The organism is Flavobacterium terrigena (assembly GCF_900108955.1).
Lineage (GTDB): Bacteria > Bacteroidota > Bacteroidia > Flavobacteriales > Flavobacteriaceae > Flavobacterium > Flavobacterium terrigena.
In genome coordinates, this window is the sequence record NZ_FNYA01000001.1 from 1 (window position 1) to 230686 (window position 230686).

Here is a 230686-nt window from a genome sequence, read left to right on the forward strand (position 1 = left end):
AGTTGTACGCAATTGGAAGTATGGAACTTGATAAATAGTCGAAAAATTTTGTGGAAAAGCTTGAGTTAAGAAACGGAAAAATGGATTTGTTTTTCGTCAAGCCTTGCAAAAGAAATTTGCTGAAAATGTATTTTCAAAGCGAAGTCGCTAAAAGGCTTGCCAAAGTTATAAGAAAAAAATGACAAAGTCAAATGTTTTTTATTGTAACTGTTTTAACTCTAGTGTTTAGCGAAATTTTTAAGACTGAGATTTAAAAAAACTGCGCCTATCATTACGGTCTGATAGGAGTCAATATTTTAAAATCATTTATCTAACTTTCTTAACATTCCAACTGTAACTGTTATTTCTTATCTTAGCCGACAAGAAACAACAGCGCACAACAGCGGTTAACCGCAATCCTGCCCAAAAAGGCAGCACTGCGGTTAGCCGCAAAACGTTGTAGGCAATTATTTTGCGACCGACACAAATCAAACTTAAATGGAAAATAATTCTGAATTTCTTAAACCAACGCTTATCAAATTAGAAAGAGCAAGAAAACAACTACTCGAAATTTATGATTTCAACAAAAATTTATGGAAAGAAAATAAAATTCAGATTACTCCCAAACTTTGTGTTGATAAAAAAGGTTATGAATTCTATACAAATAACTATACTGAAGATAATTTACTAGAAGAAATTAGTTTAAGAATTGGTGAATACATACACAACTTAAGGAGCACATTAGATAATCTCATATTTGGTTTTGCTCGAATAAAAACTAATCCACCAACAAAGCCAATTAAATTAAGTTTTCCCATTTTTGAAAATGAAAATTATTTCGTAAAAGATACAAAAGAAATATTTAATCAAATTCCAGAAATTTTAAAAAATGAAATAATAAAATATCAGCCTTATAACGTAAGAAAAAACAATCCTAAATCGGAAAATAGTTTATACAGTTTATCTATTGTTCAAACTTTAAATAATATTGATAAGCATAGAGTTCCAATAATATTGGTTGCTAACCTTAATGAAATAAAATTTGATGGTTCATTTGAATTTGACAACGAAGATTTTACAAACATTATTGATGAAAAAAATGGATTTTGTAATTTTTATAAAGTTCTTCCTAATTCTAAAATTTTTGAATTTCGAACTCTTGAAAAAATAGAAAAAATGAATATGAATTTCGATGTTAGTGTTGATATTGCTATTGATTATCCAAACCAAAATTTAAACATTGACATTCTAAAAAATCTTTACAATGATATTGCATTACTAATAAATGATCTTATTTTAGTAGTTAAAAAGACTGAAGAAAAGTAAAATAAATATTACAACTGCTTACAAACCAGATAGCGCAGATTTGCTCACGAGTAACAGCAAACTGACAAAGTAAATCCGAGCCATCAAACCATCAAATTATACAACTTTAAAACAGAATTCTGAAACTTTTCCGAAATGTTTCCTCTTAACTTTGTAATATAACTAACTATAATCTGTTGTATGCGCAAAATCCTCTACATATTTGGTCTTTTCTTTTTCCTTTCAAGCTGTACTATTTTTAAGAAAAACAAATACAATGATTTGGTTTTCAAAAGTCGTGCGGAAAGATCACATTACATTAGCGCGTATAACAAATCGTTAGCCTTATGGAAAATACCCTACTCGGAAGAAGATGTTAAAACGAGTTTTGGTACGGCACATGTGATTCTAAGCGGTCCAAAAGACGCGCCTGCTCTAGTATTACTTCACGGTATGAATGCCAGTTCAACTATGTGGTTCCCCAATATTGAAGCCTTATCAAAAAACAGAAGAGTGTACGCAATTGACTTTTTAACCGAGCCAGGCAAATCGGTTTCAATGGGTAAAACACTTTCAAAAGAAGAGATAGTGTTGTGGTATAACGAGATTTTTAAACATTATAAACTTAATAATTTTGAAATAATTGGCGCTTCCGCAGGAGCATGGTATGGCGTATTACTAGCTATTCAGGACGATAGTAAAATTAAAAAATTGGTGTTGTTAGGACCTGCTCAGACTTTCGAAAATATTGATGAAAGAGGAAAATCTACTCCCGCAATACTAATGAAATTTTTCCCTAGCAAGAAAAAATGGGATAAAACACTGGAGAATTTTTCCACCGATCCGAAGAAGATTCCAATGGTATTCAAAAGACAATCGTATTTGGCATATAAAACTAAAATAGGTTCTAATTTTTGGAAAATGCAGCCTTTTTCTAATGACGAACTTAAGAAGATTAACATCCCTGTTTTAGTGTTAACAGGCGATAAAGATATAATCAATTCAGAATCCGGACATAAAAAGGCTAAAGAAACGCTGTCAAACTACAAGGGAGAAGTTATTCCTAATGCTGGGCATTTCCTTACCATTGACCAAAAGGAAATCGTAAATAAAAAGATTATTGCTTTTCTAGGTAAATAAGCTATCGAATATCAAAGCACAAAACATTTTAGCTTCATTATTAATTTCGTAACTTTATTATTGAAAACACACTCGATAACAAAGATTTTAATAATTAGATAAAGACATGATTATGAAAAAATTTTATGAATTATCTTCAGCCGATTTTACTCAAATCTTAACAGATAAAAAAGAAGTGGAAATACTTATAGATTATGATACGCTGCATGTTGAGCATTTAAAATTAATGCCAATTGACAATACAGAAGTTGTTATTAATCCGACTATTTTAGATGAAGATAATTACAACCTCCTTTTAATTGATGCTCTACAGTCGAACGATATGTTTATGGCGAGTTTATTAGGATGGCAGAAAGCAAATGCAACCGTTTTTTGTAAAAAATATAATGACGATTTATATAAACTGAGATTAGTTTTTTAAATCCGCACTATCAAAGCAAGACCTGACAGGTTTCAAAAACCTGTCAGGTCTAAACCACAAATAAAAAGCGAGATCACTGTCGCTTTTTTATTTATAGCTTACGATATATACATCTGGAAAGTCTAAAAACGCATCGGAAACTTCATAATACGTATCGGAAAGTTCTAAAAACACGTGGGAAACTTCTAAACATGCATGGGAAAGTTCTAAATACGCATGGGAAAGTTCTAAAAACACGTGGGAAACTTCTAAACATGCATGGGAAAGTTCTAAATACGAATGGGAAAGTTCTAAAAACACGTAGGAAACTTCTAAACATGCATGGGAAAGTTCTAAAAACGCTCCGACAAAGTCTAAAAACGTCCCGACAACTTCATAATACGCTCCGACAAACTCTATAATAAAAAAGCTACTTAGAAATTTCTAAGTAGCTTTTTTATATTATGTTATTCTATAAAATTTATTTAATAAAATTATATCCTAAATTAATTGAGAAAACACTGTTATCCATTAACTTATCCGCGGGTTCAGTGCCACCAAATGCATAATTATATTTAAATCCAACATTGAACTTATTTGTAATATTATAATCCACTCCAAAATTTAAAAGTGCTGCAAATTTGTTTTTACTGTCAGATTTACTTTCGTATGAAAAACTACTAGTATCTCCAGTAGCGTATTCATAATAAGTTTCTGTTACATTTCTGATACTTGAAAAATTATAACCTAATGAAGGTCCAATTTCTATTCCAACTTTATCTTTTATTAAATATCTAAAATTTAGTGGAAACAATAAAATATTAGATGAATATTCTTTTAATCTAGTAACTTGAACATCTGAATATCCCTTTTCTACATCAGTTTCATTAGAATTCACTTTCATATATAAAACTTCAGGTTGAAATGAAAAATTTGATTTACCTAAAGGCAAATTTACCAAACCTCCTATTTGATATCCAACTCCTAAATCACTTGAATGATTCTCATAATTAGAGCCTTTTAAAAAATTTAAACCCGCTCTAACACCAAAATAAGAACTTTTTTTTGTGACCTCTTCTTCTTGTGCAAATGAATTAAAACTCAAAAATAATACACAAATAATTAAACTAATTTTTCTCATTCTTATACTCTTACGATGTTCGCGCCTAAAGCTCTTAATCGTTCGTCAATTCTTTCGTAACCTCTATCAATTTGTTCGATATTTTGAATAGTACTTGTTCCCTTTGCAGAAAGTGCTGCAATTAATAACGAAATACCAGCTCTAATATCTGGTGAACTCATAATTGTAGCTTTTAGTTGCGATTTGAAATCGTGTCCCATAACCACAGCTCTGTGCGGATCACATAACATAATTTTCGCACCCATATCAATTAGTTTATCCACGAAGAACAAACGGCTTTCAAACATTTTTTGGTGAATTAAAACATCTCCTTTTGCTTGAGTTGCTACCACTAAAATGATACTTAATAAGTCAGGCGTAAATCCTGGCCATGGTGCATCAGAAACCGTTAAAATAGATCCATCAATGTCGGTTTTAATTTCATACCCATCCTTGTGAGCAGGAATATAAATATCATCACCTTTTTGTTCTAAAGTAATTCCAAGTTTTCTGAATACATTCGGAATTTGTCCTAAATTTTCCCAACTAACATTTTTGATTGTAATTTCACTTTTTGTCATAGCCGCTAAGCCAATCCAAGAACCAATTTCAATCATATCTGGTAAGATTCTGTGCTCACAACCACCTAAAGATTCTACACCTTCGATAGTTATTAAGTTAGACCCAATTCCAGTAATTTTCGCACCCATTGAATTCAACATCTTACATAATTGTTGTAAGTAAGGTTCACAAGCTGCATTGTATATTGTAGTAATTCCTTCCGCTAAAACAGCAGCCATTACGATATTAGCCGTTCCTGTAACTGAGGCTTCGTCTAATAACATGTAAGCCCCTTTTAAACGACCTTCGTTTTCAACACCATAAAAATGGTCTTCTCTATTGTATCTGAATTTCGCACCCAAATTGATGAAACCTTCAAAATGCGTATCTAAACGACGTCTTCCAATTTTATCACCACCTGGTTTCGGAATAAATCCTTTTCCAAAACGAGCCAATAATGGTCCAACAATCATAATAGAACCACGTAAACTTCCACCCTCTTTTTTGAAAGCTTCTGTTTCTAAATAACCAACATTTACTTCATCAGCTTGAAACGTATAATCTCCAGGTCCATTTTTCTGAATCTTAACACCTAAATTACCTAATAAAGTAATTAGTTTATTTACATCAATAATGTCAGGAATATTCGTTACTCTTACTTTTTCTGAAGTTAATAAAACAGGACATAAAACCTGTAACGCTTCGTTTTTGGCACCTTGTGGTTGCACATTTCCTTTTAAGGGCTTACCGCCTTCAATTTTGAATGTTCCCATTTATATTGTATTATTATTGTTTGGATTATTTGGATTATTTTTTGGCTTAAAGTTTTTACCACCTTTATAATTTGGATTATTTAAGTTGGCTTTTGTATTATCTGGCGAACTCGGTTTTGCATTTGTAGGTGCATTCGGATTTCTATTGGTATTTTGCGGTCTGTTTTGATTTGACGGCGGTCTACTTGGATTTCTATTCGTGTTAGACGTTTCATTTTTAGTAAAAAACTGCGTCTTATTCGACTGCTTCTTGTTTACTTTCAATAAATTCTGAGACGTAGAAAGCTCTTCTTTCATAGACGTTAAGTTCAACTCACCATTAGATAATTCTAACAAATGATTGAAAATAACTTCATCCGTAACCGTATCTTTATTCCAACTTAAAAAACACTTTTTCATGTGATTCGCAATCACAATAATCAATGCGTTTTTCAACTCACCTTCTTCCCATTTACGAGCCACATCAATCATATATTTGATGTTGTTTCCGTAAAATCTGTATTTAGGAAAATTCTGTGGATAAGGTAAACGTTCTGGTTTTAGCTGAACTACTTCTCTAGTCGGAATTGGGTATGGAGAATCGATATCTAATTTAAAATCAGACATAATAAACAATTGATCCCAAAGCTTGTGCTGAAAATCGGGTACGTCACGCAAGTGCGGATTCAAATTTCCTAAAACAGAAATTACATATCTGGCACCTTTATTACGTTTTTCTCTATCTTCAATAGCCGTAATTTGATTAATTAATTTCTGAACATATCTTCCGTATTCTGGAATAATTAAGTGTTCGCGTTGCGAATTATATTCTAGATAATTAATCGATTCTTCGTTTCTATATGACATATTTATAATGAAATAATTCCTTCAATGGTTGATAATTCTTGGTATTTTTCAATAACTTTATCTGCGTTTTGCATTGTAACGTTAATAGAAATACTCGTATATTTTCCTGTTTTAGAAGAATGTGTTTGTATAACGGCTCCCATATTATTAAACGTATTTTCAACTAAATTAATGTTAGTTTCATTAGTTGGAACAATAAATTTATATAAGTATACAGCGGGCCAAGTTGTTGATTCTTCTAATTCTGATTTAAGTCTAATGTAAAAATCTTCTGTCTTCTTATCCATGTAAATTTAAGCTAATAAAACAACAAATATACATTTATAATGTTTCATTTAAAAATATAAATAATTAAGATTTTCAAAATAAAAAAAATGATAGTACATTTGAACTTTTAAGACACAAAATGAACAAAAAAATTATACTGCTAATTGGTGGACCAAGCTCTGGAAAAACAACTTTAATTAACCATTTAGAGAATGAAGGACACATTTGTTACCCTGAAATTTCAAGACAAGTAATTTTGGATGCTCGAGCTGATGGTGCTGAATTTTTATTTTTAGAAAACCCTATGTTGTTTAGTGAAAGACTTTTAGAAGGCAGAATTAAACAATATGAAAATGCTATTGCTGAAGAAAAAATGGTTTTTATAGATAGAGGAATTCCTGATGTTGTGGCGTATATGGATTTTATTGGAGATACTTATCCTGAAAAATTTATTGAAGCTTGCGAAAAATATAAATACGATACTATTTTCTTATTACCACCTTGGGAAGAAATTTATACTAGCGATGATACACGTTATGAAAGTTACGAAGAAGCCAGTAAAATTCACCAGTTTTTAGTTGATACCTATAAAAAATACGGATACGATTTACACGAAGTTCCAAAAACAACTGTTGAAGAAAGATATCAATTCATTATCAATCGTTTAAAAGACTAATTCGCTTTAATGAACCAACCACTAGATGTATTAAAAGCGCACTGGAAACACGATGCTTTTAGACCAACTCAGGAGGAAATTATCAACTCTGTTTTGTCCGGAAAAGATACTTTTGCCTTGTTGCCAACTGGTGGTGGAAAATCTATTTGTTTTCAAATCCCAGCACTTATTAAGCCTGGAATTTGTTTAGTTATTTCTCCGCTAGTCGCTTTAATGAAAGACCAAGTCGAAAATCTAAAAATAAAAAACATAAAAGCAATTGCCTTAACGGGAGGGATTTCCTTCGAAGAAACCAATAATTTACTAGATAATTGTGCGTTTGGCGGCTATAAATTTCTATATGTTTCACCAGAACGTTTACAACAAGATTGGGTTTTAGAAAGAATTAAAAATCTAAATGTAAATTCAGTCGCTATTGACGAAGCACATTGCATTAGTCAATGGGGTCACGATTTTCGTCCAGCCTATTTAAAAATTGCGACGCTAAAAGAATATTTTCATGTTCCTTTTATTGCTTTAACCGCCACTGCTACTCCACGAGTTCAAAACGATATTTGTAGTTTATTACATCTTGAAAATCCTGCGATTTTTAAAAATTCGTTTGCACGAGAAAACTTGGGTTATCACATTATTAAAACCGAAGACAAACTCGGCAAACTGAAACAAATTTTCTTAAAAAATCCAGAACCATCAATCGTTTATGTAAAAAACAGAAAGGCATGTGTAGAATTCAGTAAAACATTTAACGATTTAGGTTTTACATCAACCTATTATCACGGCGGATTATCAACGAAAGATAAAGATAAAAATATGAAACTTTGGTTGGAAGAAAAAGCACAAGTAATAGTCGCAACCAACGCTTTCGGAATGGGAATTGACAAACCGAATGTAAAAACAGTTGTCCATTTACAAATTCCAGATAATATTGAAAACTATTACCAAGAAGCCGGAAGAGCTGGTAGAAATGGGAATAAATCGTTTGCTTTATTATTGACTCCAGAAATAAATTCAGAGAACTTAAAGAATTACTTCCTATCGAATTTACCAAATAAAGAATTTCTGCATTTGGTTTACAAAGACTTAAATAATCATTTTCAAATTGCTTATGGCGAAGGCTTTCAAGAGATTTTCTACTTGAATTTGAATCAGTTTTGTGCGAAGTTTAATTTATCTGTAACCAAAACTTTTGCATGTTTACAATTTTTAGATCGACAAGGAATTATTACACTTAACAACTTAATTAGCAACAAAGCGAGTTTGCAATTTTTAATTGAAAGCAGAGAAATAATTAGATATTGCAGTTTGAATGTTAAAGACGCAGCGGTTATTGAAACTATTTTACGAAATTATACGGGTGTTTTCGAACAAGTTACGATTATCAACATAGCATTAATAGCAACAAAATCTGGTGCTTCAGAAGATAAAGTAATTAAAGTCTTGAATAAATTACATGCTCAGGAAATCATTGAATTGAAACTACAAAGCAATGACATTTCTATTTTATATAATGAACCTCGAGAAGACAGTTATACGATAAATCGTGTCGTGAAAATTCTAGAAAATCAGAATCAGATTAAAATAGAGCAATACTCTCAAATGCTGAATTTTGTTTCAGATAATTCAACTTGTAAATCGGTTTTAATTTCGAATTATTTCGGAGAAGAGAATGCTAAACCTTGCGGAATTTGTTCGTATTGTAATTCTAAAAATAAATCGGAACCCAAATCTGTTTTAGAAAGTATTCAAAATCTATTAAAAAAAGGCGCTTTATCTTCAAATGAAATAGAAAACACACTTACATTTTCAACAGAAGAAATTATCTTTGCCCTACAAAACTTATTAGAAAACGATGTGATTTATCTTAACGTCAATAATAAGTATCAAATTAAGTAAAAAAATAAAAACTTAGCGTCTTAGTGTCTTCGTGGCAAAACAAATCGCTTAGCAACATACAATAACATGGAAAAATTAAGAATCGTATTTATGGGAACACCCGACTTTGCAGTTGGTATTCTCGACACCATATATAATAGTCAATTTGAAATTGCGGCTGTTATTACAGCACCAGACAAACCAGCTGGGCGTGGACAAAAAGTTTCTGTAAGCGCAGTAAAGACTTACGCTTTAGAAAAAAACTTACCAATTTTACAACCAACTAATTTAAAAAACGAAGAGTTTTTAGCTGAATTAGCGAGTTATAATGCGAATTTACAAATTGTTGTCGCTTTTAGAATGTTACCAGAAGTGGTTTGGAAAATGCCAAAATTAGGAACATTTAATCTTCACGCTTCTTTGTTACCTAATTATAGAGGCGCTGCTCCAATTAACTGGGCTATTATTAATGGAGAAACAGAAACAGGTGTAACTACTTTCTTTATTGATGATAAGATTGATACTGGTGCGATGATTTTAAATAAGAAAATTGCTATCGATTCAAATGAAAATGTGGGACAACTACATGACAAGTTGATGCATTTAGGTTCTGAGACAGTCATTGAGACTTTAGAACTGATTGAAAAAGGAAATGTGACTACTACGATACAAACAGAAAATTCAGAGTTAAAAACTGCTTATAAACTTAATAAAGACAACTGTAAAATTGATTGGACAAAATCTGGAATAGAAATTTACAATCAAATTAGAGGTTTATGTCCTTATCCTGCAGCTTGGACATATATTAAAGATGGCGAAAACGAATGGAATGTCAAAATTTACGATTCAAAATACATTGAAGAAGCACATACCTATTCTATAGGAACAATTATTTCTGGAAAAAAAGAAATGAAGATTGCAGTTGCGAATGGATTCATACAAATAGAGAGTTTACAGTTTCCTGGAAAAAATAAAATGCAAATTCATGAACTGTTAAATGGAACGCAAATTAGCTCTGAAGCCTTTGTTAAGTGACATTTTAACTAAAAAATAGACTTTAAAAAGGTACTTTATTAACATTTAGACTTATTTATTAACATTTTTAACGAAAATAGTAGGAAAAACTTGCACAGTTCAAGGATACGTATAAATTTGTATTAAGAAAAATATGTTTAATCAATTAAATAACTATCAATTATGAACAAATCAGAATTAATCGATGCAATGGCAGCAGCTTCAGGAATTACTAAAGCAGCAGCTAAATTAGCTTTAGAGTCATTTTTAGGAAGTGTAGAAGGTACATTACAAAAAGGTGGAAGAGTTTCTTTAGTAGGTTTCGGATCATGGTCAATCTCTAAAAGAGCGGCTAGAGATGGAAGAAATCCTCAAACTGGAAAAACTATCAAAATTGCTGCTAAAAACGTAGTAAAATTTAAAGCTGGTGCTGAATTAGACGGAGCTGTAAACAAATAATATATATTTGATTTATTTAAAAGCCTCTTCTAGTAAGAGGCTTTTTTTATACCCAATGTAATTCTTTTGTGATAAAATTAACATTTCACCGATTTTATTTGTTCAATAAAATTATTTTTTTTAAATTCAATTAAAATTAGTTGGCTTATGATATCAATGTTACCCAAAAAAGGTTGTTTACTCGTAGCTGAACCAACAATCTCAAACGACATGTCTTTTAACAGATCTGTAATCTTGTTAACTGAACATACAAAAGATGGAAGTGTAGGTTTTATTTTAAACAAACCACTATCCTATTCTATCAATGAATTAATTCCTGAAATTGATGCTAATTTTATGGTATACAATGGCGGACCCGTTGAACAAGACAATTTGTATTTTTTACACAATGTACCAGAATTAATTCCGGAAAGTGTGGAAATATCTTATGGTTTGTATTGGGGTGGCGATTTTGAAACCACTAAAAATTTAATCAATGAAGGTAAAATTTCTAAAGAGAATATTCGTTTTTTCCTTGGATATAGTGGTTGGGATACCAATCAATTAGACGAAGAATTAGAAGATAATTCTTGGATAATTGTGGAGAATGAACTGCAAAACAAAATTATTGGCAAAAACAGCCAAAACTTTTGGAAAGAAAAATTAAACGAAATTGGTGGCGAATATATTTACTTTTCAAATTCGCCAGAAAATCCTACGCTTAATTAATAGAGTTATTTAATAATTCTGTTATTTCTTTAGATAATTCTGAAGTAAATTCTTTTTTTCTATATTTTGTAATTGGTTGAATTCCAGAAATTACATTCGAAATAAACAATTCATCTGCTTTTTGTAAATCAAAAGGTGAAATGCTTTTTTCAATCATTTCAATGTTTTCCATTTTATTTGCAATAGCAATAATTTGCTTGCGCATAATTCCGTTTAAACATGCATCTGAAATTGGAGGCGTAATCAATTGATTACCCATTTTCATGAATATATTGCCATTTATAGCTTCCACTACATTTTTATCATCGTTAATTAAAAGGCAGTTTTCAAACCCGTTTTCTTTTGCAAAAACACTTGCCACCACATTAATCATCTTGTTATTGGTTTTTAATGTTGACAATAAATGTTTAGAAACATGAAAATCTTTAAACAATTCCACTTCATAATTTAAAGGTAAAACTATATATTTTTCTGAAGTTAATCCAGTACAAGTAATAACAAACTGAACATCATTTGAAGTAGGATTATACAATCCGTCAGCATTTCTAAAAACGGCAAAACGAATTCGATTACTCACTTTATTCGCTTGTAATTCAATTAGTTTCAGAATTTCTTCTTCCATAAATTCCATCGTAAAATTCATAGGAATTTCCATTCTACAAATTCTCATCGAAGCCATTAATCGTAAATAATGTTCTTCTAAAAATAAAATTTTAGCTCCATTTACTTTTATGGTTTCAAAAATGGCATCGCCAAAAAGAAATCCTCTATTGTTTTCGATAGCAATATTGCTAGTGTCTTGTATGTTTCCGTTAAAATTAATCATAAAAAAATGCCCTGAAATTTATTCAGGGCAAATATACTTATTTATTAAAATTAAACCGAACCAATCACGTGTTTTAAATCGGAAACTAAACTTTCCCACAATAATTTTGATTCAGGTAATTCATCTTCCTCCGAAAAGTCTACAACAATTAAAGAAACGTCATTTGTAATTTCATCAACTTGAATTTTTAATTCAAAGAAATACTCAGTTTCTTTATTATTTTCATCAAGCCATTTAAATTTTACTTTTTCTCCAGATTTTTTTGAAGCTAATTTCGCATTTTCTTCAGAATCGTCCCAAATAAAAGTATAAAATTCACCTCTTGAATTTACGTTATCCGCAAACCATTCAGACAAACCAGACGGCGTTAAAATATATTGATATAATAATTGAGGCGAAGAATGTATGGGGAATTCTAGTTCGTACTTGATTTTTTGTTTCATGTGTTTAATTTTGATTTTTTAGTTGTGACTTATGGTATTGCATTTTTGTTTTGGGAATTTGCTTTACAAACTTTTTAATTTTGGCAACCTAAATCTTTTTTATAAATTTTTCAGCAAAATATAAAAAATATTGATACCACAACTATATTTTACTGGTTTTTTTTGCACCAATTTTTTAATTGAATTTTTTATAAATATTTTTTTGGAAAGAAAGTATTTATTTATATATTTGCACCCGCATTGAGAGATGCAAAACTAATTAATGGCGAGATAGCTCAGTCGGTTAGAGCGCAGGATTCATAACCCTGAGGTCACGGGTTCAACTCCCGTTTTCGCTACAACAAAACCCTAACTTCTTATAATCAAGATGTTAGGGTTTTTTAATTCAATTCATTTGCTAAATTTCTTCTTCTAGGAATAATTCAGCGATGAATTTTTTTCCTTTTCGTTCTACTTCAATGGTTATTGTTTCATTTGCGCTTTTTTGAAGCATTTCCATAATTTCGGTAATTCTATAATTAATTGCCTTCTTTCCATTGATTGAAATTATTCTATCGTCTACTTTTAATCCTGCTTTATCTGCTACTGAATTTTTTCTAATGTTAGAAATTTCAATTCCTGGTTTCAGTACATATTTAAAATTTACCTTCGAATTATCATAAAGTAATTCTGTTACATTGGTTGCTCCAGTTGGTAAATCGGTCTCAATTTTTTCTTCAATAACTTCTACTCCGTTATGATGAATATTAAATCCAGCCATATTGTAATAGAATTTATTATTAAAATAACTATTTTTATCTAAATACATTATCTGCTTATTATAATTAAAAATTACATTAAATCGTTTTAAAATTTCACCACCAACAGATCCATCGCGCTGATTTAATATATTTTTTTTAAGAAATGAAATGGTATCGGGCATAGAAATTATAGGTTCTTTAAATTCATAATCTGAAAAAATAATATTTTTAAATCGTACTCTTTTTCCATAAACATTTCCGCCAATTCCAGCTCCCAAATAATCATCTATTTGCTTTTTATTTTTGACATCTAATTCTTTTTCAAAAATCCATAAACCATCAGACAATCCGGTATCCACTAAAAGCTCTAAATTCTCTATTTTCTTATCCTCAATATTAATAGTAACTGGAATGTAAGGTTTTTTATCTTTAAGAATGAACGGAAGTTGTTTGTAATTTATAATTTTACTTTCATACCTATTTGTCACTTTTCTGTACACCACAATTCGTTTGGTATCGTATTGAATTTCGACAATATTATCCATAAAAAAATCGGCTCCTAAAATTCCGTGAATTGGAATTCCTACAGAAGTTGTAAAGCTGTATTTATCTTCCAACATTAAAACAACATCTAATTTTTTTGAAGAAAGACTTTTAAATTCAATTTTATTGTTTTTTGAAATATAAGCATCAATAGGCTCATCCATTCCAGGACCAGTAATTTTAATTTTAGAGGTATTATTAAAGGCAATACTGTCTTTTTCTGGAAAAGCAAAAAGAATATTATAACCAGAACCTGTATCTAAAATGAGATTTAATTGTATATCATTTACTTTTGGCTGTACAATAATACTATTATTAAGTAATTGAAAAGGGATAACAATTTTATTTTTATTTTGAGAAAAATCCCAAATATTCTGAGAAAATGCATTTGTACTCAAAAATAAAAGAATGAAATATCTTAAAAACAGATTCATAATTTATAAAGGTTTCCATAAATGTACGATTTTTATTATTTACATGTAATTTTTCACTAAATTATTATTACAAAATCCTTATTTTTTTGCACTTTTGCAAAGCAAAAATTTAAGTTATGCCAAAAATTTCAAACAAAGGGATTCAAATGCCCGAATCGCCAATTAGAAAATTAGTTCCTTACGCGGAAGGAGCAAAAAAAAGAGGTACAAAAGTGTACCACTTAAACATTGGTCAACCAGATATTAAAACGCCAGAAGTGGCATTACAAGCCGTGAAAAATTTCGATATTAAAGTTTTAGAATACAGTCACAGTGCTGGTTTCGAAAGCTATAGAAATAAACTTTCTGCTTACTACAAAAATCAAGGCTTACCTGTTGATACTAAAGACATTATTATCACTACTGGTGGTTCTGAAGCACTTATGTTTGCTTTAGGTTCTACTTTAGATAACGGTGACGAAGTTATTATACCTGAGCCGTTTTACGCAAATTATAATGGTTTTGCTACAGCAAGTGGTGTAAAAGTCGTTCCTGTAATTTCAGGAATTGAAACTGGTTTTGCTTTGCCTCCAATGGAAGCTTTCGAAAAACTAATTACACCAAAAACAAAAGCAATTATGATTTGTAATCCAGGAAATCCAACTGGATATTTATACTCTGAAGCGGAGATTAACAAATTAGCTGAAATTGTAAAAAAACACGATTTGTTTTTAATTGCTGATGAAGTGTATAGAGAATTTGCTTACGATGGTTTAAAACATTATTCAGTATTAAACGTACCAGGTTTAGAACAACATGCTATTATGATTGATTCGGTTTCGAAAAGATTTAGTATGTGTGGCGCTAGAATTGGTTGTGTAGTTTCTAAAAACGAAGAATTTATGGCAACAGCTATGAAATTCGCACAAGCACGTTTGAGCCCACCTACATACGCTCAAGTAGCGAGTGAAGCAGCTTTAGATACGCCACAAAGTTATTTTGATGAAGTAATTACAGAATATGTAGACAGAAGAAATACTTTGGTTCAAGAAATGCAAAAAATTGAAGGTGTTACTATTGCTAACCCTAAAGGTGCTTTTTATTGTATTGCAAAATTACCAGTAAAAAATGCAGATGATTTTGCACAATGGCTTTTAGAAGAATATGATTTCAATGGTGAAACGGTTATGGTAGCTCCGGCAGCGGGCTTCTACTCTACTCCAGGTGTTGGTTTAGACGAAATCCGTATTGCTTATGTATTGAAAAAAGAAGATTTAATTAAATCTGTAGAAATATTAAAAGAAGCTTTAAAAGTTTATAAGAATTAAAAGTTATAAAAGATAAATTAATCATAATTTAAAAACCGTTTTGAAATTTCAAGACGGTTTTTTTTATATATTAGCAAATAATTTCATTAAATCACATTGGAAAACTATCAAGCAATACTAATACATCCCGACGTAAAAGGCGGAAGAATTTCTGGAAATTTATCAATAAAAAATAATTGCATTTATTTCGAAAACGAAGAACTGACTCATCAAATAAACTTTATTAATCTTACAATTAATACTGGTGGCGCTTCCAACCGATTTATCTTTTTTGCAGACAAAACAAATACCGAAATTTCAATATATACTTCAGATAAAAAAGTATTAAAAAACAATCTTTTAGCTTCAAATAAAAATTTTAAATCTGAAATTTCTAAATCAAAATCCGATTTACGAAAAACTTTAAAAGGTGTTCTTATAGCTATAGCACTTGTCGGAATTTTTATTACTGGATTGTATCTTGCAAAAGATAAAATGGTAGAAAAAATTGCCGATCAGGTTCCTGCATCATGGGAAAAAGAAGCTGGAGACAAATTATTTTCCACGCTTTCTTTGCAATATAAATTTATTAAAAACGATTCTTTAGAAAAAGAATTTTTAAAAGTCGCACAACCTTTATTAAAACAAATTGAAAAAGACGGATTTAAAGTCGATTTATATTTCGTTAAAGATCCAACTATAAACGCATTTGCTTTACCTGGCGGAAAAGTCATAATTCAAACTGGATTAATTGAAAATGCAAAATCTTGGGAAGAAGTTATGGGTGTGGTGAGTCACGAATTATCACACGTAACGCGTCGTCATCATATCAGAGGAATTATCAATAATTTAGGAATCTTTACGATTTTATCTGCTGCATTTGGCGATGTAAGTGCTTTAGCTGGAACATTTTTAAATGTTGGTGGCGAATTGGCTTCTTTATCAAATAGTAGAGATTTTGAACACGAAGCAGATGAAACTGGTTGGAAATATTTGGTTCAAGCTAAAATAAATCCGAAAGGTTTAATTACCTTTTTCGAAACTTTAAGTAAAGAAGAAAAAGCGAATGAAATCAAATCTAAAGTTGACGAAACAATTGATTTGTCATTTTTATCTACTCATCCCAATACAAAAGACAGAATTAGTGCTTTAAAAGAAAAACTAAAAGGCGATAAATCTGCTTATATTAAGTTACCAGATAACTTTGAAAAATTTAAAATCGAACTCTTAAAACAAAAAATAAATTAGTACAAATGGAAATTAAAACAGAAGGAAAACCAGCATTTGCCTACGTAATGGTTACGTTAGCACCTGGTGAAACCATGATTGCAGAATCGGATGCGATGTCTAGCATGTCTGCAAATCTAGATATGGTTGCCAAATTTAATGGCGGACTATTTGTAGGCTTATTGAAAAAATATTTGGGTGGTGAAAGTTTGTTCATCAATCATTTTACAAACAATACCAATGAAACCTTAAACTTACATTTAACACAACCAACACCTGGTGATATTGAAGTGAAAGAATTAGATGGAACATCTAGCTATTGCATTCAAAACGGTTCTTATATTGCTTCTGAAAAAGGAGTAAAATTGGGTGTAAAATGGGCTGGATTAGGTTCGTTAATTGGTGGTGAAGGTCTTTTTAAATTAGTTGTTTCTGGAAAAGGAAAAGTAATTTTTGGAGCTTACGGCGGATTAATTGAAAAAGAAATTAATGGCGAATATATTGTAGATACTGGACATTTAGTAGCTTACGAACCAAACATGAAATTGAAACCACAATTAGCTGGCGGAATTTTCAGTAGCCTTTTTGGTGGCGAAGGATTTGTAACTCGTGTAGAAGGTAAAGGAAAAATTTATATTCAAACTCGTAATATTTCCGGATTAGCATCTTGGTTAAATAGACAATTATAATTTTAGATATGGAAACATTAAATATAGAACATAAAGCTACAAGTTTAGATGTAAATTTAAGAATGCGACCAGGTTCAACTGCTGCAGAAATAACTTTACAACCTGGACAAGAATTTACAGCTGAAGCTGGTGCCATGATAGCCATGAGTCCAACAGTTTCAATGACAACTACAACTTACAAAAAGAATTCTGGTGGGATTTTTAAAGGTTTAAAAAGAGTGCTTTCTGGAGAAAGTTTTTTCTTAAATCATTATACTGCTGGAAGTCAACCTGGAACAGTTTGGTTAGGAACAACTCATGCTGGTGACATGATGACAAAAGAATTAAACGGAGAAGGAATTATTATTCAAGGAGGTTCTTATGTGGCGAGTTCACCAGATATTGAAATTGATTTAAGCTTTCAAGGTTTTAAATCATTAATTTCTAAAGAAAGTTTATTTTGGCTAACGGCTAAAGGAAAAGGAACTGTTATTTTCAATTCTTTTGGTTGTATTTACCCTATTCAGATTAATGGTGAATATATTGTAGATACAGGACATATTGTGGCTTTTGAAGAAAACTTAAACTTCACTTTATCTAAAGCTGGAAAAAGCTGGATGAGTTCGTTTTTAGGCGGAGAAGGATTAGTATGTAAGTTTAAAGGTCAAGGAACAGTTTGGGTGCAATCTCATAATACGGGTTCATTCGGAGCGATTTTAGGACCAAAATTAAAACCAAGATAAGATATGGAAGTTCAAGATAAAAAAGGATTTAATTATAAAATGGATTGTAAGCCAGATTTCGGTTTCGTAACCGTTACAATTCCATCAGGCGAAAAATTAAAAGTTGAAGCCGCTGCTATGGCAACAATGGATACAAATATTGAAATGAAAACAAGTTTAAAAGGTGGTTTTGGAAGGTTTTTAACTGGAGAATCATTATTTCTTAACGAATTTTCAGCAAAAAACGGAAGTGGAGAAATTCAAATTGCACCAGCTTGTCCGGGCGATGTGGAACATATTTACTTGCAAAATGAAGTTATTTATTTACAAAACACAGCCTTTTTAGCTTCAGGAATTAATGTCGCTACAGAAAGTAAATTTCAAGGATTAGTAAAAGGATTCTTTTCTGGAGAAAATTTATTTTTAATCAAATGTTCAGGTGAAGGCGATTTATGGTTTAACTCGTATGGTGGCATTATGGAAATTAATGTAGAAGACGGTTATGTTGTAGACACAGGACATATTGTAGGATTCACTGAAGGCTTAACGTATGACATTTCTAGAGTTGGCGGTTACAAATCGTTATTCTTTTCTGGAGAAGGTTTAGTGTGTAGATTTAGCGGAAGCGGAAAAGTTTGGATTCAAACTAGAAAAATTGTTCCATTTGCGAATTGGACATTCCCATTCAGACCAACGAAAAATAATAAATAATAAAACAAAAATCCCGTCTTTTAACAAGACGGGATTTTTTTTATTCTTCTACTCCTTTTCTAATAACATAGGTATAAAACCAGGTAATTGTAAAAGTTGGAATAATATCTGTAAAAGGAATTAACTCTTCAATCGTACCGAACAAACCAGCAATTTTACCAACTGTTCCTTTGTACATCAGTACTAAAAGGATTCCAGAAATTGGCGCCCAAACGACATCAATTGGTTCTGCGAAAACAGGAACTATATAAGATAACATCCCAATTCCATCAAAAATTAGACTTAAAATCAGTTTGTTTTTTTTATCGCTTTTCTTTACAACTGTTGGTTGTGGTTCTTCTATCATTTAATTGTAATTTATAATTGTTTGGAACACTAATGTACAAATTAAATGCCAGTATTAAATTTCAAGATTTAAAAGATTTCTAAAATCTATTTTAACTTACTCTTATAATACTTTCTCAATTTATCTAATTTCGGAGCAATCACATATTCGCAATACCCTTGTTCTTTATTCTGATTGTAATAATTTTGATGATAGTCTTCCGCTAAATAAAAAACTCCAGCTTCTTCAATTTGTGTCACAACCGGATTCGGATATAATTTTTCTTTCTCAATCAATTGAATATAATTCTCCGCTTTTGCTTTTTGTTCTGGCGAATGATAAAAAATAGCACTTCTGTATTGCGTTCCAATATCTGCACCTTGTTTGTTCAATGTTGTTGGATCATGAGTAGCGAAAAATATTTCTAATAAATCTTCATAAGCCACTTCTTTCGGATTAAAAGTAATTTGAATTCCTTCAGCATGACCAGTAGTTCCGTTACAAACTTCGCGATAAGCAGGATTTTTAATGAATCCACCAGTGAAACCTGAAACCACTTTTTCTACTCCTTTTACTTCTAAAAAAACCGCTTCTGTACACCAAAAACAACCTCCGGCAAATGTTGCCAATTGTACACTATCATTCATAATTTCCCTTTTATTTTCTATTTTATTTTCTGATTTTTTTTCAACAGTTTGCGATTTGCTTCCACAAGAAAACAAACTTAAAAACGAGCTTAATAATACAATGTAGTTCATCTTTTTTTATCAAATTTAGTTAATATTCTTTCAATCATATACGTTTTAACTTTACTTTTAGATTTGTGTATAAATAATCTTTGCCACGAATTCACGATTTTTTTTTCTTTTTTTTACTGTGTAATTTTAATTCGAATTAATTATCGACGTTGTCGATACAAATTTTGTTTGTCAAAATTTTTAATTCGATAATTCGTGGCAAAAATTAAATTATTTAACTTTCATTTGTGTTTCAAACATTTTAATATTCACTATTTCTTTGTTTCTTTGTACAAATTGATGTTATGAAATCGCAACATAAACTTGTTTGTGTGAACAAACACCTTTAAAATAATGCGATACCATACGACCTTTAAAAATCAATGAAAATTTACAGATGATTAGAGCAACGAATATAAATAAACATTATGGCGATTTACAGGTTTTAAAAAACGTAAGTCTGCATATAAATAAAGGTGAAATTGTATCCATAGTTGGCGCTTCTGGTGCTGGAAAAACTACGCTATTACAAATTTTAGGAACCTTAGATTTATTGGATAAAAAAGATAATGTTTCGAGTTCATTAACAATCAATGATACTTCGATAATTAATTTGAAAGATAAAGAATTGTCGAAATTTAGAAATTTGAATTTAGGATTCATCTTTCAGTTTCATCAATTATTACCTGAATTTACAGCTTTAGAAAATGTTTGTATTCCAGCATTTATTGCGAACAAACCTAAAAAAGAAGTCGAGATTGAAGCTAAAAAACTATTGGATTATTTAGGATTATCACACAGAATCAATCACAAACCAAGCGAACTTTCCGGTGGAGAACAACAACGTGTTGCGGTGGCAAGAGCTTTAATTAATAAGCCTGCCGTTATCTTTGCTGATGAACCTTCAGGAAATTTAGATCATACAACTGCCGAAAATTTACACCAATTGTTCTTTAAATTGCGTGACGAATTTGGACAAACTTTCGTAATTGTCACACACAATGAAGAATTGGCAAATATGGCTGATAGAAAATTAGTGATGATTGATGGAGTTTTACAAAATTAGAAGCAGACGAATCGTTTTTCAATTCACTTTTTGTCCCGCTTTCCGCACTACATGGTAGTTTGCTGCAATCGGGGCTAATAAACACAAATCTATTTTCAGATGAACTTTACCGAATTAAAAGAATTTTTAGACGAAAAAGTCGTTTTATACAACAATAAAAATTTTATTGATTCTGATCCTGTTCAAATTCCGCATTTGTATTCTCAAAAAGAAGATATCGAAATTGCTGGATTTTTAGCCGCAACAATTGCTTGGGGAAATAGAAAAATGATTATCAATAATTCACATAAATTGATGCAAATTATGGGAAATTCACCTTATGATTTTGTGATGAATCATAAAGAAATTCACTTAGAAAAACTATCAAATTTCGTTCACAGAACTTTTAATGCGACTGATGCTGTCACGTTTATAAAGGCTTTACAGCATATTTATACAACCAATCCCGATTTAGAAAGTCTATTTTCTAAACATATTGAAAATAACTCTACTCAGAAAAGCATATCTGAATTTAAGAAAACCTTTTTTGAAATTCCACATTTACAAAGAACTCAAAAACACATTTCCGATCCATTAAATGGTTCGGCAGCCAAAAGAATCAACATGTATTTACGTTGGATGGTTCGAAATGATAACAATGGTGTCGATTTAGGAATTTGGAAAACCATCCCTACTTCTGCTCTATCTTGTCCGTTAGATGTACATTCAGGAAATGTAGCTCGTAAATTAGTATTGTTAACTCGAAAACAAAATGATGCCAAAGCTTTATTTGAATTAGATTCGAACTTACGACTTTTAGATGCTAATGATCCAGTGAAATATGATTTTGCGCTGTTTGGATTAGGCGTTTTTGAAGGGTTTTAAATAAAAAAAAGAGCTCTAAAAGAGCTCTTTCCTAACTTTGTAAAAGTTGTTAGTTACTTTTTGTAAAATTAATTTTAATTGAATAATTTTTACCTACAAATAAATTGGCTTCCTCAATTTTCAATGAATTTAATGTCGATTTTATATAATTCTTAATTTCAATATCATTTGTTTTTACATTTAATATTACTAATTCATTATCTGAATTAACTGTAAAAATAACATCGACTAAAGCTTCGTTTTCAAATTCGAAATTTTCCAAATTCTTTTTTATCATTTCTGACATGACCTTCACTGCTTTTGGTAAATCTTCCTCGAAAGAATTAGCATTATTAGCAGACACACTAAAAGTTGTTAATAATAAAACAACTAAAACTAAGTTGATGATTTTTTTCATTTTTTGATTTTTAAATTTTACATGACAAATCTATGTCGTAATTCATTTAAAATAAAGCAAATAAATAAGCTTAACCATCATTTAAAATTGGAAACAGATTGAATTATTGAATTTCGATTAAATGCTGCAGAAAATTACATTTAATTAAAATATTCGGTGGAAATTATATCAAATTCAAAAATAGCATTTCATAGTAAATTTACATTGGAGAAATAAAAAGTTTTCAATTAACATTTTATCAATCAGCACAATAGAAATAATTTGATATAAAGTTCTAAAATTAATTGAATTGATAGGATTTATGAAAGTCAAATAATAAATAACAAAAAAAATCCCGATTTTCATCGGGATTCAAATATATAAAATATTTTACTTTCTTATTTTGATAATGCAGCTTTAACTTGGTCTGCAGCTTCTTGAAACTGAACAGCTGATAAAATTGGCATTCCAGAATTATCAATTAATTCTTTAGCAATTTCTGCATTTGTACCTTGTAAACGAACAATGATTGGCACTTTAATTGCATCACCCATGTTTTTGTAAGCGTCTACAACACCTTGTGCTACTCTATCGCAACGTACAATTCCACCAAAAATGTTAATTAAAATTGCTTTTACGTTAGGATCTTTTAAGATAATACGGAAAGCTGTTTCAACACGTTTAGCATCTGCAGTTCCACCAACGTCTAAGAAGTTTGCAGGTTCAAAACCAGCATATTTAATTAAATCCATAGTAGCCATTGCTAAACCAGCACCGTTTACCATACATCCAACAGTTCCATCTAAATCAACATAATTTAAACCAACTTCTTTTGCTTCAACTTCAATAGGATTTTCTTCACGAACATCACGCATTTCAGCTAATTCTTTATGACGGAATAATGCATTATCGTCTAAATCAACTTTAGCATCAACTGCAATAATTTTGTTATCTGAAGTTTTTAATACTGGATTAATTTCAAACATTGTAGCGTCTGAACCAATGTAAGCTTTATATAACGCATCAATAAATTTTACCATTTCTTTGAATGCTTCACCTGATAAACCTAAATTAAAAGCAATTTGTCTTGCTTGAAATCCTTGTAAACCAACAGAAGGGTCAATTTCTTCAGTGAAAATTAAATGTGGTGTGTGTTCAGCAACTTCTTCAATATCCATTCCACCTTCAGTAGAATACATAATCATGTTACGACCTTTACCTCTATTTAATAATACAGAAACATAAAATTCTTTAGTTTCTGATTCACCTGGATAATAAACATCTTCAGCGATTAAAACTTTATGAACTCTTTTACCAGTTGGAGGCGTTTGAGGCGTAATTAAATCCATACCAATAATTTGACCAGCAATTTCTTTTACTTGATCTAAATTTTTAGCTAATTTAACTCCACCACCTTTTCCACGACCACCAGCGTGAATTTGTGCTTTTATAACATGCCAACCTGTACCAGTTTCTGCAGTTAATTGTTTTGCTTTTTCAACAGCCTCGTCAGCATTGTTTGCAACATGACCACGTTGTATGCGCACGCCATAGCTTGCTAATATTTCTTTACCTTGATATTCGTGTACGTTCATAATTAAGTATGAGTTAATCTTGTTTAAAAGTGGCACAAAAATAATAAAGTAATTCTTAAATGACTAATTTTTACACTTCTTTTTAGATTTATAATTAAAATGTTAATTCACTTTTTGTTATAAAAACAACAGATTGTTATTTTTATATTTTATTTGTGTAATTATTTTGTTTTTTTGATATAACTTAAATATATTTGCAGAAAATTATTTAAAATGCAAAATTCAGATTTATTACAAGTAGCACAAAATTATGGTTGTCCGTTATATGTTTATGACGCTGACAAAATTGTTTCACAATACAACCGATTAGTAAAGGCCTTTAACAAAATTGAAAATTTTAAGGTTCATTATGCCGTTAAAGCACTTTCTAATGTAAACATCTTGAAGCTCTTAAAAAATGAAGGTTGTGGTTTAGATACAGTTTCAATTGAAGAAGTATTATTAGGATTACATGCTGGATTTGATCCTTCAGAAATTATGTATACACCAAACGGAGTTTCATTTGAAGAAATTGAAAGAGTAGCTCAAATGGGTGTTCAAATTAATATTGATAACCTTTCTATTTTAGAACATTTTGGCGCAAAATACCCAACAGTTCCAGTATGTATCAGAGTTAATCCGCACGTTATGGCTGGTGGAAATGCAAATATTTCTGTTGGACATATTGATAGTAAATTCGGAATTTCGATTCATCAAATGCCACATATATTAAGAATTGTAGAAAATACTAAAATGCATATTAACGGAATCCACATGCATACGGGTTCTGATATTTTAGATGTAGAAGTATTTTTATACGCAGCAGAAATTTTATTTGAATCGGCAAAACAATTCAAAACACTAGATTTTATTGACTTTGGTAGTGGATTTAAAGTGCCTTACAAAAAAGGTGATATTGAAACTGATATTGAAGAATTCGGAAGAAAACTAAGCAAAAGATTTTTAGCATTCGAAAAAGAATACGGTAGAAGTTTAACTTTAGTATTTGAACCAGGAAAATTCTTAGTGAGTGAAGCAGGTTCATTTTTAGCGAAAGTAAATGTAGTAAAACAAACAACATCAACTGTTTTTGCTGGAGTTGACACAGGTTTCAATCATTTAATCAGACCAATGCTTTATGGCGCTGAACATCACATTGAAAACATTTCAAATATAAAAGGTAAAGAGCGTTATTACTCTGTTGTGGGATACATTTGTGAAACAGATACTTTTGCCACAAACAGAAGAATTTCAGAAATTCATGAAGGTGATATTTTAAATTTTAAAAATGCTGGAGCGTATTGTTTTTCAATGGCTTCGAATTATAATTCGAGAACAAAACCTGCAGAAGTTTTATGGAGAAACGGAGCAGCTGTATTAATAAGAGAAAGGGAAACCTTTGAAGATATCTTGAGAAATCAAGTAGAGATTGATATTTAATAGTATATTCATTAAATATTTTTTGTTTAGTAGCAAAAATAAAAAGCTCATCGTTATGATGAGCTTTTTTGTTTTTATTATTTATTTAAAACTTCTTCTAAAACTTCAGATTGCGTACCGTTTGGCATTGTAATTCTTAGTTTCTGAGCTAAAGTTGGAGCAATTTGTGTGATGGTTTTTTTATTAAATGACTCTCCTTTTTTAATTTTCCAGCCATAAAACAAACAAGGAACGTGCGTATCATAAGAATAAGGTGAACCGTGTGTTGTTCCTGTAGAAGAATATTCCATAAATCCTGGCTTAAATAATAAGACTAATTCACCATTTTGCTTTGGATCATAACCATTTGCTACAATTTCTAAAATAGGATTACTTGAACTAGCATTTTGAATTTCTTCTTCCGTAAACACATTACTAATAAAGTTCTGCATCATTAAAAACTCTTTCAATTGTTGCTTAACTTTATTCAATTCTAAACCTTTTTGTTTAACTTTTTCTTTATTGATAAAAACATTAAAGTTTGAATAATCTAACAATATATTTTCTCCAAAATTTTTCTGAGAAAACTCAATAATACTTTGTTGTAAATTTTTAGAATTTAAACTCTCAACTGCGTATTTATTATCTTTTAAATATGTCGCGTTTTCAGCTCCAGCATGATCAGCCGTTAAAAAAACTAAATAATTTCCTTTGCCAACTGTTTTATCTAAATAAGTTAAGAAGTCAGCAATAGTTTCATCTAAACGCAAATAAGTATCTTGTAATTCAATAGAACGTGGTCCTAAAAGGTGTCCAACATAATCCGTTGCAGAAAAACTCATCGTAAGAAAATCTGTAATTTCATCTGCTCCCATTTTCTCATTTTCAATGGCGCTTTTAGCAAAATCTGCAACTAAATTATTTCCGTAAGGTGTTGTTCTTAAAACTCCTGCGTCGTTATTATTAAACATTTCCTTCATGTCGTAGGGAAAGAACGGCGTTTTCTTAAATAACTTTCCTTCATATGGGTTATTATCGTTTAAACTTTCGTTGTATGTTTCTTTCGATTTTAATAAATCCCAACCTTTTTCGATGTATTTCAAATAGTTTTTTTCTCCATTAAATTGAGTTGCCCAATCTGGTAATTTCTGACCATAGAAAGAACTTGAAATAAAATTTCCTGTTTTCGTATACCAAAACGCCCAATCTGCAAAATGTCCAGCTGGTAAAATCGCACCTCTATCTTTAATACTAATTCCAATTACTTTACTTTTAAAATTAGTTGCCAATTTCAATTCGTCAGTAATTGTAGTACTAAAAAGGTTTTTAGGAGACATTTTCCCTTCAGATTCTGTTCCTTCTACTAAAGTTATAACTGATTCATCATCTGTACAATACATATCTTTCCCAGTAGCCTTATTAAACCACTCATTACCTACAATTCCATTTACGTTTGGCAAGGCGCCCGTAAAAATTGCTGCATGTCCAGGAGCGGTATATGTTGGCATATAGTTATAATGCATGTTGTGAAACGTGAATCCTTTATTCATTAATTTCTTAAAACCATTGTCTGAAAAATCATTTGAAAAACGATACAAATATTCCATTTTCATTTGATCTACCACAATTCCAACCACTAATTTTGGTTTGTCTTGCGCATTTAAAAATGTACTAAAAACTAAAAATCCTAAAATCAGTTTTTTCATTTATGTAAATTTGAGTGATTAATTTTTATTTTCTAAAAGTGGCACAAATCTGAAATCACCAAATTCGGTTTTTTCAAATTGCGTTTCATTTTTTCTAACTAATAAAGTCATAATTTGAATATCATCTCCAACAGGAATCACTAATCTTCCTCCTATTTTCAATTGCGATAATAAGGCTTGGGGAATTATTGGAGCACCTGCCGTTACAATAATACTATCAAAAGGAGCTTCTTTTTCCAAACCAATATAACCATCGCCAAAAACAAATAATTTTGGTCTGTAGCCTAAAGTTGGTAATAATCTGGAAGTTTTTTTAAACAATTCGTTTTGTCTTTCAATAGTGAACACTTTCGCACCTAAAGTCACTAAAACTGCGGTTTGATAACCACTGCCCGTTCCTATTTCTAAAACTTTATGATCTTTTTCTACTTGTAATAATTCACTCTGAAAAGCCACAGTATAAGGTTGAGAAATGGTCTGTCCAGCTCCAATTGGAAATGCTTTATCTTGATAAGCAAAATCTACAAAACTAGAATTCAAAAATAAATGTCGTGGTATTTTTTTAATAGCATCTAACACGTTTTTATCTGTAATTCCTTTTTCTTGTAATTGCTTTGCAAGCTGATTTCTAAGCCCTTGATGTTTATTAGTATCTTTCAATTGTTGTGGTAAATTATTGATGTAAAATTAGATTTAAAATTTCAAAATGCAAATTGAAATTTTTATTATTTAATTACTATTTTTGATGAAATTTATTTTTATGTTAAAAGTCGGAGTTTTAGGTGCTGGTCACTTAGGAAAAATACATTTACGATTACTTAATCAGTCAGAAAAATACGAATTAGTTGGTTTTTTTGATCCTTTCGAAGAAAATGCTACTAAAGTCGCAGCCGAATTCGGTTATAAAAAATTTGATTCTATAGAAAGTTTACTTGCTGAAGTTGATGTGGTAGATATAGTTACACCAACAATTCAACATTTCGAATGTGCCAAAATGGTCATCGAAGCTGGTAAACATATTTTTATAGAAAAACCAATCGCTACAACTGTTGAAGAAGCGGAAGAAATCGTTGCTTTGGCAAATAAATATAACGTAAAAGGTCAAGTTGGACATGTGGAACGTTTCAATCCAGCTTTTACTGCTGTGAAAAATAAAATTAACAAACCAATGTTTATAGAAACGCATCGTTTGGCTGAATTTAATCCACGTGGTACTGATGTTCCTGTGGTTTTAGATTTAATGATTCACGATATTGATGCAATTTTAAGTGTAGTAAAATCGAAAGTAAAAACGGTTAATGCGAGTAGTGTTGCGGTTATTTCCGATTCTCCAGACATTACCAATGCGCGTTTAGAATTTGAAAATGGTTGTGTAGCGAATATTACAGCGAGTAGAATTTCTATGAAAAACATGCGTAAAAGTCGTTTCTTCCAAAAAGACGCTTACATTTCTGTAGATTATTTAGACAAAATTTGCGAAGTAGTTCGTATGCAAGATGCTCCAGAAATTCCTGGTGATTTTGATATGATTTTACAAAATGCAGAAGGTGTGAAAAAACAAATCTATTTCGATAATCCGAATGTAAATCCGAATAACGCCATTTTAGACGAATTAGAATCGTTTGCAGACGCTATCAATAACAATACAACACCAGTTGTAAGTTTAGAAGACGGAACAGAAGCATTACGCGTAGCATATCAGATTATTGATTGTATTGGAAAATAAAGAATTAGACAAAATAACAACAAACATATAAACACAAGATGAAACAAATTGCCGTAATAGGATCAGGAACAATGGGTAACGGAATTGCTCATACATTTGCACAAGCAGGTTTTACTGTAAAATTAATTGATATTTCTGAAAAATCATTAGAAAAAGGAATGGCAACAATTGCCGCTAACTTAGACAGAATGGTGACTAAAGGAAGCATCACGGAAGATGACAAACACAAAACAATTTCAAACATTATTACTTACACAGATATTAAAGATGGTGTAGTTGGTTGTGATTTAGTTGTGGAAGCTGCAACAGAAAACGTAACGTTGAAAATGAATATCTTTAAGCAATTAAGCGATATTTGCGATCATAACGTAATTTTAGCAAGTAATACTTCTTCTATTTCTATTACTCAAATTGGCGCACAAGTTGTTCATCCAGAAAGAGTTATTGGAATGCATTTTATGAATCCAGTGCCGATTATGAAATTAGTTGAAATTATCCGTGGTTATTCTACTTCAGATGAGGTGACTAAAATCATCATGGATTTATCTATAAAATTAGGAAAAACACCAACGGAAGTAAACGATTATCCAGGTTTCGTTGCAAATAGAATTTTAATGCCAATGATTAACGAATCTATTGAAACGTTATATAATGGTGTTGCTGGAGTTGCTGAAATTGATACAGTTATGAAATTAGGAATGGCTCATCCAATGGGACCATTACAATTAGCTGATTTTATTGGACTTGACGTTTGTTTATCAATCTTAAACGTAATGTACGACGGTTTCAAAAATCCAAAATATGCTCCTTGTCCGTTATTAGTAAACATGGTTATGGCTGGAAAATTAGGAGTAAAATCTGGTGAAGGTTTCTACGATTATTCAGAAAGCAAAAAAGCAGAGAAAATCTCTAAACAGTTTGCGAAGTAAACAGTCACAGTTTTCAGTCGCAGTAAAACTGATAACTGCGACTGAGACTGAAAACTTATAAAATATGTCAAAAATAATCCCTTTTAAAGCGGTTCGTCCCACAGCAGATAAAGTAGCTTTGGTAACTTGTAGAACGTATGACGATTATAGTTCGGCTGAGCTTGCGGCTTGGTTAAACTTTAATCCGTATTCGTTTTTACACGTGATTCATCCTGCGTATGCCAATACTCAAAAAATCACTATCGACAAGCGTTTTAAAGGGGTTTTACATAAATATCAGGATTTTAAAAACGAAAATATTTTAGTTTCTGAAGATAAACCTGTGTTTTATTTATACGAAATTCAGGCAAAACATCAGACTTTTACCGGAATTATCGCAGGAACTTCTGTAGAAGATTATCAGCAAAATATCATTAAAAAACACGAAGATACGTTACAATATCGTGTGGAATTATTTAAAGATTATTTACATCAAACGGGTTTTAATACCGAACCTGTTTTGATTACTTATCCTGATTCTGTTGAGATTAACACGTTTATTTCTTTACGAAAAAAAAGCGAACCGATTTATGCGTTTGCCACTCCAAATAAGGAAAAACATACGTTGTGGAAAATTGATACCCAATCGGAAATAGATTGGCTACAAGAACATTTTGAAAACATTCCGAATTTATACATTGCAGACGGACATCATCGTTCGGCTTCTGCGGAATTGTTATATGAACAAGACAAACATTTAGGCAACAAAAACCTGAATTATTTTATGAGTTTTTTAATTGCCGAAAGCAATGTGAAAATTTATGAATTCAACAGAATTATCCGTGATTTAAACGGATTAACCAAAGACGATTTCATCAAAAAATTAGCGGAAAATTTCATTATCAAAACCAAAGATCAAGAACTGTGGAAACCACAAAATAAGTTCGAATTTGGAATGTATTTAGATGGAAGCTTTTATGCACTTTTCTACAAGCAAAATCAAAAAGAAACTTCTGTTTTAGAAAACTTAGATGCACAAATTTTATACGATACAGTTTTGAATCCATTATTAGGAATTGAAGATTTACGTAACGATGAACGCATTGACTATATTCCAGGAAAACAAAGTGTTTCTGTCATTAAAGATTTAATTGACGAAGGCGAATATGAAGTCGGTTTCATGCTCTACCCTACCAATATTTCAGAAATTAAAACCATCGCCGATAATAATCTAATTATGCCTCCAAAATCAACATATATTGAACCAAAGTTTAGAAGTGGTTTGGTGGTTTATGAGTTATAATTTACGATTTACAATTTTTGATTTACGAAGTTTAACTACAATCTTGCTTTTATAACTTTGTCTAGAATCTCATACTATTTGACCATGAAAAAAATATTTAAGTCTATATTCATAATTTCATTTTTATTAATTAGTTGTGAAAATTCTAAAAAAGAAGAATCATCTACAAAAGAGGATTCTACCGAAATTAAAAAAGAGGAAATTGCAACTACAATTTCAGATACGATTCCTAAAAATAAAACTTCGGATTTTATTCCAAAAGGATTTAAACTTTTAGAAGAAATAAAAGGCGATTTAAATAAAGATGGAATTGATGATTGTATTTTACTTATTAAAGAAATCAACAAAGAAAATATAGTTCAACATGAATTTCGTGGAGAATTAGACAGAAATCGTAGAGGAATTATTGTACTTTTAAATGAAAATGGCAATTACAAACAATTTTTAAAAAATATAGATTGCTTTTCATCTGAAAATGAAGAAGGTGGTGTTTATTATGCTCCAGAATTATCTGTAGAAATTAAAAAAGGAAATTTATATATTCATTATGCACATGGTAGATATGGATATTGGAGCTATACGTTTAGATTAAAAAATTCAGATTTTGAACTAATTGGTTATGATTCAAGTGATAATAATGGTGCAGTTATTAATAGTGAACTTAGTATCAATTTTTTATCCAGAAAAAAAATAATAAGAACTAATACGAATGAAAATGCAGATTCTGGTGAAGAAGTCTTTGAAGAAAGAATTGTCTATATTGAAAAAACAAAATCATTAGGTAAACTTTCTGAAATCAAAGATTTTGATGATTTAGAATTGTTTCAATAATAATTGAAAAAGTAAAAAAAATGTCAATAGCTCAAAACCTTACCGAAATAAAATCCCAACTTCCAGCTCACGTTACTTTGGTTGCGGTTTCTAAAACCAAACCCGTTGCTGATTTGATGGAAGCGTATACTGCTGGTCAACGTATTTTTGGAGAAAACAAAATCCAAGAAATGACCGAAAAATGGGAACAAATGCCAAAAGATATCGAATGGCATATGATTGGTCACGTACAAACCAATAAAGTCAAATTTATGTCGGAATACGTGAGTTTGATTCATGGTGTGGATAGTTTGAAATTGTTAGAAGAAATCAACAAACAAGCCCAAAAACACAATCGAGTTATTGATTGTTTACTTCAAGTTCATATTGCGGAAGAAGAAACCAAATTCGGATTAAATGAAGAAGAATTGAATGAGATTTTATCTTCTGAAGATTTTAAAAATTTAGAAAACATAAGAATTGTAGGCTTAATGGGAATGGCAACATTTACAGAAAACCCAACTCAAATTGAAAAAGAATTCAAACATTTGAGAACAATTTTCGACAAACATAGTCAACTTGAAACTTCAAACTTGAAACTTCAAACCCTTTCTATGGGGATGTCTGGCGATTATCAACTCGCAATTTCATGCGGAAGTACAATGGTTCGAATTGGAAGTAGTATCTTTGGCAATAGAAATTATCAATAAGCAGTTTAAATGTCCCAAAAATTTCAAACTGAAAACTATAAACTGAACACTGAATACTGATTTGTACACAATAATCGACATAGAAACCACTGGCGGACAATACAATGAAGAAGGTATTACTGAAATTGCCATTTATAAATTTGATGGTCATGAAGTAATCGACCAATTCATTAGTTTGGTGAATCCGGAAAAACCAATTCAGCCTTTTGTTGTAAAATTAACAGGTATTAATAGTGCCATGCTTCGTAGTGCTCCAAAGTTTTATGAAGTTGCGAAACGTATTATTGAAATTACCGAAGGCACGATTCTTGTCGCACACAATGCAAGTTTTGATTACCGAATTTTACAAACAGAATTTAGAAGATTAGGTTACGATTTTAAAAAACCTACACTTTGTACAGTAGAATTAGCCAAAAAAATCATTCCCGATTTACCTTCCTATAGTTTAGGAAAATTAGTGCGTTCACTAGGAATTCCTATGGCTGACAGACACAGAGCAAGTGGTGATGCCATGGCAACTGTGAAGTTATTCAAAATGCTAATGGCGAAAGATTTAACTAAAGAAATTGTCAAAAGCTTCATAAAAACAGAAATAAAAGCAGGATTGTCGCCAAAATTACTTGATATTGCAGAGAAATTACCTTCAAAAACAGGAATTTACTACGTTCATAATGAAAAAGGCGATTTAATATATATTGGTAAAAGTAAAAACATTAAAAAACGTGTGAACCAACATTTTACGGGTGTTAATTCGAAAAGTAAAAAAATTCAACGTGATGTTTATGCCGTAACTTTTGAAGAAACCGGAAGCGAATTAATTGCTTTGCTGAAAGAATCAGAAGAAATTAAAATCAACAAACCCATTTATAACCGATCGCAACGTAAAAGTATTTTCAATTTTGCTATGTATTCGCATTTGGATGAAAATGGATATATAGCTTTAACCATTGAAAAAGCAGACGGTAGAAAAAAAGAAATCACTTCATTTGTAAGTTTACAAGAAGGGAAAAATATGCTTTTCAAAGTAACTTCTGATTATAATTTATGTCAGAAAATAAACGGATTATACGAAACGAAAGCAGCTTGTTTTCAATACAAAATTAAAGAATGTTTTGGTGCCTGTATTCAAGCTGAAAGTCCAGAATTATATAATGCTCGCGTACAAAATTTCATCAAAGAAATTCAGTTTGAAAACAACAATTTAATTGTGGTCGACAAAGGTAGAACTATTGAAGAACGCAGCGCTGTTGTCATTGAAAATGGTATTTATAAAGGTTATTGTTTTTTCGATTTAAATTATCAAATTACGAATATCGAAATTCTGAAAAACATTTTAATTCCAATGCAAAATAACCGTGATACTACTGCAATTATTAAGAGCTATATCAGAAAAAATAGAGTGATGAGAATAATGAAGTTTTAATAATCATGAACTATTTAATCACAATTATCGGACCAACAGCAATAGGAAAAACTTCCTTAAGCATTGCTTTGGCGCAACATTTTGGTTGTGATATTATTTCCTGCGATAGTAGACAATTTTTTAAGGAAATGACAATTGGAACTGCTGTTCCGTCTGAAGAAGAATTGGCTTCGGCTCCACATCATTTCATTCAAAATAAATCGATTTTTGAGAATTATTCTGTGGGAGATTTTGAAAAAGAAGCGTTAGAAAAATTAGAGGAACTTTTTGCTAAAAAAAACATCCAGATTATGGTTGGTGGTTCTGGATTATATGTAGATGCCGTTTTAAAAGGATTCGACGAATTTCCAGATATTGATGAAAGTGTTCGTTCTGAAATCAACTCCAAATTTGAAGAATTAGGTATCGAATTTCTACAACAAAAATTACAAGAATTAGATATCGACTATTATAAAAAACTAGAAACTGAAAATCCGCAAACCTTACAAAATCCGCAACGTATGAAACGCTTTGTAGAAGTTTGTTTAGGAACCGAACTTCCCTATTCTAGCTTTATTGGCAAACGAAAAAACAAACGTAACTTCACTCCTATTGTTATTGGTTTAGAAGCAAATAGAGAAATTATGTACAGCAGAATTAATCAGCGTGTTGATATTATGTTGGAACAAGGTTTATTGGAAGAAGTTGAAAATTTATTTCCACACAAAGAACGTAATGCTTTGCAAACCGTTGGTTACCGAGAATTATTTGATTTTTTTGAAGATAAAACTACTTTTGAATTTGCTATAGAACAAATCAAACAAAACACACGTCGATTTGCAAAACGTCAAATGACTTGGTTCAAACGTACTGAAAATGCAACTTGGTTTGATTTTGAAACGGATAGAAATGAAATTATTAAAAGTATCACTTCAAAAATCCAAAATTCGTAAATCGTAAATACAAAATCGTAAATTAATCATGCCCGTTTCTCTAGACTTTACTTCTATTTATACTCAAAATTTCGAAATTGGTTTTCAACATTGCTATCCAAATGGCTCTTTGAAACATACCGAAATTTGCAATTTATTTCAGATTGTAGCTGGTAATCACGCCGATTTAGGTGGTATTAGTTATTTAGATATGCAACAACATCATCAAGCTTGGGTATTGAGTAGAATGCGAATTGAAATTACGAAATTACCGAAATGGAAAGATGTTATTACGATTAAAACTTGGATTAAAACCTTAGAAAACTCGCGTTCTATTCGTTGTTTAGAAATGTATTTGAATGAGGAGAAAATTGTAGGTTGCGAAACATTTTGGGTGGTAATTAATACCAAAACCAGACGACCAGATATTTTGGCATTACCACATGCTCACTTTGAAAAATTTGATACAGATAGTATTTCTAATCCAATTCAGAAAATAAATATTCCAGAAGAATTTACATTTAAAAACGAAAAAACCATCCAATTATCTGATATTGATATCGTGAATCACGCTAATAATGTCAAATATTTAGAATGGTGTTTGGATGTTACAAATGCTGAAACTGTCTTGAGTAACAAAATTAAAGCGCTAAACTTAAATTATTTACAAGAGTTGAATTATAATGATACAATTGAAATTCAGCATACAACAACTTCTTTCTTAATTACTAAAGAAGGAAAAAGCTGCTTTGCTTTGGAAGTTGAAATTTAAATTAAAAACTAATTTTACTTAAAGTTTCCATTACATAATCGTGCATTACTTGCTTGTAATCCAGATGAGTAACCATTCGCAATTTACCTTGACCCATATTGCTAATATTGATGTTTTTCTCTTTCAATTTATCAATAAATTGCGTTTCATTCACATCAGATTTCAACGTAAAAATAACAATATTCGTTTCAATTGGTTCTACTTTATAAATGAAAGGTAAAGTTGTTAAAATCTCACCTAACTCTTTCGCTTTTCTATGATCTTCTTCTAAACGAGAAATATTATTTTGTAACGCATACATTCCTGCAGCCGCTAAATATCCAGCTTGACGCATTCCGCCACCAAATATTTTTCGGATTCGAAGTGCACGTTTTATATCTTCTTTTGAACCAATTAGTACTGAGCCAACTGGAGCACCTAAACCTTTAGATAAACAAACAGAAATCGTATCAAACAATTCTCCATAAATTTTTGGATGTTGTTTTTTAGCTACTAAAGCATTCCAAATACGAGCGCCATCTAAATGATATTTTAAATTATGTTTCGTACAAACGTCTTTAATTTTTCTTAAATCTTCAATCTCATAACAAGCCCCACCACCTTTGTTTGTTGTATTTTCGACACAAACTAACTTCGTCATTGGCGCATGATAAAATTCTGGATCGTTAATAGCATTTTCAACTTGTTCCGCTGTAATCATTCCTCGATTTCCATCGATCAAATTACAAGAAACACCACTATTAAACGCTACTCCACCCGCTTCATATAAAAAAACGTGACCCCATTTATCGCAAATTAATTCATCGCCAGGATTGGTATGCAATTTTATAGCCGTTTGATTGGCCATTGTACCCGATGGAAAAAACAAAGCCGCCTCTTTACCAAATAAATCGGCCAAAGTTTCTTCTAATTCATTAACTGTTGGATCTTGTTTAAAAACATCATCGCCCACTTTGGCGTTAAACATGAATTGCAACATTTCTTGAGTGGGTTTGGTAACCGTATCGCTGAATAAATTAATTTCCATAAATCGTTTTAAAAGTCTATTTTTGTTGTGTAAAACTACAAATAAAATGGTAAATACCGAACAAATTAAAGACATTATTAATCGCCTTGGTGCGTTAAGGAGGTATCTTTGACGTTGATGCCAAGCTTGTCGAAATAACGAATCAGGAAGAAAAGACCTTTGCGCCAGACTTTTGGAATAACGCAAAGCAAGCAGAAATTATTGTGCGTAATTTACGTTCGATAAAAAAATGGGTAGATGATTATACTCGCTGCGAAGATTTAGCCGAAGAATTGCAACTAACTTATGAATTTTATAAAGAAAATGCTGTTTCTGAAGAAGAATTAGATGCCATTTTTGATAAAACCATCACAAGTATTGAAGATTTAGAGTTCAGAAATATGCTTTCGGAAGAAGGTGATAATTTAAGTGCCGTACTTCAAATTACTGCTGGTGCTGGTGGAACAGAAAGTTGCGATTGGGCGAGCATGATGATGCGAATGTATTTGATGTGGGCCGAAAAGCAAGGTTATAAAGTTAAAGAACTGAATTATCAGGAAGGTGATGCTGCTGGAATTAAAACTGTAACCTTAGAAATTGAAGGCGATTTTGCTTTTGGATATTTAAAAGGAGAAAATGGTGTACATCGTTTGGTACGAATTTCGCCTTTTGATAGTAACGCCAAACGTCATACTTCATTTGCTTCAGTTTATGTGTATCCGTTGGTGGATGATACTATTGAAATTGAAATTAATCCTGCTGATATTGAAATCACAACGGCTCGGTCAAGTGGTGCTGGTGGACAAAATGTCAACAAAGTGGAAACTAAGGTTCAATTATTTCACAAACCTTCAGGAATTCAAATTCAATGTTCCGAAACGCGTTCACAACATGATAACAGAGCTCGTGCTTTACAAATGTTGAAATCACAATTGTACGAAATTGAACTAAAAAAACAATTGGCACAACGTGATGATATTGAAGCCGGAAAAATGAAAATTGAATGGGGTTCGCAAATTAGAAACTACGTTTTACATCCTTATAAATTAATTAAAGATGTACGTTCCGGATTTGAAACTTCCGATTCTGAAGCCGTTTTAAACGGAGAAATTGATGGTTTCTTGAAAGCTTATCTAATGATGATGGGACAAAAAGAAGAAGATTAAATATTATTATATTAACTAAACAAGAAAATGAAAATTAAATTAAGTTATCTATTATTTCTAACAGCATTTTTATCATTCGCACAAAACAAGTTTGAACCAGGTTATTATATTGATAATTCAGGCATAAAAACAGAATGTTTAATTAAAAATTATGATTGGAAAAACAACCCAACAAGTATTGAAACAAAAAACACAAGTGATGATAAAACAATAACAAAAACTATAGAAGAAATTCAAGAATTTGGAATAATAAACAAATCCAAATTTGTTAAAGCTACTGTTAAGGTTGATGAATCTTCTCCAAATCTTATTACTCTAACAAATAGCCCAAGTCCAAAATTTATTGAGAAAACTGTATTACTTAAAATTTTAGTTGAAGGAAAATCTAACTTGTACTATTTTGAAAGTGAAGACTATGATAGATTTTTTTATACTGTAAATAATAAAATTGAACAATTAGTATATAAGCAATATAATAATTCTGAAGGAAATATATCTACAAACGATGCTTTTAAACAACAACTTTTTGTGAATTTTAAATGTAATAACGATCAAAAATCGATTATTGCATTAAAATACAATAATAATGACTTGGTAGATTATTTTATAAAAACGAACAATTGTATTTCTGGAAATACTGAAACTAAAGCAATATCTGAAAAAAGAAAATTTGAAACTAATTTTAAAGTAAATTTTTTATTGAACAGTATTAATTCAACTATTATTATACCAAACGGAAATATTAGTGGAAATTATGAAACTGACAAAAGAAATGCTGTGAGTTTTGGATTTGAAGTTGAAGTTCTTTTACCTTATAATAACAAAAATTGGTCTTTTATATTTGACCCTTCATATATTCAAAATAAAGAGTCACTAAAAATTTACAAGCCTCAATTTATTAATCCAGATGAAACCTTATTTAATGATATTTTTACTTTAAGATTGCCATTAGGATTAAGAAGATATTTCAAAATGAATAAGATTAGTAGTTTATTTGCTAATGCTTCATTTTCTATTAATGCTAATAAAGCAAATATTCATACTTATAATCCTTTTAACAATACTACTATAGTAATTGCAGACGAAATGTATTTATCTTCAAATTTTGCGTTAGGAGCCGGATATCAATACAAAAAATATTCTGCCGAAATTAAATTTAACACTAAAACACCTTATTATTCTGTTTTAGTTAGTGATAAAGAGCATAAATATAGTTTAAACCAAATTTCTTTAAAATTAGGTTATAAATTATTTTAAAAAAAATAAAGAATAAAAAAAGCCTTCCAGAAATTCTGGAAGGCTTTTTTATTTGCAATAAATTATATTATCTATTCGGATTTAAAGCTTTGTCAATTCTTGCTACTAAATCTGCAATATGAAATTTACTTAATCTGTCTGTTGCTAAAGCATTAGCCGCTTTTAACTGACCTCTTAATTCAATTAAATGTCCACGAGCAATTGAAGGTAAATCGGTATCAGCGATAACAATTCTTCTACCGTTAAAGTTCGCAGCAGCATTTCTATCTAAACTAATTGCATCAATTAATTTCGTCACAAAAGCTTTTTGTAAATTTCTTCTGTAAACATCAATTGCAGTGTTAGTTCTTAATTCAGAGAAAATACCACGTTTTAAATCGCTTAATAATTCGTCAATAGAATAATTTGCTTTGTTCATAGAAGAAGTTTCCATTAAACGCGCCATTCTATCTAAAGATAGCAAACTAGATAACGTTCCATCTTGAATACCTTTCATTAATTCAACACCATTATCTGGGTTAATTTTAGCCAAAACATTTTGATCTAATAACCAAGTTGGCGTTTTGAATAATTGCTCGTTTAAGAAAGCAACCGCTTCATTTTGAATCGCAGAAGGAACAATTTCGTATTCGTTTCCTTCCATGTCATACGTTTTAGGATTTTCGTAAATACCACCAACGTTTTTAGTCACGTGACCCATATATCTACGGAATTGACCTACTAAAGAATTATATAAACCTTCTAATTCAGAATAATCTTCTCCATTTTCTTTACTCCATTCGATTAAATTTGGTAAAATTCTTTTTAAGTTTTTAATACCATATTCTGAAGCTTTCATCGAATTATCTCCTAAATCTTCTGTTTGAAAACGAGGATCATAAGGACTAGTTTCTGTACCAAAATGTAATCTTTTATTTTTGTAAGCTTCTTTTGTCATATTATTTAATAATGCTTTTTCTGCTTCTTCAGATTTCGCATCATTAAAATAAGAATAACCCCATTTGATTGCCCATTTGTCGTAATCTCCAATTCTTGGAAATAAATCTGTTACGCCGTCTTCAGGTTGTGCTACATAATTGAAACGTGCATAATCCATAATTGAAGAGGTATGTCCGTTTTTCTTTTGGAATGCTGGATCACGTAACATTTCAACCGGAGTTGCATTACTTGCTCCCATGTTGTGACGTAAACCTAATGTATGACCAACTTCGTGAGCCGCCACAAAACGAATTAATTCGCCCATTAATTTATCATCTAATTTTTTATTTCTCGCTTTCGGATCAACTGCAGCAGTTTGAATTAAATACCAATCACGTAATAAACTCATAATATTATGGTACCAACCGATGTGAGATTCCATAATTTCTCCAGTTCTTGGATCGTGAACGTTTGGTCCGTAAGCATTTTGAATTTCAGCAGCGAAATATCTTAAAACAGAAAAACGTGCATCTTCTAAACTCATTGATGGATCATTTTCTGGCCAATATTCACCACGAATAGCATTTTTCCAACCTGCAAATTCGAAAGCCACTTGCCAATCGTCAATACCTTGTTTGATAAAAGGTTTCCATTTATCTGGTGTTGCTGGATCTAAATAATAAACAATTGGTTTTTTAGGTTCAATTAATTCTCCTCTTTTTTGTTTTTCAGCGTCTTCTGCATTTTTAGGTTCTAAACGCCATCTCACAGCAAAAATATCTGTTTCTGATTTTTGAGAATCTTCTTCAAAAACTTCATAACCATTTGCAAAATAACCTACTCTTTTATCGAAAGTACGTTTACGCATTGGGTTTTCTGGCAATAAAATAAATGAAGTATTTAATTCCATTGATACCACACCAGCATCTAATCCAGCAGGTAAATCAACTCCGATTTTTGGTGTTGGATTTCTTGAAATTTGAGGAGCAACAGTTGTAAATGTTTTAGTTGTTCTAATTTCTGTATTGATTGGGAAACTTTTTACAAATTGGATAAACGATTTGTCCTTTTGAAAAGCCTGAATACTCAATAATTGCTTGTTGATAGAATTCAAAGAGAACGTTTGTAAATCTGAATCGAAAGCAGATGTCATATCAATTACACTTGACACATTTTCTTTACCTGATTCATCTTTTTTATAAGCCAAAATATCGTAAATCCCGATAATTGGATCCGCATTTGAATTTTTAACCGATTTTGTAATGGGTTTGTCTTCATCTGGCGTCATAATTACATAGGTAATAGAACGTAAAATCATCGTATTATTCATTCCTTTTTCGAAACGAACTACTTGACGATTAATTTCTTCACCACCAAATATTCCTCCACCAGCAGGTGTTTTAGAATATCTTGTGATAGTCATTATTTCTTTTCCTATTAATGATTCTGAAATTTCAAATAAATATTTATCTGCAACTTTGTGAACATCAATTAGTCCTTTTTGTGTAATCGCAGTAGAATCGATTACTTTTTTATAAGGTTTTGGTTCTTTTTTTGCGTCTGGTTTTTTAGTTTCAGCTGCAGTTGGAGGTTCGTTTTTCTTATTTTTTTTGTCTTTCTTTTGTGCAAAACTTTCTGCACTTGTTAATAGAAAAAAGCAAAAAAGAATCTGAAGTGATTTTTTGAGCATAAAATATAGTTTAGTTAATTATTAACTAATCTGTCTGAAAAATATTTTTATGTTACTTTAAATCAGAAACTTTAAGTTTAATTTAACAATTGAATACATAAAAAAACGCCAATCTTCTTGTGAAAATTGGCGTTTTTTTAATGTAATATGAATTGAAATTATATTCCGATTTCTACTTGAAAACGTAAATACCAATTATTTTTTGTTGTACCATCAACATAATCCAAAGTATCAAAAGAGATTTCACTTTGTAATTTAAAAGTATGTTGCCAAATATATCTTGTGACCCCGAAAGATAATTGTTTAGAATTTGGTGCGAATTCTCTAATATCTTTTCCAACTTTTTGAATAGAATATCTCGTAATGAATTCGTAATTTGATTTTGTATTATAACTCAATTGATAATCGAAACCATTACCAACAAAAGCATAATTAAAATTTGTGATATCGTCTGGATCAAAAGTAACCGCATTTTTTGTAGTTGTTCTCGACATATAACTCGACATAGCTGCCCAACCATTATATTTGAACATCGCATCTAAAAGCACCGATTTCATAGTTCTTTTTTCGAATAAATCGTTACCTAATTGACCTTGCGTTCTTCTAGCATGGTTATTTTGTTGGAAAGCTCCAGAAAACATTAATTTTGGTTTTTTCTCACGTATGATATCACCTTCAAAATAAGTTCCATCTTTAGAAAAAGCTCCTAATGGCAATATCTCAATTTTACCTGTAACTGCAACTCCATCATCTGGTTTTTCAGTTGAATTTCTTCCTTCTCCAGTAGAAACAGCTCCTTTAAAATTATATGAAAACTTATCTTTAAACTCATTCATATTATGAAGTTGAATTCCAAAATCTCTATCAATTGTAAATTTACCATTATTTATAGTTCTGTCAGTTAATTGCAAACCTCCAGAAGAATTGACACGTTGTCTGTTTCCAGGTAATTTGGTTTGACCAAAACTAATATTCCATCTATTATTTGGACGATACATAAAAACCGCATCTCTAATAATGTTTATGTTTTCACCATCTTTTATTTCTCCAACATCACCAGGAGCAAATGATAATTGAATCGCATATAAGAATTTTGGATTTATTACATAACCGTCAAATCGTAATCGAAGTCTTCTGATTTGTGCATCATATCCTCCATTTTCACCATCGTTTTCAATGTAAGTTACTCTGTTTTGCATTCTAAATCTAAGGTTCAATTGGTATAAACTATCCGGTGAAGTTATTCCAATTCCTTTACCTGTACTGAAGTATGGTAACGTTGATAATTTAATATCATTTGTTGGTTTGTCCTGAGAAAAAACTATCCCAGAAATTAAAAAAACAAATAATTGAAGATAAATTAATTTTTTCATTAGTTTTCGTGTTGCTGTGTTAAGAATTAGTTGTTGTTTCGTTTTGTTAGTGCAAATTTAATGTTAAGAATCAGAGTATTAATACATCTTGTATTAAGTTATCTTTAAGTATTTGCAACTATAATTTACAATTTCTTAACAATTGAATTTTTGACAAAAAAAAATCCGCCCCAATATCTTGAGACGGATTTAAAATTTTATATAACTAACTTATTTTACACAAACAAAGTAGTAACGTAATATAAGATTGCTGCAATAATTGCTGAAACTGGAATAGTTAAAACCCAAGCCCATAATAAACTAATGGTTACTCCCCAACGAACAGCACTTAAACGTTTCGTGGCTCCTACTCCAATAATTGATCCAGTAATTGTGTGAGTTGTAGAAACTGGTACTCCCATTTGAGAAACTGTAAATAAAGTTAAAGCTCCAGCTGTTTCAGAACAAACTCCTTCTAATGGTGTTACTTTGGTAATTTTAGTTCCCATCGTTTTTACGATTTTCCAACCGCCCATTAAAGTTCCCATTCCAATCATTAAGTAACATCCAAAAGCAATCCATGTTGGCATTGTATCTTTAGTTACTTTAGTTTCTAATTTATGACCTTTTAAAAGTTTACCATCTTTATCAAGATATTTTGAGAAAATTTTGGCATATCTATACTTTGGATTTATTGTCTTATCTGTAAAAATAACTTCGTTAGTAACAACGTCTTTTATTTCTTTTTTATCCGAATATACTTCTAACTTAGTAAGTGGATGACTCGATTTATTTTCCTTTGATTTTCTTTCTAATTTTTTTTCTGTACTAACAATCTCACTGAAATTATTAACATCAACACCTTCTCTTTTTAAATGATTAATAAAAGGGTTGTCATTAGAAACTTTTGAGTTTAATTTCTCATCCTCATAAATTTTCTCTCCTGTTGTTAAGTCAAAAATATTTTTACCATCAAGATAAACTGTATCTTTTCCGAATACACCAACAGATGGTTTGAATTTCTTAATATTACCTTCGTCATTTTTATAAACTACTTGCAGCACTTCCGTTGTGTTTAACAAGTTGTATTCTTTTACAAATTCTGGCATATTTTTATCAGGGCTTGTTCTGTATCCGTTTGCGTAAACAATACAAGCAGCACAAATAATACCCATTACTTTTTGTGAATCGGCACCACCATGTCCTAATGAAAAGGCTGCTGAAGATAACAATTGTAATTTTTTGTACATATTTCCTTCTTTAGTATGCGAAGGATTTTTTCCATGTACTAATTCATACCAACAGTATACTACAATAAATAAACCTAAAAGCACACCAATAATCCAAATCATAATTGGTTTAATATCTAAACTATCTTTTAAGGCATAAGTAACATAAACAGTTAGTACTGAAATAGCTATAGAAATACTTATTTTTTTAGCGAAATTTCTTTGAATAGTCACCAAGGCAATAAAGAACGAAATAATTCCTCCAATAAATGGTGCTAAGAAGATAAATATAACCGTAAGTCCAATAGACTCTAAATTCAATACCCCGAAACCTGCATGTGCTACGGCTGCTCCTGCAAAACCACCAATTAAAGTATGTGAAGATGATGAAGGAATACCTAATTTCCAAGTTAATAAATTCCAAATAGTTGCTGCTAATAATCCAGATAAAATTACCCAAAGATTAATTACAGAACCATCTACTGTTTTGGCAACGGTATTTCCCACACTCATATCGAAAACCCAATAGGCGATAAAGTTGAAAAATGCTGCCCAAATTACAGCTTGTGTAGGTGTTAAAACCTTTGTAGAAACTACTGTTGCAATTGAATTGGCAGCGTCATGAAATCCGTTTACCAAGTCAAACAACAATGCAATGACTATAATTACTATTAATAATGTAAACATAGTACTTAATTAAGAATGTTTAACAGCTACTGCTTCTAATACTCTTGCAACAGATTTACATTTATCTGACGCTTTATCTAATGACGCTAAAACTTCTTTATATTTAATAACATTTTTGGCATCTGTTTCATTTTCAAAAATATCAGCTACAGCTTTTTCAAAAACTGAATCCGATTTTCTATCTAATTTGTTGATTTTCTTTACAGAATCAAAAATATTTTTAAAATTCTTCATGTCTTTCAATTCCATTACAGATTTTGCAATGTGACCACAAGCTTCTAAATTAATTTCAGTAATTTTTCTGATAGATTTTGTAATTTTTTCTACTTGATACATTCTAATTCTGTTAGAAGCTTCTTGTAAATTACTAGCCACATCTTCAATTGTAGTCATTAATGCGTGAATATCTTCTCTGTCAAAAGGAGTAATAAAGTTTTTACTCAATTCAATATTCATTTTGTGAGAAATTTTCTCAATGCTTTCAAATAACTCGTCAATCTTTTTAAAATAACTTTCTCTATCTGATTTTGAAGCATTTACACCCTCATGTAACGCATCAGACATTTTTGTTAACTTGTTTGTAGCTTCCTCGAATAATGGGAAAAAAGTTTTGTCTTTTGGAGAGAAAAAATTTAAAATGTTTTTAAAGGCCATCTTTTAGTTTGTTTAAATTACGGTGCAAAAGTAGAAACCCAATGTTAAGTTAATGTTAAGTAATTAATAATAGTAGATTAATTGTTAACTAAATATTAATAAAACGTGAAGAAAAAAATGCAGACCTATAAGCCGGATTCTGTACTCCGATAAATCGGAGTCCTTATCATTTATCTAGCTCCGAAATTACTCTCGGAATCAATCTTTCTACCCTTCAGCAACGGACGAGAAACCCTTAAATGCTGATATACTTGAAATTTCACCGCATAGAGTTTACCTGGTTTCACTACAGCATTACCTGTACATACTTTCTGTTGCACTTGTCCTATCCCGATAAATCGGGATGACGGGTGTTACCCGCTATGCTTCTCTTTGGTGTCCGGACTTTCCTCCCTCCTATAAATAAGACGACGATAAGGCGGTCTGCGGGGCAAAGATAAATTAAAGTTAGAAGTTTGGAGTTAGAAGTTAGAAGTTTTTTATAGAAAAGATATTTTTTTCTTAAAATGATTTTTTTTTAAATTTTTGTGATATTTAAAATTTTTTGTGACATTTCTACAAAACCAACATTATGTGGTTGTTACTACTATACTTTTGCTATCAAAATAATTTAACTTAAGAACCGATGACCCCTATTTTTTTTAAAATAACTTCGAGACTATTCATTTGTCTCTTATTATTATCAACTAAGCTAAATGCACAAGTTGGAATTGGAACTACCAATCCAGATGCAAGTTCTATTTTGGAACTAACATCTACAACTCAAGGATTATTAACTCCTCGAATGACAACTCTACAAAGAACAGCTATCGCATCACCAGCTAATGGATTGATGGTTTATGATACAGATCTTAATGCATTTCACCATTATGATTCTTCAATTTCTGCTTGGTCAAAAGTACAAACTAATAGTAGATTAAAATTTAAACGTATAAAATCTACTGATGTTCTAGCAACGGTTTTAGCTGAAGAGAAAACAGCTGGAGGAGGAAGTAAATACCTTTTAGATTCTTCTACTTTATATGAGATTAATGGTTTAATTTCTGTAGACTTACCAATAGAATTAAACAACGCATGCATTTCTGGATTGGACACTTCTGACGATAAATTAGTAAAAACATCTGGGGATCTTTTTACTGGAACTACTGGTGGAAATATTCGTCTAGTAACTATAAATGTAACAGGAGGAGGAAAAGCTTTTAATCTTCTAGGAACAGGAATTCAGACCTTAAATTTGAGAGATGCTATCGTTAGCGGATGTAATAATGTTGGAACTATTGAAAACTTTTTTTATGTTTTTAATTCTATAGTTTTGTATACTGGCAATACAACAGGAATAGTGTATAAAAATATTAGTAAATTACTATTAAGTAATACGGCTTGGTTTTCAACTAACACAGGTACTTTTGAAAAATTAGAAGGTACTTTCGAAACTGTAATAAAACAAGGTGGTTTTTCCGAAGTAACAGGAAGTGCAATAGGGTTTGACGTATCTTCAAATCCAATCGTAACTGAAGCTGTTATGGAAACAGTAGTATTTAAAGGTACGCTTACTACTGGAAAATATGTAAATCCTTACACAGTTGGAGGCTATACCAATTATAATTTTAATAACAATTGGACAATTAGATGTACGGGAATTCCAACAGAAGGTGACGCTCAAGCAACAGGGAATTTATATTTTGATAGAACTCAAGTATCACCTACTGTAACACCTAATGCTACAAATGCTGCAACTCCTTATTCTAAAGTTCCAGGTACAACAATTGCAACAAACTTATTTCGCATGGGAACTGGTACTAGTCCAGTTTCCTCAGCTAATAATAGATTGCAATATGTTGGTAAAAAACCAAGAACTTTTGCATTAAATGCAACAATTTCATTTGTTACTAGTGGTATATTTAATTCCGATCATGTGTTCTTTTTTGTAAAATTTAACTCCAGCGGTGTTGCAACGGTACTTAGTTCTTCAGAAACGTTTGTGAGTACCGATTCAACTAATGCATTGAATCTTTCATTGGCAGGAACTGTTCAAATGAATTCTGGAGATTATGTAGAATTACATGTCGCTAGAATTGCTGGAGAATCAAGTAAAGATTTGACTATAAAATCTTTTAATATAGCCATGGACTAATAATTAAAATATCCAAATTAGTAATATGATACTAAATCAAATCGGAGTTATAAAGATATTTTTATAACTCCGATTTGTTTTTTATATTTTGAGATTTGAGATTTGCATTTTGATATTTAAACATATATATTTGCTATCGATAATTACCTATGGAACAATTTATAGTATCAGCCCGAAAATACAGACCTCAAACATTTAAAGATGTTATTGGGCAGCAGGCTATTACCAATACTTTACTACACGCCATAGAAAATAATCACTTAGCACAAGCCTTACTTTTTACAGGTCCACGTGGCGTTGGAAAAACAACTTGTGCGAGAATTTTAGCTCGAAAAATTAATCAAGAAGGTTATGATGACCCAAATGAAGATTTTTCATTCAATGTTTTCGAATTAGATGCCGCATCAAATAATGGTGTAGATGATATTAGAAGTATTATCGACCAAGTTCGAATCCCACCACAAACTGGAAAATATAAAGTATATATTATCGACGAGGTTCACATGCTTTCAACTTCTGCATTTAATGCATTTTTGAAAACTTTAGAAGAACCACCAAAACATGCAATTTTCATATTAGCAACAACTGAAAAGCATAAAATTCTTCCTACTATTCTATCTCGTTGTCAAATTTTCGATTTTAAACGAATTACGATTAACGACACTAAAGAATATTTAATGGAAATTGCACAAAATCAAAATGTGCAGTTTGAAGAAGAAGCTTTACGTATTATTTCTCAAAAAGCTGATGGTGCAATGCGTGATGCTTTGTCTATTTTTGACAGAGTGGTTTCATATTGTGGCAACAACTTAACACGTCAAGCTGTTGCAGAAAATTTAAACGTTTTAGATTACGATTACTATATTAAGGTAACCGATTTAATTTTGGAAAACAACATTCCAGAATTACTATTAACTTATAATGATATTTTAGCAAAAGGATTTGACGGACATCATTTTATTGCTGGTTTAGCTTCACACTTTAGAGATTTATTGGTTTGTAAAAACCCAATCACACTTTCTCTATTAGAAGTAAGCGAACAAACCCAACAACAATTTGCCATTCAAGCACAAAAAGCTTCTCAAGCGTTTTTATTAGCTGGAATTGAAACCGCAAACGATTGTGATTTAAAATATAAAGTCAGTCAAAATCAACGACTTTTTGTGGAATTAACTTTAATGCAATTGGCTTCATTAACACATGATGCCGAAAAAAAAAAGCTAAATACTTTATAATTCCTTCTAATTTCTTTCATAAAGCGAAAGAAATTCAATCTTCAACACCTTCCATTCAACCGGAAATAGTTTCAAAACCTGAAACGCAAATTGCTCCTGTAGAAACAATTCAAAAAGTTGAAGAAAAAGTTGAGGAGAAAATCGAACAAATTCAGAAAAAGCTTACGCCTAGTATTTCAATTGATCCAAGTAAAAGAGTTTCTTCTTTATCTATAAAAGGATTAAGGCAAAAAGCGGATATTTCCAACCAAGCAAAAACGGAAAGTGTAGCAGTTGGTGAGCATTTAGCCGATCCGTTTACACAAGAAGATGCCATAAAACATTGGAACGATTATATCGAAATCTTAGAAACCAAAGGTAAAAAGCTTTTTTGTAGCTATATGAGATTAAGCAAACCGGTTTTAATGGGAACAAATATTTTGTTAGAATTCCCAAACCAAGGTTCGAAAGAAGATTTTGAAAACACCAATTCGGATTTAATTGGTTACTTAAAAACGAATTTGCGCAATTACGATATCAAAATTAAAATTACAGTTATAGAAACCTATAAACCAAAAGTAATTTATACCAACGAAGAAAAATACAAACATTTTAAGGAGTTAAATCCTGCCATAGAATTATTTAGACAAACCTTTGAATTAGATTTATAAACAACCTACTAGAACATTAAAAAATGGACATTAATTTCAACAAAAACGAAGATCATAACAAATTGTTAGTTTCAGACATGCTACAAAAATTTGCGAAAGTAAAATTAGGTGGCGGACAAAAACGTATTGACAAATTACATGCAGAAGGCAAAATGACTGCTCGTGAGCGTATTGATTATTTATTAGATGACAAAGCTAAAAGTATTGAAATTGGAGGATTTGTTGGAGATGGGATGTACGAAGAACATGGTGGTTGTCCATCTGGCGGTGTGGTTGTAAAAATGGGATATATCAAAGGAAAACAATGTATTGTTGTTGCCAATGATGCTACTGTAAAAGCGGGTGCTTGGTTTCCAATTACGGCTAAGAAAAACCTAAGAGCACAAGAAATTGCTATGGAAAACAGATTGCCAATTATTTACTTGGTAGATTCTGCTGGTGTGTATTTACCAATGCAAGATGAAATTTTCCCAGATAAAGAACATTTCGGACGAATTTTCCGCAATAACGCTATTATGAGCAGCATGGGAATTACTCAAATTGCTGCAGTTATGGGAAGTTGTGTTGCTGGTGGTGCGTATTTACCAATTATGAGTGATGAAGCTTTAATCGTAGATAAAACAGGAAGTATTTTCTTAGCAGGAAGTTATTTAGTAAAAGCCGCAATTGGTGAAACAATTGATAATGAAACTTTAGGTGGAGCAACAACGCATTGTGAAATTTCTGGTGTGACCGATTTTAAAGCCAAAGATGATGCGGCAGCTTTAGACAGAATTAAAAGTATTGTTTCTAAAATTGGTGATTATGACAAAGCAGGTTTCAATAGAGAAACGCCTGCAAAACCAGCATTAGAGCAAAAAGATATTTACGGAATTTTACCAAAATTACGTACCGATCAATATGATATGAATGAAATTATCAAACGTTTAGTTGATAATTCGGAATTTGATGAATATAAAGCCGGTTATGGACAAACGATTATTACTGGTTATGCCAGAATTGATGGTTGGGCTGTAGGAATTGTTGCCAATCAGCGTTTGGTTTCTAAAACTAAAAAAGGAGAAATTCAATTTGGTGGTGTAATTTATTCTGAAAGTGCAGATAAAGCCACTCGATTTATTGCAAATTGTAACCAAAAGAAAATTCCATTAGTGTTTTTACAAGACGTTACTGGATTTATGGTAGGAAGCAAATCAGAACATGGCGGAATCATTAAAGATGGTGCCAAAATGGTAAATGCAGTTTCTAATTCAGTTGTACCTAAATTTACAGTTGTAGTAGGAAATTCATACGGTGCTGGAAATTACGCAATGTGTGGAAAAGCATACGATCCAAGATTAATTTTTGCTTGGCCAAGTGCCGAATTAGCCGTTATGGGTGGAACGCAAGCTGCAAAAGTATTAGCACAAATTGAAGCAGCATCTTTAAAAAATAAAGGAGAAGTGGTAGATGAAGCGGTAGAAAAAGAATTATTCGATAAGATAAAAGCCAAATATGATGCACAAGTTTCACCATATTATGCTGCTTCTCGTTTATGGACAGATGCCATCATTGATCCGTTAGATACAAGAACTTGGATTTCTATGGGAATTGAAGCAGCGAACCACTCACCTATTTTAAAACCATTTAATTTAGGTGTGATTCAGGTATAATCTTGAATTTAAATAAAATCATAAAAAATCTACTAAATACGAGTAGATTTTTTTATACCATTTTTTTGGTATAATTTATAATTATACCATTTTTTTGATATAATTATAAATTATACCATTTTTTTGATATATTTGTAATACAAAAAAAATGAATTATGATAGCAATATTAACTGGCGATATAATCCGTTCTAAAAAAATAGCAGCCGAAATTTGGTTACCTATCTTAGAAAAATCTTTGTCTAAATTTGGGGAAAAACCAAAATTTTGGGATATTTATAGAGGAGATAGTTTTCAATTAGAAACCAATATCGAAAACGCATTAATTGCAACATTATCAATAATTGCATCTATAAAGCAAGTTCCGAAAATTGATGTCCGTATTAGTATTGGAATTGGAGAAAAAGAATATCAAGGAGAAAGTATTACTACATCAAACGGTAGTGCATTTGTAAATTCTGGTGAATCTTTTGAAGATTTAGGAAAAAAGAAATTAGGCATAAAAACCCCTAAAACAAACACTACTAATCAACTGCAAACTGAATTACAATTAGTTCGTGCATTAACAGAAAAATGGACAAGTAATATGTGTGAAACTATATCTTGTTTGTTAGAAAATCCAAAACTAAACCAAACAGAAATTGCGGAAATTTTAAAAAAACCCCAAAGTCACATTAGTAGAGAATTAAAAGCGGCATCCTATTATGAAATTATGGAATATGTAAAATTAGCCAACCAAAAACTACAAAACATATGATATTGTTTATACTAAAATTACTAATTGTGCATTTTTTAGGGGATTTTACTTTCCAACCGAATAAATGGATAAAAAAACGAAATAAAAAAGGCATCGCCTCTAAGTATTTGTACTATCATATGTTAGTTCATTTTGTTTTGTCATTATTGTTTTTTATAACGGAACTCCAAAAATATTTTCCAGGAATAGTAGTCATAATACTACTGCATTATGCGATTGATGTTGTCAAAATTTATGTATGTAATAAAGAAGTTTTATCGGAATTTAAATTGTTTTTAATTGATCAATTTCTTCATGTTTTAACCATAATTTTAGTTTGTAACTATTATTTCCCTTTTGAATTTAAATTTCAAGATTTGGTATCAGAAAAAATATTATTAATAATAACTACAACAATTTTAATTGTCTCTGTAACACCAATAATAATTAAAGTTTTTTTTCAGCGTTGGGAAAACGATATGAATTTTGACAGCAAAGAATCTTTAAAAAATGCGGGATTATATATTGGAATTATAGAGAGAATATTTATAGTCTTATTTATAAATATAAATTTTTATGAAGGAATTGGCTATTTGTTAGCTGCAAAATCAATTTTCAGATTTGGCGATTTAACCAATGCGAAAGACAAAAAACTAACCGAATACATACTATTAGGAACTTTACTTAGCTTTATCCTAGCAATAGTAATTGGTCTGATTTTAAAACAAACTTTAAACTCGTAACAAAAAACAAAAATCTACTACTAATTAGTAGATTTTTTTTATGGAAACAGAAAACAAACCAAGCAAATATGAATGGCTTTCACATCCGAGAGCATTTTCTCTTTTTCTTTTAATTATAATTTTAATTTGGAAATTATTTTTACGAGATTTATACTTTAAATATTTTTAAAATGAAAAAAATACTTTTATTCTCCATTTCACTTTTGGGTTTCAATCAAATTGAAGCGCAAAATTTTTCTCGTAAAGATTCTTTACAAGGCGGTTTACGTGAAGAACGCACGTGTTATGATGTAATGCGATATAACTTAGATATCAAAATTAATCCAACTGAAAAATCAATTGTTGGATTCAATGAAATCATCTTTAAAGTAGATGATAACACGTCAAAAATTCAAGTGGATTTGTTTGAAAACATGAAAATTGAATCTATCATTTGGAAGAATAAAAAGTTAACTTACAAAAGAGAATTTAACGCTGTTTTTATAGATTTTCCAGAAGAATTAAAAAAAGGAACAACTCAAACCATAACTTTCAATTATTCTGGAAACCCAGTAATTGCTAAAAACGCACCTTGGGATGGAGGATTTGTTTTCACAAAAGACAAAAAAGAAAATCCATGGATTGGTGTAGCTGTACAAGGAACTGGAGCGAGTTTATGGTATCCATGTAAAGATTCTCAAACAGATGAACCAGATAATGGCGCAAGTATGAAAGTGGCTGTGCCAAACGGATTAATGAATGTTTCTAACGGGAGATTTTTAGGCTCTACTGATTTAAAAGATGGTTACACACGTTGGGATTGGGAAGTAAAAAATCCAATCAACAATTATGATATTACAGTGAATATTGCTGATTATGTTCACATTCACGACAATCATGAAGGTTTAGATTTAGATTATTATGTGTTGCGTTATAATGAAGAAACTGCGCGTAAACATTTTGATAATGATGTAAAACCTATGATGAATTGCTTCCAATCGAAATTTGGAAAATATCCTTTCCACGAAGATGGCTATAAATTAGTTGAAACGCCTTATTTAGGTATGGAGCATCAAAGTGCTGTGGCTTACGGCAATAAGTATAAAAAAGGATACTTAGGTAATGATTTATCTGGAACAGGTGCTGGAATGTTTTTCGATTATATTACGATTCATGAAACAGGTCACGAATGGTTCGGAAACAGTATCACAAGTAAAGATATTGCCGATATGTGGATTCACGAAGGATTTACAACTTACACTGAAACTGTTTTTATTGAATGCGTAAAAGGTTATGATGAAGCGATAAGATACATAAATGGAAGCAAGTTTAATGTTCGAAATGATCGACCAATTATTGCACAATTTGGTGTAAACAAAGAAGGTAGCGGTGATATGTATGCCAAAGGTGCTCTCCTACTTAATACCATTCGCCATATTATAAATGACGATGAAAAATGGTGGAAATTATTATACGATTATTCTGAAACGTATAAAAAACAAATTATTGATACCAAAACCGTAATTGATTTCTTCAACAAAGAGAGTAACATGGATTTAACTCCCGTTTTTGAGCAGTATTTAACAACTACAAAAATTCCAAAATTAGTTTTATCAAAATCTGGAGGTAAATTAAGTTACAATTGGGAAAATGTGAAGGATACTTTTAAAATGCCGGTAGATATAGTGGTAAATGAAAAAACAATCCGTTTACATCCCACTACTTCAAAACAAGAAATGAAAATTGATAAAAAAATTGAATTGGAAAATATTGAAGTAAAAACCAAACAGTTTTTTATTAAAATTGAAAAGAAGTAAAATATAGTAATGTCCTTTTTAACGAAGTGAGAAAAATAAAAATTTCAAAAAAATAATTCATAATTAATTAATTTTTAGTAACTTAGATTATAATTTTAAATCTATTATCTATGGCTACTAGTATTAAACAATTGAACAAATGGGCAAACGCGCACACGTCTTATCCATTAGATTTGTTAAGAATTGCATTAGGTGTGTTTTTATTTATTAAAGGCGTAACATTTATTACCAACAAACATTATTTAAGCGAAATTTTAAGTTCTGTTAGAGGTTATGGAGGCGAAATGATGATTATTCATTATGTAGCTATGGCACATATGATTGGTGGATTTATGATTGTTCTTGGCTTCTTTACCAGATGGTCAATTTGGTTTCAATTGCCAATTGTTTTATGCGCCGTGCTAATTAATTTCTTTGGAGAATTTAATCTTGCAAATTTTATACAAGCCAGCATTGCCCTATTATTATGTGTCTTTTTCTCCTTCTATGGTAGTGGAAAACATTCATTAGATTACAATTTCAAAATGGAACATTAAAAAAATTAACGAAAAGTTTGTGTAATTAATAAATAATTAATAAATTTACTTCTCTTTTCGAAACAACTTAAACTATTAATTAGTTATAAAGTATTTATTTAGTGTCATACTGGAAAAAAATCTGCAAAAGAAGAATTTAATTACAAAACAAGATTTTTTATTAGTGTGACACTTTTTTTATGCCCTTTTCTCAAGGGTTTTCTTTCTGTTGATTTTATTGGTTTCCGTTTCTATGAATTTATCAATAAATACAATTTCTTTCGGAATTTGATATTTTGATAAATCCGAAAATAAGATAGTATCAATTTCAAATGGATTGCCTTCAACAACTAAAATTACTTTTTCTCCAAATTTCTCATCAGGAAAACTTGCTATAAAAAAGGGTATTGAAATATATTTAGCTAACTTTTCTTCTATTTCCTCTGGGAAAATTTTCACACCACCAGAATTAATAACATTATCAATTCGTCCTTTTAAAATAAATTGGGTTTCATTTAAAATTTCTACAATATCATTTGTAATAATTTTATCTGGCGATAGCTCTAAGGCTTCGATAACCAAACAATTTCTTTCATCTACAGAAATATTCACATTTGGTAAAACAGTGAACTGCTTCGCTCCTATTTGCTTAATAGCAATGTGTGAAATCGTTTCCGTCATTCCATACGATTCAAAAGCTTTACAATTCGTTTTCAAAATACTTTCCGCTAATTGATAACTGACTTTTGTTCCACCAATTAGTAGCGTTTCAACCAAATGCAATTGCTCTAAAGAATTTGCCACTTGCATTGGAACCATCGCTACAAAATTGTACTTTTTATTTGCTAACGGATTGCTAATCGGTTCCGTTGTATCTAAATGTAATCCTAAAGTTATTGCACGAATTAACATCATTTTTCCAGCAATATAATCTGCTGACAAACATAATAAAGCGGTACTTTTTGGTTGTAAATTAAAGAATGAACCTGTGGCTTTCGCCGAAGCAATCATCGCGTTTTTTTGCAACACAATTTGTTTGGGTTTTCCTGTAGAACCAGAAGTCTGAACAAAAACAAACGATTCGTTATTGAGCCATTCTAAAAGAAATTTTCCAATACGTTTTTCGAATAATTGTCCGTTTTCTTTTAAATATAAAGCTTCCGATAAAAGTTCGATGTAAGAAAAACTCTTTCCGTTTAATTTAAAATCGGGATGAATAAATTGATTCATTAGTCTCTTTCAATTGATTCAAATTCTTTAACTTCAATTGGTTTTATAGTTCCGAAAAGTTTTTCTTTCCAATTGCTCCATTTGTATTTTATCGCGAAAATGTAGAGTAGAATTGGGAAAATTACCAAAATTGGAATGAATATTTGAAAATTTGCACTTGGTTCTGAAACATCTTTTAAAATCGAATGTGTTTGAAAAGCCGACCAATCTGAAGTGACTAGCAAAGCGCCAACTAAATTATTTGCCGCGTGAAAACCTAAAGCTAATTCTAAACCTTCATCCATTAAAGTCAAAATCCCTAAAAATAAACCTGTTCCAATATAATAAAACATAATTACCATTCCTAATTTGTCTACTTCCGGATTGGCAATATGCATAATTCCGAATAAAAATGAAGTAACTACAAGTGGAATCCATCTTGTTTTTGTAGCCAATCCTAAACCTTGCAACATATGAGCGCGAAACAAGTATTCTTCAAAACTAGTTTGTAAAGGAACAAATAATATTGCTAAAATTACAAAAACGGTAAATTTTTCAGGTTTAAAATTAACAACAAAATCTTCTGGAGCTGCGTAATAACTCACAACTGTAGTAACAATTGTGAACAAACTCCAAAGTCCGAAAGAGAAAAAAACGCGTTTCCAATCGATTTTTGATCGTGAAGTAGTTAAAATTCTAATCGTATTATTTTGAATGAATTTATTATAAAACAAAACGATTAATAACATTAATGCAAGCGGACTAACCAAAGCTACGAAAGTTCCATTTACGCCAATTAATTTGGTCATGTCTTTCATCATAGCTACTGTGTCAACGCCTTCAGTAGAAATATAATTATAAATCATTAAACCTAAAAAAAGACCAGGAATAACTAAATATGTCCACAAATTAATCTTGAATTTTTGTAATTGCTCTATATACATTTTATGTTTTTTTAAAGTCCACTAAAATACAATTATTACCTTTGCAAAAAAAATATTTATGATAACCATTTATCACAACAACCGTTGTTCAAAATCGAGAGAAGGACTTTGCTTTTTAGAAAATATAAATCAACCATTTGAAGTCATCAATTATTTAGACAACGTTCCTACTTTTAACGAATTAGAAACAATCATAAAAAAACTAAATATCAAACCGATTGAATTGGTTAGAGTTAAAGAAAAAGATTGGACAGAAAACTTTAAAGGTAAAACTTTATCTGATAAAGAAATTATTGAAGCGATGATTCAATTTCCGAAATTAATCGAAAGACCAATTGTAATTAATGGCAACAAAGCTGTAATTGCAAGACCAACGGAATTGATTAATGAAATTTTGTAATTATTTTACTTTATATAATTTCACATTAATATAATCAACGAATAAACCAACAATAAGTATTATTGAAGCAATTAGCAATGTTTTCATTTTGTATGTTGAGAAAAATAATCCAGCCATAATACCACCAATAAAAAATGTTGTGATAATCGTTAATCTTAACTTTATTGATGAAAAAAGTTTTGTTCTTTGTTCATCTGATTTATAAAAGAAAAGCTGAGATATTTCAATTCCTAAATCAGTAAACAAACCTGTTAAATGCGTAGTTCTGACAACTGAATTAGAAATAGTTGTCACTAGTGAATTCTGCAAACCCATCGCAAATAACATAGAACAAGCTATTAAATTTGGATTGTTAAGGATAAAATTATAATTCAATAAAGCAACGCTCATTAAGAGAAGCGCTTCAATTAATACTGGAATTATAAATATATTCTTATCCGTAACTTTTTGCGTAATTTCAATTATAAAGTTGGAAAAAAAAGCACCAAATAAAAAGAAAAAAATATAAATAAAATAAAAAAATGATTGACTAAAATTGAGCGAAAATGCTTCTTCAACCATAAATGCAAAATGTCCAGTAACATTTGTGGTAAGTTTTTGAACGGCCAAAAAACCAACAACATTAACAATACCCGCAACAAAAGACAATAAAGAAGCAATTCCGATATTATGCTTTAAATTTCTTGTTTTACCTTTATGTCTAAACATTTATTTTAAAATTTAAATATTTTATATTTTTCCTATTATTACTAAAGATAGCATTTCTTTTGCAAAATTTAATTGATTTTATTCAAAATTAAAAACACACTAACAAAGTTTAATAAAATCATTTAACATAGTTTTAATAATTATTTGATTTCCCTAGCACTACATTTGTACTGTAAAATGTTATACACTATGTTATTAAAAAAATCATTCTTATTTTTCGCAGTATTACTTGTTAGCGCAAGTGCTTTTTCTCAAGTTTCTTTCAAAAAAGTAAATGTTACTGGTAAAATAATCGACAAAGAAACTTCATTACCTGTTGAATTTTCAGTAATTACCTTTTCAAAATCAGACACTAAACAAGTTGTAACTGGTGGATCTGCAGATGCTAATGGAAATTTCAATATCGAAATTAATTCTGGAAATTATGATATCAAATTTGAATTTCCAGGCTATAAAACTCAAGAAAAACTAAATCAAAATATTTCTGCTGATACCAATTTAGGTAATATCTTATTAGAAACTGAATCGAACCAAATTGAAACAGTTGTTATTCGTAGTGAAAAAACAACAGTTGATATTAAAATGGACAAAAAAGTTTATAATGTTGGCCAAGATTTAATGGTAAAAGGCGGAACAGTAAGTGATGTTTTAGGAAATATCCCAAGTGTTACTGTAGATGCAGAAGGTGCTATTAGTTTAAGAGGAAATGAAAACGTAAAGGTTTTAATTGACGGAAAACCTTCCAATGCTATAAGCGTTAATGATGCTTTAAAAATGTTACCAGCTGATGCAGTAGATAAAGTTGAAGTTATCACTAATCCTTCAGCGCGTTACGATGCAGAAGGTGGTGCCGGAATTTTAAATATTATTTTGAAAAAAGGAAAAACGAATGGATTCAATGGAACAGTAATGGCTACAGCAGGAACTCCTGCAAATAATGGTCTTAGTGGGACATTAAATTATAAAACAAATCAATTCAATTTATTTACAACTCAAGGATACACTTACAGAAGCAATCCTGGATATTCTAAAGTAAATACAAGATATTTAAACGACGATAATACTACTAAAAGCTACATTGACGAAGACAGAGAAAACTCTAGAATCAATAAAAGTTACAATGGTGGATTTGGATTCGATTGGTATTTAGATAAATCTACAACTTGGACAAATAGTGTAAATTTCAGAAAGAATTCAGGTGATAACGAAGAAAATGTAAATTTCAACAACTTTGATAGTAACAGAAATTTTACATTTTACAGAAATCGTTTAAACCGCGAAGATCAAAAGGATGAAAACATAGAATATAATACTAATTTGGTTAAAAACTTCAGTAAAACTGGACACAAATTAACAATTGATGGCTCTTTCTCTGACAGTAAAAACTATAATAATTCTATAATTTTTGACAATTCTACATCAAGTGCTTCAAGCATAGACTTAACTAAAAACAATCAAAAGCAAAATAGAAATTTAATTCAAGCTGATTATGTTTTACCTATTGGCGATAAATATCAATTTGAAGCTGGATACCGAGGAAATTTTGTAAATATGAGTACTGATTATGCTGTATTAAATAATGGCGTAGTAAACGATGATTTTACTAATGTTTTAGAATACACAGAAAAAGTAAATGCTTTATATACTCAATTTGGTATGAAATTCAACAAATTAAGTATGCTTTATGGTTTACGTTTTGAAGATTCAGATATAGATATTGATCAGATCACAAGTGCAGTATATAAAAATAAAAAATACAATAACTTCTTCCCTAGTGCCTTCTTTACCTATGAATTAACTGATGATACTAATTTATCATTAAATTATAGTAAAAGAATTAACAGACCAAGAGGAAGACAATTAAATCCTTTTAGTACATATTCAAGTAATATCAATATATTTAGAGGAAATCCTGATTTAAATCCAACACTAACAGATGCAGTTGATTTAGGTTTTTTAACTAAATTAGGTAAAATTACATTAAGCACTTCAGCTTATTATAATTACACAAAAAATTCTACCCAAATGGTGCGTTATGTACAAGGTTTAAATCCTGATTTTGTGCCAATTACTGTTTCTAGTTTTGTTAATATTGGTGAAGAAAACAGAACAGGTTTCGAATTTACTTTAAACTACTCACCTTATAAATGGTGGAAACTTAACAGTAACTTCAATTTATTTAGAGTACAAACTGTAGGTGATTTCCATTATTCGTACTATGATGAATTTGATAATTTAATTCAAAAAACACAAAACTTTGACAATACAGCTTCTAGTTGGTTCGCTCGTATAAATTCAAAAATTTCGTTACCATTAAAAATTGATTGGCAAACAAACGCTACTTATAGCGGAGCACAAAAAAATGCTCAAGGTGGAGTTAAAGGAATGTTTGGTATGAATTTAGGATTTAGTAAAGATGTATTTAAAGATAAAGCTACAATTGCTTTAAATGTAAATGATGTTTTCAATTCAAGAGTTAGAAGATCATATACTTATAATCCAGGACAAATTGATTCAGAATCAGAATTTCAATGGAGAAAAAGACAAATTACTGTATCGTTTACGTATCGTTTTAACAAACAAAAAAATGATAAAGAAAAACAACCAAAATCTCAAGATCAAGAAAATGGTGGTGAATTCTAAAAAATAATCCTTTACCAACTCCCTCTCCTTTGGAGAGGACTGGTTGAGGCCAAAAATAAAAAAATCCCGATTCAAACGAATCGGGATTTTTTATTAACCTAAGGAAATTACTTTCCTTGTTCAGCTAATTTTTTTGCTTTCTTTTCTTTGTACATTTCTATTAAAGATCCGCCAATCCAATATTGAACAAATCCTACTAAAAAAAACATTAACCAAAAACCTATAGTTAAAATGGTTAAGAAAAGTATAAAGCCTAAATACTGTTGAAATTCAAACATGTTTTCCGGAATTTTATTTGTGAATTCTGTCCAAAGATAAATCATAAATTTATTTTTAACAAATAATATCATTTTTTTAGTCAAATTTATTTAGTCATTTAAATATTTCGTCAGTTCGAGTGTTTCAATGAAGCATGAATGGAAATGTATCGAGGACAGGAAATATTCATCACAAAAAATATAATTACCATTTCCATTTGCTATTTAATTATAAAAAACTAAATTTGAAATTAACATATTCTTAAATTTATGATGTCAAATTTCGAAACCAAATTGAATCAAAACAACCCACCTGATATTGGTAGAATAATAGATGAAAGCTTTTCAATTTTCAAAAAAACCGTATGGATTTCAGGAGTTTGTGTGTTTTTGTGGTGTCTTTTTATAGTCCCAATTACCTTCATTGTTATTTTCAAATCTTTAGACATTTCTTCGTTGGATGAATTCGTAAAAATAAGTCCAACTTTAGGTGAAAACATGGATTATATGCTAATTAACGCTGCAGTTGGAATTCCAATGGCAGGATTAACAGCCATAATTACAGCTGGTTTCTATAAAATTAACCATTTAGCAAAACAAGATAAAGAATTCGGATTAAATAATTTATTCGATTATTTCAAAAGTCCTTACTTAATGAATTTATTTATTTGTGGTTTCCTTACTGCTTTATATTCAGATATTTTAGGTTTAGGGTTAATTTACTTAAATATACCAATTGGCGCAACAATTATACAAGCATTCATTTCGTTTTTATTCATTCTATCTATCCCTCTAATCATTTTCGAAAACCAAACTGCTTTGCAAGCTATGTCAAACAGTTCTAAACTAGCAATGAAACATCCATTTACTATAATTTTATGTTTAGTATTTGGTATCATCATTGCAATGCTAGGAATTTTCGCTTTATGCATTGGTATATTTTTCACAATTGGTTATATTTATGCTATGAATTATACTTTATATAGTCATATTATTCCAATTGAAACTCCAAATGAAAACAAGCATTCAGATGATTTTGGCCAAGAATAAAAACTAAAAATTCTATTATTAAGTGTCAGTCTGAGAATAGTCGAAGACTTTTTATAAACAATAAAATTTACATAATATGAAATCGCTAAAAATAATAGTTTGTGTAAACAAACACCCAATGAAAAGCGATACCATAATGACCATTAATAAACAATAAATACTTACATTATGAAATGGAGAGATTATAGAAAAAGTGATAACGTTGACGACAGACGTGGCATGAGCGGAACTGGCAAAGCCGTTTTAGGCGGTGGTGGAATTATTGGAATTATTGCTTTTTTATTGATAACATTTGGTGGCGAACAAGGACAACAAATTGGAAACGTAATCAATCAAATGCAACCTGCCCAACAAGAAACAACTGTTGAAGGTGCAAAAGAACTAACACCCGAGCAAAAAGAAATTGGCGATTTTGCCAATGCTGTTTTCGCCATGACTGAAGATACTTGGACAAAAATATTTCAAGAAGAAAATTTAGGAGAATACCAAAAACCAGAAATGGTTTTATTCACTGGCGGAGTGGAAACAGCTTGTGGAAGTGCCACTTCGGCTTCTGGTCCATTTTATTGCCCTGGCGACAACAAAGTGTATATGGATTTGGACTTTTTTGAAGAACTAAAAACACGTTTTGGAGCGAAAGGTGGCGATTTTGCTATTGCTTATGTAATTGCACACGAAGTAGGTCATCACGTACAAACGGTTTTAGGAACTTCTGCACAAGTACGAAAAAAACAACAAAGTTTAAGCGAAGAAGACGCTAATAAGTTATCTGTTTGTCAAGAATTACAAGCCGATTTCTATGCCGGTTTATGGGCAAAATACAACCAAGACCGAATTGAAGTGGGCGATTTAGAAGAAGCTATTGATGCCGCTCACGCTGTTGGTGATGATGCCATTCAAACTAAAATGCAAGGTCACGTACAACCAGAAAAATTTACACACGGAACTTCCGCACAACGTAAAAAATGGTTTACTCGAGGTTTCCAAACTGGCGATTTCAAACAACACAATACGTTCGCAGAAGAATTATAATAATATGATTAAAGTTATACAAATAGCGCATATTCATCTCAAAACCAATGAATATGCGCTATAAATTATTATAAACATAAGGATTAACATTTAAAAAACAATATCTGTGAAAAAATTTTTTGGAACCATTTTACAATTAATAGGCTTAGTAACAATTATAGTATCAAGTATAGCTACAACTGAATTAGTTTGTGAAAGAAAAATGCTATATTCTCAAATAAAATCTGAATTAGATTATTCAAATAAAACTCAAATTGATTCACAGGAAATAGCGCTTCTATTTGCGGCTGCTTTTGGAATAATTCTTTTTGTAATAGGTTTAATTTTATTGATTACGAAAACTAAAAAACAAAGACAATTAGAGGCTGAACTGACAACATTTAAATATATTTTAGAAAACGGTGAAGAACAAGATAATGCTATTGGAGATTTGGAAAGATTATTTGAGCTCAAACAAAAAGGTATTTTAACTGAAGAAGAATTTGGAGCTATAAAAAGAAAACTAATAGAATAAAATTAATACTAATAACGCAATAGCGCGGATTTATACACGAGCAAAGCGAACTGACATAGTAATCCGTGCTCTCAAAAATTACAAAACACCACTTTTACGTCAAGCAGCGTAACGTTAGCGGTCAAATTTCGCCAGATGAGAATATATATAAACAAAACCAAAAAAACTATGAACAGATTTTTTTACTTCAAAATGACATTTTTATCAATTACTGCTGGACTTTTTGCAGGAATTTTAGTTTACGGATTATTTGATGTTGATTTTTCAAATAGCGAAGCTTTAACAAAATTATTATTGAGATCTTTTGTAACAGCAATTGGAACTGGATTAATATTGGGAATTTTGAATATGTTTTTTAAAATTGGTAATTTCCAGAAAAAAGAAAATTCCTAAAATCCGATAGCGCGGATTTGCACACAAGCGCAAGCGAATTGACGAAGTAATCTGTGTCCACAATACCCTACTAACAAAAACATAGCAACATTCACAACTAAATATTTAAAAAATGGGAAAACAAATTTTTATCAATTTAGCCGTAACTAATCTGCAAAAATCTATGGATTTTTACACAGCATTAGGTTTTACAAACAATCCACAATTTTCAGACGATTCTGGAAAATGTATGGTTTGGAGCGAAAACATATTTGTAATGCTTTTATCTCATGAAAAATTCTCATCATTCGCAACTAAACCCATAGCCGATACAAAATCAAGTGTAGCAGGCCTATTTTCTTTGTCATTAGATAGTCTTGATGAAGTCAATAATATGATGGCAAATGGCCTTAAAGCTGGCGGAATTGAACCTAGCGAAATGAAAGATTATGGTTTCATGCAACAACGAACTATTGAAGATTTTGACGGACACACTTGGGAGATTTTCTATATGGATATGTCTAAATTTCCAACGGAATAACTAAAAACAAAAAATTAAATCATCATGAAAAAAATCACTTTTATATTTTTGTTTTGTATCAGTTTATTTTGCAATTTATTTGCGCAACAAACGTCTAAAACCTATACTTTACAGCAATTAAAAGCTAGATTTAAACATATAAATTATACCGAAAAAACACTCTTAGATTTTCAAAATACAATGATAAATCTAAGAGAAAAACCACAACTTAGTGAAGATGTTCCTGGTGAAATAATTTCTTGGTACACTTTAAATGGTCAGTACTCTTTACATAAAACATATCTTTTTGAAAAAGATAAAATAAAAGAAATCCAAACCATTCCAAAAGATGAAAATTTCTTAAAAAAACTGAATAGTTATGTTCCTGAAAAATCTAAATTTTCCTATATGTCAGATTTGTGGAGTTTTGCATTCGTTAAACAGAAATTAGCAGATAATTTTTACTTAATACAAGCCACTGCAAAATCATTTAATTCCTATCCTGAAATGCCAAATGATGATATTTTAATATATGATATAGATTATAAAACTAAGGATTTTAAAGAATTTTTCCTGGTGAGATTCAAAGACAGTCACACTGAAAAATGGACAGAGGTGGCAGAATAAAGTTTTTTCACGGCAATCTCTCGAAACATTTAAAAACTATTAATCAATCAAATGAAAAATAATATTGGAAGTTATTCTATTGAAAATTTCGCAAATGGAAATGTAAAAATCGACTACAAAAGAAGTCGAAAAGATTTCTTTTATATCATTGTTTACTTTTTAATTTCATTGCCAATTCTGTACTTTGATTTTAAATTATTTAGTTTTTTATTACCTGAAAAAATAGATTCAAATGTAATCATTGGATATTTCTTTTCAATTTGCATATTACTTTTTGCATTGTATTTTCTGATTGTTTCAATTGAAACGTTTATCAAACCTACAAAAAACGTATTTTTCATAAACAAATCCGAAAAACAGTTAATCGTAAAAACAAACCAATTTAGAAAACTTAAATTTAATTTTACCGAAATCAAACAATTTCACTTAGGTGCCAAAGATATCACAGTTACAAACTATAATGAAGGAAGCACACGTAAAAGACAATTATACTTAATTCACATGCATATCGAATTATTAAATAAAAAAACAATAAAAATCCATCAATTTGAAGGTACAGATATATTAATTTCGTATTCTGAAAAGAAAAAAAACAAATTATTAAAAGAAACAAGCAAACAAATAACCAAAATAATTTCAGAAGAATGTGGAAAAGAGTTTTATTGGAAAGGAACTCAAAAAGAATAAAACAAAATGACATTTAGAGAAGCAAAAATAGAAGACATAAAACAAATACAAATAGTTAGAAATTCTGTAAAAGAAAACACCTTATCCAATCCAGATTTAATAACAGATAAAGACTGTGAAGAATTTATGTTCGAACGCGGAAAAGGCTGGGTTTGCGAAAGTAACAATCAAATTGTAGGTTTTGCAATTGCAGATTTAAAAGAGGATAACATCTGGGCATTATTTTTAGATCCCGAATTTGAAGGCAAAGGCATTGGCACCCAACTCCATAATATGATGCTAAATTGGTATTTCTCTACAGGAAAAGAACAGGTTTGGTTAGGAACTGCTCCAAATACCAGAGCAGAAAAATTTTACACCAAATCAGGCTGGACAAAAAACGGAATGCACGGAAATGAAGTGAAGTTTGAAATGTCAAAGAGTCAATGGGAAAGTATTTCGAGTAAACGTTAACATATATTTTTAAAAAATTAAAACAATTTTTGAACCATGGCTATGAAAAATTTCAGAATAACATTTTTAATATTATTTATAACTTCAATTTGTTATGCTCAAACTGAATATAAAACCACTCAAGGTTTGATATTTAAAGTTGGAGACACTATACAAATTGGGCAACCAATGGGAATTTCACTTTCAGTAGGTCATTGGAAAGCAGTTTTTACAAAGAAAGGAAGAGAAATAACTAACAATAATCTAATTAACAAAAAAGTCGTTGTCAATAAAATAGAAAACATGGATGGAATTACTCGATTTCACTTTCGTATTTTTAGTTCAGATTTTTACGCAAACATTGACGAAGCTTTAGCAAAAGGTGAAATTATAAACCCTTACAATAAACCAAATAATTCTACAAATGAATTAGATAAATATGATAAACTAAAAAAAGCTAAAGAATTATTTGATTCAGGTGTCTTGACAAAAGAAGAATTTGAAATAGAAAAGAAAAAAATTTTAGCATTAGAAAAATAAAACCAACTTTTTAACCATCAAAAAATGCGCAAATACATCTTACTTTCTCTTACCATAATTGTTACTGTTTTCTTAGTTTACGGACTCGTTTACAAAGTGGGATTACAAGGATTTCTATTTGCTTGGATGCTGAATTTTGTGCTAATGATGTGTGTTTTCTTTTTCACCGAAACCCTAAAATCGGAATTGAAATCGGAGTATTATTTAGAAAAAACCTGGGAAAAGAAAGGAAAAATCTACGAAGCTTTTGGTGTCAATTTGTTTAGAAAATTATTGGTTATTGTAGGTTGGGAAAAACTGAATAAAAAAGCCAATCCAGTTGAAAAGAATTTAGCTGCTTTAGTTCATTTAGAATACCGTACCAAACAATCAGAATTAGGTCATCTCATTATCTTTTTCATAGTTTTAGCCTTCACTATTTATGTGGCGATTACTTTCGGAATTAAAGAGTCTCTATCATTAGTAATTTTAAATATTCTACTAAATGTTTATCCCGTTTTATTACAACGCTACAACAGACCAAGATTACAAAGAGCCATCATTTTAAGTAAATACAGAGAAGAAAGAAGAATTTCTTAAGCAGAAAAAAAACACGCTACAACAGGAGAAAACTACAACTGCTCCCCTATTTTACAATGTTTTTTCTTGCGCTTGTAATCTTTTATCATAAATTTACATTACCACCATAAAGTGGAGAGGAACGTTAGTGTCGATTTAATGCCCTACAATATGATAGATTTTTTAAAACAAAACATTACCAAACATATCTCTCTTTCTGACAAAGAATTAACAGACTTTTGTAGTTTGTTTCAAAGCAAAATAATCAAGAAGAAAAGCTTTTTGTTACGTGAAGGAGAAATTTGCAAATTTGAAGGTATTGTAATCAAAGGACTTTTTCGAGTTTATCATATCGACAATAATGGATTTGAACAAGTGCTTTATTTCGCCATGGAAAATTGGTGGATTACAGATATGGACAGTTTCACCAACGAAAAACCGTCACATCTATACATAGAAGCATTAGAAGACAGTGAAGTTCTGTTGATTTCCAAACAAGACAAAGAGTTTGCCTATACAAATATCTCAAAAATAGAAAAACTATTTAGGGTAATGACCCAAAAAACGCATATCGCTTTACAACGCAGAATGATTGATAACTTGAGTAAAACTGCCGACCAACGCTACGCAGAATTTATCGAAAAATATCCACAACTTTACCAACGACTTACCAATCTCCAAATTGCAGCTTATCTTGGTATTAGCCATGAATTTTTAAGCAAAATCAGAAAAAAAATTTACACTAAAAAATAAGTTGAATTTCATTTATTGAACTTGTTCAATGTTTTTGAATACCAAATGATCGCACCTTTGTATCATTAATAAGAAAATTTTCAAATATGAAAAACAGTATTTCAAAAGTATTTTTAACAATCTTAATTTTATTCAACATGGAATCACAAGCACAAACTTTCAAAACAATTGAAACAAAAGATTTAAAACTTCAAGTTTACAACGCATCAGAAAACAGTTTTGGTGTAGCATCAGTACTTGTATCAGGAAAAACAGATGCCGTTTTGATTGACGCACAATTTACTTTGGCTGATGCCGAAAAAGTAGCACAGCAAATTAAGACCAGTGGCAAAAAACTAACCACTATTTTTATATCTCATGGCGATCCTGATTTTTACTTCGGAATAGAAGTATTTAAAAAATATTTCCCTGAAGTTACCGCTTACGCTTCTCCTGCAACAGTAGAACATATTAAAGCTACGGCTCAGAAGAAATTAGAAGTTTGGGGCGAAAGATTAGGTAAAAACATTACGTCAAATGTAATTTTACCTCAAGTTTTAAAAGGAAATAGTATTGATTTGGAAGGTCAGAAATTAGAAATCATTGGTTTAGAAGAATTCCCAAATAAAACTTTTGTATGGATACCTTCAATCAAAGCAGTTGTTGGCGGAATCAATATTTTCGGAACAACTTTTCATCTTTGGATGGCAGATGCACAAACTACAGAAGCTCGAAAAAATTGGATTTCAGTTTTAGATAAAATTACTGCTTTAAAACCTGAAATCGTTATTCCAGCTCACGCCAATTCAAATTCTCCATTTGATATTGCTGCGGTAAACCATACCAAAAGCTACATTCAATTCTATGAAGAAGCTTTGAAAATCAATAAAACATCAGAAGCTTTAATTACTGCTTTGAAAACAAAATATCCAACACTTACTTTTGAAACAGCATTACAAATTGGTGCAAAAGTAAATACTGGAGAAATGAAATGGTAAAATCAATCCTGTACAGCCTGACACTACTTTTTGTATTGTCAGGCTGTTCTTTAAATAAAAATACAATGACAAATCTTGAAATAATAAAAAGTACTTACGAAGGAAAAACTTCGGAAGAAAACGGTGAAAATTTGGCTAAATATGTAGCTGAAGATATTTCTTGGACAGAAGCCAAAGGTTTTCCGTATGCAGGAACTTATATTGGTTTAGAAAACATAACCAAAAATGTTTTTAGCAGATTAGGAAGCGAATGGATTGATTATAAATTTACTCCGGAAGATTATATTTCCAGTGATGATAAAGTGGTTGCTTATGGCACTTATACTGGAATTTACAAAAAAACAAGCAAATCATTTGAAGCCAGAGTAGCACATATATGGAAATTGAAAAATGGCAAAATTATAAGTTTTGAACAGTTTGTAGATAGTCAACCTGTAAATAATGCCATTAAATAAAAATCACCAAAACACCGCTACTGCGGAAAGAAAACTCCTTATTGCGATTAGATATCTCCCTACTCCATTTAGAATTCTTGCTATTGCGAAAAGAAAACTATCAATTACAAGTAAATTTCTTCCTATTACATTTAGAATTCTTGCTATTGCGATTAGATTTCTTCTTGTTACATTTAGAATTCTTGCTATTACGATTTGATTTCTTCTTGTTACATTTAGAATTCTTGCTATTGCAACTAGATTTCTCCGATTAGTTTGTCATGCTGAAAGCATCTCACACAAAACACTTCAAACTTCCAGCTTCCCACTTCAAAAGTATAGAAAACAAAAAAGTCCCGATAAAACTATCGAGACTCTTTGTGATCGCGCCAGGATTCGAACCTGGGACCTACTCATTAGAAGTGAGTTGCTCTATCCAGCTGAGCTACGCAACCTTAAAAAATTTTATTCAGTTGACAACCAAATGTTGTCGGGGTGGCAGGATTCGAACCTGCGGCCTCCTGCTCCCAAAGCAGGCGCGATAACCGGGCTACGCTACACCCCGAAAAAAGCGGAGAGACAGGGATTCGAACCCAGGCGTCAGTTACCCGACGACAGATTAGCAATCTGCTCCATTACCACTCTGGCACCTCTCCTATTAATTCTGCAAAGAACTATCCTTTTTTGCGGTTGCAAATATATGACAACATTATTTTAATTCCAATAAAAAAATAGCATTATTTTTAAATAAAAAACAAACTTACTAAATATCAACATTATACACTAATTAATAAATTTTACAATTCCTTAATTTTAGATTTTAATTGCATATTCCACACGTTAAAAAAGAAACAATTACTTTAAAATTTGGTAAAATTTAGTTACTTTCGCAAAAAATAAAACAAATCACAATGAGCAAAAAAGTAGTTATCGTATCAGCTGTTAGAACTCCAATTGGTAGTTTTATGGGCGCATTATCAAGTGTACCAGCAACTAAATTAGGAGCAGCAGCTATCAAAGGCGCTTTAAATAAAATAAATTTAAACCCTTCTCTAGTTGACGAAGTGTTAATGGGTAATGTAGTTCAGGCTGGAAACGGTCAAGCTCCAGCTCGTCAGGCAGCTTTGTTTGCAGGTTTATCAAATGATGTAGTTTGTACTACTATTAATAAAGTATGTGCTTCAGGAATGAAAGCAGTAATGCAAGGTGCTCAAGCTATTATGGCTGGAGATGCTGAAATTGTTGTTGCTGGTGGAATGGAAAACATGAGTTTAATCCCTCATTATGCACATTTAAGAAATGGAGTAAAATTCGGTCCAACTACTTTCGTAGACGGAATGCAAAAAGACGGACTTACAGATGCTTACGATGGTAACGCTATGGGAGTTTCTGCCGATTTATGCGCTACAGAATATAAAATTACTCGTGAAGAACAAGATAATTTCGCAATTCAATCTTACACGCGTTCAGCAAATGCTTGGGACGCAGGTAAATTTGATGCAGAAATTGTTCCTGTTGAAGTACCACAAAGAAAAGGTGATCCAATTATCGTTTCTAAGGACGAAGAGTACACAAATGTAAAATTAGACCGTATCCCTACTCTTGCAGCAGTTTTTACAAAAGAAGGTACTGTAACCGCGGCAAACGCTTCAACTATTAATGATGGTGCTGCGGCATTAGTATTAATGAGCGAAGAAAAAGCAAACGAATTAGGTTTAAAACCTTTAGCTTATATCAAATCATACGCAGATGCAGCTCAAGAACCAAAATGGTTTACTACTGCTCCTGCAAAAGCATTACCAAAAGCATTAGACAAAGCTGGTTTATCAGTTGCTGATGTTGACTTCTTCGAATTTAACGAAGCATTTTCAGTAGTTGGTTTAGCCAATGCGAAAATCTTAGGTTTAGATAACGATAAAGTAAACGTTAATGGTGGTGCCGTTTCATTAGGACATCCTCTTGGTTGCTCAGGTGCTAGAATTATCGTAACTTTAATTAATGTTTTACAACAAAACAATGCAAAACTTGGTGCTGCAGCTATCTGTAATGGTGGTGGTGGTGCTTCTGCAATTGTTATTGAAAGAGCGTAAATAATTATGAATTTAAAATTATGAGTTATTAATTTATATTTTTAACTTATAATTTATAATTCAAAATTTATAATTCAAAAAATGTTTGGAATTTGTAATTTAGGAATTGTACCGATAAGAAGTGAAGCCAGTGACAGAAGTGAAATGGTTTCTCAATTGTTATTTGGTGATTCTTTTAAAATCATAGAAACTTCTCCTAAATGGACAAAAATCAATACCACTTTTGATAATTACGAAGGTTGGATTGACAACAAACAATTTCAAGAAATTACCGAAATTCAATATAACTTATTAGAAAATTCGGAAATCGTTTTAAATGGTGAATTAATTGATTTCATTTCATACGAAACCAATCAGCTAATGCCAATTCCACTAGGAAGTTCTTTGAATTTCTTAGAAATCAACGAAGTGAATACCTCAAATTTTCAGTTCGAAGGTAAAAAAGAATGTGGCGTAAAACCAAAAGACAATCTTCTAAAAACTGCTTTTTTATATTTAAACGCACCTTATTTATGGGGTGGAAAAACACCTTTTGGGATTGACTGTTCTGGATTTACTCAAATGGTATATAAATTAAACGGTTATAAACTTTTAAGAGATGCTTCTCAACAAGCAATTCAAGGTGAAGCGTTAAGTTTCATTGAAGAAAGTGAACCAGGAGATTTAGCCTTTTTCGATAACGACGAAGGAAACATTATCCATGTGGGAATTATGATGGAAAACAATTATATCATTCACGCTTCAGGAAAAGTTAGAATTGACAGAATTGATCACTTAGGAATTTACAACGTAGATACGGGAAGACACACTCACAAACTAAGAGTGATTAAGAAAGTAATTTAAAAACATAAAAAAGCCAGAACGTAAATTCTGGCTTTTTTATTTATATTAACAATTTAATTACTTTAGTTTCCGAAATTTCAAATAGACTTTTCATGTCTAATTCTCCTCTTATCTGCATGTTTTTACAACTTACACAAACATTTTTTTAATTTTGGATTCACTCTAATTATCATCAGAATCATCCATTTTTTTGTAATCATTGTTTAGCATTTTTTCCAATTCTTTTTTATCCTTTTTATTTTGCTTCACAAAATATAGTATTAAAAAAAACACTAAAAAAACAACAGCTACAATTATTAGCACCGAATTTTCCATGATTTCAATTTTTACAAATTTAATCAATTTTTGTAACCTAATTGCTATTTTAAATTTACAAATTTGTTACTAATTATCGTTGTGTTACAATAGCTGAACAACCATCAATAAATCATAAAAAAAAGCCAGAACTTACATTCTGGCTTTTCATTTATATCACTTAATCAACTCTTGTTAATTTGATTGCTTTCGTCTCCGAAATTTTCAGTGGAAACTTCTCAATTGTAACTGAACCCGGATCTAAACCAAAAGCTTTTTCCTCAGATAAGCCCATTTTTTTCAAGATAGCATAACCATCTAAAATGAATTTTTCGTAGAATGGTAACGCATTGTCATACGACATGAATTTTTCAATTAAAACGAATCTAAAGTCACTAATTACATTATGTTTGTTTAATGAAGTGTATCGACTAGTTAAATCTACTTCTCCACGTTTCTGCATGTCTTTAACAACCTGAGCAAACATTTTATTGAATTTTGGAGCAACCCTAAATCCTAATCTAAAATCAACACGAATTACATCGTCATGAATAAATTCACAAACTCTGTATTCCATAGTATACGGCTCATCTACAACATGAACGTGAGCAAACCAATAAATATCAGCACGTTTTGGACTATTATTAATAATCGAATAAATAATTTTTGATTCTATTTCGTATCTGTTATCAGCACTTGTTAAATACACTAAGTTAGTAGCATATTTCGCAACTGATTCATCTTTACTTAAATCTTCTAAAACTGGTAAGTATTTGTCTAGTTTCACAAATTCAACAAATCTGTTTCTAATTTTTCTAGCAAAATACCAACATGTCATTACAGCAAATAGAATAAATGCAATAATTAAAGTGATGTATCCACCTTCTCCAAATTTGTGTAAACAAGCATATAAAAAGGCCAATTCAATAACAACATAAGTAACAATAATTACCCAAATGAAGGCTCTATTGTATCTTTTTAAAATCATATAAAAGTTCAGCAATGTAGTTGTCATTAACATCGTCAATACAATTGCTAAACCATAAGCCGCTTCCATTGCTGCAGCTTTCTGAAAATAAATTACAATAAAAATACAACCTGCCCATAACAACCAATTTAATGACGGAATGTATAATTGTCCTTTTAATTCTGTTGGATATTTAATTTTAACTTTTGGCCAAAAATTCAATCGAATTGCTTCATTTATCAAAGTAAACGAACCACTAATTAACGCTTGAGAAGCTACAATAGCAGCTAAGGTTGCAATAGCAATTCCGATAGGTAAAAACCAATCAGCCATTACACCATAAAATGGATTCGTAATTCCTGCTTGCGCTAAAGTTTGTCCATCATGCTGAATCAACCAAGCCCCTTGACCTAAGTAGTTTAAAATCAAAGTTGTTTTAACAAAAATCCAACTAATTCTAATATTTTGTTTTCCACAGTGACCTAAATCAGAATATAAAGCCTCTGCTCCTGTTGTACATAAAAAGACAGCACCTAAATACAAATATCCTCCATGTACTGAAAGCAATTTATATGCATAATAAGGATTTAAAGCTGTAAGAATATCTAAATTAGAAAACAATTGCACTAAACCTAAACCACCTAACATCGCAAACCAAACAAACATTACTGGTCCAAAAAACTTACCAATAAACTTAGTTCCAAACTGTTGAATAGCAAATAATAAAGTTAATATGATAATTACAATGTACATAATATACTCCTCTTCGAAACTTGGATACATTGTTTTTATACCTTCAATTGCGGAAGAAACCGAAATTGGCGGCGTAATAATACCATCTGCTAAAAGCGTACAACCTCCAATAATGGCGGGAAATAAAAGCCATTTAATTTTAGTTTTTCTAATAAGAGCGTACAAAGAAAAAATTCCACCCTCACCGTTATTATCGGCTCTAAGTGTAATAATTACATATTTAATTGTGGTTTGAAGTGTTAAGGTCCAAAAAATACAAGAAATTGCTCCTTTAATTACATCAGAATTAATAGGGTGTTTTCCAATAATTGCATTAAGAACATACAAAGGAGAAGTTCCAATATCTCCGTAAATAATACCTAGCGTAACTAGTAAACCGGCTGCAGAAAGTTTATGCAAGCCATGATGACCTTTTTCCATTATGAAATTTATAAAACGAAATACAAAATTACGAAAACAATATCTTTCAAAATGATTTTTTGTTAAAAATATTTTAATAAATTATTATGTATCAAGTACGAAAATTACTTTTAAATTCTAATCAAATACTTATCTTTGCAATCTTATTAAAATTTGAAAAAATGCGTATTTCTTACAATTGGTTAAAACAATTTATTAAAATAGACTGGAAATCAGATGAAACGGCAGCTTTACTAACCGATTTAGGTTTGGAAGTTGAAGTAGTTGAAGCGTTTGAAAGTGTTACTGGCGGACTGAAAGGTATCGTTATCGGACATGTTTTAACGTGTGAAAAACATCCTGATGCTGATAAATTAAAAATCACAACTGTAGATCTAGGCGACGGAAATGCTCCTGTACAAATTGTTTGTGGTGCAAGTAACGTAGCTGCTGGTCAAAAAGTGGCGGTTGCTACAATTGGTACAAAATTGTTTGACAAAGACGGAAATGCTTTCGAAATTAAAAAAGGAAAAATCAGAGGACAAGAAAGTTTTGGTATGATTTGCGCTGAAGACGAAATCGGTTTAGGTGAAAGTCATGACGGAATTATGGTTTTAGCTGACAATTTAGTTCCAGGAACGCCAGCGAGTAAAGTTTTCAATATTGAAGTAGATGAAGTTTTCGAAATTGGTTTAACTCCAAATCGTGCGGATGCTATGAGTCATATGGGTGTAGCTCGTGATTTAAAAGCGGGTTTACTACAATCAAATGTTCATACCGAATTCATTACGCCATCTGTAAGTAAATTTAAAGTCGATAAAAGAACTTTAAAAATTGATGTAAATATTCAAGATAATAAGTTAGCACCACGTTATGCTGGTGTTACAATTTCTGGAATTACAGTAAAACCTTCTCCAAGTTGGTTACAAAACAGATTAAAATCAATTGGATTAACTCCAAAAAATAATATTGTTGACGTTACAAATTACGTTTTACACGAATTAGGTCAACCTTTACACGCTTTTGACGCAAATAAAATTAAAGGAAATAAAATTATTGTAAAAACAGTTGCCACTGGTACAAAATTTACAACTTTAGATAATATCGAAAGAACATTACACGAAGAAGACTTAATGATTTGCGACGAAAACGGTCCAATGTGTATTGCCGGAGTTTTTGGTGGTGCCAATTCTGGTGTAACTGATTCTACTACAAATATTTTCTTAGAAAGTGCGTATTTCAATCCAGTTTCAATTAGAAAAACAGCGAAACGTCATACGTTATCAACTGATGCTTCTTTCCGTTTTGAAAGAGGAATTGATCCTGAAATCACAGCTTATGCTTTAAAACGTGCAGCTTTATTGATTCAGGAAGTGGCTGGTGGAGAAATCACTTCTGACATAGTTGACATTTATCCGAAGAAAGTGGAAGATTTCAATGTGTTCTTATCTTTCGACAAAACCAATAAATTAATTGGTGAAGAATTGAAAAAAGAAACAATTAAAAACATTTTAGCCTCTCTAGATATTAAAGTAAATAGCATTACTGATAATGGTTTAGGGTTAGTTGTTCCTTCTTACAGAGTTGACGTTCAAAGAGAAGTTGATGTTATTGAAGAAATTTTAAGAGTTTACGGTTACAACAACATCAAAATTCCTAATAAAATTAATGCTTCGGTTTCTAATTCATCAAGAACGGAAGAATTTAAAGTACAAAACGTTGTTGCGAATCAATTGTGTTCATTAGGATTTAATGAAATGATGGCAAATTCGTTAACGACTTCAAATTATATTGTTTTTTCAGAGCAAGTAAATTCAGAAGAAACGGTTACAATGTTAAATCCGTTAAGTAACGATTTATCTGTAATGCGTCAATCGATGTTGTTTTCTGCTTTAGAAGCGGTTTCGTACAACGTAAACAGAAGAAATTCGGATTTAAAATTATTCGAATTCGGAAAAACATACCATTCAATTGAAGGAAAATATACAGAAAGAAAGCATTTAACTATCACCATGACTGGAAATGCAACTTCTGAAAACTGGAATGTGGCTCAAAAACCAAGTGATTTCTTCTTATTTAAAGGATATATCAATGCGATTTTATCAAAATTAAATATTGAATCTAAAGTCAAAACAGTTCCTGTAACGCATGATGTTTTTGCTGAAGGCATTGGTTTTGCTATTGGTAACGAAATTATTGCCGAGTTTGGTACGATTAAAAAAACGCTTTTAAAACATTTTGATGTGAAACAAGATGTGTTTTTTGCTGATTTAAATTGGGATGCGATTCAGAAATATATTTCAAACAAAATTAAATTAGTTGATATTCCGAAATTCCCAGAAGTGAGAAGAGATTTAGCGCTTTTAGTGAATGACACAGTAACTTTCGAACAACTTTACTTAGTTGCGAAACAAACAGAAAAATCGCTATTAAAAGATATTAATTTGTTTGATGTATACGAAGGAAAGAATTTACCTGAAGGAAAGAAATCTTACGCGTTAAGCTTTATACTTCAAGATACTTCAAAAACACTAACAGACGTTCAAATTGACAAGATTATGAGCAAATTACAAAGTAATTTTGAAGCTCAATTAGAAGCTGTATTAAGATAATAGGTTATTATTAATTTTAAAATCCTTTTAATTTGCTAGAATTTCAGGCAGATTAAAAGGATTTTTATTTTAGATTACTTCAAAAAACCAGCGGCTTTTATTTCTTTATGAATTTGAATAATATTCTCAGGAATTTCTGCATCTAAAATCCAATTCACATCTAAACTATTATAATTTGCGGTTTTCAATAGCATTTCGTTTTTAGAAATGTTCGCTCCTAACCTTTCTAAATCTTCTTTAAAATCTAATAGAAAATCTTCGTGAAGCGCGTCAATTAAGAGCAAAATTTTAAAAGCTCGCACAATCACATAATTATAAAACTTATTCGATTTTTGAGGCTTAGAATGAGCTAATGAAAAGGCGTTTTGTTCTATTGTTTCATTTAGCATTTGTAAATTCAGACTAATTTCTCCGAATTTATCTTTCGTGATTTTTACATGGTGAGAAATTTTTCCGCTTATACTACGCATTTCAACAGCGATATAATCTAAAGAATGGTAATTTTCAGAAAAACGTTTGATGTATTTAGAAATATTCGATTCCATAATTCGGCGTTTGTCTTCAATAGAATCTGTATCGACTAATTCGAAATATAATTTTTCAGCCAAATCCATATCACGTCGCAGCAATCTTAAAATAAGTTTATCTTTTTCTTTATCAGATAATTCTTGAAGCGCTTTCTTAAAATCAATATCTTTAAACATAGTGTAGAATTATATATTTAGCTAAATTAGGTATTGAAATCTGAAACTTCATATAAATACCAAAAAAAATCCCACTTTAGTACAAAACTAAAATGGGATTTTCACAACTAAATAAAAACTATATATTACATTTTTGGGGTAACCACTGTGTCAATAACATGAATAACTCCGTTAGATTGGTTCACATCAGCAATTGTTACTTTTGCTGAAGCTCCATTTTCATCAGTAATATAAACATCACTTCCTTGCATCCAAGCTGTTAATTTACCACCACTAACAGTTGTTAAAACTACTTTACCGTTTCCTTTTTTAATGGCAGCAGAAATATCTTTTGCATTCATTTTACCCGCCACAACATGGTAAGTTAAAATAGTTTGCAATAATTTTTTGTTTTCTGGTTTTAGTAAAGTTTCAACTGTTCCTGCTGGTAATTTTTCGAATGCTGCATTTGTTGGGGCAAAAACGGTAAATGGACCTGCTGTCATTAAAGTTTCCACTAAATCAGCCGCTTTTACAGCTGCAACCAAAGTGGTATGATCTTTTGAATTTACAGCATTTTCAACAATATTTTTTGAAGGATACATTGCTGCACCACCAACCATAACTGTTTTTTCTTTTTGTGCTACTGCGTTTCCACCTGTTAATAATACAAATGTAAAGGCTACTACTGATAAAATTTTGTTCGTTTTCATGTTTATGATTTTTAAGTTATAAAGTCATTTACGTTAAAACGATTTGTTTGGTTTTAAATATGTCAAAAAAAAAAAATCCCAATCATTTCTGATTGGGATTTAGTATGATTAAGAATTTGAAAAATTAGTTTCCTCCTTTTTCCATTCTTGCTTTTAATTCCATTAATGCATCGATATCACCTAAAGTAGATTTTTCAGCATTGTTTGAAGATGAAGCTACATTGTTATTGCTTGATTCGTTAGAAGCTGATTTGAAGTTTTTCTCTTCTTCTTCTCTGAAAGTAGCAGTATGTGAAGCAACGATTCTTTTGAATTCTTTGTTAAACTCGATAACTTTGAATTCAGCAGCATCTCCTTTTTTCAATTTTTTACCATCTTCTTTTTCTAAATGACGAGTTGGAACGAATCCTTGAACGTCTTCAGAAAATTCAACTGTAGCACCTTTGTCAACAATTTCAGAAACAGTACCAGTGTGAACTGTACCTACTGCATAAGCAGCTTCATGTTTGTCCCAAGGGTTATCTAAAGTTTGTTTATGACCTAAAGATAATTTACGAGCTTCAACATCTAATTCTAAAACTACAACATCTAATTTGTCACCAACGTTAACAAATTCTGATGGATGTTTGATTTTTTTAGTCCAAGATAAATCAGAAATATAAACTAAACCGTCAATTCCTTCTTCTAATTCTACGAAAATTCCGAAGTTAGTAAAGTTTCTAACGATACCTGTGTGCTTAGAACCAACTGGGTATTTCTCAGTAATTCCATTCCAAGGATCAGTAGTTAATTGTTTAATACCTAATGACATTTTTCTATCATCTCTATCTAAAGTTAAGATAACTGCATCTACAGTATCACCAACTTTAACGAAATCTTGAGCAGAACGTAAATGCGTAGACCAAGACATTTCAGAAACGTGAATTAATCCTTCAACTCCTTCAGCTACTTCAATGAAAGCACCATAATCAGCTAAAACAACTACTTTACCTTTCACTTTATCTCCTACGTTTAATTCAGCAGATAACGCATCCCATGGGTGAGCGTTTAATTGTTTTAAACCTAATTGAATTCTTGTTTTCTCGTCATCGAAATCTAAAATTACAACATTTAATTTTTGGTCTAATTCTAAAACTTCACTTGGGTGATTGATACGAGACCAAGATAAGTCTGTAATATGGATTAATCCATCTACACCACCTAAGTCAATGAACACACCATAAGAAGTAATGTTTTTAACAACACCTTCTAATACTTGTCCTTTTTCTAATTGACCGATGATTTCTTTTTTCTGAACTTCGATATCAGCTTCGATAAGCGCTTTATGAGAAACTACTACGTTTTTAAATTCGTGATTAATTTTCACAACTTTAAATTCCATAGTTTTGTTTACGTATTGATCGTAATCACGGATTGGTTTCACATCAATTTGAGAACCTGGTAAGAAAGCTTCAATACCAAATACGTCAACAATCATTCCACCTTTAGTTCTACATTTAACAAAACCGTTAACAATTTCTCCAGTTTCGTTAGCAGAAATAACTCTATCCCATGCTTTGATTGTTCTTGCTTTTTTGTGAGATAATACTAATTGACCTGTTTTATCCTCACGGATATCAATTAATACTTCTACTTTGTCACCCACTTTTAAAGATGGATTGTAACGGAATTCATTTAAAGAAATAACTCCTTCAGATTTAGCGTTGATATCAACAATAACATCTCTGTCAGTGATTCTTACTACTACTCCTTCTACTACTTCTTCATCAGAAGTTGAGATGAAAGTTTTTGTTACTAAATCCTCAAATTCTTGAAGATTGTCTGCGTCAATAGGATCAATTCCTTCAGCATAGTTATGCCAGTTGAAATCTGCTAAAAATGACTCTTGTTCTTTGTTTAATTCAGACATGCGTTTATTATTTTGTATGTTGTGTTTGTTCGAGTTTATTTAATGCAGATTAAAACAACAACAGTGTTTTACGTAAATATTTGATTACCAATTGAAAACTCTACTCCGCCAAAAGGTGTGCAAAGATACTACTTTTTTGATAAATACAAATAATTATTAAAGAAAATAGAGGGTAAAAAAGATTTTAATATTAAAAAGCACTATTATTTTATAAACTTAACTGAATTATAAATCTTATCGATGATAACTTCGTTTTTATCAAACTCCGCTACTGAAGAAGAAGAATTTAAGTTAATTATTCTATTCTTCTGTTTTACTATAATTATTTTAGTTTTAAATTCAAATCCAGCAGCATTACATGTTGTTATTAGCTCTTTTGCTTTTAGCCCTTTAAATTTAATATCACTTTCCGATAAAACTTTCCAATTCGTCATGTAAGCACTAGTTTTAAATTTCTTTTTTAAATAAAAAATATAACTATCAATCTCATTATTCATATTATCAAATTCAACAACAAAATTACACAAAGGTGCATATTCTGTAGTTTTAGCTTTTTCTTGAACTAAAATCGGATATCCTGGCATTTCCATAATATTCCAATCATTAGGAAATTCTATCGAAACACCGTCTTTTTCAATAATTTGAGTTTCATTTAATTTCCCGAAATTCAAGAAAATAAAAATGGATAATACTATTGTTAATTTCATCTATTGTTTTTTTTTAGCTCCCCGCTCCCAACTCTTCATTAACCAACTCCATCACTAATTCATATTGTTCTTTTTTGGATAAGTGAGAATTATCAATTTCAATCGCATCTTCAGCTTTTACAAGTGGTGAATCTTCTCTATGTGTGTCAATATAGTCACGCTCTTGAACGTTTTGTAGTACTTCTTCAAAAGTCACTTGTTGACCTTTTTCAATTAATTCATCAAAACGACGTTGGGCTTTGGTTTCTGGACTTGCCGTCATAAAAAGTTTTAAATCGGCATTAGGAAAAACAACAGTTCCGATATCACGACCATCCATCACAATACCTTTGTTTTTTCCCATTTGTTGTTGCTGTTCCACTAATTTTGCACGAACTTCAGATATTTCAGCAATCTTACTCACTAAACGCGACACTTCAATCGTACGAATAGCAATCTCAACGTTTTCATTATTTAAATACATTTCCGCAAAACCAACTTCTTCATTAAAATGAAATTGCAACGTAATATTAGATAAGTTCTCAATCAATCCATCTGCATCTAAATGATTTTCAGAAACAAAATTATTTCGCATTGCAAAATACGTTACTGCACGATACATCGCACCAGTATCAACATAGATATAACCTAATTGTTTGGCAATTTGCTTTGCTAATGTACTTTTCCCTGTTGACGAAAATCCGTCTATTGCAATGGTAATTTTTTTCATGATCTATTCTTTTTGCCGCAAAGACTCGAAGGCACTAAGTTATTAAATTTATTCTGTGATTCTCTCTGAAAACTTTGTGAATCTCTTTGTAATTAATCTAATCCAAATTAATCATTAAACCAAAAATACTTGAATTAGCTGCAACAGTATAACGAGAATGTGAAAAATCGAATCGGACTTTATTAAATCGTAAACTGAAACCTGCAGAAATTCCAGAGAAATTTCTTTGATCAATAATATTTAATTCTTGGCCACGACGGAAATTATATCCTAATCGAATATTAAAAGCTTTTTCTGGAAACAATTCTGCCCCAACTATTACATGTCGCAAAGCATTATTTACAAAGCCAACTTTTTCTTCTTCAGTTGTGCCGTCTAAACTTCCTTGTGCTCTATTTGGGTTCGCGAAAGCAAGTTTCCATTGTTGTAAATTTTCGAAAGTTAAATGCCAACGAATAGGAACATTTTCTACCAATTGCGAAATACCAGCTGTAATTTCAAAAGGTAACTTTTCTCTTGTTGTTTCATATGGTTTAATCTGATAACCTAGGTTTCTGAATGACACACCGTAATTAATATCATTTCTATCATCAATATATAAAAAACCAATATCTGTCGCCACTCCAAAAGAACTATAACTTTCTAAAGCAGAAGTAATAAATTTTGCATTGGCACCAGCATAAAAATTGGTCCAAGGAATATTGTATGAATATCCGAAAGATAATGCTCCTTCAGTTCCAGTAAAACTTGCCTCTTGATTACCAAACTCGTCATAACCATCAAAATTTCCGTAGTTTACATAATTGGCACCAACGTGAAAAGTTTGCACGTGTCTATCCCACGTATAAGCGTAAGCTGCAGTTCCATAAGTCACTTCACCGAAATAATTACTATAACTGGTTGAAAGCTGATTGTGCATTTTCGCATTGATGGTTGCTGGATTAAAAAACGCCTGATTAACATCGTAATCGACAATTGTAACCGTTTTTCCACCCATCGCTGCTTGCCTTGGAGATTGTACTAAATTTAAAAACTGATATACCGATTGCCCTCCTACTTGCGCATAAATAGGCGTAACAAATACAAAAAGTAGTGGCAATAGTTTTCTTAGCATTTTTTCAGTTATTCTATAATAACGCAGTTGCGAAGATAAAATTATATATTAGAATGAGAAAATTTAGTTTTAGTTGTTTTCGATTTAAAACTAAAAAAAGCATTTTAAAGTGAATTAAAATGCTTTATAATTTTATTTTGCTGGAATAAATTTAATAGAAACCGAATTCGTACAATAACGCTGACCAGTAGTTTCTTTCGGACCATCATCAAAAACATGACCTAAATGTCCACCACATTTCGCACACATTACTTCTGTACGAATCATACCAAAAGAGGTGTCTTTATGATAAACGGTAGAACCTTTAATAGCTTCATCAAAAGAAGGCCAACCACAATGTGAATCGAATTTTGTATCTGATGTAAATAATGGATTTTCACATGCAGCACACACATACATTCCTTTTTCAAAAAGTTTGTCATATTCACCTGTAAAAGGTCTTTCTGTTCCTTTTTCTCTCAGAACTGTATATTCTTCAGGTGAAAGTTGCGCTTTCCATTCCGCATCTGTTTTTACAATTTTAAAATCCATAGTATCTTTTTTAGTTTCTGATTTTTTAGTGATTTCTTTAGTTGGTTCTTTTGCTTTTTCCACATTCTTATTTTGACTGTTGCAAGAAACAAAACTAAAAGCTAATAAAATAATAAATATATTCCTCATGATTTCTTTGTTTCTATAAAATTACGAAAAAGTTGTACGCTTGGTTTTAAAACTTAAAAATTTAAGGAATTTATAACTTTTGTTGTCTTTTTAAAATAAAAAAAACCAGAAGGTGAATTCTGGCTTTAAATATAAATTCGAAATAATTCTTACTTAATATACAATGTTTTAATTCTTTCAATTGGTCCGCCACATTTTACTTCGTGACAACTAATACAAGCATTTACCATTGTATTAAAACTTTCTTTCGTGTTTTTTGAAGTATAAATTTCAGATTGCGCCTTAGTAAAAATAGCCGCTTTTTCGTTAAAAAAAGCATCTCTTTCTTTACCTTTTGTCATGGCAGCTTTTGAGATATTTGAAAAATAGTCTGGCAATTTTCCTAACGAATCGTTTTTAATAATTTTATCACGAAGTTGCACGTTATGAACATACATTTGCTCCATTAATGTCGCCATTTCAGAAGCTTCATACATTTGAAGTTCTTCTTTTGGTTTTTCGCAATTTTCCTTTTTATCTTCTGATTTATTCGAGTTACAACTCAAAAATAAAACAGAAACAACAACTAATAAATACTTCATTATTTTGCAATTAAAACACCATTAGCTAAAAACTTATATTCTGTTTTTGGTGCTGTAATTTTAGCAATTTCTTCAGCAGATTTCCCTTCATCTTCTGCATAATGTTTCAATTCTGCAACTGGAGTTTCTTCAACAAATGCTTTACCTTCTACAACAGATTCTCTTTTTTGAGCATTCATTGGTACGAAAAAACCATAATCTTTAAATTTTACAAACGCTTTTTCTGAATTACCTAAATCTAAAGTCATCCAACATCCTTTGTTTTGGCAAATTTCATTAATTTTTGTCGCCACTTTTACATTTAAAGTATCACCAGCTTTTAATGTTTTATATTTTGCTAACATTTCATCCTTAGTAATTGAATTATCAGCAGTTATTTTATCACCAAATGAGGCATAAGTCATTTTTGATTCTGATTTTACTATCGTTTCTTCTTTCTTATTACAAGAAACTAATACAACTGACAGAGCTGCGATTACAACTATTTTTTTCATGTTTTTTTATTTTTTTATAGTGTTCAAAAAACAAATTTAATTATTTAAAGCAAACTTTGTTAATAATTATTCAAAAAATGAATCTTCAAGAATATTTTATTTAATAAATTTGTAAAAATTTTGTAAAACACAACACACATATAAAATCTATAATGAATAGTATTACAAACGATATCAAAATTATTAAAAATGAAACTTCAAAAATTAATGAAGTTGATTTTGAAAACTTAACTTTCGGAAACACATTTACTGATCACATGTTAATTTGTGATTATAGAAATGGCGCTTGGGAACAACCGGTAATTAAGGCTTACGAACCTTTTACTATTGATCCATCTGCGAAAGTTTTCCATTACGGACAAGCGATTTTTGAAGGAATGAAAGCGTACAAAGATGAAAATGATGACGTTTGGTTGTTTCGTCCAGATGAAAATCATTTACGTTTTAATAAAAGTGCAGTTCGTATGGCGATGCCAGAAATTCCTGAAAGCATCTTTATTGACGGATTAAAAACATTATTAAATATAGAGAAAGATTGGGTAAAATTCGGAAACGGAAACTCATTATATATTAGACCATTCATGATTGCAATTGGAAGTGGTGTAATTGCACAACCTTCTTCTCAATATCGTTTTATGATTATCCTTTCGCCAGCAAAATCTTATTATTCTGGTGAAGTTAAAGTAATTATTGCGGAACATTTTAGTCGTGCTGCTAATGGTGGAATTGGTGCTGCAAAAGCGGCTGGAAATTATTCTGCTCAGTTTTACCCAACAAAATTAGCGAACGAGCAAGGTTTCCAACAAATTATTTGGACAGATGATGCAACGCATACAAAATTAGAAGAAGCTGGAACTATGAATGTATTTTTTAGAATTGGAGATACTTTATTAACAGCACCAACTTCGGAAAGAATTTTAGATGGTGTAACTAGAAAATCTGTTTTAGATATTGCTAAAAGAGATAATATCGCAACTGAAGTTCGTCCAGTTTTAGTTGAAGAATTAGTTGCTGCTGCGAAAAACGGAACATTAAAAGAAATTTTTGGAGCTGGAACAGCTGCGGTAATTAATCCGATTGTTGGTTTTTCATTCAGAGATGAATATTTCGAATTACCAAAATTAGAAAATTCTTTTGCATTAGAAATTAAAGAAAAATTAAACAACATTCAGTACAAATTGGCTGAAGATACTTTCAATTGGACAGTTAAAGTTTAATCTACTTATATAAAATAAAAAAAAGCCTGAGAAAAACTCAGGCTTTTTTTTTATCTCAATATTTCTTCAAAATTGGGTTTAAAGTAATTCGGACCTTTCATTACTTTACCATCTTCACGGTAAATAGGTTTTCCATCTTCACCTAATTTACTCATATTACTTCTTTGAATTTCATCAAAAACAGATTCAATTTTATGTTGCAATCCGTGTTCTAAAATCGTACCGCATAAAATATATAACATATCGCCTAAAGCATCCGCAATTTCAACAATATCATTATTCTGAACGGCTTCTAAATATTCTTCATTTTCTTCCTTCATTAATTCAAAACGAAGGTTGTTTTTTTGTTCACCTAAATCGGCTTTCATTTCATGACTTACTCCTAATCCATAAGTTGTATGAAATAATTTCACAGCATCTAATTGTTTTTGCATAATATATGTTTTAGCATTATTTTAAATTTATTTTTGCCACGAATTTTCGAAAACTTATTTATTGAATTTATAAAAATTTTATTCGAATAAATTTTCAACAATGTCGAAACTAATTTTTAATCTTAACATTAAATTCGATAATTCGTGGCAAACTTTTTTTGAAAAATTTTAATGTCATAAAATTATATTTTAAATGTTGTAATCCTTAAATTTGTTGAAAAATTTATCAACATGTTTTCACAAGGACAAACCATTTTCGCCATTTTATTTGCAATCACTTTTATTATCATCATTGTTTTTATGTATTTGAAAGATAAAAGCACTCACAAACAGCAATATAAAGGTGTGAAATGGATATTATTAGGATTTTTATTATTTATTTTGTTCTTATTCTTAATTAAAGGCTACATAAAAGAATAATTTATTTATATTTGATTTTTAGAATCAGGCTAAATGAAAATTTTCAAATATTTAACGCTTTTATTTTTACTTTTCCTTTTGGCATTTGTAGTTTTTGTTGCCACACAACCAGCAACCTATCAAATTACGAAGCAAAAAGAAATTAATTCACCTACATTTGTTGTTTTTGAATACGTAAACGATTTTTCAAATTGGAGCGATTGGCAACAATTTAATAAAGACGAAAATTTCACGTTTACCACTTCCGAAAATACTATTGGAGAGAAATCATTTGTAAAATGGGATTCAAATAATAAAATTGCTACGACTTTTGCACAAAAGGATTCTATAGTTCAAGACTATATTGAAAGCTCAAACAAGCAAACACTACATTGGAAATTCAAAAAAACTAAAACTGGAACTTTAGCTTTAGTTACCATTAAAGGAGATTTAACCTTTAAAGAAAAAATATATTCTGTTTTAAATGGTGGTATTACAAGTTATGTTGGACCACAAATTGAAGAAAGTTTAGTAAAAATCAATAATTATTTAGTGAATGAATTAGGCAATTTTGATATTAAAGTACAAGGTTTAGTCAACCGACCAGAAACAATATTTATTGAGCAAAAAGATTCATGTTTAGTGAAAGATTTCCCTAAGAAATCTAAAGCCTTACTTACTACAATGAAAACCTTTATTAAGAACAATGCCATTGAAACTTTAGGTGTTCCGTTTGTTATTTTTTATAACAGTCCGAATGGAAATACAATGAAATATTCGATGTGTGTTCCTGTAAAAGATGAGATTTTAACCACACCAGAAAGTCAAATTAAAGGCAATCGTTTCGAATCATTTTTAGCTGTTAAAACCATTTTAAAAGGTGATTATTCACATATGAAAAATGCTTGGTCAAAAGCAAGAAATTATATTGCAGAAAACAAATTTACGGAAGACAAAGCATCTGTTTATTTAGGAATTTATAAAAAATCACTACCTGAAGTTACTGAACCTTCTAAATGGGAAACTGAAATTTACATTCCAATTGTAAAGAAAAAACCACCTAGAAGAAAAGTGGAGAAAGATAGTACTGCAGCTGCACCAACAGAAAATATTGAACTTAAATAAAATTATTTACTCATCTCAATAGTTATCATATTGTTTGTCATTTTTGGACCAAAGCTTTTCACTTTAGTCGTACACAAAACATATAAATTATTATTGAAAACCGGAACAATTGTAGTTGGATAACGATTTAAAGTATCGGTAATTTTGATTGCATAACCGTTATCTTCAGGAATAAAATTAGCTTTCAATTGTAGTAAATATTGGTCTTCACAAATATTATAAAACCATCTTACTTCCGAATTTACTAAAGTCACTTTGTAGTTTTTCGCAAATAATAAACTTTTATCTTTATTGATTAAACTGAACTCATTATTGGTATTTACCACATCATTTCCATTACTATCTACCAAAGTAATTTGTAAACCATCTATAATTTTCTTTGTAGATGCATCAATTGGATTCGCAACTAAATACGTTGTAAAATCGTATCCACAATGAGGTAAGCCATCTTGCGAAAAGCTAAAAGTAGTGAATAATAAAAATATAATTAATTTCTTCATATATAAAAAATGGCTCGCAAATTACGAGCCAAAGTTACTTGTATTATTATAAACACACAAATCTATTGAAATTATGGTGTTGTTAAATAAGCATATATTTTTTCACGGTGTTCATCAGAAATTTTAGCTTTCTTTTGCATACGCAATACAATTGGTGTCCATTCTTCAGTATTGAAAGTGTTTGGATCAAACAATTTGTGACATTTAGCACAATTCATTTCATATAAACTTTTTCCTTCAGCTAATGTTTCAGCAGTAGCAACTGGTTTTAACGGTTCTACCATAGCAACCATAGCAGCGTCTGTTGCTACAACAACTTCTTTAACTTCTGGAGTTGGCGCTACAGCTTTTTTAGCCGTACAACCATAAGCAATTGCCAAAGCAAACAATCCAATAGTAATTTTTGTTTTCATATTTTGTTTTTTAGTTATTTCAAATATATAAAAAATCCGTTCCAATTTTGAATCAGAACGGATTTTAACATTTATTTTTTATTTAGCGAATTGCTATTATTTAACGTCCATTAATTCAACATCAAACACTAAAGTTGCATCTGGTGGAATAACTCCTCCAGCACCATTACTTCCGTATCCTAAGTAAGAAGGAATAACGAAACGCGCTTTATCTCCAACTTGTAACAAAGCGATACCTTCGTCCCAACCTTCAATAACTTGTCCAACTCCTAATTGAAAATCAATTGGTTGTTTTCTTTTGTATGATGAATCAAATACTTGACCGTTTTCTAAAGCACCTTGATAGTGAACAGAAACTTTTTTACCTTTTTCAGCTTGTTTTCCATTACCTTTTTGGATAATTTGGTAACGTAAACCACTTTCTGTTTTTGAAAAACCAGCAGCTAATTTTTCCATAGCCGCTTCAGCCGCTTGTTTTTGCTCTAAAATTCTTTTTTCACGAGAACCTTCAAACGTTCTAAATGCTTCAATTGCATTCCACTTTTCAGCTTCAGCACCAACTCTAATGATTTCAATAGAATCTAAAGAATCATTTCCAGCTACAGCATCAACAACATCTTGTCCTTCTACAACATGACCAAAAACAGTATGTTTACCATCTAACCAATTTGTTGGAACGTGTGTAATGAAAAACTGAGAACCATTAGTTCCAGGTCCAGCATTAGCCATAGACAAAACTCCTGGTTTGTCATGTCTTAATTCTGGGTGAAATTCATCATCAAATTGGTAACCTGGTCCACCAGTTCCTTGTCCTTGTGGGCAACCACCTTGGATCATGAAATCTGGAATAACTCTATGGAATTTTAAACCATTATAATATGGTTGTCCCATTGGTTTCGCTTTGTTTTCTAACTGACCTTCAGCTAAACCTACAAAGTTTCCAACTGTTCCAGGTGTTTTATCGTGAGTTAACTTTACTAAAATTGAACCTTTTGCTGTATTAAATTTAGCGTAAATTCCGTCTTGCATTGCTTTTATTTTTAAATTAAAGTGCAAATTTACTACTTTTTTAACTATATTTGATTGGTTTATAAGCAAAAATTACATCTCAAAATGAATTCAGAAAATTACCTTCAAATCAATAAGCAGACTTGGAATAATAAAGTTGCTGTTCATGTTGATTCCGATTTTTACGAACAAGAAAATTTCATAAACGGAAAAATCACTTTACCACAAACCGATTTAGACGCACTGGGCAATGTTTCTGGAAAACGAATTTTACACTTACAATGTCATTTTGGTCAAGATAGTTTGTCTTTGGCTCGATTAGGGGCAAAAGTTACAGGAATTGATTTCTCTGAAGAAGCTGTTGCCAAAGCCAAAGCATTAAATGATAAATTAGGTTTAGATGCCGAATTTATCTGTTGCGACGTCTACGATACTTTACAACACATTTCCGAAAAATATGATATTGTGTACACAAGTTATGGAACAATTGGTTGGTTACCCGATTTAGATAAATGGGCTTCCGAAATTTCTGGTGCACTAAAACCTAATGGAAAATTTGTCTTTTTCGAATTTCATCCTGTGGTTTGGATGTATGATAATGATTTTAACGAAGTCTTCTACAATTACTTTAAATCGGAACCTATTCTTGAAGAAGAAACAGGAACTTATGCTGACAAATCTGCTGCAATTGAAAACAACACAATTACTTGGAATCATAGTTTAAGTGAAGTACTTCAATCTCTTATAAAACAAAACATTATAATTAAAAATTTTGAAGAATTTGACTACTCACATTATAACTGTTTTAGTCATACGGAAGAATTTGAACCTGGCAAATTTCGTATTCAAAAATTCGGAAATAAAATCCCAATGATGTATTCCATTGTTGGAGAATTAGAAAATTAAAATCTATAAAATTATATAAAATGAAATCAATTTTTAACCCAACTGACAATCAAGAAATTATTAGCAGAATTAATTCGTTAAGCTCAGAATCTCAGGCAAAATGGGGTAAAATGAGTGTGGATCAAATGTTAAGTCATTGCATTGCTCCTATTGATATTGCTTTTGGAAATTCAAGTCTTAAAGCGAGTTTTTTGATGCAAATTTTAGGAAAAATGGTAAAAGCAAAAATGTTGAAACAAGATATTTTTAAGAAAAATAGTCCAACTGCTCCATCATTTATTAGAACTGAAAAATATGATTTTGAAGCTACAAAAAATGAATTAATAGGAAAAATTCAGCAATTTGAAAAAGAAGGACACGCAGTAATTAAAAACACAAAACATCCTTTCTTTGGCACGATGACGTATCAAGAATGGGATCGTTTACAATTTATGCACCTAAATCATCATTTAGAACAATTTGGAGTTTAAAAAAAGTTATGAGTTATGACTTGTGAGTTGTAACTTTGCACTTCAAATAAATAAAAAGCTATGCGCGTAGATATAATCACTGTTTTACCTGAATTAATAAGAAGTCCGTTTGAAGGTTCTATGATGAGAAGAGCCATTGATAAAGGCTTCGTAGAAGTTCATTTTCATAATTTACGCGATTATAGCACGAACAAACAAAAAAGTGTTGACGATTATCAATTTGGCGGTGGCGCTGGAATGGTGATGAATATTCAACCAATTGACGATTGTATTACGAAATTAAAAAGCGAACGCGAATACGACGAAATCATTTACATGACGCCAGACGGAGAAACGCTAAACCAAAAAATGGCGAATTCCATGTCGATGTTAGGAAATTTAATCATTTTGTGTGGGCATTATAAAGGTGTAGACCAACGTGTGCGTGATTTACATATTACGAAAGAAATTTCAATTGGCGATTATGTTTTATCTGGTGGCGAATTAGGAGCCGTAATTTTATGCGATGCCTTATTCCGATTGATTCCTGGTGTGTTGAGTAATGAAACTTCAGCCTTAACAGATAGTTTTCAAGATAATTTGTTGTCACCACCAATTTATACACGTCCAGCTGAATATAAAGGCATGAAAATTCCGGATATTTTATTGAGCGGTAATTTCCCAGAAATAGAAAAATGGCGCGAACAAAAAGCCTACGAACATACAAAAGAAAGACGACCAGACTTATTGGAGGAGTAAAATATTTACGATTTACAATTTTAGATATACGAAAAATCCCGAGCTTATAACTCGGGATTTTTTATTTGTAATAGTAAGATTTTCTTATTTAATATCAAGTGGAATTCTAACACCAATTGCTATATTTAAACCTGGTTCAGAAATTCCAAATTGTCTGAAACGCGACATGTGATTGACATATTCTTTATCCAACACATTGTTTGCAGTTAAAGTAATTTCTGTTTTCTTATATGTTGTAAAAAGTCCGAAATTTAATAACGAATAACCTTTCGTTTTTAACTCATTTTCCTCAATCTTATTTTGAGCGAATGTATAAGGAACACTCACATTAAATGATGTTTTCGAGAATTTTCTAAAATCGTTGAAATTAAAATAAATTGTGTTAGTTAATTTAGTTGGCGACATCATTGGTAAGAAAGAATCATTATCTGTTCTTTTACCTTCTAAAATGGCATATTTAGTTTCAAATCGGAACCATTTTACTGTTTTTGGATGAATATCTAAGCGTGCTTCACCACCGGTTAATTCGGCATTTGTTTGATAATATTTATATTCTGAAACTAATTCTGAAGGATTTGTATTATTTGGCACTAAATTTCCTGTTGGAGCAATAAATATATAATTGCAAATAGAATTAAAAAAATAAGAACCCTCAATAGTAACAGATGAAGTCACATAAGTTGCATTGAAATCAAATTGATTGTTATATTCTTTTTCAAAATTTGCATTTCCAACTTCAAATCTTCTCGATTCCAATTTATATCCATTTGTAGTTAATTCATTTAAATTTGGCGAGCGATATCCTTTTGCCAAACTTGTTCTTAATGTTAAACTATTTGCAATCGTGTAAGCTAATCCTACAGAAGAACTCACATTTTCATATGATTTAGATATTGCCGGAATGGCATAATTTACACTTGATGTGTTTTCAGTATCTAATTGTCTTGAATCATATCGTGTTCCGACAGTAAAATTGAAATTTTTATAATCAAATTTACTTACTGCAAAAAAACCTAAATCGTTTACAGCTGCATCTGGAATCAATATAGTTGCGGTTCCATTATTGTTTTTGTTATTTTGAAACATCCCTTGTGAACCAATAATTGTGCTAAAATTATTCCATTTTGGCGCATACCATTTTACGTTATAAGTTACAGTCTGCAAAGTCATATCAACATACTTATAGCCTTTTTTTACACCAGCAAGTTCTTCATTTTCTGCACGATGATTGTTTTGATATCCTACAATGACATCAAATTTAGATTTACCTGTTAGAAACGTTGAAGTTGATGTTAATCTGTGATCCACTACTGCATGAAACGGTGCTTCAATTTCGAATGGATATTTTTCTTTTTCGTTTACATCTGTGTTGATTAATTCCCCGTTTGGACCAAAAGAAATGTCTTTTCCATCTAAAATTCCAAAAAAAGCTTGGTTATAATTGTACGATATATTAGTTGAACCCCATTTTCTATCTGTACCAATATATGTTTTTAAACCATATTCTAACAAACGCGTATTTGGTGTTCTGAAAGATTGATTGTTTATGAAATAATCAGAATATAATTTTCCTAATGCACTAACACCCCAATTGTATTTTTCTTTGGCGCCATCAACATTTGCCAAAGCTCTCCAACCTAAATTATTAGAAGACATTGATGAAAAATAAGATCCTTTAGTCGTTCCAACTGCTGCTGGTTTTGATTTTACGAAATTTATGACTCCGCCCATAGCTTCCGGACCAAATAATAAACTTTCTGGTCCTTTTATGACTTCAATTCTTTCTACACCATTTTCATTAACACCAATTCCGTGTTCATCATCCCATTGTTGTGTTTCAAAACGAACACCATCAATAACAGTTAATACTCTATTACTTGATAAACCTCTAATTACTGGTCGTGAAATTAATGTTCCAGTAGTAGTGGCATCAATTCCTGGAATCTTATTTATAACATCCATAATGGTGAAACCACCAACTTTTTGAATGTCTTTACTATCAGCAATATCTACTTTGAACGTATTGTTTTTTTGCTCATTTATGAATGAATTTGAAACCACAATTTTATTAATTTCAATAACTTGATTTTCCAATTGAACATCTAATTGAATTTCATTAAATTGAGAATTCACTGGAACTTGTTTTACAAATGACTCATAGCCAACATGTGAAAATTGAAGTTGAATGTTACCTTTTGCTTTTAATATTACAGCGTAATTTCCAGATTCATCAGTAGTTACACCTTTATTTAATTCACTAATAAAAACATAAACATTTGAGATTGGATTGTTTGTAATTTTATCTGAGACAAAACCTTTTATAGTAGTTTGAGAGAAGGAATTTTGCATGACGAATAAAACAAAAATCCATTTTAGTAGGTTATTCATTAGGTTAAATTTTAATTTTGGGTTTTCAAAAATACAATAATATTTAATTCGATTACAAAAAAAAATCCCGAGTCTAAACTCGGGATTTTCTGAAAATATATTATCGTAAATCTAAAATCTGTAATCGTAAATTAATTATACATTTTTGTACGTAATTCTTTTATTTTATCGTCTTCTAAGTATTCGTCAAACGTCATGTAACGGTCGATAACACCATTTGGAGTAATTTCTAAAATACGATTTCCAACTGTTTGAGCAAATTCGTGGTCATGTGTTGTTAACAAAATCGAACCTTTAAAGTTGTTTAACGAGTTGTTAAACGCTGTAATTGATTCTAAGTCTAAGTGATTGGTTGGTTCGTCTAACATTAAAACATTCGCTCTAATCATCATCATACGAGACAACATACAACGCACTTTTTCTCCTCCAGACAACACATTACATTTTTTCAATGCTTCTTCTCCAGAAAAAATCATTTTTCCTAAGAATCCACGAACATAAACTTCATCACGTTCTTCTTCTGTTTTCACCCATTGACGTAACCAATCCACTAAGTTTAAATCTACATCATCAAAAAAGCTGTGATTTTCAACTGGCAAATACGATTGTGTTGTGGTTACTCCCCAATCATATGTTCCTGAATCTTGTTTTTTCAATCCATTTAAAATATCGTAAAAAGCAGTTGTAGCACGAGAATCTTTAGAGAAAACTACAATTTTATCGCCTTTAGCCATATTTAAATGCACATCTTTAAATAGCAATTCGCCATCTTGTGATGCTGATAAGTTTTGCACATTTAAAATTTGATCACCTGCTTCACGCTCCGTTTCAAAAATAATGGCAGGATATCTTCTACTAGATGGTTTAATTTCATCTAAGTTTAATTTTTCAATCATTTTCTTACGAGAAGTTGCTTGTTTCGATTTCGCAACATTGGCACTAAAACGACGAATAAATTCTTCTAATTCTGCTTTCTTCTCTTCTGCTTTTTTGTTTTGTTGTGCTTTCTGACGAGCCGCTAATTGGCTACTTTCATACCAGAATGTATAGTTTCCAGAATAGTGTGTAATTTTCGCAAAATCAATATCTGAAATATGTGTACAAACCGCATCTAAAAAGTGACGGTCATGCGATACAACTAAAACGGTGTTTTCATAATTTGCTAAGAAATTTTCTAACCAACCAATTGTTTCAAAATCTAAGTCGTTGGTAGGCTCATCCATAATTAACACATCAGGATTACCAAATAAAGCTTGTGCTAATAACACACGAACTTTTAATTTTCCTTCTAATTCACCCATTGCAGTATAATGGTGTTCAGCTCCAATTTCTAAATTTGATAATAAAGAAGCTGCATCACTTTCTGCATTCCAACCGTTCATTTCGTCAAATTTCAATTGCAACTCACCTATTCTATCTGCATTTTTATCATCGTAATCTGCATACAAAGCGTCCATTTCCGATTTAACAGCGTGTAAGGTTTTATTTCCAATCAATACCGTATCTAAAACCGTATATTCATCAAACATATTGTGGTTTTGGTTTAAAACCGACATACGTTTTCCTGGTTCTAAAATTACTCTACCTGCAGTAGGATCCATTTCACCAGCAATTATTTTAAGAAATGTAGATTTCCCGGCACCGTTAGCACCAATAATTCCATAACAGTTTCCTTGCGTGAAAGTAGTATTTACTTCGTCGAATAAAATTCTTTTACCAAATTGTACCGATAAATTAGAAATTGTAAGCATGTATTTTTTGTTTTAATTTGCGGCAAAATTAACAAAAATGTGCGAGTTTTCACAGTTTTTATTTTTATAATTCTGTTAAGTATTTTTAACGTCATATTAACACGATTACTATTTTTATTCAAATATATTTGTTACGTTAATAAAAACGCCCCTATGCTAAAAAAATACTCTTATATTAATTTTATATTACTTTCAATTCTACTTACATCGATGACCTCATGTAAAGATGGCATGATTGGCGGCAATCAAGTAGCTTATTTTGGTGGTGAAATTGAGAATCCAAAAAGTAATTTTATTGTTTTCATGAAAAACGATAAAGTTATTGATACTTTTTATTTAGATAAAGAAAATCGCTTTTTCCATAAATTCGATTCATTAACTCCAGGATTATATAGTTTTAAAGACGAAGCAGAATATCAATATGTGTTTTTTGACAAGAACGATAGTATTATGGTTCGTTTAAACAGCAATGATTTTGACAACACTTTAATGTTTTGTGGACGTGGCGATGAAAAAAATAATTTCATGATGGAGTTATTTTTGAAAGACGAAAACTTAAAAAACAATATGTTTGGAATGTATGAAAAAGACGAAAAATTCTTTTCAAAATATATTGATTCCTCTTATCAAAATACAACAAAATTATACAACAAAAGAAAATCGTTTATTAACTGGTCTGAAGAGTTTGATGAAATTGCAAAAGCGAATATCGAATTGAATTACGCCTACAAAAAAGAGATTTATCCAATCATATATGAATTCAAAACAGGTAAAAGTATCAAAACTAATTTACCAAAATCGTACTATAGTTATAGAAAGAAAATCGATGTAAACAAACCTAGTTTATTGCATTATATTCCATTTATTAATTATATGACGAGTATGTTGAATAATATTGTTTTAACAGATTCTAAAGGTCATTTGGATGATATGAGTTTAGAAAACAATATTAAAAAACTACAAATTGCCGATACTCTAATTAGAGACAAACACGTTAAAGATTTAGTAATTAATAATGTGGCTAATATGTATTTATTATCGGATCAATGTTCCATAAATAATGGGAAGTTTTTTAGTTTATATTCTAAAATAGTTTCAGATCCCAAATTGAAAGCGGATGTAATGCAAACTGCTGAAACCATTAAGAAACTTAAATGCAATAGTATTTTACCAGATGTTACTTTGTTCGATGTGAATAATAAGCCTGTAAAAATTAAAGACTTACTAACTAAGAAAACCATTATTTATTTTTGGACAAAACAAGCAGAATCACATGCTATTTATTCTCATAAAAAAGTAGATGAACTTAAAACGAAATATCCAGATATTCAATTCATTGCTGTGAACATTCATAATTCACAAAATGATTGGGTAAAGGAAATTAAAGAGAAAAACTTTACGAATTCTATTGAATTAAGAGCTCCAAATTTTGAAGAACTGAAAGACAAATGGGTAATTAATAAAGTATATAGAACGATGCTTATAAATAAAAATGGTTCTATAAATAATGCATTTGTGAGTATGTTTGATGCAAACTTTGAAAGTTATTTGAAATAAAATTATAAGATGCTAAAACTAGTTCAGCATGACAAAATAAATAATAAAAAAGGCGTTCAAATTAACTGAACGCCTTTTTTATTTATGTGTTGAAAATTATTTATTTCCTTTTTCGTAATCTGCAACAAACTGAGCAATTCCTATATCAGTTAATGGATGTTTTAATAATCCTGTAATTGACGACAATGGTCCTGTCATCACATCGGCTCCAATTTTCGCACAGTTAACAACATGCATCGTATGACGAACTGAAGCGGCTAAGATTTGAGTTTCGAAACCATAGTTGTCATAAATTTGACGAATTTCATCAATTAAATTTAAACCATCCGTTGAAATATCATCTAAACGACCTAAAAATGGTGAACAATATGTTGCACCAGCTTTAGCAGCTAATAAGGCTTGTCCAGCAGAAAATATTAAAGTTACGTTTGTTTTAATTTCTCTATCTGAAAAATATTTACACGCTTTAATTCCATCTTTAGTCATTGGCAATTTCACCACAATTTGATCGTGCAAATCTGCCAATTCTTCTCCTTCTTTAATCATGCCTTCAAAGTCAAGCGCATTCACTTCTGCACTTACATCTCCATCCACTAAATTACAAATATCTACATAATGTTTTAAGATATTATTTTTTCCAGTAATGCCTTCTTTAGCCATTAATGACGGATTTGTAGTCACACCATCTAAAATACCTAATTCTTGAGCTTCCGCGATGTCTTTTAAGTTTGCTGTATCAATAAAAAATTTCATTTTCTGTATATTTAATTAAGTTGACTTTTATTCTTTTTACAAAATTACGATATAAAACTTCAATTTCAAGTTTCAATTATAATTTATAGTGATTCATTAGGATTTTCTCGTACATTTTATCTGGCAAAATTCTTTTCAAAACGATAGAGAATTTCTGCATAAAAGCGCCGACTTTATAATGAATTTTTGGATTTTTTGTTTCGATAATCTGATGAATCGCTACAGCCATCTCTATTGGATTACTTCCGCCTGAAACGTGTTCGTTCATCATGTCTAATTGTGTTTGATATACTTTTTCGTAAGCTGAACCTTTTATAACTGGCGCGTGAAATCTGCGTGAAGCAATATCTGTCGCAAAATCTCCTGGCGCAACGTTTGTAATGTGAACTCCAAATGATTTGGTTTCCATTCGTAACGATTCTGTGATTAATTCTAAAGCTCCTTTTGATGACGAATAAACACTTCTAAAAGGTAATCCCATATAACCCGCAATAGAAGTAATATTGATGATTAAACCGCTTTTTTGAGTACGCATTTGTGGTAAAATCGCTTTCATGGTTTCTATTGGTCCGAAAACATTTGTTTCAAAATTATTTTTAATTTCTTCTAACGGAATTTCTTCTAACGGTCCAGTTATTCCTACTCCAGCATTATTGATTAACACATCAATTCTTCCTTCTAATTCTATAATTTTAGCGATACAAGATTTGATTGAATCCGAATTTCTTACATCTAAATCGACTAATTTAATTTTTGAATTTGATATAGCCGAAGCATTTCTACTCGTTCCATAAACCACAAATCCTTTTTCCGATAAGAATTCACCGATGGCTTTTCCAATTCCTGATGAACCACCAGTGATAAGTATTACTTTTTTCATTTTTTTATAAAATATATACAGTATGAAGTAAGGCTAATAACATAATAATAAATAGCATCACAAAATTAAAGAAATAGATAAAACAGAATTTAAGAAAGGTTTTAATTCTAGATTCTTGATAAAATTTTCGATACGATTTATAGAAGATGATTTGAAGAATTAGAAAAACTGCAAATTCGTACCAGCTGTTACATTCATAAGGAGTTAAGCCAACTAAAGTTGAAATTATGGCAGAAAATGAAAGTATTAATAAAAGAGTTGAAAAATAATGAAAGGTAAAAATACCATGATCAAAAAACCACCATTTCTTTTTATCATGTGTGAGCCATAATCCAAAAGCAAAAAACGGCATAAAGAAGAAAATCCATTTAGGTAAATTAGAAATCGCTTTATTAAACATCATTTTATTAATTTCTCTGATGGTATATTTCTGATTTAACTTGGTCATCTTATCGTTGATATTTATATCTAACCACGTTTTTTCCGAGTTATTATTTGCTCTTTTTCCTCCAATAAATCTTACTTGTTCGTTAAAAACATTCTTTTTATTAAAATAACTATCATTATACTCTGTTCCTGTTGTAACTATATCTTCCACATCATGAAAAACAAATGCATTAAATACAAAAAAAGCAAAAAAGTTGATAAAGATGAAAAGCTTAACTGGCGCCATAAACTTTTTCCTTTGACCATTTAAATAAATTATAGACAAAGTTGCAGGCGTGTACAATAAGTATTTTATGGCTTTCCAAAAGCTATTATCGTAATGCACTAAATCTTCAATAAAGTGCGTAAATAAATAATGAAATGATTTTTTAGTTTCTGTATTTTCTTGTCCACAAGTAGGGCAAAAACGTACAGTAACTTCATCTCCGCAGTTTAGGCAAGTTGTATCTTCTCTTAATTTACCGTGACTCATTGTTTTCAAGTTTTAATCTTGTAAAACTAAATAAAAAAAAGTGCATACAAAAGTTTGTATGCACTTTAAAACTACTTTAAAAGCAAATTACTTTTTGTCTTTTTTCTTTGTATCGCAAGAAGCTTCTTTTTTGTCTGATTCTCCACAACACTTTTTACCGTTTACAGAACAAGATTTTTCTGTTTTCACTTTTTTCTTTTGTTTTGGTTCTTGGGCATTTGTAGTTGTTGAAAATAAAAATGCCACTGCTACTACTAAAATTAATTTTTTCATTCTGTTTGATTTAAATTGGTTACTATTATTTGTTATTAATTGATTATTATTTTTTTAGTACAATAAAATTTATTGTCTAAAACAAATGTGATGACCTGAATTTTATCTTCAGAATTTACTAAATTAAAAGTCATCGTATTGTTTCCTTGTTTTAATTCGTCAATTTCACCATCATCTAGCAATTGGCCACTTTCGTTAGTCACAAAATAATCTAAAGTGGCTACATAAGGCAAATAAAACTGAATTGAAACCGAATTTTCTTTGGTTGGATTTGGAGAAACTGTAAAAGTAAATTCATTTTTCCCGTCAATACTACTTTGTCCTAAAATGGCATTTTTTATTAATTTAACTTCATAAATGGTTGCTCCAGCACTTGTTGTATTAGTTTCATTGTTAGTAAATGGGTTTATTGAAGGACTGTCAATTCCACCATAAATATGACCAATCACAAATTCATTAGCAGTAATATCATTTAATTTTATGACCTCATTAGAATAATGCGGCAAGTTTTTATTTGGAATAAATTCTGCGCCAGCGCCTTTTAAATTTGGCATTTCAACCTCTAATTTATATTCTGATAAATCACTGTTTGCCACACGCGTTGTTCTACTTATTGTTTTTACAAAAGGTACATCATCATCCTGAACCAATGTCGTTCCATTGTAATAATACCTGCTAATTCCACCAAAAAATAAGTTGTGCATTTTATTCTCAATTCCATCATACAAACCTACTTTTGCACTGTGATAGTTGCTTAAATATTGATTAAACTGAGTTTGTGGAAAATAGCCACTTGCTTTTATATCAACTGGATACAAGAATGGCAGGTCGGCATTAATTTGAAACACACCTGATGAAATGGTATAACCTTCTTCCCCATTCGGAAAAACTTGCGGCACCAAATTATAATCACGACGGTGCAAATGCACTACATCTTCCACAAAAGAATAATTATTATAACTCAGTTGTGTTCCTGAATTATCAATCGTAAATTTCTGTACTTTGTTGATATAACTTTGTTCGAAAGTTGGATTATTCATTGGATTGTATCTCCCAGTAAACACTTGTCCACCAATCAAATAAAATTCATTTCCAATTTTCCCTAATTGTCCGCCTGTATTTTGAAATATAGGATTGGTAATTTGTTTAAAATTAGAAGAAATTGAAGTTCCATTGATAACAGCATCAATTAAGTTTGGCACTTGAATACTGGTTAATTTATCAAAAGTCACATGATCATTTAGTGATTCTGAAAAAGCATAACCTCCAATAATATATAAAACGTCACCATCTTGATAAAAATTCATATTGGTTGCTTGCAATTGTTCTTTTAAACCTGTGGCTAATGAAGTTAATGGTGTAGACCAAACCTGTTGCGTTTCCACATCAATTACAATTATATTAGAATTGTTTTGCGAGTTTGGAAATGCATTAAAAGGTTGTCTGGCATGAACACCATCTTTTCTTCCACCTAATATTAACCATTTTCCGTTATGTTGCGCAAAAGCATAAGAATGTAAACCTTGTAAACCTGGAATAGCTATAGGTGTAAGTTGTACGTTATAGTCAAACGTAATTTGTGCAATACTTACTTTATAAAAAAGTAAGATTACAATGATAAAATATTTTTTCATTTATAAATAGCATTAAGTTATTCCACTAATATCTATGAACAGATTTAGCAGTAAAATAATTTAAACTGAAATATTTATGAAATAATTTTCGGAGGTTGCCAAATGGAATTTTGGTACTTAGAAATAAGATTTTCTTGGTAATAAATCTTCTCTTTTTTTGAAGTAATAACAACTGTTTTTACAGGTGCTTTGTATAGTTTTGATTGTAGATAATTCACAGGTGTAAAACTTAAACTCATAATGATTTTACCCTTTTCGCAACAACCACTTTCAAAATCATTATTGTCACAAGAAGATGATTTGCACGTTTCACTTAACTGCATTTTGATAACTCTCACAGATGGAAGAGCCATTAATGCAGTTAAATAGAAACAAAATATTATTGCAAATAATCTCATTAATTTATTTTTACAAAACTTTACTTTGGCAAATAAAATCAGTTCTTGGTAACTCTGTTGTTTTAGCAATCGCATTAAAGCCACCATCAATTTCAGAGAAATTTCTGTAGCCACGTGCTTGTAAAATGGATGCTGCAATCATACTACGATATCCACCTGCACAATGTAAGAAAAAATGTTCGTTTGGATTGATGTCTTTTACCCAATTGTTGATGTAAGCTAATGGTTTACTGAAAGCGTCTTCAACATGTTCTGCTTCGTATTCACCTTCTTTTCTAACATCTATAATTTTGCTTTCACCTATTTTTACTTCTTTTTCGAACTGTTCTGCAGAAATTCTATTAACCGTATCCACATCAAATCCTGCAGCTTTCCATGCATCAAATCCACCTTTTAAGTGTCCTAAAATGTTATCAAAACCAACACGAGATAGCCTAGTTACTGTTTCTTCTTCTTTACCAATTTCTGTAATTAAAGCAATTGGCTGATTCACATCTGCAATTAAAGCGCCAACCCAAGGAGCAAAATCACCATTAATTCCAATGTTTATCGATTGAGGTACAAATCCTTTTGCAAAATCACCGCTGTTTCTTGTATCTAAAATTAAAGCTCCAGAATCTTCTACAATTGCTTCAAATTCATTCGCATTAATTTCTTTCATTCCATTATTTAAAACATTCTCAAAACTTGGAATCCCTTTTTTATTCATGGCAACGTTCATCCCAAAATATGCTGGTGGTGGCAATAAACCATCTGTAACTTCTGAAATAAATTCTGCTTCTGTCATGTTCGCACGCAACGCATAATTTTTTTCTTTTTGTTCACCAATAGTGGAAACCGTTTCTTTACTCATGTTTTTTCCACAAGCCGAACCTGCACCATGTGCTGGATAAACAATAACATCATCAGCTAAAACCATTACTTTATTTCTTAAAGAATGAAATAAAATCCCTGCCAATTCATCTTGTGTCATGCTTGCAGCTTTCTGAGCTAGATCTGGTCGCCCAACATCACCAATAAATAGCGTATCTCCAGAAAAAACAGCATGATCTTTACCATTTTCATCTATCAATAAGTAGCAAGTACTTTCCATTGTATGACCAGGTGTATGCAATACTTTAATTTTGATATTTCCTACTTCAAAAATTTGTTCATCTTTGGCAGAAATGATTTCAAAATCGGGATTTGCATTTGGACCATACACAATTGAAGCGCCCGTTTGTTTGCTTAAATCTAAATGTCCAGAAACGAAATCAGCATGAAAATGCGTTTCGAAAATATATTTTAGTTTAACATTATCGTTTTTTAATCTTGTGATATATGGAGATGTTTCACGAAGTGGATCAATAATAGCAGCTTCTCCATTTGAAGTAATATAATAAGCGCCTTGTGCCAAACAACCTGTATAAATTTGTTCTATATTCATTTGTTCTTTTATTAAAATCTAATACAAATTTAGCTGTAATTTTTAAATAAATTTGTGATAATTATCATAAGATTATTTTTTTTCAAAAAATTCATCGTCGCTATGAAAAAATGCGGTTAACCAAATAACTCGTGACAAACGCATAATCCAAGGTTGTAAAATAATTAAGAAGAAAATATTAATTGGTAGCCACCAAAAAATTTCTTTGTTTTGTAAAGTATAACCAGTTACAAAGACCCAAATTGCAAATGTTATTAAAGAAAAACCTACGGTTAAACCATAACTAACATAGCCTGTTCCTTGAAAAAAACCTGGTTCAATTTCTGTTCTTTGTCCACAAACATTACATTTTTCAACCATTTTATTTCCGTTTGGAAAATTGTACCATTTATTAACAAACAAATTCCCTTCGTGGCAACGTGGGCATTTAAATGAGAATAAATTTTTTAAAAATTTAAACATAACTTATTTTCTGACAAAGATACTCTTTATTAAAAAGTCATACAGTTACAATTGTTACAAAAAAAAATCGACTCAAGTGAATGAATCGATTTTAATTAATCTTCTATTTTCTTATTGTTTTTTGACAACAACATATTTTTCAATATTTACAATATCTAATTTATCATCATAAAATTCAACAACTAAATTTCCATCGGTATCGAAATAACCAATGGCAGTTCTATTACCTGATCTGAAAATATAACTATTTGTTGATGTTTTTCTCAATAAAGCTTTCATTTCACCTTGCGTGATAATATAACCTGAAGCGTCAAGATCTAATTTGTATATTTTTCCATTAGATTCGTAGTAAGAACTTCTATCTACATCAACCGTTCTGGTTGTTCCATCAGGATTAGTAATTTTTGTGATTTTAGTTACTTCTACTGGCGAATCTACTGTAGGAATATTTTTTGTACCTACTTTTTCATCACCTAGAACGATTTTTTGATCTTTTTTGATTACTTCGGTTTTAACCGTTTTGTGAGTTCCGTCTGAATCTTTTACTGTTGTAGTTTTAGTCTTCACTTCCGTCTGTGTATTTTGCGCTTCAATTTGAATTGAGAACAAAAATGCTATTGTACTTAAAATTACTAATTTCATATCTTTATGTGTTAGATTGTTACATTACAAATTTACGTGCAAGTTCTAAATTTTAATTGTCATAATTTTGCTAAAATGTTTCATAATTCACATATAAATAGCATTTCAACGTTTTTAATACTAATTTTGGTAATTAAAATCCGAATGTTTCTAAAGCACAAATCTCTATTTTTTGTTTTGATACTTTTTTGTTATCAACTTTCGCTTGCGCAAAAAACTGAGATTAAAAAAGATACATCAAAAGGATATCGTGACATTGAAAAATATTCTAAGAAAAGAAAGTTTACCAAATTTGTTCATAAACTAATTTTTAATCCAGTTGCTAAGGAGAAAGTCAAAAAGTCAAAAAAAAAGAAAAAAAACCCAACCAATATTTACAACAAATACGAAGGAAAAATAATTCGTAATATAGAAATTACAACTTTGGATCCATTTGGATATTCTGATATTGATTCCACACAAAAGCCAAAAATTTTCGCTCAAAAAGCTGGGAATGCTTTACATCTAAAAACCAAAAATATTGCGATAAGGAATTTGCTTTTAATAAAGAGAAACAAGCCATTAGATTCTTTATTAATAAAAGAATCGGAAAGATTAATTAGGAGTCAGCGTTTTACCAGAAGTGTAACTTCACACATGAAAGTAGTTTCAGGAGATTCTGTAGATGTTTATATTCGAGTTTTAGATTCCTGGAGTTTGATTCCAGATGCTTCTACTTCTACTTCGAAATCAAAATTTTATCTAAAAGAAAAAAACATATTTGGATTAGGTCACGAATTTTCAAACTCGTACATAAAAAGCCTTAAGAGTAATCAAGAAGGCTACAGTATAAGCTATTTTATACCAACGATTCTGAATTCGTTTATTAGTACGAGATTGAATTATGAAATTGATTTAGATGGAAACTTTGCCAAGTCAATAAACATTGAACGTCCTTTTTTTTCCTCTTATACTCGATGGGCAGCTGGTGTTAATTTAGGGCAAAATTTGAATAAAGTTTTAACATCCGATTTGAATCAAATTGAAGCAATTCAAAATGCAAAATTCAATTATCAAGATTATTGGGCTGGACATGCTTTTCGAATTTTCAAAGGAAATTCTGAATACAGTAGAACTACTAATTTTATTACAAGTGCCCGATTTTACAATAAAAATTTTACGGAGCAACCTTTTATTAATCCAGATAGCTTAAATATTTATTCTAGCGAAAAATTGTATTTAATAAGTTTAGGCATTTCGTCAAGAAAGTTTACACAAGACAAGTATATTTTCAATTTTAATGTGGTGGAAGATGTGGCATCAGGTTTTGTTTACAATATCACCACAGGTTATCAGAAAAAATATGGAGAATATAAATTTTATGCTGGTGCACGAGTTGAAATTGGTGATTATTTCAAATTTGGTTATTTGAGTGGAAATTTAGAAACGGGAACTTTTTTAGATTTAGGAAAAACCAATCAGACCGCAACCAGTTTACGATTTACCTATTTTACAAATTTGCTAGAAATTGGAAAATGGAAATTCCGACAATTTATTAAACCACAATTAATTATTGGTAATAACAGATTAAATACTAACCAGGACAGGCTTACTTTAAATGACGATGATAATGGAATTGATGGTTTCAGTAGCTCAACGTTATTTGGAACAAAGAAACTATTAATGACTGTTCAAACGCAGGGTTATTCGCCTTGGCGAGTTATTGGTTTCAGATTGAATCCATATTTGAGTTATACAGCCGGAATGTTGGGTCAGAAAGACATTGGATTTAGTAAAAGTAAGCTCTATTCTAAAATTAGTGTAGGCGTGATTATTAGTAATGATTATTTGATTTTTAATTCCTTTCAGTTCTCGTTGTCTTATTATCCGAATATTCCAGATGGCAATTCGATATTTAAAACTAATGCTAACTCTACATCTGATTTTAGTTTACAGAATTTCGAATTATCAAAACCAAGCTTAATTGCTTATTGATAAGTAACATTTTCTCATTGCAATTAAGACATAAAAAAACCGACACTTTCGAGTCGGTTTTCATTTTATTGAAACAAAAAGCTTCAATCTATATTACTAGATTTTCATCCTTTTTTTTCAATAAAGTTTTTCAATGCAAATTTTAATACTTTACCCAAAACTCTTTTTATAGGATTTTTGGAATCTTCATTTAATACATTTTTAGTCAAATAATTTGAACCTAAACTTAACGCACCGTTTATTAAATTCGCTTTAATGTTTGGTGATGTAATTACATCTTCTAATGTATTTTTAATTAAATTGAAAGGTTTAAAACTATCAATTGTAACATGATATTGATCTTTAAGATTTATGAAATCTTCCGCTTGCTTACTTCTTAGAAGAGTAATTTTTGCTTCCAATTCCCTTTTTTGATTTATAGTTTTCATTTCGAATCGGTATTACAAAATTTCGAATCGCTATTGCATATTTTACTGATAATAAAATTACTAACAGGATTTCTAATCCATTGATCTTTGAAAATATAAAGCAATATTGCGATAAACAAATAGAATAAACCGATTGCAACAAAACCATAATACATTTCTCCTAAATAATCGCCTAAAAAAAGCGCTAATCCAATATTAACAAAAAGCAGAAACATAACAACAACAATAGTTATGGCTAGTTTAACTGCCAAATTAGAAAATATATCTGCCGATTTATAAACCGCTTCGTATTTACATAATTCAAGCGTAGTTTTGCTATAAATTTCTGCTTTTTCAATCAGTTTTTCTATTGTTGTTGTGTTGTTTTCCATTTTGATTTAGATTTTATTTTGGAGTAACCATCGATTTGGCATCTTCTAATAAAGTATCATATTTATCAGTGACATCTTGATACAAGCCATCAAATTTGCCTTTTAATCCATCTGCAAAATCATGTCCTTTATCCATGATTTTTTTTCTTGTTTTTGAACCTTTATCTGGTGCAAATAATACACCTAATAATGCTCCTACACCAATTCCTAATACAATGCCTAAGGCTGTTTTTCCTGAATCCATAACTTCTATTTTTAAATGATTAATTATACGTTTTTTCCTTGAATAAGTCTTAATAATATTGCAATGATTGCAATAACTAATAAGATGTGAATAATTGATCCTGCGCTATAAGCAAAAAATCCGATAGCCCAAAAAATGATCAAAATCACCGCGATAGTATATAATAAATTGCTCATGATTTTATAGTTTATAGTTTATAATTTTTCAATTAGTTTTTGCAACTCTTCTTTAGATTTCCCTAAAGTAATTTGAAGCTTTCCTAACATTTCGTCTTTTTTTCCTTCAACAAATAACAAATCGTTATCTGTTAATTTGGCAAATTTTTGTTTGAGTTTCCCTTTTTGTACTTCCCAATCTCCTTTTAATTCTGTTGTGTTCATAGCTATAATATTTATATTAAGAAAGAATTTTCTTAATTTTAAAAGCGTAATCAGTTTTACTATTGTTAAGTATTAGAAAAGAAATCTAACACCTAATGCGATATCTGGTCCGAAACTATTTTCTCTAAATCTGTCCGAATTGAAATAAATTTCTGGTCTAAAATCTAATGATAATTGTAATGGAATATCAAAATTATATTCGATACCAATATCTCCAGCAACTAATGCAAAAGCACCACTATCATCAACACCATCATAATAAAAATCTCCATTTCCATTTCCATTGTTATAATAATATCTATTGTCATAGCTCCAAGTTCCTAATCCACCACCAACACCTGCATACCAGTTGAATCCGCCGTCAATGTTCCAAACCCATTGGTATAAACCTACTAATTTAATGGCATCCACATTATTACTGTTTCTCCAACCTAAATCAAATTCTAAACGGTTGTTTTTAGCTAATTTTCTTTGGTAAGAAACTTCACCACCAAATCCGTCGTTATCTCCTAAACGCAAACCAAGCGCGTTCTTCGAGTTATTTTGAGCTTGTGCACTAAATGTTAATCCTATTAACAAACTAGCAACCAATACTATTTTTTTCATGTCTAAAAGTTTAAGTTATTTTTAATATTGTAAAGGTCTCTCTAATAAGACTATTGTGGGTTACAAGATTTCAGAGAAAACTTATATTATTCATAGTTTTAAATTTGATTATCTGTATTTGCTTCATTCATTCTACTATTTAAATCTTCCTCACTTTCAATATATTCTTTAGATAATTCTCTAATTTCGTGTTCAGTTTTTTGATGCGAATCTATTATAGAATTATTTGCGGTTTCATGGGAAGCAATCAATTCGTTCACTTTTAAATGAATTAATGCAGAATATTTATTGAATGATTTCTGAATGATAAACAAACTCAAAAAAGTAGTTCCAAAAATGAAATCGCCTATATTTTGATGCAAATCATTTGACTTAAACAAAGTGGTAATCCACCAAAATAAAACTAAAATACAAGCTAAAATAAATGTGATAGAATTCCCTAAAATTTTAGTTGCTAGTGAAACTAATTTTTCGAAATTCCGTTCCACATTGAAATAAATCTCCTTCATTTTTAATGGATATAAAAGCAATCGTTTACAAATGCTATTTGTTCATTATCTGAAAGTTTATCTGTGTTTTTAATAATTATTTCTACATCAGAAAACTTAATATCTGCTTGTAAAATATTTGCGAATTCAGTTTTTGCATTAGTTGAACCAAATAGCAAAACGTGTTTATAATCTAGTAATTCATCTTTAAGTTTTAAATAAAACTCTAGTTGAAAATCTTGCTCTTTATTGTGCATGTGACTTTCTCCTTTTTGTAAAATTCTTTCTTTTTCAAAATGATTGAACTCAGATTTTATTGTTTTTACTAATGCTGCGGTATGGGTATATTCAATTATGTTTGCCATAAAATGATCCATATAAACCGCTATTTTATTGATTGTTTCCATGGTATGAATTTTAAAAATTATTGATAAAACCATTATGGTTAGGCGCATATTTTCTAAGTAAATCTTCTAAGGAATCATAATATTCTTGAAGAATTTTAATGTTGATTTCTGGGTTTCCCTTATCTGGAATTGTTTGGGGCATTTCGCCAAGAAATTTCATTAATTCAGGGAATTCATTGCGAATTGTCATAGTCATTTTCACAATGTTTTTATTTAGTTCGGCTTCCGTTTTCATAAGTATCAAAGGTTTAAAAAAGGAGAAAGTCGAAAAGTTAAATACCCAAGTTCGCAAACTCATTTGTCAAGATAATACGCTGTTGATTTTTTGATGACAACCTGTATTATTACACATTTTCGTTTCCTTTTTGGATATTGAAAAACTTCAAGACTATCTCTTTTTTATATACTCAAATTTAGCCAGATTATGAAACAAGATTGTTATAGAATATGCTCGAAATGTTTCATAATTCCTAGATTTAATTTCCTGACATTGCAGCATTTTTCTTTTCCAATGCTTTTTCTTTTTTCTTAAAATAACCTCGAAGTAAAAAATTATTTTTAGCGGCTTCTTCAATTTCAATTATATTTTTTGAAGCTTTTTCAATATTTATAAGAGAAGAATCTAAAGATGTTGCTAGACGTTCATTACCAACAAGTTTGGATAAAATCCCTTTGTCATTATTAAGTCTTTTAGAAAACACTTCAAATTCGTTAGAAGTTTTCTCTAAGTTGTCTAATGTTTTTTCAACCGAATTGGCATAATTAGGATTTGTCATTAATCTTGATAAGGTTCCGTTTTTATCGTTCATTTTTGTAGTAAACGCAACAAACTCATCAGAACTCGTTTTTAAATTTTGCATTGTTTTATCTAGTCCATCAGCAAATTCTTCATCAGTTAAAACCTTATTTAACGCACCTTTTCCTTTGTTAATTTTGGTACTAAATTCAGATAATTGTTCGGTTATAATTTGAGCATTTTCCACACTTTTATTCAAACCTTTCATTAAATCCTCCATATCTACAGTTGTCATTGAACGAATAGTTCCTTTGTCTTTAACCATTTTATTTGAAGAGCTTCCTGGAGAAATAGTCAAAACTTTATCGCCCATTAACCCATCTGAACCAATACTAGCAATAGCATCTGTTTTAATATATTGTTGAACTTCTTCTTTAACAATTATTTTGACCATAACTGCAGAATCTGAAAGAAATTCAATTTCTTTTACAGTTCCCACATTAATTCCCGAAAAACGAACATTGTTTCCTTCTTTCAAACCACTAACGTTTTTAAACTGCGATTTTAATTCGAAGGTTGAAGTAAACAAGTTTTTGTTATTTCCAATAAAATAAATGATTATCATAAACAAGGCTAGTCCTAAAATGACAAACATTCCTAGTTTCCATGTATAATTCGAATTCTTTGTCATACTATTATTTTTAAATTAAATAAAAAAAGATCGCACCCATTCGTCAGTGCTTTTTTCTAGTTCGGAATAGGTTCCTTCTGCATGTATTACGCCTTCATTAAGAATCATAATTCTGTTACCTGTAAGTTTTGCACATGCCATATCATGCGTAATAATGATGGATGAGGTTTTATATTTTTTTTGAACAGAAAGAATTAATTCACTTATTTCTCTTGAGGTTATAGAATCTAAACCTGATGTTGGTTCGTCATATAAAATAATTTCGGGTTGAATGATTAAAGTTCTTGCTAAAGCAATTCGTTTTCGCATTCCACCTGATAATTCTGCTGGCATTTTATCTATAGCATCTTCTAAACCTACGCTTTCTAAAGCTTCGATTATTTGTTTTTCGATTTCTTCATCAGAAACTTCTTTGGTATGATGTTTTAATGTGAATGCTAAATTTTGTCGTACCGACATTGAATCATACAAAGCACCATTTTGAAACATAAATCCGATTCTGGATCTAATTTCATTGAGTTCATTATCTTTTAGTTTTGTAACATCTGTATCAAAAACTAAAATTTCACCTTTATCAGCTTCAACTAATCCGACTAAACATTTTATCGTAACTGATTTTCCTGAACCGGATCGACCCAAAATCACTAAATCTTCACCTTTATTCACGGTCAAGTTTACATCTTTAAGCACTTCATTATCTCCGAATGATTTACTCAGGTTTTTAATTGATATAATTGCTTTAGTTTCCATGATTTCTAGAAGAATAAATCGGTTATTTGAACGGCCAACATATCAAGTATAAAAATGGAAAGTGATGCTGCAACAACAGCTTCATTCGCTGCGATACCAACACTTGCCGTTCCACTTGAAGCATTAAATCCTTTATAGCAGCCAATTAAACCAATAAAAAATCCAAAGAAAAATGTTTTAATTACAGCTGGGATAAAATCTATAAAATCCAAATGTTCAATTACTTCAGAAAAATACGCAAACATACTCATGCTTCCACGAACATTAAAGCCAATATAACCTCCAAAAACACCAATTAAATCAGCATATAGCACTAAAATTGGAATCATTAATGTTGTGGCTAATATTCGGGTTACGACTAAATATTTATAAGGGTTTATAGCCGAAACTTCCATCGCATCAATTTGTTCTGTAACTTTCATCGAACCTAATTCGGCTCCAATTCCAGATGCAATTTTTCCTGCACAAATTAGCGCTGTAATTACTGGCGCAATTTCTCTTACCAATGATAATGACACCATACTTGGCAACCAACTTTCTGCTCCAAATTGAATCATTGTTGGTCGCGATTGAATTGTTAAAACCAATCCCATAATAAATCCAGTAATGGAAACCAATGGCAATGATTTGTAGCCAATAGCATAGCATTGTCTAATAAACTCGTTAATTTGAAAAGGTGGCTTTATAATTTCTTTAAAAAACCTTCCAGTAAACAAAGTGACTTTTCCAGTATCTTCAAATATATTTTTAAGGTAGGTGTGCATCATTTTTTTATTTTAATTAAGGAAAATCTACAAGTTTTTTTAGAAAGTTTGCAGTCTACAAAAAATGATTCTTGTTAGTACCAAAAACTACATTTTGGTGAGTATTTAATTACTTCTTCTCTTTACAAAAAACACATTTACTTTATTCGTTTTTATTACTAATTGCGATGCGTAATTCTTCAATTTTATTGTAATCAGATTTTAATAGTTCGTAATGCATGTTTAGCATATTTTGTTCTTTTGAATTGATATCATTAACATCTTGAATTAGTACATTTTTATATGTTTCTAATACTACACGTTCACCATATTTACACGAATCTAAAATTGCTTTTCTGTTGTTAGCCGTTAATGCGACTTTAACATCCATCAAATCAATAAAAAAATCCCCAATTATTCTTGTGCTCTCATTTGATGATCCGACAAGTTTAGCAACTTTAGCAGCTAATTCAATTCTACATTGTTCGCTAGTTTGTATAAAGTTTGAAAACAGCGTTTTTAAATCTGTTTCTTTCGTTTCTTTACATGCAATTTTATAACCTTCAATTCTATCATTATTGATTATAATTAATGAATTTAAGACATCAACAGTGTTATGTTCCGTTATGTTTTCCATTTTATAAAATTTTATTGCGAATTGATTATTCATAGTGTAAAATTCTATATAATGAGCAATTAAAGTGTTATATAACTCTACTAAGAAATTGTAATATTCATAGGTTTTATTAGTCAGCAAAAATTTCTTTTGCCAATTTATCATCTAGATTGTAAATGTCATTTCTAAAATTTAGGTTTCCTTTATGATCCACCCAAGCAGTAAAATAGGCTATATAAACCGGCATGTTTGGCTTAACCGAAATTCCAGTTTCTGTATCTGTTTTTAATACTTCATCTAATTTTTCTTGAGTCCAAGTTTTGTCGTTCTCAAGTAAATACAACATCAATTTTTTCGGATTTTCCACACGAATACATCCGTGACTGAAATCTCTTTTATTTCTATCAAACAATTCCTTTGAAGGCGTATCATGCAAATAAATACTAAAGTTATTTGGGAAAAGAAACTTCATTTCTCCTAAAGCATTATCATTTCCAGGTTTTTGCCTAATAATAAATGGAACATTTTTAGTGTATTCATTCCAATTAATACTTGATTCCTTCATCGGTTCACCTTTATAAGAAACAACCTCCATATTATTTTTCGACAAGTAATTTTTATCTTTTTTTATGGCTGGCAAAATTTCTTTATTGATAATACTATTAGGAATATTCCAATACGGATTTAGCATAATTCTGGAAATTTTTCCTTTAAATATTGCGGTTTCGTTTGCTTCCTTACCAACTACAACATTCGTTTCCCAAAATATTTTTTTGTCTTTAAAAACATGTAATTTATATTCCGGAATGTTGACCAATAAATAATCGCTTTCCACTTCAACAGGAACCCAGCGTAAACGTTCTAAATTGACTAGCATTTGTTTGATACGAAAATCGACCGATTTATTCATTTCTATAATCGTTTTTGTATCTAAAATTCCAGTTTCAGGCAAACCTAATCGTTGTTGAAAATTGGAAACTGCCGCTTTTAAACTTTCTGTAAAAAGCATTGTTTTATCGTTACTTTTTAAATCTTCAGATAAAAACAAATGCTGTTTTACTTGAATTAAACAAGGATCTGATTGAGTAATTGAAAGTGCTTTTTTATCTGTTTTTATAATCGGAAATCCACCTTTTTTCTTGATTTCTCGATATAATATTAGTTTTTCTACCAATTTTGAATAATAAATATTCACAGGTTGATAAATGCTGTCGTTTTCATCTTTCAATATTAAAGATTCTAACGTAGCTTGAAAATTCTTTTTGCTACGAGGAATAAACCAATCCAATTGTCTTGGTGTTTTCTTTATTCCTGCAAATGCTTTTTCAGAATATTTGAAAAAAGTTGTAGTTAATTGTAATTCTAGATTTTCCCTTTGTTTTACATCAATTTTTGATTCCTCATAATTTGATTTTACATTCGAAATCAAAGTATCTAATTGCTCGTCCTTAAAAGTTTTATCATTGAAAGCGAAACTATAATTTTGCAATTGATTTTGAAAATTTGAAACCGCTTGTGTCATTCCGTTTTTGGTAAACCAAGCATATTCAAAATTTCTATTTTGATAGAATGATTCTACTTCTTTTTCAATCTTTTTACTTTCAGGATTTGCTTTAAAAAACGCATTTATAGTTGCTTTTCCCAGAATTAAATCCGCAGAATTTTGATCTGTTTTTTTACAACTGAATAAGAAAAATAGCAGGGTTGAAAGTAAATAAGCGTTTTTCATAAGATTTTTTTTAATTGATAAGCTTATGCATTTTCAAATTCAAAATGCACTTCTGAAGAAATTGGAATGCTTAAAGCCTTTGAAACGTAACAATTTTGTTCTGCATCTTTAGTGATTGTGGCAAATTCTTCAGCACTTATGTTAGGAACTGAACCAGAAATTTTCAAATGCATACTTACAATTCCTAAATCGTTCATTGTTAAAGTAGCTTCTGTATCTAAAGAATTTGGAGTAAATCCTTTTGCATTTAACTTCGCAGCAACCGCCATTGTGAAACAACCTGCGTGAGCAGCCGCTAGTAATTCTTCAGGATTGGTTCCCTTCACTCCTACTTCAAATCGTGTTTTGAAACTATAATTTGTGCTTTCCAAAACGCCACTTTGCGTAGATAGCGTTCCATTTCCTTCTTTTAAATTTCCTTCCCAATGGGCGTTTGCAATTCGTATCATTGTTATAAATTTTTAGTAGTTAATATCTTTTTAACTTAAATATCTTCGTAATACCCAAGCTATAGTTTCATGTTGTTGTAAAATTCCTGTCAATAAATCCGCTGTTCCGGCATCATGACAATCATTCGTACAAGTATCAATGTCTTTACGTAATTCGTAAATAATGGTTTTATGATCGTTTAATAATTCTGTTAGCATGGTATTTTGAACAGGATATTTATTTGGATGCTCCATAATTCGCGAAAGCGCTGAAAATTCGTTCATGGTGCCAATCGTTTTTCCGCCAAGTTTTCCAATACGTTCTGCAACATTATCAATAATAACTTCTAACTCTGAATATTGCACTTCAAACAGTTTATGTAATTCCATAAAACTTTGACCAGCTACATTCCAATGAGACTTTCTGGTTTTGACATAAAGTGTCATTTCATCAGACAAAACAACTGACAATAATTTGATGATTTTTTCAATACTGTCTTCGGATAAGCCAATTTTTGGTATCATATAAATAAAATTTAATTTACTTGTTCTTGTATTTAATTTACTAGTTTTCATTATAAATAGCTAACTCATTATTTACAGCTTGTACTTCTGAAAAATTCAACACTATTTGTTCAATTTTATCTTTTACTTCATAAGAACCAACAGTTCCTTTCAAAGTCACTTCATCATCTATAACATCAATAATAATATTATTGGCAAAATAACTTCTCTCTAAATTTTTCTCAATTCTTTCTTTTAAAGTGGTATTTGAATTCATTATTTCCAAATTTTAAAGAGAATATAAAGTTGGAGATTTTTCTCTTTGTAAGTGTTATATAATTATTTAAAATGTTATATAATTCAAAGAATTAATAAATTGATATGAATCCAATTGTTACTAAAATTCCAACCACAACAAACAGAAAAATTAGATAAGCAAAAAACTCACTTACACTATATTTCATTTGCAAATAGTTTGCAGGATAGGTTACAATTTCAAATAAAGTCATGCTCAATTTCTTTTTTACACCTTTTTCTTTAAGTAAATAATTATCAACATCGTTTTTATAAGAATCAATAGCTGTGAAAATTTCTTCGTTATTAGAAAGAATAATTACTTTGGTTTTTTTGTTTATAATCTTAATAAGGTCAACAATTTTATTACCTTCATCTCCGAAATAATCGTAATCTAAAACTACAACGCTAGTATTTTCGTCCACTTTTGACATAGCAGTAACCGCATCTGTAAAAGTGGAAATATTGAAAACCGTTCCAAATCGAGTATCCAAAAACTGATGTAATTTCAAGGCACTTTCAGGATTGTCTTCAACTATAAAGAGATTTAATGTTTGATTTGTCATGATATTATTTTTTAAAGTGAGTCTTCGTCTCCAAATTCATTTATCTTTTTTTTAATTGATTGTTTCGTTTTTGATGAATTTTCTTTGTTACTAGCTGCTTCATTTTTTTTCTTATCGCTTTTCTTTGGTGCGAAAGTGTGTTGTTTTTTAGTTGCCATGATATTTTGATTTAGATTTCTATACTTTGATTTTTGTTTGATTTTTTAGAATGATTTACATTCAATAACTTGATTGGTTTTTCATTTTTAACGAAATGTCTTTCAATGATCAATCTCGCCATTAAATAACTTACAGTTGATTCTGCTCCTTGATTTAAATTGATATAAGTATCTTCTAAACCATCATAACAACCACCAGTACAAGGATTATAAACTATTTGTTGTAAATGGTTTTTTCCTAAAAACCAACTGAAAGCAATTTCTATTTTTTGTAGATAGGTTTCCTCTTGAAAAACATCATAAAATTTACTTAAAGCAATTATTGAATAAGACACGTCAATTGGTTGTTCTCCACCAACTTGCTCAATAATAATTTTGTCATTATTTTGCAACCAACCTTTGTTTGAAACCACTTTTATTACATCATTAATGAAGATTTTTGATAGTAAAAAATCGAATGAAGTTTTAGCTATTATTTTGTAATTTTCATTGTCAGTTGCTAAAAAAGCACACAACATAGCTTCTGGTAAAATGCTATTTCCATAAGTTAGATAACTTTCATACCAATGCCAATTTTCATCATTTTCATGTTTATACATTTGAACTAATTTATCTGCCAAATGTTTTAAAATCAGAATATTATCTTCTGACGGATTTTTAATATTACTATAATAAATTCCTTTAATAATAAATGCCATCGCTCGAGGCGAATGAATTTTGCAAACATTTACCAAAGCTAATTGCATAGTTTCTTTGGCACTTTGTACTAGTTCTATTGGCAATTTATCGCTAATAGAAATCAAATATCCTAAAGCCCAAATGGCTCTACCATTGGAATCTGCCAAGTTTTCAGAATTCTGTTTGGTGAATTTTTTATGTTCGTCTACATAATTCAAAAAGTAATTTTCTGGTTGTAAGCAATATTTTATGAAGTTGAAATATTTAGAAATATACTCTAAATCTTCACTGTTTTTTTTAAGTTCAAAATGCTGACACATAGCTACTAGAGCTCTTGCATTATCATCCAAAGTATAACCCGAATTGATATCTGGTTGATTAATTATTGAAAACTGAATCATAGCGAAATCAGTTGTCATATTTTTGAAATGATTTAAATTTATGGGTGGAATTTTATAATGTAATTCTAATGTTGAATTACTAATTTGTTCAAACAAAATAGCATGAGAAATAGCGGAATTCTCCCAAGCTGTTGGTGCTAATTTGTGAATTCCGTTTGATGAAATGGAAGCACGCAATTGTTCGTTATCTAACAAATTGTTAACTTGTTCGGCTAATTGCTTGTAATTTTCAAAATCAACAATTATTCCAGTTCCTCCATCTAAAACTTCAACAGCGTGAGGAATTGGTGTAGAAATAATTGGGCAACCACAACTAATAGCATACGAAAAAGTACCAGAAACCGCTTGATTTCTATCTTTCGATGTGAATAAATAAACATCCGTTAGCTGTAAATATTCTAACAATTCGTCTAATGCTAAATATTTATTAATGAATCGCACATTTTTATTTAATTGCAACGCAGTAATTCTAGCTTGCAAATTTTCACGATATATTTCACCCTCATTTTTAATTACGTTTGGATGTGTTTTTCCTATCACTAAAAATAGAACTTCAGGATGTTTTTTTACAATAGTTCGTAAGGCATTTATAGATGTTTCAATGCATTTTCCAGAACTTAATAATCCGAAAGTGGATATCACTTTTCTACCCGTAGTATTGTATTTTTCTTTTAATATATCTTTATTTGAGTGTTCAACTAAATGTGTTCCGTGTGGAATTACCGATATTTTTTCAGTATCAATTTGATACTCTTCCACTAATATTTTTGCCGAATTATTTGTCATCACAACAATCGAATTTGCGCAACTATTTATACTTTGCATCATTTTTCGCAAGTCTTCATTTGGATTGGGTAAAACCGTATGAAAAACCACAATTATGGGTTTATTTATAGTTTGCAACAATTGTATAAAATCGGATTCATTAGTTCTAAAAAGTCCGAATTCATGCTGTACTAAAACCATTGAAATATTAGAATTTTCATTGATGTTTTCAGCTAATTCTATATAAGATTTTGAATTGTCGGTTTCTAAAACATAATTGACATCTTTAGTATACTCATGTTTTACAAATTCCGATTCTAAAGCACAAATTTTGATATCAAAAGACTTCGTGAATTTATTATTCAATGCAAAAATTAAATCTTGAGAATACGTAGCAATGCCACACTCACGTGGCGGGTAAGATGTGATAATAAAAATTTCAGGTAAACTATTTAAATTCTTCATAACTTGAAACTTTAATTAATAATTATTTTAAATTCAGTTGCAATTCTGCTAACAATTCAGATAATGAAACCGATGCACATCCGATACATGAATCAGCACCACCATAATAAATATATAAAGTATCGGCTTGAATAATTGCTCCAGATGGAAAACAAACATTGTTTACTTCACCTTTTATTTCCCAGGTTAATTCGGGCTGAAATAATGGATAAGGCAATCTGGCAATTTCTTTTTGTGGATTTTCTAAATCAAACAAAGCCACACAAGCTGTATAAACATAGCCTTTTACGGTATCGTGAACGCCATGATAAATAATCAACCAACCTGCATCGGTTTCTATTGGTGGACAACCTGCACCTATATAACTTATTTCGTGTTTGTATTTTGGTGCTAGTACGATGTTATCTTTAAATTGCAACAGATAATTTTGCCAAAATTCAACTGTAAGTTCACTTATATCGTTTATTGAAACTATTTGAATATCTGGTTTTATTCGATGTAAAAAATGTAATTTACCGTTTATCTTTCTTGGGAAAAAAACCACATTTTTATCCCAAACTAAAACCTTTTTACCTTTACGTTCTCGAATTCTTTCGTGTTCATTATAGCGATAATATTTTTCATTTAACTTTCCTTTAGTTTCCGCTAAACGCTTAAACTCATCGAACATCATTTGAGGAACAATAATTCCGTGTTTTTCCCAAGTAATCAAATCCGATGAAGTAGCCAAAGCACCTAATGCATTTACACCATCAAAGGCACAATACGTTAAATAAAATATGTCGTTTATTTTGACAATTCTTGCATCTTCAACTCCGTGTTCTTCATAATCAAATTGAGGAAAAAGAACAGGCACATCCATGCGTTCTGCAATTTCTAAAGGACTTATAAATTTTGCATAACCAATACTAGAATAATTATGTTTTGCAACAGCTCTATAAAAAATGTGAATAAAATCTCCATAACTGATTACACCAGGATTTAATACACCATCCCATTCAAACCCTAAGGCTCTTTTTTCAAGGACAATTCCTTCTTTTTTAACTACTACCATAATAAATAATTTACTTAAACTTCTACTTTTATCAATGCTTATAAAGGTCGATTTATTTTTACCAAAAAAGTTATATAACAATTCTATTTACTTATATAATTCAGATATTTTCATCCTTATGGAATAAAAAAAGTCAACCATTTCTGGCTGACTTTTTTATTTATATATTCTAAAATCTATTCTTTTGCATCTGAATTTTCTCTACTTTTCGCACCCATTCTGTTAAATTTAAACATTGGAGATAATTTCACTTTAATAGAAGCAATTTTCATGTTGTCTTCAGAAGATAGACCTTCTTTTTCAACTGTGTTTTTTCTTGCATCTAAAGCTTCAAATAATAATTTCGCTTCATCATAATCTTCTCTTGTGAAATTTTCTTTATTGGCTTTATATGCTTTAAAATAATTATCATATACTGCAACAATATTGTCTTTATTTACCCAAGCGAAGTTCATGTCTGAACCAATTTTACCAGCTCCAAATAATCTGTCTCTTAACAATTGAGAAGGACTTACTTTTGCAGGTTTTCCAGTACCGGCATCTGCAGCTGGTTCTTCTTCTGTTTTAGAAATGACAGTTACTTTAATCTCGTCGTATTTTGCATTAGATGCATTAACTTTCTCTTGAGAAGCAGCTTTATCACTTTCTTCTAAACTTTGTAAAGCTTCATTTGCACTAGCATTTTTAGCTTCATAATCTGCAGCAATTTGATCCCAATTTGCTTGACGTTCTTCCGCAGAAACCATTTTTAATGAATCTACATAACTCTCTAATTCACTGATTCTTTTATCGGCTAATTCCTTTTCTTTATTAACACAAGAAACCATTCCTAATAGAATCATTGAAAACAATCCGAATTTTAATACATTTTTTTTCATAATAAGTATGTTTAATTAATTATATAAAACTACCTGAATATCCTAAGCAAAGTGTTACATAATTCTTTGCAATTGTTATATATTTCTGTTTGTACTCTTATTTGCGTTAATCAAAAATGGCTGTCAAAAATTGACAGCCATTTTCCAAAAAAACAAAACTAACCTTAACTTTATATTTTAATAATTGGTTTTTAATTCTACTCTACGGTTTTTAGCTTTACCTAAAGTTGTATTGTTAGTAGCAATTGGTTTAGATTCACCATATCCAACAGAAATTAATCGGGCATCTGAAATACCTTTTCCAATTAAATATTGTCTAACTGATTCCGCACGTTTTTTAGATAATGTCATATTGAAATCATCTTTTCCAACACTATCAGTATGGCCTTCAATTGTTAAAGTTGCACCATCATATTTGTATAATATTTTTGACAACTCATCTAATTGAGATAAAGAAGCTACTTTTAATTTATCAGAATTATTTTCGAAGAAAATTTTACTTCCGATATATGTAATTCTTACGATATCTGCTTTAGCAATTTCTGGACAACCTTTGTTAGCTAAAGTTCCTTTTGAGTTCGGACATTTATCATCTAAATCGGCAATACCATCACCATCAGCATCTGGACAACCTTTTAAACTTGCAATACCTTTAACATCTGGGCAACGATCTACATCGTCCATTACACCATCATTATCACTATCCATTGGACAACCTTTAGCGTCTACTTTTGTACCTGGTTTTGTGTTAGCACATTTGTCATCCATATCGGCAACACCATCTTTATCTGCATCTGGACACCCTAATAAAGCAATTGTACCTGCTTGATCTGGACAACGGTCTTTACCGTCTTCTACTCCATCATTATCTCTATCTGGACAACCATTAAGCATTTTTGCACCAGCTGTATCTGGACAAGAATCTAAATAATCTGCAATTCCATCAGAATCTCTATCAATAGGACAACCTAATTTATCTACTTTTACATCTGCAGGTGTATCTGGACATTGATCTTTTTTATCTGAAACACCATCATTATCTGAATCTTTAGTATCACCTAAATTAAATGTAAGACCAGCCATGTGTGTTAAATACGCATCTTTTTTCTGGAAATCACCGTCAGCATTGTCAACTCCATCTCTTCTGTCTTTATTAGAGAACATAAATGATTCTTGCAAGTTTAAATTTACAGTTGGTGATAATCTGAAATTAATTCCTCCACCTGCACTTGGCAATATATAATCGTAATTTTCTGTATGAAAATTTAATTGATTACCGAAAATAAAGAAACCAGCTCCAGCAAATACATATGGTCTAACTATATATTCCGAAGGAAGAACATTAAAACGTAAGTTTAAAGTTGCGGCATTAAAATCTGTTTTAAAACCATCTGTTTCTCCATTATTATAACCTATTGTACCTTTAGTTAAAAGTAAATTGGCATCAAAATGTTTTCCTAAATATCTAGAAACTGAAAGTCCACCAAAACCATACATAGTATTGCCAGTTTCATACCAATCTCTTCCTAAGTCTCCGTAATATTGAGTAACACCACCATGTAAACCAATATTCCATTTTTTGTCTTCTGTTTGCGCTTTTGATGTAAATGCATATACCATACACATACACAGAAATAATACTTTTTTCATGATCAATAGTTGTTTAAAATTATTACTACAAATATCACTCAGTTATGTAGCAATTCTCTTATACAACTTTTGTTAAAAGTTGTGATATTCCTAGGTTTTGAAAAAATTATTGTTTTAAATAGCTTTTTAAGTTCTGTAGAATCTCTTCTCTTTTTTTAGGAAGAGTAATTTCGCCAATTAAAAATCCATAAGGTTTCAATGGTTCAATATGATCGCAAATAATTTTAAAAATGGCAGTTAAAGGAATTGCTAAAATAATCCCAGGAATTCCCCATAATAGCTGGCCTAGTACCAAAACAATTATCGTAAAAAGTGGATTGATTTTAACTTGTGGTCCGAGAATTAATGGTTCTAAAAGCCAACCTTGAATAAATTGCACAACAACATAAACCAATATAATTCCACCGAGTAACGTTAAACTAGCTCCATGAATTGCAGTAATTAGAACAGTCAAAATTGTTCCTGTGATGTTTCCTACATAAGGTACAATTTCAAGCAATCCGCAAAGTATGGCAAAAAAGATGGCGTTTTCTACACCAAGTATGCTGAAACCTGCTGCATACATAATCCATAAAAGCACAATCATTTTTGATATTCCTAATAAATATTGTTGAGAAACTTTTGTAGCATTATAAATTACTTGTTCCATTTCTTCACATTTTGAAGGCTTTACAGTTTTTAATAAGAAGTTTTTAATGTGACCTCGATAATATAATAAAAAAACAAAATAAACTAAGACCAAAATTAAACTCGCAAAGATTGAAGCAATTGAGCCAAAAATCATTTGAAAAATATCTGCATACGAAGGTTGTTCCTTTTTCAAAATGTTTAATTGTTCTTCAATAGAAATATTCAAATGATTGAAAATATATTTTTGAATTTGACTTCCCATTTCTATTGACTTTTGTTTTATCAAATTAAAATCTTCAAAAAGCTCAGAAATTTTCCATCCCAAAAGCGAAATCAGCGTTGCAATAATTAATAAAATCGAAAAAAAACAAATAAATACCGCCAAACCTTTAGGTATTCTTTTGCTTTGCATCCAATTGCAAAAAGGTAAAAAGAGTGTTGCTAAAATTCCACCAATACACAAAGGAATTAGAAAATCTTTAGCTAAATAAAGCCCTAAAATGATTAAAAAAACAAGAGCTAGTTTCTGTAAAAAAGTAGAAGATTCAGTTTTCATAATTTAATTGTATTTCGTTTCCATATTTTAACAACCTCATACCAAATTACGACAACAAAACCAACACTAATTGCTAATCCTAATTGAAATCCATTTAGATGTTCAAAACCGAAAAACTTAGTTAATGAAGGTACATATAATAGTAAAGCAGTTATGAAAACTGTGATAGAAGTAATAATTGGAATTAGATTATTTTTATATTGAATGGTAGTAAATATTGAATAATAAAAAGATCGATTTGATAAGGTTAAAAATATATTGGCTGTTACTAAACATGTAAAAACTATGGTTCTGGTAATGGCTTCGTTATAATTTAAGTAAACACAGTATTGGTAAACAAATAAAGTTCCTATTGTGATTACTAAACCTTGAATAATACTAGTTGAAAGTTCTTTCCAATTAAAAAATGTATTCGTGAATGGTCTTGGTTTTTGAGACATGGTATTTTTTTCCATTGGTTCATTTTCATACACGATGGAACAAGTTGGCCCCATTATTAATTCTAAAAAAATAATATGAATCGGTGAAAAAATAGATGGATAAATCCAACCTAAAACTAATGGAATAAAAACAGTAAGAATAATTGGAATGTGAATAGAAATGATAAATTGAATGGCTTTTTTAAGATTGCTATAAATTTTTCTTCCCATAGCAATGGCATCCACCATATTTAATAAATCATCTTTAATTAAAATTAATGAAGCCGCTTCTTTGGCTATCTCAGTTCCTTTTTTACCCATTGCAATACCTATATGAGCCGCTTTTAAGGCAGGACCATCATTTACGCCATCACCAGTCATAGCAACAATTTCGCTGTTTGACTTTAATGCATTTATGATTCTTAATTTGGCATCGGGAAACATTCTGGTAAATAAATTCGTTTCTGAAACTCTTTTTTTGAGTTTAGCATCCGATAATTTCATTAATTCATCACCGGAAATACTGTTTTCATAACCAACAAAACCGATTTGTTTGGCGATAGAAGTGGTTGTTTCCAAATTATCACCTGTAATAATTTTTACCGAAATTCCAGCTTTATAAAAATGTTGTAAAACCGAATTAATATTCGCTTTTGGTGGATCGTAAAAGGCAACTAATCCTTTAAAATTAAACTGAAATTCTTGTTGTTTTTTTGGGAAATTTTTGTCTTCAAAATTAGCATCGGCAACAGCCAAAACACGGTAACCTTCATTCGTTAATTCTTTAATAGCATTTTGAATTTGATTTTTTTCTGAATCTGAAAGTTTGGAAATATTTAGTAATGCTTCAGGAGCACCTTTTGCTGCAATAATAGTTTTGTCTTTTTTTTCAAAAATATGCGTCATCATTGGTGGTTTACCCGAAAGCGGATATTCGTGTATCATTTTATAATGAGAGCGTTCGTCTTTTTCTATGACTTTAGCATATACATTATGCAAAGCTACTTCCATTGGATCAAACGCAATAGGCTCACTCGCCCACATTGATGTAGCAATTAATACTTTTTCATCTTCATTCAATACTGTTTCTAAATCTGTTATTTTATTTGATTTTAACGAAAATAATTTCGCTAAAACCATGGTGTTTTCCGTAATAGTTCCCGTTTTATCAATGCAAATAACAGTTGCACTTCCAAGTGTTTCAACCGTTTTCATTTGCTTTACGATAATTCCATTTTGGAACATTTTATACGCTCCAAGTGCCATAAAAGTGGTAAATGCAATTGGGATTTCTTCAGGCAAAATACTCATTGCCAACGTTAAAGCTTTAAGTAAACTATCAAAAATATTATTGGAATGATAAAAATTTATACTCCAAACTATTAAAAAAATGAACGCACCAACAATAGCCATCTTTTTAACGAAATTGCCAATTTGAATTTCTAAAGGTGTTTTTTCTTCTTTAATATTTTCGAGACTTTTTCCTATTTTACCTAATTTGGTATTGCTTCCAATAGCTGTAATTGTTGCAATTGCTAATCCGCTAGTAACAGTTGTGCCTTGAAAAATAAAATTATTTTCGCTTGATTTATCCTTTGAAACTGATAACGATTCGCCAGTAAGAATAGATTCGTTGACAGAAAAATCATTTGAATGTTCAATAATTCCGTCAGCAGAAATGGAAGTTCCTTCTTCTACCATTAAACTATCTCCGATAACTAATTCTTCAGTTTTTATTTCTGCAATAGTTCCGTTTCTGATTACTTTGCAATTAGGTTTTGTAAAATCTTTTAGTTTTTGTAACGCATTACGACTTCGGGCATTTTGATACGAAGAAATTAAAGAAATTAACAAAATGGCTGATGCTAAAAAAAATCCATCTGATATTTTTCCGCTAATAAAGTAAATCACGGATGCGACTAAAAGCAAAATAACCATTGGATCTTGCAGAAAATTCATAATAGCTTTTAGAAGAATATTCTCTTTTTTATATTCAATTATATTGCTACCATATTTACTTCTTGAAGCTCTAACTTCGGCAGCTGATAATCCTTTAATGTTGAAATTTTCCACAGACATACTTGTAGTGTTTTGTCTTTTATAACTAAAAACAAATTTTACTAAAAGTACTCCAAATTTCTTACACAATTCGTATTTAAAGTTGTAAAACTCTTAGAATTTATTTAAAGTTGTTAGTTACATTCTATCCATATACCAATTTAACTCTTTTTTTATTTGTTTCAATTGAAAAATAGAAGAAATTATTTTCTGTAATCGTAGAAATGCCGTTTCACTTTTAACCACATAATCAAATGCATTGTGATGAATACATTGTACGGCTACATCAATTTTGTCTTGACTTGAAAGCATTATCACAGGAATTTCTGAGTCAATTTCTTTAATCTTATCTAAAGTTTCTAAACCATTAATAGCAGATTTATCAATTCCATCCAAATGAAAATCTAAAATAACAACGTCTGGTTTTTGTGATAAATTTGCAATGCAAAGTTCTCCTGTTGGAAAAGTTTCGATTTCAAAATCAGCATGTTCTAAAAATTGTATTTCTAATGACTTTAAGAAAACGGCATCGTCATCTACAAGAAATAATTTTATTTTGTTATCGTTTTTCATTAGTAGGTTCATTTAGGTTAATCAATTCTAATTCAAGCTCAACACAAGCTTGTGTACATACGTTTTCAAGTTGTAGTATTAACTTATCTAAATCCTTAGATAATTCTAATCTACGAGCAAATTCTTGTATTTTCATTGCTACTTCTGTAATTTCAGGATTAATTCCCATAATAGCAAAAGACGGTATCATTTTATGGACAGTTGAGCCTAACAAATCCCAATCTTTATCTGAAAAACTTTTTTTCATTGTTGACACAAGCGGTGGTGTTTGTTTTAAATATAACGTAATAATTTCTGTCATAAGTTTTGGATTCGATTTAGTTAATTTCAATAAATAACTCATATCGACATATCTTACTTTTTCTGTTTTTGTATCTCCATCCATTTTTTTCTCAATTATCATTACTGGTTTTTTTATAATACCAATAAGCTTGCTGTATAACAATCGCTCATCAACTGGTTTAGAAATGTAATCGTTCATTCCAACATCCCTACATCTAGCCACATCAACAGTCGTGACATCGGCAGTAAGCGCGATTATTGGAAGGGCTAATTTCATTCTTTTTCTAATATATTCTGTGGCTTCAAAACCATTCATTTCTGGCATTTGTAAATCCATCAATACAATATCAAATGTTTTTTCTTTTAATTTTTCAATTGCAATTTTTCCATTTGAAGCAATTTCACATTCAAAACCAAAATCGTCTAATAAGGTTTTCATCAGTAATTGATTCAATTCCATATCTTCCACCACAAGAATTTTAATATCTTTTACATCTGTATTTAAATCTAAAATTTCTGGTTCTAAAACGGCTTCTGCATTTGTTTTTTTGAAATCTAATGTAAAACTAAAAACAGAACCTTTATTCAATTCACTTTGAACTTCAATAGTTCCTTTCTGACCTTCCACTAATTGTTTTACAATAGCTAAACCTAAACCGGTTCCACCAAATATTCTTGACGTTCCGCTTGTGGCTTGTTGAAAGTTTTCAAAAACTTTTTCTATTTTGGTGTTTTTAATTCCGATTCCAGTATCGGCAACAGAAAATTTAATAGTTACATTTTCTTCATTTTCATTAACTAATTTAACACTTACAGTAATTTTTCCTTTATTAGTAAACTTGATAGCATTGCTCAATAAATTCAAAATAATTTGATGTAAACGAACCGGATCACCAACTAAAACTTCAGGAATAGTTGCATCATAATTCGTAATTAATGTTAGATTTTTTTCTTGAATTTTGGTTTCGAAAAGATGCAACATCGCTTTTATTGACAGATTCAATTTAAATGGCGTTTTCTCGAAAGTCATTTTTCCTGCATCGACTTTTGCTAAATCTAGAATATCATTAATTAAAACAATTAATGCATCACCACTCATTTTTATGGCTGTTAAATATTCTTTTTGCTTGGCTGTAAGTTCCGTTTTCAATACCACTTTTGTAAAACCAATTATGGCATTCATAGGTGTGCGAATTTCGTGACTCATATTTGATAAAAACTGTTGCTTTGATTTTACAGCTTCTTCTGCTTTTTGAGTTGCAGTTTCAGCAATTATTTTAGCTTCTTCTGCAATACTTGTGGCTAATTCTGCGAATATTTTAGCTTCTGTTAATTGTCTTTCTAATATTTTTTGTTCGGTAATATCTCTAGCTACTAAAACAGCTCCAATAACTTTTCCATCTTCCGATTTATAAATGGAACCATTAAATAAAACATCTGTTAATTTATGATCTTTAATGGTTAGCGGAAAATCGGCAATAAAACCTTTAGAAAAAACTTCTTTATAACTTTCTTTAGCTTTTGCAGAATCTGTAAAATAATCAATAAAATTAGAACCAATTAATTCTGCTTTTGAAACGTCAGTGGCTTGAACAGTTGCTTCATTCACATCAGTAATTTGACCTTTTGAACTAATCGCAAATAAGGGATCACGACTCGCTTCAATAAGACTTAACGAATATTGTGAGGCCAATTTTAGAGAATTACTATAATCTTCTAATTCTTTGTTTTCAATAACTCTTTTTTCTTTTTCGTCATTTTGAAAAGCTAATTCAATATCTGCAATCACTAATTCATCCGCACGATCTTGTTTTTCACCCGTTTGATATAATAATTCTTTATTCGCAATAACTAATTCGTCTGCTCTATCCTGCTTTTCACCTGTTTGAAATTTTAATTCTTTGTTGGCGATAACTAATTCTGCTGCGCGTTGTACTTTATGTTTATTCTGAAGTTTTAATTCTTTATTCGCAATTAATAATTCGTTGGCTCTTTTTTCCTTTTCTTCATATTGAAAAGCGAGTTTTTTGTTAGCAATTACTAATTCCGCTTCATTTTTTTTAGACTTTGAAATATTAATGAATGAGGATAAAGAACATTTTTTATCTTGATACAAAATGGTTTGAACAGAGGCTAAAAACCAAAATTGTTCTCCTCTTTTATCTTTTAAAACAATTTCAATATTATTGACAACTTCGTTAGTTTCTAATTGTAAAAGCATTTTTTCACGAAATTCTGACGTAACTAAATCTATTTCAAAGGAAGTTTTTCCAATGATTTCATCTTTAGTATATCCAAAACAATTTAGAAATGATTTATTAGCAAATTGAAATTTTTCAGTTTCAACTTCAATTACAAGCATCCCCATTGCGCTATTTTCAAACATATCAAAAAACAAGTCGTCTGATTTGTGCATTTTGCTTTCTGATTTTTTTGACTTTTCCATTTTATCTATTTAAAATTATTAACCAATATCTTCAATTGGATTTCGTCTTTTATCTTTCAATTGTTTAAAATGTGAAGGAGAAAGTCCGGTAACTTTTTTGAATTGGCTCGACAAATGTGCCACGCTACTATAATTCATTTTCCAAGCTATTTCTGTAATGTTTAGCTCACCATAAATCATCAATTCTTTTATGCGTTCAATTTTATGAGAAATGATAAATTGCTCAATGGTTGTGCCTTGCACTTCTGAAAATAAATTGGCTAAATAAGTGTAATTGTGTTCTAGTTTTTCGGATAAATAATCAGAGAAATTAATTTTAATAATTTCCTCAGAATGATGAATCATTTCAATAATTATCGTTTTTATTTTCTCGATTAGAATGGCTTTTTTGTCGTCCATTAATTCCAAACCAGAAATAAGCAAACCTTGTCTTAGAAGCATTCGCTTTTCCATAGAAATATTTTCCATGATTTCGACGACACCTAAATCGACCACAATAAAATGCAGACCCAATTTCTTCAATTCGTCTCGTACCGCTATTTTGCAGCGGTTACTCACCATGTATTTGATATATAGTTTCAAAAAAAAATAGTTTAGTATTCCTATCAAAGGTGAACTTTTAATACTAGATAATGTTGTACTTTAAAAAGAAGAAGTTATACAATTCAGACATTTTCCAAGGCAATTCGCTTTTTGTCTTTCAATTGTTTGAAAAAACTAGGCGTTAATCCTGTTACTTTTTTGAATTGTTTAGATAAATGTGCTACACTACTATAATTCATAATGTAGGATATTTGAGTCAGATTTAGTTCGTCGTAAAGCAATAATTCTTTTACGCGTTCAATCTTATGCGCAATTATAAATTGCTCAATGGTAATTCCTTTAATTTCGGAAAATATTTTAGAAATATGTGTGTAATCTAAACCTAACTTTTCGCTGATATATTCGGAATAATTGACTTTAGGAAGTTCATCTGTATAATGAACCATTTCAATAATGATGTTTTTAATTTTTTCAATCAGCATGGCTTTTTTGTCATCCATAAGTTGCAACCCAGACATCAGAAGTGTTTTATGTAATTTTTCACGTTGAGATTCTGTTAAATCATTCATTATTTCAACAGTGCCTAATTCTAAAATAACATAATGTAATCCAATTTTCTCTAGAGCTTCTTTTACCACCATTTTACAGCGGAGACTTACCATATATTTAATATAAAGTTTCATTATTGTCTGCTATTTTAGGATAGATAAGTAACGTGTTATTGAACTTTTAATCTTCGTAACCACTTTTTATAATGGTAGATAACATTTTGAATTGAACATTTGCGTTAAAGCAATGTTTAGAGTGTGCAGGAATAATAATTCCTTGACCTAAAGTAAGTTTGTGGGTTATTTCGTTGATTATGATTTCGGCAGTTCCATCGATAATTTGAATATAATTATCGAATGGTGATGTTTTTTCGGCAAGTTCTTCCCCAGCATCAAAAGAAGAAACAGTTATATTACCTGTTAATTTTTTTAAAATAGTTTTACTTAAAACCGCATTAGGAATATATTGAATGATTTCAACAATGATATGTGATTTTTCTTTTTCAACTTCTGAAATTTCCATTTTTATTTTAGATACATTCTTACAATTCAAATTTCGCAATAAGCGATGGCATTAAAAAAGAAGTATCTACAAACAAAGGTCGTCATTAAAGTTGGTTAAAGTACCAACAATTGTTAAAACTTACTTTATATGTAATTAAAACAAAAAACCCGAAACTTTCGTTTCGGGTTTACTCTCCTTAACAGAATTGACTTCATCAAACTTTATTTTTGTACTATAAAAACTATAGTTGTATTTTAAAAAGTAAGTTTATTATTTCCTTTATTTAATAAACTAAAACTAGTTTTTAACAATTTTCTTAGTTAAACTACCTTCATTGGTTTCGATATTCAAAAAGTAAACTCCAGTATTTAATTCCGAAACATTAACTGTAGTTTCAAGAACAGCATTAGTATTTACAGTTTTAACTGTACGTCCATTAATATCACAAACAACAATTTTATTAATTTCAATATTTCCAGTATTAGAGATAGTTACACTATTATTTATGGGATTTGGATAAACTGAGAATTGTGAAGATATAAAATCACTTGCCGACGCTACTACATCTAAGAATAAAGACAAATCATCTATAAATAATAAACTTTGATAAGAACAATCATGATGCCTAATAGCTATTTTAACTGTTTGACCCGCAAATGAAGAAACATCTATTTGTTGTGTTGTGACTATCATTTCATTGGCATTAGTTAGAGTTGTACTAAATACAGGGCTAAGAACCGCAATATCTTCTGGAGCTGTTACTGTTGATGGAACTAAATAAACAGAGAAATGTTCATTAGGTGGATTAATAGTTCCAAATTTAAACTCCAAAATAGTTATTCCAGGTGTTGTTGGAATTGTTATATTAGGAGTTAGAAAAAAATTATTTGGGTATAAAGGACTACCATCTCCAGGATCAATAGAAAAAGAAACCATAGCTCCACCATCTATACCCATTTGACCCGAATCTGTATCACCTGGCATAAACATCCAAGTTTGTGTATCACCATCTGCATTAAGATATGATAAATTTGTTGGTTCAGTATTAAAATTATCCGAATATAATACTGTTTGAGCATTTGCAGTCAAGATGAATACAAACGCAGAGATTAAAAGTAATTTTTTTTTCATTTTCATTGATTATTAATTAGTTAATTTTTCATAAAAGTGTTGAAAACATGTCGCTATTTTCTATACAAAGTTTAGTGTATTTCGGTCATATCCTAAATTAGAACTTTATCCAAACCAGCTACGAATAGTAGATGACACACAATAGCACCTGAACTACTAAACAAAATGTTTTAGCAAATATTAGAAAGTATTTGTATTGTGCAAAAAAAGTACATACCACAAAAATACCCAGTCATGGTTTTTCTATAAAACAATAACTATCAGGTATTTATTTTTTTTACCTTAGTGGATTATGTAAAATTTTAACAACAATTGGCTGATTTATTTATAAATGAATTAGATAAGTGTATTCATTTGAGATAATAGAGAGTTAAAGGATTTTCCTATAAAAAGAGGAATAGAAATATTAAGAGTATATAGAAAAAAAAAACTTACTCATTTGTTTTTTTGTAAGTTTTGTGTTGAAATTATAAATATTAAGCAGAAATACTTCTATAGTATTAAAGAATAAAACAAAGATTATTTTTGAATGTATTTTTTATAACTTTTCAAACCATTTATATATGTCTTCACCTTCTTCGATAAACAATCTTTTTCTTAATCTATTTTTTCTATTTTGTATTGCTTTCATAGAAACAAAAGTATAGGTAGCGATTTCCTTACTAGTAAATTTTAATTTAATATAAAAACATACTTTTTTTTCAGATAAAGTTAAATCTGGATTAATTTCTATTAAATTTTTATAAAAATCTGGGTATAGTTCTATAAATAAGGAAACAAAAAGTGGATCATCATTTTTACCTAATGATATAAGTTCATCGTAAGAACTCAAAACTTTTTGTTTTAAATCAATGATTTGATTTAATTTATCGTTTAAAGCTATTTCTTGAACATTAAAATTTTCTTTTAAAATTCTTCTTTTCTTATAAAAATATTCTATTAAGTAGATTGATAAAGCAATAAAAATAATAAAAAGGATGTTGACTAATTTATATTTCTTAATAATAGATTCCTTCTCAACATTTTTTGATTCTAATAAATAATTGAATGATTCAGAAACTCTTTTCTTTTCAAAAATATCAGCACTGTCTTTGTATTTCAATTCAAGTTCTTGCATTTTAAACGCGTTTATTTTATCATTCTTCTTTAAATAAATTTTTTTATATATGTTATAATTTAAAGCCGAAAGATAAAATACTTTATTTTTTTTTGAATAAATATTTGAACTATCTAAATATTTCATAGCAATTTCATAATTGCTAGTGTCAAAATTTAGATTAGCTAGGTTAGCATATTCAATTTCTAAACTATTTTTGTTTTTTTTGCTATAAACAAGAGCTTTTTCAAAATAATACTTAGCAGAATCTATTTGATTTAAGTTTTTAAAACAACATCCTAAGTTTGTAAATGAAGGATTGTAAGACAAATGCTTTACTTTAGAAAAATGGAAATGTGCTTTTTTATGTAAAACGATAAAATCATTATTTGATAATCCACTAGAATAAGCAGCTTTACATGTAAAAAATAACCCAAGAAATAAATTTTTACTTTGTTCGCTTTGAATAATATCTATTTTGTCAAAACAGTCATTATTAAGTTTTAAAGCCTCTTTATTTAGTCTCATTCCTCCAAATTGCAAACTTGTAACATAATCTGCATAAAGCAATAAAGAATCATTATTTATTTTATTTGCAATATCTTTCCCTTGATTAACATAACTCAATGCCGTTTTGTAATTTTTGAAATGCCCAATAGATTGTCCCATCCCAATTAAACTATAAGAAATACCTATTTTATATTTGTTTTTTAATGAGGCATGATAAAGCTTTTTAAACTCATTTAATCCTTTTTCAGGAGTCAAAGGATTCATTTTTAGTTTATTAATATTCAATAGGCTATCAATCTCTTTATTTGAAAAAGAATTTTGTGCTGAAATGAATTGAAAATTTGAAATAAAAAGACAAATAAAAACTATTCTAATATTCATAGGTAAAGTTTGATATTAGTTTACTAATTTTAAAGTTTGTATAAATGTTTTTTGTATTGAAGAATTTTGATTCCATTTTTTTATAATATTAAATACTTACCACAAAAACACCCAAATCAATTAAAAACTCTTTTTAAATTTGAAACCTTATCTTAACGTATAACTTTAATAATTCAAATTTGAATATTAAATTCATAAATACAATATTTTAACGTGCCACAAACATACCACAAGTTAATAAAATTAGTAATAATAGACTCATTTTAAAAAAATATTAATTATTAAATTAATGAAAAAGTCAATTTGATACAAGATGCAAGTTTTTTAAACAAGTAGTATTTTCAATCCTTGAATGAAAAACAAGTTGTGCCATTTTTATTAACTTCTTGGTACACCGAATTGAATTATTTTATAATAAAAATAGTTTTGTTATAAGGTTTAAAAACAAAAAACCCGAAACTTTCATTTCGGGTTTAGATTATATAATCATTTTAGATTTTAAATAGTTTATCTATCTCGGAATGTTTGGTTTTATCTGAAACGGATTTCAATTCGAAAATTAAATCTAAAGTCGTTGCGGGTTGCAAAGGGAATTTGTGTTTCATCAATAGCGCTTTTAAAGCCTGATTTATTTTTTCTTCGCCAATAAGCACATACAATTTATGCATATTTACCATTCCTTTGTTATAAATAACATTAGCATTGTTTGGATCAGATGTAAATAATGGTTCTTCACCACTAAACGCTTTTTCACTATCATACAAACTTTGATAAAGATCAACCATTTCTAACATTTTGGTATTTCCGTATTCCTTTTTATAGAGCATTAATTGCGTGTATTGTGCTAACGTTTCGGTTAGAACACCGCTTCCTTCTCTATAATCTGGTCTGAGTTGTGCATTTCCCCACCATTCATGAGATAATTCATGTCCGGCCAATTCATTAATCACATCTTGACCTTCACCTTCAGATAAGTTTAAATGAAATTGTCTTTCATTAATAAAAATCGTAGCTGGATAAGCAGTAGCCGCAAAACCTTCAGTAAAATTACTAATCTCAGCAAATCGAAACGTTTTGTATGGATACTTTCCGAAATTGGTTTCACAATAATGTAATGATTTTTTTATACTATTGATTAAATGTGTAATGTTTTGATAGTGTTTTGGATCATATAAAATTTCTATTGCAATATCATTATAATTAGACTTTTTGACAGCATATTTAGCGGAAGACACCGCAAAACGGAAAGGAATATTTTCTGCTTTATAATGAAAGTAACTTCTGTTATTTTTTGAATACCTATTTACCAATTCTCCAACTGAAATTGCTGTTTGATTTTCAGAAGTAGAAATTATTGCATCAAAATTTATAAATTCATAATTATATGGGTTTACTAAAGGCGCATCAACTTTTGTTAACGGATCTAACAATGGCATTTTGCGTTTCTTTCTTTCTAATTTATCATCAATTTCATTATCGCTATCATAACCGATTGTTGGAAAATAATTACTGATTCGCATAAAAGAACCATTTTCTACAATGGCATTAAAAGATTGATGTCCGTTTAAAGGTTCGATTTTATATTCAAAATCAAAACTCACTAAAATACTATCATTTGGTAACATTTTTTTCTTTGTTCGAAATAAATATTGTCCGAATTGATTGCTTTTTTCGACTAAAATTAAATCAGATGAAGCGATAGAATTCCATGATATTTCATTTGAAGTGTTGATTAAGATTTCAGAAATTATTGTCTTGGTTTTGTTTACTAAAACATACGTTCCTTTGATATTATAACTGTTTTCTTCTGGAAATAAATCGATACTTGTTTTAACATCTGTTATACTTGGTTGTGGTTTATTTTTAAACAATTTGTATTTTACTTCATATTGTTCTTGCCAATTGATATGTTCTTTTTTAGACGTTTTTTCGTATTTTGATACTATGAAAAATCCAGTTAAAAGAATTGCTAAAATTGGCAAAATCAAAATTTTAAATGACTTTCTTTTTGACAATAATCGATTTAAAACTAGTAGTCCAAAAATGGAAAGCAATAATGCAAAAGACAAACTGTAAATCATATTCACAAAAAAGGCTTTTGGAAAATATCCAAAACCATTTATATCGCTAAAAACATCTGGCAAAAAATTAGCAAATCGAGATAATGGATGCGAAAATCCAAATGCTTTTCCTAGTGATGTATTCGTTAAAATTAAAAATATAGTAGCAAGTGCCAATGCAATGTATTTGTTGTTAATAATGTATTGAAAGGAAATAATACACAAACCACAAAGTGAAGCTGGCAATCCTAAAAAATAAAATAAAGACAAATAAGTAGACCAATCGATTATAGGATAATGATATACAACTTGAAAAAGTACGCCTAACGCAATACTGAAAAATATCAAGATTAATGAAATGATTAATACTGTAATAAATTTCGAAATAAACAAAGCAGAATTGGAAAAAGGTGTTGAATTTTCAATCGGCAAAAAATTGACGTTTTTACTTTTCCAAACCAATTCACTTCCATAAAAAAGCATGGCTAATACTAACAAAATAGGTATTGTAGCTAAAATTGTATTGAGCATTAAGCCTGTTGTGACGAAAAACTGAGGCATACGAATTCCTCCTTCAATAGCGCCATACATTTCCATACCTAGCATAAATAATGTGATGCAGATTAGTAAAATAAATGGAATACTTTTAATAGTTGCTTTTAAATCGATTTTTAAAAAAGAGAAAACCGTGGAATAAAAATATCCAATTCCATTTGATTTAGTTTCCGTTTTGGTATAGTTATACTTTTTGTTTTCCAATTCATTTATGACTGAAATTTTCTTTTTTTGTTGTTTAGCTGTTTTAAATTGAAAACGTTTATAAGCATACAATAACAAAGCTGAAGCTACTAAAACAATTAGAAATCTATTGATTAAGACGTTTCCAGAAAATTGTAGCACTGTTGAATTTCTTTGTAACGCTGACCAATATCTAGTTTGTTCAAAAAAGGCAGCCATTCCGAAAGGATCGAGCTTTGCTGCTAAATTCATTGCTTCATCAGAAGATGGTGAAGCTCCAGCAATTAAAGGTGAATTTGAAAAAACGGAAGCAACCATATACAACACATAAATTCCTAATCCGCTTAAATAAATTAGCATTTTGTTTTTACTAAACCAGGCTGTGCAACACACTATAACGGTGCATAAAAAAATATTTGGTAGTACAATTACAAAAAAAGAGTTTACATAATAGCTTAAATGAAATGCTCCCCATTTTTCACTTGTATCCATTTCAAGTAAATGACCAAACATATAACCGATAAAAAACAAGACAAAAGTTAATATCGCCACTCCGAAAACGATTAAAAATCGACTGATGAAATAGTTTTTGATAGTAATTGGTGTGGCATAAAGTATCTGTTCAAAATGATTGTCACTTTCTCGTAATAAACTCTGCGCAGACATGATTACGATAGGAAATAAACTTGCTAAAGAAAACAATCCAATTATAAAATTGATAGCATATGGCGAATTATATTTGATGTTAGGAAATGAAATTCCTGCAGAAGTTCCAATTAATATGCCAAATCCAAAAAATGAGAATAGCATAACATAAAATGAAATTTTACGACTATAAAATTTCCATTCGAATAAAATTAAATGACGTAACATAACTATTTCAATTTTTGTAAAGTGGTGAAATAAACATCTTCTAAATCGGCTTCAGTTTGAATGAATCCGTTTAGTGGATTTTCTTTAGCAAGAATTTTTACACTCAATTTACCAGCCTGTAATTGTGTGGAAATAATCTTATACTGATTTTGATATTCGATAAGATCTTTTTTATCAATATGTTTCTTCCAAACCTTTTCATTAATTTCAGCAATAAAATGTTCTGGATTGCCGCAAAGTTGTAATTCACCTTTATTGATGATTGCCATTTTGGTGCAAAGATTACGAACATCTTCCACCAAATGAGTGGAAAGAATTACGATAATATTTTCTCCAATTTCACTTAATAAATTATTAAAACGATTGCGTTCTTCAGGATCTAAACCTGCAGTTGGTTCATCAACAATAATAATCTTCGGATTACCTAAAAGTGCTTGTGCTACTCCAAAACGCTGACGCATTCCTCCACTATAAGTGCTTACAGCTTTGTTTTTATGCTCAATTAAATTGGTTTTTTCAAGTAAAGATAAGATTTGTTCTCTTCTTGATTTCTGATCGTTTAATCCTTTTAAAATTGCTAAATGGTTGAGTAAATCATAAGCGGAAATATTTGGATAAACTCCGAAATCTTGAGGTAAATAACCCAATTGTTCTTTAATGGAAGTTGGATTTTCTATTATATCTACATCATTAAAAAAAATGCTTCCATTATCCGGTTTTTGTAAACCAACAATAGTTTTCATTAATGTCGATTTTCCAGCGCCATTTGGACCTAGTAAACCAAACATTCCATTTTCAATTTCCAAAGAAATGTTACTTAATGCCTTTGTACCATTGGCATAAGTTTTTGTGAGATTTTTAATTTTTAAACTGTTCATTTTTTGATTGATTTGATGATTATTAATTATTTATTTGATTTAAAATTAGGCAAAAGAGTTCCTTACAACTCCAATTGAGGGTTGTCATTTAAAAATAATAAGTGATGAATTTATTCTTTTATATATTCGATAATATCTCCAGGTTGACAATCTAATGCTTTGCAAATAGCTTCTAATGTATCAAATCGAAAACCTTTAGCTTTTCCAGTTTTCAGTATTGATAAATTAGCTGGAGTAATATTTAGAATTTCTGCTAACTCTTTGCTTTGCATTTTTCGTTTGGCAAGCATAACGTCAATGTTTACTACTATTGCCATAACTATATGTATAAATCTTGTTCATTTTGTAGATGTAAACCTTGCTTAAAAATTGCGGCAAGAAAATAAGCAAAAACTCCTAAAAAGAAATGAATTATCGCCACCCACTCTAAACCTTCTTCTATATCACCTGCAAAAACTGAAGCTAGAAAAATGGTAATGGTTGGTACAAAAACATTCGCTAAGTAAAAATATTTTAGCTGTGTAACACCATATTGGGTAAACAACTTAACCTGTCTGAAAACATTGAACACATTACTTACCAATAAAAAGAATATACCATAAAACCCAATTGGAATTAAAAAATTGAAAATTTTATATCCCCAATGATTTTCTCCAACTAAAAATGAAGTTTCGGTAAAAGGAAAACAAATTACAAAGTATTTCCCATTATCCTTAGTAAAATAACTCCATTCGGTAAGTATAGAAACAGCTGAATACAATGTTACCAAAAGATATAGAATTGCTACAATTCTAGTGATATAAAATAAAACTGCAGAAACATTTCTTACATTCTTCATCTTAATACAATTTAAATTATTTATGCAAATATATAATTAATTATCGTAAAACAATAATTAATTATTAAAAAACGCAAAAATGAATTAAAATTGATTTCAATCATTAAGTGAATTGATTTGAATCAGATTTTTATTCAATGCATTGCAATAGCTTTGATAAAATTCTTAATATTATGAAAAAAATAATTTTCCCAGTTGACTTTTCGAAAGCATCTTTAAATGCTTTTCCCTATGCCTTGCATTTGGCAAAAAAAATGGGTGCAGAAATTATAACAATACATGTTTATAATGATATTAATTTACCTTATCCTGATTATCATGATTATATAATGGAGAAATATCAAATAGCAGAATTGGAACAATTTGAAAACTTTAGAGATGAAGTACCTAAATTAAGAACTATTGCTGAAAAAGAACAGTTGGGCCGAGTGATAGTTAGGCATGTGTTGAAAGAAGGTGATACTCAAGATTCTATACTAAAGGTGGCATTAGATGAAAAAGCTGATTTTATTGTTATGGGAACTAAAGGTGCTTCAGGTCTTAAAGAAGTATTTTTAGGAACACTAACTCAAAAAATAATGAACAATAGTAAAATTCCAGTTATTGCTATTCCAGAAAATTGTAAGTACTTACCCTTAAAAAAAATACTTTTCATCACTGAATATAATTTATCACAGCTTCCCATACTTAAAAAAATTCATAATTTGGCATTACTATTTAATGCACATATCGATGTACTACAGGTTACCAATTTTGATAATAGACAGGATGAAATTTTTAGTGACGAATGGAAAAAAATAAGACCAATAAGCGAAGTCAACTTTTATCTTTTGAACAGTATTGATATTGAAGGTACTATTTTCGATTTTATTGAACATCATAAAATAAATTGGATTACTCTTTCAACTCATCATTATAATTTTTTCGAAAAGTTATATCACCTAAGTTTATCGAAAAACCTCGCTTATCATTCCGATATACCTATTTTATCCATTTATGAAAAATAATACTACTGATATGAAACTAAATAGAGAATGGCATAAATCTCATAAGATGCCTAAAAACCCAACCCTAGAACAGCGAATCGATTGGCATATTGAGCATTCTAAAAATTGTAATTGCCGCAAAATACCTACTAATCTTATTGAAAAAATTCAAAATAATAGTAGCTTACCTTTATTATTACCTCGTTTCGACAAATAATCGTTTTATTTCTTAATACTCGTAATTTTAAAGAAAATTCTGAAACAGTATGGAAAAAATCATGCAATATAAAGTTAACACATCTTGGAAATATGAGAGGTTAGGCATAATTAAATCTACTGTTTTAGATAGTATAATTGAAGTAGCTACACCTCCTGAATTTACTGGTGGTATTGCGAGAATTTGGACACCGGAACATTTACTTATTGGAGCAATAAGTAGCTGTTTTATGACTACATTTTTAGCCGCTGCTGAAAAGATGTGATTAAAATTTTCTAGTTTTAATTGTGATGCTGTTTTACTTATAGAAAATAGTGAAGGTAAATTATCTGTAACTCAAATTACAATTCACCCAATCGTAACCATAAACAATGATAAAATGAGCAGTAAAGGGTTAAAAGTTTTAGACATTACATCCAAAAAATTTATTATTAACACAATGTTCAAAACAAAAATTAATGTTATTCCACAAATTAATATTGATAAAAGCTAAACTTTAATCATACTCTACTACTAATTTATTTTTCAGAAACTTGCTCAAACAACATTTCTACTAAAACTTTATCACGTTTATATATATCTGGGAAGAAAAATGCATTGCCAGATGTATCAGCCCAAGCAGTGAAATAAACAATGTATACAGGTAACTGTTTTATTAACGGATACATTTTTTGAGTGTTGTGCTGCATTGCATCAATAGTTTGTTGCTCCGTCCAGCCGTAGTTTTCCTGCATCAATATAACAGCCAGTTCACAAGCTTTTTCAACTCTAATGCAACCATGACTAAAGGCTCTTTTTTCTTCATTAAAAAGTGTTTTTTGAGGAGTATCATGCAAATAGATGTTATTAGAATTAGGAAAAATGAATTTAACTCGACCTAATGCATTATTATCTCCAGGTTTCTGTCTGACCTTTCCATTAGACCATTCCATTTGGTGTTGTTTTAAGTAGTTTGGGTTCTTTTTTATTGCTGGTAAAATTTCATTTTTCAAAATACTTGAAGGAACATTCCAGTAAGGATTGAATATTATTTGTTTTAGTATTCCTGAAAAAACAACAGTTTTATTCATTTCCTTTCCTACTACTACTTTTGAGCTAAATACTAATTCATTATTTTTAAAATAAAACAGCATAAAAGAAGGAATATTTACAGCTATATAGTTTATTTCATGTTCTGGATTGATCCAGCGACATCTTTCCATATTTACTGCAATACTTTCAATTCTTTCTTTTACAGAAACATTTAAAGATGTTAGTAAAGCATTATTTATACTTGAATTCGGAATCATTCCGTGGTGTTCTTGATACATTATTATAGCCTTTTCTAACTCTTTTTCATATAATTTTGATTTTGAATCATTCGTTAAGTATCCCTCGATGAAAAGCCTGTGACGTATATCTTTAATTAAATCGCTAACGTCATTTGGTTTTACTTCTTCTTTGATTTCATGAGGTATTGAATCCCATCCGCCAGCCAAATCAATTTTACTATATTTTTGAAGTGCGGATTTTAATTGATAGTATTGATTAAAAAGTAGTTTTTTTTCAGGTATTAAATTTTCTTTACTGTCCGAAGTTAAAGTAAGCGATGTAATATAATTTTCTCTTTTACGAGGAAGTTTCCAACCTGTTTTTATGCTTTTATCAATACTTAAGCCATTAAAAACCTTATCGATATAGTAATAATAAAGGCACGTTAAAAGGATGTCATCTTGCTTTTTAGGTATCATCTTCTTTGAAACCTTAAAGAGTTTGTCAATTTCTTCCTGATAAGGAATTTCTTTAGGCAAACCTTCTTCACCAATTTTACAAGTTGCATTATACATAAGAACAGCAAACTCAGAGGTCTGATTTTCTTTGTACCAAAAAAAAGAATTATGATTCTTATATAATTCTTTTACTTCATCCTCATATAAAATATAAGCTTTGTGAGTTCTAAAAAAATTATTTATAGAAACAACATCTATTTCTTTTGAAGAAATGTCTTGAGATAACACTGAATTGGCATAAAAGGAAATAATAATTAAAAAACAGTAGATTTTCATTTTTAAAACTTTAATGTGATTAATTCAAAATCAAAAAAGCAATTAACTTGTTGCTTTTATATATACTGAATAGTATTAAAAAAAGCCTACAATTGCAGGCTTTTTTTCAATTTTGAAACCAATTATGATACTTTTATCTGTTTAACTGGTTCTTGAATACTAAGTTCGCTTTTAGGAAGTTTAAGTTTTAATACTCCATTTTCATACTTAGCATCAATTTTGTCTGTAAGTAAATTATCTGGCAAAGCAAAAGTGCGATGAAGAGAACTATATGAGAACTCTTTTGAAAGATAGTTTTCATCTTCTGTTTTGGTTTCTTCTTCTTTTTCGGCACTTATTGTTAAAATACCATTTTTCATTTCGATCTTAAAATCTTTTTTATCAAGTCCGGGTTCTGCTAACTCGATTTTAAACTCTTTTTTGTTTTCAACAATATTTGCTTCAGGCAAAATATTTTTGAAATTTAAATTAGGAAAACTACCTTCCAAATCAATTAAAAATCGATCTGTATTAAAAAAATCGTCGATGAATTTAGGGAATAATCTTCCGTTTCCGTTTCTTGTTCTTGTTGCTAATTGAGTCATAATGATTATATTTAAAAATTAAACAATAATTTATATGTCAAATTTAGCTTATTATTAGAGCGTAGTAAATGATTGGAATCAAATCCAAAGTTGATTTATATCAAGTAATTAACTTTCAAAATCTAAATAAAAAGGAGAATGCTTTTTTATTTTAATTTCTTAAACTACTTAACTTTTGTAAATTTAGAAGTATAATTTCGTTACGACTTTTGTCGATTAATCCTTCATTATCAAATTCAGTCAAAGTACGACTAACCGTTTCAGGTGCAGTTCCAGATAAATTAGCCAATTCGTTTCGAGTCAGATTAATATTATTGCCATTTATACAATGTTGTTTCTGAAAATTTAATAATGATTCCGCAATTCTTTTACGAACAGAAGAATAAGCCATTTGTAGTAATTGTTCTTCTTTCTCAACAATTTCATTAGAAAGTATTTTAATGAATTTGCTTGCCACATCTGGATATTGACTGATTAATTTTTCAATTTCATTTATAGAAAAAATACTGAGAATACAATCTTCAATCGCAATTGCATTATCTATATAATTTTCAGACAAAAAAATCATGTGAACACCAACAAATTCATCAACATTATATATTTTAGTGGTAAGTTCTCGCCCATCATCAGCAATTTTGGTGGTTTTAATTTTCCCTTTGTGAATTAGATAGATGTTTGTAGCTTTATCACCTTGATAATAAAGCACCTGTTTTTTTCGTACTGTTCTTAATTTTCGCTCTTCAATGATTTTGTTTAATTCGGGTAATCCATTAGAGGAAGTTACTAACTGCTCAATCTTATTTATTGTTTTACTGTAAAATTCTTCTTGTTGTTTTTTCTTCTTTAAACGAGTTTCAACTGCATTTAATAATTCTACATCATCAAATGGCTTTATTAAATAATCATCAGCACCCATTTCCATCCCTTTGCGTAAGTCTTGTTTTTGTGCTTTTGCAGTAATAAATATAAAAGGAATAGCATTGGTTTGTGAATATTTACTTAACATAAAGAGTACACCATAACCATCTAATTCATCCATCAAAATATCACACAAAATAATATCAGGCTCAATTTTTAAAGCCATTTCAACACCTATTTTTCCATTCAAAGCAGAATAAACCTTATAACCAGCAAGTTCCAAAATTTCAGAAATATTATCTCTCATTTCAAAATTGTCTTCGATAACTAATATTTTATCCATAATTATGAGATTTACAATAGTAAACTTTTCTTTTTAAAATCAGTTATGAGTCAAGATTTTCATTATACTATTTTGTTTGATGACTTATTACAAATTTAACAAAAAAACAATATAAGTCACTATAAAACAGTTGTTTGGTAAGTAATAAATGTTAAAACAATCATAATCCAAAATTAAACTTGCCGTATATCATTTTTTACAATGATTTGTATCATTATTTCACCTCATAAAGAGTAATACATTTACAAAGATTTTGAGTAACAACTATCCTATTTCTGGTAGTTTTTTAATAACAAATAAAAATTTTAAAAATGAAAAGTAATGAACAACTTCAAAAAGATGTGATGGATGCTCTTAAATGGGAACCACAACTTAATGCCACCGAAATTGGTGTGATAGTGCATGATGGGATTGTTTCCTTAACTGGCACTGTAGATAATTACAATAAGAAAATAGCAGCTGAGGCAGCCGTTAAAGATGTTTCAGGAGTTAAAGCAGTTGTCGAAAAAATTGAAGTGAGATATCCAACTGCACTCACTAAAACAGATGATCAAATTGCAGCTGATGTTTTAAAATCATTGGAAAATCATTGGAATGTTCCAGATGAGAGAATAAAAGTAAAAGTAGAACATGCTTGGGTGACACTTACTGGTGATGTTTCATGGAACTATCAGCGAGATGCTGCGAAGCGTGCAATTGAAAATATTCCTGGAGTTAAAGGTGTGTCCAACAATATTTTAATACGTTCTCAATATGTGAATGCACTTGAAAAAAGTATCATCGAAAAAGCCTTACGACGCCATTGGTCTATTAATGCTGATGATATTCATGTAGCTGTTAACGAGAATAGAGTTACATTAACAGGAAAGGTTAACTCTTTGTTTCAAAAAGAAGAGGCTGAAAAAATTGCATGGAAAACTCCCGGAGTTGTGTTTGTTGAAAATGACATTGTTATTGATTATAAATATGATTATGTAATTTAAAAAAATCGGGAGTAAACTCCCGATTTTTTTAAATCTTAATATAGCTTGGAACTGTTGCCAACAAATGACTGTTACAGTTTCTACTCAATAGTTTATGAAGAACTAATATAAAAATAATTGTCTATGTGTTTTTCTGCCACTGCTAGTTTTAGTGCCGGAACGGTTCTTACCGTGATAGCTTTTGCTTCCTTAAAAAGAACGACTAAACCTAAAGAGCGTTTTTTTGCTCTAATTCCTTTATTATTTGCGTTACAACAATTTGCAGAAGGGGTTTTATGGATTATTTTACCAAGTTCCGATTACACCCAATTAGAAAAAATATGCACTGGGCTCTTTATTATTATTGCTCAAATTGTATGGCCAATATGGGTTCCATTATCCATACAAAAGATTGAAAATAAAAAATTTTCAAGACAATTACTTACTTTTTTTACTGGTCTTGGGTTTATCATTTCTTTATGCTTAGCTTGGTGTTTTATCAATTACGAAGTAAAAGCAGAAATAGACGATTATCATATTTCCTATCATCAAATCTATCCTGATATTTTTAAAGGATACTTAGGCTATTTATATGTTTTAGTAACTATTATTCCTCCATTTCTATCTAGTTTCAAGAGAATGTGGCTATTAGGTTTAGCTATTTTGATTTCATATTTGGTTACTAAAATATTTTATGCCAATTATCTTATTTCGGTATGGTGCTTTTTTGCGGCAGGAATAAGTATAATTGTATATTTTGTATTGTCGGAAATAAAAGATAATGTAACTAGAATTTATTCAGAAGTGATAACTTAACAGTAGTTATGTTTTATCTCAAAAAAAAATTCAATATCAACCTAGAAACCAAGCACTTAATTGTGTATTGTTACTATTTTTATGGTTATAATAGAATAATTTACACTACTTTTAATAATAATTTATCCAAAATAAAGATGAACCCTAAAGAAAAAGCTGATTTCAAAGCCTTATCCAATGACAATTATTATTATAAAACAGCTTTGGACGCAGGCAATATTGTAGCCATCACAGATGAAAAAGGAACGATACAATATGTCAATGATAATTTCTGTAAAATTTCAAAATACACCAAAGAAGAGTTGATTGGTCAAAACCATCGAATTATAAATTCCGGTTATCATCCTCATACTTTTTTTATAAATCTTTGGCAAACTATTGGTCGTGGTATTATATGGAAAGGAGAAATAAAAAACAGAGCTAAAGACGGAACAATCTATTGGGTGGATACGACGATAGTTCCTTTTTTAAACGAAAAAAAGAAACCCTATAAATATCTTGCTATCCGGTCTGATATTACAGAAAGAAAACTAGGTATTGAGGCGCTCAAAAAAAGTGAAGAACGATACAGAGATATATTTTCTAATGCATTGGTGCCTATTCTTACAATGGATGCAACTACTTCAAAAGTTACGGAAGTCAACAACCCTGGAGTAGCGTTATTTGGGTATGAATCTAAAGACGATTTAATTAAAAACTTTGATTTAAAAACTCATTATGTTCATCCAATAGAGTTTAAAAAAAATATACTCATTATATTTGAAAATGGGGAATTAAGAAAGACACAACACATGAAAAAAAAAGATGGTAGTCTTTTTTGGTGTAGTACTTTTATTAAATTAAATGCAGAAAAAACAACAATACAAATTATCTTATTAGACGTAACTTCACAAATTGCCTTTCAAGAAGAACTTGAGACCCAAGTAACTCAAAGAACATTAGAACTTTCTGATTCTCTAACAAGGGAAAAAGAATTAAACGATATGAAATCTGAATTTGTAGGGTTTGCATCCCATGAATTCCGAACTCCTTTGGCAACTATTTTATCTAGTGCTTCGATATTAAAAAAACATACTGAAGATAGTAATCAGGAAAATATATCAAAACACCTCAATAGAATTACCTCATCAGTCAATCATCTTACCGCAATATTAAATGACTTTTTAACGTTAGAAAAACTTCGAAAAGGATTTGTAGATTTTGAAATAAATGAATTTAATTTTTCAGACTTTATGAAAGAAACTATTAATGAGTTTGAAGAATTAGCAAAAATCAATAAACAAATTATTAGTTATTCTCATAGTGGTGAATTAAATGTCAGTCAGTCGGTTAAAATATTAAAAAACATATTATTGAATCTTCTCTCTAATGCCAGTAAATATTCTGAAAATGGGAAAAAAATTATTATTTCTACAAGTATAAATGAAACAACAATAACTATCAATATTCAAGATCATGGCATAGGAATACCATTAAAAGATCAAAAGAAATTATTTACTGAATTTTACCGTGCAAGTAATGCTAGGAATATTCAAGGTACTGGTTTAGGACTAGTAATTGTAAAAAATTATGTAACCTTAATTGAAGGGTCTATTAGCTTCACTAGTGAGGTAAATAAAGGAACTGAATTTACTCTTTCAATTCCAAGATACCATTCAGAGTAGTTGTAATAAATAAGTTTTATCTGTACAACGGACTAGAAAAATAGTTAAAAAGGTATCTGTTTCTTTGGTTTAAAGTCATTTTTCCGGTTTGTTTTAAATAAATTCTGATTTTAACAAAGCGATGGTCTTCAGACAATTTATTAAATAATTCTTTTTTAGCATCAGTTGGTCCGAAGAGAAGTACTTTATCATACTTTGAAATGATAGATGTTATTTTTTTGAAATAATCTGCTTTGCATTGATCAGCAATTAAATGTAAGTGTTTTTCTCCTCTTTCCTTAGACTTAAGTTTTGATTTGAATTTTGATTCTATTGTCTCTATCTCATGTGTATTTTCTGAAAATTCCATGATACGTGCTGATGAATAATCCATCCAAACACCGAGTTTTTTTGTTGTGGCCATGGTTATTAAAATTTAATAATATCAGTATTTATTCTTTTCTTTCTTTTTTATTTTTTTTCTTAAAATAGCTTTTCAATAAAAAATTGTCCTTAGCTGCCTCTTCAAGTTCTTTAAACTCTTCGACTCTTTTTTCAATATTAATTAAAGTCGAATCGAGTGATTTTGCCAATTTTGGATTGTTTATTAGTTTAGATAAAACCGTTTCGTCATTATTTATTTTTGATGTGAATTTCACTAATTCATTGGAGCTAATTTCCAAATTGCGTATCGTTTTGTTAAAAGCAGGAACAATTGTATCGTTGTATAAAATTTGAGATATCATATTATTTTTATCATTTAATTTAGTTGTTAAACTACTAATATCATCTGAGCTTTTTTGCAAATTATAAATACTTTTTTCCAAACTATTTGCCCAATCTTTATCGGTAAAAGCTTTGTCAATAACTCCATTTTTGTCATTCAATTTAGGTGTAAATTCTGCAATTTCAGTAACACTCACTTTAAGGTTACTGATAATATTGTCTATTTTGAACGCAAAATCTTGATTCGTCAATATTTTATAAAGTAGCCCATTTTTATCATTCATCTTATTACTAAATTGAACGAATTGATCGGTAATTATTTTTGCATTATCGGCACTTACTTTAACACTAGACAAAATGTCTTCAATTTCAATTACTTTGAAAGAAGCTATAATATCATTATCATTTACCATGGTATTAGAAGTAGTTCCTGGCGTTATAATAAGCACTTTGTCGCCAACTAAACCATCAGAACCTATACTAGCAATAGCATCAGTTTTAATGTATTGCTGCACATCTTTTCTAATGAGTAATTTTACTAAAACTAATGAGTCTGAAATGAAATCAATTTTGTTAACTGTTCCAATATTAATACCCGAAAGTCTAACATTACTGCCTTGTTTTAACCCACTAACATCTTTAAATTCAGATCGCAAAACAAAGTTGGAACCAAATAAATTTCTGTTTAACCCAATAAAATATATGGTTACAGCAAAAAGCAGTACTCCTAAAGTGATAAAAACACCTAATTTCCAATTTCCTGATGATTCGTTACTCATAATTTATCTAACTTATTTTTCAAAAAAGGATTTTACCCAATTATCTGTATTATTTTCAATTTCATTAAAACTGCCTTCAGTTTTAATGATTCCATCTTTAAGAATAATAATTCTATCACCCGTATATTTTGCACAAGTTAAATCGTGAGTTATGATGATTGAAGTGGTATTATATTTTAATTTTATGCTTTGTATGAGTTCAATAATTTCCCGAGCAGTTATTGTGTCTAAACCAGCTGTTGGTTCATCATAAATTATAATTTCAGGTTTATTTATTAAAGCTCTTGCTAACCCTATTCTTTTTCTCATTCCACCAGATAATTCTGCTGGCATTTTATCAATGGCTTCTTCAAGCCCTACATTTTTTAATGCTTCTATAATAGCGAGATTTACTTCATTTTCTTCTAAGTTTTTATTGTTGTGTTGCAACGTAAAAGCCAAATTTTTCTTTACAGTCATAGAATCATATAAAGCTCCGTTTTGAAATAGAAATCCTATTTTCATTCTGATTTGATTAAGATCATGTTCATTTAGCTTTGTAATATCATTACCCATTACTATTATTTCGCCTTTGTCAACCTTAGTTAGTCCAACTAAACATTTAACAGCAACCGATTTACCTGAACCCGATCTACCCAATATTACAAGATTTTCACCTTTGTTAATAGAAAAGCTAATTCCGTTTAACACTTTATTGTCGCCATAGGATTTGTAAACATTTTTAAATGTTATTAAAGGCTCATTTATTGCAGACTTCTCGTGAGTGAGTAAAGAATTTTCTTTTAGTTTCATAATAAATCAAAAAAACAAATCGGTTACTTGTACTGCTATCATATCAATAATAAAAATAGTAAGAGAAGCCGAAACAACAGCAGAATTGGCTGCCTTTCCCACACTTTCCGTACCACTTGAAGCATTAAAACCTTCGTAACAACCAATTATTCCAATAAAAAATCCAAAAAAGAACGTTTTTATAGTGGCTGGTAAAACATCAACATATTCTAAAGATTCAAATACTTGAGAAAAAAAGCGAGATATATTAACCTCGTTATGCATATTTACACCGACATAACCACCTATAATTCCAATTAAATCGGCATAAATAACTAATATAGGAATCATTAATGTAGTAGCTAAAGTTCGGGTTACTACTAGATATCTATATGGATTTATTGCCGACACTTCCATCGCATCAATTTGTTCAGTTACTTTCATAGAACCTAACTCTGCTCCTATACCAGAAGAAATTCTTCCGGCACAAATTAATGCTGTTATTACGGGAGCAATTTCTCTAATTAATGATAAGGAAACCATTCCAGGAATCCACGATTCTGCACCAAACTTTGCCATTGCTGGCCTTGATTGTATGGTCAATACTAATCCCATTATAAATCCGGTTATGGTTACTAAGGGCAACGATTTGTATCCTATCACATAACACTGATGTATAAACTCTTTAAACTCAAATCCAGATTTAAAAATTTCTTTAAAAAAGAGATAAGAGAATTTGGCAATATTGCCTACGAGGCTAAAACTTGTTTTAAAATAAATTTCCAATTTTTAAAGTTTATAGTTCTATTACAATTCGTTTTTAGTAGCCTCCCCTTTTTCCCATTTATTAATGTTAAAAAATGTAGTTTGGGCGATTTCTGTTAATGCTTCTCTGGTTAGGAATGCCTGATGTCCAGTTATTATAACATTTTTATGATTTCGCAATGCATCAAATTCAGCATCAATAATTACATTGTTTAGGTGATTACGAAAAAAAATATCATGTTCCTTTTCATAAACATCTAAGCCTGCTCCTGCTATGGTTTGATTTTCTAATGCTATCAATAAATCACTTGTTTTTATAATGCTACCGCGAGCCGTATTGATAAGTAACATTCCTTTTTTCATCAGTCCAAAAAGCTTACTATTGAACATATAGCGAGTTGAAGGCAGTAATGGGCAATGTATTGAAATTACATCTGCTTGTTGACAAATATCTTCTATTGATGTATAGATTATTCCGGTTTTTAATTGTAGTTCTTTATTTTCAACTGGATCAAAACCTAATAATCGACAACCAAAACCTTTCATAATAGTAGCAAATACAGCACCTATGTTTCCAGTTCCTACTATTCCTATTGTTTTTTGATGTAAGTCGAAACTTACAAGCTCATCCAGTGAAAAATTATTGAGTTTCATTAGTTTTTGCCCTAAAACTAACTTTCTATTTACAGCGAGTAACAACGTTACTGCATGTTCTGCTGTTGCATAAGGAGAATAATTTGGAACATTAGCTACTTTTATACCTAATTCTTTAGCTTTTGATAGATTAATGTGGTCGTATCCAACAGAGCGCAATGCAATATATCGAACGCCATTATGAAATAATTCATTTAGTACCTCAGCAGACAAATCATCAGAAGTAAATGCAATAATTGCATTACAATCCTTTGCTAATTTAGCTGTATTTAGTTTTAAAGAATAAGCAGAGAAAATTAACTCATGCTGATTATTGGCCTCTTTCAGTAAAAAGGGTTTTTCAAAACGATGCGTACTATAAACAAATATTTTCATTTCAATAAAAATTTATATTTTATTTTTTTGCTTTTCTATATACCAAGAGAGGTGTTTTGGTTATAAAAGAAAGCTCTGCAGATTGACTATTATTAAGTAAACGATCAAACCATTTTCTATTTTGTTTTGAGGTAAATGAATAGGACAATTTTTATTTGAAACAAAATTTACTGCATTTTCTGCTTCATTTTTTTTATAATAATTGTCAACTATACCCGATAAGGTCACTATGCCATCTTCTGCAATTACACCAATTTCTACATCATTTAATTGTGGCTCCCATTTGAGTGCTTCTTGCACTTTTTTTTGTAAAATTTCATCTGTTTTCATAATGGTTTGTTTTAATATTTCATGATATAGAAATTTAGATATTACTGTTTTTCAATAAATCCTTCTTCAATCATTTTTTTTCGAATGACAAGAGCAATTTCATCTGTTAACTTTTTTACACCAATTGGATCGTATGTTTCTGTGATTCCAGACCATATTATTTTATCATCAGGAATAGAATAAATTACTGTTTCAATTATGAATTTTTTAGTTACTGTATAATATCCTGGTGTACTATAATGAACCCAACCTCTGTAATAATAACCAACAAAGCCACTATAATAAGTAGGATACATATAGTGTTGTTCTGGCGTGTATATTTTTTCTTTATCTACATCAATCAGGCGCATAGTAATTGCAGCGTCAAAACCATCCTTTTTAATTTTATTTCGTATTGCTTCTTCATTTTTTGGATTAATCTCGTCATTTAAATAACTGTAAGAAGTAATACCTTTTCCATGTAGATAAGTTACCATTTCATCTTCAGCACGACGTCTATTGGTATCGCTTTGCAATAAAGCTACTACGAGAACTTTATTCCAGTCACCTGAGCGAATTTGCTTATTAGGATCTCTCCAACTACTTGTTATCCTTGTAGAACTACAGGAGTTTATTAGCATAATCAAAAAAATAAACAGTAAATAATACCCTTTTGAACTTATATTTTTTTTGTTGTAATTATAAATTGGAGATTTCATAATAGCGATTTTTACTTTTGATTTATTTAATTCACATTATTTTCGAGTATACTAATAGCAATAATATCCTTTCAAAGTTCCTTAAATACCTTTTAATAATTTATGACGTGCATCAGTATGAAATATGACACTAATCATTTGATAGTGTGCTATATAATAAGGGCTTGCCTAATTGGAAATGAATCTTTGTTAGACATAATTATTTATTAAAAGTAAATCCATAATCGCTCTATTGCATTAATGCTAAAGGAATTTTAGCTTTAATATTTATATCACGTTGTGCAAGTAAGCTTAATTTTTCATCGATATGTTTTTCATTAATGGAAGCATCGTGAAGCTTTAAAGAAATATCGTTTAATTCAAGTAATTGTGACCATGTAGCAACTGTACCATAATTACTTATTTTTATATGATTTACAGTTTGTATGCTCGATAACAAATAAGCATCAAGAATCTCTGAACTGCAGTTTTCAAGTCTCCAATTTACTTCCGATAAATAATAGCTTAGGAAGAATTCATTCTTATTAAAATCTTCTTCGATTTCAGATGAGAGATAATTTTTAAGATTATCAGCATGATGAGTCACACGATACAAATAATCACGTAATGAGTTTTTTAACATTAAGTTATGTGTTTTATCAATCCAAACTGGAAGAAATTCCATTAGCTTTTGTTCAATGCCAAGTAAAGTAACCAATTCGTGGTTTAACAATTGGACCAATGTGGTAATTTTTGTATTAGTTTCCATAGTATTAAAATTAAGATTCTCAAAATTAATTAGTATTGATAGTCAAAAACAATGACGGTGGTCATATATAGTAATGTCTTACATCACAATCTAATTCCTTTATACCTTTTAATTTTGTAAATAAAAATGAACCAAAATGCAGAAAACAACAGATTTTATTTTAGATTTTGTAATCTCAATAAGTATTGCAATTACAGCATGTGTGGGTTTGTTACAGCCTGATTTTTATAATTTGGAAACAGAAAATTGGCAGACACAAACAACTGGACAAGATTTGGTTAACTTATTATTGATTGTTCCTTCTTTATTGATAGCTTCTTGGCTTACATTAAAAAGAAATAGTTGGGCAATTATGATTAAACCAGGGATTTTATTGTATATAACTTATACTTTTACTATTTACTGTTTCGAAATCCATTACAACTCACTTTTTCTTTTATATTGTTTAATTTTAAGTCTTTCATTTTATAGACTAGTAATTTTTATGTATAATAATTTCAATAAGATTGGAATAACAGGAACTAAAACAATCGCAACAAAAATCACCGCTTTTTATTTTCTTATTATAGCAATATTTTTTTATGCACTTTGGCTATCAGAGATAATTCAATCATCAATAGAAGGTAACTTACCCAAGAGTTTAATTAATACTGGACTTTTTACCAATGCCGTTCAAGTAATGGATTTGGCTTTTTTATTACCAGGCGTTATTATTGTGGGTATTCTTCTTTTAAAACAATCATATCTTGGTTTTCTAATTACTCCAGCACTACTTACTTTCTTCGTTCTAATGGATATTACTATCGCCACACTAACTTTTATTATGTATTTTAATAAAATTGAAACAAACTTATCTGTTGTAGTATTAATGGCGCTTCTTGATGCATTTAGTTTTGCGCTTTTAATTTGGTTTCTTAAGGAAAATGCGCCTATACATAAGATAACAGAAGTGAAAGTGGATAAAAAAGATAGTGAAATAAGCATATAAGAATGTCATAAATAACAATTTCAGACAAATAATAAAACGACAAAAGTCTCGATTTTTCAACCGAGACTTCTGCTTAATACGCATTTGAAACTGTAATTTATCTCCTTATTCTAATTTTGTATCCTAAAGGATATAATCAAAACTAGTTGGAAAACTATACTTCATTTCTGACATAAATTTTAAAACTTTCCTTTTGGAAAATTAATTGTACAAATGTCTTTAACACGCATTAACTTGTAATGGTTCAACAATCTAGTTAAGAACGTATTTCTACACCAAAGATAGTACTAGTAGTATTTATAGAATATGATGGTCGTCACGTTGTATAATGATTGTAATCAATATCAAATAAATTTATTGTTGTAAATCCGTATTATTTTTTAAAAGACTTATATCATTTGCAAAATTTAATAAAAAGAATAAGAGACAATAATAAATCAGAAAATATAGACAGAACTATCCAAAGTAGTTCCTTACCTTTACAATACAAGCCAGAAATATATTATATAGTAGCAAATATTTATTCGCTTTTCCTAAGAATATTTCCATTAGGTTAGTATTCTCTTGAAACTGAAAAAACACCTCAAATAACCTCATAAAATTGCTCTTTGCACATTATCAAAGTTATATTGGAACCATAAATGTCCAATTAATATTATTAGAAAATGACTAATTGGTTATAATATCACATTATGTGAAAATAAAATTATTTTTTTATGACTAGAATAATTACAGTTACATTCAGTCCTTGTATTGATAAAAATACTACTGTTCCAATATTGGTTCCAGAAAAAAAAATGCACTGCACTGAATTAAAATCAGAACCAGGTGGTGGAGGAATTAATGTAGCAAGAGTATTGAACATTCTTGGTGGTGATGTTACTGCTATTTTTCCGTCTGGTGGCTGCTCAGGTGTTCATTTAAATCAACTTTTATATAAAGAAAAAGTACCTTTTATACCTATTCAATGCCAAAGTGAAACAAGGGAAAATTTTGCAATTTTTGAAGAGTCAACAAAAAAACAGTTTCGTTTTGGGATGCCAGGTAATGAACTATTAAAAAATGAATGGCTGGAATGTTTGAAAGTTATCGAAAATGAAAAAAATGTAGATTTCATTGTTGCTAGTGGAAGTTTACCTTTGGGAGTTCCACTTAATATTTATGGGCAATTATCAAAAATCGCTAAAAAGAATGATGCAAAATTCATTGTAGACACTTCTGGTGATGCTTTAAAAGAAGCTGTCGATGAAGGGGTTTATCTGCTAAAACCCAATCTCGAAGAATTAGGTTTTTTAGTAGGTATTGATAATCTAAAAATTGAAGGTGTTGAAGATGCAGCCAAAGAACTAATCCATAAAAACCAATGCGAAATAATCGTGACATCATTAGGTGAAAAAGGAGCAATATTGGTTACAAAACAAAAGACACTTCATATTAAACCTCCAAAAATAATAGTAAAAAGTACCATTGGTGCTGGTGATAGTATGGTTGCTGGAATTGTATTTGGGCTGTCAAATGGAGAAAATCTGGAAAAATCGTTGCACTATGGAATAGCCTGTGGAACAGCTGCGACTATGAATTTAGGTTCCCAATTATGCAAGAAAAAAGATGTGGAAATGTTGCTTAAAATTCTAAAATGATGCTTGTAAAATAGCTCAATAAAACCTACATTTTCAAGCACTTAACAAGAGTACATCACTGTATATCAAATATGGATATTGATAAATATCATGTTCTAAGAATTTTTAAAAAAATATCTTTGTGTTATGAAAAGAATTATATATTTAATTACTGTCTTTTTTCTTTTTGCCTGTCAGGATAAAGGGCAAAGAATAAAACCTACATTAGGACCTATTTCCGAATCCATTTATGCTTCTGGAATCGTAAAAAGTGAAAACCAATATGAAGTATATTCTCCAGTAAATGGAATTATCGATTCCATCTACGTTTCTGAAGGAGATACAATTAACAAAGGAAATATAATATTATCAATATCAAGTAAAGTGCCGCGCCTTAATGAGGAAAACGCTAAGCTCACTGCTGCGTATTCAGATATAGAGGCTAACTTGGGTAAATTAAAAGAAGCTAAATTACTTATTGATTTATCTAAAAATAAGATGAAAAATGATTCCCTAATGTATTTTAGGCAGAAAAATCTTTGGCAACAGAAAATAGGATCTAAAGCAGAATTGGAACAGAAAGAGCTTTCCTATCAAAACTCTAAAACGAGTTATTATTCCTCGATAGTAAGATATAATGACCTTAAAAGACAATTGAATTTTAATGCATCCCAATCAAAAAAGAATCTTTTAATTTCTGGAAAAATTGCTGACGATTATTGGTTAAAAAGTGAAACGAATGGTATTGTCTATAGTCTCAATAAAGAGAAAGGAGAGATTGTAAATACACAAACCCCACTTGCTGTTGTTGGAGATGCAAAAAATTTCATCCTAGAACTACAAGTAGATGAATATGACATCTTTAAAATTCATAAAGGCTTATCAGTAAAGGTAACATTGGATAGTTATAAAGGAAAAGTATTTGAAGCCATTTTGACCAAGATAAATCCTCTTATGAATGAACGCACCAGAACTTTTTTAGTAGAAGCAAATTTTTTGAATCCACCCCACCAACTATATCCAAATATTTCTTTTGAAGCCAATATTATACTAGAAACAAAAAATAAAGCACTACTCCTACCAAGAAACTATGTCTTAAACGATTCGATTGTTTTTAAAAGTAACGGCGAGAAGGTCATAGTAAAAACAGGGTTGAAAGACTATCAGAAAATCGAAATAATTTCAGGAATTACTGCACAAGATGAATTAATACCTCCTACACCATGAATTACAAACTCATTGCAAGCATTTCGATTTCACTACTAATGGCCAGATGGCGGCAAACCTTAGTGGCGGCCATTGGTGTGACATTTAGTATCACAATGTTTGTTGGATTATTGAGTTTTATGTCTGGCTTAAATGATATGCTCGACGGACTAATCCTAAACCGTACGGCTCACATCCGACTGTACAAAGAAATAAAGCCATCGAAACAACAACCGATTGACATTTCTAACGAATTTAAAAATTACCACAATTTTATCCGATCGGTAAAACCAAAAAATGAACGACTGGAACTATATGATGCAGCTGGAATTATGAACGCCTTAAAAAATGATGAACGAGTGGTAGGCGTTGTTCCTAAGGTAACGACACAAGTTTTTTATAATGTGGGTGCGTTAGATATCAATGGTATTATTGATGGTATTGACGCAGCTGAAGAGAGTCGTTTGTTTCAATTTAAAGACTATGTCGTGGATGGAAACTATCTTGACCTTAAGAATACACCCAACAGTATTATACTTGGTAAGGGTGTTGCCGAAAAAATGATGGTACAATTGGGAGATGTCATAGTAGTAACCACATCTAAAGGAGAACAAATATCATTAAAAGTGGTTGGTCTTTTCCAATCAGGAATTAGGGATATTGATATTGTGCAAAGCTATTGCTCGCTTAATACGACTCAGAGGCTTCTTGGAGAATCATCAACTTATATTACCGATATTCAAGTGAAGCTTAAAGATGTTTCACTTGCACCTTTAATTGCTAAAGAGTATGAAAATGTTTTCCATTTAGATGCACTCGACATACAAACAGCAAATGCTCAATTTGAAACAGGGAGTTTTATCAGGACACTTATTTCGTATTCGGTGGGAATCACATTGTTGATAGTGGCAGGTTTTGGTATTTATAATATTCTGAACATGATGATTTATGAAAAAATGGATTCAATTGCCATCCTTAAAGCAACTGGATTTTCAGGAAAAGACGTTAATGCTATTTTCATTTTAATTGCCTCAACAATAGGAATTGTTGGTGGTATATTTGGTTTAGCATTCGGACTAGGATTGTCTGTTATCATAGATCATGTACCCTTCAATACTGCTTCGTTGCCTGCCATCAAAACATATCCCATTAATTACAATCCGAAAATCTATTTAATTGGGCTTTCGTTCTCAATAGTAACTACTTATTTCGCAGGTTATTTTCCTGCAAGAAGAGCCAGTAAAATAGATCCAGTTATCATCATTAGAGGAAAATAAAATGAGCAATGTAATTCTTAAAACGGAACAAATTTCAAAGTATTTTCACGACCCAATATCTGTAAAGGTTTTGAAAGATATTTCATTTGAAATCCTTAAAGGCGAATTCATTTCTGTAATTGGAAAATCGGGCTGCGGAAAATCGACCTTACTTTATATACTTTCTACCATGGATACTGATTATGAAGGTGCTTTGTGGATTGAGGGTGAAAACATGGGCAATAAAAATGAGGCTGAGCTTGCTAGGGTAAGGAATGAAAAAATCGGATTTGTTTTTCAGTTCCACTACTTACTAAATGAATTTTCTGTATTGAAAAACGTAATGTTGCCAGGGCTTAAGTTAGGTAATATTTCAGAAAAAGAAATTGAGCACAATGCCTTCGAAAAGCTTAAATTACTGGGTATTGAAAAGGAAGCGTTAAAAAAACCCAATCAACTTTCTGGCGGAGAGAAACAACGAGTTGCTATCGCACGTGCATTGATTAATAACCCGATGATTATTATGGCCGATGAACCAACCGGAAACCTTGATAAAAAAAATAGTGAAATAGTATTCAATATTTTTCAGGAATTGAGTTCACTTTATAATCAATCATTATTAATTGTTACCCATGATAATGAATTTGCCAATCGTACCAACAGAATTATTGAAATGGAAGATGGCAAGATTATTAAAATGTGATGGTTGTATTGCAGTCGTTATTGGTATAATCTATCTAAACCTATTTATACTTATTTAGTTTCATAATAGTTTCATACCCAACACTAAAGGTAGAAAGAGCCAAGTAAACACAGTAATAAGTATAATACAAATTATATTAAGTACTAGTCCTGTTCTCATCATATGTTGTAATTTAATGTGTCCTTTGGCAAAAACTATTGCATTAGGAGGTGTTCCCATAGGAAGCATACAGGCACAACTTGCCCCCAAAGTCATTGGGATTCCTAAAATTAAAGGATTAATATTTAATGATAATGCTAATGAAGTGACAACTGGTGAAAGAATAATTACTAAAGCCAGATTACTGATGACTTCGCTTAAAAACACAGCAATTGTGGTAACTACCAATATTATTATGAATAAATTGTTGGTTGTAACACTAGCCAAACTAGAACCAAGTTCATGTACCAATTGTGAGGCTTCAAGTGCGTTGGCCAAGGCTATTCCTCCTCCAAAGAGAAGCAATACATCCCATGCCATATGCTGAACATCAGGCCAGGACATTAATCTTTCTGAATTACCTGTTTCTTTATTACCAGAAGAGGTCAAAAACAAGAGTATACCACCCAACATGGCAATAATTGTATCATCAAGTACTAAATAGCTTTGCGCAGCATTAATCAGGTCTTTTGTAATCCATAATAAAATCGTTACACTAAAAATCAGTAATACTCTCCACTCAGGTGTACTCATAAAACCCAATTGTTTTTGGGACTTTTTTATAGCGCTAGAAGCTTCAGCACTATGTTTGATATTATTAGGAAACATTATTTTAACGAGTACCCCATAAAGTATTAATAACAAAAGGAGTGTTAATGGCATAAACAAAAGCAACCAATCAACGAAGCTGATGGTATAATTAAAACGATCTTTGATATACCCAACATAAGCTACATTAGGCGGTGTGGCAATTATGGTTCCCAAAGCAAAGTTAGAAGCGTAAGCAATGGAAAGCATCAGTGCTAAAGAAAAATTGGTTGTGCTCTTTTCATCTTTATTGTGGTCTTTAATAGTATGAATTACTGATACAGCTATTGGAAACATCATCATGGTTGTAGCAGTATTGCTGAGCCACAAACTGAGGAAACCTGTCGCCATAATAAAACCAAGTATGATTCGATTACCATTAGTCCCAGTAATTAAAATAATACCTAAAGCCATTCTTTTATGCAAGTTCCACTTTTCAATAGCAAGGGCAATAAAAAAACCTCCCATGAAAAGAAAAACTATGGGGTCGGCATAACCCATAGCAACTTCTTTTAGGGGCGCTATGTTTAACGAAGGAAATAATACTATAGGTATTAATGCCACGACTGGCATAGGCATCGCTTCAAATATCCACCAAATAATCATGAGAATGGTTATGGAAAGTACCTGATTGGCCTCATAGGATAATTCAAATAGATTAAAAGCAAAACATAACACGCTAAGCAATACACCTAAAAATAAGCCAATTTTTTTTTTATGGATTTGATAAGAGGTTTGCAAAGCGAGTAAGATTTAAATGTATTAAAAATGAAATAAAAAATGTGTTCTCAGAATTAACTTCGGTAATAAAATTCCTTTTTACAAAATTAAATTTATATGGAAATGAGTATTTTGATTTATAAAATTAGTGATAAAGATCATTAAAGGTAGTTTTATTTCTTTGTAAATTAACATTTAACATTTAAAAAAACTATAAAGTGAAGGTTGTAGGAATTACAATTTCAAAAGAGCAGAAAAAAGAATCAGTCTATTGCACTTCATTGGAAGCAATGAAGCAAATTTAAATACTGATCCTTAGATTCATAAATATATTTTCCCAAATGAATCAATTCCTTCTATGGTACAAATTGGGAAAGCCATTGAAGGAAAACTGGTCATAGAAGATTGCCATAATATTGGTATTCATTATGATTATACCCTACTGTCATGGAAAGAAAATTTTAAAAATTCCTGAGAAAAACTAAAGCATCATTATGATAAAGCATTTTATAGAATGTGGAATTATTATCTGAGCTGTTCAGCAACATCATTCATATCAAGACGCTTAAATTTGTGGTAACTTATTTTAACAAAACCTAGTTATCATCAACAATATGAATCTGTTCGATTTTAACTTTTTCCAAATTCATTAATATAATCTTAATCGTAAATCTAATAACTCTCATCTGAAGGTTATGTCACTACAAATGAACCTAAATAAACAAGTTAGCAATACAATAAGATTTATTAAAAGGCAAAAATGTATACCTGCAAATATTAATAAGTATGATAACCGTCATGTTTTATTAAAAAAGAATAGTATAATTTAGACTTGCAAATCAATTCAAAAAATAAGTAGTATGAAAAAGAATATGGGTTCATTAGATACAATGATTCGAATAGTAATCGCTATTATCATTGGCGCTTTATATTTTACAACAACTATAACAGGGACTTTAGCCATCATAGCTTTAGTAATAGCTGTTATATTTGTAATTACAGGTTTTATCGGTTTTTGTCCGTTGTACGCACTTTTAGGCATAAATACCCTCAAAAAATAATTATTATGAATGCTCGTTTTAATCAAATAATTAACAATGATACTCCAGTCTTAATTGATTTTTATGCTTCATGGTGTGGCCCTTGCCAAATGCTTAGTCCCATCTTGAAACAGGTGAAAGACAATTTGGGTGAACGTGTCTCTATTATTAAAATTGATGTAGATAAAAATCAAGATATAGTCACATCTTATCAAGTTAGAGGTGTACCCACAATGATGCTTTTTCAAAACGGCAAACAGCTTTGGCGTCAATCAGGAGTTTTATCAAAAGAAGAAATTATACTAATGATATTAGAAAAATCTAATTAAGCAGCCAATACTGCACCAAGCCATTGAACATTATGAGCAACCCTAAAAGTACATTGATGAAAATGGAATCAGAACATAACATTGATTCATTAGGGCTATTAGTTGCAGACCATATTTCTGCCATGTTAGCATATTGGGATAAAGACTTAATTTGCCGATTTGCCAATGCTGCTTACATAGATTGGTTTGGAAAAACTCGTGAAGAAATGGTTGACAAAATAACCATTAAAGAATTATTAGGTCCACTCTATGAAAAAAATATTCCCTATATTTTCGGAGCATTGAAAGGTGAAAATCAAACTTTTGAACGCGAGATACCTTTGCCTTCAGGTTGTCTACGTTATTCTATAGCAAACTATTTCCCTGACATTGTAGATGGAGATGTTAGAGGCTTTTTTGTTCATGTTGCAGACATAACTCCAATAAAAATTTTAGAAAATGAGTTGATTAAATCGAACGAGACAATTAGTGAACAAAACAAACGTTTAATGAACTTTGCTAATATTGTCACACATAATCTCAAAAACTTTGCTCATGGTTTTTCCGGAATGTTAGAGTTGCTTGTTGAGACAGATTCTACCGAGACGCAAACAGAAATTATTGAATACCTCAAAACTATTTCAAATAACTTTACTGAAACGATAAAAAATTTAAATGAAATTGTTCATGTGCAAAACATGAGCAATATTGAACCGATAGTAATAAATTTATATGACTATGTAGTTAAAGCCATCTCTACATTAAGCATGCAAATCAATGATAGTAATGCAATTATTAAAAACAATGTTGACGCAAAAACAATTATCCTTGGCAATCCGGCATACATAGAAAGTATTTTGGCAAACTTTCTTACAAATGCAATTAAATATAAACATCCCGATAGAGCCCCAATTATTGAATTAAATTGTGTAGCAGAAAATGATGATGTTGAATTGACTATCTCCGACAATGGAAAGGGAATTAATTTAGAAAAACACGGCAAGGACCTTTTTGGAATGTATAAAACATTTCATGGAAATAAAGATGCACAAGGTATTGGCTTATATATTACCAAATATCAAATAGAGGCTATGGGTGGACAAGTTCAAGTAGAAAGTGAAGTAAATAAAGGCAGTAAATTTATTATTCACTTAAAGCAGAAATAAAGAGGAACATCTCATAACACAGGTTTTGCAAGATTGCGAGTCGGGCTTAGTCTAAAGTCGCTTTTCTATCTTTAAATTTAGTGTTAAACTAAGAGTTTAGGCTTCTTTAGTATGCAACCTCAAAAGCTTGGGAACGCCATAAATCGTATTAGGACAACAATAAATCTTGACCGACAAATAAGATTAAAAAATGACTAAGACCATAGAAACAAAATTGGAACATCTGCTGACAAACTCGCATAAAGCTGGTATGATTGCTTATATGGAATCTCACCCTAGTGATTTTACTGAAGTTATAAAATTAGCCATCGCAGACAAACAACCATATTCTTGGAGAGCTGCATGGGTATTGTGGAGCTGCATGGATATAAATGACAAACAGGTTCGAAAATATTTAAAAAAAATAATTGACATTTTACCTAAACGAAAAGATAATCAACAAAGAGAACTATTGATGATTCTGCAACGGATGGAATTGAATAACGAATTCGAAGGACAATTATTTGACATTTGCACAAACATTTGGGTACAAATCAACAAAACCCCTTCCCTTCGTTACAATGCATTTAAATTAATGGTAACAATTTCTAAAAAACACCCAGACCTAATCCGTGAAATTAATTCATTGACTGAATCAAATTACACAGATACTTTATCAGATAGTGTAAAGAAAGCAATTACCAAGTTGATGAAAAACTTAACAATAAAGAATTAATGGATCTGAAGCAAAGACAAAATAAAATACGGTTTAGCACAATAGCTACAATACAATAAAACACATGTTCGATTTTGCTTCTTCTGTTCTCACTTTATGCTCGAGTCCCTAAAAATCTTATATTAGCAAGAAAATAAATTGTTCATGCATCTACTAGCAAACGTTAGCAGAAAGCCGACCCAAAATTGAGCATTATGAAAAGTATATTTGTTTACAAAAATATAAAACCAACAAGCAAGGATTTAGAAAATGGATTGGGTGAAACATTTCCTATTTGGAAAAGTTTTGAAGATTTCACAAAGAAAAATTATCCAGATGCAACTTGTGAATGGAATTTTTCTGGAGAAAAGTTTGGATGGAGTTATAGAATAAAAGACAATAAGAGAATTTTAATTTATTTACTCCCAAGAGATAAATTCTTTAAAACTGCTTTTGTATTTGGGCAAAAAGCAACAAACCAAATTATGGAAAGTGATATTTCGGAATCTATTAAAACAGAACTAAAGCTTGCAAAACAACATGCTGAAGGACGTGGAATAAGAATTGAAATTAAAGATCAATCAAATTTTGAAGACATTCAAAAATTAATTAAAATTAAAATATCAAATTAAATGGTCATCTGCTAACTGGAATTTGGTTCAATTGCTACTTTTGCTTAGTCTGTTCCAGTTCACCTTTGTGCTCGAGTCCTTTAAAAATCTTATCTTAGTAAGAAATAATCGTTCATGCAGTATCTACTGCGGAATGTTATCAGTAATTTTATGACAACAAATAACAAGAAGAAAATGATAACAATTGATAACTATTTAGACAATCATTATATACATAGAAGCAACTGGTTGAGAGCTGCAGTACTTGGTGCAAATGATGGAATAATATCTATTTCCAGTCTTGCAATTGGAGTTGCGGCTGCAAGCTCTACTAGAGAACCAATTGTATTAGCAACAGTCGCTGGACTTGTTGCTGGTGCTTTATCAATGGCAGCAGGAGAATATGTTTCAGTAAGTTCACAAACAGACACCGAAAAAGCAGATATTGAAAGAGAGATTAAAGAACTCAAAGAAATGCCAAATGAAGAACTAAATATTTTGGCTCAAATTTACGAGAAAAGAGGACTGAAAAAAGAAACGGCTATGCAAGTAGCTATTGAATTCACAGAAAAAGACGCTCTAGGAGCTCATATTAGAGACGAATTAGGTATCAACGAGATAAGTCAAGCAAATCCTATTCAAGCTGCTATGGCGTCAGGTGCGTCATTCAGCGTTGGAGGTTTATTACCGTTATTAGTAATCCTTTTTGCGCCTGTAAAAGGAATGGAATATTGGCTTTATGCTTCTACAATTGTTTTTCTTGTTATTTTAGGTACAATGGCAGCCAAAACAGGTGGCTCAAGCATTCCTAAAGCAATTTTACGAATTACTATTTGGGGTACAATTGCAATGGGTTTATCTGCATTAGTAGGTTATGTTTTTGGAGTTAGAGTATAAGGAGCGTAGGATTTAGTTGTAAAAACAAAAAACCCTTTAAATCGTACGATTTAAAGGGTTTTAATTCAATTTGTATTTCTACTGGCGGAGAAAGAGGAACTAACACCTATTATATTTTATTTACTCTAAAGGCGGAACGTTAGGCATCATTGCTCAGACACCCAAACAAAAAGTAATTAATAAACGAACAAAAAATGGACAAAAAATATAAAAACTGTCAGTCTTGCGGAATGCCATTAAAACGAGACGAAAAAGGAGGCGGAACAAATGCAGACAAAAGCAATAGCAAAAAATATTGTTCCTACTGCTATGAAAATGGCGAGTTTATTTACAAAGGGAATAATGTTTTAGAATTTCAAGAATACTGCAAACAGAAAATGATGGAAGGTGGACATTCAAGATTTTTCTCTTGGCTATTTACAAGAGGTATGAAACGTTTAGACAGATGGAAAAATAAATAACATTTTTTCACAGCGGTTTGGCACAATAGCTATATTTACAATAAACAACAACGTTCGATTTTGCTTCGCCTGTTCGCACTTTGTGCTCGGGTCCGCTGGAAAATCTTATATTAGCAAGAAATAATCGTTCCACGTAGCACAACGCGGAACGTTAATGTCAATAATTACACAACTATTGGTACAGAATAATTAAAAGTTTATTGTTTGTTATTTTTGCAACAAGAAAAAACACTTTACTATATTAACACAAAGGGCATCAGACTTAGTTCTGATGCCCTTTATAGCATTAAGTTTATTTAATAACTAGTAAATAACTTTTTTCTCGACAATCTGACCATTCTCCAGAGTCACTTTAACTATTAAAACACTTTGTGTTGCTCTTAAGGTTGTTAGGTTAACAGAGTTTCCGCTAACCGCTTTCTTCTCGGCAACTATTCGTCCTAAAACGTCATAAACAACGACATCCTTGATACGTTCCAATGATGAAGTCACATGGATAGCTTCGTTGGTATAAATAACCACTCCATTCAGAACGGCATCAAAATCTGAATTGCCCAGTGTCTGATTCGTATAACGAAGAACAAATCTATCATTGAAAGTACCTTGATTTGCAGTAAATTGATATGGCGCTGCCGATAAATTATGAATTACATTAAGCAATTTATCTTCTAAATAAATAGTTTGAGTTGCGTTTTCGAAGAAACCATCAACTTGACCAACAGCGACAGTGTAGTTTCCATTTGCAGGAACTTTTACACCTAAGTTAACTTGATCATCTTGATCAAATGGCAATTGTCTTCCCTGAATAACTTGACCTTCAAAACCAACTAAAGAATAAATATTCATATCCATTTTAAGATTTGCAATAGCATCAAATAATCTATCTTTCTGATTAGTTGCGCCATTAATATAGCCTAACATCGTTCTGCTACTTGCTGTAGACGAAACAATATCTAACCAAATTCTACCATCATTTTGTGTACTAGCTTGAGCATTTGTATTAGTAGATTTAAAAAACTGATCGTTTCTATATCCTTTATCACGCATGTTATTTCTAAAGATAACATTTTCTGTTGTAGCTGCAGTATTTGCATTCATTAAAGCAAAAAACCCTTGTCCTGCTCCAATAAAATAATCTGATGCCGAACCTGCTGAAGACCCACTAAGGTTATAAGTAGTATAATCTGAAGCGCTATAATTATACATGTAAGTTCCATAGAAAGGATTTTGAGTTCCTTGTGACGGTGCTAAACCGTGTTTCCAAATGTTTACAAATCCTTCAATGTTTGTATTGGTAGTTAAAAACTCATATAAAGAAATTGATGAAGGATAAGGATTTCCTAATAAATTCCAATTGTCATCGTCTTTAGTAGCATATGTTGGCGAAACTGTTGTGTCATAAGTTGCAGCTAAATCATATGTTCCTCTACTAATAGGAATAGTAACTTCTCCATTATTTGGCACACCCGTAAAAGTAGCTGTAAAAGGCGTATTTGCGGCTGAACCATTTAATCCTCTTTCTATATATCCTTTTCCTTGAACCATTGTTTCATTACCATTTATCCAAGTCCCATGACCATTTGTATTTGACGTAACCGTTGGAACCCATTTGTAAATAATATTAGTTGTTGTTGGAGAAACGTTGCTTGATGAAAATGAATTCACTGGTGACGACCAATACACATAATCTAAAGCATCCACAATAGCCGTTCTTTGCATATTAATGTTACCCGTGTTTATACCCGAATTGTTAATTTGAACTAACGAACCACTATCTTGAATATTCAACACACCATTAACCATAACATTATTTAGAATATTGAAATAATGTCCGGTTGTAATTGTTGCTGTAGCTGCCGAGTTTACTGTTAAACTACACGCATCAATATCTCCATTTATAGTTGCATCATAGTTTCCATTGATGATTGCAGCTGTTGATGAATCTGGCGCACCGTTATTCCAAGCTGAACCATTCCAAGTTGTTGAAAAACCACTAAAAGAAAATTGTGTTGCAGTTGATGCTATGTAACATGTTGCAGAACTTTCCATTACTTGGCAATAAAACTGATAGTTATCTAAACCTGAAAGATTAGAAATATTTAAAGTATTTGAAGTAGCACCAGAAAAGACACCTCCATTAACAAGCGTTGTCCATCCCGCATTACCTGGAGCGTTAGCATACCATTGATAATTTAAACCTAAACCACCGAAAACAGCTTCAGCACCTGTAACAGTAATCACACCCGAATTGTCAGCACAACTTAATGTAGTAACTGGCGCAGTTGATGTTGGAGGATTATGAGAAACAGAATAATAACCTACACTAGAATAATTATCGCTACACGAGTCAAAATCTATAATATCCCAATCGGTTGCATTGAATGTTGTTGTAGGCATTGGTGTTGCGCTATTTTTTCTAGAAAAACTATATCCTGCAACTCCAAGTCCTAATGAAGTAATCCAATCACTTCCATCACAAACACCCCAAGTATCAATAACTGTTCCCAGCCTAGACAAATGAACACAATCGTTCTTATTTAGATAAGGATTAGTACTTGTTTGGTCTGCCAATGATCCATTAGCCCCAATTGTTGAGCAGTTTGTTGTGTAAGTACCAACAGCCAAGACAAAATTATCACCTGCGGCTATTGTACCTATTAACGGAATATCATAATCTAAAGCTGGACTAGCGCCTCCATCTGAACGAATTAAAATTTGGTAATTGGTTAAGTTGATTGGAGATGCCGTTGCATTATATACTTCAATGTATGATAATGCTCCAGTAGAAGCATCTGTAACTTGCGAAATAAATAATTCTGAAACCGATAAAGTTAAAGGATCACATGAACTAGTCGCTTTTTCAATAACTGTAAATACAGAATACTTGCTACTACATGCCGCTTCTTCAATTACTAAATCAGCTGTGATTGCTCCTGCCGGAACCGTCACGGTAATTAAGGTACTTGATACTACTGTATAAATAGCATTCACTGTTCCGAATCTAACATTAGTGGCAGAAGTGAAACCCGTCCCGTTAATAGTAACTAAAGTTCCAACTGGTCCACTTGTTGGTGTTATTGATGTAATTGTACCAATTGGAGTACAAGCAATTCCTGTACCTTGAATATTGAAGTTGTATGCATTTTCATTAGTATCATTATTAGCAATCGATAAAGTTGCTGTACGTGGTCCACCAGCTGATGGTTGAAAAGTAACATTAAAAGTTGTTGTTCCTGTAACCGCAGTTATTGGCGTAGAAGGCGCTACTGTCACGCTAAAATCAGACGCATGGATTCCAGAAAATGTAATTGGAGTTGTTCCTGTTAAATATAAAGGATCAATCCCTGTGTTTTGAATTGTAAAAGTTTTAATGATCGTATTTCCTACTAACGTAGCTCCAAAATCAGTATTATCTGTTACACTTACCGCGGTGCTTTCATCTGCAATAGAAACTGCATTTCCAGTAACGTTCATCTCTGGAGAAGTAGGCATACCACAGTACACTTCCATATTATCCATATACAATACTGAAGTAGCTGCAGAAACTTTCGTAAATCTAATCCAAACAGTATTATTCGTATAGGCAGACAAATCTACAACATACTGAGTATATAAGTTTGGACTAAGAATAGTTGAGTTGTTGTATGTTACCAAAGGTGTGAAACCTGCTACTTGCGAAGTAGTTGAAACTTCAACTGTAAAAGTTTTTTGATTTGAACTACTATTTCGTTGTAAATAAAACTTTAATTGTGCCGGATTAGCAATAGCACTTGTTGTTAAAGTTGATGTATTGGAAGTAAACTGGATAGCAGCAGGTCCAGACACAAATGGAGTTGATCCTGATGTCATAGTACCAGTAGCAATCCATCCTGAAGGATATGTTGAAGTCCCTGTTGGAGAAAAATTTTCGACCAAACAAGCTGCAATTGTAGTTGTACAGTTCGTAACTGGTATTGTCGCTGAAGTTCTGTAATTCATTGTTTGTATTACACTTCCAAAAGAATTAAATGGAATTAATGTAAAATAGTATTCCGTGTTTGATGCTAAACCTATAGCCGAAAATGAGGTAGCTGTACCTAAAACTGTGGTGTAACCCGCAACAGTAGCGTCACCAATAATAGCACCATTTGCATAAGAAACTCCATCAGTTGGTAATCCTGTTGGCGCAGAACCTATTTTTTGTAAAATAATATAACCCGTAGCTCCAATTGTATTTGGCGCACTGAATGTTAAATTAATTTGAGACGATGAACTTGTTGTACAACTAAAAGCTGCACTATGTCCAGTTGGTTCATTACTTCTTGTGTATGCCAATGTTGAAGCTGTTGCAGCTAAATTGATACAGTCAGTAGCCGAAGCTATGTACTCATAAGCGGTTACTCGGTATTCCGTTCCAGGAGCTAATCCAGTAATTGGAGCAGCCGACGTACCTGCAGCTTTAAAAACCACTCTATTATTTAAATCAATCTGACCGGCAGAAGCCCAGTCTAAATTAGATGTATAAGGAATTGGTTTATTTTGAGTTGGAAGCGTATTTGCCATTGAATTTTCTCTTACAACAAGCATCGTTCCAGATCCGCCACCTGCAGTCCAACTTGCGTCAAACCCAGTTAAAGTAGAGTTACTGTAAGTCACCGCACTTGCTTGCGTTGGAGGTGCACAAGTAGGTAGCCACTGCGCATATAAAGTTGTATTAGCTGTAGGAGTAAAAATACTTCCAGCTACATATGCAGTGCCCGAACCATTAGCCGCTGTATTCCAACCATTAAATATATAACCCGCATTAACTAAACTTCCGTTTGGCAATACCGTAACAGTTGAAGTAGGATTGTAAGGACTATTCGGATCTGTTGGAGGTGTACCAGTACTTCCATTAGCGTTACTATAAGTAACCGTAAATGGTCTTATATTATTATAAACTTTTACATCATCTACAAAGATATTTGACTCATTATTTACACTATTAAATCCTATAAATGTGGTTGCAGTTATTACCGAATTGTTTGCTATTTGTCCTTTTGTTAAATCATTACCAACTAAAACACCGTTTATATAAAGATCAAACTTATTAATAGCTACAGTTTGAGCTGAAGCACCATAACTATAATTGACTGTCCCACTAGATTTGTTATTTCCAAAGATTTCAATTGTATAGACCGTACCTTGATTTAGAGTAGTTGTTGTTAAACCTGTAGTAACAAAACTTCCAGTTGCACTATAATCTAAATTAACAATTCCAGGATCCGAAAAATTAAATCGTAATCCAATAAAAAGCTGAGTGTTCGTAAAACTATTAGCATCAGAATACATAGATCCTACACCCTGAAAAAATAACCATGTTCCTGTTGTAGCTGTTGTTCCGCCAGATGCATCCCCAAACATTACCTTAAAAGAAGTATAAAATTCAGCACTTCCTCCAGTGTAACCAACAATAGGAGAAAATTTTGAAACAGAGCCAGTAGATGAAGCCGCAGCTTTAACACAAGACCCTGTTGTACCCAAAGGATTATTAGAACCCGTAACCAAACTTATTGGAGCATTTGGTGCTGTTGCACCTGCCCTTACCCAACTCGTTCCAGATGTTGTCGGATTAGGAATAAAACCTGTACTTCCCGTTTGCGAAGTGTGTGAACCCGTTCCTGTTCCAAAATTTTGAACCGATGTTTGTCCCCAACCTAATGCAGTAGATAACAAAAAAGATAGTAATAGTAATTTCAGTTTCATAAAAATAGATTTTATTTATTATCCTTTGATGAATTTACTCAAATGACTTTTACCTTCTGAAGTGATTTGAATAATATATAAACCGCTTTCTAATTGTTGCACATTAATTGAAGAAATATTTCCTTTTTGTTCAAAAACTTTCTTTCCTGTTAAATCGATAATTGAAATGAATTCGATTGATAAATTTGAATCATTTTTTATAGAAATAAAATCATTAGCTGGATTTGGATATACTGAAAAAGATGTTAGATCTGAAAAATCTTCTGATGAAAGTGTTACAGGACAAGCGATAGCTGTTGGTGTATTTTTGTGTGCTGTAGTTGCATCACCTAATTGACCATAACTATTATAACCCCAACCATAAAAACTTCCATCAGTTTTAATTGCAACAGATAATTGACCTCTAGAAAAAGTTTCTGACCAATTTGTAGCAGTTCCAATTTGGGTTGGTGTCGTTTTATTAACAGTAGTTCCGTCACCTATTTGACCATAATTGTTATTTCCCCAAGCCCATAAAGTACCATCTGTTTTTACAGCCAAACTATGAGAACTAGTTGCTGAAACTTTATTCCAATCCGTTCCAGTTCCAATTTGAGTTGGAATATTTTTTAAGGAAGTAGTACCATCTCCTAATTGTCCAATATCATTTTTTCCCCAAGCCCATAAAGTACCATTTGTTTTAACAGCAAGATTATGGGTGTTTCCTAAAGAAATTTTTTGCCAATCGGTAGCGGTACCAATTTGAGTTAATACAAGTACTAAAGGATTTCCTAAATTGTTGTTTCCACTTAAACCGTTACCCAATTGACCGTAATCATTATCACCACAAGCCCATAAAGTACCGTTGTTTTTTAAAGCAATTGTTGCATCACTTCCTGCGCAAGCGGCAGACCAGTTTGTATCCGTACCAACTTGAACAGGTGTTGTTACATAAATATCATTAGAAGAAGTACCATTACCTAATTGACCTGTTGAATTAAATCCCCAAGCCCATAATGTACCATCAGTTTTTATGGCAACAGTATGATTTTTTGAATCTACAGATAACCAGTTTGTAGCTGTTCCAATTTGAACAGGCGCAGTTCTATTTGTTGGAGTACCATCACCTATTCTATAGAATGTATTTTCACCCCAACCCCAAAGTGTACCGTCTGCTTTAATTGCAAACGAAGTATCATAACTAGCGCTAACATAAACCCAATTTGTTCCCGTTCCAACTCTTGTTGGTATAGATTTATTATTTGTGTTTCCTATTCCTAGTTGTCCTGTATCATTATGTCCCCAAGCCCATAAAGTTCCATCAGCCTTTAATCCTAAAGTATGTGAACTTCCTGCAGAAATTTTCTGCCAACATTGTGCATTCATTTGAAATGCAAATAGTAAAACTAGTAGAGTAATTATTTTTTTCATTGTTTTTATGTTTTATGATTTATTCGCCAAATGTATTGGTCATAAAACATAAAACATAAAAATTCGCTACTCAAAAACTACTCAATACTTGTAAATCAAGAGTTTACAAGGATTGCAAAACAGTTGAAAGATTGTCATTTGAGTCTAAATCCATCTTTTTTCTAATTCGGTAGCGACTATTTTCTACGCTTCTTAGAGATAAATTTAGGATAACCGCCATGTCTTTATTCTTTAAATTAAGATAAATAAGTACACATATTTTTCTTTCTTCCTCCGTTAAAGAAGGGAATTTTTTCTCTAACTTATATAAAAATTGTGCATCTACCTCATTGAATAATTCCTCTTTGGTATCATTAATTAATTTGAAGTTTTGAAGTTCAAAAAGTAATTTACCAAGTTCGGTTTTACTTTCTGAATCACTTGTAGTTTTTTGAACTTGTTTTAAATTATCTTTAAATCGTTCAATAAAATCATTATTCTTTACAATGTTTAAAACCATTTTATCGGTTTTAGTTTGAGTAAACTCTAATTTATCTTCTGTTTGATGGATAACGTGACTTAAAGATTTTACCTTGCTTCTTTGTTTTTTAATCAAATAATAGGATAAAAGTAAAATTCCAATAATTAATAAAATCAGAAAAGTGATTTTTGTTCGAGTAGCAAATTTCTCGTTCTCTAATAATTGAATTTTTTGTCCTTTAATTTGTAAATCAAGCTTTTGATTTTCTAATTTATTTAGCGTTTCAATATTTTCAAACTTTAAAGTCGCTTTAGCACTATCAGATAATTCTTTATATTCAAGATGTGATTGATGGTTTTTATAAGCTTTCTTAAAATCTAATTTCCCTTCATAAATTTCTGAATAAAGTAAATATAAATTTGCTTTTAATAAATTACTATCACTATTTAAAAGCATTTTTTCACTTTTTTGATTATAAAAAAGAGCTTTATCATATTGCTTCATTTTGATGAAACTTTCCGCTAAATTTTGGTAAGTTAACATTCCCATCTTTTCCATATTCTTTTCAAATTTAAGAATAGAAAGAGCTTCAAGATAATAGTTTACAGCAATGTCATATTTCTTCAATTTTGAATAAATAGCACCAACATTTATTAGTAATATCGCTTTCTTTTTTGGTTTTGTTCCCTTATCATTTATAATAGGAATAAGTATTTTAATAGCTTCTTGCTCATGTCCAGTAGTAATTAAAAGAGAAGCTATGTTTGCATTAGCATTTGCTAATTCACTTAAATTATTGGTTTTTTGGAAATGTTTTTTAGACTCCGTTAATAATTCCAGACTTTTTTCATAGTTACCAATGTGACGTTGAAGGTTTCCCAAGTTCCCAATAAGAATACCTATTTCTTTATTAAGTTTGTTTTTTTTTGCTAAATAAAGCGCTTTTTGAAGAAATAAATTGGCTTTATCATATACTTCAAGTTCACTATATGTTTCACCTAAAAACCTATATGCATTCATATTCAAGGTATCATTTTTGGAATTTGATGTTAACCTTTCGATTTCCAAAATGTTTTTAGGAGTAAGTTTTTTTTCTTTAGCATCTTGAATTAGTTTTTCCAGCCTGCCTTCCTGAGCGGGCACAACGGAAAAAAAGAATAGTAAAAACAAACAGTAGTGAAGTTTTCTAAACATAAAGTGATGATTATTTATTGAATACAAATAAATAAAAAAGCTTGTTAATTATAGACAAAGTTAAACTTAATTGTTATAAAAAAACACCCTCAAAGAATATCTACCTTCTTGAGGGCATTTTAGATGCATGTTTTTTTATTAAAAAATCAAATAAATCTAACTATTAACTTTTTTTCAATAATTTGAAAGTTTCAATTTTGTCACCAATATGAATTCGGATTATAAATAACTGCTCACCTGCAATTCCAGAAAGGTCTAGCTCGACTTTTTGGTTGCTTCCAATTGCTTGTTTTTGAACTTCCAATACTTTTTTTCCAACAATATCAAAAACTTCCACATATATACTGTTTTCAACCTCATCATTCAATTGAATGGTCACTTTTCCATCTGTTGGATTCGGATACAAACTTACCAAGCTGTTAATTGGGTTAAATGTATCATTCCCTAAAACACTTGTTAAAACATAACCCAAATAATAGTTATCTAAACTTAACGGAACGTTGTTAAAATTAACGATTCCGGCAGTTGAAACTGCAGTAGCAATAACTTCATATATACCAGTTGGGTCACCTTTTATCAATTCATAATGATCAACAGTTGCATCAAATGCTACAGAATTTGTAAAAACCATAGATAAGTCAACTTGAAGATTAGCTGTTGTAAAGTTAAATTCAACTTTGCTGTTCTGATTTAATTTTTTTTGGAGTATTTTGTTGACGGGATATCTAACAACACTTTATATTCCCAAAAAAACAATAACTAAAAAATATTTTTCTAGCTACTGTTTTAGTGTTATTTATGTTTGTGGATTACACGATATCTTAATTTGGGACATTGCCAACTTTTATTATAAGAGAATTGCACAATTAGGTGCACCAAGAAATTAATAAAACTATATGCACCTGGTTTTTCGCTCAAGTGTTGAAAACACTACTTGTGTGATAAATAAAGATCTTGTTTCAAATAGAGCTTTAACTAATTAATTTATTTTAAAATGAGTCTATTATTATTATTAATTTTGTTAACTTGTAGTACATTTGTAGTATATTAAAACATCGTATTTATCAATTTAATGCGCAAATTTTGACTATTAAAGTTATATGTAAAATCTCGAGAAATCGGGATTTTTTTGTTTTTACGCATAATTCATTTAAATACATATTATTTTGTAACTAATTGATTTTTAAAACGTGAGTAGTTTTTGAGTAGTGAATTTTATTTCTTTTTGATTGAATACCAATATCTTCGGAGCCTATTTAAAAGTACAAAATGCTTTTTGATTTTTAACCTTATTTATTACTTTAAAATTAATTATGAAAAAAATTACATTATGGCTTTTTTTGTTAATTGGATTTGTATCCTTTTCTCAAATTAACATTAGTCAAACTTTTGCTACAACAGCAACACCTGCAGGATGGAATGTTGGAGGTGGTGTATTAACAAACACGCAGGCATGCGCAACATCGTCTTGGAGATTCAGAGTTTCTCCATCAAGTTCAACAACTACAAATACTTTAGCTTCTCAAACTTTTGTTTCAACAGGTGAGTCTATAAATGTCTCATTTGACTATAAAGTTGTAAATGGGACTGCACCTACTGTTGCAACAACACCTTACGATGGTACAATTGTTGTTGAAACTTCTTCAGATAATGGAGTTACATTTGGAAATGCAGTTGTTGCAGTTAATAATGCAAATCACGTTGTTGCTAATACTTGTGCAAATAAATCGGTTATAATTCCAGGTTCAAGCACACCTAATGGAGCAAATACAAAAATTCGTATAAAATGTAATTTCGGTACTTCAGGTGATTATTACGTTTATTTAGATAATATTGTTATTACTCAAGCTGCAGCTTCACCATGTTCAGGAGTCCCTTCTCCTGGAAATACATTAGCACCATCTAGTGTTTGTTTTGGTAGTTCAGCAATATTATCGTTACAAAATTATACATCGGGTTCAGGTGTTACTTATCAATGGTATTTGAATGCAGTAGCTATTAGTGGAGCCACTTCTTATATTTATACAATTCCTTCTGTAACTTCTAGTGGAACATATTATTGTGTTGTTACTTGTTCAGGTAATACAACTGCATCAAATTCAGTAATAGTAGCGCCTTCTATTTTAAATGCTCCATTATTGGAACCATTTGCAACGTTTTTACCAACTTGTTGGACAAATATGGTTGGAGGTAATTTAACCACAGGCCCGACAACTTCAACTGGTTCAACTTGGGTGGCTGATGGTTTTGCAAATGTGGGTACTACTGGTGCAATTAGAAATTATATTGATGCAGCAACTGCTAATGATTGGGTTATTTCTCCAGTGATTACTATTCCTGCAGCTGGATATGAATTAAAATTTGAAGCTGCTGCTACTCAAGTTGGTACAGTAAATACTCCAACTACTGCTTGGGAATCTGATGACTATATTGAAGTATTAGTAGCTACTGGTGGATCTACAGCTAACTGGAATGTAGTATATACTTACAATGATTTAAACGTGCCATCTAATACTGGTATTCCTAATATTATTGATTTAACTGCTTATGCTGGACAAAATATTAGAATTGCTTTCAGAGCAGTTGAAGGTGCATCTAATGGTGCTGCAGCTATTGATTTTTCAATTGATAATTTCCAAGTAAGATTAACTCCTGCTTGTTCTGAGCCTGTTAATATTTTTACTACAAATATAAGCGATGCTACATTTGATATGACATGGACTGAAGCTGCAACATTACCATCAGTTGGTTATGAGTATGTTGTGTCAACATCAAATACAGTACCTGTTGTTAATGGTACTTCAGTTGCAACTAATTTTGCATCTCCAACCGGTTTATTATCAGATACAACATATTATATTTTTGTAAGATCTGATTGTGGCGGAACAGGATATAGTCCTTGGATTGGACCAGTTAGTGTTAAAACTGATTGTGTACCTTTTTCAGCTCCATTTTCGGAAAATTTTACTACTTTTTTACCAAGCTCATGCTGGTTTAATAGAAGAGGTGGAGATTTAACAACTGAACCAACAATTTTAGCTGGTTCTAGATGGGTAGCAGATGGATTTGCAAATGTTGGTACAACCGGAGCAATTAAAAGCAATATTTTTACTAATAGTGCTAATTCATGGTTTATTTCTCCAAGAGTTACAATTCCAACTACAGGTTATCAATTAAAATTTGATGCAGCAGCAACACAATATGCTACTATAAATGCTCCAACGAACGCTTGGGAGGCTGATGATTCTATTCAAGTTTTAGTTTCTACATCTGGAGGATTGACAAACTGGACTGTAATATATACTTACGATAGTTCTAATCAACCATCAAATACTGGTACACCTAATGTAATAAATTTAGATGACTATGCTGGTCAAAATATTAGAATCGCGTTTAGAGCATTAGAAGGTACTACTGACGGTACTGCAGATATTGATTTTTCAATTGATAATTTTCAAATAAGTCTAACACCATTATGTCCAGATCAAACTGGCTTAGTTATTGGCGATATTTCTTCAAGTGGAGCAAGTGTTTCATGGGACGATTTATCTAGTAATGGTTCAATTGGTTATGAATATGCAATTACAACTTCAGCAACTCCACCAACATCTGGTACACCAACAACTGCGACTTTTTATATTGCTTCTGGTTTAACTCCACAAACAGTTTATTACTTACACGTAAGATCAGAGTGTACAGGCAGTGTTTATGGAAACTGGGCAACAATTTCATTCACAACTACTTGTTCATCATCAACTGCATTACCTTGGTTAGAAAATTTTGATGCTTTAGCAACTGGAACAAATATTTTTCCATCTTGTTGGAGTTATTCGAATACAGCTGATTCTTGGTCAATTTCAACTGCACCAGTTGCATATAGTGGAGCCAATTCTTTAAGAAGAGCTTTTAGTTCAAATGGATGGGCGTTTACACCAATGTTTACGTTAACTGCAGGTACTTCTTATGTTTTTAGCTATTATGTAAGAACTAATGATTCAAGTGTTGGATATGATATTACAGTAGGAGTTGGGACTTCTCAACTTGAATCTGCAATGACAACTACTTTGTCATCTGTTGTTGGTTACTATGGACCGACTTGGAAATTAGTTACTGTTGGATTTACTCCATCAGTTTCTGGTGATTATACTTTTGGTGTTAAAGTAATTGGGACATTTGTGGTAAGCGGTATTAATTTTGATAATTTTGAATTAAAATTAGCGCCAACAAACGATAATTGCGCTAATGCAATTGCCTTAACTCCAGGTGCTACTTTTGGAACAAATCCATTAGTTGCAACAAATGTGGCGGCAACAGGTTCTACTGAAACTGCTCCAGGTTGTGCTTCATATACTGGAGGAGATGTTTGGTATTCGGTTGTCGTGCCAGCTTCTGGTAATGTTACAATTGCAACTGCTACAAATACAGGAACAACTATTACAGATACAGGTTTAGCTATTTATTCTGGTTCTTGTGGATCTTTAGTTTTAGTTTCATGTGATGATAATACAGGAGCGGGTAATTTTTCATTAGTTGCTTTAACAGGTAGAACTCCAGGCGAAGTATTAAAAGTTAGAACTTGGGAAAATGGTAATGATATCTTCAATACTTTTCAAATTTCAGCTTATGATGCGACTTTAAGTTCAGCAAGTTTTGATAGTGCTAACTTTGTAGCTTATCCAAATCCAGTGAAAGACGTATTAAACTTATCTTATAAAACAGCAATTAGCAATGTAAAAGTTATTAATTTATTAGGTCAAGAAGTATTAAATACTAAAACTAATTCTAATGATGTTCAAGTAAATATGTCTGCATTAACTGCAGGAGCTTATATCGTTAACATTAATGTAGAAGATACAGTCCATACAATTAAAGTTATTAAACAATAATTTACACATAATTTTTTTACTTAAAAGTCTCGAGAAATCGGGACTTTTTTGTTTTTATACATATCTTTGTTTTTATAAAATAATACTATGCATTTTTCTTTAATTATTCCTATTTTTAACAGACCAGACGAAATTGATGGGTTGCTAGAAAGTTTGTCAAGACAAACCTATACAGACAATTATTAAGTTGTTATTATTGAAGATGGGTTCAACAATATAAATTAATAAACAAAATTTAACTCCCGGAATCAATATTAGTTTCATTGATTTCCCAATGTGGAAAATTTTATTTTCTATTACTGGTGCTTGGCTTGCGATTTTTTTCATATCTGTAGTTAAGATCCGCTGATTAAAATAAATATTTATATTTTAATTATTTAGAAGATAGAAGTATTTTATCTGAATTTTTAGATAATGAGAATTTATTTTTTAATGTTTTCATATCATCACTAATTTTCTTATCTAATATTTTGGCATAATGCTGAGTTGTTTTTAAATTGGTGTGTCCCAACATTTTACTAACTGTTTCTAAAGGAACTCCATTTGAAAGCGTTACAGTGGTTGCAAATGTATGTCTGGCTATGTGGAATGTTAATTCCTTATTGATTCCGCAAACAGTTGCAATTTCTTTCAAATAGGCATTCATCTTTTGATTAGATAAAATTGGTAGTAATCTATTTTCATTTAAACAAACAGGATAATCAGCATATTTATCTATAATAAATTCAGCTGTTGGTAATAATGGTATTTTAGAAATGGTTTCTGTCTTTTGACGATTTTTAAATATCCATTTATCTCCATCGATACCCAAGCTTATATTATTTCTGGTAAGTTGTTTTACATCGATATAAGCTAAACCTGTAAAACAACTGAAAACAAATATATCACGGACTAATTCCAATCGATCTGAAACAAATTCTTTGTTCATTAAATTTTGAATATCAATTTCATTTAGAAATTCTCTGACTACTTCTTTAACTTTGGATTTATAGTTTGCAAATGGGTCTTTTGTTAGCCATCCATTGGCCAAACAGATATTTATTATTTTATGGAAGTTCTTAATATATTTTACAGCTGTATTGTTCGCACATTTACGAACACTACGTAAATAGAATTCGTACTCCGTAATAAATGAATAATCAATCTTTTCAATATTGATATCGGAAATATTATATTTCCAATTTAAAAATTCTTTTGTGTGCTTTAAGGATGTTTCATATCGTTCTAATGTTCCAGCTGCATATTCTTGTCCGACAAGTTCTTTAATTTTATTATTGTGGTACTGGAAGATAGGAACGAGCATTCTTGCTTTTTCAACTAACCCAATATGTTCATTTTTAAAATTTTAAAATGTAACTTCTTGATTATTTAGAAATAGTCTTTTTTCAGTTTCAAAAACTGAAGTTCTTAATTTATCAAGTTGATTATTTATTAAATAAGTTTCGTTAGTACTTCCTTTAATTTTGGAAGAATCTGCATGCCATTTTCTTTCTTCAATATAATAACCGGTACTAGTATCAAATCGTTTCCCGTTTACGGTTATTCTTTGAAATATTGGCATTTTGCCTTGTGCGTTGACTTTTGACTTTCTTAAATAGAAAAGTGTTTTGATTTTAGCATTCATAACGGTGACCTTTAATTAATTATTAAATTAGTGAAAAGGTCAATTTGAAACAAGATGTTTATTAATTGTACAAGTAGTATTTTCAGTACTTGAGCGGAAAAAAGGTGCACCTATTTTTATTAATTTCTTGGTGCACCTAATTGTGCACCTTCTTTTATAATAAAAGTTGGTTTGTTATGAGGGTAGTAAAAACAAAAAACCCTTTAAAACATACATTTTAAAGGGTTCTGACTCAATTTGAGATTTTACTGGCGGAGAAAGAGGGATTCGAACCCCCGGACCTGTTACAGTCAACAGTTTTCAAGACTGCCGCATTCGACCGCTCTGCCATTTCTCCAGTAAGACTCGCACTACTTCCGTATTGCGAGTGCAAATATAAAAGCTTTTTTCAATTAAAAAAACAAAAGCTACACTTTTTTTGTAAGTTTTTTTTAAATATCTGATTGTCAATATTTATTGTGAAAACTTTTTTTTTAATAATCTAAATATTCTGTTATTTCTAAACCATAACCAATCATACCAACACGTTTATTTTGCCATGAATTTGTTAGTAGTTTAATTTTAGTAATATCAATATCATGCAAAATTTGAGCTCCAATACCAAAATCTTTTGTGTCAATTTTAATTTTTGGTGTGGTATAATCACCTGTTTCTTGCATTCTTTTTAATTCAGCTAATCTATCTAGTAATTCTACAGATTGTAATTCTTGATTAATAAATAAAATAGCACATTTATCATATTCTTCAAATTTCTTAAAAATATCTTCTAATTTTTTATTTAAAGTATCTGTTAAGCTTCCAAGAATATCGTTAGTAACTTGGGTAGAATTAATTCTTGTTAAAATTGCTTCTCCTTTACTCCAGCTACCTTTTGTTAATGCAATATGAACTTGTTTATTGGTAACTTGTAAATACGCTCTTAATCTGTAGTTTCCAAAACGCGTTTTAATCTCGAAATCTTCTTTTTTCTTAATTAAACTATCGTGTTGCATTCTGTATGCTACCAAATCTTCAATTGAAACAAGTTTTAAATCAAATTTCTTAGCTACATCTACTAGTTCAGGTAAACGTGCCATTGTTCCGTCATCATTCATAATTTCGCAAATAACACCAGCTGATGAAAATCCAGCTAAACGTGCAAAATCAATTGCAGCTTCTGTATGCCCTGTTCTTCTTAAAACACCACCTTGACGTGCTATTAAAGGAAAAATATGCCCAGGACGACCTAATTCATATGGTTTTGTATCTGGATTAACTAATGCTTCAATCGTTTTTGATCTGTCTGCAGCAGAAATTCCGGTAGTTACTCCATTACCTTTTAAATCTACAGAAACGGTAAAAGCTGTTTCCATGTTATCGGTATTATTCGTAACCATTGAATGTAATTCTAATTCTTTACACCTCGATTCCGTTAATGGCACACAAATTAATCCTTTACCGTGTGTTGCCATAAAGTTTATCATTTCTGGCGTTACTTTATCAGCTGCAGCTAAAAAATCACCTTCATTTTCTCTATCTTCATCATCAACCACAATAATCATTTTGCCTTGACGAATATCTTCTATAGCTTCTTCAATTGTGTTGAGTTGTATTTTATTGCTCATTAGTTTGTGTGTTAGTACTTTGAAGTTTGTCGTTTGTAAGTTTATTGAAAATATTTTTTATTGGATTAATTAACCAATCTAAATCAATTGTTAATCCCATATCATTTGTAGCTCTATAAGTAACCAAAATTGCAAATGGTGTTAATATTAAAGCACCCGCAGCTACACCAATAAATGGATGTAGTGCGTCTTGACCAGCTAATTTTTTTCCAAAAGTATTCGCAAAATTAAAAATAATAAAAATTAAAACTGCAAAAACAATTGGTAATCCTAGTCCACCTTTTCTGATAATAGCACCTAAAGGCGCACCTATAAAAAACATTAATAAGCATGAATAGGCTACTAATATTTTATCATAATAACCGATCCAATAATCATTAATATTATTTTTTTTCATTTCTAAATCGGTACTATAACCATCAAGAGTAAAAATAGTATTTGAAATATTACTTTTTGCAACATCAAATATTATTGATTTTTTTTCGTTAGGAATAATTTTTAGTAAGTCATTAGATTGTTCCGTTTTAATAGGTACAACAAGATTATTTTCACCTGTATGTTCTAAAACGTTGGTTAAACTTTGAGAAGTTTTATCTAAGTTTTCACTATATGAAATTACATCTTTATTATAATTTAATTGTAGCGAATCAATTGTGTATTTTAATTCACTCATATTTAACATATTATAAGCATTAATAATTTCTCCTCCTTCTTCTGAAGCACCATTAAGCTTGGCTAAATCAATATTTATAGTATATTTTTTAAAACTACTTTTTGCAAATGGTAATTTCTCACGTTCTTCCATTTTTTGAGAATAGATGTCTTCGTAGTAATTTCCATCAATTAAATCAAGTTGTAATAAATTAGTAGTTTCATCACTTTTTAAAACCCCTCTTTTAGCTTTAATAACGGTTGTAATTGGCGAAAACTCACCTTTTTTCATATGCATCGTAATGCCTTCTAAAAACTCGCCATTATCTCCAGATTTCTTATCTACTTTAATAGTTGTTGTTGCCCCAATTTTATTAAATTGCCCTTCTCCTATTGCCATGGCTGGTTTAGTTTGAAGAATATTTTTTCTTAAATTAACAAATCGGTATTGTGCTTCAGGAATAATATTATTGGCAAACAAAAAGGCAATAGCACTAAATACAACTGTACAAATTATTAAGAACTTCATTGCTCTTCTTAAAGAAATTCCGCCAGATTTCATGGCAGCAAATTCATAGTTTTCTGCAAAACTACCAAAAGTCATAATGGATGCCAACAAAATAGATAATGGTAAAACCAGTGGAACCATTATTGGTGAATAGTAAAATATAAATTTAAAAATAGTAACAAAATCTAAATCCTTACCAGCTAATTCGGCGATAAACAGCCAAATACTTTGCAAAACGAATATAAAAAAAAGGATTACAAATACCGTAGTAAATGTAATCAGGAAAGATTTTAATAAATATTTATCTATTATTTTCATTTAATGCAAGTTTTATAGCAATATCAATTTGCTATGAATAATGAAGTTTAAAATTAATCGGCTTTATTAATGTAATAATTTGGATATTTTGCCTTCACAAAGGTAAACTGATTTTTTGCTAAAACTTGGTTAAATTTAAACGAAGATACTGTTAAGGTGGTTTTAGTACCGTTTTTCCCAACTTCAATTAAATTATAGATGTGGTTGGTTTTGGTATCAATCCCAATTAAAATTTCTTTTCTTTTATCAACAACACTTGAAGGTGTTAACTTTACATATTGAATAGTTTTTCCAGCAACTGGTTGTTTGATATCCATAGAATATTTAAATCCTTTTTTAAAGAATGTAAATATTTTATTTGGTGACATCGCATTAGCATCATTTTCATCATGATTAGAAATAGTTACTTCTTCATCTTCTGGAACAATTGTATATATTTTTTTCCCATCGAAAATTTTAGTAATTCCCATGAAACTTAAATGGTATTTATTCCCTTGTAAAAGTACCGTTCCTTTACTTTCTTGATTGATATTTTCCTTAGCATTATTGATTGCATATTTGAAATCAATATCCATATTTTTGTATGATTTTGCTTTTGCAACTACTTTATCTAATAAAACTTTTGCAGCATTTTTTTCTTTAACAGGGTTAACATCAACCGTGTTAAATGCTACTAAAAAAAAAGCAACTGCTGTTATTGTAAATAAATTTTTCATCTATATATAAATTATCTATTGTTCGTTGTTAAAAAATGTTTCTAGAGAAGTTAAATCAGTAATTAGAACTTGTCTGGCTTTGCTTCCTTCAAAAGGCCCAACAATTCCAGCTGCTTCTAATTGATCAATAATTCTTCCTGCTCTGTTATATCCTAATTTCAATTTTCTTTGGATTAATGATGCTGAACCTTGTTGTGCTGAAACTACAACTTCTGCAGCATCTCTGAATAAAGAATCTCTTTCAGATATATCCATATCAAGTTTTATGCCACTTTCTTCTCCAACATAATCTGGAAGCAGGTAGGCGTTCGCATAAGCTTTCTGAGAACCAATGAAATCACAAATTCTTTCTACTTCAGGAGTATCAACAAAAGCACACTGTACACGAATTAAATCGTTTCCGTTTGAAAACAATAAATCTCCACGACCAATTAACTGATCGGCACCACCAGAATCTAAAATCGTTCTTGAGTCAATTTTAGAAGTTACTCTAAAAGCAATTCTCGCTGGGAAATTCGCTTTAATCATACCTGTAATTACGTTTACAGACGGACGTTGCGTGGCAATAATTAAGTGAATTCCGATAGCACGAGCAAGCTGAGCCAAACGCGCAATTGGCATTTCTACTTCTTTCCCTGCTGTCATAATTAAATCGGCAAACTCATCCACGACTAATACAATATAAGGTAAAAAGCGGTGACCGTTTTCTGGATTTAATTTTCTTTGTTTAAATTTATCATTATACTCTTTAATGTTACGAACCATCGCATCTTTTAGTAATGAATAACGATTATCCATTTCTAAACATAAAGAATTTAGTGTATTAATTACTTTCGCATTATCCGTTATAATTGCTTCTTCCGTATCTGGAAGTTTTGCTAAATAATGACGTTCAATTTTATTGAAAAGCGTTAATTCAACTTTTTTCGGATCCACCAAAACGAATTTTACTTCGGCTGGGTGTTTTTTGTATAATAACGAAGTTAAAACCGCATTTAATCCAACAGATTTTCCTTGCCCAGTTGCTCCTGCCATCAATAAGTGAGGCATTTTCGCTAAATCGACAACTAAAGTTTCGTTAGAAATAGTTTTCCCTAAAGCGATTGGCAATTCCATTTCTGCTTGTTGGAATTTTGGCGAAGCAATCGCACTTTTCATAGAAACCATTGATGGGTTTGCGTTTGGAACCTCAATACCAATTGTTCCTTTTCCTGGAATTGGCGCAATAATACGAATTCCTAAAGCGGATAAAGACAATGCAATATCGTCTTCTAAACTTTTAATTTTAGAAATTCTAATTCCTGCTTCTGGCACAATTTCGTATAAAGTTACGGTTGGTCCAACTGTAGCTTTAATTTGTGCGATTTCAATTTTGTAGTTTTTTAATGTATCTACAATTTTGTTTTTATTTTCTTCTAACTCTGCTTGATTGATGGTAATTCCAACACCTGTATAATCTTTCAATAATTCAATTGAAGGCATTTTAAAGTTAGACAATTCCAAAGTTGGATCAAATTCACCAAAATCTTGCACTAATCTTTGTGCTAAACTTTCTTCAACAATATCTTCTTCTTCCGGTTTTTCAATTACGAAAGAAGCGTCTTCTGTTTGAATAAGTTCAGGTTGTTTAGGAATTACTTCTTCCATAACAGGTTTTGGTTGAGTTTCTAATTGAATTTCAGAAGGATGTTCAATTGTTGGTTTTAAGGATGATTTGTCAATTTCAAATGAAGAATTTTCAGGGCGATTAATGACTTGCATGTTTGTCCATTCCGTGTCTTCATCTTCTTGAATGATTGGTTTTTTGATAGTTGAAGTTGGAATTATTGGTTCCACAACATCATCAATATTAGCTTGAATTGGCGATTCCACTTCAACTGTATTTTCATCTTCCGAATCCACAGCTAGAGGAGCTGCTTTAGCTTCTAAAAAGTCTTTTACCTTATCTGGAGAAACTTTTATTTTAAAAATCAGGAAAACAATTGTTGCAAAAACCAACAATAATATCGAACCAATTTTACCTGAATAATCTTGAATTAAATCGTTAATTTCAAAACCAATAATTCCAGATAAATGTGGGATAAAATCCCATAATAGTCCGAATAAAATTGAAATCGTAACAATTAAATATAAATCCCAAAAGGTAGATTTTCTTAGTTTTTTTAGAGGTAAATCAACAATAAGATACGCTCCAATTAAAAAGAATATTTTGACAAATAAGAAAGAAGCTACTCCAAATCCTTGATGTAAAAAAACATCAGACAACCAAGCACCAATTTTTCCTAACCAATTTTCAACTATAACATCTCTGTTAGCTAATTCTGAAATTTGACTTTGATCGTTGTTTCCTGAAATATAATATGATATAAAGGACAACAATAAAATTACTGCAATTATAACGAACAAAACACCAACAATGAATTTTTGTCCACGTGATGTTTTGAAAATTGAATTACTTAATTTATTTTCAGTTGTATTTGAAACTTCTTTTTTAGCCATTAAATTTTAAAAATTGAATATTTTTGGGACATAAATTAAGGCACCAACAGCAATTGCGCTGAAAGCTGCAAACAAAACTGCACCAGCAGCAATATCTTTAATAAAACCTATTCTGTTATGAAATTCTGGATGAATAAAATCGGCAATTTTTTCTACAGCCGTGTTTAATCCTTCAATAGCCAAGACCAATCCGAATGCTAAAATTTGTAACATCCATTCTTCTCTAGAAATATGAAAATAAAAACCGGCTATTATCATTAAAATCATTAATGAAAATTGCACCATTATGCTATGCTCTGTTGTCACTAATTTATAAGCGCCTTTGACAGCAAAGCCAATACTTTTAATTCTTCCAGAAACAAATCTTTTGTCTTGAATCATAAAATTATAATGCTTTTAAAGCTGCTTCGTAATTTGGTTCGTTAGCAATTTCGCTTACTAATTCTGTATGAGAAACTACTCCATTTTCGTCAACTACAACAATTGCTCTTGCGTGTAAACCTTTTAAAGCAGAATCTGTCAATGTTAGGCCGTAATCATTTCCGAAACTTCCATCTCTAAAATCTGATAAGTTTACAACATTTTCTAATCCTTCTGAACCACAAAAACGTTTTTGAGCAAATGGTAAATCTCTAGAAATACACAATACTTTAGTGTTTTCTAAATCGTTAGCCATTTTATTAAAAGTTCTTACTGAAGTGGCACAAGTTGCTGTATCAATACTTGGGAAAATATTTAAGATAACACGTTGACCTTTATAGTCTTGTAAAGTAACATCTGATAAATCGTTTGCTACTAATTGAAATTGTGGTGCTACTGAACCAACTGCTGGTAAAGTTGCATTTGTATGTACAGGATTTCCTCCTAAAGTTACTGTTGACATGGTTTTAAATTTTAAGTTCCAAAAATACAAAAATTATTTTAGTTTTATTACACTAATTTCCACAAAACATCTTCTGGAACTGGCGCAATAATTTCTAACGGATCTTTGGTTACAGGATGTGTTAAAACTAGCTTTCTAGCGTGTAAATGAATTCCTCCATTTGGATTACTTCTATCAAAACCATATTTCAAATCACCTTTAATTGGACAACCAATTGCGGTAAGTTGCGCTCTAATTTGATGATGACGACCGGTATGTAAATCGATTTCTAAAGCATAATAATTATCTAACTTTTTAATGGTTTTATAAGTCAATTTTGCTTCTTTAGATTCTGGAACTTCTTTTAAATGTGCTTTTGAAGTATTATTTTTTGTATTCCTTTTTAAGAAATGAACCAAAGTATCCTCCGTTTTTGGTGGTGCATTTTTTACGATTGCCCAATATGTTTTCTGAGTTTCTCTGTTTTTAAAAGTCTCATTTAAACGCGTTAAAGCCTTTGAAGTTTTAGCAAAAACCACAATTCCAGTTGTTGGACGATCTAAACGATGTACGACTCCTAAAAAGACTTCACCTGGTTTGTCGTAAGCTACTTTTAGGTACGATTTTACAATTTCAGATAAAGGCTCATCACCTGTTTTATCGCCTTGTACAATATCTCCAACTCGCTTATTCACTACAATTATATGATTGTCCTCATGTAGAATTTGAAGATTTTTTGAATCTGAAACTATTTTCATCTTAGATTATTAGATTGTTTGATTTCTTAGATTTTTAGACTTTCTAAAATTCTAAATTGTTTTTTGTAATTTCGATGAAGGAGAAATCACATTATGTTTAGATTATGAGATTTCTCCTTCGTCGAAATGACAACTTTATTTAGTACTGCTCATTCGCATTTGGAAAATCTTTCGATTTCACGTCAGCAGCATATTGTCCGATTGCTTTAGTCATATCTTCAAATAAGTTCATATAACGACGCAAAAATCTTGGACTGAATTCGTGTGTCATACCAATCATATCGTGTAAAACCAAAACCTGACCGTCAACTCCACCACCTGCTCCGATTCCAATTACAGGAATAGAAATACTTTCCGCCACTTTTTGTGCTAATTTCGCTGGTATTTTCTCTAAAACTAAAGCAAAACAACCAATTCTTTCAAGCATTTTAGCGTCTTCTAATAATTGTTCCGCTTCTTCCTCTTCTTTTGCTCGAACCGTGTATGTTCCGAATTTATATATCGATTGAGGTGTTAAACCCAAATGTCCCATTACAGGAATTCCAGCGTTTAATATTTTTTTGATTGAAGATTCAATTTCTCTTCCACCTTCTAATTTTACTGCATGCCCACCACTTTCTTTCATAATTCTGATAGAAGAACGTAACGCTTCTTTAGAATCCGATTGGTAACTTCCAAAAGGCAAATCTACCACAACTAAAGCTCTGTCAACCGCTCTTACCACACTACTTGCATGATAAATCATTTGGTCTAATGTGATTGGTAAAGTTGTTTCGTGACCCGCCATAACATTACTAGCTGAATCACCAACTAAAATCACATCAATACCAGCAGTATCAACAATTTTTGCCATAGTGAAATCGTATGCCGTTAGCATAGAAATTTTTTCACCATTAGCTTTCATATCAATTAACGATTTCGTAGTAATTTTTTTATAATCTTTTTTTGCTACAGACATTCTTTTTAAGTTAGAAGTCAGAAGTTGAAAGTTTTTGCACCTAACAACTATTCTGAAAATTAATGTTACAAAATTAATATAAAGATATGGATTGTAACAATTTTTCTACATTTAATACCAATAATAAAATTCAATATTATGAGACAATTATTTATTATCCTATTTTTTGGTTTTAGCGTTTCGATTTCTGCACAAGAAAAGACCCCGAACGATAGTGAACAGGGGAAGCAAATCAAACAATCGATTTCTGTATTTTTTGATGGTTTACAAACGGCAGATACTTTGAAAATTCAAACGGTTTGTCATAAAGAAATGAAACTACAATCGATTATGGAAAAAAATGCAATTGGAACCTTGTCTTTTGAAACAAATGAAGAATTTTACAAATCGATTGCTACTTTACCGAAAAACTTAAAAATTGAAGAAAGACTTTTGAGTTACAAAATTCAAATTGATGGTTCAATGGCGCAAGTTTGGACACCTTATGAATTTTATGTCAATGATAAACTAAGTCATATTGGAACTAATTCCTTTACTTTGCTTTTAGAAAATAACGTCTGGAAAATTGTTCACATTATTGATACCAGAAGAAAGAAATAGAAATTTTATTATTTCATAACTAAAAGGAATGCATCAAAAACCAGCTATAATCAAACGTTTTATTCGACAATTATTCGATTTAAAATCGACACAAGAAGAAGAAAATAAAACTTTTTTAGAAATCAAAGAAGGCATTGAATTCAAAGGTAAAAACTTGTGGTTGCTAGCTTTTGCTATATTTATTGCATGCATTGGATTAAATATCAATTCTAAAAGTGCGGTAATTGGCGCGATGATTTTATCACCAGTAATGGGTCCAATTTTTGGGATTGGCTTTTCTTTAGGTATATCAAATTCCGATTTATTTAAAACTAGTTTAAAAAATGCGTTGCGAATTGTTTTAGTTAGTGTGTTTTTTTCGACATTGTATTACTTAATTAATCCATATTCCATAGAAACAGAAGAATTAATTAGTTTTTCTAAACCCACATTTTTTGATGTTTTATTAGCATTTATTGGTGGTTTGGCAGCAATGCTAGCGATTTCTAGAGAAAGTGGCACACAAGTAATTATTGCTGTGGCAGTCGCAACTTCTTGTATTCCTCCATTATGCACAGCAGGTTTTGGATTAGCGACATTAAATTTAGAATATTTTTTAGGTGGATTATATACGTATAGTATCAACTCGTTATTTATTGGATTTGGAACTTTATTGATGACCAAATATCTAAAATTCGAACGTCATTCTGCTCAAAATATTAAACATGTAAATGGTTGGTTTTTTATTTTAGGAATTTTAGCCTTAGTTCCAGCAGTATATTTTGCTTATGTTTTAGCGGTTCAAAATATGTTTCAATCAAAGGTGGAATATATTATCAATAATCAAATTGAAGCTAAATATCATGTTATAAATTACGACATCAATTCCAAATTAAAAACCATTGAATTGGATATTTCAACACCAACATTTGATGCCAAAATTGAGCAAAACATCAATGCATTTTTTGTTCGAAATAATATCAAAAATATAGATGTAACCATTCATCAATCCATTGAAGAAAATCTGGATTTAGGTAAGGAAATTAAGAAACTACAATTGGAAATTATGGAGTTGAAGAAAACTAAGTAAAATAAATTTTAGAAATCATCTAAACCTGTTTCTCAAAATTTAACAATCCGCTAAACCAACTCCAACAGCTAAACCGCCTTCAGAAGTTTCTTTGTATTTTGAATTCATATCTTTTGCAGTTTCCCACATTGTGGCAACAACTTTATCTAAAGGAACTAATGTATTTTTGGCATCTGTTTCTAAAGCTAATTCGGCAGCATTGATGGCTTTGATTGCTCCCATTGTATTACGCTCAATACAAGGAACTTGCACTAAACCACCAATTGGATCACATGTCATACCTAAATGATGTTCCATGGCGATTTCTGCAGCGACTAAAACTTGATCCGGTGTTCCGCCCATTAATTCGCATAATGCAGCAGCAGCCATTGCTGATGACACACCAATTTCTGCTTGACAACCGCCCATTGCAGCTGAAATTGTTGCACCTTTTTTGAAGATACTTCCAATTTCTCCAGCCACCATTAAAAATTGCTTGATTTCTTTTTCCCCAGCATCATGATTTTCAATACATAAATAATACATTAAAACGGCTGGAATTACCCCAGCACTCCCGTTTGTTGGCGCTGTTACTACTCGACCTAAAGAAGCATTTACTTCATTAACAGCCAAGGCAAAACAAGAAACCCATTTTAATATTTGTCGGAATTTAACTTCGGTTTGACGAATACAATGCAACCATTCTTGAGGAGAATTATAATTGGCAATTCCGATTAAATTCGTGTGCATATCATACGCTCTTCTGTGCACATTTAATCCGCCAGGTAAAGTTCCTTCGGTATGAGCGCCGATGTACATACATTCTAACATCGTGTTCCAAATTCGCATTAATTCGGAGTGAATTACTTCTTCGGAACGCATTGATTTTTCATTTTCATAAACGATTTCAGAAACTTTTTTATTTTCGGAATGACAAAATGCTAATAGCTCCACACCTTTATCAATTGGGAAAGGAAAAGCACATTTTATTTCTGATTTAGCACCGTTATCTTCTTCTTCCTTAACAACAAAACCACCACCAATTGAATAAAAAGTTGAACTATATTCTGAGTCGTTTGTAAACGCAGTAAAGATTAATCCATTAGCGTGAAATGGTAAAAAATTCTTATTGAAAAAGATATCTGAAACGATATTGAAATGAATTTTGAATTCATTATCTAATAACAATTCGCTATTCGTTTTAATGTCTTCAATAATAGAATCAATCGCGTCAATTGGTACATATTCTGGATCGGCACCACTTAAACCTAACATTACTGCCAAATCTGTAGCATGACCTTTTCCTGTCAACGACAACGAACCATACAAATCGACTTTTACGCGATGCACATTATTGATTATATTTTGATCACGTAATTCTGCTAAAAACTTTTCCGCAGCACGCCATGGTCCTAAAGTGTGAGAACTTGAAGGGCCAACGCCTATTTTTAACATGTCAAAAACTGAAATACACTCCATAATATTAAATCGTTATAGTAGCAAAGATAGTGTATGAATTTGTAAGTTGGAAGTTGGAAGTGAAAATTTTTGAAACTAATTAAAGTTGATTTGTTATAGGATAAAAATTGTATAAAAAAAGGAACAAATTCAAAACTGAACTTATTCCTTTTAGCTTTTATCTTTTGCCTTTTTACTTGGCTCTTATGCCTTTAAAATCTAATACCAACGCTTTTTATTCTTTTTAGCACCATCAGATTTCCTTGAATTTGAAGTATCTGTTTTAGCTGCTTTTGGTGCGTGATTTTGTTTTTGTTTTACTGGGTTTTTCTTACCACGAGTATCTGTTTCTTTATTTTTTAATTCGTCTTCTGTGAATTCTCTGTATGGATACGGATTGTCTTTTACCACCTTAATTTGCTGACGCGTTAGCTTTTCAATATCTTTCCAAAATGGTAATTCATCTTTACTACAAAAAGAAATCGCCAAACCTTCATTTCCAGCTCTTCCCGTTCTTCCAATTCGGTGAACATACGTTTCTGGAATATTTGGTAAATCGAAATTGATCACATAAGGCAATAAATCGATATCAATTCCACGAGCTGCAATATCTGTCGCAACTAAAACTGAAATTTCTTGACTTTTAAATCCATCTAAAACTTTAATTCTGTTGTTTTGAGATTTATTTCCGTGAATCGCTTCAGCTGAAATATTTTTCGCTTTTAAAGCTTTAACCACATTATCCGCACTGTGTTTCGTTCTCACGAAAACCAACACATTATTTATATTTTCTTCTTCAATTAAATGAATCAATAATTTTCTTTTGTCTTCTTTTTGAACCATATATGCTTTTTGGTTCACTCTTTCTGCTGTACTCGAAACTGGAGCTACAGCAACATATTTTGGTTTTTTCAAAAATTGATCGGCCAATTCTCTAATCGCTACAGGCATCGTTGCAGAGAACAATAAAGTCTGACGATTATCTGGAAGTATTTTGATGATTTTCTTTACATCATTAATAAATCCCATGTCTAACATTTGATCCGCTTCATCAATAACTAAATGATGTAAATGATCCATGTCCAAAAACCCTTGCTTGTTCAAATCTAAAAAACGACCTGGAGTAGCAATTAAAATATCAACACCATCTTTTAGTTGTTGTACTTGCGGAACCTGACTTACACCACCATAAATCACCATCGATTTGGTATTCATGTATTTTCCGTAAGTCGCAAAACTATCTTGAATTTGGTGTGCTAATTCACGTGTTGGCGCTAAAACTAAAGTTCTAATTACTTTTCTTTTGTTTTTTGAACCAACAATTGGATGTAAATAATTTAAAATTGGAATGGCGAATGCACCAGTTTTTCCAGTTCCAGTTTGTGCGCAACCTACTAAATCATGTTCTTCTAAAATAATCGGAATCGCTTGTTCTTGGATGGGTGTTGGATTAGTATATTTTTCTTCTTCTAAAACCTGAAGTATATTTCTATGTAAATTTAAATCTTGAAATGTCATATTTGTATTTTGAGCTACAAAGATAGTTTATTTTTGTTTGATGTAAATTATTAACAGAATTTTGGCACTATGACACTTCTAATTATTGCCACATTAATCTTTATCTTTGCAAAAAAAATCGAATGAAGTTTAACAAATATTATGCGTCAGCCTTATTGGCTTTTATAATTTGGGGATTTTTTAGTTTGGCTTTGAAACCCTTACACGATTATCCTTCGTTAGATATTTTATTTTATCGTGTGTTTTTTTCGACTACGGTTTTATTGGTTATTAATTTCGCTTTCCGAATCAATTTACTGAAAAAGAGTTTAGAATTATTTCAATCATTCTCCAAAAAGAAAAAACAAAGCACCATATTACTAACTATTGCTGGCGGATTTTTATTAGTTTTCAATTGGTTCTTATTTATGTATGCCGTTAACCACGTGAGTTTGCAGTCGGCATCATTAGCCTATTTAATTTGCCCGATTATCACAACGGTTTTAGCATTTATCATACTAAAAGAAAAACTAGACAATTGGCAATGGTTAGCGGTTGCGATTTGTGTCATTAGTTGTGCGATTTTATCTTACGGACACGCCACTGAATTGATTTATAGCTTTGTAATTGCGACCACTTTTGCCTTGTATTTAATTAGTCAACGACGAAATAATGAGTTTGATAAATTCTTAGTTTTAACGATTCAATTGGTGATTGCGAGTTTGGTTTTATTGCCATTTTATCCGAAGTTTAGCGCAGCAATTCCAACCGAAAGTTTGTTTTATACAATGATGGGATTAATTGTGGTTTTGTTTACCATCATTCCGCTATTCTTGAATTTATTCGCATTAAAAGGAATGAATTCTTCGGCAGTTGGAATATTAATGTACACGAATCCACTGATAAATTTCTTTTTAGCACTCTTCTACTTTAAAGAAGATATTCAGTTTTCGCAATTGATTGCTTATAGTTTGATTGGAATTTCGATTATTGTGTTCAATAAAAAGGTTCTATTTAATTCGAATACCTAATGTTTAAATTCAATTTAAAATATTTCCTGATATTCCTTTCGATATTCATTATCGAAGTGATTATCGCCATATATATTAAAGACAATTTCATCCGACCATATTTTGGAGATTATTTAGTGATTTTCTTAGTCTATTACTTTTTAATGAGTTTTATAAATGCAGATAAGAACAAAATTGCTTTAGGCGTTTTATTATTTGCTTTTACAGTTGAAATCATTCAGTACTTTCAAGTTTTGCCGTATTTCAATTTAGAAAAAAATAGAATTTTAAGAATTGTGGCGGGAAACACCTTTTCATTTGAAGATTTAATTATTTACACTATTGCATTCTTAACGATTATCTTCTTTAACCGTTACGACAAGAAAACACTTTCTGACAGAAAACCAATGAGTTAGCTTAAAACAAAATGACACATTGTCAGATAAAAATATGCCAAAAATGGAATTACTGCCAATTTCTAATCATATTTTAACTTGGCACAAAACTTGACTTATCCAAAAAGAGTTTAAAAAATAAACCGAATAAAATTTAAAATTAAATAAAATGAGTAAGATTATTGGAATCGATTTAGGTACAACCAATTCTTGTGTTTCTGTAATGGAAGGTGGAGAACCAGTTGTAATTGCTAATGCAGAAGGAAAGAGAACAACGCCATCTGTAATTGCATTTGTAGAAGGTGGAGAAATTAAAATTGGAGACGCTGCAAAAAGACAAGCTGTAACTAACCCAACTAAAACTATTGCTTCAATCAAGAGATTTATGGGTAACAAGTACTCGGAAAGTTCTAAAGAAGCTTCTACTGTTGCTTACAAAGTAGTTAAAGGTGATAACGACACACCACGTGTTGATATTGATGGACGTTTATATACTCCACAAGAATTATCTGCAATGACTTTGCAAAAAATGAAAAAAACTGCTGAAGACTATTTAGGTCATTCAGTTTCAGAAGCAGTTATTACTGTTCCTGCATATTTTAACGATGCTCAACGTCAAGCTACAAAAGAAGCTGGTGAAATTGCTGGTTTAAAAGTTATGAGAATTATCAATGAGCCAACTGCTGCGGCATTAGCTTATGGATTAGACAAACAAGGTACTGATCAAAAAATCGCAGTATTCGATTTAGGTGGTGGTACTTTTGATATCTCTATCTTAGAATTAGGTGATGGTGTTTTTGAAGTATTATCTACTAACGGAGATACACACTTAGGTGGTGATGATTTTGACCAAGTTATTATTGACTGGTTAGCAAACGACTTTAATGCTGCTGAAGGTTTAGATTTAAGAAAAGACCCAACTGCTTTACAACGTTTAAAAGAAGCTGCTGAAAAAGCTAAGATTGAATTATCTGCTTCTGCTCAAACAGAAATTAACTTACCATATGTAACTGCTACGGCTTCAGGACCAAAGCACTTAGTACAAACTTTAACTCGTGCTAAATTTGAACAATTAGCTGATTCTTTAATCAAGCGTTCAATGGAGCCAGTTGCTAAAGCTTTAAAAGATGCTGGTTTATCAGTTTCTGATATTGATGAAGTAATTTTAGTTGGAGGTTCTACTCGTATCCCAGTTATCCAAGAGCAAGTTGAAAAATTCTTCGGTAAAAAACCATCAAAAGGAGTTAATCCTGATGAAGTTGTAGCAATCGGTGCAGCTATTCAAGGTGGAGTTTTAACTGGTGATGTAAAAGATGTATTGTTATTAGACGTTACACCTTTATCATTAGGTATCGAAACTATGGGTAATGTTATGACTAAATTAATCGAGTCTAACACAACTATCCCAACAAAAAAATCTCAAGTTTTCTCAACTGCAGCAGATAACCAACCAAGTGTTGAAATTCACGTTATTCAAGGTGAAAGAACAATGGCAGCAGATAACAAAACTATTGGTCGTTTCCATTTAGATGGTATTCCACCAGCAGCTAGAGGAATTCCTCAAATTGAAGTAACTTTCGATATTGATGCGAATGGTATCATTAAAGTTTCTGCAACTGACAAAGGAACTGGAAAATCTCACGATATTCGTATCGAAGCTTCTTCTGGTTTAACAGCTGAAGAAATCGAAAGAATGAAAAAAGATGCAGAATTAAATGCTGAAGCGGATAAAATCGCTAAAGAAACTGCAGATAAAGTAAACGAAGCAGATTCTATGATTTTCCAAACGGAAAAACAATTAGGTGAATTTGGTGAGAAATTATCTGAAGATAATAAAACAGCAATTAACTTAGCTTTAATTGAATTAAAAATGGCTTACGAAGCAAAAGATGTTGCTGCAATTACGCCTGCTTTAGAGAAAATCAATACAGCTTGGACAAATGCATCAGCTGAAATGTATAACACTGGAGATGCTCAAGGAGCTGCGCAATCAGAACCACAAGCTTCAGGTGATACTACTCAAGATGTTGAATTCGAAGAAGTAAAATAATTTACGATTTACGAAGTAAGATTTACGAGTAAAAAAATAAATTAAATAGTAAGAAACCGTGTTAAAATTTTTAGCACGGTTTTTTTATTGAAAATAATTTGTACATTGGTTGACCAAAAACTTAAAATTCAACACAATGAAAAACGTATTGCTTACCTTATTTTTATTAACTACTACCATAAATTTTGCTCAAAAAGCAAAAACAACACCTAAAGCTGCTACTGGAGCTTTAGCAACCTTTGAAAATTTAAAAGCAGAAATTATTACCGAAGGTGGTAAACAAAAATTAGCTATTGTAATTGACAACGCTGGAAAAAAAGAAAATATCATTTTAAAAGACATCACTACAAAAGACAAAGCACAACAACCAACAAATTTTAAAATCAAATCATTTACAGTTGCAGGTGTGAAATTATATCACTTCAGTTATACGGAGAATATTATTACAGATACTAAACTTAAAAAAGAAAATGCTTTAATTACTTCAAATGAAATTTGGGATTTATCAGCAACAAAAATTAAGATTTTAGGAAATATTCAAACGGTTAGCAACATAAAAGAAATTAAAAAATTAGGAAAATCAGAAGCTACCGAAACGGTTGAAAAAACTCGTAGAGAAGGTTTTGAATTCACATTAACTAAAGATTTTGAAGTGCTTTTATCAACTAAAACACAAACTAATAAATATAAATTTAACGCTACTACTCGCCGTTACGATCCAAAGAAATAATTCTACATTATAATATTTAAAAAGAGTTTCATTATGTGAGGCTCTTTTTTTATATGCGTGCATAATATTTTTTACTATATTTGAAAAAACTTTACAATCATGCAAAAATTAAAATTAACCGAAATACTAAATATAAAACACCCAATTATTATCGCACCCATGTTTTTGGTGTCGAATACTAAAATGGTAATTGAAGGTATGAAAAGTGGTGTTGCAGGCTGTATTCCGGCATTAAACTATAGAACTTTAGAAGAATTACGAAGTGCTATTATTGAACTTAAAAATGCAAAAGTAGAAGGCGGTAGTTTCGGATTCAATTTAATTGTAAACAAATCGAATGTAAAGTATAAAGAACAACTACGAATTTTATGTGAAGAAAAAGTCGATTTCATAATCACTTCTTTAGGCTCTCCAGAAGAAACTATTAATGAAGCGCATAAAGTAGGAATTAAAGTTTTTTGTGATGTAACCGATTTAAATTTCGCAAAAAAAGTAGAAAGCTTAGGTGCTGATGCCTTAATTGCTGTAAACAATTTAGCCGGCGGACACAGAGGAGAATTAAGTCCAGAAGAATTGACCAAACAATTAAACGAAGGCACTACTCTACCCGTAATTTCAGCTGGTGGTGTGAGTAAAAAATCGGATATTGATAAAATGCTTTCTTATGGTGCGATTGGTGTTTCTGTTGGAAGCCCATTTATTGCTTCAATTGAAGCTGGCGTTTCTCAAGAATACAAACAGGCTTGTGTTGATTATGGTGCAAAAGACATTGTAATGACAGAACGTATCTCAGGAACACCATGTACAGTTATCAATACACCTTATGTTCAAAAAGTAGGAACAAAAACTACATGGTTAGAACAACTTTTAAACAAAAATAAAAGTTTGAAAAAATGGGTAAAAATGATTCGTTTTTATATTGGAATGAAAGCAACAGAAAAAGCAGCTACAGAAGTTACTTATAAAACCGTTTGGGTGGCCGGACCAAGTATTGAAGACACACACGCGATTTTACCACTTGCAGAAATTGTGAAGAAAATGATTTAATTCTGATAATTAAGTTATCTTTATTGAATGGAATTTTTAATTTATTTTATTCTTTTAGCACTTTTTGCTGAAATAATTGGAACAGTTGGAGGATTTGGTTCTTCTATGTTATTTGTACCAATTGCAGGATATTTTCTTGATTTTCATTCTGTCTTGGGTGTAACTGCTTTATATCATTTATCCAGTAATATTTCCAAAATTTATTTTTTTAGAGAAGGTTTTGATAAAAAACTAATAATTAATATGGGAATTTCTTCAGTTATTTTCGTAATAATTGGTGCATTATTAAGTAACTATTTTCCATCAAAAACTCTAGAAATTCTATTAGCTATTTTCCTGATTTTGATAAGTTTAATTTTATTGATTTTTAAATCTATTAAAATTCAACCAACTCAAACCAATTCTATATTTGGTGGTATACTTTCTGGATTTATTGCGGGTTTATTAGGAACTGGAGGCGCAATAAGAGGAATTACAATGGCAGCTTTTAATTTAAAAACTTCTGTATTTATTGCTACATCTGCAGTTATTGATTTAGGAATTGACTTAAGCAGAAGTGTTGTTTATACTTATAACGGATTTGTACATAAAGACGATTTGTACTTAATTCCAATTTTACTTGTTGTGAGTATAATCGGAACATTTATTGGAAAAAAAATTCTAGAAAAACTTTCTGAAGAACAATTTAAATCAACTGTTTTGGCCTTAATTCTTCTGACAGGTTGTGTGACTTTAGGAAAATTTTTATTTTAAATTATCTAAACCAATTACCAATTTTGTTGAATGTTCTTCCAAAGAAAGTGCGTTTTTTTATTATAATCATTACACCAATTGTACCTGAATTAGAACTATTCATTTGAACGTCAACTTTATTTGAGCCAACTTCTACTTCCATAGTTTCATAGCCTAAATAACTAAACTCTAAAACATCTCCTAGACTTGCTTTTATTGAATATTCAGATTTTTCATTCGTTTGAACTCCGGATGAAGTATTTTTAATAATAATAGTCGCTCCAGGTAAAATTGCTCCATCATTACAAGTAACAATACCAGTAACTGTAATCCTTTTATCTGAATCCGTAGCTTTATTCAAATATTTTAAGTCCGCTTGTTCTGTAACAGGCTTTTCTTGTGCTACAATAGTTGAAGTTCCTAATCCTAAAAACGCTAAAACAGAAGTCGCAAAATATCCAAAATAATTAGATGATCTTTTGGTCTCAATTAAATTTCTATTGAGTTGAGAAGTGTTAATTCTTCCACATAAATTATCATTTTTAGAAACCAATTTAATGATTTCGTTATCCGATAAATAGGTGAAATCTAAAACCGTTTTCTGACAAGAGACACAAAATCGACCCTTATCAACAGGCGTCATATTTTGCCAGCCTTCATGACAAGGTTCTGGAATAGAAATTTGAATTTTTTGCTTCATTTTATAAATGTAATTATTTCCGTAGAATTCCACAAATTAAGCAATAAAAAAAGCCTACAAGAAAGATCCTGTAGGCTTTATATTTATATTGAAAAGTGATTAAGCTAAAACCGCTTTTAAATCTCCATTCATTGCTCTAACTGCATCTGCAGATTTAGCGAAAGTTGCTTTTTCAGCATCGTTTAATTTTACGTCAACGATTTCTTCAATTCCGTTTTTACCTATAATACATGGAACACCTAAACAAATATCAGATTGTCCGTATTCACCTTCTAATAAAACTGAACAAGCAATCATTTTGTTTTGATTGTTTAAGATAGAATCTACTAAATACGCCACAGAAGCTCCTGGCGCATACCAAGCTGAAGTACCCAATAAACCTGTTAAAGTAGCACCACCAACCATAGTATCAGCAGCTACTTTTTCTAATTCTTCTTGAGATAAATAGTTTGCAACTGGCGCACCATTATAAGAAGCTAAACGCGTTAATGGAATCATAGTTGTATCACCGTGACCACCAATAACCATACCTTGAACGTCGTTTGCTGGTTTGTTTAATGCTTTTGATAAATAATATTTGAAACGAGAACTATCTAAAGCTCCACCCATACCAATAATTCTGTTTTTTGGTAAACCTGTAGCTTTTAAAGTTAAATATGTCATAGTATCCATAGGATTAGAAACTACAACAATAATTGTATTAGGAGAAAATTTTAAGATGTTTTCTGCTACTGATTTTACAATTCCTGCATTGATACCAATTAACTCTTCACGAGTCATACCTGGTTTTCTTGGAATTCCAGAAGTAATAACTACTACATCAGAATTAGCTGTTTTAGAATAATCATTAGTTACTCCAGAAACCTGTGTGTTAAAACCTGTAGTTGTAGCACATTGCATAATGTCCATTGCTTTTCCTTCAGCAAATCCTTCTTTAATGTCTAATAATACTACTTCACTTGCAATTCCTCTGTATGAAATTACGTCAGCACATGATGCACCTACATTTCCTGCTCCTACTATTGTTACTTTCATTTTAATAAATTAAATATTGATGTTGTTATTTTTTACAAAAATATTGATAATGAAACAATTTTACGTTATTTCACGATTATTTTTTTTACAATTTGTTTATCGTCGTTACTAATTTTCACAAAATACATTCCAGTTTCGAAATCTATCGGAATCATTTGGTCTTCATTAATGTTTTTTTCGAACACTTTTGCGCCAGAAACCGAGAAGATTTCTACTTTAGAAGTTCCTCTTAAACCTGAAATAAAAATATGTTCTGCTGCTGGATTTGGAAAAACTTTTACTTCCGAAGCATCAAAAGATGCTGAAGCTAAAGCTGCAAACCAAGGCTGACCATATTGAGCTCCGAAAATATAATCGGCTAGCAAAGGATAATCTATAAATGGATTTCTATTGTGTTGCCACGTTTGAACATAGTTATTTCTATTCATTTCAAAATCATCCTTTGGATCGGAAACATTCCAAGCTAAAAATGTTGCTAAATCTCCAATATTTCCAGAAGGATTCGCTCCGTTATTCTCACTCGGATCTCCATTTACAACATTCAAACCATTGAAACGAACGGCCATGTAAAAACACGCTCTTGCCACATCACCGCGCCAAGAGCCTTGCGTTCCTACTGGTCCTGCATAAACTGTTGCAGTATTTACTGTTCCGTAATTTTTATTATTTCTTGAAGAATTTTCTTGTCCGTTTTCAGCTCTAATATGATGTGCATCAGAAACACCATCCACAGTTGAAGCTGCACTTGTACTATTCCAAATATTGATTCCGTCTGCATAATCTCCTAAAGCCACATCAAAACCACCTCTCGATTGACAAAAAATATGTTCTCTGTTCCATTTTCCAACAATACTACTTGTGTTTTGCTGGTCAATTTTCGACATTGGAATTTCTAAATACATATCCCAAATTTGACCACTATTTAATGGATTGGTATCAGCAATTCTAATAATATCCCACATATCTGCATAACTATGTAGATGTACTACTGAAGGATTCGCAATAATATCTTGCAAGGCTTGTTTCAAAGCTGCACCAGATAATCCTTCTAAAGAAGCATAATATCCAGCTGGAGCTGTACTTGAAACTTGTCCGTATGTTGGTGCTAAAGGAGTTCCAAAATTAGCAACTTGAAAATCGGTATCAGCAACTCTTCTAACAATAGAATTATTACTTGAAACGACATCAACAGGTAAAGACGAAATATAAAGCACAAATTCTTCATCACCTTCCTCTAAAGTATCATCAATAAGATTAATTGTTTTGGTAGCTGTAGATGAACCAGAATTAATTGTAACAGAATTATTCGTATCGAACGTAAAATCTGAACTATTAAAATTCCCATTATCTAAAGAAATTGCAAAAGTTGTATTTGAAGTAACTGGTGTTGTAGTTGTAAAAGTAATATTAACAGGTTGACCTTCTGTATAACTTGGTGCATTAAAAGTTGTAGTCATATAATTTAATACAATTCCACTTCCATCATTATTCATTCCTGGTGTTGGAACTTTTACTTCATAAGTACCATCCAATTTTCTTTGAATAGAGTGATTTGCAGCATTTGAAGTCGAATTTTCGTTAACACAAACCGTTAAACCTAAAGCTGTCATTAGTGCTGTTGGCTGTGTTGTCCCATTAGCTGAATATGCAATAGCATCAATCATTGCTGTTGCTGTTGCTGGTGTACCTATTGGAAAATCAGAGCCATTTGCAAGGTATAACGCTATTACATCTGGGCCATTTTGTAACATAGAATCAGGCATTGATATGACTGGTGTAGGAGAAAGTAAAACACTTCCAACTAAAAAATTACCATTGACATCAGTTGAATAACCGTCTAAATCAATTGCATAATAACTTAATGTACCACTATATGGCGCAGTACTTGTAGCATTATAAAAAACCAACACGTAACCATTCAAAGAAAAATTTGCTGTTGCAGAATGTAATTCCACAATTTCTTTTGTATCAGTAGAAGGTGTATCTGGATCTATTTCATTAATTACGACTTGTGAGTATGAAAACCAAGATGTTAGCAGAAATAATATAAGAGGTAATTTTATTCTCATCACTTTTTATTTTGGGGTGATTAACAAAATTAGTCATTATTATATTAATTTCTTATGGTTATTTCCTTTTTTTTAGTAATATTGAGAGCTATTAAAAAAATGATGATTAAAACAAAAATATTACTACTTTTTATGTTTACAATGGTTTCATTTGCCCAAAATGAAATTAAAATAAACGCTAAACTAATTGAGAACGGAAAGAAGATTGAAGTTCTTGAAGAAATCACACTAAAAAATACTTCCAATTCAGTTTTAAATGAGATTGCTTTGAATGATTGGAATCACGCTTTTTCAAGTAAAAAATCCGCTTTAGCGAGTAAATTTTCGGATGAATTTAATAGAAGTTTTCATTTATCTAAAAAATCGGAAAAAGGTGAAACTCAAATTTTTGACATTGTAAACGAATTTTCAAATCCATTATCTTTTTATAGAAATGAAAATCAAGTTGATATTTTAATCGTTAAGCTAGAAAAACCATTACAAATTGGAGAAACTACGACTTTAAAAATTAAATACCAATTAACTATTCCTAATACAAAATTTACTAAATACGGATTTTCAGAAACCAAAATATTATTGAAAAACTGTTTTTTAACGCTTTCTGCCTTCAATTCAGAAACACAAAGTGAAGAAAATAGCGATGATTTAACTACCGAAATAGCCAATTATAAAATTGACATTCAACACGATAATCTAATTTTAACAACTGATTTAGATGTTATAAATTCGAATTCAAATTCTTCACAATTAACTGGAAACTCTCGTACCAATTTCTTTATCGCTTTAGAAAAAACGAATAGTTATGAAGAATTTAAAAATCAGAAAATAACAGCCATCACTAATTTAAAAACCAAAGATGTTGCTATTTTTCAAAAGGTTTTAATTATTGACAAAATCACTTCTTATGTTGCGGAAAATATTGGTTCTTCAAACCAAGAAAAAATCATGGTTTCGCAAGAAGATTATGACAGAGAAGCCTTTTATGGCTTAAATGAATTACCATCTTTTATTTCACCATTTAATGATGATTTTGTTTTTGAATTGAAGTTTTTAAAAACCTATTTAAACAATTATTTAGCTGCAAATTTGAAAATTAATTTCCGAAAAGACCATTGGATTTTAGAAGGAATTCAACACTATTACATTAAAAAATATATTGATGAAAATTATCCTGACGTAAAAGCATTCGGAAGATTATCACGCTTTGGAATTTTAAAACGTTACAAAATAATTAATATGGATTTCTCAGAACAATTCATTTATAATTATTTATTAATGGGTCGAAAAAACATTGATCAACCTGTAGGAACAGATAAAAACACGCAAATAAAATTTAATGAAAAAATTGCTGGAAAATTCAAATCCGGACTTTCGCTTCATTATTTAGACGATTATTTAGGAAATGATATTCTTGAAAATTCAATTAAACAATTTGTAGATATAAACTCAAATAAAAATACTGATAATAAAGTTTTTAAAAATCTTTTAGAAACGAATTCAAATCAAAAATTAGATTGGTTTTTTGATGAGTTAATTTATTCTCGAAACAAAATAGATTACAAAATCACCAAGGCAAAAAAAGTAAATGATTCTATTGAAGTCATAATAAAAAATGTAGGCGATGCAAAAGTTCCTGTCTCCATTTATGGTTACAACAAAAATAAATTAGTGAGTAAAAATTGGGTTGAAAACAATACGGAAACGTTTAAATTTTCGGTCAAAAATGATAGTATTACAAAGCTTGTTTTAAACAGTAATTACGAAATTCCAGAACTAAATAACAACAACAATAGTTACAAATTAAAAAATAGATTATTCGGAAATAGAAGAATTCGTTTCACCTTTTTCAAAGACATTGAAGACGCTAAATACAATCAGGTTTTTTATGTTCCAACAGCAGAATTCAATTTATATGATGGAATTTTACTTGGAATGAAACTCAATAATAAGTCAATCATTAACAAGCCATTTACATATGATTTAACACCTAATTTCTCTACAAAAACAAGAACAATTGCTGGAAGTGTTGGTTTTGGTTTTAATGATATAAATCGTCATAGTACACATTATAATACACGCTATGGAATTTCGGGAACACGCTTACATTATGCTCCAGATGCCTTTTACACTAAAATTACACCAAGTATCAATTTCAGTTTTAGAAATCCGAATTTCAGAAAAAATGAAGGTGAAGGAATTACACTCCGACAAGTGTATGTAAACCGTGAAAAATCGAATATCGTTACGACAAAAAATACAGAGAATTATTCTGTTTTTAACTTGAGATATGGTTATGCGAATAGCGAATTAATCAAGCAATTTTCATACGGAAGTGACTTACAGATTTCGAATTCATTTAGCAAAGTTTCTGGACAAATTCAGTACAGAAAACTATTCGAAAACAACAGATACATTAACTTGAGAGCTTTTGGTGGTTTTTTCGTATATAATGATAATACCAACGATTTTTTCAGTTTTGGAATTGACAGACCATCTGATTATTTATTTGATTACGCCTTAATTGGACGTAGCGAAAGTAAAGGTTTGTTTAGCCGTCAATTCGTAAATGCGGAAGGAGCATTTAAATCTAAGTTTGATACTCGTTTTGCCAATCAATACATATTTACAGTAAATGCAAGTTTTAATATTTGGAATTGGATTGAATTATATGGAGATGTTGGAACCTATAAAAATCAAGGATTTAACTCCAAATATATTTATGACAGTGGTGTGCATTTAAACTTAGTTCAAGACTATTTCGAATTGTTTTTCCCAGTTTATTCTTCTAACGGATTTGAATTAAATGATAAAAATTATGGTGAAAGAATTCGGTTCATAATTACCATAAGTCCAAAAACTTTAACCTCTTTGTTTACAAGAAGATGGTTTTAGCTCTCAATAATTTTACATTATTCATATATAATATGTAGTATTTCGGAAATTTACTGCACTATTTTTACTTAAAACTCAATAAAATTATACATTATTCATAAAAATCACTTTCAAATGAAAATATTGCAATAAAATATTTAAATTTGTATCAAAGCATATTTCAATTATGAGCAAATCAAAAACTGCAGAAACTATATCTTTCGAAGATTTCAAAAAAGAAGTTTTAACCGATTTTAAAATCGCATCGGTAAGTCGTGAATGTAGTCTTCTTGGAAGAAAAGAAGTACTTACAGGTAAGGCTAAATTTGGTATTTTTGGTGATGGAAAAGAAGTGCCGCAATTGGCATTAGCAAAAGCTTTCCAAAATGGTGATTTCCGTTCAGGATATTACCGTGACCAAACGTTTATGATGGCTATTGGCGAATTGTCAATCGTTCAGTTTTTTGCAGGTTTATACGGTCATGCCGATGTAAATTTCGATCCAATGAGCGCGGGTCGTCAAATGGGTGGCCATTTTGCAACACATTCATTAGACGAAAACGGAAATTGGAAAAATTTAACTAAACAAAAGAATTCAAGTGCCGACATCTCTCCTACTGCTGGGCAAATGCCTCGTTTATTAGGTTTAGCGCAAGCATCAAAAATATATAGAAATGTTGCTGAAATTCCTGCTGAAAATAATTTTTCGGTAAAAGGAAACGAAGTAGCATGGGGAACAATTGGTAACGCTTCAACTTCTGAAGGTTTGTTTTTCGAAACAATCAATGCGGCTGGAGTTTTACAAGTTCCAATGGTAATGAGTGTTTGGGATGACGAATATGGAATTTCAGTTCACGCGAAATATCAAACTACAAAAGAAAATATTTCTGAAATATTAAAAGGTTTACAACGTGATGAGGAAAATAACGGTTACGAAATTTTCCGTGTTAAAGGTTGGGATTATCCAGCTTTAGTTGATACTTACCAAAAAGCAGCAGAAGTTGCAAGAGCAGAACATGTACCAGTTTTAATTCACGTTAATGAATTAACACAACCACAAGGTCACTCCACTTCAGGTTCTCACGAGCGTTACAAAAATGCAGAGCGTTTGGCTTGGGAAGCAGAATTCGACTGTGTAGCGCAAATGAAAAAATGGATGATTGAAAACAATATTTCTTCTGCAGAAGAATTAGAAGAAATTGAAGCAGCATCAAAAAAAGAAGTTTTAGAAGGTAAAAAAGAAGCTTGGGCGAATTATTTATCAGCAATTAAAGAAGATCAAGCGACAACAGTTGCTATCTTAAATCAAGTCGCACAAAACTCTGAAAATAAAGTTTTCATTGAAAAATACGCGAATGATATTGCTGCAATAAAAGAACCAATTAGAAAAGATTTATTAGTTGTTACTAGAAAAGTTTTAAGAATGCTTTCTGGTTCAAACAGAGAAACTTTAGCGACTTGGATTTCTAATTTCATTGAAAGAATTCAACCAAAATACAGTTCCCATTTATACTCAGAATCGAAACAAAATATTGCTTCAACAACTGAAGTAAAACCAACTTATGACGAAACGGCAGAAGAAGTTGATGCACGTTTAGTTTTAAGAGATAATTTCGATAAAATTTTCGCAACTTATCCAGAAACTTTAGTGTTTGGTGAAGATGCAGGAAACATTGGTGATGTAAACCAAGGTTTAGAAGGAATGCAAGAAAAATACGGAGAAATGCGTGTTTCAGATGCAGGAATTCGTGAAGCTACTATTTTAGGTCAAGGTATCGGAATGGCAATGCGTGGATTACGTCCAATTGCTGAAATTCAATATTTAGATTATTTGTTATACGCCATTCAAATTATGAGTGACGATTTAGCAACTTTACAATATAGAACTCATGGTCGTCAAAAATCGCCATTAATTATCAGAACTCGTGGACACCGTTTAGAAGGTATTTGGCATTCTGGTTCTCCAATGGGAATGATTATTAACGCGATTCGTGGAATTCATGTTTTAGTTCCAAGAAACATGACAAAAGCAGCTGGTTTTTATAATACGTTATTAAAAACTGACGAACCTGCTTTAGTAATTGAATGTTTAAATGGTTACCGTTTAAAAGAAAAAATGCCAACGAACTTAGGTGAATTCCAAACGCCAATAGGTGTGATAGAAACCATCAAAGAAGGAAAAGATATTACGTTAGTTTCTTATGGTTCGACATTAAGAATTGTAGAACAAGCGGCGAAAGATTTATTAGAAAACGGAATTGACGCTGAAATTATTGATATTCAGAGTTTATTACCATTCGATATTAATAAAGACATTGTGAAATCGGTTGCTAAAACGAATCGTTTATTAGTAATTGACGAAGACGTTCCTGGTGGAGCAAGTGCTTTCATTTTACAAGAAATTATAGAAAATCAAAACGCGTACAAACATTTAGATAGTGCACCACAAACGTTAACTGCTAAGGCGCACCGCCCTAGTTACGGAACTGATGGTGATTATTTCTCTAAACCAAGTGCGGAAGATATTTTTGAAAAAGTGTACGAAATTATGAACGAAGCAAATCCGAACAAGTTTCCAAAATTATATTAATTAAAAAACACAAATATTAAAATAGGAAGTAGTAATTTTGCTTCCTATTTTTTTATGACTAAAATTTAAAACCGAATGGCAAATACATATATCGCATACCATTTTACAATTGAACCAAATGATTTAGGTTCGGAAATTTTAATTGCACAATTAGAAGAAACGGCTTTTGAAAGCTTTGAAGAAACCGAAGAAGGTGTTTCGGCTTATGTTCAAAAAGACGTTTGGTCTGAGAATATCTTAAATGAAATTGAAATTCTTTCGAACGAAAATTTCAAGATTTCTTATACGACAAATGAAATTGAGCCAGTAAATTGGAACGAAGAATGGGAAAAGAACTTCTCTCCTATCGATGTTGACGGAATTTGTCATGTTCGTGCACCATTTCATCCAGCAACTAATGCGAAGTATGAAATTGTAATTGAACCAAAAATGAGTTTCGGAACAGGTCATCACGAGACGACTCACATGATGATTCAACATTTGTTAGAATTGGATGTAACGAACAAGAAAACCATTGATATGGGTTGTGGAACTGCCATTTTAGCCATTTTAGCTGAAATGAAAGGCGCTCAACCAATTGATGCTGTTGATATTGACAATTGGTGTTATTTAAACTCAATTGAAAACGCTGAACGTAACAACTGCAAACATATTTCAGTTTATGAAGGTGATGCGTCTTGGTTAAATGACGGTCAGAAATACGATGTGTTTATTGCGAATATCAATAGAAACATTTTACTGAACGACATGGCAACATATGTAAACTGTATGAATGACAATTCTGTTTTATTATTAAGTGGATTTTATACGGAAGATTTTGAAGCGATTAACGAATGTTGTGAAAAATTAGGTCTGACTTTTGAATCGAAAAAAGAAAGAAATAATTGGTTAGGTTTGAAATATATAAAAAATTAGTAATTTTGTACTAGAATAAATTATTAGTTATGAGCACATTAACAGAAACATTAGAAGAAGTATTAGTCGAAGAAGCAGTTGGTGTAAACAACGAAATTGTTTTATATAATGATGATGTAAACACTTTTGATCACGTTATTGAAATGCTAGTCAAAATTTGCGACCATACTTGGGAACAAGCAGAGCAATGCGCTATTTTGGTTCATTACAAAGGGCAATGCACTGTGAAAACTGGAGAATTAACAAAACTTAAACCGCAATGCATATCGTTGCAAGATGCAGGTTTAAGTGCTGTAATCATATAATTAAAAAGGCGACCAGTTGGTCGCCTTTTTCTTTTAAGAAGTTATTTTTCCAAAAGCACAACTTACATAAGATTTTGCTTTTGCTGTCAAACTATTTGCTTCACCATCTTCTGGATAACCAATATCTGCTAATGTTTTCTTAACTAAATCCAGAGTATGCTCTTCAGAATACTCAAATGTGACAGAATTGTCTCCCACTTCAACACTAACTTCAGAAACATCATCTAAAGCATTAAGTTTCTTAGTGATAGTATTTACACAACCATCACATTTTAAATTTTGTATATGAACTATTGTTTTCATTTTTTCTCTATTTTAATAGTATAAAATTACGAAAACATTCATTGAAAAAATATGATAAAAATCACATTATCAAATGATTAATAAGGCAATTTATATTTAAAATTCTGTAATATGAGTTTTAAAAAATGTAAAGTATATGAACTATAATTAAATAAAAAAAGCTGAATCACATATTTGACTCAGCTTTTTTTATTTATATAATTTTTAATCTATTTTCTTCTAAAAACTGTAGTGTAAATAGCTCCATCTGTATCTACATATTTGATTTTCAAAGTAGTATTAGTCAAAACAAGAATTTCAACAGTTGTATCTTCAGTAACATTAGTTAACATATTACCTGACTTAGTCCAATCACCATAATCAATTGATTCATCACAATTAGAATCATAGTAAACATCATCATATTCGCCATTTTGTAAAAATTCAACATAGTCTTTTTTTGTAGAACATGAATTTTCATAATTAGCTAATGTTTCTGTACCACCAACAATTGTTCCTTCTTTATAATATTCCCAAGAACCAATAATTGAAGCTTCAGCAACAACTGGTTCATCATCACTTCCACAAGAGACAAAAATTAAAGCAGCAACAAAAAGTAATAAATATTTTTTCATAATTATTTAATGTAAGTTATTTTTCACAAATTTAAAAATAAAATTGACTAATGAGGTAATTTATTTTTCAAAATTCCATAAATGTAAGTTCCTAGTAAAGCACCAAGTAGTACTACACAAATAGAAAAAACACCATTTCCAATTAAAATAAAAATCGGTCCAGGACAACTTCCTACTAGTCCCCAGCCCAAGCCAAACATTGTTCCGCCAATTATATATCTTGAATAGGAGAAATCTTTATCTTGAATATTAATTTCAGCTCCTTTAAAACCTTGAATATCTTTCTTTTTAATTAAATAAATCCCAGTAACACCTACAAAAATAGCGGTTGCAATAATTCCATACATATGAAAACTTTGAAACATAAACATCTCATAAATTCTATACCAAGAAACGGCTTCTGCTTTTGTTAATACGATTCCGAAAACGACACCAACTATAAAAAATTTTATCAACTTCATAATGTTACGAACCAAAAATTAATGGAATTAAAAAATGTGCAGAAATTAATCCGCCAAGGAAAAAACCTATTACTGCAATAAGCGATGGAATTTGCAGGTTACTTAAACCAGAAATCGCATGGCCAGAAGTGCAACCACCAGCATAAGGCGTTCCAAATCCAATTAAGAATCCACCAATTAATAAAATGAAAAACCCTTTAATTGTAAATAAATTTTCTAAACTAAACATAGCATCTGGACCTAATTTTCCATTGGGTGCATCAATATTTAATTGCTGTAAATTTTCAATTGTTTTCGGATTAATTTGAAGAATATCAGGAGAATCCATCAAAAAATAAGAGGCTAAAAATCCTCCTACAATAGCACCTAATGCAATAGCTAAATTCCACCTTTGTTCTTTCCAATCAAAATCAAAATATTCAATTTTACTTTTACCAAATGTTAAACTACATATATTTCTTAAGTTAGATGACATCCCAAAAGTTTTGCCAAAATAGGTTAACACTAACATGATAAGTCCGATTAAAAAACCTGAAACTGCCCAGTGCCAAGTACCTTGAATTACTTCCATATATTGTGAAATATTATTTTTTGAATTACTATATTTGTTCTCGATTTCATATATAAACTTTTCTTTTGCAAAGATAACATATGTATCACATTTAACAACCATAAGTGTTTGCTTACGCAGACTTTTTAATAGCGATTTCAAAGATACAAAAAATGAGTAAATTTAAAATAGAATTTAAATGGGCAATATACTACACTTTTTTAGGAATTATGTGGTTTCAGCTAGAAAAGTATTTAGGTTTTCATGATAAATACATTGCTAACCATCCAGCTTTTACCAACTTAATATACATTATCATTTTTGGAATTTATGTCCTTTTTTTAATTGATAAGAAAAAGAATTTTTTCAATGGAATAATGTCTTGGCAACAAGGCTTTCTTTCTGGAGTGATTTTAGCTATTTTCGCTATGATTTTAACTCCATTTGCTACTTATTTTTCTTTAAAATATGTCAATCCAGATTTTTTCACAAACATGATTAATTATTCGGTTTCTAAAGGAATGAAACTAGAAAATGCACAAGCCATGTTTGGCACAACGGCGTATATGATTTTTGCTTCATTTGGAAACTTCTCATTTGGTATAATATTTGCAGCTTTGGCTTCGGCAATAGTAAAAACTAAAAAATAATTTCATCATGCGCAAAATAATTGTTTTAAGCTTCTTAGTCTTATTTATTTCATGTATAAGTACAAAAAACACCATTCAAAATATAGATGACACAGCGGTTTTACCCAAAATTGTTGGCCCTCAATTTGTTTTAACAGAAACTGCAACTGATTTAAAATACGGTTATAGTGAATTTTACCCAATCAATTTAGGATTTTCAAAATATGAAAACAGCAATAATTTAAATGTTGGTCGTTTTTTTAATGCTATAACTGGTCCAAATGGAGAAAAAGTAACGTATAAATTAATTGAAACGTGTTGCCCTTTTCCAAGTAAAAACAATAAAATGGGCGCTGGAACTTTAGATTTATATGAAATTTACTTTGATGAAAAGGCTACTGACAAGAAAATTTACATCAATACATTTGAAAAAGGTAACGTAATTTGTCCGAAAGGATTTTCAATAAAAAAAGTTTAAACTTCTAACAACTAAACATCTAACTTTAATTACCTTTGCATCACAAATAAAAACACAATAAACAACTACACATGAACTTAGATAATATTCCACAAATAAAACATACAAATAGTGGTAACTTTTTCGTACTTGCTGGTCCATGCGCTATTGAAGGCGAAGAAATGGCTTTACGAATTGCAGAAAAATTAGTTACTATTACAGATAATTTACAAATTCCTTTTGTTTTTAAAGGAAGTTTCAAAAAAGCTAACCGTTCTAGAATTGATAGTTTTTCTGGAATTGGAGATGAAAAAGCCTTAAAAATATTAGAAAAAGTTTCAAAAGAATTTGGCGTACCAACGGTAACAGACATTCACACCAATGAAGATGCGGCTATGGCTGCTGCTTATGTTGATGTGTTACAAATTCCTGCATTTTTAGTTCGCCAAACGGATTTAGTTGTGGCTGCTGCCAATACAGGTAAAACTGTAAACTTGAAAAAAGGACAATTTATGAGTCCGGAAAGCATGAAACACGCGGCTCAAAAAGTAAAAGATTGTGGTAACGATAATTTTATGATTACCGATAGAGGAACCATGTTTGGTTACCAAGATATGATTGTAGATTTCAGAGGAATCCCTACAATGAAAGAATTCGGAACTACTGTTTTAGATGTGACACATTCGTTACAACAACCAAATCAAACAAGTGGTGTTACTGGCGGAAGACCAGATATGATTGAAACTATCGCTAAAGCTGGAATTGTAACTGGAGTTGATGGAATTTTCATTGAAACACATTTTGATCCTGCAAACGCAAAAAGTGATGGTGCAAACATGTTGCATTTAGATTATTTTGAAGGCTTAATGACGAAGTTAGTAGCCATCAGACAAACCATAAATAAATTTTAAGAATAATAGAACTTAATACCCAAATGAAAAAAATCTTAACGCTTGTTATAGCATTAATTTCTATAACAAGTTTCGCACAAACAGATAACTTAGTAGATTTGCCTGTAACAAAAGAAAAATACACTGCTCATAATAAAGGTAAATTTTATATCTATTGGGGAGGAAACAGAGATAATTACGCTAAATCAGACATTCATTTTACTGGTGAAAACTACGATTTCACTTTATATGATGTTACAGCACAAGACAGACCAAAAGGTTGGCACATAGATTACGTCAATCCAACAAGGATGACAATTCCTCAAACTAATCTTAGAATCGGGTATTTTATCAATGATCATTATAATATTTCTATTGGATATGACCATATGAAATACATTATGGACAATGATATTAGAGTTAAATATAGTGGATATTATCCACAAGAAGGAGAAATTTCAGCTACACCAGGAAATACATTTGGCGAACATGCAACAGCTGATGAAATTACTTTAACACCAGATTTTTTAACTTTTGAACATACAGACGGTTTAAATTATGTAAATACAGAAATTAATAGATTTGATGATATTTCACATTTATTAAGACTTCCAAATACAGATAAATTTCAAATAAACTTAACTGAAGGTGTTGGTGGTGGATTTTTATTTCCAAGAACAAATGCAAAGGTTTTTAATAAGGAAAGATACGATGAATTTAATGTAGCTGGTTACGGAATTTCTGCAAAAGCTGGTTTAAATTTTACTTTCTTTAAATACTTCTTTATTCAAACAGAAATTAAAGGTGGTTATTTAAATATGAATAATATTAGAACTAGCTATAATCCATCTGACAAAGCGGAACAAGAAATATGGTTTTTACAAAAAATTATAACTGTTGGTGGAATTTTCAAGCTTTAATTCTTTAAACATAAAAATAAAAAAAACGTGATAATTACTTATCGCGTTTTTTTATACAACAACTTTGCTTCCCTAATAACTTCTCTTAAAACAATATCTTCTACTGAATCAATCTCAAAATAGCGTAGCGATTTAATGGTGTTTCTATTTTCTCCAATTAAAATATCTTGATGTAAAATTAATTCATATCCTTTTGCAAAACCAATATCAACAAATCCTTTTGATTTATTTGGTGCTATATAAACAAATGGTTTCTTTTCATAATAAAAATATGGAATTCCCCACTTAAATAATAATTCAGTTACTTCAATTTCTTGTTCAATTACAGAAATTACATAATGAATAATCTCTTGAAATTGTGGGCTTTGTTTCAAAATATATACTTCAGCTGGCTTCATTAATAATTTATTTATTCAAAAATAATTAAAATTCCTTGTTCAAATGAAATTTTATTATTTACTTTGTATTTCAAAGCACTTTACAAACTTTCAATTATGATAAATTCAGCACAAAAGAAAATAGGCGTCGCAGTAATAATCTTATTACTGATTCCATTTATTGCAATGCGATTTACCAATGAAGTCAATTGGTCATTAATTGATTTTATATTAATGGCAATATTATTAACAAGCACAGGATTGATTTGTGAATATTTAAATAGAAAAATAACCAACGAAAGAATCAAAATTGCTACAATTATTGGTGTTGTAATTTTGTTTTTATTTATTTGGGGTGAATTAGCCGTAGGAATTTTTAACAGTCCAATTTCTGGATCATAATCTAAAGTAATCAAATGGAAGATAAAAATTATTTAAACGACTTAAAAGAAATTAAAGAAATGATGAGTAAATCGTCTCAATTTATTTCTTTAAGCGGTTTGTCTGGTGTGTTGGCAGGTATTTATGCGTTAGTTGGTGCTTACTTTGCTTACAAAACGATCTATTTTGATACTTCAACTTCTGGAAATTATTCTTATTTAATTATTTCAGAAAATGCGGTAATTAAATTATTTGCAATTGCTTCAATTGTTTTGGTTTTATCTATTGCAACAGGAATTCTTTTAAGCATAAAAAAAGCGAAAGAAAGCAATGATAAAATTTGGAATGCAACATCAAAACGTTTGGTCATTAATTTCATGATTCCACTTGCAGTTGGTGGTTATATGGGATTGTACTTAATTGAAAAAGAAAATTTTGCTTTACTAACTCCTCTTACTTTAATATTCTACGGATTAGCTTGTGTGAATGCGAGTAAATACACTTTAGGAGATGTAAGATATTTAGGCTTATCAATGATTTCATTAGGAATTATAAACACATTTTTCGTAGGTTACGGCTTACTATTCGCCGCTTTAGGTTTCGGTGTTTGTCATATATTTTATGGCGGTATGATGTGGTTTAAATATGAGAGAATTAAATAATAATTTAAATTCCAATATTATGAAAAATGAAATAAGTCAAAAAGTAAATTGGGGTATCCTATTCCCTCTTCTAATCATCCTTTTAGGAGCAATCTTACTAATTTACATGATTGCAGTTGAAGATGAACCAGGTGCTTTGCCTTTGATATTAATAATTGTAGGAATAGTACTTTTAACAAAGAATTGGTTCAAAATAAATAGAAATAACAGCTCTAATAAATAATTAGAAAAATATAAAAATATTATAAAATAAGAATTAGCTTCGTGCTACGAAAACAAATGAAAAACATCATCCAAAACATCAACAAAGCGTTTGACCACAGAATACGACTAGGAATTATGTCGGTTTTGATGGTAAACGAATCTGTAGATTTTAATACGATGAAGGAATTTTTAGGTGCCACAGACGGAAACTTAGCCAGTCACATTAAAGCATTAGAAGCTGATGCATTTATTTCCGTTGAAAAACAATTTATTGGTAAAAAACCAAATACCAAATACAGCATCACTCCTATTGGCAAAAAAGCCTTTCAGGATCATATTAACGCATTGGAAAAATTATTAAGTCAAAAATAACGCTATTTTTTTATTCATTAACTTTGAAAAACAAAGTACTTTTAATTATTAAATATGAACAAACTTGTCACCATCTACATTTTAAATCGCAAACAAGACACTAACATTTGGTTAGCTTCATTAGTTGCAATTACATTATTATTACTTCGAGTAAAAATTACACATTCTATGTATTTATTATTTTTAATTTGGAATTTGTTCTTAGCCATTGTTCCTTATTTCTTATCATCAAGTATTTACAATAACTTCTTCGATAAAAGCAAAAAAGTACAAAATAGCATTTACTCTTTAACTTGGTTGTTGTTTATTCCAAACACTTTTTATATTCTAACAGATTTCACACACTTACATTTCATAAATCCCTTTCAGTTTGGCTTAGACATGCTCATTCTATCAAGTTTTAGCTTCGCAGGATTTTATATTGGATTACTTTCATTACAACATATTCATCTCTTGACAACAGCAAAATATGGCAATAAAACTGGGAATTTATTTATTATAATCATTAGTTTTTTATCAGCATTTGGGATTTATTTAGGAAGAGTTTTACGCTTCAATAGTTGGGATATTATCTCCAAACCTATGGAACTTGTTTACAAATCAATTTATGCGCTTTTTAGTTTTGAAACCATCATTTACACCTTACAACTCTGATTAATAATTCTGATAAGTTATATCATTTTCTACCATTGGAAACATTACAAAATCAATAACAATTAAATAAAAAATAACCTTTAAACTTAAAAACACCATGGAAATCGACATCAAAACACCAGATCAAACTGAAAGCAAATCGTTTTTTCAATCGTCAACAGCAAAAATGATGATGGTTGGAATACTAACATTAGTTTTATTAATTCCGCTTTTCTTCGTACAAGATTTAATTACAGAACGAAGCATTCGACAAAAAGAAGTGGTTTCAGAAACGACTTCAAAATGGGGAGGCGGCGTATATGTTTACGGACCAATATTAAAGATTCCTTATAAAAATCCAGTTACAGGAAAATCGAATTTTGCGTATTTCTTTCCAGAAGAATTGGATAATTCTATAACTGCAAGAATGGAAAAACCTTTAGAACGAGGTATTTTTAAATCGAATGTATTTTCGACTAAGATGAATTTCACGGGTTCGTATTCGCAACCTAATTTTCAAATGCGAAATATTCCAGATGCGAATGTATATTGGAATCAAGCGAAAATTATCATCAGAACTACGAATTTGAAAAGCTTAAAAGATGAAGTCAAAATAAAATTTGCCAATCAGAGTTTAAAATTCGAACCAGGAAACACAGAAAATAACGACAGCATTCAAACTTTAGAATCCACTACATTCGATTATAAATCGATTGCCAATTCGAGTAAATTTAGTTTCGATATTGCATTTAACGGAAGTAAACAAATTAAAATTGTTCCTATCGGAAAAACAACTGATTCTAAAATGACATCAGATTGGAATTCACCAAATTTTAATGGAAACTTCTCTCCTACTTCTCGTGATCTTTTTAAAGATGGTTCAGGTTTTAAAGCGAACTGGAAAATTTTACATTTTAACAGACCATTTGCACAACAATATTTCGAAGCTTTACCAGAACTTTCAAATTATGCTTTTGCGACGGATTTCATCACGCCAGTTGACGAATACCAACAAAACGAGCGTGCAAGTAAATATGGGTTTTTAGTAATCGGATTAACATTTTTAATCTTCTTTTTAATTCAATCGATAAGTAAAATCAATATTCATATTTTTCAATATTCGATGATTGGAATTGCATTAATTATGTTTTACACTTTATTGATTTCAATTACAGAACATAGTAGTTTTTCATTGGCTTACATCATTGCTGCCATAGCCGTAATTGCGCTGATTTCTCTATATTCAATATCGATTCTGAAGAACAAGAAATTCCCAACATTTATTGCGATTTCATTAAGTGTTTTATACTCGTTCATCTTCGTCATCATACAATTAGAAGATTATGCCTTATTAGTGGGAAGTATTGGTCTATTTGCGATTTTAGCAGCCGTAATGTACTTTTCTAGAAAGATTGATTGGAAGTAAATTTCTTTAAAATAAAAAACCCTGACAGATTTAATTTGTCAGGGTTTTGTTTTATTTAATATAATCAATAATTAGAATAAGTAAAATTATAACAATTACTATATAAATATAAACTTTCTGAATTTTTATATTGTCTCTGTAATCAATAATTTCGTTTGTTTCATAGTTAGCAATTATTTCGTTTTCGATTAGAATTTTATCAATCTCAACTTTATCTTTTTCAAGTAAATAATATCTTAATTTCATTTGATTTTCATCAGAATAAAATGAAATTTGTTTATTAATTAATTGCGATTCAAATCGTATTCTATCTTTCAATAAAACATAAATATGATAATAATTTTCTTTTATTTCACTCATAGAATCTGAACACTAAAAACTGATCACTGAATACTATTAATGACTTCCTTCTACTTCAATCGCATCCACATCAATATTTTGTTTTTTCAAAATTCCTTTTACCAAAACGGCAAATAAAGTCAAGTAAGCAAAACAAACTACAGCCACAATATACGATTGGTGAATTCCAATGATATCAGATAATTTTCCTTGAATTGGAGGAATAATTCCACCACCTAAAATCATCATAATTAAGAAAGCAGAACCTTGAGAAGTATATTTTCCTAAGCCAATAATTGACAAACTAAAAATAGCTGGCCACATAATACTACAAGCTAATCCACCCGCTAAAAAGGCATAAATAGCAACAGTTCCAGCAGAAAATAATCCAATTAACATGGCTATAATTCCGAAAGTTCCGAAAATCATTAAAGTTCTTGCAGGTTTATCTTTACTTAAAAAGAAAGCAGCAATTTGAACAAAAACACAAACCACATAGAAATATAAAGGCTTCATGTCTTTTCCAGAAATGATATTTACGCTTAAAATAACTCCAAACGCAATTAAAGGAATAATGATTAAAGCGATTGTTTTTTTGATACCTTCTAAGTTGAAAACAGAAATGGCTCCAGCCCAACGACCAATCATTAAACTACCCCAATACATCGAAACATAAGGCGCAATATCTGAAGATTGCATACTTCCGAATTCTTTCAATTTTAATAATTCACCTAAATTACTTCCAATGGCAACTTCTACACCAACGTAAACAAAAATAGCTAACATCCCTAAAACCAATTGTGGATATTGCATTGCACCCCAACCGTTAACATCTTTCTTAGCTGATAAATATGAAAATAAAATTCCACCTAAAACCACTAATAAAGCTCCAGAAAGCCAAAGCATTCTATAATGCTCTAAGTCTGACATTTCAGCAATAGAATAGTTTGTAGTATCTAATTGATAGGTTTTGAAAATTGGCACGAAACAAGCTGCTAACAAAACTGTCATAATAACTAAAGTTCTTAAAGCTTTATTGGCTTTTTCCATTGGTTCTGTAGCGATTCCTGCAGGAACTTTTTTCGAGAAATAGAACAATGCTGCAGAAGCAATAAATAATAATCCAACACCTAAATATAAGATGACAACTTTATCTAAAGGTAAACTTTGAATTTGCTCTTCTGAAACTTCTTTTGCACTTCCAAACAAAGCGAATGCAACTAAAATTGGACCAATGGTTGTTCCTAAAGAATTAATTCCACCACCTAAATTTACTCTACTCGCTCCCGTTTTTGGGTTACCTAATAAAATCGCAAACGGATTAGCAGCTGTTTGTTGTAATGAAAATCCTAACGCTACAATAAATAATCCTACTAACATTCCAGCATAAACGCTCGCTTCAACAGCTATAATCATCGCACCAGCACCTAAAGCCGAAAACAATAAGCCGTAAACAATACTTTTCTTATATCCCCAAGTTCCAACAATATCTTTTCCTGTGCTATTTCCCATGGCAAAAAGTAATAAAGCGCCAATATAATAAGCCGTATAAAATGCAAAATCAATTAATTGCGATTGAAATTGATCTAGACTAAAATAGCTTTTACAAAATGGAATAAAAATACTGTTTCCAGCAGCAATAAATCCCCAAAAGAAAAACACTGTAATTAGTGTATACAAAGCGGGATAATTGGTTTGATTTTGGTTTGAATTCATAATTTAGTTTAGTTAGTAGTATATTAATTTTTTAGTTTTTGATCGTCATTTTGCTAAATAACAAAATTTTATGGCAAAAAAATATAAAATCGGAATTTAATTATTAACGAAATCGACTTAGTTTAATAACATTATTAGTACAAATTAGTTCATTAAAAACTATTTAGATAATCTTATATCGAAGGAAAATGGTTGCGTTGAAAACTTAATTTTCTTAAAATCAGGATGATTCGGATTAATTAACACATTTCGTTCATTTGGAATTATGGCAGAAGGCACAAACAAAATTGCTGATTGTTGATTTCTAATCCAATTATCACCAATTGTTCTGCAAATTAAATGTCCGTTTTCGGTAGTGTCATTCCAACCTTTTGGTAATTTTTTCGAATCAACTTCTACTATTTTAACTGTATTTGGAAATGAAATAGTCAGTAAACTATAATCGGCATCATTACCAAAACCATTTCTGTGAACCAAGTTTTCCAAACAGGCTAACGAACAATTTTCAGCTGCATAAATCACAAATAAGCCCGTAGAATTCCATCTTGCTGCATAACCAGAAGCCATTAAACTATTCGCCCATTTTGTATGAATAATTCTAAAAACTTCCATTTATTAAGCGGTTGCGCCGAATTCTATTCGTTTTAACTCTTCGTAAATTAAATGAATACCAGTTGAAGTATTTAAATATTGAACTGGTTTGTTATTATTGAAGAAAGGATTTTCTTTTTCCAACCATTGATTAAAAACGTTAGAATTACCAAAAACAACATTACCAAGCTCATATAACGTGCTTAATTCTATGGCTAATTCTGCAATTCTTGAAGGAATTTTAGTTTCATTATTTTTATACTTAATGAATGTTTTTGGCGTAATTTCAAAAATATTTTCTGAAAGAATTTTTATAGTTAAACCAGTAATAGCAATTACTTTAGTAAATAATTCTTTTGAATTTTGAGCAATGTTATCTAATACATTATTTTTAATAAATGAAGCTGGCAAATAAATAGCCATAGGTTCTGAAGCCATATTAATAGCATCATCTTGGACTTCATGTTTTTTTACTGCTTTTTTCATAATGTGTATTTTTACATTTACTAATAAGCAAATTTACATATTATTATTATTTCTTCCAAAATTTATAGCACAAAAAAAAATCCCAATTACTTGGGATTTTATATTATTGATTACCGTCTAAATAGCTTTGCAGGTAAGCAAAACGCGGTGTAAGTTTTCCATCACCTGTAATTTTAGCTCGAGCCAAAATACCATTTGCATCATCATTAAAAAAAGCTGGAATAACGTGTTGTAAAAACATTTCTCCAAAACCTTCACTAGCATCTTTTGGTAATTCGCAAGGTAAATTATCAACAGCCATTACCACAATTGCACTTGGATGATACATATCAACTTCTTTATGTTCACTTGGCAGATAGCCATAATTTGGTTCAGCAATTGTACTTGCTCTTAGTGTAGAAGCTATTGGTCCGTTAATATCGCAAGAAATATCTGCAACAACTTTAATTTTATTTTTTGGAGAAGCTAACATTTCTCTAGATAAAATTATTGGTGCACCATTTCCGTAGAAATGTCCAGCAATAAAAATATCTGCGACTTCTGTAAAACGTTCGAAGTTTGAATTATAATTTTGCGGATTAGTATAAAAATCTTTCTTATCAAAAGCTAAGCCTTCTTTATGAATGTTATAATCCTGAATGTCAATCATTGTGAAAACAGGGTAAGTATAAGTTTTAGATAAAAAATCTTCAACCGAAACTTCCTTCATCTTCATACCATCTAACATTTCTTTAGCACCAAGTGCCACTTTACCTTTACCACTTAAAACGATTTTAATTGGCGGTAAAAAAGGTTTCTTTAGTTGTGTAATTAAAGCTTGTTGATTTGTAAGTGTTTCAGCTTTTGGTAAATTAAAAATATCGAATTTTAATCCAAAAGATCTAATTCCATTATAAGCGCCAACAATTCCTGCATAACGACCAAAACCAATTAAACGTGTATTATTTTCGTTCACAATTGTTTCGTGATCATATAATTCTATGTTTTTATCCACGCAAGCCTTTAATAAATTTCTATTATAAGCTTGCTTTTTTATCGTATGAGAAAAGAAAAAATATTTTTTATTTGGGATTAATGCATCAACTGGAACCTCTTTAACTCCAATTAGCACGTCACAATCTTCAACATTTTCGGAAATTTCAAAACCGTTTTCTATATACTCTGAATCTGAGAATACTCTAATATCTGATGCTTCTACTTTAATTTCAGCATTTGGAAATTGCTCTTTTACTTCCAAAAGTTCTGAAGGTGAAAACACGACTCTTCTATCTGGGGGGGTTTTTCTTTCTTTTATTAATCCGAACTTCATTTGTTGTTTGTTGTTTTGTTTTTTTTTATAGTTAAATAGAGTAACTTTTTTAGAGGGAAGTTAGTCAGTATCAAACATTTAAATATCATATTTATATATATTCAAAACATTATTTACTCTATTGGTTACAAATATAACATTTTTGAAATTGTGGAGAAAAATTTTAACATTCAAATCATAATTTTTTTAAAAATTTGAACAGGAAAAAACTTATTAAAAAATCTCTATCCTATTTATCAAATAAAAAAAACAATAATTATCTTCATATAAAAAAAATATTGTAGTTTTGGCATTAAATTTGCGCTTTGACAAACTTTAAGTGTACTATTCAATTAAATGGGGTCGACTGGTTTTGACAGCAAGTGGCACTAATTAGTAAGCATGTCGAGCATTGTATTTTTGGCTCGTAAATATCAATTATACACACTTTTTAAACGGCGAAAATACTTACGCTTTAGCTGCATAATCAGAATTATAGTACGATAATGCCAAGTTCCTACTAGGTAGGAAAGCTGGATTTCTCTCAAAAGCCTTGGTTTGTGGCGGTTGGTTAAGAGGAATGGTAAAAATAAACCTAGGAACGGTAAAACTTTAAATCCGCTCTGACACTGATAAAGTTAAGCATGTAGTGGCTGTTTTTGGCCAAGCTGCATGTCGAAAATCTAAACAAAAACTATACATGTAGAAAGCTTTTTGATGGCTTGTTTGGACGAGAGTTCGATTCTCTCCGACTCCACAGAAAACCCTGTAAAACACTTATTTTACAGGGTTTTTTAATTATGGTTGCCGTTTTTGATGCCGTAATAATTTTGATTAAATATTTAAATTATTACCTCTTCAAACTAAAATGTCCTTTAAAAGTTCTTCCATCTTCTAAATTTATCACATACCAATAATCTGAAGATGATACTGCTTTGCCATTATAAGTTCCATCCCAACCTGAAGAAAGTGGTGAGATTTGTTTTAACAATTTACCATATCTGTCAAAAATATGAATGATAGTTTTAGCGTTGTAAGTGCGACTAATTCCTTTAATATTCCAATAGTCATTATATCCATCTCCATTTGGAGTAAAATAGTTTGGAATACCTAATAAACTAATATCTTCTTCAGCAATGCCGCATCCGTTTTTATCAATCACATAAATGGTATAAGTACCTGATTCTACATTATAAAAAGTATTACTACTTTGATAATTAATTCCGTCAATACTGTATTCATAATCTCCAGAACCGCTAACATTTACTATTATTGAATTATTATCTGATAAATCGTTAATAACAATATTTTCAATAGTTGCAATGTTAGAAGCTGTTACTGTAATAGTTCTAGTTTTAGTACAGTTTTGAGTATTTGTAACAACAACTGTATAACTTCCTTCTGTATTAACCGTTAAAGAATAATTAGTTTCTCCAGTTAATATATTTCCATCTAAAAACCATTGATATGTAAAGTCATTTATTGTTGAAATATCTTCTAAACCTGCATCAATAGTTTTTATAAAATTTGGATTATTACTACATACTAATTCTGTTCCTGTAGTATTAATTCTTGGTGTTGGTTTTACAACAAAAGGAATACTTAAAGTAGCTTTACAAGTTGTGTTAATCGGATTAATTACTTCAACTGTTATGGTTTGAGTATCTGTAATAAAAGGATTAGGTAATGGACTTGGTAATGCTACTGCATTCGCATCAAAATAATTAACAATCATTCCCGTTTGTGAGCCTAGAATTGTAGACTGAAACGCACTTGTATTAAACGGAAATAAACCATCTTGAGAAAGTGGATTTACTTCATCATCACAAGCTGTTGTTAATGTTATAGCAATTGGAAAAGCTTCAGGTAAATCGTCAACTATAAATTGAATTGTGGCTTCATCATAACAAGCTGTTGATGTTGTATTTGTTGCTCTAGCTGTAATATTTTGAGAACTTGTTACAAAAGGATTAGGCAATGGACTTGGTAAAGCATTTCCGTTTTGATCTTTGTAAGTTACCGTTACACCTGTTAATCCGTTTAATAAAATAGTTTGCAAATTATTCGTATTGAATCCAAAAATTCCATCTTGATTGTCATCGCAATGGCTAATAACTAAATTTTCTATAAAAGGGATACGTTCTACATTTAAAATTATATGATGCCCTAAACCTAAACAATCATTATTGACTTGACTATCTACTCTAACATAAATATTTTGCGTGATTGGATAACCAACATTTGTATAATTCGAAATATTGGTAATTGCATTTTGCTCAGCTAATGCATCTGCCTGATTTTTATAATACTTTATAGTTAGTAATTGTCCAACTGGATACAAAGCTTGAATTTGTGAAGTGACACTACTAAAATCAAATGTAGCAATTCCATCTGTATTTGAGCCAGATGACATATCATCGCAAACCGTAAAGACTTTCTGAAAACTTGAAGGAATAGAAGTTGTTGATACACTTAAATTTAATTGCCCAACTCTGAAACATCCGTTATCATTTTCAATACGAACATAAACCACATCATTACTAACAACTTGATTAGTATAAGCTAAAAGGTTTGTTATACTCGCAATGGTATTATCGCTTTGAGCATCAGTTGGATTCTCAAAATAAGTAAAAGTTAAACCATTTGTACTCGTAACAAATGAGTTTTCAGCTTCTTTTAAGTTGAAAGCACTAAAACCATCATTATTGTCATCACATTGTTTTAGAGTTACTATATTGTTTGTTAAAACTGGTCTTGGGAAAATCGTTATGTTTCTGTTATTACTTCCTGTACCATTTGGTGTAGTAATTGTAACAGATACTGGAAAAGTACCCGAATTGGTATAAGTATGTGTTGGACTTATAGTATTTGAGGTATTTCCGTCACCAAAGTTCCAATTAGCAGACAAAATAGGTTGGTTAGTATTGAAACTAAAATTTACAGCATCGCCTTCACAGGTGCTAGCGAGTTGGATAGCTGGTGTAAAGAAAAAAGATTGATTGAAAGCTGGCAATCCAGAATAAGTATACTTTCCTAAAAGATCTACAGCGTCTACTTGTAAATCACAACCTACACCTAGAGTGTTCGGATTATTAATAACCCCTAATTTATTCTGATAAAAAAAAGCAACATATATTTTTCCGTCTGGACCAGTTTGCAATGCTCCTGGTGATTTTGCACCAGAATAAATTTGAGTAGCAGATAACAAAACATTAGTAGCATTTAAATTAAATTGATAAATTTTACTATATCCGCCTGTAGAAAGATATAAGACTTCATTATTTTGAGAAAATTCTGCACCATAAAATCTATCATATCCAATTATTAATGACTGTGCATTAGAAATTGAACCAGTTGTATTATTAAAATCAAACAACTGTGTTATTGCATTAGGGTAATAAATACAGCTAACTATTTTTTTTCCGTTTGGAGAAATTCTTAAGTATCCACCTGATCTAAACTCACTTCCAGGTGATTCATAGTTTGGAATATAACCAATACTACTAATCACTGGTGTTGCAGTTAAACCAGAACTTGTTAATAAATTAGCATAAAAATTATTATTATTCCATCCATGGGTAATAACCCAATAATCTGTTTCATTAGCATGTTTTACAATAGCAAGTTTTTCACAAGTTGGAGTATATATTTGTATATTTTTAATTGCTGTAACTGCACCAAAACCCCCATCTAACGACATATCCACTACAGAATAGCAAAAACCATTTGGCTTAACTTCTGCATCTATAGTAAAAATATAAAATAATGTTGTTGAACCAGGTTTTTGAACTATTGTTGCAGATTGAGTACTAGATAAATCACCTAACAAACCATTACCATTTACCATTACTTGATGATTTCTATTGTATACTGTAATACCATCAGTATAAAATAATAATTGACCAGAAGCGTTAGAAATGGTAGCACAACCTTCTGTAGTATTCAGTTGACCATTAGTTATAGCAACAGGACTTCCACTATTAAAATCTAAACCAGCATTTTCTCCAAAATACCAAATATTGGCTTCTCCTTGTGAGAAAAGCAATTGAGAAAGTAATATAAAGAAAAATGTTATTCTTATTTTCATTAATGTTATTAATTTTTATTTATAAACTACGAAACATTCATTAGGGTCTGCTACGGCACTAACATTATCAATAAATACTTGTGTTGTATTTTTCATAAATTTAACTTTTCCATTATCTGAATTTACGGTATAAACATTATTACCTACCACTTTAATGCCATAATTATATGAACTTCCAGTGGATAAACCCACTAAAGTTGCCTGTCCATTTTTCCAATAATATGCTTTATTGTCTAATTTACCACCAATGTATACATTGTTATTATTTACATCAATATGTGAAGCGTAAACATTATAAGATGGATTATTAACATAATTAACTACTCCATTTTTCCAATATTTAATTTTTTTGATTCCATTGTCAGTTTCTTCTGCTAAAACATATACATTATTATCAACTACACATAGGTCTCTAGTTGTATCAGGAATTGTCCCGCTAGTCAAAACTGTATTTACTCCATTTTTCCATAAATTTGCTTTATGATCACTATGAATTAACACATATTTGTCATTACCTACTACTTTAAAATCACAAGGATAAGGAAAAGAACCAGTTATACCATTTATATTTGTTGGCACACCATCTTCCCATAATTTTATTTGAGTACCAACTATTCCTAAAATATACACTTTATTGTTTACAACTTGCACTTTAGTAAAATAATCTGCGGTTTGTGTTCCTAAATTTTGAACCACACCATTTTTCCAGTATTTGGCTTGCCCATTTTCAAAACCAACCACATAAGTATTCCCTTGATTTACACAAACAGAATAAGCAAAAGCTTCATAAGTTCCATCTGTTAAATAAGTAGGCTCCCCATTTTTCCATAAAACAGCTCTTGTGTTTCCGCTAACAGGATAACCTCCACCAACTGCATAAAAATCTACTGGTTTTTCAGTTTCAATTTCTGGAGCATTGTCTTCTTTACTACAAGACATTAATAAAGTAAAAAAGCTTAAAGCTAAAATTATTTTTTTCATATTTATTGTTTTACTACTTCAGTAA

General features: G+C 30.5%; 228 protein-coding genes, 5 tRNA genes, 2 other RNA genes and 2 pseudogenes. 105 read left to right on the forward strand and 132 right to left on the reverse strand.

Annotated features, from left to right (window positions below; all coding sequences use genetic code 11):
* Positions 1-477: 477 nt before the first annotated feature.
* The 3 genes from BMX42_RS00005 to BMX42_RS00015 all read left to right on the forward strand — a co-directional run bounded on the left by BMX42_RS00005 (position 478) and on the right by BMX42_RS00015 (position 2845).
* Complete coding sequence (locus BMX42_RS00005; RefSeq protein ID WP_091306425.1) at positions 478-1305, forward strand: hypothetical protein; 828 nt, start codon at positions 478-480, stop codon at positions 1303-1305.
* 180 nt (positions 1306-1485) lie between these two features.
* Positions 1486-2424 (forward strand): alpha/beta fold hydrolase, encoded by a 939-nt coding sequence (locus BMX42_RS00010; RefSeq protein ID WP_091306429.1) that lies wholly within the window; start codon positions 1486-1488, stop codon positions 2422-2424.
* A gap of 112 nt (positions 2425-2536) precedes the next feature.
* Positions 2537-2845, forward strand: coding sequence for a hypothetical protein (locus tag BMX42_RS00015; RefSeq protein WP_091306432.1), 309 nt, complete (start codon positions 2537-2539; stop codon positions 2843-2845).
* An 87-nt stretch (positions 2846-2932) separates the two neighbouring features.
* On the opposite strand, the gene BMX42_RS14440 is transcribed toward BMX42_RS00015, so the two are convergent.
* The 5 genes and pseudogenes from BMX42_RS14440 to BMX42_RS00040 all read right to left on the reverse strand — a co-directional run bounded on the left by BMX42_RS14440 (position 2933) and on the right by BMX42_RS00040 (position 6411).
* The gene (locus BMX42_RS14440) at positions 2933-3145 is read right to left on the reverse strand and encodes a hypothetical protein (protein WP_143055568.1); all 213 of its coding nucleotides are present in this window, start codon (positions 3143-3145) and stop codon (positions 2933-2935) included.
* Between the two features lie 160 nt (positions 3146-3305).
* Entirely contained in the window at positions 3306-3965 is a 660-nt protein-coding gene (locus tag BMX42_RS00025) for a porin family protein (RefSeq protein WP_091306439.1), read from the reverse strand.
* A 2-nt stretch (positions 3966-3967) separates the two neighbouring features.
* Positions 3968-5278, reverse strand: a complete 1311-nt coding sequence (murA, locus tag BMX42_RS00030) for a UDP-N-acetylglucosamine 1-carboxyvinyltransferase (RefSeq protein ID WP_091306443.1) — start codon at positions 5276-5278, stop codon at positions 3968-3970.
* Between the two features lie 144 nt (positions 5279-5422).
* Positions 5423-6124, reverse strand: a pseudogene (locus BMX42_RS00035) (DUF4290 domain-containing protein); the annotation flags it as partial.
* 2 nt (positions 6125-6126) lie between these two features.
* Positions 6127-6411 carry a DUF493 family protein gene (locus BMX42_RS00040; protein ID WP_091306451.1) on the reverse strand — a complete coding sequence of 95 codons (285 nt, stop codon included), beginning with the start codon at positions 6409-6411 and terminating at the stop codon, positions 6127-6129.
* Between the two features lie 119 nt (positions 6412-6530).
* On the opposite strand from BMX42_RS00040, the gene BMX42_RS00045 reads away from it, so the two are divergent.
* The 5 genes from BMX42_RS00045 (at position 6531) to BMX42_RS00065 (ending at position 11120) form a co-directional block, all read left to right on the forward strand.
* Positions 6531-7067 carry an AAA family ATPase gene (locus tag BMX42_RS00045; protein WP_091306454.1) on the forward strand — a complete coding sequence of 179 codons (537 nt, stop codon included), beginning with the start codon at positions 6531-6533 and terminating at the stop codon, positions 7065-7067.
* Between the two features lie 9 nt (positions 7068-7076).
* Positions 7077-8960, forward strand: a complete 1884-nt coding sequence (locus tag BMX42_RS00050) for a RecQ family ATP-dependent DNA helicase (protein ID WP_091306458.1) — start codon at positions 7077-7079, stop codon at positions 8958-8960.
* Positions 8961-9026: 66 nt separating this feature from the next.
* Positions 9027-9974 (forward strand): methionyl-tRNA formyltransferase, encoded by a 948-nt coding sequence (gene fmt, locus BMX42_RS00055; protein WP_091306461.1) that lies wholly within the window; start codon positions 9027-9029, stop codon positions 9972-9974.
* 162 nt (positions 9975-10136) lie between these two features.
* Positions 10137-10412: an HU family DNA-binding protein gene (locus BMX42_RS00060; protein ID WP_091306465.1), complete on the forward strand. Its 276-nt coding sequence runs from the start codon at positions 10137-10139 to the stop codon at positions 10410-10412.
* Between the two features lie 147 nt (positions 10413-10559).
* Positions 10560-11120 carry a YqgE/AlgH family protein gene (locus tag BMX42_RS00065; RefSeq protein ID WP_091306468.1) on the forward strand — a complete coding sequence of 187 codons (561 nt, stop codon included), beginning with the start codon at positions 10560-10562 and terminating at the stop codon, positions 11118-11120.
* Here the strand turns inward: BMX42_RS00065 and BMX42_RS00070 are convergent.
* Positions 11113-11946, reverse strand: coding sequence for an aminotransferase class IV (locus tag BMX42_RS00070; RefSeq protein ID WP_091306472.1), 834 nt, complete (start codon positions 11944-11946; stop codon positions 11113-11115). The two genes, BMX42_RS00065 and BMX42_RS00070, sit on opposite strands and share 8 nt — an antisense overlap.
* A 50-nt stretch (positions 11947-11996) precedes the next feature.
* The gene (locus BMX42_RS00075; RefSeq protein ID WP_091306475.1) at positions 11997-12389 is read right to left on the reverse strand and encodes an START-like domain-containing protein; all 393 of its coding nucleotides are present in this window, start codon (positions 12387-12389) and stop codon (positions 11997-11999) included.
* Between the two features lie 264 nt (positions 12390-12653).
* Here BMX42_RS00075 and BMX42_RS00080 point away from each other — a divergent pair.
* A tRNA-Met gene (locus BMX42_RS00080) sits at positions 12654-12727 on the forward strand.
* Between the two features lie 59 nt (positions 12728-12786).
* Here the strand turns inward: BMX42_RS00080 and BMX42_RS00085 are convergent.
* A complete protein-coding gene (locus BMX42_RS00085; protein WP_091306479.1) occupies positions 12787-14106 on the reverse strand; it encodes a pepsin/retropepsin-like aspartic protease family protein in 1320 nt (439 codons plus the stop codon).
* 116 nt (positions 14107-14222) lie between these two features.
* Between BMX42_RS00085 and BMX42_RS00090 the strand changes: the two genes are divergently transcribed.
* From BMX42_RS00090 to BMX42_RS00110, 5 genes are all read left to right on the forward strand, one after another.
* On the forward strand, positions 14223-15413 hold the full coding sequence (locus BMX42_RS00090; protein WP_091306483.1) for a pyridoxal phosphate-dependent aminotransferase: 1191 nt from the start codon (positions 14223-14225) through the stop codon (positions 15411-15413).
* A gap of 96 nt (positions 15414-15509) precedes the next feature.
* A complete protein-coding gene (locus BMX42_RS00095) occupies positions 15510-16640 on the forward strand; it encodes a M48 family metallopeptidase (protein ID WP_091306486.1) in 1131 nt (376 codons plus the stop codon).
* Positions 16641-16645: 5 nt separating this feature from the next.
* Positions 16646-17308 (forward strand): TIGR00266 family protein, encoded by a 663-nt coding sequence (locus BMX42_RS00100; RefSeq protein ID WP_091306489.1) that lies wholly within the window; start codon positions 16646-16648, stop codon positions 17306-17308.
* An 8-nt stretch (positions 17309-17316) separates the two neighbouring features.
* The gene (locus tag BMX42_RS00105) at positions 17317-18030 is read left to right on the forward strand and encodes a TIGR00266 family protein (RefSeq protein ID WP_091306493.1); all 714 of its coding nucleotides are present in this window, start codon (positions 17317-17319) and stop codon (positions 18028-18030) included.
* 3 nt (positions 18031-18033) lie between these two features.
* Positions 18034-18720 carry a TIGR00266 family protein gene (locus tag BMX42_RS00110; protein ID WP_091306496.1) on the forward strand — a complete coding sequence of 229 codons (687 nt, stop codon included), beginning with the start codon at positions 18034-18036 and terminating at the stop codon, positions 18718-18720.
* 40 nt (positions 18721-18760) lie between these two features.
* Here BMX42_RS00110 and BMX42_RS00115 read toward each other — a convergent pair whose 3' ends face one another.
* Both BMX42_RS00115 and msrA read right to left on the reverse strand, forming a co-directional pair.
* Positions 18761-19066: a hypothetical protein gene (locus BMX42_RS00115; RefSeq protein ID WP_091306500.1), complete on the reverse strand. Its 306-nt coding sequence runs from the start codon at positions 19064-19066 to the stop codon at positions 18761-18763.
* 86 nt (positions 19067-19152) lie between these two features.
* Positions 19153-19803 (reverse strand): peptide-methionine (S)-S-oxide reductase MsrA, encoded by a 651-nt coding sequence (gene msrA / locus BMX42_RS00120; protein WP_091306505.1) that lies wholly within the window; start codon positions 19801-19803, stop codon positions 19153-19155.
* A gap of 376 nt (positions 19804-20179) precedes the next feature.
* Between msrA and BMX42_RS00125 the strand changes: the two genes are divergently transcribed.
* Together BMX42_RS00125 and BMX42_RS00130 are read left to right on the forward strand one after the other, a co-directional pair.
* The gene (locus tag BMX42_RS00125; protein WP_091306509.1) at positions 20180-20848 is read left to right on the forward strand and encodes an ABC transporter ATP-binding protein; all 669 of its coding nucleotides are present in this window, start codon (positions 20180-20182) and stop codon (positions 20846-20848) included.
* A 99-nt stretch (positions 20849-20947) separates the two neighbouring features.
* Complete coding sequence (locus tag BMX42_RS00130) at positions 20948-21712, forward strand: TIGR02757 family protein (protein WP_091306513.1); 765 nt, start codon at positions 20948-20950, stop codon at positions 21710-21712.
* Between the two features lie 49 nt (positions 21713-21761).
* On the opposite strand, the gene BMX42_RS00135 is transcribed toward BMX42_RS00130, so the two are convergent.
* Positions 21762-22109 carry a hypothetical protein gene (locus BMX42_RS00135; RefSeq protein ID WP_091306516.1) on the reverse strand — a complete coding sequence of 116 codons (348 nt, stop codon included), beginning with the start codon at positions 22107-22109 and terminating at the stop codon, positions 21762-21764.
* A 377-nt stretch (positions 22110-22486) separates the two neighbouring features.
* Positions 22487-23683 (reverse strand): ADP-forming succinate--CoA ligase subunit beta, encoded by a 1197-nt coding sequence (gene sucC, locus BMX42_RS00140; RefSeq protein ID WP_091306520.1) that lies wholly within the window; start codon positions 23681-23683, stop codon positions 22487-22489.
* A 213-nt stretch (positions 23684-23896) separates the two neighbouring features.
* Between sucC and lysA the strand changes: the two genes are divergently transcribed.
* Positions 23897-25102: a diaminopimelate decarboxylase gene (lysA, locus tag BMX42_RS00145; RefSeq protein ID WP_091306523.1), complete on the forward strand. Its 1206-nt coding sequence runs from the start codon at positions 23897-23899 to the stop codon at positions 25100-25102.
* Positions 25103-25179: 77 nt separating this feature from the next.
* Here the strand turns inward: lysA and pafA are convergent, their stop codons facing one another.
* Positions 25180-26787: an alkaline phosphatase PafA gene (gene pafA / locus BMX42_RS00150; protein WP_091306526.1), complete on the reverse strand. Its 1608-nt coding sequence runs from the start codon at positions 26785-26787 to the stop codon at positions 25180-25182.
* Positions 26788-26805: 18 nt separating this feature from the next.
* Positions 26806-27447 carry a protein-L-isoaspartate(D-aspartate) O-methyltransferase gene (locus tag BMX42_RS00155; RefSeq protein ID WP_091306529.1) on the reverse strand — a complete coding sequence of 214 codons (642 nt, stop codon included), beginning with the start codon at positions 27445-27447 and terminating at the stop codon, positions 26806-26808.
* A 100-nt stretch (positions 27448-27547) separates the two neighbouring features.
* Here BMX42_RS00155 and BMX42_RS00160 point away from each other — a divergent pair, with 100 nt between their 5' ends.
* The 8 genes from BMX42_RS00160 to BMX42_RS00195 all read left to right on the forward strand — a co-directional run bounded on the left by BMX42_RS00160 (position 27548) and on the right by BMX42_RS00195 (position 35350).
* The gene (locus BMX42_RS00160; RefSeq protein WP_091308717.1) at positions 27548-28513 is read left to right on the forward strand and encodes a Gfo/Idh/MocA family protein; all 966 of its coding nucleotides are present in this window, start codon (positions 27548-27550) and stop codon (positions 28511-28513) included.
* 38 nt (positions 28514-28551) lie between these two features.
* Complete coding sequence (locus tag BMX42_RS00165; protein WP_091306532.1) at positions 28552-29442, forward strand: 3-hydroxyacyl-CoA dehydrogenase family protein; 891 nt, start codon at positions 28552-28554, stop codon at positions 29440-29442.
* A gap of 64 nt (positions 29443-29506) precedes the next feature.
* Positions 29507-30724 (forward strand): DUF1015 domain-containing protein, encoded by a 1218-nt coding sequence (locus BMX42_RS00170; protein ID WP_091306535.1) that lies wholly within the window; start codon positions 29507-29509, stop codon positions 30722-30724.
* 84 nt (positions 30725-30808) lie between these two features.
* Positions 30809-31555, forward strand: a complete 747-nt coding sequence (locus BMX42_RS00175) for a hypothetical protein (RefSeq protein WP_091306539.1) — start codon at positions 30809-30811, stop codon at positions 31553-31555.
* A gap of 20 nt (positions 31556-31575) precedes the next feature.
* The gene (locus BMX42_RS00180; RefSeq protein ID WP_091306542.1) at positions 31576-32244 is read left to right on the forward strand and encodes a YggS family pyridoxal phosphate-dependent enzyme; all 669 of its coding nucleotides are present in this window, start codon (positions 31576-31578) and stop codon (positions 32242-32244) included.
* A 61-nt stretch (positions 32245-32305) separates the two neighbouring features.
* A complete protein-coding gene (locus BMX42_RS00185) occupies positions 32306-33667 on the forward strand; it encodes an exonuclease domain-containing protein (RefSeq protein WP_091306545.1) in 1362 nt (453 codons plus the stop codon).
* 5 nt (positions 33668-33672) lie between these two features.
* A complete protein-coding gene (gene miaA / locus BMX42_RS00190; RefSeq protein ID WP_091306548.1) occupies positions 33673-34599 on the forward strand; it encodes a tRNA (adenosine(37)-N6)-dimethylallyltransferase MiaA in 927 nt (308 codons plus the stop codon).
* 28 nt (positions 34600-34627) lie between these two features.
* Positions 34628-35350 (forward strand): acyl-[acyl-carrier-protein] thioesterase, encoded by a 723-nt coding sequence (locus BMX42_RS00195; protein WP_091306551.1) that lies wholly within the window; start codon positions 34628-34630, stop codon positions 35348-35350.
* A 1-nt stretch (position 35351) separates the two neighbouring features.
* Here BMX42_RS00195 and BMX42_RS00200 read toward each other — a convergent pair whose 3' ends face one another.
* Positions 35352-36377 carry a threonine aldolase family protein gene (locus BMX42_RS00200; RefSeq protein ID WP_091306553.1) on the reverse strand — a complete coding sequence of 342 codons (1026 nt, stop codon included), beginning with the start codon at positions 36375-36377 and terminating at the stop codon, positions 35352-35354.
* A 46-nt stretch (positions 36378-36423) separates the two neighbouring features.
* Here BMX42_RS00200 and prfB point away from each other — a divergent pair.
* Together prfB and BMX42_RS00210 are read left to right on the forward strand one after the other, a co-directional pair.
* Positions 36424-37522 (forward strand): peptide chain release factor 2 gene (gene prfB / locus BMX42_RS00205; protein WP_143055569.1). Its coding sequence is split into 2 segments (ribosomal slippage): positions 36424-36486 and positions 36488-37522, totalling 1098 coding nucleotides; the frame shifts between segments, so codons are not numbered across the junction.
* Positions 37523-37549: 27 nt separating this feature from the next.
* Complete coding sequence (locus BMX42_RS00210; RefSeq protein ID WP_091306559.1) at positions 37550-38779, forward strand: hypothetical protein; 1230 nt, start codon at positions 37550-37552, stop codon at positions 38777-38779.
* Positions 38780-38846: 67 nt separating this feature from the next.
* Here the strand turns inward: BMX42_RS00210 and BMX42_RS00215 are convergent, their stop codons facing one another.
* From BMX42_RS00215 to rnpB, 5 genes are all read right to left on the reverse strand, one after another.
* On the reverse strand, positions 38847-41387 hold the full coding sequence (locus BMX42_RS00215) for a zinc-dependent metalloprotease (protein WP_091306562.1): 2541 nt from the start codon (positions 41385-41387) through the stop codon (positions 38847-38849).
* Positions 41388-41545: 158 nt separating this feature from the next.
* Complete coding sequence (locus BMX42_RS00220; protein ID WP_091306565.1) at positions 41546-42760, reverse strand: porin; 1215 nt, start codon at positions 42758-42760, stop codon at positions 41546-41548.
* A gap of 215 nt (positions 42761-42975) precedes the next feature.
* A complete protein-coding gene (locus BMX42_RS00225) occupies positions 42976-44655 on the reverse strand; it encodes an inorganic phosphate transporter (RefSeq protein ID WP_091306569.1) in 1680 nt (559 codons plus the stop codon).
* Positions 44656-44664: 9 nt separating this feature from the next.
* The gene (locus tag BMX42_RS00230) at positions 44665-45309 is read right to left on the reverse strand and encodes a DUF47 domain-containing protein (RefSeq protein WP_091306572.1); all 645 of its coding nucleotides are present in this window, start codon (positions 45307-45309) and stop codon (positions 44665-44667) included.
* Positions 45310-45421: 112 nt separating this feature from the next.
* Positions 45422-45739, reverse strand: an RNA gene (gene rnpB / locus BMX42_RS00235) — RNase P RNA component class A.
* Positions 45740-45934: 195 nt separating this feature from the next.
* Between rnpB and BMX42_RS00240 the strand changes: the two genes are divergently transcribed.
* The 8 genes from BMX42_RS00240 (at position 45935) to BMX42_RS00275 (ending at position 54789) form a co-directional block, all read left to right on the forward strand.
* The gene (locus tag BMX42_RS00240; protein WP_091306575.1) at positions 45935-47443 is read left to right on the forward strand and encodes a hypothetical protein; all 1509 of its coding nucleotides are present in this window, start codon (positions 45935-45937) and stop codon (positions 47441-47443) included.
* A 149-nt stretch (positions 47444-47592) separates the two neighbouring features.
* Positions 47593-48678 carry a DNA polymerase III subunit gamma/tau gene (gene dnaX, locus BMX42_RS00245; RefSeq protein WP_091306579.1) on the forward strand — a complete coding sequence of 362 codons (1086 nt, stop codon included), beginning with the start codon at positions 47593-47595 and terminating at the stop codon, positions 48676-48678.
* A 404-nt stretch (positions 48679-49082) separates the two neighbouring features.
* Positions 49083-49328: a hypothetical protein gene (locus BMX42_RS00250; protein ID WP_091306583.1), complete on the forward strand. Its 246-nt coding sequence runs from the start codon at positions 49083-49085 to the stop codon at positions 49326-49328.
* 23 nt (positions 49329-49351) lie between these two features.
* Positions 49352-50980 (forward strand): acyl-CoA carboxylase subunit beta, encoded by a 1629-nt coding sequence (locus tag BMX42_RS00255; protein ID WP_091306587.1) that lies wholly within the window; start codon positions 49352-49354, stop codon positions 50978-50980.
* A gap of 155 nt (positions 50981-51135) precedes the next feature.
* Positions 51136-51735, forward strand: a complete 600-nt coding sequence (locus BMX42_RS00260) for a hypothetical protein (RefSeq protein ID WP_091306589.1) — start codon at positions 51136-51138, stop codon at positions 51733-51735.
* A gap of 2 nt (positions 51736-51737) precedes the next feature.
* Entirely contained in the window at positions 51738-52457 is a 720-nt protein-coding gene (locus BMX42_RS00265) for a DUF3307 domain-containing protein (RefSeq protein ID WP_218141430.1), read from the forward strand.
* Between the two features lie 170 nt (positions 52458-52627).
* On the forward strand, positions 52628-54253 hold the full coding sequence (locus BMX42_RS00270; RefSeq protein WP_091306595.1) for a M1 family metallopeptidase: 1626 nt from the start codon (positions 52628-52630) through the stop codon (positions 54251-54253).
* Positions 54254-54363: 110 nt separating this feature from the next.
* Positions 54364-54789 (forward strand): DoxX family protein, encoded by a 426-nt coding sequence (locus BMX42_RS00275; RefSeq protein ID WP_091306598.1) that lies wholly within the window; start codon positions 54364-54366, stop codon positions 54787-54789.
* Between the two features lie 177 nt (positions 54790-54966).
* On the opposite strand, the gene BMX42_RS00280 is transcribed toward BMX42_RS00275, so the two are convergent.
* Positions 54967-55998 (reverse strand): AMP-binding protein, encoded by a 1032-nt coding sequence (locus BMX42_RS00280; RefSeq protein ID WP_091306600.1) that lies wholly within the window; start codon positions 55996-55998, stop codon positions 54967-54969.
* Positions 55998-56921: a CPBP family intramembrane glutamic endopeptidase gene (locus tag BMX42_RS00285; RefSeq protein WP_091306602.1), complete on the reverse strand. Its 924-nt coding sequence runs from the start codon at positions 56919-56921 to the stop codon at positions 55998-56000. The genes BMX42_RS00280 and BMX42_RS00285 overlap by 1 nt, the downstream gene beginning before the upstream one ends.
* Positions 56922-56979: 58 nt before the next feature.
* Here BMX42_RS00285 and arsC point away from each other — a divergent pair, with 58 nt between their 5' ends.
* The gene (gene arsC, locus BMX42_RS00290; protein WP_091306605.1) at positions 56980-57321 is read left to right on the forward strand and encodes an arsenate reductase (glutaredoxin); all 342 of its coding nucleotides are present in this window, start codon (positions 56980-56982) and stop codon (positions 57319-57321) included.
* Here arsC and BMX42_RS00295 read toward each other — a convergent pair whose 3' ends face one another.
* Positions 57322-58029 (reverse strand): YoaK family protein, encoded by a 708-nt coding sequence (locus BMX42_RS00295; protein WP_091306607.1) that lies wholly within the window; start codon positions 58027-58029, stop codon positions 57322-57324.
* Positions 58030-58218: 189 nt separating this feature from the next.
* On the opposite strand from BMX42_RS00295, the gene BMX42_RS00300 reads away from it, so the two are divergent.
* Positions 58219-60672 carry a TonB-dependent receptor gene (locus BMX42_RS00300; protein ID WP_091306610.1) on the forward strand — a complete coding sequence of 818 codons (2454 nt, stop codon included), beginning with the start codon at positions 58219-58221 and terminating at the stop codon, positions 60670-60672.
* A 107-nt stretch (positions 60673-60779) separates the two neighbouring features.
* Here BMX42_RS00300 and BMX42_RS00305 read toward each other — a convergent pair whose 3' ends face one another.
* Positions 60780-61022 carry a hypothetical protein gene (locus BMX42_RS00305; RefSeq protein WP_177169083.1) on the reverse strand — a complete coding sequence of 81 codons (243 nt, stop codon included), beginning with the start codon at positions 61020-61022 and terminating at the stop codon, positions 60780-60782.
* Positions 61023-61199: 177 nt separating this feature from the next.
* On the opposite strand from BMX42_RS00305, the gene BMX42_RS00310 reads away from it, so the two are divergent.
* From BMX42_RS00310 to BMX42_RS00370, 13 genes are all read left to right on the forward strand, one after another.
* Positions 61200-61979: a hypothetical protein gene (locus BMX42_RS00310; RefSeq protein ID WP_143055570.1), complete on the forward strand. Its 780-nt coding sequence runs from the start codon at positions 61200-61202 to the stop codon at positions 61977-61979.
* Between the two features lie 168 nt (positions 61980-62147).
* Positions 62148-63011, forward strand: coding sequence for a KPN_02809 family neutral zinc metallopeptidase (gene ypfJ, locus BMX42_RS00315; RefSeq protein WP_091306617.1), 864 nt, complete (start codon positions 62148-62150; stop codon positions 63009-63011).
* 106 nt (positions 63012-63117) lie between these two features.
* Positions 63118-63525, forward strand: coding sequence for an SHOCT domain-containing protein (locus BMX42_RS00320; protein WP_091306620.1), 408 nt, complete (start codon positions 63118-63120; stop codon positions 63523-63525).
* Positions 63526-63693: 168 nt separating this feature from the next.
* Positions 63694-63918 (forward strand): hypothetical protein, encoded by a 225-nt coding sequence (locus BMX42_RS00325; protein WP_143055571.1) that lies wholly within the window; start codon positions 63694-63696, stop codon positions 63916-63918.
* 112 nt (positions 63919-64030) lie between these two features.
* The gene (locus BMX42_RS00330) at positions 64031-64438 is read left to right on the forward strand and encodes a VOC family protein (protein ID WP_091306629.1); all 408 of its coding nucleotides are present in this window, start codon (positions 64031-64033) and stop codon (positions 64436-64438) included.
* Positions 64439-64462: 24 nt separating this feature from the next.
* Positions 64463-65044: a hypothetical protein gene (locus BMX42_RS00335; RefSeq protein ID WP_091306634.1), complete on the forward strand. Its 582-nt coding sequence runs from the start codon at positions 64463-64465 to the stop codon at positions 65042-65044.
* 51 nt (positions 65045-65095) lie between these two features.
* Entirely contained in the window at positions 65096-65731 is a 636-nt protein-coding gene (locus tag BMX42_RS00340) for a hypothetical protein (RefSeq protein ID WP_091306638.1), read from the forward strand.
* A gap of 6 nt (positions 65732-65737) precedes the next feature.
* Entirely contained in the window at positions 65738-66184 is a 447-nt protein-coding gene (locus tag BMX42_RS00345; protein WP_091306641.1) for a GNAT family N-acetyltransferase, read from the forward strand.
* Positions 66185-66226: 42 nt separating this feature from the next.
* The gene (locus BMX42_RS00350; RefSeq protein ID WP_177169085.1) at positions 66227-66703 is read left to right on the forward strand and encodes an SHOCT domain-containing protein; all 477 of its coding nucleotides are present in this window, start codon (positions 66227-66229) and stop codon (positions 66701-66703) included.
* A 24-nt stretch (positions 66704-66727) separates the two neighbouring features.
* The gene (locus BMX42_RS00355) at positions 66728-67282 is read left to right on the forward strand and encodes a glycosyl-4,4'-diaponeurosporenoate acyltransferase CrtO family protein (RefSeq protein WP_091306646.1); all 555 of its coding nucleotides are present in this window, start codon (positions 66728-66730) and stop codon (positions 67280-67282) included.
* 150 nt (positions 67283-67432) lie between these two features.
* Entirely contained in the window at positions 67433-68014 is a 582-nt protein-coding gene (locus tag BMX42_RS00360) for a Crp/Fnr family transcriptional regulator (RefSeq protein ID WP_091306649.1), read from the forward strand.
* Between the two features lie 86 nt (positions 68015-68100).
* Positions 68101-68991 (forward strand): MBL fold metallo-hydrolase, encoded by an 891-nt coding sequence (locus tag BMX42_RS00365; protein WP_091306653.1) that lies wholly within the window; start codon positions 68101-68103, stop codon positions 68989-68991.
* Between the two features lie 65 nt (positions 68992-69056).
* Positions 69057-69446 carry a nuclear transport factor 2 family protein gene (locus BMX42_RS00370; RefSeq protein WP_091306657.1) on the forward strand — a complete coding sequence of 130 codons (390 nt, stop codon included), beginning with the start codon at positions 69057-69059 and terminating at the stop codon, positions 69444-69446.
* Between the two features lie 360 nt (positions 69447-69806).
* Here the strand turns inward: BMX42_RS00370 and BMX42_RS00380 are convergent.
* From BMX42_RS00380 to BMX42_RS00390, 3 genes are all read right to left on the reverse strand, one after another.
* Positions 69807-69880 (reverse strand) — tRNA-Arg (locus BMX42_RS00380).
* A gap of 35 nt (positions 69881-69915) precedes the next feature.
* Positions 69916-69990: transfer RNA gene (locus BMX42_RS00385), tRNA-Pro, on the reverse strand.
* A 7-nt stretch (positions 69991-69997) separates the two neighbouring features.
* Positions 69998-70081, reverse strand: a tRNA-Ser gene (locus tag BMX42_RS00390).
* Positions 70082-70336: 255 nt separating this feature from the next.
* On the opposite strand from BMX42_RS00390, the gene BMX42_RS00395 reads away from it, so the two are divergent.
* Together BMX42_RS00395 and BMX42_RS00400 are read left to right on the forward strand one after the other, a co-directional pair.
* A complete protein-coding gene (locus BMX42_RS00395) occupies positions 70337-71515 on the forward strand; it encodes an acetyl-CoA C-acyltransferase (RefSeq protein ID WP_091306663.1) in 1179 nt (392 codons plus the stop codon).
* Positions 71516-71596: 81 nt separating this feature from the next.
* Positions 71597-72358: a C40 family peptidase gene (locus BMX42_RS00400; RefSeq protein WP_091306668.1), complete on the forward strand. Its 762-nt coding sequence runs from the start codon at positions 71597-71599 to the stop codon at positions 72356-72358.
* Between the two features lie 475 nt (positions 72359-72833).
* Here BMX42_RS00400 and BMX42_RS00410 read toward each other — a convergent pair whose 3' ends face one another.
* On the reverse strand, positions 72834-74792 hold the full coding sequence (locus tag BMX42_RS00410; protein ID WP_091306677.1) for a KUP/HAK/KT family potassium transporter: 1959 nt from the start codon (positions 74790-74792) through the stop codon (positions 72834-72836).
* A gap of 161 nt (positions 74793-74953) precedes the next feature.
* Here BMX42_RS00410 and pheT point away from each other — a divergent pair, with 161 nt between their 5' ends.
* Positions 74954-77383 (forward strand): phenylalanine--tRNA ligase subunit beta, encoded by a 2430-nt coding sequence (gene pheT / locus BMX42_RS00415; protein ID WP_091308723.1) that lies wholly within the window; start codon positions 74954-74956, stop codon positions 77381-77383.
* 74 nt (positions 77384-77457) lie between these two features.
* Here the strand turns inward: pheT and BMX42_RS00420 are convergent, their stop codons facing one another.
* The 9 genes from BMX42_RS00420 to BMX42_RS00460 all read right to left on the reverse strand — a co-directional run bounded on the left by BMX42_RS00420 (position 77458) and on the right by BMX42_RS00460 (position 84953).
* Positions 77458-78087, reverse strand: a complete 630-nt coding sequence (locus tag BMX42_RS00420; RefSeq protein ID WP_091306680.1) for a hypothetical protein — start codon at positions 78085-78087, stop codon at positions 77458-77460.
* Between the two features lie 125 nt (positions 78088-78212).
* Positions 78213-78779: a fasciclin domain-containing protein gene (locus tag BMX42_RS00425; protein WP_091306683.1), complete on the reverse strand. Its 567-nt coding sequence runs from the start codon at positions 78777-78779 to the stop codon at positions 78213-78215.
* Positions 78780-78903: 124 nt separating this feature from the next.
* Positions 78904-80688: a 30S ribosomal protein S1 gene (rpsA, locus tag BMX42_RS00430; protein ID WP_091306687.1), complete on the reverse strand. Its 1785-nt coding sequence runs from the start codon at positions 80686-80688 to the stop codon at positions 78904-78906.
* Between the two features lie 203 nt (positions 80689-80891).
* Entirely contained in the window at positions 80892-81395 is a 504-nt protein-coding gene (locus tag BMX42_RS00435) for a hypothetical protein (RefSeq protein WP_091306690.1), read from the reverse strand.
* A 13-nt stretch (positions 81396-81408) separates the two neighbouring features.
* Complete coding sequence (gene cmk, locus BMX42_RS00440; RefSeq protein WP_091306693.1) at positions 81409-82104, reverse strand: (d)CMP kinase; 696 nt, start codon at positions 82102-82104, stop codon at positions 81409-81411.
* A gap of 97 nt (positions 82105-82201) precedes the next feature.
* Complete coding sequence (gene porQ / locus BMX42_RS00445; RefSeq protein WP_091306697.1) at positions 82202-83218, reverse strand: type IX secretion system protein PorQ; 1017 nt, start codon at positions 83216-83218, stop codon at positions 82202-82204.
* Between the two features lie 132 nt (positions 83219-83350).
* On the reverse strand, positions 83351-83878 hold the full coding sequence (gene msrB, locus BMX42_RS00450; RefSeq protein WP_091306700.1) for a peptide-methionine (R)-S-oxide reductase MsrB: 528 nt from the start codon (positions 83876-83878) through the stop codon (positions 83351-83353).
* Positions 83879-84027: 149 nt separating this feature from the next.
* Positions 84028-84459, reverse strand: coding sequence for a hypothetical protein (locus tag BMX42_RS00455; protein ID WP_091306703.1), 432 nt, complete (start codon positions 84457-84459; stop codon positions 84028-84030).
* Positions 84459-84953, reverse strand: coding sequence for a DUF4920 domain-containing protein (locus BMX42_RS00460; protein WP_091306705.1), 495 nt, complete (start codon positions 84951-84953; stop codon positions 84459-84461). Before BMX42_RS00460 ends, BMX42_RS00455 begins: the two co-directional genes overlap by 1 nt.
* Before the next feature lie 152 nt (positions 84954-85105).
* On the opposite strand from BMX42_RS00460, the gene BMX42_RS00465 reads away from it, so the two are divergent.
* Positions 85106-86170 (forward strand): branched-chain amino acid aminotransferase, encoded by a 1065-nt coding sequence (locus BMX42_RS00465; protein WP_394332813.1) that lies wholly within the window; start codon positions 85106-85108, stop codon positions 86168-86170.
* A 50-nt stretch (positions 86171-86220) separates the two neighbouring features.
* Here BMX42_RS00465 and BMX42_RS00470 read toward each other — a convergent pair whose 3' ends face one another.
* Entirely contained in the window at positions 86221-86604 is a 384-nt protein-coding gene (locus BMX42_RS00470; protein WP_091306711.1) for a pyrophosphohydrolase domain-containing protein, read from the reverse strand.
* Positions 86605-86835: 231 nt separating this feature from the next.
* On the opposite strand from BMX42_RS00470, the gene BMX42_RS00475 reads away from it, so the two are divergent.
* Positions 86836-87024 carry a hypothetical protein gene (locus BMX42_RS00475; protein ID WP_091306714.1) on the forward strand — a complete coding sequence of 63 codons (189 nt, stop codon included), beginning with the start codon at positions 86836-86838 and terminating at the stop codon, positions 87022-87024.
* 33 nt (positions 87025-87057) lie between these two features.
* Positions 87058-88128: a hypothetical protein gene (locus BMX42_RS00480; RefSeq protein ID WP_091306717.1), complete on the forward strand. Its 1071-nt coding sequence runs from the start codon at positions 87058-87060 to the stop codon at positions 88126-88128.
* Positions 88129-88130: 2 nt separating this feature from the next.
* Here BMX42_RS00480 and BMX42_RS00485 read toward each other — a convergent pair whose 3' ends face one another.
* From BMX42_RS00485 to BMX42_RS00495, 3 genes are all read right to left on the reverse strand, one after another.
* A complete protein-coding gene (locus tag BMX42_RS00485; RefSeq protein WP_091306721.1) occupies positions 88131-88628 on the reverse strand; it encodes a hypothetical protein in 498 nt (165 codons plus the stop codon).
* A 71-nt stretch (positions 88629-88699) separates the two neighbouring features.
* Positions 88700-89041 (reverse strand): cytochrome c, encoded by a 342-nt coding sequence (locus tag BMX42_RS00490; protein ID WP_091306724.1) that lies wholly within the window; start codon positions 89039-89041, stop codon positions 88700-88702.
* A gap of 96 nt (positions 89042-89137) precedes the next feature.
* Positions 89138-90070 (reverse strand): peptidylprolyl isomerase, encoded by a 933-nt coding sequence (locus tag BMX42_RS00495; protein WP_091306728.1) that lies wholly within the window; start codon positions 90068-90070, stop codon positions 89138-89140.
* Positions 90071-90154: 84 nt separating this feature from the next.
* On the opposite strand from BMX42_RS00495, the gene BMX42_RS00500 reads away from it, so the two are divergent.
* The 3 genes from BMX42_RS00500 to trmD are packed head-to-tail and all read left to right on the forward strand — an operon-like array spanning position 90155 to position 92163.
* Entirely contained in the window at positions 90155-90955 is an 801-nt protein-coding gene (locus BMX42_RS00500) for a class I SAM-dependent methyltransferase (protein WP_091306732.1), read from the forward strand.
* A 20-nt stretch (positions 90956-90975) separates the two neighbouring features.
* The gene (locus tag BMX42_RS00505; protein ID WP_091306736.1) at positions 90976-91425 is read left to right on the forward strand and encodes a DUF1569 domain-containing protein; all 450 of its coding nucleotides are present in this window, start codon (positions 90976-90978) and stop codon (positions 91423-91425) included.
* A gap of 60 nt (positions 91426-91485) precedes the next feature.
* A complete protein-coding gene (gene trmD, locus BMX42_RS00510; RefSeq protein ID WP_091306740.1) occupies positions 91486-92163 on the forward strand; it encodes a tRNA (guanosine(37)-N1)-methyltransferase TrmD in 678 nt (225 codons plus the stop codon).
* A gap of 84 nt (positions 92164-92247) precedes the next feature.
* On the opposite strand, the gene BMX42_RS00515 is transcribed toward trmD, so the two are convergent.
* Positions 92248-94551 (reverse strand): TonB-dependent receptor, encoded by a 2304-nt coding sequence (locus BMX42_RS00515; RefSeq protein ID WP_091306744.1) that lies wholly within the window; start codon positions 94549-94551, stop codon positions 92248-92250.
* Between the two features lie 131 nt (positions 94552-94682).
* Positions 94683-96302: an ABC-F family ATP-binding cassette domain-containing protein gene (locus BMX42_RS00520; RefSeq protein ID WP_091306748.1), complete on the reverse strand. Its 1620-nt coding sequence runs from the start codon at positions 96300-96302 to the stop codon at positions 94683-94685.
* Positions 96303-96455: 153 nt separating this feature from the next.
* Here BMX42_RS00520 and BMX42_RS00525 point away from each other — a divergent pair, with 153 nt between their 5' ends.
* Positions 96456-97859 (forward strand): TlpA family protein disulfide reductase, encoded by a 1404-nt coding sequence (locus tag BMX42_RS00525; RefSeq protein ID WP_091306751.1) that lies wholly within the window; start codon positions 96456-96458, stop codon positions 97857-97859.
* 96 nt (positions 97860-97955) lie between these two features.
* Here BMX42_RS00525 and fsa read toward each other — a convergent pair whose 3' ends face one another.
* From fsa to BMX42_RS00570, 9 genes are all read right to left on the reverse strand, one after another.
* The gene (gene fsa / locus BMX42_RS00530) at positions 97956-98612 is read right to left on the reverse strand and encodes a fructose-6-phosphate aldolase (protein ID WP_091306754.1); all 657 of its coding nucleotides are present in this window, start codon (positions 98610-98612) and stop codon (positions 97956-97958) included.
* Between the two features lie 76 nt (positions 98613-98688).
* Positions 98689-99492 carry an SDR family oxidoreductase gene (locus tag BMX42_RS00535; protein ID WP_091306758.1) on the reverse strand — a complete coding sequence of 268 codons (804 nt, stop codon included), beginning with the start codon at positions 99490-99492 and terminating at the stop codon, positions 98689-98691.
* A 4-nt stretch (positions 99493-99496) separates the two neighbouring features.
* Positions 99497-100411 carry a DUF3667 domain-containing protein gene (locus BMX42_RS14590; protein ID WP_245748193.1) on the reverse strand — a complete coding sequence of 305 codons (915 nt, stop codon included), beginning with the start codon at positions 100409-100411 and terminating at the stop codon, positions 99497-99499.
* An 87-nt stretch (positions 100412-100498) separates the two neighbouring features.
* Entirely contained in the window at positions 100499-100684 is a 186-nt protein-coding gene (locus BMX42_RS00545; protein ID WP_091306762.1) for a hypothetical protein, read from the reverse strand.
* A 35-nt stretch (positions 100685-100719) separates the two neighbouring features.
* Positions 100720-102318, reverse strand: a complete 1599-nt coding sequence (locus BMX42_RS00550; protein WP_091306765.1) for a hypothetical protein — start codon at positions 102316-102318, stop codon at positions 100720-100722.
* A 74-nt stretch (positions 102319-102392) separates the two neighbouring features.
* The gene (locus BMX42_RS00555) at positions 102393-102716 is read right to left on the reverse strand and encodes a hypothetical protein (protein WP_143055572.1); all 324 of its coding nucleotides are present in this window, start codon (positions 102714-102716) and stop codon (positions 102393-102395) included.
* A gap of 10 nt (positions 102717-102726) precedes the next feature.
* On the reverse strand, positions 102727-104142 hold the full coding sequence (locus tag BMX42_RS00560) for an MBL fold metallo-hydrolase (protein ID WP_091306773.1): 1416 nt from the start codon (positions 104140-104142) through the stop codon (positions 102727-102729).
* A gap of 72 nt (positions 104143-104214) precedes the next feature.
* On the reverse strand, positions 104215-104604 hold the full coding sequence (locus tag BMX42_RS00565; protein WP_091306777.1) for a DUF983 domain-containing protein: 390 nt from the start codon (positions 104602-104604) through the stop codon (positions 104215-104217).
* A gap of 111 nt (positions 104605-104715) precedes the next feature.
* Positions 104716-105246: a hypothetical protein gene (locus tag BMX42_RS00570; protein WP_091306781.1), complete on the reverse strand. Its 531-nt coding sequence runs from the start codon at positions 105244-105246 to the stop codon at positions 104716-104718.
* Between the two features lie 177 nt (positions 105247-105423).
* On the opposite strand from BMX42_RS00570, the gene BMX42_RS00575 reads away from it, so the two are divergent.
* On the forward strand, positions 105424-107220 hold the full coding sequence (locus BMX42_RS00575) for a BamA/TamA family outer membrane protein (protein WP_245748194.1): 1797 nt from the start codon (positions 105424-105426) through the stop codon (positions 107218-107220).
* Between the two features lie 104 nt (positions 107221-107324).
* Here the strand turns inward: BMX42_RS00575 and BMX42_RS00580 are convergent, their stop codons facing one another.
* The 36 genes from BMX42_RS00580 to BMX42_RS00745 form a co-directional block, all read right to left on the reverse strand.
* Positions 107325-107648: a hypothetical protein gene (locus BMX42_RS00580; protein ID WP_091306786.1), complete on the reverse strand. Its 324-nt coding sequence runs from the start codon at positions 107646-107648 to the stop codon at positions 107325-107327.
* The gene (locus tag BMX42_RS00585) at positions 107645-108019 is read right to left on the reverse strand and encodes a hypothetical protein (protein ID WP_091306790.1); all 375 of its coding nucleotides are present in this window, start codon (positions 108017-108019) and stop codon (positions 107645-107647) included. Before BMX42_RS00585 ends, BMX42_RS00580 begins: the two co-directional genes overlap by 4 nt.
* A 13-nt stretch (positions 108020-108032) precedes the next feature.
* Complete coding sequence (locus tag BMX42_RS00590) at positions 108033-108263, reverse strand: YtxH domain-containing protein (protein WP_091306794.1); 231 nt, start codon at positions 108261-108263, stop codon at positions 108033-108035.
* A 23-nt stretch (positions 108264-108286) separates the two neighbouring features.
* On the reverse strand, positions 108287-108439 hold the full coding sequence (locus BMX42_RS14445) for a lmo0937 family membrane protein (RefSeq protein ID WP_143055573.1): 153 nt from the start codon (positions 108437-108439) through the stop codon (positions 108287-108289).
* Between the two features lie 18 nt (positions 108440-108457).
* Complete coding sequence (locus tag BMX42_RS00595; protein WP_091306797.1) at positions 108458-108643, reverse strand: CsbD family protein; 186 nt, start codon at positions 108641-108643, stop codon at positions 108458-108460.
* Between the two features lie 72 nt (positions 108644-108715).
* The gene (locus BMX42_RS00600; RefSeq protein ID WP_091306801.1) at positions 108716-109249 is read right to left on the reverse strand and encodes a hypothetical protein; all 534 of its coding nucleotides are present in this window, start codon (positions 109247-109249) and stop codon (positions 108716-108718) included.
* 98 nt (positions 109250-109347) lie between these two features.
* A complete protein-coding gene (locus BMX42_RS00605) occupies positions 109348-109758 on the reverse strand; it encodes a low affinity iron permease family protein (RefSeq protein WP_091306804.1) in 411 nt (136 codons plus the stop codon).
* Between the two features lie 2 nt (positions 109759-109760).
* Positions 109761-110144, reverse strand: a complete 384-nt coding sequence (locus BMX42_RS00610) for a hypothetical protein (RefSeq protein ID WP_143055574.1) — start codon at positions 110142-110144, stop codon at positions 109761-109763.
* A 10-nt stretch (positions 110145-110154) separates the two neighbouring features.
* Positions 110155-110379 (reverse strand): hypothetical protein, encoded by a 225-nt coding sequence (locus tag BMX42_RS00615; protein ID WP_091306810.1) that lies wholly within the window; start codon positions 110377-110379, stop codon positions 110155-110157.
* Between the two features lie 241 nt (positions 110380-110620).
* Positions 110621-111571: an MlaD family protein gene (locus BMX42_RS00620; RefSeq protein WP_091306813.1), complete on the reverse strand. Its 951-nt coding sequence runs from the start codon at positions 111569-111571 to the stop codon at positions 110621-110623.
* A gap of 15 nt (positions 111572-111586) precedes the next feature.
* Positions 111587-112321: an ABC transporter ATP-binding protein gene (locus BMX42_RS00625; protein ID WP_091306816.1), complete on the reverse strand. Its 735-nt coding sequence runs from the start codon at positions 112319-112321 to the stop codon at positions 111587-111589.
* Between the two features lie 5 nt (positions 112322-112326).
* The gene (locus BMX42_RS00630) at positions 112327-113085 is read right to left on the reverse strand and encodes an MlaE family ABC transporter permease (RefSeq protein ID WP_091308731.1); all 759 of its coding nucleotides are present in this window, start codon (positions 113083-113085) and stop codon (positions 112327-112329) included.
* Between the two features lie 142 nt (positions 113086-113227).
* On the reverse strand, positions 113228-113701 hold the full coding sequence (locus BMX42_RS00635) for a PA2169 family four-helix-bundle protein (RefSeq protein ID WP_177169087.1): 474 nt from the start codon (positions 113699-113701) through the stop codon (positions 113228-113230).
* A gap of 109 nt (positions 113702-113810) precedes the next feature.
* Positions 113811-115409 carry a L,D-transpeptidase family protein gene (locus BMX42_RS00640; protein ID WP_091306822.1) on the reverse strand — a complete coding sequence of 533 codons (1599 nt, stop codon included), beginning with the start codon at positions 115407-115409 and terminating at the stop codon, positions 113811-113813.
* 23 nt (positions 115410-115432) lie between these two features.
* Positions 115433-115858, reverse strand: a complete 426-nt coding sequence (locus tag BMX42_RS00645; RefSeq protein WP_317040007.1) for an OsmC family peroxiredoxin — start codon at positions 115856-115858, stop codon at positions 115433-115435.
* A gap of 30 nt (positions 115859-115888) precedes the next feature.
* The gene (locus BMX42_RS00650) at positions 115889-116362 is read right to left on the reverse strand and encodes a Dps family protein (protein WP_091308735.1); all 474 of its coding nucleotides are present in this window, start codon (positions 116360-116362) and stop codon (positions 115889-115891) included.
* 40 nt (positions 116363-116402) lie between these two features.
* Positions 116403-116618 carry a BON domain-containing protein gene (locus tag BMX42_RS00655; protein WP_091306828.1) on the reverse strand — a complete coding sequence of 72 codons (216 nt, stop codon included), beginning with the start codon at positions 116616-116618 and terminating at the stop codon, positions 116403-116405.
* A 91-nt stretch (positions 116619-116709) separates the two neighbouring features.
* Positions 116710-117201 carry a response regulator gene (locus BMX42_RS00660; protein ID WP_091306831.1) on the reverse strand — a complete coding sequence of 164 codons (492 nt, stop codon included), beginning with the start codon at positions 117199-117201 and terminating at the stop codon, positions 116710-116712.
* 11 nt (positions 117202-117212) lie between these two features.
* Positions 117213-117359: a hypothetical protein gene (locus BMX42_RS14485; RefSeq protein ID WP_177169088.1), complete on the reverse strand. Its 147-nt coding sequence runs from the start codon at positions 117357-117359 to the stop codon at positions 117213-117215.
* 11 nt (positions 117360-117370) lie between these two features.
* Positions 117371-119668 (reverse strand): glycosyltransferase, encoded by a 2298-nt coding sequence (locus BMX42_RS00665; protein WP_091306835.1) that lies wholly within the window; start codon positions 119666-119668, stop codon positions 117371-117373.
* Positions 119669-119690: 22 nt separating this feature from the next.
* The gene (locus BMX42_RS00670) at positions 119691-120722 is read right to left on the reverse strand and encodes a glycoside hydrolase family 130 protein (RefSeq protein ID WP_091306838.1); all 1032 of its coding nucleotides are present in this window, start codon (positions 120720-120722) and stop codon (positions 119691-119693) included.
* Between the two features lie 176 nt (positions 120723-120898).
* Positions 120899-121600: a hypothetical protein gene (locus tag BMX42_RS00675; RefSeq protein ID WP_091306843.1), complete on the reverse strand. Its 702-nt coding sequence runs from the start codon at positions 121598-121600 to the stop codon at positions 120899-120901.
* Positions 121601-121777: 177 nt separating this feature from the next.
* A complete protein-coding gene (locus BMX42_RS14645) occupies positions 121778-123250 on the reverse strand; it encodes an OmpA family protein (RefSeq protein WP_091306846.1) in 1473 nt (490 codons plus the stop codon).
* Between the two features lie 106 nt (positions 123251-123356).
* Complete coding sequence (locus tag BMX42_RS00685; protein WP_091306850.1) at positions 123357-124436, reverse strand: AI-2E family transporter; 1080 nt, start codon at positions 124434-124436, stop codon at positions 123357-123359.
* Positions 124433-126934 (reverse strand): cation-translocating P-type ATPase, encoded by a 2502-nt coding sequence (locus BMX42_RS00690; protein ID WP_091306854.1) that lies wholly within the window; start codon positions 126932-126934, stop codon positions 124433-124435. The genes BMX42_RS00685 and BMX42_RS00690 overlap by 4 nt, the downstream gene beginning before the upstream one ends.
* A 117-nt stretch (positions 126935-127051) precedes the next feature.
* Positions 127052-127486, reverse strand: a complete 435-nt coding sequence (locus BMX42_RS00695; protein ID WP_091306858.1) for a response regulator — start codon at positions 127484-127486, stop codon at positions 127052-127054.
* Positions 127473-130214, reverse strand: coding sequence for an ATP-binding protein (locus tag BMX42_RS00700; RefSeq protein ID WP_091306862.1), 2742 nt, complete (start codon positions 130212-130214; stop codon positions 127473-127475). Before BMX42_RS00700 ends, BMX42_RS00695 begins: the two co-directional genes overlap by 14 nt.
* Before the next feature lie 18 nt (positions 130215-130232).
* Positions 130233-130775, reverse strand: coding sequence for a helix-turn-helix domain-containing protein (locus BMX42_RS00705; protein ID WP_091306866.1), 543 nt, complete (start codon positions 130773-130775; stop codon positions 130233-130235).
* Positions 130776-130879: 104 nt separating this feature from the next.
* Entirely contained in the window at positions 130880-131440 is a 561-nt protein-coding gene (locus BMX42_RS00710; protein ID WP_091306871.1) for a helix-turn-helix domain-containing protein, read from the reverse strand.
* A 46-nt stretch (positions 131441-131486) separates the two neighbouring features.
* A complete protein-coding gene (locus tag BMX42_RS00715; RefSeq protein WP_091306874.1) occupies positions 131487-131828 on the reverse strand; it encodes a cupin domain-containing protein in 342 nt (113 codons plus the stop codon).
* A 279-nt stretch (positions 131829-132107) separates the two neighbouring features.
* Positions 132108-132941, reverse strand: a complete 834-nt coding sequence (locus BMX42_RS00720; protein ID WP_177169089.1) for a T9SS-dependent choice-of-anchor J family protein — start codon at positions 132939-132941, stop codon at positions 132108-132110.
* A gap of 538 nt (positions 132942-133479) precedes the next feature.
* Positions 133480-134928 (reverse strand): helix-turn-helix transcriptional regulator, encoded by a 1449-nt coding sequence (locus tag BMX42_RS00725; protein ID WP_091306881.1) that lies wholly within the window; start codon positions 134926-134928, stop codon positions 133480-133482.
* 491 nt (positions 134929-135419) lie between these two features.
* Entirely contained in the window at positions 135420-138599 is a 3180-nt protein-coding gene (locus BMX42_RS00730) for an ABC transporter permease/M1 family aminopeptidase (RefSeq protein WP_091306884.1), read from the reverse strand.
* Positions 138600-138601: 2 nt separating this feature from the next.
* On the reverse strand, positions 138602-139477 hold the full coding sequence (locus BMX42_RS00735) for an ABC transporter ATP-binding protein (RefSeq protein WP_091306887.1): 876 nt from the start codon (positions 139475-139477) through the stop codon (positions 138602-138604).
* Positions 139478-139587: 110 nt separating this feature from the next.
* Entirely contained in the window at positions 139588-139794 is a 207-nt protein-coding gene (locus tag BMX42_RS00740; RefSeq protein ID WP_091306891.1) for a helix-turn-helix domain-containing protein, read from the reverse strand.
* 2 nt (positions 139795-139796) lie between these two features.
* Positions 139797-140315 (reverse strand): hypothetical protein, encoded by a 519-nt coding sequence (locus BMX42_RS00745; protein WP_091306896.1) that lies wholly within the window; start codon positions 140313-140315, stop codon positions 139797-139799.
* A 173-nt stretch (positions 140316-140488) separates the two neighbouring features.
* On the opposite strand from BMX42_RS00745, the gene BMX42_RS00750 reads away from it, so the two are divergent.
* The 3 genes from BMX42_RS00750 (at position 140489) to BMX42_RS00760 (ending at position 141783) form a co-directional block, all read left to right on the forward strand.
* The gene (locus tag BMX42_RS00750; RefSeq protein WP_177169090.1) at positions 140489-141322 is read left to right on the forward strand and encodes a universal stress protein; all 834 of its coding nucleotides are present in this window, start codon (positions 140489-140491) and stop codon (positions 141320-141322) included.
* Complete coding sequence (locus BMX42_RS14560) at positions 141312-141518, forward strand: hypothetical protein (RefSeq protein WP_218141431.1); 207 nt, start codon at positions 141312-141314, stop codon at positions 141516-141518. The genes BMX42_RS00750 and BMX42_RS14560 overlap by 11 nt, the downstream gene beginning before the upstream one ends.
* 61 nt (positions 141519-141579) lie before the next feature.
* Positions 141580-141783: an OsmC family protein gene (locus BMX42_RS00760; protein ID WP_143055575.1), complete on the forward strand. Its 204-nt coding sequence runs from the start codon at positions 141580-141582 to the stop codon at positions 141781-141783.
* 253 nt (positions 141784-142036) lie between these two features.
* Here the strand turns inward: BMX42_RS00760 and BMX42_RS00765 are convergent, their stop codons facing one another.
* The 3 genes from BMX42_RS00765 to BMX42_RS00775 all read right to left on the reverse strand — a co-directional run bounded on the left by BMX42_RS00765 (position 142037) and on the right by BMX42_RS00775 (position 145348).
* Positions 142037-143563: a L,D-transpeptidase family protein gene (locus tag BMX42_RS00765; protein ID WP_091306908.1), complete on the reverse strand. Its 1527-nt coding sequence runs from the start codon at positions 143561-143563 to the stop codon at positions 142037-142039.
* Positions 143564-143685: 122 nt separating this feature from the next.
* Positions 143686-144147, reverse strand: a complete 462-nt coding sequence (locus BMX42_RS00770; RefSeq protein WP_091306910.1) for an Hsp20/alpha crystallin family protein — start codon at positions 144145-144147, stop codon at positions 143686-143688.
* A gap of 151 nt (positions 144148-144298) precedes the next feature.
* Positions 144299-145348 carry a response regulator gene (locus tag BMX42_RS00775; protein WP_091306914.1) on the reverse strand — a complete coding sequence of 350 codons (1050 nt, stop codon included), beginning with the start codon at positions 145346-145348 and terminating at the stop codon, positions 144299-144301.
* A gap of 311 nt (positions 145349-145659) precedes the next feature.
* On the opposite strand from BMX42_RS00775, the gene BMX42_RS00780 reads away from it, so the two are divergent.
* The 3 genes from BMX42_RS00780 (at position 145660) to BMX42_RS00790 (ending at position 148790) form a co-directional block, all read left to right on the forward strand.
* Positions 145660-146331, forward strand: coding sequence for a BON domain-containing protein (locus tag BMX42_RS00780; RefSeq protein WP_091306917.1), 672 nt, complete (start codon positions 145660-145662; stop codon positions 146329-146331).
* Between the two features lie 123 nt (positions 146332-146454).
* The gene (locus BMX42_RS00785) at positions 146455-147126 is read left to right on the forward strand and encodes a DUF6629 family protein (RefSeq protein WP_091306921.1); all 672 of its coding nucleotides are present in this window, start codon (positions 146455-146457) and stop codon (positions 147124-147126) included.
* Positions 147127-147263: 137 nt separating this feature from the next.
* Positions 147264-148790 (forward strand): PAS domain-containing sensor histidine kinase, encoded by a 1527-nt coding sequence (locus BMX42_RS00790; protein WP_177169091.1) that lies wholly within the window; start codon positions 147264-147266, stop codon positions 148788-148790.
* A 16-nt stretch (positions 148791-148806) separates the two neighbouring features.
* Here the strand turns inward: BMX42_RS00790 and BMX42_RS00795 are convergent, their stop codons facing one another.
* The 8 genes from BMX42_RS00795 to BMX42_RS00830 form a co-directional block, all read right to left on the reverse strand.
* Positions 148807-149193 (reverse strand): hypothetical protein, encoded by a 387-nt coding sequence (locus BMX42_RS00795; protein ID WP_091306927.1) that lies wholly within the window; start codon positions 149191-149193, stop codon positions 148807-148809.
* Positions 149194-149221: 28 nt separating this feature from the next.
* On the reverse strand, positions 149222-150274 hold the full coding sequence (locus BMX42_RS00800) for an MlaD family protein (RefSeq protein WP_091306930.1): 1053 nt from the start codon (positions 150272-150274) through the stop codon (positions 149222-149224).
* A gap of 12 nt (positions 150275-150286) precedes the next feature.
* Positions 150287-151066 (reverse strand): ABC transporter ATP-binding protein, encoded by a 780-nt coding sequence (locus tag BMX42_RS00805; protein ID WP_091306934.1) that lies wholly within the window; start codon positions 151064-151066, stop codon positions 150287-150289.
* A gap of 6 nt (positions 151067-151072) precedes the next feature.
* On the reverse strand, positions 151073-151831 hold the full coding sequence (locus BMX42_RS00810; RefSeq protein ID WP_091306937.1) for an MlaE family ABC transporter permease: 759 nt from the start codon (positions 151829-151831) through the stop codon (positions 151073-151075).
* A gap of 21 nt (positions 151832-151852) precedes the next feature.
* Complete coding sequence (locus BMX42_RS00815; RefSeq protein ID WP_091306942.1) at positions 151853-152839, reverse strand: 2-hydroxyacid dehydrogenase; 987 nt, start codon at positions 152837-152839, stop codon at positions 151853-151855.
* A gap of 60 nt (positions 152840-152899) precedes the next feature.
* A complete protein-coding gene (locus tag BMX42_RS00820; protein ID WP_091306946.1) occupies positions 152900-153169 on the reverse strand; it encodes a BON domain-containing protein in 270 nt (89 codons plus the stop codon).
* Positions 153170-153210: 41 nt separating this feature from the next.
* Entirely contained in the window at positions 153211-153789 is a 579-nt protein-coding gene (locus BMX42_RS00825; protein WP_143055576.1) for a hypothetical protein, read from the reverse strand.
* 307 nt (positions 153790-154096) lie between these two features.
* Positions 154097-154615: a DUF892 family protein gene (locus BMX42_RS00830; protein WP_091306952.1), complete on the reverse strand. Its 519-nt coding sequence runs from the start codon at positions 154613-154615 to the stop codon at positions 154097-154099.
* A gap of 136 nt (positions 154616-154751) precedes the next feature.
* On the opposite strand from BMX42_RS00830, the gene BMX42_RS00835 reads away from it, so the two are divergent.
* The 5 genes from BMX42_RS00835 (at position 154752) to BMX42_RS00855 (ending at position 160387) form a co-directional block, all read left to right on the forward strand.
* A complete protein-coding gene (locus BMX42_RS00835) occupies positions 154752-155603 on the forward strand; it encodes a hypothetical protein (RefSeq protein WP_091306956.1) in 852 nt (283 codons plus the stop codon).
* Between the two features lie 716 nt (positions 155604-156319).
* Complete coding sequence (locus BMX42_RS00840) at positions 156320-157243, forward strand: 1-phosphofructokinase family hexose kinase (protein WP_091306960.1); 924 nt, start codon at positions 156320-156322, stop codon at positions 157241-157243.
* A gap of 126 nt (positions 157244-157369) precedes the next feature.
* Positions 157370-158449, forward strand: a complete 1080-nt coding sequence (locus BMX42_RS00845; RefSeq protein ID WP_091306964.1) for an efflux RND transporter periplasmic adaptor subunit — start codon at positions 157370-157372, stop codon at positions 158447-158449.
* Entirely contained in the window at positions 158446-159705 is a 1260-nt protein-coding gene (locus BMX42_RS00850; protein WP_091306968.1) for an ABC transporter permease, read from the forward strand. Before BMX42_RS00845 ends, BMX42_RS00850 begins: the two co-directional genes overlap by 4 nt.
* Before the next feature lies 1 nt (position 159706).
* Positions 159707-160387, forward strand: a complete 681-nt coding sequence (locus tag BMX42_RS00855) for an ABC transporter ATP-binding protein (RefSeq protein WP_091306974.1) — start codon at positions 159707-159709, stop codon at positions 160385-160387.
* Positions 160388-160447: 60 nt separating this feature from the next.
* Here BMX42_RS00855 and BMX42_RS00860 read toward each other — a convergent pair whose 3' ends face one another.
* Entirely contained in the window at positions 160448-161914 is a 1467-nt protein-coding gene (locus BMX42_RS00860; RefSeq protein ID WP_091306978.1) for an SLC13 family permease, read from the reverse strand.
* Between the two features lie 310 nt (positions 161915-162224).
* Here BMX42_RS00860 and BMX42_RS14655 point away from each other — a divergent pair, with 310 nt between their 5' ends.
* The 8 genes from BMX42_RS14655 to BMX42_RS00900 all read left to right on the forward strand — a co-directional run bounded on the left by BMX42_RS14655 (position 162225) and on the right by BMX42_RS00900 (position 167070).
* Complete coding sequence (locus tag BMX42_RS14655) at positions 162225-162368, forward strand: hypothetical protein (RefSeq protein WP_394332814.1); 144 nt, start codon at positions 162225-162227, stop codon at positions 162366-162368.
* Between the two features lie 385 nt (positions 162369-162753).
* Complete coding sequence (locus BMX42_RS00870; RefSeq protein ID WP_091306984.1) at positions 162754-162954, forward strand: YgaP family membrane protein; 201 nt, start codon at positions 162754-162756, stop codon at positions 162952-162954.
* Between the two features lie 5 nt (positions 162955-162959).
* On the forward strand, positions 162960-163262 hold the full coding sequence (gene trxA, locus BMX42_RS00875; RefSeq protein ID WP_091306988.1) for a thioredoxin: 303 nt from the start codon (positions 162960-162962) through the stop codon (positions 163260-163262).
* A gap of 62 nt (positions 163263-163324) precedes the next feature.
* The gene (locus BMX42_RS00880; RefSeq protein ID WP_177169092.1) at positions 163325-164407 is read left to right on the forward strand and encodes a PAS domain-containing sensor histidine kinase; all 1083 of its coding nucleotides are present in this window, start codon (positions 163325-163327) and stop codon (positions 164405-164407) included.
* A gap of 190 nt (positions 164408-164597) precedes the next feature.
* Positions 164598-165122, forward strand: a complete 525-nt coding sequence (locus BMX42_RS00885; RefSeq protein ID WP_091306994.1) for a hypothetical protein — start codon at positions 164598-164600, stop codon at positions 165120-165122.
* A gap of 194 nt (positions 165123-165316) precedes the next feature.
* Complete coding sequence (locus BMX42_RS00890; RefSeq protein WP_091306997.1) at positions 165317-165733, forward strand: DUF3788 family protein; 417 nt, start codon at positions 165317-165319, stop codon at positions 165731-165733.
* A gap of 174 nt (positions 165734-165907) precedes the next feature.
* Positions 165908-166609 carry a VIT1/CCC1 transporter family protein gene (locus tag BMX42_RS00895; protein WP_091306998.1) on the forward strand — a complete coding sequence of 234 codons (702 nt, stop codon included), beginning with the start codon at positions 165908-165910 and terminating at the stop codon, positions 166607-166609.
* A 194-nt stretch (positions 166610-166803) separates the two neighbouring features.
* Positions 166804-167070 (forward strand): zinc ribbon domain-containing protein, encoded by a 267-nt coding sequence (locus BMX42_RS00900; protein ID WP_091306999.1) that lies wholly within the window; start codon positions 166804-166806, stop codon positions 167068-167070.
* A 303-nt stretch (positions 167071-167373) separates the two neighbouring features.
* Here the strand turns inward: BMX42_RS00900 and BMX42_RS00905 are convergent, their stop codons facing one another.
* The 4 genes from BMX42_RS00905 to BMX42_RS00920 all read right to left on the reverse strand — a co-directional run bounded on the left by BMX42_RS00905 (position 167374) and on the right by BMX42_RS00920 (position 176489).
* Positions 167374-172794 carry a choice-of-anchor D domain-containing protein gene (locus BMX42_RS00905; RefSeq protein ID WP_091307000.1) on the reverse strand — a complete coding sequence of 1807 codons (5421 nt, stop codon included), beginning with the start codon at positions 172792-172794 and terminating at the stop codon, positions 167374-167376.
* An 18-nt stretch (positions 172795-172812) separates the two neighbouring features.
* On the reverse strand, positions 172813-174204 hold the full coding sequence (locus BMX42_RS00910) for an RCC1 domain-containing protein (RefSeq protein ID WP_091307001.1): 1392 nt from the start codon (positions 174202-174204) through the stop codon (positions 172813-172815).
* A gap of 103 nt (positions 174205-174307) precedes the next feature.
* Positions 174308-175858, reverse strand: a complete 1551-nt coding sequence (locus BMX42_RS00915) for a tetratricopeptide repeat protein (protein WP_091307005.1) — start codon at positions 175856-175858, stop codon at positions 174308-174310.
* Positions 175859-176021: 163 nt separating this feature from the next.
* Positions 176022-176489, reverse strand: coding sequence for a T9SS type A sorting domain-containing protein (locus BMX42_RS00920; protein ID WP_091307008.1), 468 nt, complete (start codon positions 176487-176489; stop codon positions 176022-176024).
* Positions 176490-177171: 682 nt separating this feature from the next.
* Here BMX42_RS00920 and BMX42_RS00925 point away from each other — a divergent pair.
* Together BMX42_RS00925 and BMX42_RS14450 are read left to right on the forward strand one after the other, a co-directional pair.
* Positions 177172-180744 carry a T9SS-dependent choice-of-anchor J family protein gene (locus BMX42_RS00925; protein WP_091307012.1) on the forward strand — a complete coding sequence of 1191 codons (3573 nt, stop codon included), beginning with the start codon at positions 177172-177174 and terminating at the stop codon, positions 180742-180744.
* An 87-nt stretch (positions 180745-180831) separates the two neighbouring features.
* Positions 180832-180927 (forward strand): annotated as a pseudogene (locus tag BMX42_RS14450) (glycosyltransferase family 2 protein); the annotation flags it as partial.
* A gap of 190 nt (positions 180928-181117) precedes the next feature.
* Here the strand turns inward: BMX42_RS14450 and BMX42_RS00930 are convergent.
* The 11 genes from BMX42_RS00930 to panB all read right to left on the reverse strand — a co-directional run bounded on the left by BMX42_RS00930 (position 181118) and on the right by panB (position 191242).
* A complete protein-coding gene (locus BMX42_RS00930; protein WP_317040009.1) occupies positions 181118-182047 on the reverse strand; it encodes a site-specific integrase in 930 nt (309 codons plus the stop codon).
* 42 nt (positions 182048-182089) lie between these two features.
* Positions 182090-182368, reverse strand: coding sequence for an Arm DNA-binding domain-containing protein (locus BMX42_RS14650; protein ID WP_317040010.1), 279 nt, complete (start codon positions 182366-182368; stop codon positions 182090-182092).
* Positions 182369-182617: 249 nt separating this feature from the next.
* Positions 182618-182705 (reverse strand) — tRNA-Ser (locus BMX42_RS00935).
* Between the two features lie 136 nt (positions 182706-182841).
* Positions 182842-183972 (reverse strand): 3,4-dihydroxy-2-butanone-4-phosphate synthase, encoded by a 1131-nt coding sequence (gene ribB, locus BMX42_RS00940; RefSeq protein ID WP_091307016.1) that lies wholly within the window; start codon positions 183970-183972, stop codon positions 182842-182844.
* A complete protein-coding gene (locus tag BMX42_RS00945; protein WP_091307019.1) occupies positions 183962-185449 on the reverse strand; it encodes an LptF/LptG family permease in 1488 nt (495 codons plus the stop codon). The genes ribB and BMX42_RS00945 overlap by 11 nt, the downstream gene beginning before the upstream one ends.
* 53 nt (positions 185450-185502) lie before the next feature.
* Positions 185503-186165 (reverse strand): outer membrane lipoprotein periplasmic chaperone LolA1, encoded by a 663-nt coding sequence (locus BMX42_RS00950; RefSeq protein ID WP_091307022.1) that lies wholly within the window; start codon positions 186163-186165, stop codon positions 185503-185505.
* 15 nt (positions 186166-186180) lie between these two features.
* The gene (locus tag BMX42_RS00955; protein WP_091307025.1) at positions 186181-188664 is read right to left on the reverse strand and encodes a DNA translocase FtsK; all 2484 of its coding nucleotides are present in this window, start codon (positions 188662-188664) and stop codon (positions 186181-186183) included.
* A 6-nt stretch (positions 188665-188670) separates the two neighbouring features.
* Positions 188671-189045, reverse strand: coding sequence for a diacylglycerol kinase family protein (locus BMX42_RS00960; protein ID WP_091307033.1), 375 nt, complete (start codon positions 189043-189045; stop codon positions 188671-188673).
* A 4-nt stretch (positions 189046-189049) separates the two neighbouring features.
* Positions 189050-189547 carry a thiol peroxidase gene (tpx, locus tag BMX42_RS00965; RefSeq protein WP_091307037.1) on the reverse strand — a complete coding sequence of 166 codons (498 nt, stop codon included), beginning with the start codon at positions 189545-189547 and terminating at the stop codon, positions 189050-189052.
* Positions 189548-189594: 47 nt separating this feature from the next.
* The gene (locus tag BMX42_RS00970) at positions 189595-190284 is read right to left on the reverse strand and encodes an RluA family pseudouridine synthase (RefSeq protein ID WP_091307041.1); all 690 of its coding nucleotides are present in this window, start codon (positions 190282-190284) and stop codon (positions 189595-189597) included.
* A gap of 139 nt (positions 190285-190423) precedes the next feature.
* Entirely contained in the window at positions 190424-191242 is an 819-nt protein-coding gene (panB, locus tag BMX42_RS00975) for a 3-methyl-2-oxobutanoate hydroxymethyltransferase (protein WP_091307044.1), read from the reverse strand.
* A 138-nt stretch (positions 191243-191380) separates the two neighbouring features.
* On the opposite strand from panB, the gene BMX42_RS00980 reads away from it, so the two are divergent.
* Positions 191381-191842, forward strand: coding sequence for a nuclear transport factor 2 family protein (locus tag BMX42_RS00980; RefSeq protein WP_091307047.1), 462 nt, complete (start codon positions 191381-191383; stop codon positions 191840-191842).
* Positions 191843-191870: 28 nt separating this feature from the next.
* A complete protein-coding gene (locus BMX42_RS00985; protein WP_091307050.1) occupies positions 191871-192911 on the forward strand; it encodes a DUF389 domain-containing protein in 1041 nt (346 codons plus the stop codon).
* Positions 192912-192950: 39 nt separating this feature from the next.
* Here the strand turns inward: BMX42_RS00985 and BMX42_RS00990 are convergent, their stop codons facing one another.
* Both BMX42_RS00990 and BMX42_RS00995 read right to left on the reverse strand, forming a co-directional pair.
* The gene (locus BMX42_RS00990; protein WP_177169094.1) at positions 192951-194369 is read right to left on the reverse strand and encodes an L-serine ammonia-lyase; all 1419 of its coding nucleotides are present in this window, start codon (positions 194367-194369) and stop codon (positions 192951-192953) included.
* Between the two features lie 198 nt (positions 194370-194567).
* Positions 194568-195866, reverse strand: coding sequence for a DEAD/DEAH box helicase (locus BMX42_RS00995; protein WP_091307057.1), 1299 nt, complete (start codon positions 195864-195866; stop codon positions 194568-194570).
* Between the two features lie 122 nt (positions 195867-195988).
* On the opposite strand from BMX42_RS00995, the gene BMX42_RS01000 reads away from it, so the two are divergent.
* From BMX42_RS01000 to BMX42_RS01025, 6 genes are all read left to right on the forward strand, one after another.
* Entirely contained in the window at positions 195989-196876 is an 888-nt protein-coding gene (locus BMX42_RS01000; RefSeq protein ID WP_091307058.1) for an EamA family transporter, read from the forward strand.
* Complete coding sequence (locus tag BMX42_RS01005; protein ID WP_091307061.1) at positions 196876-197271, forward strand: ribosomal maturation YjgA family protein; 396 nt, start codon at positions 196876-196878, stop codon at positions 197269-197271. The genes BMX42_RS01000 and BMX42_RS01005 overlap by 1 nt, the downstream gene beginning before the upstream one ends.
* 148 nt (positions 197272-197419) lie before the next feature.
* Positions 197420-199300 carry a molecular chaperone DnaK gene (gene dnaK / locus BMX42_RS01010; RefSeq protein ID WP_091307064.1) on the forward strand — a complete coding sequence of 627 codons (1881 nt, stop codon included), beginning with the start codon at positions 197420-197422 and terminating at the stop codon, positions 199298-199300.
* Between the two features lie 136 nt (positions 199301-199436).
* Complete coding sequence (locus BMX42_RS01015) at positions 199437-200030, forward strand: hypothetical protein (RefSeq protein WP_091307067.1); 594 nt, start codon at positions 199437-199439, stop codon at positions 200028-200030.
* 99 nt (positions 200031-200129) lie between these two features.
* Positions 200130-201077 carry an NAD(P)H-dependent flavin oxidoreductase gene (locus BMX42_RS01020; protein ID WP_091307070.1) on the forward strand — a complete coding sequence of 316 codons (948 nt, stop codon included), beginning with the start codon at positions 200130-200132 and terminating at the stop codon, positions 201075-201077.
* A gap of 27 nt (positions 201078-201104) precedes the next feature.
* Positions 201105-201830, forward strand: coding sequence for a sulfite exporter TauE/SafE family protein (locus BMX42_RS01025; protein ID WP_091307074.1), 726 nt, complete (start codon positions 201105-201107; stop codon positions 201828-201830).
* Between the two features lies 1 nt (position 201831).
* On the opposite strand, the gene BMX42_RS01030 is transcribed toward BMX42_RS01025, so the two are convergent.
* The 3 genes from BMX42_RS01030 to BMX42_RS01040 form a co-directional block, all read right to left on the reverse strand.
* Positions 201832-202509 (reverse strand): carboxypeptidase-like regulatory domain-containing protein, encoded by a 678-nt coding sequence (locus tag BMX42_RS01030; RefSeq protein ID WP_091307076.1) that lies wholly within the window; start codon positions 202507-202509, stop codon positions 201832-201834.
* Positions 202510-202608: 99 nt separating this feature from the next.
* Positions 202609-203544 (reverse strand): malate dehydrogenase, encoded by a 936-nt coding sequence (locus tag BMX42_RS01035; protein ID WP_091307080.1) that lies wholly within the window; start codon positions 203542-203544, stop codon positions 202609-202611.
* A 65-nt stretch (positions 203545-203609) separates the two neighbouring features.
* Entirely contained in the window at positions 203610-205613 is a 2004-nt protein-coding gene (locus tag BMX42_RS01040) for an endonuclease (RefSeq protein WP_091307085.1), read from the reverse strand.
* 99 nt (positions 205614-205712) lie between these two features.
* On the opposite strand from BMX42_RS01040, the gene BMX42_RS01045 reads away from it, so the two are divergent.
* From BMX42_RS01045 to BMX42_RS01060, 4 genes are all read left to right on the forward strand, one after another.
* Entirely contained in the window at positions 205713-208505 is a 2793-nt protein-coding gene (locus tag BMX42_RS01045; protein ID WP_091307091.1) for a gluzincin family metallopeptidase, read from the forward strand.
* Positions 208506-208671: 166 nt separating this feature from the next.
* Positions 208672-211074: an alpha-ketoacid dehydrogenase subunit alpha/beta gene (locus tag BMX42_RS01050; RefSeq protein ID WP_091307095.1), complete on the forward strand. Its 2403-nt coding sequence runs from the start codon at positions 208672-208674 to the stop codon at positions 211072-211074.
* 75 nt (positions 211075-211149) lie between these two features.
* Positions 211150-211989, forward strand: a complete 840-nt coding sequence (gene prmA, locus BMX42_RS01055; RefSeq protein WP_091307099.1) for a 50S ribosomal protein L11 methyltransferase — start codon at positions 211150-211152, stop codon at positions 211987-211989.
* 29 nt (positions 211990-212018) lie between these two features.
* Positions 212019-212294, forward strand: coding sequence for an ATP-dependent Clp protease adaptor ClpS (locus tag BMX42_RS01060; protein WP_091307102.1), 276 nt, complete (start codon positions 212019-212021; stop codon positions 212292-212294).
* Positions 212295-212327: 33 nt separating this feature from the next.
* Here the strand turns inward: BMX42_RS01060 and BMX42_RS01065 are convergent, their stop codons facing one another.
* The 4 genes from BMX42_RS01065 to BMX42_RS01080 all read right to left on the reverse strand — a co-directional run bounded on the left by BMX42_RS01065 (position 212328) and on the right by BMX42_RS01080 (position 214243).
* The gene (locus tag BMX42_RS01065) at positions 212328-212597 is read right to left on the reverse strand and encodes a heavy-metal-associated domain-containing protein (RefSeq protein ID WP_091307106.1); all 270 of its coding nucleotides are present in this window, start codon (positions 212595-212597) and stop codon (positions 212328-212330) included.
* A gap of 209 nt (positions 212598-212806) precedes the next feature.
* On the reverse strand, positions 212807-213211 hold the full coding sequence (locus tag BMX42_RS01070) for a putative periplasmic lipoprotein (protein ID WP_091307109.1): 405 nt from the start codon (positions 213209-213211) through the stop codon (positions 212807-212809).
* 47 nt (positions 213212-213258) lie between these two features.
* Positions 213259-213672: a DUF6691 family protein gene (locus BMX42_RS01075; protein ID WP_091307111.1), complete on the reverse strand. Its 414-nt coding sequence runs from the start codon at positions 213670-213672 to the stop codon at positions 213259-213261.
* A 4-nt stretch (positions 213673-213676) separates the two neighbouring features.
* Positions 213677-214243: a YeeE/YedE family protein gene (locus BMX42_RS01080; RefSeq protein WP_091308741.1), complete on the reverse strand. Its 567-nt coding sequence runs from the start codon at positions 214241-214243 to the stop codon at positions 213677-213679.
* Positions 214244-214395: 152 nt separating this feature from the next.
* On the opposite strand from BMX42_RS01080, the gene BMX42_RS01085 reads away from it, so the two are divergent.
* From BMX42_RS01085 to BMX42_RS01100, 4 genes are all read left to right on the forward strand, one after another.
* Positions 214396-214872 carry a DUF4199 domain-containing protein gene (locus BMX42_RS01085; protein ID WP_143055577.1) on the forward strand — a complete coding sequence of 159 codons (477 nt, stop codon included), beginning with the start codon at positions 214396-214398 and terminating at the stop codon, positions 214870-214872.
* Positions 214873-214879: 7 nt separating this feature from the next.
* Positions 214880-215329 carry a 2-dehydro-3-deoxyphosphooctonate aldolase gene (locus BMX42_RS01090; RefSeq protein WP_091307119.1) on the forward strand — a complete coding sequence of 150 codons (450 nt, stop codon included), beginning with the start codon at positions 214880-214882 and terminating at the stop codon, positions 215327-215329.
* Between the two features lie 71 nt (positions 215330-215400).
* Positions 215401-216219: a 3-deoxy-8-phosphooctulonate synthase gene (gene kdsA / locus BMX42_RS01095; RefSeq protein ID WP_091307122.1), complete on the forward strand. Its 819-nt coding sequence runs from the start codon at positions 215401-215403 to the stop codon at positions 216217-216219.
* Between the two features lie 23 nt (positions 216220-216242).
* A complete protein-coding gene (locus BMX42_RS01100) occupies positions 216243-217118 on the forward strand; it encodes a hypothetical protein (protein ID WP_091307125.1) in 876 nt (291 codons plus the stop codon).
* A gap of 38 nt (positions 217119-217156) precedes the next feature.
* Here BMX42_RS01100 and BMX42_RS01105 read toward each other — a convergent pair whose 3' ends face one another.
* Positions 217157-217516 (reverse strand): DUF1801 domain-containing protein, encoded by a 360-nt coding sequence (locus BMX42_RS01105; protein WP_091307129.1) that lies wholly within the window; start codon positions 217514-217516, stop codon positions 217157-217159.
* A gap of 96 nt (positions 217517-217612) precedes the next feature.
* Here BMX42_RS01105 and BMX42_RS01110 point away from each other — a divergent pair, with 96 nt between their 5' ends.
* The 6 genes from BMX42_RS01110 (at position 217613) to creD (ending at position 221173) form a co-directional block, all read left to right on the forward strand.
* Positions 217613-217897, forward strand: coding sequence for a hypothetical protein (locus tag BMX42_RS01110; protein WP_091307130.1), 285 nt, complete (start codon positions 217613-217615; stop codon positions 217895-217897).
* A gap of 14 nt (positions 217898-217911) precedes the next feature.
* Positions 217912-218538: a hypothetical protein gene (locus BMX42_RS01115; RefSeq protein WP_091307134.1), complete on the forward strand. Its 627-nt coding sequence runs from the start codon at positions 217912-217914 to the stop codon at positions 218536-218538.
* A gap of 19 nt (positions 218539-218557) precedes the next feature.
* The gene (locus tag BMX42_RS01120; protein ID WP_143055578.1) at positions 218558-218761 is read left to right on the forward strand and encodes a hypothetical protein; all 204 of its coding nucleotides are present in this window, start codon (positions 218558-218560) and stop codon (positions 218759-218761) included.
* 56 nt (positions 218762-218817) lie between these two features.
* On the forward strand, positions 218818-219114 hold the full coding sequence (locus BMX42_RS01125) for a winged helix-turn-helix domain-containing protein (protein ID WP_091307141.1): 297 nt from the start codon (positions 218818-218820) through the stop codon (positions 219112-219114).
* A 54-nt stretch (positions 219115-219168) separates the two neighbouring features.
* Complete coding sequence (locus BMX42_RS01130; protein ID WP_091307144.1) at positions 219169-219768, forward strand: DUF1361 domain-containing protein; 600 nt, start codon at positions 219169-219171, stop codon at positions 219766-219768.
* A 97-nt stretch (positions 219769-219865) separates the two neighbouring features.
* Complete coding sequence (gene creD / locus BMX42_RS01135) at positions 219866-221173, forward strand: cell envelope integrity protein CreD (protein ID WP_091307147.1); 1308 nt, start codon at positions 219866-219868, stop codon at positions 221171-221173.
* A 51-nt stretch (positions 221174-221224) separates the two neighbouring features.
* Here the strand turns inward: creD and BMX42_RS01140 are convergent, their stop codons facing one another.
* The 5 genes from BMX42_RS01140 to BMX42_RS01160 all read right to left on the reverse strand — a co-directional run bounded on the left by BMX42_RS01140 (position 221225) and on the right by BMX42_RS01160 (position 225614).
* A complete protein-coding gene (locus BMX42_RS01140; RefSeq protein ID WP_091307151.1) occupies positions 221225-221533 on the reverse strand; it encodes a hypothetical protein in 309 nt (102 codons plus the stop codon).
* 36 nt (positions 221534-221569) lie between these two features.
* Positions 221570-223228: an MFS transporter gene (locus BMX42_RS01145; protein ID WP_091307155.1), complete on the reverse strand. Its 1659-nt coding sequence runs from the start codon at positions 223226-223228 to the stop codon at positions 221570-221572.
* 159 nt (positions 223229-223387) lie between these two features.
* The gene (locus BMX42_RS01150; protein ID WP_091307160.1) at positions 223388-223840 is read right to left on the reverse strand and encodes an RES family NAD+ phosphorylase; all 453 of its coding nucleotides are present in this window, start codon (positions 223838-223840) and stop codon (positions 223388-223390) included.
* A gap of 3 nt (positions 223841-223843) precedes the next feature.
* Positions 223844-224305, reverse strand: coding sequence for an MbcA/ParS/Xre antitoxin family protein (locus BMX42_RS01155; protein ID WP_091307164.1), 462 nt, complete (start codon positions 224303-224305; stop codon positions 223844-223846).
* 103 nt (positions 224306-224408) lie between these two features.
* Positions 224409-225614 carry an NAD(P)-dependent oxidoreductase gene (locus tag BMX42_RS01160; RefSeq protein WP_091307169.1) on the reverse strand — a complete coding sequence of 402 codons (1206 nt, stop codon included), beginning with the start codon at positions 225612-225614 and terminating at the stop codon, positions 224409-224411.
* 338 nt (positions 225615-225952) lie between these two features.
* Between BMX42_RS01160 and ssrA the strand changes: the two genes are divergently transcribed.
* Positions 225953-226353, forward strand: a transfer-messenger RNA (tmRNA) gene (gene ssrA, locus BMX42_RS01165).
* A 90-nt stretch (positions 226354-226443) separates the two neighbouring features.
* Here ssrA and BMX42_RS01170 read toward each other — a convergent pair.
* Both BMX42_RS01170 and BMX42_RS01175 read right to left on the reverse strand, forming a co-directional pair.
* The gene (locus BMX42_RS01170) at positions 226444-229680 is read right to left on the reverse strand and encodes a T9SS type B sorting domain-containing protein (RefSeq protein ID WP_091307173.1); all 3237 of its coding nucleotides are present in this window, start codon (positions 229678-229680) and stop codon (positions 226444-226446) included.
* Between the two features lie 15 nt (positions 229681-229695).
* The gene (locus BMX42_RS01175; protein WP_091307179.1) at positions 229696-230661 is read right to left on the reverse strand and encodes a hypothetical protein; all 966 of its coding nucleotides are present in this window, start codon (positions 230659-230661) and stop codon (positions 229696-229698) included.
* Between the last annotated feature and the right edge of the window lie 25 nt (positions 230662-230686).

Excerpts from the sequence above, each read along its gene's own strand:
- BMX42_RS01105 (WP_091307129.1), bottom strand. The coding sequence starts at position 217,516 with ATGAAGCCAGCTGAAGTATATATTTTGAAACAAAGCCCACAATTTCAA.
- panB (WP_091307044.1), bottom strand. The coding sequence starts at position 191,242 with ATGTCTGTAGCAAAAAAAGATTATAAAAAAATTACTACGAAATCGTTA.
- BMX42_RS01110 (WP_091307130.1), top strand. The coding sequence starts at position 217,613 with ATGATAAATTCAGCACAAAAGAAAATAGGCGTCGCAGTAATAATCTTA.
- BMX42_RS00675 (WP_091306843.1), bottom strand. The coding sequence starts at position 121,600 with ATGAAAAAAAATGTATTAAAATTCGGATTGTTTTCAATGATTCTATTA.
- BMX42_RS00535 (WP_091306758.1), bottom strand. The coding sequence starts at position 99,492 with ATGAAAAAAGTAATACTTATCACTGGTGGTTCATCAGGAATTGGAAAA.
- BMX42_RS00805 (WP_091306934.1), bottom strand. The coding sequence starts at position 151,066 with ATGAAACTAAAAGAAAATTCTTTACTCACTCACGAGAAGTCTGCAATA.
- BMX42_RS00765 (WP_091306908.1), bottom strand. The coding sequence starts at position 143,563 with ATGAAAATCTACTGTTTTTTAATTATTATTTCCTTTTATGCCAATTCA.
- BMX42_RS00855 (WP_091306974.1), top strand. The coding sequence starts at position 159,707 with ATGAGCAATGTAATTCTTAAAACGGAACAAATTTCAAAGTATTTTCAC.
- trmD (WP_091306740.1), top strand. The coding sequence starts at position 91,486 with ATGCGCGTAGATATAATCACTGTTTTACCTGAATTAATAAGAAGTCCG.
- BMX42_RS00920 (WP_091307008.1), bottom strand. The coding sequence starts at position 176,489 with ATGGTTTTTACAAATTCTGTAGCATTTGATGCAACTGTTGATCATTAT.
- BMX42_RS01045 (WP_091307091.1), top strand. The coding sequence starts at position 205,713 with ATGATGATTAAAACAAAAATATTACTACTTTTTATGTTTACAATGGTT.
- BMX42_RS00770 (WP_091306910.1), bottom strand. The coding sequence starts at position 144,147 with ATGACTCAATTAGCAACAAGAACAAGAAACGGAAACGGAAGATTATTC.
- BMX42_RS00490 (WP_091306724.1), bottom strand. The coding sequence starts at position 89,041 with ATGAAAACAAAAATTACTATTGGATTGTTTGCTTTGGCAATTGCTTAT.
- BMX42_RS00565 (WP_091306777.1), bottom strand. The coding sequence starts at position 104,604 with ATGTTTAAATTTTTAAAAAATTTATTCTCATTTAAATGCCCACGTTGC.
- BMX42_RS01035 (WP_091307080.1), bottom strand. The coding sequence starts at position 203,544 with ATGAAAGTAACAATAGTAGGAGCAGGAAATGTAGGTGCATCATGTGCT.
- BMX42_RS00325 (WP_143055571.1), top strand. The coding sequence starts at position 63,694 with ATGAACAGATTTTTTTACTTCAAAATGACATTTTTATCAATTACTGCT.
- BMX42_RS00615 (WP_091306810.1), bottom strand. The coding sequence starts at position 110,379 with ATGAAAACGGAAGCCGAACTAAATAAAAACATTGTGAAAATGACTATG.
- BMX42_RS00465 (WP_394332813.1), top strand. The coding sequence starts at position 85,106 with ATGAATAGTATTACAAACGATATCAAAATTATTAAAAATGAAACTTCA.
- BMX42_RS01030 (WP_091307076.1), bottom strand. The coding sequence starts at position 202,509 with ATGAAGCAAAAAATTCAAATTTCTATTCCAGAACCTTGTCATGAAGGC.
- BMX42_RS00105 (WP_091306493.1), top strand. The coding sequence starts at position 17,317 with ATGGAAACATTAAATATAGAACATAAAGCTACAAGTTTAGATGTAAAT.
- BMX42_RS00215 (WP_091306562.1), bottom strand. The coding sequence starts at position 41,387 with ATGCTCAAAAAATCACTTCAGATTCTTTTTTGCTTTTTTCTATTAACA.
- BMX42_RS00435 (WP_091306690.1), bottom strand. The coding sequence starts at position 81,395 with ATGAAATTAACAATAGTATTATCCATTTTTATTTTCTTGAATTTCGGG.
- BMX42_RS00005 (WP_091306425.1), top strand. The coding sequence starts at position 478 with ATGGAAAATAATTCTGAATTTCTTAAACCAACGCTTATCAAATTAGAA.
- BMX42_RS01020 (WP_091307070.1), top strand. The coding sequence starts at position 200,130 with ATGCAAAAATTAAAATTAACCGAAATACTAAATATAAAACACCCAATT.
- BMX42_RS14485 (WP_177169088.1), bottom strand. The coding sequence starts at position 117,359 with ATGGCAACTAAAAAACAACACACTTTCGCACCAAAGAAAAGCGATAAG.
- rpsA (WP_091306687.1), bottom strand. The coding sequence starts at position 80,688 with ATGTCTGAATTAAACAAAGAACAAGAGTCATTTTTAGCAGATTTCAAC.
- BMX42_RS14445 (WP_143055573.1), bottom strand. The coding sequence starts at position 108,439 with ATGAGCAATTTATTATATACTATCGCGGTGATTTTGATCATTTTTTGG.
- BMX42_RS00685 (WP_091306850.1), bottom strand. The coding sequence starts at position 124,436 with ATGAAAACTGAATCTTCTACTTTTTTACAGAAACTAGCTCTTGTTTTT.
- BMX42_RS01080 (WP_091308741.1), bottom strand. The coding sequence starts at position 214,243 with ATGGAAGTAATTCAAGGTACTTGGCACTGGGCAGTTTCAGGTTTTTTA.
- BMX42_RS01065 (WP_091307106.1), bottom strand. The coding sequence starts at position 212,597 with ATGAAAACAATAGTTCATATACAAAATTTAAAATGTGATGGTTGTGTA.
- sucC (WP_091306520.1), bottom strand. The coding sequence starts at position 23,683 with ATGAACGTACACGAATATCAAGGTAAAGAAATATTAGCAAGCTATGGC.
- BMX42_RS00475 (WP_091306714.1), top strand. The coding sequence starts at position 86,836 with ATGTTTTCACAAGGACAAACCATTTTCGCCATTTTATTTGCAATCACT.
- BMX42_RS01115 (WP_091307134.1), top strand. The coding sequence starts at position 217,912 with ATGGAAGATAAAAATTATTTAAACGACTTAAAAGAAATTAAAGAAATG.
- BMX42_RS14590 (WP_245748193.1), bottom strand. The coding sequence starts at position 100,411 with ATGAGTCACGGTAAATTAAGAGAAGATACAACTTGCCTAAACTGCGGA.
- BMX42_RS01125 (WP_091307141.1), top strand. The coding sequence starts at position 218,818 with ATGAAAAACATCATCCAAAACATCAACAAAGCGTTTGACCACAGAATA.
- BMX42_RS00420 (WP_091306680.1), bottom strand. The coding sequence starts at position 78,087 with ATGTTTAAAGATATTGATTTTAAGAAAGCGCTTCAAGAATTATCTGAT.
- BMX42_RS00345 (WP_091306641.1), top strand. The coding sequence starts at position 65,738 with ATGACATTTAGAGAAGCAAAAATAGAAGACATAAAACAAATACAAATA.
- BMX42_RS00480 (WP_091306717.1), top strand. The coding sequence starts at position 87,058 with ATGAAAATTTTCAAATATTTAACGCTTTTATTTTTACTTTTCCTTTTG.
- BMX42_RS00250 (WP_091306583.1), top strand. The coding sequence starts at position 49,083 with ATGGGAACAAATATTTTGTTAGAATTCCCAAACCAAGGTTCGAAAGAA.
- BMX42_RS01000 (WP_091307058.1), top strand. The coding sequence starts at position 195,989 with ATGAAGTTTAACAAATATTATGCGTCAGCCTTATTGGCTTTTATAATT.
- arsC (WP_091306605.1), top strand. The coding sequence starts at position 56,980 with ATGATAACCATTTATCACAACAACCGTTGTTCAAAATCGAGAGAAGGA.
- BMX42_RS00545 (WP_091306762.1), bottom strand. The coding sequence starts at position 100,684 with ATGAAAAAATTAATTTTAGTAGTAGCAGTGGCATTTTTATTTTCAACA.
- BMX42_RS00300 (WP_091306610.1), top strand. The coding sequence starts at position 58,219 with ATGTTATTAAAAAAATCATTCTTATTTTTCGCAGTATTACTTGTTAGC.
- kdsA (WP_091307122.1), top strand. The coding sequence starts at position 215,401 with ATGAACTTAGATAATATTCCACAAATAAAACATACAAATAGTGGTAAC.
- BMX42_RS00710 (WP_091306871.1), bottom strand. The coding sequence starts at position 131,440 with ATGAAACTTTATATTAAATATATGGTAAGTCTCCGCTGTAAAATGGTG.
- BMX42_RS01005 (WP_091307061.1), top strand. The coding sequence starts at position 196,876 with ATGTTTAAATTCAATTTAAAATATTTCCTGATATTCCTTTCGATATTC.
- BMX42_RS00800 (WP_091306930.1), bottom strand. The coding sequence starts at position 150,274 with ATGAGTAACGAATCATCAGGAAATTGGAAATTAGGTGTTTTTATCACT.
- BMX42_RS00870 (WP_091306984.1), top strand. The coding sequence starts at position 162,754 with ATGAAAAAGAATATGGGTTCATTAGATACAATGATTCGAATAGTAATC.
- BMX42_RS00825 (WP_143055576.1), bottom strand. The coding sequence starts at position 153,789 with ATGCTAATAAACTCCTGTAGTTCTACAAGGATAACAAGTAGTTGGAGA.
- prmA (WP_091307099.1), top strand. The coding sequence starts at position 211,150 with ATGGCAAATACATATATCGCATACCATTTTACAATTGAACCAAATGAT.
- BMX42_RS01170 (WP_091307173.1), bottom strand. The coding sequence starts at position 229,680 with ATGAAAATAAGAATAACATTTTTCTTTATATTACTTTCTCAATTGCTT.
- BMX42_RS00220 (WP_091306565.1), bottom strand. The coding sequence starts at position 42,760 with ATGAAAAAATTAATTTATCTTCAATTATTTGTTTTTTTAATTTCTGGG.
- cmk (WP_091306693.1), bottom strand. The coding sequence starts at position 82,104 with ATGAAAAAAATTACCATTGCAATAGACGGATTTTCGTCAACAGGGAAA.
- BMX42_RS00760 (WP_143055575.1), top strand. The coding sequence starts at position 141,580 with ATGCAATATAAAGTTAACACATCTTGGAAATATGAGAGGTTAGGCATA.
- BMX42_RS00570 (WP_091306781.1), bottom strand. The coding sequence starts at position 105,246 with ATGAAATTAGTAATTTTAAGTACAATAGCATTTTTGTTCTCAATTCAA.
- BMX42_RS00995 (WP_091307057.1), bottom strand. The coding sequence starts at position 195,866 with ATGACATTTCAAGATTTAAATTTACATAGAAATATACTTCAGGTTTTA.
- BMX42_RS00200 (WP_091306553.1), bottom strand. The coding sequence starts at position 36,377 with ATGGAAATTAATTTATTCAGCGATACGGTTACCAAACCCACTCAAGAA.
- porQ (WP_091306697.1), bottom strand. The coding sequence starts at position 83,218 with ATGCTAAGAAAACTATTGCCACTACTTTTTGTATTTGTTACGCCTATT.
- BMX42_RS00310 (WP_143055570.1), top strand. The coding sequence starts at position 61,200 with ATGATGTCAAATTTCGAAACCAAATTGAATCAAAACAACCCACCTGAT.
- BMX42_RS00910 (WP_091307001.1), bottom strand. The coding sequence starts at position 174,204 with ATGAAAAAAATAATTACTCTACTAGTTTTACTATTTGCATTTCAAATG.
- BMX42_RS00925 (WP_091307012.1), top strand. The coding sequence starts at position 177,172 with ATGAAAAAAATTACATTATGGCTTTTTTTGTTAATTGGATTTGTATCC.
- BMX42_RS00605 (WP_091306804.1), bottom strand. The coding sequence starts at position 109,758 with ATGAAGGAGATTTATTTCAATGTGGAACGGAATTTCGAAAAATTAGTT.
- BMX42_RS00720 (WP_177169089.1), bottom strand. The coding sequence starts at position 132,941 with ATGAAAAAAAAATTACTTTTAATCTCTGCGTTTGTATTCATCTTGACT.
- BMX42_RS00165 (WP_091306532.1), top strand. The coding sequence starts at position 28,552 with ATGAAACAAATTGCCGTAATAGGATCAGGAACAATGGGTAACGGAATT.
- BMX42_RS00620 (WP_091306813.1), bottom strand. The coding sequence starts at position 111,571 with ATGACAAAGAATTCGAATTATACATGGAAACTAGGAATGTTTGTCATT.
- BMX42_RS00085 (WP_091306479.1), bottom strand. The coding sequence starts at position 14,106 with ATGAATCTGTTTTTAAGATATTTCATTCTTTTATTTTTGAGTACAAAT.
- BMX42_RS00600 (WP_091306801.1), bottom strand. The coding sequence starts at position 109,249 with ATGAAAAAAATAGTATTGGTTGCTAGTTTGTTAATAGGATTAACATTT.
- BMX42_RS00295 (WP_091306607.1), bottom strand. The coding sequence starts at position 58,029 with ATGTTTAGACATAAAGGTAAAACAAGAAATTTAAAGCATAATATCGGA.
- BMX42_RS00135 (WP_091306516.1), bottom strand. The coding sequence starts at position 22,109 with ATGAAAAAAATCATCAACTTAGTTTTAGTTGTTTTATTATTAACAACT.
- pafA (WP_091306526.1), bottom strand. The coding sequence starts at position 26,787 with ATGAAAAAACTGATTTTAGGATTTTTAGTTTTTAGTACATTTTTAAAT.
- msrB (WP_091306700.1), bottom strand. The coding sequence starts at position 83,878 with ATGAGGAATATATTTATTATTTTATTAGCTTTTAGTTTTGTTTCTTGC.
- BMX42_RS00125 (WP_091306509.1), top strand. The coding sequence starts at position 20,180 with ATGATTAGAGCAACGAATATAAATAAACATTATGGCGATTTACAGGTT.
- BMX42_RS01070 (WP_091307109.1), bottom strand. The coding sequence starts at position 213,211 with ATGAAAAAATATTTATTACTTTTTGTTGCTGCTTTAATTTTTGTCTCT.
- BMX42_RS00330 (WP_091306629.1), top strand. The coding sequence starts at position 64,031 with ATGGGAAAACAAATTTTTATCAATTTAGCCGTAACTAATCTGCAAAAA.
- BMX42_RS00970 (WP_091307041.1), bottom strand. The coding sequence starts at position 190,284 with ATGAAAATAGTTTCAGATTCAAAAAATCTTCAAATTCTACATGAGGAC.
- BMX42_RS00280 (WP_091306600.1), bottom strand. The coding sequence starts at position 55,998 with ATGAATCAATTTATTCATCCCGATTTTAAATTAAACGGAAAGAGTTTT.
- BMX42_RS00365 (WP_091306653.1), top strand. The coding sequence starts at position 68,101 with ATGAAAAACAGTATTTCAAAAGTATTTTTAACAATCTTAATTTTATTC.
- BMX42_RS00050 (WP_091306458.1), top strand. The coding sequence starts at position 7,077 with ATGAACCAACCACTAGATGTATTAAAAGCGCACTGGAAACACGATGCT.
- BMX42_RS00060 (WP_091306465.1), top strand. The coding sequence starts at position 10,137 with ATGAACAAATCAGAATTAATCGATGCAATGGCAGCAGCTTCAGGAATT.
- BMX42_RS00350 (WP_177169085.1), top strand. The coding sequence starts at position 66,227 with ATGAAAAATTTCAGAATAACATTTTTAATATTATTTATAACTTCAATT.
- BMX42_RS00690 (WP_091306854.1), bottom strand. The coding sequence starts at position 126,934 with ATGTCTGTGGAAAATTTCAACATTAAAGGATTATCAGCTGCCGAAGTT.
- BMX42_RS00955 (WP_091307025.1), bottom strand. The coding sequence starts at position 188,664 with ATGGCTAAAAAAGAAGTTTCAAATACAACTGAAAATAAATTAAGTAAT.
- BMX42_RS01120 (WP_143055578.1), top strand. The coding sequence starts at position 218,558 with ATGAAAAATGAAATAAGTCAAAAAGTAAATTGGGGTATCCTATTCCCT.
- BMX42_RS00460 (WP_091306705.1), bottom strand. The coding sequence starts at position 84,953 with ATGAAAAAAATAGTTGTAATCGCAGCTCTGTCAGTTGTATTAGTTTCT.
- BMX42_RS00845 (WP_091306964.1), top strand. The coding sequence starts at position 157,370 with ATGAAAAGAATTATATATTTAATTACTGTCTTTTTTCTTTTTGCCTGT.
- BMX42_RS01130 (WP_091307144.1), top strand. The coding sequence starts at position 219,169 with ATGAACAAACTTGTCACCATCTACATTTTAAATCGCAAACAAGACACT.
- BMX42_RS00850 (WP_091306968.1), top strand. The coding sequence starts at position 158,446 with ATGAATTACAAACTCATTGCAAGCATTTCGATTTCACTACTAATGGCC.
- BMX42_RS00815 (WP_091306942.1), bottom strand. The coding sequence starts at position 152,839 with ATGAAAATATTTGTTTATAGTACGCATCGTTTTGAAAAACCCTTTTTA.
- BMX42_RS00725 (WP_091306881.1), bottom strand. The coding sequence starts at position 134,928 with ATGAATATTAGAATAGTTTTTATTTGTCTTTTTATTTCAAATTTTCAA.
- BMX42_RS00750 (WP_177169090.1), top strand. The coding sequence starts at position 140,489 with ATGAAAAAAATAATTTTCCCAGTTGACTTTTCGAAAGCATCTTTAAAT.
- BMX42_RS14650 (WP_317040010.1), bottom strand. The coding sequence starts at position 182,368 with ATGAATGCTAAAATCAAAACACTTTTCTATTTAAGAAAGTCAAAAGTC.
- fsa (WP_091306754.1), bottom strand. The coding sequence starts at position 98,612 with ATGAAATTTTTTATTGATACAGCAAACTTAAAAGACATCGCGGAAGCT.
- BMX42_RS00045 (WP_091306454.1), top strand. The coding sequence starts at position 6,531 with ATGAACAAAAAAATTATACTGCTAATTGGTGGACCAAGCTCTGGAAAA.
- pheT (WP_091308723.1), top strand. The coding sequence starts at position 74,954 with ATGCGTATTTCTTACAATTGGTTAAAACAATTTATTAAAATAGACTGG.
- BMX42_RS00230 (WP_091306572.1), bottom strand. The coding sequence starts at position 45,309 with ATGGCCTTTAAAAACATTTTAAATTTTTTCTCTCCAAAAGACAAAACT.
- BMX42_RS00550 (WP_091306765.1), bottom strand. The coding sequence starts at position 102,318 with ATGAAAAAATATTTTATCATTGTAATCTTACTTTTTTATAAAGTAAGT.
- BMX42_RS00340 (WP_091306638.1), top strand. The coding sequence starts at position 65,096 with ATGAAAAATAATATTGGAAGTTATTCTATTGAAAATTTCGCAAATGGA.
- BMX42_RS00635 (WP_177169087.1), bottom strand. The coding sequence starts at position 113,701 with ATGGAAAACATAACGGAACATAACACTGTTGATGTCTTAAATTCATTA.
- BMX42_RS00840 (WP_091306960.1), top strand. The coding sequence starts at position 156,320 with ATGACTAGAATAATTACAGTTACATTCAGTCCTTGTATTGATAAAAAT.
- BMX42_RS00040 (WP_091306451.1), bottom strand. The coding sequence starts at position 6,411 with ATGGATAAGAAGACAGAAGATTTTTACATTAGACTTAAATCAGAATTA.
- BMX42_RS00485 (WP_091306721.1), bottom strand. The coding sequence starts at position 88,628 with ATGAAGAAATTAATTATATTTTTATTATTCACTACTTTTAGCTTTTCG.
- BMX42_RS00555 (WP_143055572.1), bottom strand. The coding sequence starts at position 102,716 with ATGAGATTATTTGCAATAATATTTTGTTTCTATTTAACTGCATTAATG.
- BMX42_RS00880 (WP_177169092.1), top strand. The coding sequence starts at position 163,325 with ATGGAATCAGAACATAACATTGATTCATTAGGGCTATTAGTTGCAGAC.
- trxA (WP_091306988.1), top strand. The coding sequence starts at position 162,960 with ATGAATGCTCGTTTTAATCAAATAATTAACAATGATACTCCAGTCTTA.
- BMX42_RS00930 (WP_317040009.1), bottom strand. The coding sequence starts at position 182,047 with ATGCTCGTTCCTATCTTCCAGTACCACAATAATAAAATTAAAGAACTT.
- BMX42_RS00950 (WP_091307022.1), bottom strand. The coding sequence starts at position 186,165 with ATGAAAAATTTATTTACAATAACAGCAGTTGCTTTTTTTTTAGTAGCA.
- BMX42_RS00665 (WP_091306835.1), bottom strand. The coding sequence starts at position 119,668 with ATGAAGAATTTAAATAGTTTACCTGAAATTTTTATTATCACATCTTAC.
- BMX42_RS00360 (WP_091306649.1), top strand. The coding sequence starts at position 67,433 with ATGATAGATTTTTTAAAACAAAACATTACCAAACATATCTCTCTTTCT.
- BMX42_RS00225 (WP_091306569.1), bottom strand. The coding sequence starts at position 44,655 with ATGTTTACATTATTAATAGTAATTATAGTCATTGCATTGTTGTTTGAC.
- msrA (WP_091306505.1), bottom strand. The coding sequence starts at position 19,803 with ATGAACTACATTGTATTATTAAGCTCGTTTTTAAGTTTGTTTTCTTGT.
- BMX42_RS00410 (WP_091306677.1), bottom strand. The coding sequence starts at position 74,792 with ATGGAAAAAGGTCATCATGGCTTGCATAAACTTTCTGCAGCCGGTTTA.
- BMX42_RS00730 (WP_091306884.1), bottom strand. The coding sequence starts at position 138,599 with ATGTTACGTCATTTAATTTTATTCGAATGGAAATTTTATAGTCGTAAA.
- BMX42_RS00525 (WP_091306751.1), top strand. The coding sequence starts at position 96,456 with ATGCTAAAAAAATACTCTTATATTAATTTTATATTACTTTCAATTCTA.
- BMX42_RS00515 (WP_091306744.1), bottom strand. The coding sequence starts at position 94,551 with ATGAATAACCTACTAAAATGGATTTTTGTTTTATTCGTCATGCAAAAT.
- BMX42_RS00455 (WP_091306703.1), bottom strand. The coding sequence starts at position 84,459 with ATGAAGTATTTATTAGTTGTTGTTTCTGTTTTATTTTTGAGTTGTAAC.
- BMX42_RS00010 (WP_091306429.1), top strand. The coding sequence starts at position 1,486 with ATGCGCAAAATCCTCTACATATTTGGTCTTTTCTTTTTCCTTTCAAGC.
- BMX42_RS00590 (WP_091306794.1), bottom strand. The coding sequence starts at position 108,263 with ATGGATTCAGGAAAAACAGCCTTAGGCATTGTATTAGGAATTGGTGTA.
- BMX42_RS01050 (WP_091307095.1), top strand. The coding sequence starts at position 208,672 with ATGAGCAAATCAAAAACTGCAGAAACTATATCTTTCGAAGATTTCAAA.
- BMX42_RS00210 (WP_091306559.1), top strand. The coding sequence starts at position 37,550 with ATGAAAATTAAATTAAGTTATCTATTATTTCTAACAGCATTTTTATCA.
- BMX42_RS01060 (WP_091307102.1), top strand. The coding sequence starts at position 212,019 with ATGAGCACATTAACAGAAACATTAGAAGAAGTATTAGTCGAAGAAGCA.
- ribB (WP_091307016.1), bottom strand. The coding sequence starts at position 183,972 with ATGAGCAATAAAATACAACTCAACACAATTGAAGAAGCTATAGAAGAT.
- BMX42_RS00595 (WP_091306797.1), bottom strand. The coding sequence starts at position 108,643 with ATGAACACAACAGAATTAAAAGGAGATTGGGAAGTACAAAAAGGGAAA.
- BMX42_RS00660 (WP_091306831.1), bottom strand. The coding sequence starts at position 117,201 with ATGACAAATCAAACATTAAATCTCTTTATAGTTGAAGACAATCCTGAA.
- BMX42_RS00640 (WP_091306822.1), bottom strand. The coding sequence starts at position 115,409 with ATGAAAAACGCTTATTTACTTTCAACCCTGCTATTTTTCTTATTCAGT.
- BMX42_RS00015 (WP_091306432.1), top strand. The coding sequence starts at position 2,537 with ATGAAAAAATTTTATGAATTATCTTCAGCCGATTTTACTCAAATCTTA.
- BMX42_RS00520 (WP_091306748.1), bottom strand. The coding sequence starts at position 96,302 with ATGCTTACAATTTCTAATTTATCGGTACAATTTGGTAAAAGAATTTTA.
- BMX42_RS00585 (WP_091306790.1), bottom strand. The coding sequence starts at position 108,019 with ATGGAAAACAACACAACAACAATAGAAAAACTGATTGAAAAAGCAGAA.
- lysA (WP_091306523.1), top strand. The coding sequence starts at position 23,897 with ATGCAAAATTCAGATTTATTACAAGTAGCACAAAATTATGGTTGTCCG.
- BMX42_RS00240 (WP_091306575.1), top strand. The coding sequence starts at position 45,935 with ATGACCCCTATTTTTTTTAAAATAACTTCGAGACTATTCATTTGTCTC.
- BMX42_RS00270 (WP_091306595.1), top strand. The coding sequence starts at position 52,628 with ATGAAAAAAATACTTTTATTCTCCATTTCACTTTTGGGTTTCAATCAA.
- BMX42_RS00195 (WP_091306551.1), top strand. The coding sequence starts at position 34,628 with ATGCCCGTTTCTCTAGACTTTACTTCTATTTATACTCAAAATTTCGAA.
- BMX42_RS00700 (WP_091306862.1), bottom strand. The coding sequence starts at position 130,214 with ATGGAAAAGTCAAAAAAATCAGAAAGCAAAATGCACAAATCAGACGAC.
- BMX42_RS01150 (WP_091307160.1), bottom strand. The coding sequence starts at position 223,840 with ATGGAAGTTTTTAGAATTATTCATACAAAATGGGCGAATAGTTTAATG.
- BMX42_RS00065 (WP_091306468.1), top strand. The coding sequence starts at position 10,560 with ATGATATCAATGTTACCCAAAAAAGGTTGTTTACTCGTAGCTGAACCA.
- BMX42_RS14560 (WP_218141431.1), top strand. The coding sequence starts at position 141,312 with ATGAAAAATAATACTACTGATATGAAACTAAATAGAGAATGGCATAAA.
- BMX42_RS00100 (WP_091306489.1), top strand. The coding sequence starts at position 16,646 with ATGGAAATTAAAACAGAAGGAAAACCAGCATTTGCCTACGTAATGGTT.
- BMX42_RS00960 (WP_091307033.1), bottom strand. The coding sequence starts at position 189,045 with ATGATTCAAGACAAAAGATTTGTTTCTGGAAGAATTAAAAGTATTGGC.
- murA (WP_091306443.1), bottom strand. The coding sequence starts at position 5,278 with ATGGGAACATTCAAAATTGAAGGCGGTAAGCCCTTAAAAGGAAATGTG.
- BMX42_RS00630 (WP_091308731.1), bottom strand. The coding sequence starts at position 113,085 with ATGCACACCTACCTTAAAAATATATTTGAAGATACTGGAAAAGTCACT.
- BMX42_RS00285 (WP_091306602.1), bottom strand. The coding sequence starts at position 56,921 with ATGTATATAGAGCAATTACAAAAATTCAAGATTAATTTGTGGACATAT.
- BMX42_RS00110 (WP_091306496.1), top strand. The coding sequence starts at position 18,034 with ATGGAAGTTCAAGATAAAAAAGGATTTAATTATAAAATGGATTGTAAG.
- BMX42_RS00670 (WP_091306838.1), bottom strand. The coding sequence starts at position 120,722 with ATGGTAGTAGTTAAAAAAGAAGGAATTGTCCTTGAAAAAAGAGCCTTA.
- BMX42_RS01015 (WP_091307067.1), top strand. The coding sequence starts at position 199,437 with ATGAAAAACGTATTGCTTACCTTATTTTTATTAACTACTACCATAAAT.
- BMX42_RS00830 (WP_091306952.1), bottom strand. The coding sequence starts at position 154,615 with ATGGAAACTAATACAAAAATTACCACATTGGTCCAATTGTTAAACCAC.
- BMX42_RS01140 (WP_091307151.1), bottom strand. The coding sequence starts at position 221,533 with ATGAGTGAAATAAAAGAAAATTATTATCATATTTATGTTTTATTGAAA.
- BMX42_RS00180 (WP_091306542.1), top strand. The coding sequence starts at position 31,576 with ATGTCAATAGCTCAAAACCTTACCGAAATAAAATCCCAACTTCCAGCT.
- ypfJ (WP_091306617.1), top strand. The coding sequence starts at position 62,148 with ATGAAATGGAGAGATTATAGAAAAAGTGATAACGTTGACGACAGACGT.
- BMX42_RS00705 (WP_091306866.1), bottom strand. The coding sequence starts at position 130,775 with ATGGTGAGTAACCGCTGCAAAATAGCGGTACGAGACGAATTGAAGAAA.
- BMX42_RS00495 (WP_091306728.1), bottom strand. The coding sequence starts at position 90,070 with ATGCAAGACGGAATTTACGCTAAATTTAATACAGCAAAAGGTTCAATT.
- BMX42_RS00070 (WP_091306472.1), bottom strand. The coding sequence starts at position 11,946 with ATGATTAATTTTAACGGAAACATACAAGACACTAGCAATATTGCTATC.
- BMX42_RS00505 (WP_091306736.1), top strand. The coding sequence starts at position 90,976 with ATGAAATCAATTTTTAACCCAACTGACAATCAAGAAATTATTAGCAGA.
- BMX42_RS01100 (WP_091307125.1), top strand. The coding sequence starts at position 216,243 with ATGAAAAAAATCTTAACGCTTGTTATAGCATTAATTTCTATAACAAGT.
- BMX42_RS00260 (WP_091306589.1), top strand. The coding sequence starts at position 51,136 with ATGATAGCAATATTAACTGGCGATATAATCCGTTCTAAAAAAATAGCA.
- BMX42_RS00775 (WP_091306914.1), bottom strand. The coding sequence starts at position 145,348 with ATGGATAAAATATTAGTTATCGAAGACAATTTTGAAATGAGAGATAAT.
- fmt (WP_091306461.1), top strand. The coding sequence starts at position 9,027 with ATGGAAAAATTAAGAATCGTATTTATGGGAACACCCGACTTTGCAGTT.
- BMX42_RS00400 (WP_091306668.1), top strand. The coding sequence starts at position 71,597 with ATGTTTGGAATTTGTAATTTAGGAATTGTACCGATAAGAAGTGAAGCC.
- BMX42_RS00695 (WP_091306858.1), bottom strand. The coding sequence starts at position 127,486 with ATGAAAAACGATAACAAAATAAAATTATTTCTTGTAGATGACGATGCC.
- BMX42_RS01175 (WP_091307179.1), bottom strand. The coding sequence starts at position 230,661 with ATGAAAAAAATAATTTTAGCTTTAAGCTTTTTTACTTTATTAATGTCT.
- BMX42_RS00335 (WP_091306634.1), top strand. The coding sequence starts at position 64,463 with ATGAAAAAAATCACTTTTATATTTTTGTTTTGTATCAGTTTATTTTGC.
- BMX42_RS00560 (WP_091306773.1), bottom strand. The coding sequence starts at position 104,142 with ATGAATATAGAACAAATTTATACAGGTTGTTTGGCACAAGGCGCTTAT.
- BMX42_RS00905 (WP_091307000.1), bottom strand. The coding sequence starts at position 172,794 with ATGAAACTGAAATTACTATTACTATCTTTTTTGTTATCTACTGCATTA.
- BMX42_RS00740 (WP_091306891.1), bottom strand. The coding sequence starts at position 139,794 with ATGGCAATAGTAGTAAACATTGACGTTATGCTTGCCAAACGAAAAATG.
- BMX42_RS00275 (WP_091306598.1), top strand. The coding sequence starts at position 54,364 with ATGGCTACTAGTATTAAACAATTGAACAAATGGGCAAACGCGCACACG.
- BMX42_RS00820 (WP_091306946.1), bottom strand. The coding sequence starts at position 153,169 with ATGAAAACAGATGAAATTTTACAAAAAAAAGTGCAAGAAGCACTCAAA.
- BMX42_RS00895 (WP_091306998.1), top strand. The coding sequence starts at position 165,908 with ATGATAACAATTGATAACTATTTAGACAATCATTATATACATAGAAGC.
- BMX42_RS00500 (WP_091306732.1), top strand. The coding sequence starts at position 90,155 with ATGAATTCAGAAAATTACCTTCAAATCAATAAGCAGACTTGGAATAAT.
- BMX42_RS01090 (WP_091307119.1), top strand. The coding sequence starts at position 214,880 with ATGCGCAAAATAATTGTTTTAAGCTTCTTAGTCTTATTTATTTCATGT.
- BMX42_RS00900 (WP_091306999.1), top strand. The coding sequence starts at position 166,804 with ATGGACAAAAAATATAAAAACTGTCAGTCTTGCGGAATGCCATTAAAA.
- BMX42_RS00170 (WP_091306535.1), top strand. The coding sequence starts at position 29,507 with ATGTCAAAAATAATCCCTTTTAAAGCGGTTCGTCCCACAGCAGATAAA.
- BMX42_RS00980 (WP_091307047.1), top strand. The coding sequence starts at position 191,381 with ATGAGACAATTATTTATTATCCTATTTTTTGGTTTTAGCGTTTCGATT.
- dnaK (WP_091307064.1), top strand. The coding sequence starts at position 197,420 with ATGAGTAAGATTATTGGAATCGATTTAGGTACAACCAATTCTTGTGTT.
- BMX42_RS01160 (WP_091307169.1), bottom strand. The coding sequence starts at position 225,614 with ATGAAGTTCGGATTAATAAAAGAAAGAAAAACCCCCCCAGATAGAAGA.
- BMX42_RS00780 (WP_091306917.1), top strand. The coding sequence starts at position 145,660 with ATGAAAAGTAATGAACAACTTCAAAAAGATGTGATGGATGCTCTTAAA.
- BMX42_RS00945 (WP_091307019.1), bottom strand. The coding sequence starts at position 185,449 with ATGAAAATAATAGATAAATATTTATTAAAATCTTTCCTGATTACATTT.
- BMX42_RS00625 (WP_091306816.1), bottom strand. The coding sequence starts at position 112,321 with ATGGAAACTAAAGCAATTATATCAATTAAAAACCTGAGTAAATCATTC.
- tpx (WP_091307037.1), bottom strand. The coding sequence starts at position 189,547 with ATGTCAACAGTAACTTTAGGAGGAAATCCTGTACATACAAATGCAACT.
- BMX42_RS00745 (WP_091306896.1), bottom strand. The coding sequence starts at position 140,315 with ATGAAGAATGTAAGAAATGTTTCTGCAGTTTTATTTTATATCACTAGA.
- BMX42_RS00835 (WP_091306956.1), top strand. The coding sequence starts at position 154,752 with ATGCAGAAAACAACAGATTTTATTTTAGATTTTGTAATCTCAATAAGT.
- BMX42_RS01145 (WP_091307155.1), bottom strand. The coding sequence starts at position 223,228 with ATGAATTCAAACCAAAATCAAACCAATTATCCCGCTTTGTATACACTA.
- BMX42_RS00075 (WP_091306475.1), bottom strand. The coding sequence starts at position 12,389 with ATGAAACAAAAAATCAAGTACGAACTAGAATTCCCCATACATTCTTCG.
- BMX42_RS00645 (WP_317040007.1), bottom strand. The coding sequence starts at position 115,858 with ATGATACGAATTGCAAACGCCCATTGGGAAGGAAATTTAAAAGAAGGA.
- dnaX (WP_091306579.1), top strand. The coding sequence starts at position 47,593 with ATGGAACAATTTATAGTATCAGCCCGAAAATACAGACCTCAAACATTT.
- BMX42_RS00370 (WP_091306657.1), top strand. The coding sequence starts at position 69,057 with ATGACAAATCTTGAAATAATAAAAAGTACTTACGAAGGAAAAACTTCG.
- BMX42_RS00130 (WP_091306513.1), top strand. The coding sequence starts at position 20,948 with ATGAACTTTACCGAATTAAAAGAATTTTTAGACGAAAAAGTCGTTTTA.
- miaA (WP_091306548.1), top strand. The coding sequence starts at position 33,673 with ATGAACTATTTAATCACAATTATCGGACCAACAGCAATAGGAAAAACT.
- BMX42_RS00650 (WP_091308735.1), bottom strand. The coding sequence starts at position 116,362 with ATGATACCAAAAATTGGCTTATCCGAAGACAGTATTGAAAAAATCATC.
- BMX42_RS00470 (WP_091306711.1), bottom strand. The coding sequence starts at position 86,604 with ATGCAAAAACAATTAGATGCTGTGAAATTATTTCATACAACTTATGGA.
- BMX42_RS00990 (WP_177169094.1), bottom strand. The coding sequence starts at position 194,369 with ATGGAGTGTATTTCAGTTTTTGACATGTTAAAAATAGGCGTTGGCCCT.
- BMX42_RS00025 (WP_091306439.1), bottom strand. The coding sequence starts at position 3,965 with ATGAGAAAAATTAGTTTAATTATTTGTGTATTATTTTTGAGTTTTAAT.
- BMX42_RS00255 (WP_091306587.1), top strand. The coding sequence starts at position 49,352 with ATGGACATTAATTTCAACAAAAACGAAGATCATAACAAATTGTTAGTT.
- creD (WP_091307147.1), top strand. The coding sequence starts at position 219,866 with ATGGAAATCGACATCAAAACACCAGATCAAACTGAAAGCAAATCGTTT.
- BMX42_RS00355 (WP_091306646.1), top strand. The coding sequence starts at position 66,728 with ATGCGCAAATACATCTTACTTTCTCTTACCATAATTGTTACTGTTTTC.
- BMX42_RS00610 (WP_143055574.1), bottom strand. The coding sequence starts at position 110,144 with ATGGAAACAATCAATAAAATAGCGGTTTATATGGATCATTTTATGGCA.
- BMX42_RS01025 (WP_091307074.1), top strand. The coding sequence starts at position 201,105 with ATGGAATTTTTAATTTATTTTATTCTTTTAGCACTTTTTGCTGAAATA.
- BMX42_RS00090 (WP_091306483.1), top strand. The coding sequence starts at position 14,223 with ATGCCAAAAATTTCAAACAAAGGGATTCAAATGCCCGAATCGCCAATT.
- BMX42_RS01085 (WP_143055577.1), top strand. The coding sequence starts at position 214,396 with ATGAGTAAATTTAAAATAGAATTTAAATGGGCAATATACTACACTTTT.
- BMX42_RS00115 (WP_091306500.1), bottom strand. The coding sequence starts at position 19,066 with ATGATAGAAGAACCACAACCAACAGTTGTAAAGAAAAGCGATAAAAAA.
- BMX42_RS00790 (WP_177169091.1), top strand. The coding sequence starts at position 147,264 with ATGAACCCTAAAGAAAAAGCTGATTTCAAAGCCTTATCCAATGACAAT.
- BMX42_RS00715 (WP_091306874.1), bottom strand. The coding sequence starts at position 131,828 with ATGGAAATTTCAGAAGTTGAAAAAGAAAAATCACATATCATTGTTGAA.
- BMX42_RS00915 (WP_091307005.1), bottom strand. The coding sequence starts at position 175,858 with ATGTTTAGAAAACTTCACTACTGTTTGTTTTTACTATTCTTTTTTTCC.
- BMX42_RS00785 (WP_091306921.1), top strand. The coding sequence starts at position 146,455 with ATGTGTTTTTCTGCCACTGCTAGTTTTAGTGCCGGAACGGTTCTTACC.
- BMX42_RS00175 (WP_091306539.1), top strand. The coding sequence starts at position 30,809 with ATGAAAAAAATATTTAAGTCTATATTCATAATTTCATTTTTATTAATT.
- BMX42_RS00655 (WP_091306828.1), bottom strand. The coding sequence starts at position 116,618 with ATGAATTCAAATACCACTTTAAAAGAAAGAATTGAGAAAAATTTAGAG.
- BMX42_RS00580 (WP_091306786.1), bottom strand. The coding sequence starts at position 107,648 with ATGAAAACTATAAATCAAAAAAGGGAATTGGAAGCAAAAATTACTCTT.
- BMX42_RS14645 (WP_091306846.1), bottom strand. The coding sequence starts at position 123,250 with ATGAAAAAAGTATTATTTCTGTGTATGTGTATGGTATATGCATTTACA.
- BMX42_RS00985 (WP_091307050.1), top strand. The coding sequence starts at position 191,871 with ATGCATCAAAAACCAGCTATAATCAAACGTTTTATTCGACAATTATTC.
- BMX42_RS01155 (WP_091307164.1), bottom strand. The coding sequence starts at position 224,305 with ATGAAAAAAGCAGTAAAAAAACATGAAGTCCAAGATGATGCTATTAAT.
- BMX42_RS00305 (WP_177169083.1), bottom strand. The coding sequence starts at position 61,022 with ATGATATTATTTGTTAAAAATAAATTTATGATTTATCTTTGGACAGAA.
- BMX42_RS00160 (WP_091308717.1), top strand. The coding sequence starts at position 27,548 with ATGTTAAAAGTCGGAGTTTTAGGTGCTGGTCACTTAGGAAAAATACAT.
- BMX42_RS00890 (WP_091306997.1), top strand. The coding sequence starts at position 165,317 with ATGAAAAGTATATTTGTTTACAAAAATATAAAACCAACAAGCAAGGAT.
- BMX42_RS00395 (WP_091306663.1), top strand. The coding sequence starts at position 70,337 with ATGAGCAAAAAAGTAGTTATCGTATCAGCTGTTAGAACTCCAATTGGT.
- BMX42_RS00795 (WP_091306927.1), bottom strand. The coding sequence starts at position 149,193 with ATGGCCACAACAAAAAAACTCGGTGTTTGGATGGATTATTCATCAGCA.
- BMX42_RS00425 (WP_091306683.1), bottom strand. The coding sequence starts at position 78,779 with ATGAAAACGAACAAAATTTTATCAGTAGTAGCCTTTACATTTGTATTA.
- BMX42_RS01075 (WP_091307111.1), bottom strand. The coding sequence starts at position 213,672 with ATGAAGTTGATAAAATTTTTTATAGTTGGTGTCGTTTTCGGAATCGTA.
- BMX42_RS00885 (WP_091306994.1), top strand. The coding sequence starts at position 164,598 with ATGACTAAGACCATAGAAACAAAATTGGAACATCTGCTGACAAACTCG.
- BMX42_RS01040 (WP_091307085.1), bottom strand. The coding sequence starts at position 205,613 with ATGAGAATAAAATTACCTCTTATATTATTTCTGCTAACATCTTGGTTT.
- BMX42_RS00735 (WP_091306887.1), bottom strand. The coding sequence starts at position 139,477 with ATGAACAGTTTAAAAATTAAAAATCTCACAAAAACTTATGCCAATGGT.